Source organism: Streptomyces ficellus, assembly GCF_030406405.1.
GTDB classification, from domain to species: Bacteria; Actinomycetota; Actinomycetes; order Streptomycetales; family Streptomycetaceae; genus Streptomyces; species Streptomyces ficellus_B.
Genome location: NZ_JAUEPL010000001.1, coordinates 170,680 through 356,817, shown reverse-complemented (window position 1 = coordinate 356,817; position 186,138 = coordinate 170,680). Strand labels below are relative to the sequence as shown.

Here is a 186,138-nt window from a genome sequence, read left to right as displayed (position 1 = left end):
AGAGACACCCAAGTAGCACGGGGCCCGAGAAATCCCGTGTGAATCTGGCGGGACCACCCGCTAAGCCTAAATATTCCCTGGTGACCGATAGCGGATAGTACCGTGAGGGAATGGTGAAAAGTACCGCGGGAGCGGAGTGAAATAGTACCTGAAACCGTGTGCCTACAAGCCGTGGGAGCGTCGCGCAAGGACTTGTCCTTGCGTCGTGACTGCGTGCCTTTTGAAGAATGAGCCTGCGAGTTTGCGGTGTGTTGCGAGGTTAACCCGTGTGGGGAAGCCGTAGCGAAAGCGAGTCCGAACAGGGCGGTTTAGTAGCGCGCTCAAGACCCGAAGCGGAGTGATCTAGCCATGGGCAGGTTGAAGCGGAGGTAAGACTTCGTGGAGGACCGAACCCACCAGGGTTGAAAACCTGGGGGATGACCTGTGGTTAGGGGTGAAAGGCCAATCAAACTCCGTGATAGCTGGTTCTCCCCGAAATGCATTTAGGTGCAGCGTCGTGTGTTTCTTGCCGGAGGTAGAGCACTGGATAGGCGATGGGCCCTACCGGGTTACTGACCTTAGCCAAACTCCGAATGCCGGTAAGTGAGAGCGCGGCAGTGAGACTGTGGGGGATAAGCTCCATGGTCGAGAGGGAAACAGCCCAGAGCATCGACTAAGGCCCCTAAGCGTACGCTAAGTGGGAAAGGATGTGGAGTCGCAGAGACAACCAGGAGGTTGGCTTAGAAGCAGCCACCCTTGAAAGAGTGCGTAATAGCTCACTGGTCAAGTGATTCCGCGCCGACAATGTAGCGGGGCTCAAGCGTACCGCCGAAGTCGTGTCATTGCAGTACATACCCCCAACGGGGACTGTGATGGGTAGGGGAGCGTCGTGTGCCGGGTGAAGCAGCCGCGGAAGCGAGTTGTGGACGGTTCACGAGTGAGAATGCAGGCATGAGTAGCGATACACACGTGAGAAACGTGTGCGCCGATTGACTAAGGGTTCCTGGGTCAAGCTGATCTGCCCAGGGTAAGTCGGGACCTAAGGCGAGGCCGACAGGCGTAGTCGATGGACAACCGGTTGATATTCCGGTACCCGCTTTGAAACGCCCAGTATCGAATCCATTAATGCTAAGGCCGTGAAGCCGCCCTGGAGCCTTCGGGCAAAGGGGAGTGGTGGAGCCGCCGGCCCAAGGTGGTAGTAGGTAAGCGATGGGGTGACGCAGGAAGGTAGTCCAGCCCGGGCGGTGGTTGTCCCGGGGTAAGGGTGTAGGCCGTGTGATAGGCAAATCCGTCACACATAAGGCTGAGACCTGATGCCGAGCCGATTGTGGTGAAGTGGATGATCCTATGCTGTCGAGAAAAGCCTCTAGCGAGTTTCATGGCGGCCCGTACCCTAAACCGACTCAGGTGGTCAGGTAGAGAATACCGAGGCGTTCGGGTGAACTATGGTTAAGGAACTCGGCAAAATGCCCCCGTAACTTCGGGAGAAGGGGGGCCATCACCGGTGATGAGTTTTACACTCTGAGCTGGGGGTGGCCGCAGAGACCAGCGAGAAGCGACTGTTTACTAAAAACACAGGTCCGTGCGAAGCCGTAAGGCGATGTATACGGACTGACGCCTGCCCGGTGCTGGAACGTTAAGGGGACCGGTTAGCTCCATTTCGGTGGGGCGAAGCTGAGAACTTAAGCGCCAGTAAACGGCGGTGGTAACTATAACCATCCTAAGGTAGCGAAATTCCTTGTCGGGTAAGTTCCGACCTGCACGAATGGCGTAACGACTTCTCGACTGTCTCAACCATAGGCCCGGTGAAATTGCACTACGAGTAAAGATGCTCGTTTCGCGCAGCAGGACGGAAAGACCCCGGGACCTTTACTACAGTTTGATATTGGTGTTCGGTTCGGCTTGTGTAGGATAGGTGGGAGACTGTGAAGCTTGGACGCCAGTTCAGGTGGAGTCGTCGTTGAAATACCACTCTGGTCGTGCTGGATGTCTAACCTGGGTCCGTGATCCGGATCAGGGACAGTGTCTGATGGGTAGTTTAACTGGGGCGGTTGCCTCCTAAAGAGTAACGGAGGCGCCCAAAGGTTCCCTCAGCCTGGTTGGCAATCAGGTGTTGAGTGTAAGTGCACAAGGGAGCTTGACTGTGAGACCGACGGGTCGAGCAGGGACGAAAGTCGGGACTAGTGATCCGGCGGTGGCTTGTGGAAGCGCCGTCGCTCAACGGATAAAAGGTACCCCGGGGATAACAGGCTGATCTTCCCCAAGAGTCCATATCGACGGGATGGTTTGGCACCTCGATGTCGGCTCGTCGCATCCTGGGGCTGGAGTCGGTCCCAAGGGTTGGGCTGTTCGCCCATTAAAGCGGTACGCGAGCTGGGTTTAGAACGTCGTGAGACAGTTCGGTCCCTATCCGCTGTGCGCGTAGGAATATTGAGAAGGGCTGTCCCTAGTACGAGAGGACCGGGACGGACGAACCTCTGGTGTGCCAGTTGTTCTGCCAAGGGCATGGCTGGTTGGCTACGTTCGGGAGGGATAACCGCTGAAAGCATCTAAGCGGGAAGCCTGCTTCGAGATGAGTATTCCCACCTCCTTGAGAGGGTAAGGCTCCCAGTAGACGACTGGGTTGATAGGCCGGATATGGAAGCCCAGTAATGGGTGGAGTTGACCGGTACTAATAGGCCGAGGGCTTGTCCTCAGTTGCTCGCGTCCACTGTGTTAGTTCTGAAGTAACGAACTCCCTTTGCTGGTTGAGTTCTGCTTTATAGTGTTTCGGTGGTCATAGCGTTAGGGAAACGCCCGGTTACATTCCGAACCCGGAAGCTAAGCCTTTCAGCGCCGATGGTACTGCAGGGGGGACCCTGTGGGAGAGTAGGACACCGCCGAACAATCATTAGCCTCAGCCCCGCACCAGTAATGGTGCGGGGCTGAGGCATTTCTGCGTTGGGGCTCCTGCGTTCGGGCCGGTCATGTGATGGAGTATCAGGTGCCGTGCGAGCACAGGGGATTGCACGGGGCATCGTCGGTTAGGCGTATCCGGCTGTTCGGGGTATGATCTATCCCGTTGCCGAGGGGAAACCCCGAAGCGGCAAGCCGGCCCCTATAGCTCAGTCGGCAGAGCGTCTCCATGGTAAGGAGAAGGTCAACGGTTCGATTCCGTTTGGGGGCTCAGAGAATGCAGAAGGCCCCCGCCCAAGTGGCGGGGGCCTTCTGCATGTTCAGTCGTGGTGCGGCTCCGGGACGCGCATCGCCAGGATGGCCATGTCGTCCGACGCCGGTTCCGCGGCGAAGCGTTCGACGGCGCGCATGACGCGGGCGGTGACCGCGCCGGCCGTGAGGCCCGTACAGGTGGTGAGGACCTCGGCGAGGCCGTCGTCGCCGAGCATGCGGGGGCCCTCGCGGCGCTCGGTAACGCCGTCGGTGACGCAGAGGAGGACGTCCCCCGGGTCGAGGGTGACGGTCTGCTCGTACAGCTCCAGGTCGTCCATCACGCCGAGCAGCGGCTGCGGGTCCGCAGCCGGCTCCACCGTGCCGTCCTGGCGCAGGCGGAGCGGGAGCGGGTGGCCGGCGCAGACCACTTTCAGCACGGCGCTGCCGTCCTCCTGGGGCCACAGCTCGCCGTACAGGAGCGTGAGGAAGCGGGAGCGGGCGCCCTCGTCGAGGATCGCGGCGTTCAGGCGCTCCAGCACCGCAGGGCCGCCGAATCCCTCACGGGCCAGCAGGCGCAGGGCGTGGCGGGCCAGGCCCGTGACGGCCGCGGCTTCCGGGCCCGTACCGCAGACGTCGCCGATGGCGAAGCCGTACGCGTTGTCGTGGATCGGGAAGAGGTCGTAGAAGTCGCCGCCCACCTCGTTGCCCTCGCCGGCGGCGCGGTAGATGACGTCCACCTCGACGCCGGGGATCTGGGGGAGCCCCGGGGGCAGCAGGCTGCGCTGGAGGGACTGGCTGATGGCCATGCGCTCCGAGTACAGGCGGGCGTTGTCCAGGGCGAGGGCGGCCCGGCGGGAGAGGTCCTCGGCCAGCTCCAGGATCTCCTGGCGGAAATGGTCGTCGGAGGGCTTGCCCAGGGTCAGCATGCCGATGACGCGGTTGCGGGCGACCAGGGGGAGGACGACGGTCTCGCCGCCGACCGCGGCGGCCGTCGCCAGCGTCGTACCGATCCCGGAGGACAGCGGTGAGGAGCCGAGGCCCAGTTCGCGCATGGAGGTGCGCAGGGCCGCCTGGTGGGCGGCGTCGGCCGGGGCGGTCCAGACGCGGGCGCCGGGGGACGGGACGGGCTCGGGCGGGGCGATCTTCGACAGGAGGGCCTTGAGGCCGTCGATGCGCTCCTCGTCCTCGTGCAGGACGTAGGAGAGGTACGGCTCCGAGGTCGGGTCGGCGATCGTGTAGACGGCGCACCAGGTGGCGAGCGTGGGGACGGTCATCTGGGCCATCAGCGCCAGGGTCTGGTCGCGGTCCAGTGTGCCGGCGAGCAGGTCGGAGGCCTCGACGAGGAAGCTGAGGGAGCCGCGGCGGAGGCGTTCGAGCTCGCCGAGGCGGGCGGACTCGACGGCCAGGGCGATGCGGTCGGCGGCGAACTGGAGGCGGAGGGCTTCCTCGTTCGAGTACCGGCCGGCGGCTTCGGCGGCGACGCCGAGGGAGCCGGTGAGGCGGCCCTCGACCTTGAGCGGGACCGTGACCACCGAGCGCATGCCGGTGCCGTTGAGGAGCGGGACGGCGCCGGGGACGGCGGCCAGGTCCTCGTGCACGGCGGGCATGCGGGCGGAGGAGTAGCGGCCGGTGCCGGCGGCCTCGACGGGGACGCGCGCGAAGCGCTGGCGGGCGGAGGGAAGCCCTGTGGTGGCCCGCACCTCCAGCTCCGTCTCGTCGTCGGTGGCCAGGAGGAGGAAGGCGGCGTCGCCGTCCAGCATGTCGCGGGCCCGCTCGACGGTGCGCTGGAGGAGGCCGTCGAGGTCGTCGGGGGCGGGGGAGCCGATGAAGACCTCGAACGGGTCGCTGCTGCGGCTCTCCTTGCTGGAGTCGACGGGGGTGCGGGGCGGGGACTGGAGGATGGCGCGTTCGTAGTCCCGTACGAGGAGACAGACGGTGGACGGTTCGCCGTTGGTGTCGCGGACGCGCAGGTGGGAGGCGTAGACGGGGATGACGCGGCCGTCGGTGCCGCGGATGCCGTAGCTGCCCTCCCAGCGGGAGAGGCGCAGGGCCTCGGCGATGCCGGTGCCGATGCCGGGGGTGTGGGGCCAGGCGGCGAAGTCCCCCAGTGGCTTGCCGATGACCTGGTCGGCGGCGTACCCGAAGAGGTGCTCGGCGTCTTCGTTCCAGGCGGTGATCGTGCCGTTGCGGTCGATCTGGGTGACGGCGACGCGGACCCGCTCGTCGGCGACGGGCAGGAGGTCGGTGGGCAGGACCGGCCCGGCGGAGCGGGTGCCGACGGGGCGCTCGGGCAGGTCGAGCTGGAACCAGACGTGTTTGCGGGTGGGGGAGTAGTCCACGCCCCAGCGGGAGGCGAGGGCGGCGCACAGGAGCAGTCCGCGGCCGTTCTCGCGGTCGGGGCTGGTGTCGAAGCGGCCGCTGCCCTGGAGGGGGACCTCGCGCTCGGGGTAGCGGTCGGCGACCTCGATGCGTACGCCGTTCTCCGTGCGCAGGCAAAGGACGTCGGCGGCGGTGCCGGCGTGGATGACGGCGTTGGTGACGAGTTCGCTGGTCAGCACCACCGCGTCGTCGACGACATCGGTGTACCCCCAGCCCTGGAGGGTGTCCCGGACGAAGGCCCGGGCGGTCGCCACGGACCGTCCCACGGGTTCGAAGGTGGCGGCCGCCCGAGCGGTGATCACAGAACTCCTCGTACGCGTCTCGACGCCCGGCTCTGCCATGATCGGCCCTGCCCCTCCCCGGTGCCCGGTGGTCTGCTGCGTGCCACTCCGCCCCCGCCGGGCGGACCGGGGCGGTTGGACAGCCGGATGCCAGGTTACTTACCTTCGCTGTCCGGGCGGATGGTGGTCACCGCAGTTTCCGTCTCCCGAGGGCGGGGACGTTATGCGAAGCTGCCGAACTGTTATGGCCTGGTTCTGTCGTGGTGAAACACTGGGAGGGCTTCCATCGGCAGTGGGAGCGGCAATGCCCGAGCAGTACGGTCAACCCTTGCGGGAGGGACACGGTGGAGTCTGGCGTGACGGCGCGGGGCGGTAGCACGCGCGCGAAGGGCGGACGGCCCCGGAACGGCGGGACCGTCGAGGTGGACGCCGCTGCCCTTGAGCGGCTGCTGGCGGCCCTGGTGTCGATGCGGGACGGCAATTTCCGCAAGCGCCTCACCGTGACGGGCGACGGCGTGATGGCGGAGATCGCGGCCGTCTTCAATGAGGTCGCCGACCGGAAACTGCATCTGACCGGGGAACTCTCCCGGGTCCGGCGCATGGTCGGGCGCGAGGGGAAGCTGTCGGAGCGGCTGGAAGTCGGGGCCAGCGAGGGCGCGTGGGCGCAGGCGATCGAGGCCGCGAACGCGCTGGTGGACGACATGACCCGGCCGGTCTCCGAGGTCGGGCGGGTGCTGTCCGCGGTCGCGGAGGGTGACCTCGACCAGCGGATGGAGTTGCGTTCGGAGGGTGCCGACGGGTCGGCGCGGCCATTGCGGGGCGAGTTCCTGAAGGTCGCCCGGACGGTGAACAACCTTGTCGATCAGCTGTCGGCGTTCACCGACGAGGTGACGCGGGTCGCGCTGGAGGTCGGTACCGAGGGCAAGCTCGGCGGCCAGGCACAGGTGCGCGGTATGTCCGGTTCGTGGAAAGATCTCACGGATTCGGTCAACACCATGGCGTACCGGCTGACCGCTCAGGTACGTGATATTGCTCTCGTCACGACGGCGGTCGCCAAGGGTGATCTGTCGCGGAAGGTCACCGTCCATGTGGCCGGCGAGATGCTCCAGCTGAAGAACACCGTCAACACGATGGTCGACCAGCTGTCGTCGTTCTCCTCCGAGGTGACCCGCGTCGCGCGTGAGGTGGGTACGGAGGGCGAGCTCGGCGGTCAGGCCGAGGTGCCGGGTGTGGCCGGTGTGTGGAAGGACCTGACCGACTCCGTCAACACGATGGCGGGGAATCTGACCTCGCAGGTGCGGGGCATCGCCGAGGTGACGACGGCCGTCGCGAACGGCGACCTCTCGCAGAAGGTCACGGTGAGCGCGCGGGGCGAGGTGGCGCAGCTCGCCGACACGATCAACCAGATGACCGAGACGCTGCGTACGTTCGCCGACGAGGTGACGCGGGTGGCGAGCGAGGTCGGTGCCGAGGGGCTGCTCGGCGGCCAGGCGCAGGTGCCGGGCGCGGCCGGGACGTGGAAGGACCTGACCGACTCGGTCAACACCGTTTTCCGTAACCTCACCACCCAGGTACGGGACATCGCGCAGGTGACGACGGCGGTCGCCAATGGTGACCTGTCGCAGAAGGTCACGGTCGATGTGGCCGGCGAGATGCTGGAGCTGAAGAACACCGTCAACACGATGGTGGACCAGCTCTCGGCGTTCGGTTCCGAGGTGACGCGGGTGGCCCGGGAGGTCGGCGTCGAGGGCCGGCTCGGCGGCCAGGCCGAGGTGCCGGGTGCGGCGGGGACGTGGAAGGACCTGACCGACTCGGTGAACACCGCCTTCCGGAACCTGACCGGACAGGTGCGGGACATCGCGCAGGTGACGACGGCGGTCGCGAACGGTGACCTGTCGCAGAAGGTCACGGTCGATGTGGCCGGCGAGATGCTGGAGCTGAAGAACACCGTCAACACGATGGTGGCGCAGCTGTCGTCGTTCGCCGACCAGGTGACGCGGATGGCGCGGGACGTGGGCACGGAAGGCCGGCTCGGCGGCCAGGCCCGGGTGCCCGGTGTCTCGGGTACGTGGAAGGAGCTCACCGACTCCGTCAACTTCATGGCCGGGAACCTCACCTCGCAGGTGCGTCAGATCGCCCAGGTGACGACGGCGGTGGCGCGCGGTGACCTGTCGCAGAAGATCGACGTGGACGCCCGGGGCGAGATCCTGGAGCTGAAGAACACCATCAACACGATGGTCGACCAGCTGTCCGCGTTCGCGGAGCAGGTGACCCGGGTGGCCCGCGAGGTGGGCACCGACGGGCGGCTCGGCGGTCAGGCGCAGGTGCCCGGCGTCGCCGGCGTGTGGCGCGACCTGACGGATTCGGTGAACGGCATGGCGGGGAACCTGACCGCCCAGGTCCGCAACATCGCGCAGGTGGCCACGGCGGTGGCGCGCGGTGACCTGTCGCAGAAGATCGACGTGGACGCCCGGGGCGAGATCCTGGAGCTGAAGAACACCCTCAACACGATGGTGGACCAGCTGTCGAACTTCGCCGAGCAGGTGACCCGGGTCGCGCGCGAGGTGGGCACCGAGGGCATCCTCGGCGGCCAGGCCGAGGTGCAGGGTGTCTCCGGCACCTGGAAGGACCTCACCCAGTCCGTGAACTCCATGGCGAACAACCTCACCTCCCAGGTGCGCAACATCGCCGAGGTGACCACGGCCGTGGCCAAGGGCGACCTGTCCAAGAAGATCACCGTCGACGCGCGCGGTGAGATCCTCGACCTGGTGACCACCGTCAACACGATGGTCGACCAGCTCTCCAACTTCGCCGACGAGGTGACGCGAGTCGCCCGCGAGGTGGGTACGGAAGGCATCCTCGGCGGCCAGGCCCGGGTGCGGGGCGTCACCGGCATCTGGAAGGACCTGAGCGACAACGTCAACGTGATGGCCAACAACCTGACCTCGCAGGTGCGGAACATCTCGCGGGTGTCGTCGGCCGTCGCCAACGGCGACCTGACCAAGAAGGTGACCGTCGAGGCGCGCGGCGAGGTCGCCGAGCTCGCCGACACCGTCAACACCATGGTGACCACCCTGTCCTCGTTCGCCGACGAGGTGACGCGAGTCGCGCGTGAGGTGGGCACGGAGGGCGAGCTGGGCGGCCAGGCCCGGGTGCCCGGCGTCTCCGGTACGTGGAAGGACCTGACCGAGTCGGTGAACTCGATGGCGTCCAACCTGACCGGTCAGGTGCGCCAGATCGCCACGGTCACCACCGCCATCGCCAAGGGCGACCTCACCAAGAAGATCGACATCGATGCCCGCGGTGAGATCCAGGAGCTGAAGAACACCATCAACACGATGGTCGACCAGCTGTCCTCGTTCGCCGAGGAGGTCACCCGGGTCGCCCGCGAGGTGGGCACGGAAGGCATCCTGGGCGGCCAGGCGCGCGTCCGTGACGTCGACGGAACGTGGCGCGACCTGACCGAGTCGGTGAACGAGATGGCCGGGAACCTGACCCGGCAGGTGCGCGCGATCGCGGCCGTCGCCACGGCGGTGACCCGCGGCGACCTCAACCTGAAGATCGACGTGGACGCGGCGGGCGAGATCCAGGTCCTCCAGGACAACATCAACACGATGATCGCCAACCTCCGCGACACCACCCTCGCCAACGAGGAGCAGGACTGGCTCAAGGGCAACCTGGCCCGTATCTCCGGTCTGATGCAGGGCCGGCGCGACCTGGACGACGTCGCCTCGCTGATCATGAGCGAGCTGACGCCGGTCGTCTCGGCGCAGCACGGCGCGTTCTTCCTGGCGATGCCGACCGGTGGCGGCAACGAGATCGGGGCGGACGAGGACGGCTCGTACGAGCTCGTCATGCGCGGCAGCTACGGCTACTCGTCCGGGTCGATGCCCACCTCCTTCCGGCCGGGCGAGACGCTGATCGGTACGGCGGCCGAGGAGAAGCGGACCATCCAGGTCAATGTCCCGCCGGGCTACCTGAAGATCTCCTCGGGGCTGGGTGAGGCGGCGCCCGCGTATGTGATCGTGCTGCCGGTGCTCTTCGAGGGGAAGGTCCTCGGTGTGATCGAGCTGGCGTCCTTCCAGCCCTTCACGCAGATCCAGCGCGACTTCCTCAACCAGATCGCCGAGATGATCGCGACGAGCGTCAACACCATCAGCGTCAACACCAAGACCGAGGTGCTGCTGAAGCAGTCGCAGGAGCTGACCGAGCAGCTGCGCGAGCGCTCGGCCGAACTGGAGAGCCGCCAGAAGGCACTTCAGGACTCCAACGCCGAACTGGAGGAGAAGGCCGAGCTGCTGGCGCAGCAGAACCGCGACATCGAGGTGAAGAACACCGAGATCGAGGAGGCCCGGCAGGTGCTGGAGGAGCGGGCCGAGCAGCTCGCCGTCTCCATGCGCTACAAGTCCGAGTTCCTGGCGAACATGTCGCACGAGCTGCGTACGCCGCTGAACTCGCTGCTCATCCTGGCCAAGCTGCTCGCGGACAACGCGGACGGCAACCTGTCGCCGAAGCAGGTGGAGTTCGCCGAGACCATCCACGGGGCCGGGTCGGACCTGCTCCAGCTGATCAACGACATCCTGGACCTGTCGAAGGTCGAGGCGGGCAAGATGGACGTCAGCCCGACCCGTATCGCGCTGGTCCAGCTCGTGGACTACGTGGAGGCGACGTTCCGGCCGCTGACGGCGGAGAAGGGCCTCGACTTCTCGGTGCGGGTCTCGCCGGAACTGCCCGCCACGCTGCACACCGACGAGCAGCGGCTGCTCCAGGTGCTGCGCAACCTGCTGTCGAACGCGGTGAAGTTCACCGACAGCGGGGCGGTGGAGCTGGTGATCAGGCCGGCCAAGGCGGACGTACCGCAGTCGATCCGGGAGCAGCTGCTGGAGGCGGGTTCGCTGCGCGACCCGGACGGTGACCTGATCGCCTTCTCGGTGACGGACACCGGTATCGGCATCGCGGCCAGCAAGATGCGGGTGATCTTCGAGGCGTTCAAGCAGGCGGACGGCACGACCAGCCGCAAGTACGGGGGTACGGGACTGGGGCTGTCGATCAGCCGGGAGATCGCCCGGCTGCTGGGCGGCGAGATCCACGCGGCGAGCGAGCCCGGCCGTGGCTCCACCTTCACGCTGTACCTGCCGCTGCACCCGACCGAGCTGCCGCCGCAGGGCTATGGCCAGGCTCCCGGCTCGGCCGACCCCCGGCACGGCGGCGCCGAGGACGGCACCCTGGAGGGGCCCGGGCAGTCGGCCGCGAGCCCTGCCGCCGAGCGGCGCTCCGGTGCGGGCGCCCTGTTCCGACACCGGCGCCGGGCGCTGAGCGGGGTGGAGCAGCTGCCCACGCTGCCCGTCCAGCCGGTCGGGCCCGTGGCGTCGCCGGGCTCCTCCGGGGCTCCCTCGTCCGGGTCGTCCGGGTCGCCGGCTTCTTCCGGGTCTTTCGGGTCTCCCGGCGAGGCGTGGGGCGCGGCCGGGCAGGAGGCGCACGAGCCCGCGCGCAGCTTCGAGTTCAGCGGCGAGAAGGTGCTGATCGTCGACGACGACATCCGTAACGTCTTCGCGCTCACCAGCGTGCTGGAGCAGCACGGGCTGTCCGTGCTGTACGCGGAGAACGGCCGCGAGGGCATCGAAGTCCTGGAACAGCACGACGATGTGACGGTCGTACTGATGGACATCATGATGCCTGAGATGGACGGCTATGCGACGACGACGGCGATCCGCCGCATGCCGCAGTTCGCCGGGCTGCCGATCATCGCGCTCACCGCGAAGGCGATGAAGGGCGACCGGGAGAAGGCCATCGAATCCGGCGCTTCCGATTACGTTACGAAGCCGGTGGATCCGGATCATTTGCTGTCCGTTATGGATCAATGGATGCGCGGAGAGTGAGCGGAGGCGGTACGTATCCTGGCGAGTTGTTGACGGACTGTGGTCGAAAGCGTGTGAGACGGCGGTATTCGGGGAACCTTCTGGTCTCCCAGCGCGTTTCTTGCTACGTGCACAGTGACATCGCGGTGACAGGGTGTGGCGACAGGCGGGGTGCGGCTACCATGACCGGCACAAGGACGGACGGCGCAAGGGAGTCGTCCCCTGGGGCGGCGCCCGGCCAACTGCCGGGGCGAGGAGGACGGGCCATGGTGCAGAAGGCCAAGATCCTCCTGGTCGATGACCGACCGGAGAATCTGCTGGCGCTGGAGGCCATCCTCTCTGCGCTCGATCAGACGCTGGTGCGGGCATCGTCAGGGGAGGAAGCGCTCAAGGCGCTGCTGACGGACGACTTCGCGGTCATTCTGCTGGACGTCCAGATGCCAGGTATGGACGGTTTCGAGACCGCCGCGCACATCAAGCGTCGGGAACGGACACGGGACATCCCGATCATCTTCCTGACCGCGATCAACCACGGCCCGCACCACACCTTCCGGGGGTACGCGGCGGGGGCCGTCGACTACATCTCCAAGCCGTTCGACCCGTGGGTCCTGCGTGCCAAGGTCTCGGTCTTCGTCGAGCTGTACATGAAGAACTGCCAGCTGCGCGAGCAGGCCGCGCTGCTGCGGCTCCAGCTCGAAGGCGGCGCCGGCCAGGGCGGTACGGTCAAGGAGTCCGCCGGCCTCCTGGCGGAACTGTCCGCCCGGCTCGCGGCAGTTGAGGAGCAGGCCGAGGCGCTCTCCAAACAGCTGGACGACGACTCGGCGGACGCCGCGGCCGTCGCCACCGCCGCGCACCTGGAGCGCAAGCTCACCGGGCTGCGCAGGGCGCTGGACGCGCTGGAGCCGGGCACCGGAGGCGGCTCACCCACGCTGCCCGCGCAGAACTGACGCCGGCGGAACGCCGGCGGGCGGAACCGACGGACCGTCGGAAATGAGTGGTCGTCACCTTCGGGTGATGGCACCGGCGTCAGCTTCCGGTTATGGTCAGGGCGACACGAACGGGTGAAGCAGTAGGCACACGTGTCCACCGCGCCACACACCGGTAACCTCACCACCATGGCCTCACGTACGTCCGGCAAGGGTTCCCACGGCACGGCGGGCACCGCGAAGCCGCCCGCCGGCCGTACAACGGGCGCCGGCGCCGGGAAGAAGGCGGCGCCGAGGAAGCCCGCCAGGAAGAGCGCGCCCGCGAAGAAGCCCGCGCCCGCCAGGGCCGGCAAGCCCGTGAAGAGGGCGGCGGCGAAGAGGGCGGCAGTCAAACCCGCACCGTCGCCCACCGCAGGCGTGTACCGGCTCGTACGCGCCCTGTGGCTGGGTCTCGCGCACGCGGTCGGCGCGATGTTTCGCGGCATAGGGCGCGGCGCCAAGGGGCTCGACCCGGCGCACCGGAAGGACGGCCTGGCCCTGCTCCTGCTCGGCCTCGCCCTGATCGTCGCCGCCGGAACCTGGGCCAACCTCCGCGGTCCGGTCGGCGACCTGGTCGAGATGCTGGTGACCGGCGCGTTCGGCCGGCTCGACCTGCTCGTACCGCTCCTCGTGGGGGCGATCGCCATCCGGCTGATCCTGCACCCCGAGAAGCCCGAGGCCAACGGGCGGATCGTCATCGGGCTCTCCGCGCTCGTCATCGGCGTACTCGGCCAGGTGCACGTCGCGTGCGGCTCGCCCGGGCGCGATCAGGGCAGCGAGGCGGTGCGGGACGCGGGCGGCCTGATCGGCTGGGCCGCCGCCAAGCCGCTGATCTTCATGATGGGCGAGGTCCTCGCCGTACCGATGCTCGTGCTGCTCACCGTCTTCGGGCTGCTCGTCGTCACGGCGACCCCCGTCAACGCCATCCCGCAGCGGCTGCGGGCGCTCGGCGCGCGGCTCGGCATCATCGAGACGTACGGGGGCGAGCGCCGGCCCGGCGAGGACGACGAGCGGTACGACCAGCAGTGGCGGGAGGCGCTGCCCGCCGGGGCGCGGCGGCGTGGGCCGGCGCCCGGGGCGTACGCGTCATACGACCCGGCCGACGCCGAGGAGGAGGCCCTCACCAGGCGCAGGCGGCCCCGCAAGGCGGCCGGCGCGCCGCCGGAGCCCGACTTCGACCGGCCCAGGGACGCGGTGGACGTCGCCGCCGCCGCGGCCGCCGCGCTCGACGGCGCCGTGCTGAACGGCATGCCGCCCTCGCCGCTGGTGGCCGACCTGACGCGGGACGTCACGGCGGACCGGAAGCGGGCGGCCGGCGCTGCCGCCGGGGCCGTGGCCGGGGCCGGGGGCGACGCCGGGGCCGGTCCTCGGGGTGCCGGCGGGCCCGTACCGCCCGCGCGGGGCGGGGAAGGGCACGGCACGGGCGGGCTGGTACCGGACCTGACCAAGCCCGCGCCCGCGCCCGTACGCGACGACTCCCAGCCCCTGCCGCCGCGCGCCGAGCAGCTCCAGCTCTCCGGGGACATCACCTACGCGCTGCCCTCGCTCGACCTGCTGGAACGCGGCGGGCCCGGCAAGACCCGCAGCGCCGCCAATGACGCCATCGTCGCGGCCCTGACGACCGTGTTCTCGGAGTTCAAGGTCGACGCGGCCGTCACCGGCTTCACCCGCGGTCCGACGGTCACGCGGTACGAGGTGGAGCTCGGCCCGGCCGTGAAGGTCGAGCGGATCACGGCGCTGACGAAGAACATCGCGTACGCCGTCGCCAGTCCCGACGTACGGATCATCTCGCCGATCCCCGGCAAGTCGGCCGTGGGCATCGAGATCCCCAACACCGACCGGGAGATGGTCAAGCTCGGCGATGTGCTGCGCCTCGCGGCCGCCGCCGAGGACGACCACCCGATGCTGGTCGCGCTCGGCAAGGACGTCGAGGGCGGCTATGTGATGGCCAATCTGGCGAAGATGCCGCATGTGCTCGTCGCCGGTGCGACCGGATCCGGCAAGTCGTCCTGCATCAACTGCCTGATCACCTCGGTGATGATAAGAGCCACCCCCGAGGACGTACGGATGGTGCTGGTCGACCCCAAGCGGGTGGAGCTCACCGCGTACGAGGGCATCCCGCACCTGATCACGCCGATCATCACCAACCCCAAGCGGGCCGCCGAGGCGCTCCAGTGGGTCGTGCGCGAGATGGACCTGCGGTACGACGACCTCGCGGCGTACGGCTACCGGCACATCGACGACTTCAACGCCGCCGTGCGCAGCGGCAAGGTGAAGCCGCCGGAGGGCAGCGAACGCGAACTCCAGCCCTATCCGTACCTCTTGGTCATCGTCGACGAGCTCGCCGACCTGATGATGGTCGCGCCACGGGACGTGGAGGACGCGATCGTCCGCATCACCCAGCTGGCCCGGGCCGCCGGCATCCACCTGGTGCTCGCCACCCAGCGGCCGTCGGTCGACGTCGTCACCGGTCTCATCAAGGCCAATGTGCCGTCGCGGCTGGCCTTCGCCACCTCCTCGCTCGCCGACAGCCGCGTCATCCTCGACCAGCCGGGCGCGGAGAAGCTCATCGGCAAGGGCGACGGGCTCTTCCTGCCGATGGGCGCCAACAAGCCGGTCCGTATGCAGGGCGCCTTCGTGACCGAGGAGGAGGTCCAGGCGGTCGTACGGCACTGCAAGGAGCAGATGGCGCCGGTCTTCCGGGACGACGTCACGACGGGCACGAAGCAGAAGAAGGACATCGACGAGGACATCGGCGACGACCTCGACCTGCTGTGCCAGGCCGCCGAACTGGTGGTCTCCACACAGTTCGGCTCGACGTCGATGCTCCAGCGCAAGCTGCGCGTCGGCTTCGCGAAGGCGGGCCGGCTGATGGACCTGATGGAGTCGCGGAACATCGTGGGGCCGAGCGAGGGGTCCAAGGCGAGGGACGTCCTTGTCAAGCCCGATGAGCTGGATGGCGTACTCGCCGTCATCCGAGGGGAGGCGGAGTCGTAGGAGTCGTTCGGGAGTCTGACTCGTTAGGGAACTGTGAGCAACCGTTTCCCTCCGGCGTACGTCAAGTTGGAGGGAAGCGCGGAAAATGGTGGTGCCGTCCCCCGGGCGCACGGCCATGCAGATGGCGTACAAGTGCGTCCGTCCGGTTGCTCCCCCCTTTCGTACCACCCATAGACTGAACCTCCAGCAGGTGGTTACACGCTCGAAAGGCGCCCTCGTGTCCATCGGCAACTCCCCCGAAGACGACCGGCCTTCGACCCCCTCGGACCCCTTGATGTCCTCGGATCCCTCCGATCCCTCGGAACCCTCGGTCATCGAGGACGACCGGCCCTCGATCGGCCGTGCGCTCCAGCAGGCGCGTATCGACGCGGGCCTGACCGTGGAGGAGGTGAGCACCTCCACCCGTGTCCGCGTCCCGATCGTGCACGCGATCGAGGAGGACGACTTCTCCCGGTGCGGCGGCGACGTGTACGCGCGTGGCCACATCCGCACGCTCGCGCGTGCCGTGGGGCTCGATCCCGCCGCCCTGGTCGACCTGTACGACGCCGAGCGCGGCGGCCGCCCGTCGCCGACGCCCGCCGCGCCGCTGTTCGAGGCGGAACGCATCCGCCCGGACCGGCGGCGGCCCAACTGGACCGCCGCCATGGTCGCGGCGATCGTCGCCGTGATCGGCTTCGTCGGCTTCACCATGTTCAGCGGTGACACCGGCGGTTCCCGGACCAGCAACGTGGCCGAAGGCCCCGCTCCGGCCCAGAAGCCCAGCACCAAGCCCAAGCCGCCCAAGGCGGTCGCCCCGCCGCCGGCCCCCTCCGAGAGCGCCATCGCGGCCGCTCCCAAGGACAAGGTGACCGTGAAGCTCACGGCGGTCGACGACAAGAGCTGGATCTCGGCCAAGGCGGCCGACGGCAAGCTGCTGTACGACGGGCTGCTGCTGAAGGGCGACTCCAAGACCTTCCAGGACGACGAGCGGCTGGATGTGATCCTCGGCAACGCCGGGGCGATGGAGCTCGTGGTGAACGGCAAGAAGATCGAGGACGAGTTCGAGGACGGGCAGGTCGAGCGTCTGACGTACGCCAAGGGCGACCCGCAGGTCGGCTGAGGGCCGTGGGGAGTACCGGGTCGGGTGGTTTCGGGCCGGGGTGACCGGGGGGAGCCCGGGCGGGCGGAGCCTGGGGGAGCCCGGTCACCCCTGAGCGGCGGGGGCGCGGCTGGGACAAAGTAGTCTTGAGTCCATGCCCGAACGCCGTACCGTCGCCCTTGTCACTCTTGGCTGCGCCCGTAACGAGGTGGACTCGGAGGAGCTCGCAGGCCGCTTGGCAGCGGACGGCTGGGAGCTCGTCGAGGAAGCCGCCGACGCGGATGTCGCGGTCGTCAACACCTGTGGGTTCGTCGAGGCCGCCAAGAAGGACTCCGTCGATGCCCTGCTCGAAGCCAACGATCTGAAGGACCACGGCAAGACCCAGGCCGTCGTCGCGGTCGGCTGCATGGCCGAGCGGTACGGCAAGGAGCTCGCCGAGGCGCTGCCCGAGGCCGACGGGGTGCTGGGCTTCGACGACTACGCCGACATCTCCGACCGGCTCCAGACCATCCTGAACGGCGGCATCCACGCCTCGCACACCCCGCGCGACCGGCGCAAGCTGCTGCCGCTCAGCCCCGTGGAGCGGCAGGAGACGGCTGTCGCCCTGCCCGGACACGGGCAGCCCGCCGACCTCCCGGAGGGCGTCGCTCCGGCGTCCGGGCCGCGGGCCCCGCTGCGGCGCCGGCTCGACACCAGCCCGGTCGCCTCGGTGAAGCTCGCCTCCGGCTGCGACCGGCGCTGCTCGTTCTGCGCCATTCCGTCCTTCCGCGGCTCATTCGTCTCGCGGCGGCCTTCGGACGTCCTGGGGGAGACCCGCTGGCTGGCCGAGCAGGGCGTGAAGGAGATCATGCTGGTCTCCGAGAACAACACCTCGTACGGCAAGGACCTCGGCGACATCCGTCTCCTGGAAACCCTGCTGCCGGAGCTGGCGGCGGTCGACGGGATCGAGCGCGTCCGCGTCAGCTACCTCCAGCCCGCCGAGATGCGGCCCGGTCTCATCGACGTCCTGACCTCGACGGAGAAGGTCGCGCCGTACTTCGACCTGTCGTTCCAGCACTCGGCGCCCACCGTGCTGCGTTCCATGCGGCGCTTCGGTGACACCGACCGGTTCCTGGAGCTGCTGGACACCATCCGCGGCAAGGCCCCCCAGGCCGGTGTGCGGTCCAACTTCATCGTCGGCTTCCCCGGCGAGCGCGAGGAGGACTTCGCCGAGCTCGAACGCTTCATCAGCCACGCCCGACTCGACGCCATCGGCGTCTTCGGGTACTCGGACGAGGACGGCACCGAGGCCGCCACGTACGAGAACAAGGTCGACCAGGACATCGTGGACGAGCGCCTGGCGCATCTGTCGCGGCTCGCCGAGGAGCTGACCGCGCAGCGCGCGGAGGAGCGGCTCGGCGAGACACTGGAGGTACTGGTCGAGTCGGTGGACGACTCCCCGGCCGGGGACGGCGCGGTGGGCCGGGCGGCGCACCAGGCGCCCGAGACGGACGGCCAGGTCGTCTTCACCACCGCAGAGGGGCTTCGGCCCGGCCGGATGGTCACCGCCAAGGTGGTCGGCACGGAGGGCGTCGACCTGGTGGCGGAGTGTTTCGAGGAGGCGGGCAGATGACCGGAGTCCCGGCATCCGCCGCGGGGAGTACGGGTAGGCCGGCGCCCGGCGGCAAGCTGGGCGCTGCGGCCGTCAATCAGGCCAGCCTGTGGAACATCGCCAACATCCTCACCATGGTCCGGCTGGTGCTCGTGCCGGCCTTCGTGGTGCTCCTGCTCCAGGACGGTGGGTACGACCCGGCCTGGCGCGCCTGGGCGTGGGCGGCGTTCGCCGTCGCCATGATCACCGACATCTTCGACGGCCATCTGGCACGTGCGTACAACCTGGTCACGGACTTCGGGAAGATCGCCGACCCCATCGCCGACAAGGCCATCATGGCCGCCGGACTGATCTGTCTGTCGGTCCTCGGGGACCTGCCGTGGTGGGTGACCGGGGTGATCCTCTTCCGCGAGCTGGGGATCACGCTGATGCGCTTCTGGGTGATCCGGCACGGGGTCATTCCGGCCAGCCGCGGCGGCAAGATGAAGACGCTCGCGCAGGGCACGGCGGTCGGGATGTACGTGCTGGCGCTGACCGGCCCGCTGGCCACCCTGCGCTTCTGGGTGATGGCGGTGGCCGTCGTGCTGACGGTGGTGACCGGGCTCGACTATGTGCGTCAGGCGGTCGTCCTGCGGCGCAGGGGGCTCGCGGCCCAGCGTGCGCTGCGTGCGCGGCATGCGGAAGGGGCTCCGGGTGCTGACGGGGCTCAGGGGGCGGCTGCGGAAGGTGCCCATGGGGCTGGTAGTGCTGAGGGGGCGCGGGGGGCTGGGGCCGCGGAAGGTGCCCATGGGGCTCCGGCTGCTGACCGTGCCGAGGGGGCCGAGCGCTCCGGAGCGGAGCCGGGACGGTGAATCCGGCGGAACGGGTCCTGGCGCTCCTTGCGGAGAGTAACCAGACGGTCGCTGTCGCGGAGTCCCTCACGGGTGGTCTGGTGGCGGCGGAGTTGACCTCCGTGCCCGGCGCGTCACAATCTTTTCGGGGGTCCGTCACGGCGTACGCGACCGACCTGAAGCAGGTTCTGCTCGGCGTCGACGGGACTCTGCTGGCGCGGCGCGGCGCCGTCGATCCGGAGGTCGCGCTGCAGATGGCGGCGGGTGCGCGCATCCGGCTCGGGGCCGGATGGGGGATCGCGACGACGGGTGTCGCGGGGCCCGAACCACAGGACGGGCAGCCCGTGGGCACGGTGTACGTGGCGGTCTGCGGGCCGGCCGGCGGGGCCCTCGGTGCGGGGAAAGTCGCCGCACTGCGATTGAACGGCGACCGCGCGGAAATTCGTAGAGAGAGTGTACGGAGCGTGCTGGAACTGCTCGCGGACGAACTCTCGGAGAACGCGCGGGCACAGGATACGGAACAGAACGGGGGGAACTGATGTTTGCAGCCCTGAGTGAACACGTCATCGCTCCCCGCACGGCCGCAGCGCGAGGCGGTACGGTGGGGCGTGAAGGATGCGGCTACACGGTCCGAGGAGGGAGCCACCGATGATTCTGCTCCGTCGCCTGTTGGGTGACGTGCTGCGTCGGCAGCGCCAGCGCCAGGGCCGTACTCTGCGCGAAGTCTCCTCGTCCGCCCGAGTCTCGCTCGGCTATCTCTCCGAGGTGGAGCGGGGGCAGAAGGAGGCTTCCTCCGAGCTGCTCTCCGCGATCTGCGACGCGCTTGACGTACGGATGTCCGAGCTCATGCGAGAGGTGAGCGACGAGCTCTCGCTGGCTGAGCTGGCCGAATCGGCAGCGGCGAGTGAGCCGGTGCCGGCACCAGTACGCCCGATGCTGAATTCTGTGTCCGTGACGTCGGTGGCAGGTGTGCCGACGGAACGGGTGACGATCAAGGCGCCCGCGGAGGCGGTGGACGTCGTCGCCGCCTGATTCCGCTCCGGTCTCCGAGTGATGGGGGCCGGTTGGGGTCGTTGAGCCGCTTGTGTTGTGCGGCCTGTGTTTTGGGCTGAGCCCCGGTCGGGTACCCGAGTGCCGACCGGGGCTTTCGTTTACTCCGAATGCCCCTTTTAGGTCGTATGTGCAATGGTGGACGAGCGTGCGATCACCGCACGCCGGAACGGAGGATTCGAATGCCTGTCGTGAAGAGCTCCCTCCCCGACGCCGACCTGAAGGTGGTCGGCGAGGCCCTGCAAGGGGCCCTGGTGGACGCCGTGGATTTGTCCCTGGTGGCCAAGCAGGTGCACTGGAACGTGGTGGGGCCGCGCTTCCGCTCCATTCACCTTCAGCTCGACGAGGTCGTGACCACCGCCCGCAAGCACGCCGACATCGTGGCGGAGCGCGCGTCGGCGCTCGGCGTGAGCCCGGACGGACGAGCCGCGACGGTCGCGTCCAGCAGTGCCATCGGGTCCGTGCCGACCGGATGGATCAAGGACGATGACGCGGTCAAGATCCTGGTGGACGCGCTCATCACCGTGGTGGGACGGATGCGGGAGCGGATCGAGGCGACCGACAAGCCCGACCCGGTGACGCAGGACCTCCTGATCGCCCTGACCGCGGATCTGGAAAAGCACGCGTGGATGTTCCAGGCGGAGAGCCGCCAGGCCGAGTACGCGTAGGTGGACAGCGCGTGGGGGCGGCCCGGTGCGCGCGGGATGCGTGCATCGGTACGCCCTCCCGCCGGCTGATCGTGCCGGTCTAGCGTCGACCGGAGGAGGCGGCCATGGTACGGCGACGAGTTCCCCCGCTGGCGGTCGCGCTGGTGCTGGGCGGGCTGTGGTGGTGGGCGGTGCTGAGACTTGCGCTGGCGCCCGGGCAGGCAGGGCTCGTCGAAGGGACCGTGGCGGCGGGTGGTTGGGGGCTGAGCCTGCTTCCGGTGCATGTGACCTCCGCCCGTAGAAGGCGGGTGAGGCGTACGGGGCCTGCGAGTCCTATGGGCCCTACGGGTCCTCCGGGGCCTACGAGCCCTCCGGGCCCTGCGAGCCCTGCTGGGCGTACCAGCGCGTGGTGAAGCGGCGGCGTCAGCCGGTGGGCCCCGACTGGCAGCCGGGGCACCAGTAGGAGATGCGGTCCTTTCCGGTCTCCTCCTTGCGGAGGATGGGGGTGCCGCAGCGGTAACAGGGCTGGTTTTTGCGGCCGTAGACGTAGAGCTTGCGGTCGGGGCGGTCGCCGGGGGTGATGGTGCGGCGGTCGAAGCGCTCCTTGTTCGCCTCCAGAAGGCGGTGGGCCGTGGCGATCAGCCGCTCGGGGACGCCCGGTGGGAGGTCGCCGACCGGCAGCCACGGCGTGACGCGGGCCAGGAAGGCCAGTTCGCACTTGTAGACGTTGCCGATGCCGGCCAGGTTCCGCTGGTCCAGCAGAGCCTCCCCCAGGGGGCGTACAGGATCGGCGCAGACGCGGCGTACCGCTTCCTCGAAGTCCCAGTCGGGGCCCAGGAGATCAGGTCCCAGATGGCCGACGACGGCCGGCTCCTCGCTGGTGCGGATCAGCTCCAGGACGGGGAGGCGGTAGCCGACGGCGGTGTGGGTGGTGGTCGCGAGGATGGCGCGGATCTGGTGGCCGGGGCCGCCGCTCCAGCGCTCGTCGGGTGTGAAGACGCGCCAGGCGCCGTCCATCTGGAGGTGGGAGTGGAGGGTGAGGCCGCCTTCGATCCGGGTGAGCAGGTGCTTGCCGCGCGGGGTGACGTCCAGCAGCGTCCGGCCGGTCAGGTCGGCGGTGGCGAAGCGCGGGACCCGCAGATCGGAGCGGGTCAGGAGCTTGCCCGCGAGGGCGGTGTGCAGGCGGCGCGCGGTCAGCCAGACGGTGTCTCCTTCGGGCATGGGTCCATGATGCGCGACGCGCCCGCGCCTGCGCGCCGGGCGCCTGCCCGCGGGGCCTGCGCCTGCGCGGCTAGGCGCGCAGGCGCAGGCCCCGGGGGGTGGCGTGGAAGCCGGCCGTCTCCAGGGCGCGGGAGAGGGGGGAGGTGAGGGCCGCCGTGCCGTTGATCCGCTCGACCGTGACGGTCCCCAGGGAGCCCGCCCGGGCCGCTTCGGCGAGGGCGTCGGCGGCGGTGCGGAGGGCGGGGGCGTCTGGTTCGGTCGGCCAGGACAGCAGGGTCTTGCCGCCGCGCTCCATGTAGAGCGTGAGCTCGCCGTCGACGAGGACGACGAGGGCGCCCGCCTTGCGGCCGGGTTTGTGGCCGGCGCCGGTGGGGGGCTCGGGCCAGGACAGGGCGGCGCCGTAGGCGTTGGCCGGGTCGGCGGCGGCCAGGACGACAGCGCGTGGGGCGGCTCCCGGCTCGGCGCGGTCGCGGGCGGTGGCCGCCGCGCGGAGACGGTCGACGGCGCCGTCCACCGCGAACTGGGCGGCGCCCAAGCCCTCGACGACATAGCCGCGGCGGGCCTGGCCGCTGTCCTCGAAGGCCGACAGGACGCGGTACGTCGCCGAGAAGCCGCCCTGGACGCCTTCGGCGGCGACCGCGCCGCGGGTGACCACGCCGTGCCGGTCCAGCAGCGTGCGGGCCAGGGCGTGGGCGCGGTGCGTGGGGTCCGGTTCGGGCGGCGGGAGGAGGGACCAGCGGCCGCTGACGGTGGGCGGGCCCGAGCGGGAGGCGGTGCGGGCGGCAGCGGTGAGCGTGCCGTACCGGCCGCGCGGAACGGCGCGCTTGGCGCGGTGGGCCGTGGACCCCGCCGTACGGCCCGAGCCGAGCAGGGCCCGCAGCGGCGCCAGGGTGTCGTTGGTGAGGCGGCCGGACCAGGCCAGGTCCCACAGGGCGTCGGCCAGCTGGGGGTCGGTGGCGTCCGGGTGCGTGGTGGCGCGTACCTGGTCGGCGATCTGGCGGAAGAACAGGCCGTAGCCGCCGGACAGGGCCGTCAGGATCGACTCGTGCAGGGCGGTCGGCTCCAGCGGATGAGGCGGCGGGAGCAGCAGGGGCGCGGCGTCGGCGAGGTAGAGCGAGACCCAGCCGTCCTTGCCGGGCAGGGCGCCGGCCCCGGCCCACAGGACCTCGCCGGTGGTGGTCAGTTCGTCGAGGAGGGTGGGGCTGTAGTGGGCGACGCGGGAGGGCAGGATCAGCTTTTCGAGGGCGGAGGCGGGGACGGGTGCGCCCTGGAGCTGCTCGATGGCGCGGGCCAGCCCGTCGATGCCGCGCAGGCTGTTGTCGCCCAGGTGCTGCCACTGGGGGAGGAACGTGGCCAGCGCGGCCGGCGGGACCGGTTCCAGTTCGTGGCGCAGGGCGGCGAGCGAGCGGCGGCGCAGCCGGCGCAGTACGGCCGCGTCGCACCACTCCTGGCCGATGCCGGAGGGGTGGAACTCGCCCTGGACGACGCGGCCGGCGGCGGCCAGGCGGTGCAGGGCGCCGTCGGTGACGGCGGTGCCGAGGCCGAAGCGGGCGGCGGCCTGGGCGGAGGTGAACGGGCCGTGGGTGCGTGCGTACCGCGCGAGGAGGTCGCCGAGCGGGTCCTTCACCGGCTCGGTGAAGGCCTCGGGGACGCCGACCGGCAGGGCGGTGCCGAGCGCGTCGCGCAGCCGGCCGGCGTCCTCGACGGCCGCCCAGTGGTCGGCTCCGGCGATACGGACGCGGATGGCGCGGCGTGTCCTGGCGAGCTCTCGGGGCCAGCCCGGGTCGGCGCCGCGCTCGGCCAGCTCGGCGTCGGTCAGGGGGCCGAGGACGCGCAGCACGTCGGCCGTGCCCTCCACGTCCTTGACGCGGCGGTCCTCGCTGAGCCACTGGAGCTCGCTCTCCAGCTCGGTGAGGACGTCCGCGTCCAGCAGTTCGCGCAGCTCCGCCTGGCCCAGCAGCTCGGCCAGGAGCCGGGAGTCCAGGGACAGCGCGGCCGCCCGCCGTTCCGCGAGGGGTGAGTCGCCCTCGTACAGGAACTGGGCGACATAGCCGAACAGGAGCGAACGGGCGAAGGGGGAGGGCTCGGGGGTGGTCACCTCCACCAGGCGGACGCGGCGCGCTTCGATGTCGCCCATCAGCTCCCGCAGGCCGGGTACGTCGAAGACGTCCTGGAGGCACTCGCGGACCGCCTCCAGCACGATGGGGAACGAGCCGAACTCGCTTGCCACCTGGAGCAGCTGGGCGGCCCGCTGGCGCTGCTGCCACAGGGGGGTGCGCTTGCCGGGGTTGCGGCGGGGCAGCAGCAGGGCGCGGGCGGCGCACTCGCGGAACCGGGAGGCGAACAGCGCGGAGCCGCCGACCTGGTCGGTGACGATCTGGTCGACCTCGCCCTTGTCGAAGAGCACGTCGGCGGCGCCGACCGGCGCCTGGTCGCCGTCGTACTCCAGGCCCGGCGCGGCGGGGTCCTGGTCGAGCAGGTCCAGGCCCATCAGGTCCGCGTCGGGCAGCCGCAGCACGATGCCGTCGTCGGCGTGCATGACCTGGGCGTCCATGCCGTACCGCTCGGAGAGCCGGGCGCCCAGGGCCAGCGCCCAGGGGGCGTGCACCTGCGCGCCGAACGGCGAGTGGACGACGACCCGCCAGTCACCCAGCTCGTCGCGGAACCGCTCCACGAGGATGGTGCGGTCGTCCGGGACGTGGCCGCAGGCGCGGCGCTGCTCGTCCAGGTACGCGAGGACGTTGTCGGCGGCCCACGCGTCCAGGCCGGCCGCCAGGAGGCGCGGCCGGGCGTCGTCGGGTGCCAGCGAGCCCACCTCGCGGAGGAACGCGCCCACCGCGCGGCCCAGTTCCAGCGGGCGGCCCAGCTGGTCGCCCTTCCAGAACGGGAGTCGGCCGGGGACGCCGGGCGCGGGGGAGACCAGCACCCGGTCGCGCGTGATGTCCTCGATGCGCCACGAGGAGGTGCCGAGCGTGAACACATCGCCGACGCGCGACTCGTACACCATCTCCTCGTCCAGTTCGCCGACCCGGCCGCCGCCCTTCTTGGGGTCGGAGCCCGCCAGGAACACGCCGAACAGGCCCCGGTCGGGGATCGTGCCGCCCGAGGTGACGGCGAGGCGCTGCGCTCCTGGGCGGCCGGTGACCGTGCCGGCGATCCGGTCCCACACCACGCGCGGGCGCAGCTCGGCGAACGCGTCGGACGGATAGCGCCCGGCGAGCATGTCCAGCACCGCCGTGAACGCCGACTCGGGCAGCGACGCGAAGGGCGCGGCGCGCCGGACCACCGCGAGCAGGTCGTCGAACTGCCAGGTGTCCAGGGCCACCATGGCGACCAGCTGCTGGGCCAGGACGTCCAGCGGGTTGGCGGGAACGCGCATCGCCTCGATGGAGCCGCTGCGCATCCGCTCGGTGACCACGGCCGCCTGCACCAGGTCCCCGCGGTACTTGGGGAAGACGACACCGGTCGACACGGCGCCCACCTGGTGCCCGGCGCGGCCGACGCGCTGCAGGCCGGAGGCGACGGACGGCGGCGACTCGACCTGGACGACCAGGTCCACCGCGCCCATGTCGATGCCCAGCTCCAGGCTGGAGGTGGCGACCACGGCGGGCAAGCGGCCGGCCTTCAGATCCTCCTCGACCAGGGCCCGCTGCTCCTTGGAGACCGAGCCGTGGTGTGCCCGCGCCAGCAGCGGCGGGGCGCCCTTGGCCGCGCCCGACTGGGCCATCAGCTCGGCCGGCGACTGGTCCTCCGGCAGGGCCTCTCCGGTGGCGCGCTCATAGGCGATCTCGTTGAGCCGGTTGCACAGCCGCTCCGCGAGGCGCCGCGAGTTGGCGAAGACGATCGTGGAACGGTGCGCCTGGACGAGGTCGGCGATCCGCTCCTCGACGTGCGGCCAGATCGACGGCCGCTCGGCCTGGTCCGTTTCCGTGGCGGGCGAGCCTCCCAGTTCGCCCAGGTCCTCGACCGGGACGACGACCGAGAGGTCGAACTCCTTGCCGGACGGCGGCTGGACGATCTCCACCTTCCGCTGCGGCGAGAGATAGCGCGCGACCTCGTCCACCGGGCGGACCGTGGCCGACAGTCCGATACGGCGGGCCGGGCGCGGCAGCAGCTCGTCCAGCCGCTCCAGGGACAGGGCGAGGTGTGCGCCCCGCTTCGTACCGGCGACCGCGTGCACCTCGTCCAGGATCACCGTCTCGACACCGGACAGCGCGTCCCGGGCGGCGGAGGTGAGCATCAGGAACAGCGACTCGGGCGTGGTGATCAGGATGTCCGGCGGGCGGGTGGCCAGCGAGCGCCGCTCGGCGGCCGGGGTGTCGCCCGAGCGGATGCCGACCCGGATCTCCGGCTCGGGCAGCCCGAGCCGGACGGACTCCTGGCGGATGCCGGTGAGCGGGCTGCGCAGATTGCGCTCCACGTCGACGGCGAGCGCCTTCAGCGGCGACACGTACAGCACACGGCAGCGCCTCTTCGCGTCGGCGGGCGGCGGCGTGGACGCGAGCCGGTCCAGGGAGGCGAGGAACGCGGCCAGCGTCTTGCCCGACCCGGTCGGGGCGACGACCAGCACGTCCGACCCCTCACCGATCGCCCGCCAGGCACCTTCCTGGGCGGAGGTGGGCGCACTGAACGCCCCCGTGAACCAGGCACGGGTCGCGGGGGAGAAGGAGTCGAGCGCAGTCCTGGCCATGTCCCCCATCGTGCACCCGACCACTGACAACCGGTGCGGAGCCCCTGCGCGGGCGCCGTGATCGCGGACCGACCGGCACGGCGGCGTGCGTCGCGGCGGACGCGGTCGGCCGATTCGGCGGGCGTGCGGAGGGTGGGGGGCCGGGCATGCGGGTAGCGGACGCGGTCGGCCGGTCCGGCGGGCGTGCGGGGGGTGCGCGGTGCCGGTCAGTCGATCCGGCGGGCGTGGGCCCTGAGCGTACGCAGCGCCTCGATCGTGACGATCGGGCGCCACTCCAGGGCGGTGCCGGGCGCCCACTGGCGCCACCTGATGGGCCAGCCGCCGTCCTCGGCCTGGTCGGCCGCGAGGTGGTCCAGGGAGCGTGCCATCTCCTCGTCCGTGAACCAGCGCCGGGCGAGCGAATCCGGCACGCGCGCGTAGTCATGCGGAAAGTGGTGCTCGCCCGGGGCGTAGCCCGGCGCGACCGGAAACTCGTCGAGGCGCTCGGGGTCCAGCACCGCCAGCCGCTGCTCCCGGACCAGCCGGCCGAGCCGGTCCGCGACGGCCTCCGCGCGGGCACGGTCGGGAACACCGTCCAGGAACGCGACGGCGGCCTCGATCTCGTACGGATGAGACTTCTCCAGGGCCTCGATGGCGGCCCAGCAGAAGTCCGTGGCGCGGAACAGCCAGGCGTGCCACACCTGGTTGCGGTGGAGCAGCCCGACCACCGGGCCGGTGGCCAGCAGGTCGCTCGGCGGGTCGTCGACGACCGGAATGAACGGGGCGACCGGATAGCCGCGGATCGAGGGGTGGAGCGCCGGCAGTGCCCCGTCATGGGTGGACACCCCTGTCAGATAGCGGCAGACGCGCTCCACGCGCAGCCCGCCGCAGCGACCGATGGAGTCCAGCACCCGCAGCGCGTGCGCGGTGTGCAGCGGCTGGCTCACGGGCCCGCGCAGATCGGGCTCCAAGGCGTGTCCGTAACCGCCGTCCTCGTTCAGATACGCGGTGAGGGCGGCCTCCACGGGGTCGGCACCGCCGCCCAGGAAGTGGTAAGCGAACCGCCGCTGTTCGAGCACGCGGGCCGTCAGCCAGATGAAGTGCTCGGCGCGCGAGAGGGGAGTTCCAGCCATGTTCCGACCGTAGGGCGGAAAGGGCTTTCGGGAGGGGCTTTCGGCCAGACGGGCGGGCGGGGCTGCACTCTCAGGAGCGGGATACTGGAGGCATGCGGTTGACGATTTTCTGGGAGCGGATGGCGGACCACTTCGGCCCGGTGTACGCGGAATCCTTCGCCCGGGACCATGTCATGTCCGAGCTGGGCGGCCGGACGGTGTACCAGGCGCTGGACGCCGGGTGGGAGGCGAAGGACGTGTGGCGGGCGGTCTGCGCGGCGGTGGACATTCCCGCGGACAAGCGCTGACCGGAGGAAGATCTCCCGGCTGTGCGGGCGCGCGGGCGGACGAAGCGGGGCAGGGCGGATCTGTGGGGCGGGCGGCCGGCTGTCACAGCCGTACGCGAGACTTGCCGCGTGGCCCCGACTGACGAGACCGAGACGACGACCACCGATCCGGTGACGCACGACACCGCGTCGCCGACCGCGCACGCGCCTGCCGCGGCGTCGATCCCGAACGCCGCCCGGCCTCCCAGGAGCGTCGCGCCGGTGACGGGCGGCGGCGGCGCGGCTCCCGCCGCCCGCATGCCCCGCTGGCTGCCGCGCGCCATGGTCCTGGCCCTCGCCCTGTACGCCTGCTTCCAGCTCGGCAGTTGGGCGTTCCACCAGCTCATCGGGCTGCTGATCAACATTCTGATCGCCTTCTTCCTGGCGCTGGCGATCGAGCCGGCCGTGGGGAGGATGGCGGCCCGCGGGATGCGCCGGGGCCTGGCCACCTTCCTGGTCTTCTTCGGCGTCCTGGCGGCCGGTGTCGGCTTCGTCGTCCTGCTCGGCTCGATGCTGGCCGGCCAGATCGTCGAGATGGTCGAGGACTTTCCCCGGTACCTCGACTCGCTCATCAACTGGATGAACCACACGTTCCAGACGGAGCTGTCCAGGGTCGAGGTCCAGGACAGCCTGCTGCGGTCCGACTGGCTGCGGAAGTACGTGCAGAACAGCGCGACCGGAGTGCTGGACGTCTCGGCGACCGTGCTCGGCGCCCTGTTCAAGCTGTTGACGATTTTTCTGTTCTCGTTCTACTTCGCGGCCGACGGACCGCGGCTGCGCCGGGCCCTGTGCTCGGTCCTGCCGCCCGCGAAGCAGACCGAGGTGCTGCGCGCCTGGGAGATCGCCGTGGACAAGACCGGCGGCTATCTGTACTCGCGCGGGCTGATGGCGCTGATCTCGGGCGTCGCGCACTACGTCCTGCTGGAGTTCCTGGGCGTTCCGTACGCGCCCGCGCTCGCCGTCTGGGTGGGCCTGGTCTCCCAGTTCCTGCCCACCATCGGCACGTACCTGGCGGGCGCCCTGCCGATGCTGATCGCCTTCACGGTGAACCCCTGGTACGCGCTGTGGGTGCTGGCGTTCGTCGTGGTGTACCAGCAGTTCGAGAACTACGTGTTGCAGCCCAAGCTCACCGCCAGGACCGTCGACATCCACCCCGCGGTGGCCTTCGGGTCGGTCGTCGCGGGTACCGCGCTGCTCGGGGCGGTGGGCGCGCTGATCGCGATCCCGGCGGTCGCCACCCTGCAGGCGTTCCTCGGCGCCTATGTGAAGCGGTACGACGTGACGGAGGACCCTCGGGTGCACGGGCACCGGCGGCATGGCGAAGCCGTTCTGGCCAGGGTGCAGCGGGCGCTGCGCGCCAAGAAGGACGAGGACCAGGCGCGGTCCCTCGACGGCGCATGATCCCTGGACGTCTCTCCTGGTCCCGTCTGTCCATGGCCGGGGCGCCGGAGGTGTGCCGGGCGTGTGCCGGAGGTGTGCCGGGCGCGGTGTGGCGCGCTTGACACCAAAATCGAACATCCATTCTTATGGGGGCTCGGGCCCGGAACTGCGGGGGCGACGAGGTGTCGACCGCTGAGTTATCCACAGGTCGGAGGGACGTCGGGGCCCATTGTCAGTGGCAGGGGTTAGCGTCTTTGACGTGAAGCGATCGACACAAGCAAATCGGGTGGAACCCATGGCAGGAACCGACCGCGAGAAGGCGCTCGACGCCGCGCTCGCACAGATTGAACGGCAATTCGGCAAGGGCGCAGTGATGCGCATGGGCGAGCGGCCGAATGAGCCCATCGAGGTCATCCCCACCGGGTCGACCGCCCTCGACGTCGCGCTCGGCGTCGGCGGCCTGCCGCGTGGCCGTGTGGTGGAGGTGTACGGGCCGGAGTCGTCCGGTAAGACGACCCTCACCCTGCACGCGGTGGCCAACGCGCAGAAGGCCGGCGGCCAGGTCGCGTTCGTGGACGCGGAGCACGCCCTCGACCCCGAGTACGCGAAGAAGCTCGGCGTCGACATCGACAACCTGATCCTGTCGCAGCCGGACAACGGCGAGCAGGCGCTGGAAATCGTGGACATGCTCGTCCGCTCCGGCGCGCTCGACCTGATCGTCATCGACTCCGTGGCCGCGCTCGTGCCGCGCGCGGAGATCGAGGGCGAGATGGGCGACTCGCACGTGGGTCTGCAGGCCCGTCTGATGAGCCAGGCGCTCCGTAAGATCACCAGTGCGCTCAACCAGTCCAAGACCACGGCGATCTTCATCAACCAGCTCCGCGAGAAGATCGGTGTGATGTTCGGCTCGCCGGAGACCACGACCGGTGGCCGGGCGCTGAAGTTCTACGCCTCGGTGCGTATCGACATCCGCCGCATCGAGACCCTCAAGGACGGCACGGAGGCGGTCGGCAACCGCACCCGCTGCAAGGTCGTCAAGAACAAGGTCGCGCCGCCGTTCAAGCAGGCCGAGTTCGACATCCTCTACGGCCACGGCATCAGCCGCGAGGGCGGCCTGATCGACATGGGCGTCGAGCACGGCTTCGTACGCAAGGCCGGCGCCTGGTACACGTACGAGGGCGACCAGCTGGGCCAGGGCAAGGAGAACGCCCGCAATTTCCTGAAGGACAACCCCGACCTCGCCAACGAGATCGAGAAGAAGATCAAGGAGAAGCTGGGCGTCGGCGTCCGGCCCGAGGCGCCGGCGGCCGAGCCCGGCACGGACGCGGCGGGCGCACCGGCCGTGGACGACGCCGCGAAGACGGTCCCGGCCCCGGCGGCGAAGGCCACCAAGGCGGCCAAGGCCACGGCGGCCAAGGCCTAGCCCCATGGCCCGGCGCACCGAATGGCCGGGAGGCAGCACCGACTCGTCGAGGGCCGAGAAGGAGCTGTCGCCCCAGGATCCCGCTGAGCGGGCGCGGGCGATCTGCCTGCGCCTGCTCACCGGGACCCCGCGCACCCGTCAGCAGCTCGCGGACGCGCTGCGCAAAAGGGAGATTCCGGATGAGATCGCCGACGAGGTGCTCTCCCGGTTCGAGGATGTCGGCCTGATCGACGACGCGGCCTTCGCGGGCGCGTGGGTGGAGTCCCGGCACCACGGCCGGGGCCTGGCCCGCCGCGCCCTCGCCCGTGAGCTGCGGACCAAGGGGGTGGACGCGGAGCTGATCGACGAGGCGGTGGGGCAGCTCGACCCGGAGCAGGAGGAGGAGACCGCCCGCGAGCTGGTCGCCCGTAAGCTCCGCTCGACGCGGGGCCTCGACCGCGACCGGCGCCTGCGCCGCCTCGCGGGCATGCTCGCCCGCAAGGGCTACCCGGAGGGCATGGCGCTGCGGGTGGTGCGGCAGGCGCTGGAGGAGGAGGGCGAGGACACGGACGACCTCCCCCACGAGGGCTTCTGACCTGCGAGGCGCGCGTACGCCGGGACGCCGCCAGGCAGCCGCCAGGGCGTTGGTCGGGACGGGTTCTTGCGGCCGACCCGGTCACGGAACCGCCACGGCGTTCACAGGCGCACGCACATCGGTGCCGTTCATGGCCGAGGGGTACAGCGCGGACCCCCGCCCCGGTCAGTTGACGTCAGCGGTCCGGTCGCTATGCACCCGCTCCGGGGCGCCGCCCCGCACCGCGTCGGCCGCCGCGTACAGCTCCGCCGGACGCACCCCGCCGAAAGCGGCGGCCAGGTGCCCGTCCGGCCGCACCAGCAGCACGGTGTGTGCGGCAGCCCCCGGGTACGCCTCCGTGACGAGGACCTCGCCCTCCACCGGCAGCGCGCCCACCGCCTCCACCAGCCGGGGCATCACGCCCGCGGTCATCCAGTGGCGCCGGTCCCATACGCCGGTACCCGGCGCGACCAGGACCGCCAGCAGCCTGCCCCGCCCCAGCCGGTCCCGCAGCCGCGCGGTCGTACCGTCGGGAGCCGTCACGCGCACATCGGCGACCGGGGCGCCCAGGGGCGTGCCGACGCTCGTGTGCGCCTCAGCGTACGGAGGCGCGAGCGGGGAGTGCGGGTACGCGGGAGGCGCGCCCAGCGGACCGCGCCCCAGGTGCCCGTCCATCAGCAGCGCGTCATGCCCGCCGCCCCGCAGGTACGTCCGCAGCCCGCCCGCCCCGCGCAGCACCGGCAGCGACTGGTCCGCCGCCCGCAGCCGGGCCGCCACCGCCGTGCGCCGCTCGGCCTGGTAGCTGTCGAGCAGCGCCTCGGAGGCGCCGTGGTGCCAGGCGAGTGCCAGCTTCCACGCCAGGTTGTCGGCGTCCCGCAGCCCCTCGTCGAGCCCCTGGGTGCCCAGCGCGCCCAGCAGATGGGCCGCGTCCCCGGCGAGGAACGCCCGGTCCACGCGCCAGGACTTGGCGAGCCGGTGGTGCAGCGTGTAGACGCCGGTGTCGACCAGGTCGTACGCCGGTGTCTCACCGCACCAGCCGGCGAGCGTCTCGCGGATGCGGGACACCAGCGCATCCGGCGTCACCAGGTCACCGCGTGGCGGCAGCAGCCAGTCCAGCCGCCAGTCCCCGTCCCGCAGCGGGCGGGCCGTGACCTCCTCGCCGACGCCGCGCCACGGCGGCTGACGGTGCAGCAACGCCTCGCCGGGCCACGGGAGTTCGGTACGGAGGGTGGCGACGGCGTGCCGTTCGACCGCCGTCCGCCCCGGGAAGCGGATGCCCAGCAGCTTGCGCACGGTCGAGCGGGCGCCGTCGCAGCCGACCAGGTGGCTGCCGCGCCACCAGGTCGCCCCCGGCCCGCGCGTGTGCGCGGTGACGCCGTGCGCGTCCTGCTCGATGGAGTCCAGGCGGCTGTCCGGTACCAGCCGCACCAACTCCCGGTCCGGGAGCGCGGCGATGGCGTCCCGCAGCCCCCGGGCGAGAGCGTGCTGGGGGATGTGCAGCGGCGACGGCACCTCCGACCCGGACTCCGCCGGTCCGGACTCCGCCGATCCGGACTCGACCGAGCCCGACTCCGCCGGTCCGGACTCCGCCGGCCCCGGCCCGAACTGTCCCGATCCCGCCCCGGGCTCCAGAGGCCCGGACTCCACCGGCCGGGCGCCGAACTCGATGTGGCGCATCAGCTGCTTGCGGCGCATCGAGCGCCAGCCCGTCCAGCGGGTCCCCTCGTCCCGTACCGTGGCGCAGCCCAGGCGCTCCACGAACGCGGCCGTGTCCGGGCGCAGGACGGCGGTGCGCGCGGCGCGTGGCTCGTCCTTGCCGGGGCCCTCGTCCAGGACGACGGTGGGCACGCCCTGCGCGGCCAGGGCGAGGGAGAGCGCCAGGCCCACCGGGCCCGCGCCGACCACGATCACCGGGTCCACGGCGTGACTCCCGAGGCCCGTACGGTCATGCGGTGAGCAGGGGAAACACGGGAAAGTGCGGCTGGAGCCCGACGCGACGCGATCACAGAACGTATGCAACCCACTGCGGGTGCTTGCGTCAAGTGACGGGGGCAGCGGCGCGACCGCCACTGCCCCCGTACAACACGTAAGACACCCGGATGATGTCACATACCGTCAGTTGCCCGGACCCCCACCGGCTCCGTTGCCCCCACTGGCCCCGTCGCCCCCGCCGGGACCCCCCATGATCACCGTGTTGCCGGCCGCCTGGCCGGCCTCGCCGCCGAGTACGGCACCGGCCGCGGCGGGTTCAGCGGCCGCCGCCGTACCGATACCGGTCTTGGCGCGGCGGCCGCGCTTCTCGATCCAGGTGGCGAACGCGGAGAGCGCCATGCACATGGCCACGTAGATCGCGCCGATCACGACGATCGTCGACACGTACGGGTACATGCCGTTGACCTGCGTGTTCGAGGCGATCAGGCGGGCGGTCTGGAGCAGCTCGGGATACAGGATGATGAAGCCGAGCGAGGTGTCCTTGAGGGTCACCACCAGCTGGCTGATGATCGTCGGCAGCATGGCCCGGACGGCCTGCGGCATCAGCACCGTGGCCATGACCTGGGTCTTGCTCATGCCGAGCGCGTACGCCGCTTCCCGCTGGCCCCTCGGTACGGAGTTGACGCCGGCGCGCAGGACCTCGGCCTGGACGCAGCCGTTGTAGACCGACAGGCCGACCGCCAGCGCCCACATCGAGTAGTCGGTCAGGAAGCCGACCCACACGGCGTAGATGGTGATGAGCAGCGGGATGGAGCGGAACAGCTCGATGAAGCCGGTGGCCAGCCACCGGACCGGCTTGTGGTCGGAGAGCCGGGCCACGGCCAGCAGCACACCGAGCACCAGCGAACCGACCGCCGCGATGCCGAACGCCTTCAGGGTGGCGAGAACGGCGTCGGCGATGTTCTGCCGGATGCCGGCGTAGTTGAAGATGTCCCACATCTCAGGGGCGAGGTGCCCCTTCTCGCTCAGCCGGACGATCATGACGGCGAGCAGCCCCAGGATGGTGGCGGTGCCGAGGACGGCGTAGACGCGGTTGCGGACGATGGCCTTGGGGCCGGGGGCGTCGAAGAGAACGCTGGCGCTCATCGGGCGACCTCCAGGCGGCGCTCAAGGATGCGGAAGATGCCGCTGATGGTGAAGGTGACCGCCAGGTAGGCCAGGGACACCCAGAGGAAGATGGGGACGATGTCGTACCCCTCCTCGCTCAACAGCTTCTGCCAGCCGAAGAGCTCGGTGACGCTGAACGCTCCCGCGATCGCCGAGTTCTTGGTGAGCGCGATGAGGATCGAGCTCATGGGCGGCAGCACGGTACGGGTCGCCTGCGGCAGCACGATCAGCCGCAGCGTCTGCGAGAACGTCATGCCCAGCGAGCGGGCCGCCTCCGCCTGGCCGAGCGGCACCGTGTTGATGCCGGAGCGGACCGCCTCGCAGACGAAGGAGGAGGTGTAGAAGCCGAGCGCCAGCGAGCCGAGGACGAAGGCGCTCATGCCCGGGAAGAGGATCTCGGGGACCACGAAGGTCGTCACGAGGAACAGCAGCGTCAGCGGCGTGTTGCGCAGCAGGGTGACCCACGCGGTGCCGAACCAGCGCAGCGGCGGGACGGGGGAGACGCGGAAGCCGGCGATGACGACGCCGAGGACGAGCGCGATGGCCGTGCTGACGGCGGTGATCGACACGGTTCCTATGAAACCGTCGCGGAACTCTGGGAAGTAGTCGAGCAGTACGTTCATGAGGTCTCCGCGTCGGCGGTCAGCGGCTGGCGGTCAAGGTGCGTGCGAAGCGGTGGGGCCGGAGCGCCCCGTACGCGGGTCGTGACGCGTACGTCGTGACTCGCGGGTCGTGACACATGGGTCGTGACACATGGGTCGTGACACATGGGTCATGACTCGTGCGTCGTGACGCGTGCGTGTACGGGGCGCTCCGGCGGGCGACGAGCGGCGGTCAGTAGCGCTCGATCGCCGGCGGCGCGGTGTACTCCGAGCCGGACAGGCCCAGGGTGGCCTCGTAGATCTTCTTGTACGTGCCGTCCTTGATCCGCTTCTCCAACGCGTTGTTGACCGCGTCGCGCAGGGCCTTGTCTTCCTTCTTCATGCCGATGCCGTACGGCTCCTCGGTGAACGGCTTGCCGACGACCTTCAGCTTGGTCGGGTTCTGGGCGGCGTAACCCTTGAGGATCGCGTCATCCGTCGTCACCGCGTCGACCTGCTTGGTGAGCAGCTGCTGCACGCAGTCGGAGTACTTGCCGAGCTCGGTGGTCTGAGCCCCGTACTGCGGCTTCTTGATCTCCTGGAGCGGGGTCGAGCCCTTGATGGAGCAGACCTTCTTGCCCTTGACGCTCTCCGGGCCGGTGATCGAGGTGTCGTCCTTGCGGACCAGGAGGTCGGCGCCGGCCTTGTAGTACGGACCCGCGAAGCCGACCTGCGCCTTGCGCTTGTCGTTGATCGTGTACGTACCGACGTAGTAGTCGACCTGGCCCTTGGAGATGGCGGTCTCGCGGGTGCTGGAGTCGACCGTCTTCCACTCGATCTGGGACTCGGTGAAGCCCAGCTCGGCGGCGATCATCTTGGCGATCTCGACGTCGAAGCCGGAGCGCTTCTTGGTCGCCTGGTCCTCGAAGCCGAGGTACGGCTGGTCCGCCTTGGAGCCGACGATCAGCTTGCCGCGCTCCTTGGCCGCCTTGAAGGTGGGCGAGGCGTCCAGCTTCACATCGGTGGCGACGATGTACTTGGGCAGGGCCGGCGCGTTCGACGCGCCGGGCTGCACGCCGCCCGGCTTGTCCCCGGCGGAGCCCTCCTTGCCACCACAGGCGGTGGCGGTCAGCGCGAGCACAGCAACGGCCAGGGCGGCCGTCTTGCGGAGCTTCATGGTGAACATCCCTTATGTCGTGGTTCGTTGGTCGTCAGCGGCGAAGGACCCGCCAAGTGGCGAGGGTTCCGTCAGGGTGAATCCGTCAGGGTCAATCCGTTGGGCGAACCCGTGAGTCGCCAAGGATGCTGAGTGGTGAAGATCCTCAGTGATGAAGATCCTCAGTGGTGAAGAGCTTCAGCGGTGAAGGATCCTCAGTGGTGAAGGATCTTCGACAGGAAGTCCTTGGCCCGGTCGCTGCGCGGACTGCTGAAGAACTGGTCCGGCGTGGCTTCTTCGACGATCCGGCCGTCGGCCATGAAGACGACACGGTTGGCGGCGGAGCGGGCGAAGCCCATCTCGTGGGTGACGACGACCATCGTCATCCCGTCGCGCGCCAGCTGCTGCATCACCTCGAGGACCTCGTTGATCATCTCGGGGTCGAGCGCCGAGGTGGGCTCGTCGAAGAGCATCACCTTCGGGTCCATCGCCAACGCCCGCGCGATCGCCACGCGTTGCTGCTGGCCGCCGGACAGCTGCGCCGGGTACTTGTCGGCCTGCGTGCCCACACCCACCCGGTCGAGCAGCGTCCGTGCCTTCTGCTCCGCGGCCTTCTTGTCCGCCTTGCGGACCTTGACCTGGCCCAGCATGACGTTCTCCAGCACGGTCTTGTGCGCGAAGAGGTTGAACGACTGGAAGACCATCCCGACGTCGGCGCGCAGCCGGGCCAGCTCCTTGCCCTCCTGGGGCAGCGGCTTGCCGTCGATGGTGATGGAGCCCGAGTCGATCGTCTCCAGGCGGTTGATCGTGCGGCACAGCGTGGACTTGCCGGACCCGGACGGCCCGATGACGACCACGACCTCGCCACGGGCGATGGTCAGGTCGATGTCCTGGAGCACATGCAGCGCGCCGAAGTGCTTGTTGACGTTGCTCAGTACGACCAGGTCGCCCGTCGCCGGTCCGGCGTCCTCCGCGCCCTTGGTCACTGACACTCCGCTCATCGGCTGCTCCGTCCTGCTCGGTTGGGAGGACCCTAATCACGCAGTGCTACCAGCGTCATTACATCTGAGCGGAAATTGAGGATAACGATCCGGCTGCAACCCGGCACTATGCGTGAACGGGGTGGCTCGCCGCAGTACGGGTGGATAACGGAAACCCCGCCGCAAGGCGAACACTCTTGACTGACGGCCCGAACATCGGCGTTCATGCCCAGGTGACCATATGGTCACCGAAGCGATCGCACCTTTTTGGAGGGGGGCCATGAGACTGCTGCTCGTCGAGGACGACGACCATGTCGCCGCGGCCTTGTCCGCCATCCTCAAGAGGCACGGCTTCGACGTCACCCACGCCCGCAACGGCGAGGAGGCGCTCCAGGCCGTGCTGCCCGCCGCCAATGCCGGACGGCCGCCGTTCGGCGTCGTACTCCTCGACCTCGGCCTGCCCGACCAGGACGGCTACCAGGTGTGCGGCAAGCTCCGGAAGCTCACCACCACACCGGTGATCATGGTGACCGCGCGGGCGGACGTCCGCTCCCGGATCCACGGGCTGAACCTCGGCGCCGACGACTACGTCGTCAAGCCCTACGACACCGGCGAGCTGCTGGCCCGTATCCACGCCGTCAGCCGGCGCTCCGGCGCCGCCGCGGACGGCGACGACAGCGCGGGCGGCGGCACGGAAGACCCGGCGACGCCGCTGTGCCTGGGCGCCGTCACCATCGAGCTGTCCACCCGCCGCGTCAGCGTGGACGGTACGGCGGTCCAGCTCACGCGCAAGGAGTTCGACCTGCTCGCCCTGCTCGCGCAGCGGCCCGGCGTCGTCTTCCGCCGGGAGCAGATCATCAGCGAGGTCTGGCGCACCAGCTGGGAGGGCACCGGCCGCACGCTGGAGGTCCATGTGGCGTCCCTGCGCGCCAAGCTGCGGATGCCCGCCCTCATCGAGACCGTGCGCGGCGTCGGCTACCGCCTGGTCGCCCCGGCCCCGGCCGCGTAAGGCGCAGCAGCCCCTGTGCGTACGCGTCTGCTCCCGCTGCTCATCGTCCTCATGGCCGGTGTGCTGCTCGCGCTCGGCTTCCCGCTCGCCGCGAGCCTCGCCGCCGCGCGGCAGCAGACCGTCGTCGTCGACCGGATCGACGACACGGCCCGCTTCGCCGCCCTCGCCCAGTTCGTCACCGAGCCCGGCGGCCCCGGCGTCGACGAGCGGCAGTCCACCCTCCAGGGCGAACTGGTCCGCTACCACGAGGTGTACGGGATCGAGGTCGGCGTCTTCTACCGCGACGGCACCGCGATGGCCCGCGCCCCCAAGGACTGGGAGGTTCCCGAGAGCGGCGAGCCGCGCCGGGCCTTCCGGGAAGCCCTGCTGGGCCGCCGCAGCCACGACCCGCCCCAGGTCTGGCCCTGGCAGCCGCACGCCCGGCTCGCGGTCGCCTCACCCGTCGTACGGGACGGGGACGTCGTCGCCGTCGTGCTCACCGACTCGCCGACCGGGCAGCTGCGCTCGCGCATCCTGCACGGCTGGCTGCTGATCGCGGCCGGTGAGTTCGCGGCGATGCTGCTGGCTGTCGGGGCGGCGTTCCGGCTCACCGGATGGGTGCTCAAGCCGGTGCGGGTCCTGGACGCGGCCACGCACGACATCGCCACCGGCCGGATGAACTCACGGGTCGCGGCCGCCGGCGGCCCGCCGGAACTGCGCCGACTCGCCCGGTCGTTCAACGAGATGGCCGACAACGTCGAAGAGGTGCTGGAGCAGCAGCGCGCCTTCGTCGCCGACGCCTCGCACCAACTGCGCAACCCGCTCGCCGCGCTGCTGCTGCGCATCGAGCTCCTCGCGCTGGAACTGCCCCCGGGGAACGAGGAGATCGCCTCCGTACGCACCGAGGGCAAGCGCCTGGCCCAGGTGCTCGACGACCTGCTCGACCTGGCGCTGGCCGAGCACGCCGCGGCCGACCTGCGGCTCACCGACATCGGGGAGCTGGCCGGCGAGCGGGTCGCCGCCTGGCGTCCGCTCGCCGACGAGAAGGGCGTCCGCCTGACCGGGTGCGGTTCCGCCGTCACCGCCTGGACCGACCCGGTGGCGCTGTCCAGCGCGCTCGATGCCGTGATCGACAACGCGCTGAAGTTCACCCCGGCCGGGGAGGAGGTCACCGTGACCGTCGCCGCCGACGGTGACACCTCCACCATCGTGGTCACCGACCGGGGCCCGGGCCTGACCGACGACGAGCTCGCGCGCATCGGCGACCGCTTCTGGCGCAGCAACCGGCACCAGAACATCAAGGGCTCGGGACTCGGCCTGTCCATCTCGCGCGCCCTGCTCGCGGCGGGCGGCGGCTCGATCGCGTACGCCCACCACGAGCCGCACGGTCTGCGCGTCACGGTCACCGTGCCGCGCACCGAGCCGCCGCTGCGCTGAACGCTGCGGACACGACCCAGGCCGTTACGGCTTCACCGAGCGGTAGTAGCGACGGGCGCCCTCGTGCAGGGGCAGGGGATCGGTGTAGACCGCCGTGCGCAGGTCGACCAGCTGCGCGGGGTGCACCTCGCGGCCGATGCGGTCCCGGCTCTGGATCACCGTCCGCGTGAAGGCCTCCGTCAGCGCCGGGTCCATGCGCTCGGTGGTGACCAGCAGGTTGGCCACGGCGACCGTCTCGACCGGCCGGCCGTCCTGGGCGAGCGCGTAGGCGTCGGCGGGCACCACGGCGGAACGGTAGTAGCGGCCGTTGCCCCCGCCCCCGTGCACCCGGTCGACCAGGTCGGCCTCCAGCGGTACGAGCCGGATCGGGAAGCGCTCCGACAGCTTCTGCACGGCGCTGGTCGGCAGGCCGCCCGACCAGAAGAAGGCGTCCAGCTGTCCCCGCTGCAGCAGCCCCGGCATGGTGTCGATCCCGGCCAGGACCGGCTTGACCCCCGTCTCCGGATCAAGCCCGGCCGCCTGGAGCAACCGGTTGGCGATCAGCCGTACGCCCGACCCCTCCTGCCCGACCCCGACCCGCAGGCCACGCAGGTCACGGGTGGAGCGCACCGTTGAGTCCTTGGGCACGACCAGCTGCACATAGTCGTCGTACAGGCGGGCGCAGCCGCGCAGCTCGCCCGCGCCGGGGGTGTCGTCCCGGAGGTACGTCGCGACCGCGTCCGCCGTGGCGATCGTGAAATCGGCCTCGCCGGATGTGAGCCGGGCGAGGTTCTGCCGGGAGCCCTCGCTGTTCTGCAGCGTTATCGCCACATCCGGAAGGTTCCGCCCCAGCGCCTCTTCCAGCAGCTTGCCGTACCGCTGGTACACCCCGGTCGGCACGCCGGTGCTGAAGGTGACCTTTCCGCGCGGAGACGGCTCCCCCACCGGTACCAGCCACCACAGGAGCAGCCCCAGCACCACCAGAGCCACCGCCGACCCCTGGAGGGCACGGCGGCGACGGAGACGGGACAGGACCGGGAGCATGGCGCGATCCTGCCAGCTCACTCGCCGCGAAGACCAGGCCCGGCGGACAACGGCCCGGCAACGGCCCGGCAACGCCCGCCGGCACACCGCCCCCCAAGGGCCGGCGGTACACCGCCCCGCAACGGCCGGCGGCACATCGCCCCGGACCGGCCAAGGCCACCGAGTGGGCGAGTCCGGCCGCGCCCAGTCCATCGCGAGCGAGGCGGGCACGGAGCGCGGGCCGCCCGAGCAGATCATGACCAGCCCAGCGCCCGCGTGGCCGATCGGCCGGTCGGCCACGCGGACGGGTCCGTCAGGTGCGGTAGGCGTAGTACACGGCGTTCGGGTAGGAGGCGATGATGCTCGCCAGGGACTTCCGGTAGGTGTTGACGGAGTGGTAGGTCAGGTACGGCATACCACTGCTGCTGCGGTAGGTGGCCATCATCGAGTGGTCCTTGGAACCGTCTCTGTTGAAGTCCATCTGCATGATGTCGCCGACACCGAGCTGGTAGGCGTTCTTCAGGTTGGTCGCGCGCTTGCTGGAGAGGGTGAACCACGACCACTCGTCGGCGCCCACCCAGGAGGTCGACTGCGTGGTGGAGCCGTACCACCAGGTGCGGTAGTCGGTGCCGTCACCGGGGGCGTGCTTCCAGCCGCCCGCCTTGAGCGCCTGGCTGGTGAAGTTGGTGCAGTCACCGCCCGCGTCGTTGAACTTGCGGTACGCGGGGTTGTAGTTGGACCAGTACCTCTCCGCGTAGGCCGCCATGGCCCGGTAGTCGTAACCCGTCGCGGTCTGGGTCTTGGGGGCGCTCGGCGCCGGCCGGGTGGTGGCGGCCGGGGTGCCGCGCGGCGGGGTGGTCGCCCCCGCGCGCGCCGCTGTGTCGGGCTGGTTGACGGCCGCTATGCCCCGGTCCTCGGACTCGATGCCCGCCAGGTCCCAGCCGCCCCCGGCGCCGGGGGCGAAGCGCATCTCGTGGTGGGCCTGGAACCCCGTGGTCGCGGGCTCGTCACCGCGTATCTTCTTGTAGGTCAGGGTGGTTGTCTCGGTGACCCGGACCACGGCCTGGCCGTCGCTGATCCGGACGCTGTCCACGGCGACCTTCGTGTCCGCCGCGGTGTACGCCTCGCCCAGACTGGCCAGCCGCGCCTTGCGGCCCTTGAGCGTCGCCAGGCCGTTGGCCTCGGCCCGGGCAAGCCCGGACGCCAGGCGTATGCCCTTGTCGAGCGTGAGGGCGCCGCGCCGCGCGGCGGGGCGGTCCAGCAGTGCCGAAGTGCGGTCGGTCAGCACCGCGTCGGCGACGCGTTCGAAGGTCGCCGTCGTGCGACTGTCCACGGCGCCGCCCGGGACGGCCGGACCCTCCGTGATACCGGCCGACGCCTGCGGCAGAAGCACCGCCGACAGCCCCACAGAGGCCACGACTCCGAGAGCGATGGTAAGTCTCTTAGATTTCAACGGTCTTTTCCCCTTTTCATCCGGCCCACACGCCGGGCACGGAATCTTCGCATTGCCGCGCCCCGGTCAGCGTGCCGGGGGCGAGGGAGCGCGGACGGGGCTGACGTACGTACGCTGTGCTCGTCGAGACGCCGTGGAGACGGCCTCTTGAAATGGGGAGAGAGTTGTGAAGTTGTGTGGGTTGTGGGGGTCCCCGCAGACGGTTTCGCGTCCGGCCGACGCGGCAGCCGCGCATACCGCGTGCACCGCGCATACCGCGTCGAGCGCGCGTACCGCGTCCACCGCTTGTACGGTGCGTCCGCAGCCGTCTGCGGTGATACGCCGTGGGTAGGCGGGGCAAGCCTGCGGAGCGCGGCATACGACGCGTGGTGCCCGCCGTGGGCGGGCGGCACCCGCTACGGCCGCGACTGCGGCTGTGGCTGGAGCCGGTGGCGAGGCGAGCCATGCCGTGGCTGCGGCGCATGCGCCCCGCGTACCCCCGCCCGGGCCGCGACGGCTACCGGCGCTGGATCCCCTCCCGGCGCCAGCTCCTCGGCGCCTTCCTGATCTGTACGGGACTGCTCACCGCCGGTATCACCGTCGCGTACTGGCGGACGGAGATACCGGAGGACCCCAACTCCTTCGCCACCCAGCAGGACAACGTGTACTTCTGGGCCGACGGCAGCGAGATGGCCACGACCGGGTGGGTCAGCCGGCAGGAGATGCCCTTGGAGCGGGTCCCCGAACACGTCCGCTGGGCCGTACTCGCCGCCGAGAACGCCGGCTTCTACTCCGACCCCGGCATCTCCCCGTCCGGGATCCTCCGCGCCCTGTCCCGCATGGTCGGCGGCGGTGACACCCAGGGCGGCTCGACCATCACCCAGCAGTACGTCAAGAACGTGTACCTGACCCAGGACCAGACGTTCTCGCGCAAGGTCAGCGAAATGCTGCTGGCCATCAAGATGGACAACACGTTCAGCAAGGACGAGATCCTGGAGGGATACCTCAACACCAGCTGGTTCGGGCGCGGCACCTACGGCATCCAGCGGGCCTCCCAGGCGTATTACGGCAAGGAGGTCACCCAACTCAACCCCAGCGAGGCGGCGTTCATGGCCTCCCTGCTCAAGGGCGCGGGGCTGTACGACCCGACCCTGGGGCCCAGGAACCGCGAGCGCGCCGTGGAGCGCTGGAGGTGGACGCTCGACCGCATGGTCGCCATCGGCAAGCTGTCCCCGGCCGAGCGCGCCCGGTACACCACCTTCCCGGAACCCACCCAGACCACCAGTGGCCGCACCGATCTCAACGGACAGCAGGGCTATCTCGTGGAGCTGGCCAAGTCCTACGTCATGCGGACGGAGAAGGTCGGGGAGAAGGACTTCGACCTGGGCGGCTACCAGATCCACACCACCTTCGACCGGAAGCGGACCGACGCCCTCGACAAGGCGGTGCGCGAGGCGCGGCGCAGGCTCGACCCGGAGAAGCGGAAGGCCGACACGTTCGTGCGGACCGGCGCCGCGACGGTGGCCCCCGACGGCCGCATCCTCGCCGTCCACGGCGGGCCGGGCTTCGTGAAGCAGGGCTTCAACGAGGCCAACGCCGTCACAGTCCCCGCCGGTTCGGCGTTCGCGCCCTTCGTCTACGCCGCCGCCCTCAGCGACGGGGTGGTCCGGGAACGGGACGCCCCGCGGCGGACCGTCACCCCCGCCACCACCTACAACGGCCAGAACAACGCGTCCGTGATGACGCCCGAGGGGCCGTACTGGGACCGCAACGGCAAAGTGGTGAAGGGCGAGAACGACGGGGGGAAGGACTGGGGCACGAGCATCACCCTGCGCGACGCCATGATCCATTCGGTGAACTCGACGGTCCTCCAGCTCGGCATGGACACCGGTCTGGACCGCGTGCGCACATACGCCCGCAGAGCCGGTCTCCTGCCGTCCAGCCTCGGTGAACAGGTGCCCGGCTTCGCACTCGGCAACTCCACGCCCAGCGCCATCCGGATGGCCACGGCCTACGGCACCTTCGCCGCCAAGGGGACGCACACGGAGCCGTACTCGGTGGTGCGCGTCACCCGCAACGGCTCGGAGATCGACCTGCCGGACCCCGAGACCGGGCGCGCCTTCTCCGCCGAGGTCGCCGGACAGGTGACGGACGCGCTCACCGGCGCCATGGAGGAGGGGACCGGCCGGGCGGCACGGGTCCCGGGCGTACGCGCGGCCGGCAAGACCGGGACCACCACGGACAACACGGCGGCCTGGTTCGTGGGGTACACCTCCAAGGAGGCCACCGCGGTGGTGCTGTACCGCATGGACCTGCGCAAGCTGGAGCTGCTGCCCCTGGACGGCGTCGCGGGCGGGAGCGGCGAGACCGGCGAGACGGGGGAGAGTGGCGAGACGGGCGAGACCGGCGAGGCCGGGGAGAGCGGCGAGGCCGGCGAGACGCCCGGCAGCGCCCTGCCCGCGACCATCTGGCGGGATTACACGAAGACCGTGGCGGCACGCCCCTGAGCGGGCCGTGCCGCCACCGGGGCATCACACCCCGGGGCCGGCCGGGCGGCCGGTACGTCCGGGGCGCGGTTGCCCCGTCCACATCCCGACTACCTCACGACGGCCTTCCAGTCCGGGCTCTGGGCCGGGTCGAGGCCCTGGAGCCGGGCGAGCACCTTCGGGTCCTGGGCGTCCATCCAGTCGGCCAGCTCCCGGAAGGACACGCACTTCACTTCCTTACGGGGGCAGACCTCCCGCATGACGTCCTCCACCGCGTTCATATAGATGCCGCCGTTCCACTGCTCGAAGTGGTTGCCGATGAACATCGGCGCGCGGCTGCCGTTGAAGACCCGGTTGAAGCCGTTCATATAGGCGTCGCGGGTGGTCTTCTCCCAGGTGGGGTACAGGGCCGGATTCCCGTTCGTCTCGCCCTTGGACTGGTTGTAGAGGAAGTTGAAGTCCATGGAGAGCACCTGGACCTCCTTGCCCGGGTACGGCACCATCTGGAGCGGAAAGTCCCAGATACCGTTCTTCTTCTTGGGCCATATCTGGAAGTCACCGGGTGAGCTGGCGTCATAGCGCCAGCCGAACTGCTTGACCGCGGGGATGAGCGTCTTCTGGCCCTCCAGGCACGGCGCCCGGCCCCCGGTGAACTCACGGTCCGGATCGAAGGGCAGCGGCGGCAGATCCGTGAAGCCCGTGTTGGTCTTCCACTTCTTGACCATGTCGTACATCTGCCGCGTCTCGCTCTTCCACTCCGCGACGCTCCAGTCCCCGCCGCCCTTGGCGCCGCAGAAGTGCCCGTTGAAATGCGAGCCGATCTCGTGCCCGTCCTTCCAGGCCCCGCCCAGCTGCTCCAGCGTGGTCCTGATGTGCTCCTCGGTGGGGTACGAGATGGCTGCCGCGCCGCGCCCGTGCTGCGGCGGGCTGTACAGATCCTTCTTCGCCGAAGGCAGCAGATAGATCCCGGTCAGGAAGAGCGTCATATGGGCCTTGCTCTCCTTGGCCACCTGCCGGAAGTGCGAGAAGAGACGGTCGTCCCCTTCCAGCGCGCCGTCCCACGAGAAGACCACGAACTGCGGAGGCTTCTGCCCCGGCTTGAGGCGTTCCGGCTTGAGCTGTCCCGGCTGTGGCCCGGTGTACGAGGTGGACCCGTCGCCCAGGATCTTCACCTCGCCGTCCCAGGGCTCGTCGTCGCGCCGCTTCCCCGCCTCCGCCTTCCCTCCGGGCCCCTGGGGCTCGGCCGCGGATCCACCGCCCTTGTCGCCGTTCTCACGGGCCACGGCGCTGTCGTCGTCACCGCCGACGAGGAGCCTGCCGCACACCAGGGCGATCGCCACGAGTGCCAGTACGGAGACGACGGATATGACCGTGCGGGAGCGCGCCCGCTTTCGGGCGCGCCTGCGGGCGGTGCGGGGCATCGGCGTTGCTGCTTTCGGGGAAGGAAAGTCGTGGTTTCATCCGGTGTGACGAACTGAATATAGAACGGGTACCTGTCCCGCAGACATCAGTTCCAGCAGACTCCCCGTCCCGCGAAGCCTCTCCGCCCGCGAAGCCTCTCGTCCCGCGAAGCCTCCCGTCCCGCCACGCCTCCCCGTCCGGCGGAGCCTCCCCGGCGCCCGGCGCGGTGATCAGTGGCCGGGGGTACCCCCGGCACCCCCTTACCCTTGATGGGTGACCAGCAGCAGTGACCGGACTGGAGCAGTGGACGAAGTGGGCGTTGCTCGAAGCTACGAGATCCGCACCTACGGGTGCCAGATGAACGTCCACGACTCCGAGCGTCTCTCCGGCCTTCTGGAGGAGGCCGGCTACGTCCGCGCCCCCGAGGGCGCCGATGGTGACGCGGACGTCGTCGTCTTCAACACCTGCGCGGTACGGGAGAACGCCGACAACAAGCTGTACGGCAACCTCGGCCGGCTCGCCCCGATGAAGTCGAAGCGGCCCGGCATGCAGATCGCCGTCGGCGGCTGCCTGGCCCAGAAGGACCGCGACACCATCGTGAAGAAGGCGCCGTGGGTCGACGTCGTCTTCGGTACGCACAACATCGGCAAGCTGCCGGTGCTCCTGGAGCGCGCCCGTATCCAGGAGGAGGCGCAGGTCGAGATCGCCGAGTCCCTCGAAGCGTTCCCCTCCACGCTGCCGACCCGGCGCGAGTCCGCGTACGCCGCGTGGGTGTCGATCTCGGTGGGCTGCAACAACACGTGCACCTTCTGCATCGTCCCCGCGCTGCGCGGCAAGGAGAAGGACCGCCGCCCCGGCGACATCCTCGCCGAGATCGAGGCGCTGGTCGCCGAGGGCGTCTCCGAGATCACCCTGCTCGGCCAGAACGTCAACGCGTACGGCTCCGACATCGGTGACCGCGAGGCGTTCTCCAAGCTGCTGCGCGCCTGCGGGAACATCGAGGGTCTGGAGCGCGTCCGGTTCACCTCCCCGCACCCGCGCGACTTCACCGACGACGTGATCGCCGCGATGGCCGAGACGCCCAACGTGATGCCGCAGCTGCACATGCCGCTGCAGTCCGGCTCCGACACCGTCCTGAAGGCGATGCGCCGCTCGTACCGCCAGGACCGGTACCTCGGGATCATCGAGAAGGTGCGCGCCGCGATCCCGCACGCGGCGATCTCCACCGACATCATCGTGGGCTTCCCCGGTGAGACGGAGGAGGACTTCGAGCAGACCATGCACGTGGTGCGCGAGGCGCGCTTCGCGCAGGCCTTCACCTTCCAGTACTCCAAGCGCCCCGGCACCCCGGCCGCCGAGATGGCCGACCAGATCCCCAAGGCGGTCGTGCAGGCCCGTTACGAGCGCCTGGTCGCCCTCCAGGAGGAGATTTCCTGGGAGGAGAACAAGAAGCAGGTCGGCCGCACCCTGGAGGTCATGGTTGCGGAGGGCGAGGGCCGCAAGGACGACGCCACGCACCGGCTGTCCGGCCGCGCCCCCGACAACCGCCTGGTCCACTTCAGCAAGCCGGAGCAGGACGTCCGCCCCGGCGACGTGGTCACCGTCGAGATCACCTACGCCGCCCCGCACCACCTCCTGGCGGAGGGCCCGACGACGCGGGTACGCCGCACCCGCGCGGGCGACGCCTGGGAGAAGCGGAACGCGGGCGAGGCGGCGAAGCCCCAGGGTGTCCTGCTCGGCCTTCCCCAAATCGGCGCCCCCGCCCCCCTCCCCCCGGTCACCGGCGGCTGCACCGTCAGCTGACCACCCCCAGGGCGACCGCGCCAAGCCTCGGTGCCGCTCCGGCGGGCTGTGCGACGGCTGGGCCGGTCCCGGCGGCCGCGCACAGCACCGGACCGCGCCGACCGGTGCCCGGCCTATGCTTCCGGCCGCGCCGGCCCGCGCCGGCCGTGCAGGCCCCCGCCGGCCCGCGCAGAGCCGCTCCGATCCGGCCGCGCCCGCGCAGGCCCGCTCCGATCCGGCCGCGCCCGCGCGGGCGAGCCGTGAGCGGATACGCTGGCGATCATGCTTGTCGCCGCCGCCGTCTGCCCCTGCCCCCCGCTCCTCGTGCCCGACGTGGCCGCCGGTGCCGCGCCCGAACTCGACGGCTTGCGTACCGCGTGTTCCGACGCGATCGCGGTGCTCGCCGCCTCGCGGCCGGACCGGCTGGTCGTGGTGGGGCCGGGCCACAGCGAGGGGATCGAGCGGTACCCGGAGGGCTCCGTGGGCGACTTCCGGGGCTTCGGCGTCGACGTCGGCGTACGACTCGGTGCGGGCGACGGTACGGGCGACCGGCCGCTGCCCGCCTCCCTCGCCGTGGGCGCCTGGCTCCTCGCGCGCGCCCGGTGGGCCGGCGCCCCGGCCGAGGGCCTCGCCGTGGGGGAGCGACTCGCGCCCGCCCGGTGCGCCGACGCGGGCCGTGAACTGGCCGCGCCGCCCGGGCGCCTGGCCCTCCTCGTGCTGGGCGACGGCAGCGCGTGCCGCAGCCTCAAGGCGCCCGGCTACCTCGATGAGCGCTCCGCCCCCTTCGACCAGCGGGCCGCCCGGGCGCTGGGCGCGGCGGACACGGCGGCCCTGGCCGCGCTGGACGAGCACCTCGCGTACGAGCTGAAGGCGGCCGGTCGCGCGCCCTGGCAGGTCCTGGCGGGCGCCGCCGAGGGCGCGGGCCTGGCGGGCCGGCTGCTGTACGAGGACGCCCCGTACGGCGTCGGCTACTTCGTCGCCGCCTGGTCCTGAAACGCCTGGTCCTGACACGCACCGTCACGACACGCACAACGGCGGACGGCCGCGGAGCACAATGCTCCGCGGCCGTCCGCCGTTGTGAACCCAGGCGTACCCGGAGGGTGACGAGGTCAGGAGGCGGGCGGCGCCGGCGGTGCCGGCGGCGTGCCGCCTTCGTCCTTGTGGGCGATCCGGCCGAGGGCATCCTTGGCCTTGCCCGTACCGGATTCGATCTTGTCGCTGTACTTGCCCTTGGTCTTCTGGTCGACCATCCTGGCGGCCTTTTCAAGCCCCTGGTCGATCTTCCCTTCGTGCTGCTGCGCGAGGTCCGAGACCTTCTCCTTGGCGGGGGCGAGCTTGGCCTTCAACGAATCCAGGAAGCCCATGGGGCACCTTCCCTCGAGTAACCGACGCGGTGATCCTACGTGCGGGCGCCCTCACCGGCCTCATTGTCGGCGGCCTCCTCGGCCGACTGCTGCTTGGGAATGTCCACACCCTCGGCGGCCGGGGCCTCCGGCGTCTTGGCCGCATCGGCCGTGTCCGACGTCTCCGGCTCGGCCGCCGCGCCGTCCGCGGGGTCCTGGCCCTCCGCCGGCGTGGCGACCGCCGTCTCCCCGTCCGAAGCCTCGGCAGACTCCTTGCCCTTCCGGCGAAACCGTGCAAAAACGCCCATATCAACTCCATAGCGTACTCGTGTGGGCGAAATTCCGCGCCGTCCGGAGCGTCCCATTGCGTCGCCCGGTGGAGCCGGTCCGTAAACCGGCGGTCGGAACCTCGCAACAGGCAACGACGCCGAATCCATGCCGTCACGTAACTCGTTCGGGGACGGGCCAGGACGTTTGCGAGACTGGGACGGTGAGAAGTGCAGCTCCCGCCCCGCGGGTCATCGCCGTCGTCGGTCCCACAGCGGCCGGAAAGTCCGATCTGGGCGTCCACCTCGCCCAGCGGCTGGGCGGCGAAGTCGTCAACGCCGACTCCATGCAGCTCTACCGGGGGATGGACATCGGCACCGCCAAGCTGACGCCCGAGGAGCGCGGCGGCATCCCGCACCACCTCCTGGACATCTGGGACGTCACCGAAACGGCCAGCGTCGCCGAGTACCAGAGGCTGGCCCGCGCGGAGATCGACCGGCTCCTCGCCGCGGGCCGTACGCCGGTCCTCGTCGGCGGTTCCGGGCTGTACGTACGCGGCGCCATCGACGCCCTGGAATTCCCCGGCACGGACCCCGTCGTCCGCGCCCGCCTGGAAGACGAACTCGAAGCGCGCGGCTCCGGCGTGCTGCACGCCCGCCTCGCCGCCGCCGACCCTCAGGCCGCGCACGCCATCCTGCCCAGCAACGGCCGCCGCATCGTCCGGGCCCTGGAGGTCATCGAGATCACCGGCAAGCCCTTCACGGCCAACCTCCCCGGCCACGACTCGGTGTACGACACCCTCCAGATCGGCGTCGACGTCGAACGCCCCGAACTCGACGACCGGATCACCGCGCGCGTGGACCGGATGTGGGCGGCCGGACTGGTCGACGAGGTCCGGGAACTGGAGGCACGCGGCCTGCGCGAGGGCCGCACCGCCTCCCGCGCCCTCGGCTATCAGCAGGTGCTCGCCGCGCTCGCGGGGGAGTGCACCGAGGAGGAGGCGCGCGCCGAAACCGTACGCGCCACCAAGCGGTTCGCGCGCCGCCAGGACTCCTGGTTCCGCCGCGACCCGCGCGTCCACTGGCTGAGCGGCGCCACCGCGCACCGGGCGGAACTCCCACGCCAGGCGGAGGCGTTGGTCGAACGAGCGGTTACAGCCTGATCACGTGATGGCATCGGGACGCCCTGCCCGTCATTGCGGCGGTCAAGGGCGTGCCATCATCGAGCATCGATCGTCCAGTGGAATCCGAGTGGGGAGGGCGCGTGGCGATGGAGGCCGGCCCTCGCGACAGAGAACAGCGGGAAACACCGGACGGAAGCCGGCTGGGCAGTGACGCACCGGGCCTGAGCCCGGACGGCCCCGACCTCAACGAGGACGGGACGCCGGAGATCACCCCCGACGAGGTGGAGGTCGAACTGCGCCCGCAGCGCAAGCTGCGCATCTGGCAGCTCGCCCCCATCGTGGGGCTCGCCACCCTCGGCTCCCTGATGTTCGCCTTCCCCCTCGCCTTCGGCTCGGGCGACGGCGGCGCGGTCCTCGCCATGCTGGGCCTCCTGCTGTGCGGCTGCGCCGCCGGCTGGGGCCTGATGGCCGCCCGCCGCGTCGGATACACCTGGCCCGGACTGCCCGCCCGCGGCTCCGGCGAGCGCCCCGACTGGCGGATCATCGTGCTGTACGCGGTCGGCGTCGCCGTACCGGTCGCACTGGCCGTCTGGCGAGTCGCCCGCCTCCGCTGAGGCGCCCGGCCGGCCCGACGGCGCGCCGCCCCGGCTCCAGCCCGCCTGCCTCCGCCGAGGGCGCCCCGGCCGGCTCGCGGACCGTTGTCGTACCCCACCCGTACGATTGATCGCATGACCACCGCTCCCCTCGCCTTCCTCAAGGGCCACGGCACCGAGAACGACTTCGTGATCGTGCCCGACCCGGACAACGCCATCGACCTGCCCGCGCCCCGCGTGGCGCGCGTCTGCGACCGCCGGGCCGGCGTCGGCGGCGACGGGCTGCTGCACGTGGTCAGGTCCGCCGCCCACCCCGAGGCGCGGGACATGGCGGGCGAGGCCGAGTGGTTCATGGACTACCGCAACGCCGATGGCTCGGTCGCCGAGATGTGCGGCAACGGCATCCGCGTCTTCGCCCGCTACCTCCAGCACGCCGGCCACGTCACCGCCGGTGACATCGCCATCGCCACCCGAGCGGGCGTCAAGCGCGTCCACCTCGCCAAGAACGGGGACGTGACCGTCTCCATGGGCCGCGCCCTGCTCCCCGAGGACGGCGTCACCGTGACCGTGGGCGGCCGCAGCTGGGCCGCGCGGAACGTGAACATGGGCAACCCGCACGCCGTGGCCTTCGTCGAGGATCTGGACCACGCCGGTGACCTGCGCTCCGCGCCGCCGTTCAGCCCCGCCGCGGTCTACCCGGACGGGGTCAACATCGAGTTCGTCGCCGACCGCGGCCCGCGCCACGTGGCGATGCGCGTCCACGAGCGCGGCGCCGCCGAGACCCGCTCCTGCGGCACGGGCGCGTGCGCGGTGGCCGTCGCCGCGGCCCGCCGGGACGGCGCCGACCCGGCCGAGACGGGGACACCGGTCACGTACACCGTGGACGTCCTCGGCGGCACGCTGACGATCACCGAGCGCCCGGACGGGGAGGTCGAGATGACCGGCCCCGCGGTCATCGTCGCCGAAGGCCACATCGACCCTTCGTGGTGGGACACGGCTCTCGCCTGACCTTCGCTCGAATGGGTGATCCGGTTCACTCTGGGCGAGAGCGGGTCAGCGCTACGTGATGGGCTCGGTAGCATCAAGCACCGGCCCGGGCGGGCACGCCTTGCCCGCCCACCGCCGGTCGACGCCGCCGGAGGTGCCCATGAGCGCAGAGGCCACCAACCCCGCCCCCAGCCGACGGCGCGGCCGCCCGAGGATCGACCTCCGGAGGCTCGGCCGCGCCGCCCTGCTCGGTCCCGCCACCCGAGACCGGCTGCCCGACGCGATCAGCCACGTGGCAGAGGCGCACCGGGCCCACTACCCCGACGCGGACCTGGCCGTGCTGCGACGGGCGTATGTGCTCGCCGAGTCCTCGCACCGCGGCCAGTTCCGCAAGAGCGGCGAGCCCTACATCACCCACCCCCTGGCCGTCACCCTGATCCTGGCCGAACTGGGCGCCGAGACCACCACCTTGACCGCCTCCCTCCTCCACGACACCGTCGAGGACACGGATGTGACGCTCGAACAGGTCAGGGAGGAGTTCGGCGAAGAGGTCTGCTACCTCGTCGACGGCGTCACCAAACTGGAGAAGGTCGACTACGGCGCCGCCGCCGAGCCCGAGACCTTCCGCAAGATGCTCGTCGCCACCGGCAACGACGTACGCGTCATGTCCATCAAACTCGCCGACCGGCTGCACAACATGCGCACCCTCGGCGTGATGCGCCCCGAGAAACAGGCCCGCATCGCCAAGGTCACCCGCGACGTCCTCATCCCGCTCGCCGAACGGCTCGGCGTACAAGCCCTCAAAACCGAGTTGGAGGACCTGGTCTTCGCCATCCTCCACCCCGCCGAGTACGAGGCCACCCGCGCGCTCATCGCCGACAACGCCACCGCCGGGGACGCGCTGGCCGCCATCGCCGACGACGTCAGGAGCGTGCTCCGGGAGGCCGGCATCACCGCCGAAGTCCTCATCAGGCCACGGCACTTCGTCTCCGTACACCGGGTCAAACTCAAACGCGGAGAGCTGCGCGGCACCGACTTCGGACGGCTGCTGGTCCTGGTCGGGGAGGACGCCGACTGCTACGGAGTCCTCGGCGAGCTGCACACCTGCTTCACCCCGGTGATCTCCGAGTTCAAGGACTTCATCGCGGCGCCCAAGTTCAACCTGTACCAGTCGCTGCACACCGCCGTCGCCGCGCCGGACGGTTCGGTCGCCGAAGTGCTCATCCGTACGCACCAGATGCACAAGGTCGCCGAAGCGGGCGTCGTCGCCCTCGGCAACCCGTACGCCGCACCCGCCGATGCCTCCCAGGCGCCCGATACCTCCCAGGCACCCGATACCTCCGAGGCCGCCGATACCTCCGAGGCGCCCGAGGCTTCCGGCAACGGCGAGGACGGGGAGCGCGCCGACCCCACCCGGCCCGGCTGGTTGTCCCGGCTGCTGGAGTGGCAGCAGGCCGCCCCCGACCCCGACACCTTCTGGACGTCGCTCCGCGCCGACCTGGCGCAGGACGGCGAGATCACCGTCTTCCGCCCGGACGGCGGCACACTCGCCCTGCCGGCGGGCGCGACCTGCGTGGACGCCGCGTACGCGCAGTACGGCGAGGCGGCGCACACCTGCATCGGCGCGCGCGTCAACGGCCGGCTGGCGACGCTGGGTACGGTCCTCGGCGACGGGGACACCGTGCAGCTGCTGCTGGCCCAGGACTCGCCGCGGGGAACCGCCCGCGGCACGCGACAGGACGCGGCCGCCGATCCCGCCCAGGACGCCGCCTCCGGGCCCTCGCCGGACTGGCTGGAGCACGCCCGCACCCCGGCCGCCCGGATCGCCATCACCGGCTGGCTCGCCGCGCACCCGCAGACCGCGAAGCTCCCCGCGGCCGACCCCGTTCCCCGGCCCGCCACCGCGAGTCCGAGCCCAGGACCGGACCCTCACCGCCAGCCGGACCCCCACCGCCAGCCGGACCCCCACCGCCAGCCGGACCCGGCCCGGTACCCGGACCCCCACCGGCACCGGGATCCCGACAGGCACGCCGCCCCCGCGGCGAACGCCGTCGTCGCCGACCTGCCCGACGCCACCGTGCGGCTGGCCCGCTGCTGCACGCCCGTGCCGCCCGACGCGGTCACCGGCTTCGCGGTACGCGGCGGGAACGTCACCGTCCACCGCACCGGCTGCCCCGCCGTACGGCGCATGGAGGCGGTCGGGCGCGTGCCGGTGGCCGTGCGCTGGGGTGAGGCGGCCGAGTGCCGGGTCACGCTGGTCGCCGAGTCGTTCGGGCGGCCGCGGCTGCTCGCCGACCTCACCGAGGCGATCGCCACGGCGGGCGCCGCGATCGTCTCGGCCACCGTCGAACCGCCCAGCGAGCAGCGCGTCCGGCACACGTACACGCTCCAGATCCCCGACGCGGCCCAGCTGCCCGCCCTGATGCGCGCCATGCGCGACGTGGCGGGCGTGTACGACGTGCGCCGAGCCCAGCAGCCCGCCGCGGCCACCGGCTGAACGCCCCACCCCGCCGGGGCGCGTCCCGAGGCCGTTCGGGTGCGCGGGGCGCGCGCCGTCACTGCGCGCGCCCCCCGCGCTGGTAGCGGTTGCTCCATGTCCCTCACATCCCGCTCGTCCCGACGCCTCCGGGTGGCCCTGGTGGCCGCGGCCTCGGCCGGTCTGATCGGCGCGGCGCTGCCCGCGCCCGAGCCGCTCGGCATCGGCGACCCGCTCTTCCCCCACCTGGGCAACCCGGGCTACGACGTTCTCGCCTACGACATCGCCTTCACCTACCACGGTGACAACAGCAAGCCGCTGGACGCCGTCACCAAGATCGACGCACGGGCCACCGACCGGCTCGACCGCATCAACCTGGACTTCACGCACGGAACCGTCCGCTCCGTCGAGGTCGACGGCCGGCCCGCCGAGTTCGCGCTCAGCGGTGAGGACCTGGTCATCGAGCCCTCCGAGGCGGTGGAAGACGGCGCCCCGGTGCACATCGCCGTCACCCACACCAGCGACCCGGCCGGGCCCAGGAACACCGGTGGCTGGATCCGCACCGCCGACGGGCTCGCGATGGCCAACCAGGCCGACGCCGCCCACCGCGTCTTCCCCGGCAACGACCACCCCTCCGACAAGGCGTACTTCACCTTCCGTATCACCGCCCCCAAGAACCTCACGGTGGTCGCCAACGGGCGCAAGACGGCACAGGTGCTCGCCGGGAACACCCAGAGCTGGCTGTACCGCGGCAGCCGCCCCATGGCCACCGAACTGGCCCAGGTCTCCATCGGCCGCTCCACCGTCGTCCACCGCACCGGCCCGCACGGCCTGCCGGTGCGCGACGTGGTGCCGTCCGCCGACGTCAACCGCATGGAACCCTGGCTGAAGAAGACCCCCGCCCACCTGGAGTGGATGGAGCGGAAGGTCGGCCGCTACCCCTTCGAGACGTACGGCCTGCTCATCGCCGACGCCGAGACCGGTTTCGCGCTGGAGACGCAGACGCTCTCGCTCTTCGAGCGCTCCCTGTTCACCCGGGGCGGTCTGCCCGCCTGGTACATCGAATCGATCATGGTCCATGAGCTGGCCCACCACTGGTTCGGCAACAGCGTCTCGCCGCGCACCTGGTCCGACCTGTGGCTCAACGAAGGGCACGCCACCTGGTACGAGGCGCTGTACGCGGAGGAGACGGCGAAGCACCCCCTGGAGCGGCGGATGCGGCTGGCGTACGCCGAGTCCGACGGCTGGCGCGCGGCGGGCGGGCCGCCGGCCGCGCCCAAGCGGCCCGCGGCGGGACAGAAGATCAGTCTGTTCCGGCCGGTCGTCTACGACGGCAGCGCCCTGGTCCTGTACGCGCTGCGGCAGGAGATCGGCAAGGACGCCTTCGACCGGCTGGAGCGTCGCTGGGTGACGGAGTACGCGCACGGGACCGCGGGTACCGCGGACTTCGTACGGCTCGCCTCAGAGGTGGCGGGCCGGGACCTGACCGCGTTCCTGAAGGGATGGCTGTACGGGGAGCGGACCCCGAAGATGCCGGGCCACCCGGACTGGCGCAGCAAAGCCCCGGCCAAGGCGGCCGGGAAGGGTGCCGAAAACGGCGCCGGTCACGGGGGTGGGCACCACCCCGCGCGTCCCGCCAAGCCCTGAAAACCGGGGTGACGGGCCCGGCCGTACCGTGCGACCATCGAGGGGTCGGCGGCGCTGCCGGGCCCGTGGTATGCCAAGGGCCCGCCCCGGGAATGATCCGGGGGAGTCACGCGTTGTGACTGGTGTACCGAGTTTTTTGGCATTTTCCGCTCGAGTCCGCGAGCTCGAGTCATCCCACGACGTAAGGATCCAATGACCTCCTCTTCATCCCCTTCCCAGGACGCGCAGAGCTTCGCGGACACCAACCGCACCGAGAGCCTTCGGGCCGATGCCCTGATGGAAGAGGACGTCGCCTGGAGCTACGAGATCGACGAAGAGCGGGACGGCGACCAGTTCGACCGCTCCGAGCGGGCCGCGCTGCGACGGGTGGCCGGTCTCTCCACCGAGCTCGAAGACGTCACCGAGGTCGAGTACCGGCAGCTGCGCCTGGAGCGCGTGGTGCTGGTCGGCGTCTGGACCTCGGGGACCGTGCAGGACGCGGAGAACTCCCTCGCCGAGCTGGCCGCGCTCGCCGAGACGGCGGGTGCGCTGGTGCTCGACGGGGTGATCCAGCGCCGCGACAAGCCGGACCCGGCCACGTACATCGGATCGGGCAAGGCGAACGAGCTGCGTGACATCGTGCTCGAAACCGGGGCCGACACCGTCGTCTGCGACGGTGAGCTCAGCCCCGGACAGCTGATCCACCTGGAGGACGTCGTCAAGGTCAAGGTGGTCGACCGGACCGCCCTGATCCTCGACATCTTCGCCCAGCACGCCAAGTCCCGGGAGGGCAAGGCGCAGGTCTCGCTGGCGCAGATGCAGTACATGCTGCCTCGGCTGCGAGGCTGGGGCCAGTCGCTGTCCCGGCAGATGGGTGGCGGTGGCTCGGGCTCCTCGGGTGGCGGTATGGCCACACGTGGCCCCGGTGAGACCAAGATCGAGACGGACCGGCGCCGGATCCGCGAGAAGATGGCGAAGATGCGCCGTGAGATCGCGGAGATGAAGACCGGCCGTGACATCAAGCGGCAGGAGCGGCGCCGCAACAAGGTGCCGTCGGTCGCGATCGCCGGTTACACCAACGCCGGCAAGTCGTCCCTGCTCAACCGGCTGACGGGCGCGGGCGTCCTCGTGGAGAACGCGCTGTTCGCCACCCTCGACCCGACCGTGCGCCGGGCCGAGACGCCCAGTGGCCGCCTGTACACGCTGGCGGACACCGTGGGGTTCGTCCGGCACCTGCCGCACCACCTCGTCGAGGCGTTCCGCTCCACCATGGAGGAGGTCGGCGACTCCGACCTGATCCTGCACGTGGTGGACGGCTCGCACCCGGCGCCGGAGGAGCAGCTGGCCGCCGTGCGCGAGGTGATCCGCGACGTCGGCGCCACGGACGTCCCCGAGATCGTCGTCATCAACAAGGCGGACGCCGCCGATCCGCTCGAACTGCAGCGGCTGCTGCGCATCGAGCGGCACGCGATCGCGGTCTCCGCGCGGACCGGTGAGGGCATCGACGAGCTGCTCGCGCTCATCGACGCCGAGCTGCCGCGGCCGAAGGTCGAGATCGAGGTGCTCCTTCCGTACACGCAGGGCGGGCTGGTCTCGCGTGTGCACACCGAGGGCGAGGTGCTCTCCGAGAAGCACACCCCGGAGGGCACGCTGCTCAAGGCGCGGGTGCACGAGGAACTGGCCGCGTCGCTGACGCCGTTCGTACCGGTCGCGCACTGAGCCGATGGCGTGACCGCATGACCGCATGACCGGAGGCCCGCCCCCTCTCCACGAGGGGCGGGCCTCCGGTCATGTCCGGTGCCCCGGAGCGGGGGTTACCGGCCGGCGAACTTCTCGCTGACCGCTTCGTAGACGCCCTTCGCCTCGGCACCCAGGCGCGGACCGGCGAGCCAGCCCGCCGTCACCGGCCCGATCGAGGTGTTGGACACCAGGGCGGGCTTGCCGTCCCGGCCCGTCGCGACCCAGCCGCCACCGGAGGACCCGCCCGTCATGGTGCAGCCGATGCGGTACATCGTCGGCTGCGCCGCCTCGATGGACAGCCGGCCCGGCTTGTCGGCGCACTGGAACATCTTCTGGCCGTCGAACGGCGGGGCCGCCGGGTAACCGGTCGCCTCCATGCTCGTGATCTTCTGCGCGGCCGGGGCGCTGAACTCCACTGGCAGTGCCGAACCGACCGTCTCCTCCAGCGACTTGCCGTTACCGCCCTTCTCCGGCGTCACATGAATGACGGCGAAGTCGTACGGAGCGCCCTGACCACCGGTGGCGGCACCCTGGGCGATCCACTGCTCGGACGTCTGCGCCCAGTCCCCCCACCACACGCCGTACGGCGCGATCTCCTCGCGGGTCGCGTTCTCCAGCTCGGCCGTGGACATGCCGCTGTCGTTGTACGAGGGGACGAAGGCGATGTTGCGGTACCAGCCGCCGTTCTTGCCGGCGTGCACGCAGTGGCCCGCCGTCCACACCAGGTTGGACTTGCCGGGGTTGGCGGGGTCCTTCACCACGGTCGCGGAGCACACCATCGAGCCTTCGGGGCCGTCGAAGAGCACCTTCCCGGCCTCCGGGGCGCCGGAGTGGTACGGCGCCCCGACCGGCCGCGCCTCCACGGGCTCGGGCGCCGGGTCGGTGACGGCCTCGTCGCCGGAGATGTCCTCCTCCTCGACCGGCCGGTCGGGCTCCTGCGCGTCCCGCATCCGGTCCGGGTCCCACAGGTCCTCGATGATGGGGTTGACGAAGTCCTTGGCCTCACGCAGCCAGGTGTCCTTGTCCCAGTTCTTCCACTCGCCGTTCTTCCACTTGTCCAGATCGATCCCGTGCTCCTTGAGCCGGTCCTTCAGATCGTCCGGAATCGTGATCTTGCCGTCGGGCGTCTGGCCGGCCGAAGCCGTGGGCGCACCGCCCGCGTTGTCCTCACCCGGGCCGCAGGCCGTGGCCGTCAGCGCCAGCGCCGCGGCGACGGAGGCTGCGGCGAGCAGCGGGCGTATGGGTCGCATGTCCTGATCCCCCTGGGACTTCGTAACAGAGCACTTCTCAACATCGGCACCGGAGTGCGGCCCCCACTATGCCGGTGCCCCGGATGACGGCGTGCGGCAGGGCCGCGGTTGCGCCGGACAGAGGACGCACAAGGATCTTGGCGGTGGCCGTGATCCTGAACACATGTCGTCGTTGGTACGTACGGGGGACACAAGGACGGCGCTCGCGGCCTTCCTGCGGCGGACGAGCTACATACCGATGTGCAACGCACCCTTACCGGGAGGACCCGAAGCCGTGGCCGTGACCGAATCCGCCCCGGTGGCACCGACGTCCGCACACGAGGGCATCCTGCGCCGCCAGTCGCTCCGCGAATCGGCGGCCCGCACCTATGCCCGCTCCCTGCCGATCGTCCCGGTGCGCGCACGAGGCCTGACGATCGAAGGCGCGGACGGCCGCCGCTACCTCGACTGCCTGTCCGGAGCGGGCACCCTGGCCCTCGGGCACAACCACCCGGTGGTCCTGGAGGCGATCAGGAAAGTCCTCGACTCGGGCGCCCCCCTGCACGTCCTCGACCTGGCCACCCCCGTCAAGGACGCCTTCACCACCGAGCTGTTCGCCACGTTGCCCCGCCAACTGGCCGACGACGCACGCATCCAGTTCTGCGGGCCGGCCGGCACGGACGCGGTCGAGGCCGCGCTCAAACTCGTCCGCAACGCGACCGGCCGCCGCGGCCTGCTCGCCTTCACCGGCGCGTACCACGGCATGACGGCCGGGGCCCTGGCCGCGTCCGGCGGCGCCACGGACGTCCGCGTGACCCGCCTCCCGTACCCGCACGACTACCGCTGCCCCTTCGGCGTCGGCGGTGAGCGCGGCGCCGAACTCGCCGCCCGCTGGACCGAGAGCCTCCTGGACGACCCCAAGAGCGGAGTGCCCGCCCCGGCCGGGATGATCCTCGAACCGGTGCAGGGCGAGGGCGGTGTGATCCCCGCGCCCGACACCTGGATGCGCCGGATGCGGCGGATCACCGCCGCCCGCTCCATCCCGCTCATCGCGGACGAGGTGCAGACGGGCGTCGGCCGGACCGGGGCGTTCTGGGCGGTGGAGCACAGCGGTGTCGTCCCCGATGTGATGGTCCTGTCCAAGGCCATCGGCGGCTCCCTCCCCCTGGCCGTCATCGTCTACAGGTCCGGCCTCGACGTCTGGCAGCCCGGCGCCCACGCCGGCACCTTCCGCGGCAACCAGCTCGCCATGGCGGCCGGCGCGGCCACCCTCGCCTTCGTACGCGAAAACCGCCTCGCCGAGCGCGCGGCCGTCCTCGGGGCGCGCATGGTGGGGCAGCTCCAGGGCCTGGCGGCGGCCCACCGGTGCATCGGCGACGTACGCGGCAGGGGCCTCATGATCGGCGTCGAGCTCGTGACCCCGGACGACACCGCCGACGTACCGCCCCCGGACCCCTCCCTCGCCGCGGCGGTCCAGCGCGAGTGCCTCAAGCGCGGTCTCATCGTCGAACTCGGCGGCCGCCACGCCGGCGTCGTACGCCTCCTGCCTCCGCTGACGCTCACCGACGAACAGGCGGATGCCGTCCTCGACCGCTTCACCGACGCCCTCGCGGCCGCCGAGCGCCTGCCCCACGAGCCGAGCGGCACAGGTCCGTCCCGCTGAACCGGCCCCCCACACCCTCACCAGAAAGCGCCCTCCGTGAACCCCACCCCCGCACCCGAAGCAGCCGGCGCCGACGGCCACCCCACCGCCCCGCACCGCGGACCGGACGCCGCGCGCGGGCCCCTCACGGTCGAGTCGACAACCGTGCCGCGCCAGCAGCCGGGGGCGTACGCCGAGCAGCGCACCCCCCTGCCGGCGGTGGCCGCGGACCCCCTCGACCACCCGGACGCGCACCGCGCCGCGGACGCCGCGACCATCGAGAACCTGCTCCGCTGCTGGGTACGGGAGAAGAACCTCGCCCAACCGGCCGGCACCACCCTGCGCGTCCCTCTCGACGTCAGCGGGACCGCCCTGCTCGTCCCCGTCCACTACTGGTCGCCCACCGGCTGGCACCGCTTCGGCCCGCCCTGTCTCGAAGGCGCCCCGCACACCGCCCCGCCCGCCGACGCGGTCACCGTCGCCGCCCTCCTCGGCCGGGAGTCGGGCACCCGCGAAAGCGCCGACCTGGTCGGCAGGGTCGCCGACTCGGCCCGCCGCACCGCCGAGTTCATCGCCCACCGGCGCCACCACCCCGGCGCCGGGCCCGACGCCGACCTGTTCCTCACCGCCGAGCAGTCCCTGCTGCTGGGCCACCCGCTCCATCCCACACCCAAGAGCCGCGAAGGGCTGTCGGACTCCGAAGCCAGGCTGTACTCACCGGAGTTGAACGGCGCGTTCCCCCTGCACTGGATGGCCGTCCACCGGTCCGTACTGGCCGCCGACTCCGCCTGGTCCGAACAGGGCCGCACCGTGCCCGCCGATCAGCTCACCGCCCGCCTCGCCAAGGGCCTCACCCTCCCCGACAACACCGCCGCCCTGCCCCTGCACCCCTGGCAGGCCCGCGAACTGCTCCACCGCCCCGCCGTCACCCGGCTGCTGTCCGCCGGTCTCCTTCACGACCTCGGCTCCCACGGCGAACCCTGGCATCCCACCTCCTCCGTCCGGACCGTCCACCAGCCCGGCGCCGACGCCATGCTGAAGCTGTCCCTCGGCGTACGCATCACCAACTCCCGCCGCGAGAACCTCCGCAAGGAGCTCCACCGGGGCGTCGAGGTGCACCGCCTGCTGCGCACCGGCCTCACCGAGCAGTGGCGGGCCGTCCACCCGACGTTCGACATCGTGCGCGACCCGGCGTGGCTCGCCGTCGACACCCCCTCCGGCGAGCCCGTCCCGGGGCTCGACGTCATGCTCCGCCACAACCCCTTCGGCCACGGCGACGACGCCGTCTGCATCGCGAGCCTCACCACCCCCCGGCCCTGGCCCGGCTCCACCCGGATGCGTTCGCGCCTCGCCGTCACCGTGTCCCGGCTCGCCACCCGCACCGGCCGCCCCACCGGAGCCGTCGCCGCCGAGTGGTTCCTGCGCTACCTGGACCAGGTCGTCCGGCCCGTGCTGTGGCTGGACGGCACGGCCGGCGTGGCCCTGGAGGCCCACCAGCAGAACACCCTGGTCATCCTGGACCCCGACGGCTGGCCCCGAGGCGGCCGCTACCGCGACAACCAGGGCTACTACTTCCGTGAGTCCCACCGCGCCGCACTGGAACGCCGGCTCCCCGGCATCGGCGTCCACAGCGACACCTTCGTCTCCGACGACGTCACCGACGAGCGCTTCGCCTACTACCTCGGCATCAACAACGTCCTCGGCCTGATCGGCGCCTTCGGCGCCCAGCGCCTCGCCGACGAACGCCTCCTCCTCGCCGCCTTCCGGCGGTTCCTCACCGGCGCCACCGGCCTCGGCTCACCGCTCCCGGCCCGCCTCCTGGAGAGCCCGACTCTGCGCTGCAAGGCCAACCTCCTCACCCGTCTGCACGGCCTCGATGAACTCGTCGGCCCCGTCGACACCCAGTCCGTGTACGTCACCATCACCAACCCCCTGCGCCGCTGACGGAACCAGACCCGCGAACTGCTGAGAGGAGAGCGCCCCGTGCGTCCCACCGATGCGAGCACCGACACCGGTCCCACTCCTCGTGCGCCGGCCGGCGCCGGCACGGAGGACACCCTGGAACTGCGGCTGCCCGACGCGCTCATCACGCTGTTCGGAGCGGAGGGCGCCCCGGCCACCGGGCGCCCGTCGCCGGAGGACGGCGCAACCGGCGACGTGCCCGATGCCTTGTCCGATGCCTTGTCCGGCGATCTGTCGGACGGCCTGTCGGACGGCCTGTCCGGCGACCTGCTCGACACCGTCGCCGAGTGGGGGCCCGTCACCACGCCCGCCGGTCGATTCCAGCTCGTCCCCGTACGTATCGACCGGGACCTCGCGCTGATCAGCCGATGGATGAACGACCCGGCGGTCGCCGCCTTCTGGGAACTGGCCGGACCCGAATCCGTCACCGCCGCCCACCTGCGCGCCCAGCTCGACGGCGACGGGCGCAGCGTGCCGTGCCTCGGCGTCCTCGACGGCGCCCCCATGAGCTACTTCGAGATCTACCGCGCCGATCTCGACCCGCTGGCCCGGCACTACCCGGCCCGCCCGCACGACACCGGTGTCCACCTCCTCATCGGTGGCGTCGCCAACCGTGGCCGGGGCCTCGGCACCACGCTGCTCAGAGCCGTCTTCGACCTCGTACTCGACAACCGCCCCAGCTGCGCACGCGTCGTCGCCGAACCCGATGTGCGCAACACCCCCTCCGTCGCGGCCTTTCTGACCGCAGGGTTCCGCTTCTCCGCCGAACTCGACCTTCCCGAAAAGCGAGCCGCGCTCATGGTCCGTGAACGAGCCTTGCGACACCTGCTGTGAACAGCCTGCCGCTCTCCATACACCGCTCGACCCGCATCGGTTCCCCCTGGAGGAGTCCCTGTGCCCCCATCTCCTGCCGCCCATGACTCCACAGAGCCGCCCGCCCGGCCGTCCCCGCCGACTCCCACCGCCCCGCCCGAACTCAATCCGCAGGCGTGGGCCCGTGCCTCCCGCCGCCTCCTCGCGAAGATGCTGGCCGAATTCGCCTATGAGGAGATCATCGAGCCGAGCAGGCAGCCCACCCAGCCGGACGGCACGCCCGCGCGGACCCACGACGACCCCGCTGCCGCCCCCGCCGCATCCGCCCCCCGCCAGGCCGCCGATGCCGCCGATGGCGCCGACACGGCCGATGCCGCCGCCGATGCCGCCGACACCGCAGGGCGCGCGGCCGCCCGCCGGCACACGCCGCACGGCGCGCAGACCGGCCGGCCCCCGACCGACCCGTACACGCTGAGGCTCGACGACGGCTCCGCCCTCGCCTTCACCGCGCGCCGGACCGCCTACGGCAGCTGGCGGGTCGATCCGCAGTCGATCACCCGCGACGGCCGGCCGTTCACCGACCCGCTGGACTTCCTCGTCCGGGCCCGCCGCCTCCTCGCCCTGGACGGCGCCACGCTCGGCCACCTCGTCCGGGAACTGGCCACCACACTCGCCGCCGACGCCCGGCTCGACCACACCGCGCTCCCGGTCGACCGGCTCGCCGACCTCGACTACGCCGAGCTCGAAGGCCACCAGACCGGCCACCCGTGGATCGTGTTCAACAAGGGCCGCATCGGCTTCTCCGCCACCGACGTGGCCCGCTGGGCGCCCGAAGCCCGCCGCCCCGCCCCGCTTCCCTGGATCGCGGTCAGCACCGCGCTCGCCGCCTACCGAGGCGTGCCCGCGCTCGACACCCCCGCGCGCCTCTACAGCCGTGAACTGTCCCCCGCCGTACGGGACTCCTTCGCCGCGGCGCTCCGCTCCCGGGGCCTCGACGAGGACACCTACCTCTACCTCCCCGTACACCCCTGGCAGTGGGACGAGGTACTGCTGCCGCTGTACGCCTCTGCCATCGCCGAAGGCGCCATCGTGCCCCTGCCCGCGGACAGCGACCTGCGGCTGCCGCAGCAGTCCATCCGCACGTTCCTCAACGTCAGCAGACCCGACCGGCACACGGTCAAGCTGCCGCTGTCCGTGCTCAACACCCTCGTGTGGCGCGGCCTGCCCACCGAGCGCACCCTCGCGGCCCCCGCCGTGACCGCCTGGGTCCACGCACTGCGCGACGCCGACCCGTTCCTGCGGGACGAGTGCGGTGTGATCCTCCTCGGTGAGGTCGCCTCCGTCACGGTCGAGCACCCGCTCTACGACCACCTCCCCGAAGCCCCGTACCAGTACAAGGAGTTGCTCGGCGCGATCTGGCGCGAACCGCTGCGCCTGCCGCCCGGCGAGCGCGCCCGCACGCTCGCGTCCCTCCTCCACACCGACGCCCAGGGGCGCGCGTTCACCGCCGAACTCGTGACCCGGTCGGGGCTCGACCCGAGCGTGTGGCTCCAGCACCTGTTCGCCGCGCTGCTGCCTCCGCTGCTGCACTTCCTCTACCGCTACGGCACCGTTTTCTCGCCGCACGGCGAGAACGCCATCGTCGTCTTCAACGACCAGGACGTCCCGGTGCGCCTCGCGATCAAGGACTTTGTCGACGACATCAACGTCAGCGCACGCCCGCTGCCCGAACACGAACCGATGCCGGACGACGTACGGGCCGTGCTCCTCACCGAGGAGCCGGGATTCCTGACGCAGTTCATCCACTCCGGGCTCTTCGTCGGTGTGTTCCGTTTCCTCGCACCGCTCTGCGAGGAGCAACTCGGTGTTCCGGAGGCGGACTTCTGGTCACTCGTACGGGCTGAAATTCTCCGGCACCAGGCGCGCTTCCCGGAGCTCAAGGACCGTTACGAGCTGTTCGACCTGCTCACGCCCCGTATCGAGAGGCTGTGCCTCAACCGCAACCGGCTGCACCTGGACGGCTACCGCGACCGCCCCGAGCGCCCGCACGCGGCCATTCACGGCACTGTCCCCAATCCGCTCGCGTGAGGCGAGGTGATCCGGCGTGCTCCGGCGTGATCCGGCGTGATCCGATTGTCAGTGGCGGGCCGTAGGGTGGACTGGCTATGACGAAGCCACCCCTCCCCGATCTCCTCCACGCCGCTGTCACCGCCGTCGGCGGCGTGGAACGGCCAGGCCAGGTCACCATGGCCGAGGCCGTCGCGCAGGCCATCGACGACGGTTCCCACCTGCTGGTCCAGGCCGGTACCGGTACCGGAAAGTCCCTCGGCTACCTGGTGCCCGCGCTGGCGCACGGGGACCGTGTCGTGATCGCCACCGCGACCCTGGCCCTCCAGCGGCAGCTGGTCGAGCGCGACCTGCCGCGGACGGTCGACGCGCTGCATCCGCAGCTGCGGCGCCGCCCGGAGTTCGCCATGCTCAAGGGGCGCTCGAACTACCTCTGCCTGCACCGCCTCCACGAGGGGGTCCCGCAGGACGACGAGGACGGTCTCTTCGACGCCTTCGAGACCGCCGCGCCCACCAGCAAGCTCGGCCAGGACCTGCTGAGGCTGCGGGACTGGTCCGACGAGACGGAGACCGGTGACCGGGACGACCTGACGCCCGGCGTCTCCGACCGCGCCTGGGCCCAGGTCTCGGTCTCGTCCCGCGAATGCCTGGGCGCCTCGAAGTGCGCGTACGGAGCGGAGTGCTTCGCGGAGGCCGCGCGGGAGCGGGCCAAGCTGTCGGACGTCATCGTCACCAACCACGCGCTGCTCGCCATCGACGCGATCGAGGGTGCGCCGGTGCTCCCGCAGCACGAGGTGTTGATCGTTGACGAGGCGCACGAGCTGGTTTCCCGGGTCACCGGTGTCGCCACCGGCGAGCTCACCCCGGGTCAGGTCAACCGGGCCGTCCGCCGGGCGGCCAAGCTGGTGGACGAGAAGGTCGCCGATCAGCTCCAGACGGCGGCGGAGGGTTTCGAGCGGCTGATGGAGCTGGCGCTGCCCGGGCGCCTTGAGGAGGTCCCGGAGGATCTCGCGTACGCGCTGATGGCGCTGCGTGACGCGGCGCGGGCGGTCATCTCGTCGCTCGGCTCGACGCGCGACCGGTCCGTCCAGGACGAGGACGCGGTCCGCAAGCAGGCCATGGCCTCCGTCGAGACCGTCCACGACGTCGCCGAGCGCATCACCCAGGGCTCGGAGTACGACGTCGTCTGGTACGAGCGCCATGACCGTTTCGGGGCATCCCTGCGGGTCGCCCCGCTGTCCGTCTCCGGTCTGCTGCGCGAGAAGCTCTTCGCCGACCGGTCGGTCGTCCTGACCTCTGCCACGCTCAAGCTCGGTGGCGACTTCAACGGCGTGGGCGCCTCGCTGGGGCTGGCCCCCGAGGGCACCGAAGGCGATGACGTACCGGTATGGAAGGGCATCGACGTCGGCTCGCCCTTCGACTACCCGAAGCAGGGCATTCTGTACGTCGCGCGGCACCTGGCCACGCCGGGCCGGGAGGGCAGCCGCGGCGACATGATGGACGAGCTGGCCGAGCTGGTGGAAGCCGCCGGCGGCCGTACGCTCGGTCTCTTCTCCTCCATGCGGGCGGCCCAGGCAGCGGCCGAGGAGCTGCGCGGCAGGCTCGACAAGCCCATCCTGCTCCAGGGTGAGGACACCCTCGGCGAACTGATCAAGACCTTCGCTGGCGACGCGGAGACCTGCCTGTTCGGCACGCTCTCCCTGTGGCAGGGGGTCGATGTCCCCGGGCCCAACTGCCAGCTTGTCGTGATGGACCGCATTCCCTTCCCGCGCCCCGACGACCCCCTGATGAGCGCCCGCCAGAAGGCGGTGGAGGAGGCCGGCGGCAACGGCTTCATGGCCGTCGCGGCGACGCACGCCGCCCTGCTGATGGCGCAGGGCGCGGGTCGCCTGGTGCGGGCCACGGGTGACCGGGGGGTCGTCGCCGTTCTGGACCCCCGCCTGGCCAACGCCCGGTACGGCAGCTATCTGCGCGCGTCACTGCCCGACTTCTGGTACACCACGGACCGTAACCAGGTGCGCCGCTCTCTGGCAGCGATCGACGCGGCCGCCAAGGCGAGCGGCGACGCGTAGCCGGCGGCGCCCAGGCCGAGCCACCGCACGCGGCTCACACGGGGCTCACACCCCCTCAAGGCTCACACGCGGCTGACACGGGGCTGCACGAGGGCGCCGCAAGGCAGGGGCCGATGGCATAGCAGGGCCCCGGGACCGGCGCAGTGGGTCCCGGGGCCCGGTCGGAGCCGGCGGGCGTGTCACACCCGCCGCAGTACCGCCACCACCTTGCCGAGGATCGTCGCCTCGTCACCGGGGATCGGCTGGTACGCCGCGTTGTGCGGGAGCAGCCATACATGCCCGTCCTCCCGCTTGAAGCGCTTGACCGTGGCTTCGCCGTCCAGCATCGCCGCCACGATGTCGCCGTTCTCCGCGACCGGCTGGCGGCGCACGGTGACCCAGTCGCCGTCGCAGATGGCGGCCTCGATCATCGAGTCGCCGACGACCTTCAGCACGAACAGCTCGCCGTCACCGACCAGCTGCCGGGGGAGGGGGAAGACGTCCTCGACCGATTCCTCAGCGAGGATCGGGCCACCGGCGGCGATACGGCCCACGAGGGGGACGTACGACGCGGCGGGCTTGCCCGTGGTGTCCGTGGGCTGGGTGCTGGGCTGGTCGGAGCCCCGGACCTCGTACGCCCTGGGCCGGTGCGGGTCCCGGCGCAGGAAGCCCTTGCGCTCCAGTGCCATCAGCTGGTGGGCGACCGACGAGGTGCTGGACAGTCCCACCGCCTGGCCGATCTCGCGCATCGACGGCGGGTATCCACGCCGCTGCACCGAGTCGCGGATGACCTCGATCACCCGTCGCTGCCTGTCCGTGAGCCCGGAGCTGTCCGCCCGGATGCCTGGAGGTCGGCCGGGCAGTGACCGCGTGGGCTTGGGGCCCTCCGCGTTCGTGTTCGCTTCATTCATCGCATGCACCGGCTCGAGTCGGCTCTGGGAGCGGTTCTGGGCAGTGATGGTGGCACTGTCTGCGGTGGTGGTCACGTCGGGCCCCTCTCGAATGGTCTCCCTAGCTGGACAACGGTAGTTGCTTTCGAAAGGTTGCGCCAAACACACGTTCGAGTGAAAAATCGCAGATTGGCTTACATGTGCGTGTGGCTACGTGTATGTGCGATCGCTGCCGGTCCGGGCATTGCCCCCTGGGTGAGGCGGCGATCCGCTGTGGCGACCGGCGAAAGCCGGTCGCGCGGCGGGTCGAGCCGGTGCTTCCGGTGGCGGATCGCGGTGGCGATCGGCGTCGTCACGGTAGCGTTCGCCGCCGGAGCCGGGTGACGCGGGGCGGGGGTCCCCAGTCTGTCATCCCGGCCCCCGCAATCCGCGCCGGCATCCCGTTCCCGTAGGCTCTGGGCCGGTCGCCGACGCCGCGGCGCGCGACACGCGCCGGGTGCCGAATAGACGGCCAAGCCCCACATCTAGTGGTTGGATTGTCCCGGCCACCCAGAAGTTGTGGTCCCCCCGTCCACCGGGGGCATGGTCATCGCCTATGCTTGTGGCTGCTTCGAGGGGTTCTGACGGGCCCCGGTGAAGCTATTTCGTCGTGCTGTGAAGGAGGGTTGGGAGCCATGCACTGCCCCTTCTGCAGGCACCCCGACAGCCGTGTCGTCGACAGTCGCACCACCGACGACGGGACGGCCATCCGCCGCCGCCGCCAGTGCCCCGACTGCTCCCGCCGTTTCACCACGGTGGAGACCGCCTCGCTGATGGTGATCAAGCGCAGCGGGGTCACCGAGCCCTTCAGCCGGACCAAGGTCATCTCCGGCGTACGCAAGGCGTGCCAGGGGCGGCCGGTCACGGAGGACGCTCTCGCCAAGCTCGGCCAGCGGGTCGAGGAGGCGGTGCGCGCCACGGGCAGTGCCGAGCTGACCACTCATGACGTCGGACTGGCCATACTCGGCCCGCTGCAGGAGCTCGACCTCGTCGCGTACCTGCGCTTCGCGTCCGTGTACCGGGCGTTCGACTCACTGGAAGACTTCGAGGCCGCCATCGCGGAGCTCCGCGAGCGGCGGCCTCCCGCGGAAGAACGCGGGACCGGCGCGACCCCCGAGGTCCCGGTGCCCGCCGGCGCCGCCGACCGGCCGTAGGCCCGGCGACCGGCTCGTCCGGTTCCGGTGGCCGGCTCGTCCGGCCCCGTGACCGGCTGGTCCGGCCCTGCGGTCGGCCGCGGTGCGGCAAATGACGTGTCCTGGGTGCTGTGCGTGGTGCCCGGGGCAACAGACAGAAACTGTGCCTGGGGAAGATCTGGGCACTTCAGGGTGTTTTCGCCCGTATATGGGAGGCGGCATGACAGAGACGACGAGCGGCCCGGCACGAGGGTCCCGCGCCAAGGGATCCAAGGCGGCGGGTGCCGCCCGGCAGGGCCTGCGCATCGAGCGCATCCACACGACCCCCGGTGTGCATCCGTACGACGAGGTCGTCTGGGAGCGTCGTGACGTCGTCATGACCAACTGGCGCGACGGCTCGGTCAACTTCGAGCAGCGTGGCGTCGAGTTCCCCGACTTCTGGTCGGTGAACGCGGTCAACATCGTCACCAGCAAGTACTTCCGCGGGGCCGTCGGCACCCCGCAGCGCGAGACCGGTCTCAAGCAGCTGATCGACCGGATCGTGAAGACGTACCGCAAGGCCGGCGAGGACCACCACTACTTCGCCTCGCCCGCCGACGCCGAGATCTTCGAGCACGAGCTGGCCTACGCCCTCCTGCACCAGATCTTCAGCTTCAACTCGCCGGTGTGGTTCAACGTCGGCACGCCGCAGCCCCAGCAGGTCTCCGCCTGCTTCATCCTGTCCGTCGACGACTCCATGGAGTCGATCCTCGACTGGTACAAGGAAGAGGGCATGATCTTCAAGGGCGGCTCCGGCGCCGGCCTGAACCTCTCCCGTATCCGCTCCTCCAAGGAGCTGCTCTCCTCCGGTGGCAACGCCTCCGGGCCGGTGTCCTTCATGCGTGGCGCCGACGCCTCCGCCGGAACGATCAAGTCCGGTGGCGCGACGCGCCGCGCCGCCAAGATGGTCATCCTCGACGTCGACCACCCCGACATCGAGGACTTCATCCAGACCAAGGTCAAGGAGGAGGAGAAGATCCGCGCCCTGCGTGACGCGGGCTTCGACATGGACCTGGGCGGCGAGGACATCACGTCCGTCCAGTACCAGAACGCCAACAACTCCGTCCGCGTGAACGACGAGTTCATGAAGGCCGTGGAGTCCGGCGGGAAGTTCGGCCTGCGCGCCCGTATGACCGGCGAGGTCATCGAGGAGGTCGACGCCAAGGAGCTCTTCCGCAAGATGGCCGAGGCCGCCTGGGCCTGCGCCGACCCCGGCATCCAGTACGACGACACGATCAACCACTGGCACACGTGCCCGGAGTCCGGCCGCATCAACGGCTCGAACCCGTGCAGCGAGTACATGCACCTGGACAACACCTCGTGCAACCTCGCCTCGCTGAACCTCATGAAGTTCCTCAAGGACGACGGCAAGGGCAACCAGTCCTTCGAGTCCGAGCGCTTCGCCAAGGTCGTCGAGCTGGTCATCACCGCGATGGACATCTCCATCTGCTTCGCGGACTTCCCGACCGAGAAGATCGGCGAGAACACCCGCGCCTTCCGCCAGCTGGGCATCGGTTACGCCAACCTCGGCGCCCTGCTGATGGCCACGGGTCACGCGTACGACTCCGACGGCGGCCGCGCGCTGGCCGGTGCCATCACCTCGCTGATGACGGGCACCTCCTACCGCCGCTCCGCCGAGCTGGCCGCGGTCGTCGGCCCGTACGACGGCTACGCCCGCAACGCCGAGCCGCACAAGCGCGTGATGAGGCAGCACGCCGACGCCAACGCCAAGGCCGTCCGCGTGGACGACCTGGACACCCCGATCTGGGCCGCCGCCACCGAAGCGTGGCAGGACGTGATCCGCCTCGGCGAGAAGAACGGCTTCCGTAACTCCCAGGCGTCCGTGATCGCCCCCACCGGCACCATCGGTCTGGCGATGTCCTGCGACACCACCGGCCTGGAGCCCGACCTCGCCCTGGTCAAGTTCAAGAAGCTGGTCGGCGGCGGCTCGATGCAGATCGTCAACGGCACCGTGCCGCAGGCGCTGCGCCGCCTGGGTTACCAGGAGGAACAGATCGAGGCGATCGTCGATCACATCGCCGAGCACGGCAATGTGATCGACGCCCCCGGCCTCAAGCAGGAGCACTACGAGGTCTTCGACTGCGCCATGGGCGAGCGCTCCATCTCCGCCATGGGCCACGTCCGCATGATGGCCGCGATCCAGCCGTGGATCTCCGGCGCCCTGTCCAAGACGGTCAACCTGCCGGAGACGGCGACCGTCGAGGACGTCGAAGAGGTCTACTTCGAGGCGTGGAAGATGGGCGTCAAGGCGCTCGCGATCTACCGCGACAACTGCAAGGTCGGCCAGCCCCTCTCCGCGAAGAAGAAGGAGAAGGAGAAGGCAGAGATCACCGAGAAGGCCGAGGAGACGATCCGTACCGCGGTCGAGAAGGTGGTCGAGTACCGCCCGGTCCGCAAGCGCCTCCCCAAGGGCCGTCCCGGCATCACCACGTCCTTCACGGTGGGTGGCGCCGAGGGGTACATGACCGCCAACTCCTACCCGGACGACGGTCTCGGCGAGGTCTTCCTGAAGATGTCCAAGCAGGGCTCCACGCTCGCGGGCATGATGGACGCCTTCTCCATCGCCGTCTCGGTCGGCCTCCAGTACGGCGTGCCCCTGGAGACGTACGTCTCGAAGTTCACCAACATGCGCTTCGAGCCGGCCGGTATGACGGACGACCCGGACGTGCGGATGGCGCAGTCGATCGTGGACTACATCTTCCGCCGCCTGGCGCTGGACTTCCTGCCCTTCGAGACCCGCTCGGCGCTCGGCATCCACTCGGCCGAGGAGCGTCAGCGTCACCTGGAGACCGGTTCGTACGAGCCGGCTGACGACGAGGTGGACGTCGAGGGCCTCGCCCAGTCCGCCCCGCGCGCCCAGGAGACGCCGAAGACGGTCGCGGCCACGACCCCGAAGGCGGAGGCCCCGGCCCCGCAGCAGGCGCACACCTCGGCGGAGCTCGTCGAGATGCAGCTCGGCATCAGCGCGGACGCGCCGCTGTGTTTCTCCTGCGGTACGAAGATGCAGCGCGCCGGCTCCTGCTACATCTGCGAGGGCTGCGGTTCGACCAGCGGCTGTAGCTGACGGCACGCTGACTGGCTGACTGGCTGACTGGCTGATCGGAACGGGGGAGCGGGATGTTCCGGCTCCCCCGTTCCGCATGTGCGGGCTCAGGATTGTTCGGCGCCCATCAGCTCGGTGAAGGACTGCGGATCGGCGTCGAAACCCCGCACGGCACGGCGCCAGCCCCATCCCCCCGTACCGTCGCGCAGGAACTCCACGATGGTCACGGCGCTGGCGTCGCCGAGGTCGGCGAAGTCGTAACGGTCCAGCTCCTGGTAGCCCTCCTTCACGAGGACCAGGGCATTGGTGATGTCGCGGAACGTCGTGCGCCCGCCCCCCTGCTGTATGGCCACGCCCACGACCACGCGCGCGTAGTCCGGCGCCAGGCGGTTCAGTTCCAGGGTCAGGGCCTCGTCGAAGCCGAATCCCTGACCGGTGCGGCTTTCCCTCTGGAGAGTGATGGTCCCGTCCGGTGAGCGGCTGCCGAAGTGCACCACGTACACGGGGGCACCATGGGGGTCGTCGGCTCGGTAGACGGCGGCGATGATGTCGAGATCATGGTCGGGGACGCCCGCGGGGCTCGGATCCCACTTGAGTGTCACCTCGACCTTGCCGACCCCCTTGTTGGCACTGCTCACGGGATTCCCCTCTCTCGTAGGACAAGGCCAACGGCCCCTGCCACAAGGCACTTTGTCATGGTGTCACGCGGCTGAGTGGCGGATCAGGCCTTGGAGGGGTTCGGGGGAGGCGGGAGCGAACTCGGGAGCGGAGCGGGTTTGGCGGGGGAGTGTAGGTGAGCGTGACCCGCGCCACGCGCGGCGCCCGTACGATGGCGCGGTGCTGGTCAAGTGGATTCGCTGCACCGTGGTGGACCGTCGTGGGTTCGAGCGGGGGCAGCGGAAGTGGGCGGGGCTGCTGGGTGAGCCGGGATTCCGTGGGCAGGGCGGCGGGTGGAGCCGGATCCGGCCCGGTGTCGCCCATGTCTTCTCGTTCTGGGAGAGCCGGCCTTTCTACGATTCGTTCATGGCGCGCTCGCACGACCGGCTGGCGGCCGCGCAGTCCGGCACGTACAAGGACATGCAGGCCAAGCTCTTCGACCACCGCTTCGATGTGAAGACCGGGTTCGAACCGCGCTTCACCGACGCCGACGTGGTGCGGGTCGCGCACAGCAGGATCCATGAGGACCGGGTCGAGCACTATGCCCTGATGCAGGAGAAGGTATGGAATCCGGCCATGGCGGGGTCGCCGGGGATGCTGCGCGGGATGTTCGGGGAAGCGCCGGGGAACGAATTCCTGGTGCTGTCCATGTGGCGGTCGGCGGCCGAACACGGCAAGTACCGCGAGGAGCGCGTGGAGCGGCTCGCGCTGCGCGCGCAGATCGAGGCGGACGTGGCGGCGCTGACCGGGGACGTCGTCGATCTTGAAACGGCCTGGACGGTGTGAGCGGGCCCTGGTACCCGGACGGACCGGCCGGTCAGGCCGACTTAGCCTTGCCGGATTGGCCGATTTAGGGTCGTTGTATGGCACGGCCGCGGCGCATCGTCCTCGTCCGGCACGGCGAATCGATAGGCAACGTCGATGACACCGTGTACGAACGTGAGCCCGATCATGCGCTGAGGCTCACCGAGCGGGGGCGGCGGCAGGCCGGGGAGACGGGCGAGCTGCTGCGTGGGCTGTTCGGGAACGAGCGGGTCAGTGTCTACATATCGCCGTACCGCCGCACGCACGAGACGTTCGAGGCGTTCCGGCTGGACCCGGCGCTGGTACGGGTCAGGGAGGAGCCCCGGCTGCGGGAGCAGGACTGGGGGAACTGGCAGGACAGGGACGACGTCCGGCTCCAGAAGGCCTACCGGGACGCGTACGGGCACTTCTTCTACCGATTCGCGCAGGGTGAGTCGGGGGCCGACGTCTACGACCGGGTCGGCGCGTTCCTGGAGAGCCTGCACCGCAGCTTCGAGGCGCCCGATCACCCGCCGAACGTCCTGCTGGTCACGCACGGCCTGACGATGCGGCTGTTCTGCATGCGCTGGTTCCACTGGACCGTCGCGGATTTCGAGTCGCTCGCGAACCCGGGTAACGGCGAGACCCGGACCCTGCTGCTCGGCGAGAACGGGCGGTACACGCTGGACCGGCCGTTCGAGCTCCGGCGGGCCCCCGAACCGTACGGCTTCACCGGATAGAGTGGCAGTGCGATGACCGCTGATTCCTCTTCCGACCGGCGCTTCGAACGCGCCCTGGCCAGCCTGCGCGGGCTGTCCGTGGGGGACGCCCTGGGCTCCCAGTTCTTCGTACCCGCGAACTATCCCCTGCTGAAGCGGCGCGAGTTGCCGCCCGGCCCCTGGCAGTGGACCGACGACACGGAGATGGCCTGTTCCGTGCTGGCCGTCCTCGCCGAGCACGGCCGCGTCGACCAGGACGCGCTCGCCCTCTCCTTCGCCGCGCACCACGACTTCGACCGCGGGTACGGGCGCGCCGTCAACCGCATGCTCCGGCTGATCCGCGAAGGTCACGACTGGCGCGAGCTGGCGGCCGGCCTCTTCAACGGCCAGGGCTCCTGGGGCAACGGCGCCGCCATGCGCATCGCCCCCCTCGGCGCCTGGTACGCGGACGACCCGGAGCAGGCGACGCACCAGGCCGAGATCTCCTCGTACACCACCCATCAGCACCGGGAAGCCGTGGTGGGCTGCATGGCTGTGGCGGCAGCCGCCGCCTTCGCCGCCGACCCGGCGGGGCCGCCCAAGCCGGAGGCGCTCCTCGACGGCGTCATCGCGCTCGTGCCGCGCAGCGCGGTGGGGGCCGGGCTGCGCCGGGCCCGGGACATGCTCGACTACGACGACGCCGGGACGGTGGCCGCGGTGCTCGGCAGCGGCCGGCGCACGAGCGCGCACGACACGGTGCCGTTCGCGCTGTGGTCGGCCGCCCGTGCCCTGGGCGACTTCGAGCGTGCCTTCTGGACCACCGCGCAGGTGGGCGGGGACGTCGACACGACCTGCGCCATCGCCGGGGGAGTGGTCGCCGCGGCGGAGGGCGGGGCGCCGCCCGCCGAGTGGCTGGAGCGCACCGAGGCCCTGCCGGACTGGCTGCCCGCGGGGGACGCCGCGCGCTGAGGACGAGTGGGCGCTGTGGGTGAGGGGCACGGATCGGCGGGTGCCCGGTAGGTGAGTGGCACGGTAGGTGGGTGCCACGGACCCGCGAGCGCGCTGGGAGGCGAGTGGCACACGGTGGGCGGGTGGGCACGGGCCGGCGAGTGCGCTGGGGGGCGAGTGGTGCACGGTGGGCGGGTTGGCACGGGCGGGCGAGTGCGCTGGGGGCGAGTGGCACACGGTGGGCGGACTGGCACGGGCCGGCGCGTGCCATGGTGGGCGAGTGTCACGGTCCTGCCACAGCACGTCGGCCGGAAGGGACCGGGCCTTCTTCCGGGCTACCCTTTCGGCCACGCCGCCGCATTGATCATGACAAGTGCGCGCTGAACAGACACCGGGACCGTACGGCACAGCCGCTGCGACGTGCGTGGGGCCCGGTCGGGAGGGGGTCCCGTGCCAGACACGCCGTCCGCATCGCCATCGCCGTCTTCTTCTCCATCGCCGTCTTCATCTCCCGCTTCATCTCCGACTTCCCCGCCGTCCCCCGTGACGGGCCCCGGCGACGCCCCGCCGCCACCCAGCGGAACAGGCCCCCACACCGGCAGGCCGGCGGCGCAGCCGGGGCCCTGGACCGCGGTACCCCGAACCGAGACCTGGCTGACGCGCATACGCCAGAGCCCGTCCGGCCCCATACCGGTCGCCGCCCTGTGGTCCGCGCTGGCCACCGGAGTGCTCAGCGCCCTCCTGCTCGGTGACGGCCTCGGCGTCAACCTGCTGATCGTCGCCGTACCCGCCACCCTCGCCGCCTACTTCGCCGCTCTCGCGGCCGGCCGGCGCGTCCGCCCCTGGACGGTCGTCTGGGGGATCGGCGGCCTGGCGCTGCTCGTCGTGCCCGCGCTGCGCGACGCCGGCTGGCCCACCTTCCTGGCCGTCGTCTCCGCGGTGGCCCTGGCGTCGCTGGCCCTGCACGGCAGCCGCAGCTGGCGGGGCATCCTCTTCGCTCCGTTCGGCCTGCTCCACTCCATCGGCCCGGGCCTCCGCTGGGGCTGGCGCGGGCTGCGCGAGCGGGCCGGCGGTTCGCACGGCCGCGTGGCCCCTGCGCTGCGTACGACCGCGGTGGCGGTGGGCCTGCTGGTCGTCTTCGGCGCGCTGTTCGCGGGAGCCGACGCGGCATTCGCCGACCTGCTCGGCTCGCTGGCGCCGGACGTGTCCGTCACGGACGGGCCCTGGCGCTTCATCCTGTTCGCGCTCGGGCTGACCGGGGCGCTCGCCGCCGCCCGCACGGCCGCCGCGCCGCTGCGATGGGACCGCCTCCGGGCGCGGCCGGGCCGCCCCCGGGCCCGTATGGAATGGGCGCTTCCGCTGATCGTGCTCAACCTGCTCTTCGCGGTCTTCAACGCCGTCCAGCTCACCGTGCTCTTCGGCGGATACGACAAGGTGCTCAGCGAGACGGGCCTCACCTACGCCGAGTACGCCCGTCAGGGCTTCTGGCAGCTGCTGTGGGCCACCCTGCTCACCCTCGCCGTCATCGGGCTCGCTCTGCGCTGGGCTCCCCGCGAGGGCGCCCGCGACCGCACCCTGGTCCGGTCCGTCCTCGGCACCCTGTGCCTGCTGACCCTGGTCGTGGTGGCGTCCGCGCTGCGACGGATGGACCTGTACGTCGACGCGTACGGACTGACCCGGCTGCGGGTGTCGGTGGCCGCCGTGGAACTGTGGCTGGGGTTCGTGATCGTACTGATCATGGCGGCCGGCGCCCTGGGCGCGCGCCGAGCGCGCCTGCCGCTGCCGCTGCCGCGCGCCGTCGCCGTGAGTGCCGCGGCGGGTGTCCTGGCCTTCGGCCTGCTGTCGCCGGACGCGCTGGTCGCGGAGCGGAACGTACAGCGGTACGAGGAGACCGGCAAGATCGACGTCGGTTATCTGGACGGGCTGTCAGCGGATGCCGTGCCCGCGCTCGACCGGCTGCCCGAGCCGCTGCGTTCCTGCGCCCTGCGGGACATCGCGAGCGATCTGGATGCCGCGGAGACGCCTTGGTACGCGCTGAGCCGGGGTGAGGCCAGGGCTCAGAGCATCCTGGCCAAGCGGGGTGTCTCGCTCCAGGGTTACGCCTGCACTCCGGGCATCGACGGCGAGCGCGGTGACGAGTTCGGTGACGACGGCGGCGGTAGCAGTAACTACTGATGGCACCTCCGCCTCCGCCTCCGCCTTGCCGCTGAGCGCCTCCAGGCCGCTTCTGGGCACCCGTATCACGATCAGCGCGGTGAGCGCGGTGAGCAGCGCCACGAAGACGGTCACGGGGTGACGGCCTGGCCGGGCGAGCGCGGGGGCGGTTTGTGGGGTGCCGGCGGGGGCCCATGGAGGTGCGGCGGGCGGCCGCCGGTACCGAGATCGCTATCCGGGTATCGCCGGCGGGGCCCGGCGGCGTAACCTGTCTGGCGCCATGCCGTACGAACCACCCACCCACACCGTCGAGCGCTCGATCCGAGCGACAACCGGCGCCAAGATCATCGCCGGAGTCGACGAAGTCGGACGCGGGGCGTGGGCCGGTCCCGTCACGGTCTGTGCCGCTGTCACCGGACTGCGCCGGCCGCCCGCCGGCCTGACCGATTCCAAGCTCATCAGCCCCAAGCGCCGCGCCGAAATGGCCGAGGAATTGGAGCAGTGGGTCACCTCACACGCCCTCGGGCATGCCTCCCCCGAGGAGATCGACGAGCTTGGGATGACCGCGGCGCTGCGGCTGGCCGCCATACGGGCGCTGGACGCCCTTCCGGTACGGCCCGACGCGGTGATCCTCGACGGTAAGCACGACTACCTGGGACAGCCGTGGCAGGTCCGTACGGTGATCAAGGGTGACCAGTCCTGTGTCGCGGTTGCGGCGGCCTCGGTGATAGCCAAGGTGCGGCGGGACACGATGATGGCGGAACTGGAGGCGGAGTCCGCGCAGTACGCCGCCTTCGGGTTCGGCGAGAACGCCGGTTACCCGTCGCCGGTGCACAAAGCGGCGCTCCGGGAGTGGGGGCCCACCCCGTACCACCGGCTGAGCTGGGCCTATCTCGACGCGCTGCCGCAGTGGCGGCACCTCAAGAAGGTCCGAGTCTCCGTGGAGGCGGCCGAATTGGAAAGCGGGGGCCAGCTCGGCTTCGACTTCTGAAGACTTCCAACCCGCCGCGCAACGCGGATCGCACAGCCCGGCCGCATGTATGCGCCACCCGCCGGTGCCACTCGCACCGGTGTTTGATAGACATTCAGTTATGCCTCTCATCCCCGAGGAGCCTCAGATTCACGAGAGTGCCCAGGGTCACCGCGCCACTCCGGCCGCCGGCCGTCCCGCGCCGACCCCCCGACCCGTACCCGGACCGCGTTCCGCGGCCTCCCCGCGCCCCGGACGTCCGGGCCCAGGCCCGGCCAGGCCCACGCCTCCGGCGCAGCGACCGCACTCCGGTGCGGCGCAGTCCCCGACGCCCCGGCCGGAGAATCGTTCCGCGTCGCGGACGCGACCCCAGATCCAGGTGATCCCCGCCCCGGCGGCCGGCGCGCTCGACGCCGCCGAAGAGGCGGTCGACCTGCTGCTCGAAGCCGGCCGTGCGCCCGGCGACATCCTGGTGTTCACCACGGGTGACCAGCACCCGTGGGCGGCGCACGAGCTGTCGTTCGGCAACGCGGCCTACTGGGCGCAGCACGACGCCCGCGACGACGTGTTCTTCGCGGACGCGGCCGCCGTGGAACGCGCGTCGGCGCGGCCCGTGGTGGTCGTCGCGGTCAACGGCGGTGACGACGACGCGGCTGCCCGCGCCCTGCCGGCGGCGCTGGCCCGGGCGAGCGCGCTGCTGATCGTGTGCGGTGACCCGCAGCGGATCAACTCGGTGCTCGGCGTCGGCGTCTGAGCCGTACGCCCAGGTCCACCCCTGGCACTGCACGCCCCACGGCGGGCGTCGGTGCCAGGACCATGGCCGCACCGGCGGGCGTCGGCCTTGCGTCTCCGAGCGGGCGCCAGCTCGTGCCGCCCTGGCGGGGCAAGCCGATGCCGCGCACCCCGTGGCTGCCGACAGGCGGCTGGTCACCGTGGCGGGCCGGTCGGCGGGCCGTCCACGCAACGGGCGGCGGTCAGCCGCACGACGCACAGGCTCCAGCCAGTGGCGGCCCGTGCGACGCCTCGGGCTCCGTCAGCGGCCTGCCACGCGGCACGACCGACTCCGATCCGAGCAGCGGCCCCCGCCACGCGGCACGGCCAACTCCGCTCAGCGGCCTGCCACGCGGCACAACCGACTCCGCTGAGCGGCTTCCACCCGGCAGAAGCAACTCCGCTCAGCGGCCCACCGTACGCCGTACAGGGCTTCCCCTCACCGGGCCGCTGTGCGGCGCAGTGGCTCCGCCGCGCCGCTCGCGGTGCGCGGGGCCGGCAGGGTCTCGTCGGCGGAGGCGTCCGCCAGGTCGCCGGGCGGCGAGGCGGAGTGCGGACGTCGGCCGCCCCTGCCCTCGCCCAGCACCTGCCAGCCGCCTCGGGTCAGCGTGATGTACGCGCCGCAGCGCAGCCCGTGCAGGGTGCAGGCGTCCCGTAGCCCCCACATCCACGCGCCGTCCTCCTCCGTCCACCGCTCGTCGCCGTCACGGCAGTAGAGCAGGACGGCGGTACGCACGGGAGTGCGGCGCCGGAGGTCGTGCGGGATGACCCGGCGCAGGTGCGCGAGCAGGGCGTTGCGGAACTCCCAGCCGTCCGCGCGGACGGGGCGGCGTGCGAACGAGGCGCTGGCGGCGAGCCGTTCCTCATGGTCGAGGACGGCGACGACAGCGGTGGCGGGTGTCGGGCGGTGGCGGGCGTGCAGGCCGCTGACGACCTCCCGCGGATTCCGCAGCAGCGGAATGCCTGCCGCCGCCCACTCGGCGGGCTCCAGCATGCGGGCGAGGCGGCTGGCGGAGTCGGCAGGCGTGGTGATCGAGGTGGCTGCGGACGGAGCGAATCCGAAGGTCACGGTCCTCCCTTCGCATACGCGCCCACAGAGCGGGCAGGGTCGAGTGAGGGACGCACCGGCACAGCCCTTCCGGACCGCGAACGGGCCATGCGGGGAGCGGATTCCAATTCTTCCTGGCGGAACGGGCAAGCGGCAACGAGCAATTGAGGCGGCTGCCTGGAATGCGTTGGTATGACACTCATATCCTGCCCCATCGAGTCCCTGATGACGCGTCGGCTCACCCTTGGACGGCGAGGACCAGCGGAAACACCCCCTCAGCTCCTGCCCTGCGCAGCAGCCGCGCCGCCACCGCGAGCGTCCAGCCGCTGTCCGACAGGTCGTCAACGAGCAGTACCGGACCACCGGCCGACCCCAACTCCCGTGCCAGCGCGGGGGGAACGGCCAGTGCCCGATGCAGTCCCAGAACCCGTTGCGCGCTGTTGGTGCGTGAGATGCGCGCGTCCGCCGCCTCCGGTACGTACTCGACGGAGCCGAGCAGAGGCATCCGGCCCACCTCGGCGATCCGTCGGCCGAGCGAGCCCACCAGCTCCGGCCTGCTGTGCGAGGCGACCGTGACGACCCCCACCGGCCGGGGCGGCGCGTCCGGCTCACCGGACGCCCAACCGCCCGGCCCCTTGGCCCAGTCGGCCAGCACATGGACCACGGCGCCCACCACATCGTCCGGTACGGGACCGTCCGCGGCCTGCGGGGCCAGCATCGGCCTCAGCCGGTTGCCCCAGCCGATGTCGGACAGCCTGCCCAGCGCCCGGCCCGGGAAGGACTGCTCTCCGGCGGGGATACGGCCCTTGAGGTCCACGCCCACGGCCGGCAGCCCGGTCGGCCACATCTTGCGCGGCTCCACCTCCACACCGGGCCTGCCCAGCTCACCGCGCGCGGCGTCCAGCGCCGCCGCCGACACCTTGGCGTCGAACCGGGGCCCCGCGCAGTTGTCGCAGCGCCCGCAGGGTGCCGCCTCCTCGTCGTCCAGTTGCCGCCGCAGGAACTCCATCCGGCACCCGGTCGCCGTCGCGTAGTCCCGCATCGCCTGCTGCTCGGCCTCGCGCTGCCGGGCCACCCACGCGTACCGCTCGGAGTCGTACGACCAGGGCTGTCCCGTGGCCGTCCAGCCCCCCTTCACCCGGCGTACCGCACCGTCGACGTCAAGCACCTTGAGCATGGTCTCCAAGCGCGTGCGGCGCAGCTCGACCAGCGGTTCCAGGGCGGGCAGGGACAGGGGCCTGTCCGCGTGGGCCAGGACGTCGAGGGTCCGGCGCACCTGTTCCTCGGGCGGGAAGGCCACCGAGGCGAAGTACTGCCAGATCGCCTCGTCCTCCTTGCCCGGCAGCAGCAGCACCTCCGCGTGCTCCACGCCTCGGCCGGCCCGCCCGACCTGCTGGTAGTAGGCGATGGGGGAGGAGGGCGAGCCGAGATGCACGACGAAACCCAGATCGGGCTTGTCGAAACCCATCCCCAGGGCTGATGTGGCGACCAGTGCCTTGACCCGGTTGGCCAGCAGGTCCTCCTCCGCCTGCTGGCGGTCCGCGTTCTCCGTACGGCCCGTGTACGAGGCCACCGTGTGACCGCACTGGCGCAGGTAGGCGGTGACCTCCTCGGCCGCCGCGACCGTGAGCGTATAGATGATCCCCGAACCGGGCAGCTCCGCCAGGTGGTCGGCCAGCCAGGCGAGGCGGTGAGCGGCGTCCGGCAGCCGGAGCACCCCCAGGCTCAGGCTCTCCCGGTCGAGCGGCCCGCGCAGTACGAGGGCGTCGGTGTCCGTACCCGTACCCAGCTGTTCGGCGACGTCCGCCGTCACCCGCGCGTTGGCCGTGGCGGTGGTGGCCAGGACCGGGACGCCGGACGGCAGCTCGGCGAGCATGGTGCGCAGCCGCCGGTAGTCGGGCCGGAAGTCATGGCCCCAGTCGGAGATGCAGTGCGCCTCGTCCACCACGAGCAGCCCGGTGGCGGCGGCGAGCCGCGGCAGGACCTGGTCGCGGAAATCCGGGTTGTTGAGCCGTTCCGGACTGACGAGCAGCACATCGACCGTGCCCGCGGCCACTTCCTCCTGGACCGTGTCCCACTCCTCGGTGTTGGACGAGTTGATGGTGCGGGCGCGGATACCGGCCCGGGCCGCCGCCTCCACCTGATTGCGCATGAGCGCGAGCAGGGGCGAGACGATCACGGTCGGTCCGCTGCCCCGCTCGCGCAGCAGTGACGTCGCCACGAAGTACACGGCTGACTTGCCCCAGCCGGTGCGCTGCACGACGAGCGCTCGCCGCTTGTCGGCGACCAGCGCCTCGATCGCGCGCCACTGGTCCTCCCGCAGCCGGGCGGTGCCACTGCTGTCTCCGACGAGACGCGCGAGCACGGCATCGGCGGATGCGCGAAGAGTGCTGGGTCCTGTGTCGCTCGTGTGCTCCATGCACCCATGCAACAGCACGGGTCTGACAATGGGCGAACCCGGCGGCTCGTGGTCAGTACACCTAGCAGCGGTCCGGCGGTCCGGCGGCGCGGCTGGCGGTCCGGCGGTCCGGCGGTCCGGCGGCGCGGCCGGGCGGGCGGGCGGCTCTCGCGCATACCAGCCGGGAACCGGCTGCGCGAGCGGGCGGCCAGGGCTGTGGACAGCGTGACCGGCCGTACTCCCACGGTTATCCACAGGGGTCGACGGCCGACGGCGATCGCGGGACCGTCGTGACCATGAACAAGCACCACGACACCACCGGACCCACCGACGAGCAGCAGCAGATCACCCTGCGCGGTCCGGCCGAACTGGCCGACGCGCTGCCGTACATGATGGGCTATCACCCGACCGACTCCATCGTCCTCGTCGCGCTCCACGGCGACCGCGGCCGCTTCGGCGGCCGGGTCAGGCTCGGCATTCCGCGCTCGCCCCGAGAATGGCCGCCCGTCGCCGAGCAGCTCGCCGAATGTCTCATCGAAGGGTGCGAGCGGCGCGCCTCCCGGCCCGAGGGCATCGTCGTCTTCCTGTGCCAGGACCCCGGCGAGGGCGAGACCGGCCGCCGCGTCATGGAGCGACTGCGCCCCCTGGCCCAGCGCCTGCGCACCGCATGCGGCTCCCTCGACGTACCGGTGTACGAAGCGCTCTGCATCTCCGATGGCCGCTTCTGGTCCTATTGCTGTCCCGACGCCCGCTGCTGCCCGCCCGAGGGCAACGCCCTGGCCCTGTCCGGTACGTCGGTGATGGCGGCCGCCGCCGCGTACGCGGGCATCCAGGTGCGCGGTTCGCTGCGCGAGATGGAGGAGCGGCTGCGACCGTGGCGGCCGACGACGGCGGCGGCCGGCGAACAGCTGCGGGCACTCGACACCGCCGGCGCGGCGCTGGTGCCCAGGATCCTGGACACGGACGGCCGCGACCAGGTACGCGCGGAGACCCTCGCGCTCGCGGAGCGGCTCATGAAGCGCCTCGCGGACGGCGGACGGGCCATGGACCCGGCGGCGGCCGATGCCCAGGACGACGCCTCGATCGCTCACGAGGAGGCCGCCGAGGTCATCCTCGGACTTCAGGACCGCGAGACCCGGGACCGGGCGGCGGAGTGGATGGAGGGACCGGAAGCGGCACCCGCGCTGCGACTCTGGCGTGCGCTGGCCCGCCGCTGTGTGGGGGCCTACACCGAACACTCCGCCGCGCCGCTGACCCTCGCCGGCTGGGTCGCCTGGTCGACCGGTGACGAGCCGGGCGCGCGGGTGGCGCTCGGGCTCGCACTGGAGGCCGACGCCGAGTACGTTTTCGCCAGGCTGCTGCACCAGGCCTGCAACGAGGGCCTCGACCCGGAGTCACTGCGGCGATGCCTCCGCGAGGAGCGCGACGCGCGTGCCGCGCTCGAGACACGCGCCGCCTCCGCCTCCTCTGCGACCTCCGCGGCCTCCGCCTCCGCCTCCTCTGCCGCCTCCGGTGCCTCCGGCGCAGGGACGCCGGCGGGTGGGCGGGCGAGCGCGCGCACGGCCGCCGGCGGGGCGCGGGCACGGGTGCGCATGCGCAAGGCCACCGGCGGGGCGCGGAAGCTCCCCGCCGCACGCAAGGCCGGCCGCCGCCCGCAGCCCCGGCCGGTGCGGCTCAGCGCCACCGGGACGGACCCCACGCACGTACCGCCCGGGGCGGTCCGCCCGGACAGGGCCGCCGCCCGAGCGCGGGCCCGCACGGTCCGGCGCGCCGGCCGGCGGGGAACCAGGAGCGGCCGATGACAGCCGTGACCAGGACCCGTGTACCACCGTTCACCTGTGTGGCGGAGTCGCCCGACCCGTGCCGCCGTACCTCCAGCGGCTGTCCGGAGCGCACAGAAGGCTCAGCAGACCACCCATGGACCTCACCGTCCCGTCCCGGCCCCCCGTCCCGCTCTCCCGGCAATCGTCCGGTACCGGTCCCGCACCGCCGGGTACCGGCCGCCCCGGCGAACTGCCGCCCGTCCACAGCGCCCTCATCTGTGTCGCCCTGCCGTCCTTCGCCGTATCGGCGGAACACGGGCAGCTCACCGGACACGGCCTGGAAGGCGTCTACCAGTCCGGCCGCCGTGTCCTCGCCCGCTGCCGGCTGCGGGTCGCGGGACGTGACCCGGTCACCGTGCAGGGACGGCTCGTCTCCGCCGACCGCGTCCGGTACGTCGCCGTGGTGCGCACCCCGGCCGACCCCGGGCCCGACCCCGGCGTCGGTGTGGAACGGACGAGGGACGCGGACGGCACCGAACGGATCACCTTCCGCAGCTCGGCAGGGCGCACCGTCCACCTTCCCGTCGAGATCGCCCTCGGCACCGACCTCGCGGACCTCGGCGCCATCGCTGCCGGCCGCTCCCTGCCCGAACTGCGCGCCACCGTCCACGACTCCGGCCTGCGCTGGTCGGCTCCTGACGGAGGCCATGCGACCGTCACCGCCGATCCGCCCCCCGAGGACACCCTCGCCTCGGCCGGACTCCTGCGCTGGGAGCTGGAGCTCCGGCCCGGTGCGCCCCGCACCATCGAACTGCGGGTCCGCTCCGCACGCCCCGTCCGGCCCGTCGCCCGGACAGGCGGCCACGGCCTCCCCGACGCCCGCGCCGAGGGGGATGACCCCCGGGTGGAGGCGTTCCTCCGGACCGCGCTCGGCGATCTGCGGGCACTCCTGGTGCGCGACCCGGCCCACCCCGCCGACGTGTACCCGGCGGCGGGCGTGCCCTGGCGGTGCGGGCCGGCGGCGCCCGCCGAAGCGCTGTGGGCCGCCCGCATGGCCCTCCCGCTCGGCACCCACCTCGCCGCCGCCACGCTGCGCACCCTGGCCCGCACCCAGCTCACCGGCCCCGGCCCCGGCGCCGGACGTATCCCCGGCCCCCTCCGCGACAGCGGTCCCCACCTCCCGCCCAGCTGCACCGGCACCGAGGCGACCCTCGCCTTCCCCACCGTGCTGGCGGAGGCCCGGTGCTGGGGCCTGGCGGACCAGGATCTCGCGGAGCTCCTCCCGGCCGCCGAGCGCTGTCTGCAGTGGCTGCGCGCGACCGCCGGGGAGAGCGGCCTGCTGCCTGAACCGGGTCCTGCCGGGCTCCTGCGCGCCGAGACCCAGGCCCACGCGCACCGGGCCGCCCTGCTCGGCGCCGACCTCCTGGAGGCATGCGGCCGCCCGGGAGCGGAGGGCTGGCGTGACTGGGCCCATGCCCTGCGCCACCGCTTCCGGGAGGATTTCTGGCTCGACGACCGCGCCGGTGGCCGGCCCGCCGCCGCCCGCACCCCCGAGGGAAGGCCGCTGCCGCACCTGGGAGGCGGCGCCGCGCATCTGCTCGACACCGGTCTGCTCGGTGGCGGCCGGTTCGCCGAGGGCCTGCTCGACAAGGTGCAGACCGAGCAGCTGGCCCGGCTGCTCGGCAGCCCCGCCCTGGACTCCGGCTGGGGCCTGCGCAGCCTCGGCTCCAAGGAGCCGGCCCACAATCCCTTCGGCCACCGCGCAGGGGCGGTACGGGTCCACGAGACGGCCGTCGCCGTCACGGGCCTGGCCGCCGCGGGCTACGAGAAGGAGGCGACCTCCCTGCTGCGCGGCGTGCTGGACGCCGCGGAGGCGTTCGCGTACCGGCTGCCCGAGATGTACGCGGGCGACCAGCGCACGACCGACAGCACCCCGGTTCCGCACCCGGCCGCGTGCCGTCCCGCCGCCGTGGCCTCGGCCGCCGCCGTCCAGCTGCTGACCACCGTCGCCGGGATCCGCCCCGATGTGCCGGCGGGCACCGTCGCGCTGCACCCGGTGCGCTGCGCACCCCTGGGCGCGATCCGGCTCTCCGGGCTGTGCGTCGCCGGGATGCCCTTCGCCGTACGGGTCAGCAGGCTCGGGCTGGGCATGGTCGAGGAGGCCGCCCCCGGTCTTCAGCTGGGGGTGTGACCGGTGCACACCGCGACCCCCGAAAGAGACCCCGGAGCCGGTCCGGCCGCGGAGCGCCAAGCCGATCCCGAGGGCCTGGAAAAGGTGACTCCTGAGGGCATCCAGGGACGTGTTTATCGTCAGGAAGACGACTATGATCGCCGCATGTCACCCTACGACCCCTCGGCATTTCCACCCTTCGCCGTGACCGTCGACCTGGTGGTCCTCACGGTGCGCCGCCACGCGCTGTGCGCACTGGTCGTACGGCGCGGAGAGCCGCCGTTCCAGGGGCGTTGGGCGCTGCCGGGCGGGTTCGTACGGCCGGACGAGGACCTCGGCGCGGCCGCCGCACGCGAGCTCGCCGAGGAAACCGGGCTCCAGGCCCACGACCCCGGCACGCCGCTCCCCGAAGCGGGGAACGGTGCCCACCTGGAACAGCTCGCCACCTACGGAGACCCGCACCGGGACCCCCGTATGCGGGTCGTCAGCGTTGCCCACCTCGTGCTGGCCCCCGACCTCCCGGCACCCCGCGCCGGCGGCGACGCCAACAGCGCCCGCTGGGCGCCCGTCGAGGAACTGCTCAAGCCGGAGGGCGGTCCGGACAGGGAGGAAGAGCAGCCCGCCCCGCTCGCCTTCGACCACGCCCGGATCCTGGCCGACGGTGTGGAGCGCGCCCGCTCCAAGATCGAGTACTCCTCGCTGGCGACCGCCTTCTGTCCCCCCGAGTTCACGGTCGGCGAGCTGCGCCGGGTGTACGAGGCGGTGTGGGGTGTCGCCCTCGACCCCCGCAACTTCCACCGCAAGGTGACGGGTACGCCCGGTTTCCTCGTCCCCTCCGGCGGCACCACGACACGGCAGGGCGGCCGGCCCGCCCAGCTGTTCCGGGCCGGTGGCGCGACCCTGCTCAACCCGCCGATGCTGCGCCCGGAGGTCTGACACCGGGCGCCCGCCGCCCAACCCTGCGCAAAAAGTCCGAAATGCCGCGTTATCTTGCTGCGGTAACCCGCCCTGCCGCCGAGCGGTCTCATCTACCGCGGGAGAAGCGATGCTCCAGGCAATCGGACTCACCAGCACCCCCCGCCGAGATCGTCCGCCCGCCGTGGACGATCTGACCTTCGAGGCCCAACCCGGCAGCGTCACCGCACTGCTCGGCGCCACCGGCTCCGGCAAGACCACGGCTCTGCGCATGATGCTCGAACTCGAACCGGGCCGTGGCGTCACGTACTTCCGTGGCCGGCCCCTCCACCGGATCACCCACCCCGCCCGCGAGGTCGGCGTCCTCCTCGGCGCCGTCCCGGGCCACCCCGCACGCACCGCACGCGGCCAGTTGCGGATGCTCTGCGCGGCCGCCGGCGTCCCCGCGTCCCGCGCCGACGACATGCTCGACATCGTCGGTCTGGCCGGCCTGCGCGACCAGCGCCTCGGCACCCTCTCCGTCGGCATGGACCGCCGACTCGGCATCGCCTCCGCGCTGTTGGGCGACCCGCACACGCTGCTCCTCGACGAGCCGGCCGCAGGCCTGTCACCACGCGAGAACAGTTGGCTGCATGGACTCCTGCGCGCCCACGCCGACCATGGCGGCACCGTCCTGTACACCACCGACGACCCCAAGCAGGCCGCCCGTCACGCCGACCACGTCGTCACCATCAGCGAAGGGCGGCTCGTCGCCGACCAGGACGCGGCAGCCTTCGCCCGCACCCGGCTCCGCCCCCGTGTCGCCGTCCGCACTCCCCACGCCGCCCGCCTCGCCGCCGTCGTCACCCGCGAGGCACGCGCCGCGCAGCGTTCCGTGGAAGTGGTCACCGAGGACGGCAATCGCCTGTGCGTATACGGCAGCGACTGCGCCGAGATCGGCGAGACCGCCTTCCGGCACGGCGTCCTCCTCCACCAACTCGCCGACGAGATCGGCGACACAGGCCCCACGCCCACCCCCCTCACCGCCCCGGCGCCCGCACCCGGCTCCGCCCCCACCCCCGTAACCGCCCCCACCCCCGCCCTCGCACCCGGCTCCGCCCCCGCAGCCGCGCCCGTAACCGCAGCGCAGGCGACCGGCGCCCCCGTGCCCGCTCAGGAGTCCCGGCCCGCGCCAGGAAGCCGCCCGGAGCCGTTGCCGGAGCCCGGCCCCGCGCCGCTGCCCCGAAAGCCCCTCCGCAGCCCACTGCGCCCCTTGCGTTACGAGCTGCACCGCATGCTCGGCGTCCCCACCACGCACATGATCGCCGTCGCCGCCCTCGCCACCTCCCTCGCCCTCGCCGTCTTCCTGGGCCGCTCCGGCAGCACGCCGCTGCCCACCGCCCTGGCCGCCTGGCCCGGCCTCCTCCCGCTGCCGCCCGCCGCCCTCGGAGCGGGTCTGCTGGGCGCCCTGTCGTTCGGTGACGAATACCGCTACCCCGCACACTCCTCCGGTCGCGGCACCGTCCCACGCCGACTCGGCCTCCTCCTCGCCAAGCTCACCGTCACCGCCGTCGCCGCCCTGCTGCTCGCCCTCCTCGTCGCGGCGGTCGACCTGGGGGCGCTGCGCCTCGTCTACGGCGGCGATGTGATCCCCGTGCCCCGGAACTGGCCATCGATGTGCGCGAGTTGGGCGGGGCTCTCGGTCGGTTGCGCCTGGGCCGGGTTGCTGGCGGCCGGTGTCTTCCGGGCGACCGCGGCCGGAGTGGCCGCCGTGCTCGCCGTGCCGGTCGTCATCGCCCCGCTCGTACAGACGGCAGTCGTAGGCCCGTCCGTGCGTTCGATCGCGGGACTGCCTTCCCGGCTGCGCGAACTGGCCTGGGCGCAGTGGCCCCACGAGAGCGACCGCTGGCTGCTGGCCGTGGCGCGGGTGGTGGCCCAACCGGTGGCCACGGCACTGGTGTTGTCGCTGACGGCCCTGGTCTGCGCTTACCTGTTCACCGGGCTGCGCCGCAGGGCCCGTTGGTGACCATCCAGTGACCAAAGCGTTCCAAACGGTCACAACTCCCTTGGAAATTGCCCGCTTCCTTCCGATAAGGCGTCAATTAGGGAGCGGGCGCCGATCACCCTTTCGTGTGCTTTTCACCAAAGACCTCAAGGGACGTGGAAGCGACGCCGACAAAGGATGCGTGAGTACCCTTGCGCACACCATGATGACCGCCGCCCGCCCCGTGGACACCGGCCTCGCGGCCCCGGGCGGACTGGACCGATACCCCTACGCGGAGGCGCCCGTCCCCGACCGCGTCGGACCCCCCTCGTGGGACGGCACCGACACGGAGTTGGGCCGGGTGGGCCGGCGGGCGGCGGGCAACCGCGGCCGCGGACTGCACGGCCAACTCGTCCAGCAGCTGGGCCAGATGATCGTCTCCGGCGACCTGGGCGCCGACCGGCCGCTCGTACCCGAGGAGATCGGCCAGCGCTTCGAGGTCTCCCGGACCGTCGTCCGCGAGTCGCTGCGTGTCCTGGAGGCGAAGGGGCTGGTCAGCGCCCGTCCCAACGTCGGCACCCGCGTCCGCCCGGTCAGTGACTGGAACCTGCTCGACCCGGACATCATCGAGTGGCGGGCCTTCGGTCCACAGCGCGAGGATCAGCGCCGGGAGCTGAGCGAGCTGCGGTGGACGATCGAGCCGCTGGCCGCACGCCTGGCCGCCGGTCACGGCCGCGAGGACGTCCAGCAGCGCATCGGCGACATGGTCGAGATCATGGGCCACGCCTTTGCCCAGGGTGATGCGATCACCTTCTCCCGCGCCGACGCCGAGTTCCACAGCCTGCTGATCCAGCTCGCGGGCAACCGTATGCTCGAGCACCTCTCCGGCATCGTCTCCGCGGCCCTCCAGGTCTCCGGTCCGCCGACCATCAGCTGTGACCGCCCCAGCGAGGCCTGTCTCACCCACCACGCGCGCATCGTCGAGGCCCTGGCCACCGGGGACGGACCGGCCGCCGAGGCCGCCATGCGCCAACTGCTGACCGTCCACCCGGAGGTGGAGCGGGTCGTCCCCGCGCCCCGCGAGCACTGAGCCGCCGACGTAGCGACCGACCGTCCGGCCCCGTGTCTCACGCGACGTATTCGTGTGCGCGTTCTACGCGTCCATGCGTTCCGTGGCGATTCGCCGTACGTGACCTGTTCGTGTACGTGCCGTATTCGCGTACATGGGGTGTGTCGCCGGGCCTCATGGGGTACCCGAGGGCGTACCGCCAGGGGCCCGGCGCCCCGTGAGGCGGTGGCCCCGGGGCAGCACGCCCCAGGGCCCGGCGCCCCCGAAGGCGTACACCGCCCAGAGGGACCGCCCCGAAGGCGTACCGCCCCAGGTGCACCAGGGCGTACGTGAGGAGTCCGGCGACGCGATTACGGGGGTGAGCTCCCGGTCTGGGGGTATTTGGCCGCTATGGGGTGTGACTGGGGCCACGCGAATTGGGCGTAACGCTCCTCGAAGCCCTGCGATGACCTAAGAGGTGACAGCCGAGGAGGGAATACAGCCGCCGTTCATGGCGCTGTGCAACTCCGAGGTTCAGCCCGCGTCGTCGGCACATCCCCAGCCGACGGTCGTCGGCTCCGGCCCGATCATGGGCGGGGCCGGAAGCCGTTTCCATCGTTCCGAGAGGTTGTTCGTGTCGGCCAGCACATCCCGTACGCTCCCGCCGGAGATCGCCGAGTCCGAGTCTGTGATGGCGCTCATCGAGCGGGGAAAGGCTGATGGGCAGATCGCCGGCGATGACGTGCGTCGGGCCTTCGAGGCTGACCAGATTCCGCCAACCCAGTGGAAGAATGTTCTGCGCAGCCTCAATCAGATCCTCGAGGAAGAGGGTGTGACGCTGATGGTCAGTGCAGCGGAGTCGCCGAAGCGCGCCCGCAAGAGCGTCGCAGCGAAGAGCCCGGCCAAGCGCACCGCCACCAAGACCGTCACCGCCAAGACGACCGTGACGAAGCCCGTCGCGGCCGCCACGGCTCCGGCGGACCCGAGCACGGATGCCCCGGTCGACGAGGCCGGTACCCCTGCCAAGAAGGCGGCAGCCAAGAAGACCGCCGCCAAGAAGACGGCGGTGAAGAAGACCGCCGCGAAGAAGACCACCGCCAAGAAGACCACGTCCAAGAAGGACGCCGACGAGGTCCTCGAGGGCGAGGAACTGCTCGAGGACGTCGCGCCCGGCAAGGGCGAGGACGAGGAGGCCGAGGGCGAGAACAAGGGCTTCGTCCTCTCGGACGAGGACGAGGACGACGCGCCCGCGCAGCAGGTCGCCGTCGCCGGTGCCACGGCCGACCCCGTCAAGGACTACCTGAAGCAGATCGGCAAGGTCCCGCTGCTCAACGCCGAGCAGGAGGTCGAGCTCGCCAAGCGCATCGAGGCCGGCCTGTTCGCCGAGGACAAGCTGGCGAACTCCGACAAGCTGGCGCCGAAGCTCAAGCGCGAGCTGGAGATCATCGCCGAGGACGGCCGCCGCGCCAAGAACCACCTGCTGGAGGCCAACCTCCGCCTCGTGGTCTCCCTCGCCAAGCGCTACACGGGCCGCGGCATGCTCTTCCTGGACCTGATCCAGGAGGGCAACCTGGGTCTGATCCGCGCGGTCGAGAAGTTCGACTACACCAAGGGCTACAAGTTCTCCACGTACGCCACCTGGTGGATCCGTCAGGCGATCACCCGGGCCATGGCCGACCAGGCCCGCACCATCCGTATCCCGGTGCACATGGTCGAGGTCATCAACAAGCTCGCGCGCGTCCAGCGCCAGATGCTCCAGGACCTGGGCCGTGAGCCCACCCCGGAGGAGCTGGCCAAGGAGCTCGACATGACCCCCGAGAAGGTCATCGAGGTCCAGAAGTACGGCCGCGAGCCGATCTCGCTGCACACCCCGCTGGGCGAGGACGGCGACAGCGAGTTCGGTGACCTCATCGAGGACTCCGAGGCGGTGGTGCCGGCCGACGCGGTGAGCTTCACGCTGCTGCAGGAGCAGCTGCACTCCGTGCTCGACACGCTCTCCGAGCGTGAGGCGGGCGTGGTGTCCATGCGCTTCGGCCTGACCGACGGCCAGCCGAAGACCCTCGACGAGATCGGCAAGGTCTACGGCGTGACGCGTGAGCGGATCCGTCAGATCGAGTCCAAGACCATGTCCAAGCTGCGCCACCCGTCGCGCTCCCAGGTCCTGCGGGACTACCTCGACTAGAGGTCAGGCGGTCGTACGAAGCGGAGGGCCCGGATCCCCAGGGGGAACCGGGCCCTCCGGCGTGTGCGCAGGCGGGTGAGGAGGCCGTGCGGAAGCCATACGGAAGTGCGTGCGGGCGTGCGGGTCAGGGCCTGCTGGCCGACTCTGGGTGAAGCTGGTTCACCGGAGAGTCAGGAGACCGCATGCGTCGTCCCATCAGCCGGAAGCGTACGGGTGCCGTGGCCGCCATCGTTGCCTCGGCGGTCCTGCCGCTCACTGCGCCCGCGCCCGCGGCCTCCGACAGTGTCGTCGTCGGGGGACAGCCGGTACAGGCCTCTGACAGCCCCTGGGTCGTGGCTCTGTCCAGCCGTGACCGGTTCGGGGGCGCGCGAGCCGGGCAGTTCTGCGGGGGCGTCGTCATCGCGCCGACCAAGGTGGCGACCGCCGCGCACTGTCTGGGGCCGGCCGTGCTCGGTGCGGAGGCGAAGGACCTGAGCGACCTGAGGGTCATCGCCGGACGCACGGAGCTGCGGGAGTCGGGCGGGCGTGAGGTACCGGTCACGGGGGCGTGGATCAGCCCCTCGTACGACCCGGACACACAGTCGGGGGATCTGGCCGTGCTCACGCTGGCGAGCCCGCTGCCGCGCGCGTACGTCATCAAGGCGGCCGGCCGGGGGCACCAGGCGTACCGGCCGGGCACGAGCGCCGATGTGTACGGCTGGGGCGACACGACGGGGGGCGGCTCGTACGCGTACGGGCTGCGTTCGGCACGCGTACGGGTGCTGCCGGACGAGGTGTGCGCGCGGGCCTATCCCGCCGCGGCGGCGGGCGGCGGGTACGTGGCCGCCACGATGCTGTGCGCGGGGGACCCGCAGGGCGGCCGGGACGCCTGTCAGGGCGACAGCGGCGGGCCGCTGGTGGCCCGGGGGCGGCTCATCGGGCTGGTGTCCTGGGGGAGCGGCTGCGGGGAGGCCGGGAGCCCCGGGGTGTACACGCGGATCTCGGCCGTGCTGCCGGGGGTGTGACGGGCGCTGCGAGGGGCGCCACGGCACACCCGGACTGCCCGAGTGAGCGGGCGGGCGCACGTCGCCGCCGGCGTACGAGAACGGGCGACCGCCCCCCTGCCGTGGGAGCGGTCGCCCGTCGGCCGGTCCTGGACCGGCCCCTGGCTCGTCGTGGATGCGAGTGTCAGTGTTCTTCTTCGACTGCGCTCGGAACGGCGCTGAGCCGGTCCGTCTCATCCTGTATTTCCGCGGCGATCTTCTTGAGTTCCGGCTCGAACTTGCGCCCGTGGTGGGCACAGAAGAGCAGCTCACCACCGCTGGTCAGCACGACGCGCAGATATGCCTGGGCGCCGCAGCGGTCGCAGCGGTCGGCGGCCGTCAGCGGGCTCGCGGGGGTCAGAACAGTAGTCACGTCGCCTCTTCTCTAGCTCGACGAGCTGTCGTACCAGGGTCAACATCCAACCAGGCCGAAAACGTTCCCGCTCGTGGCTTTTCCTCGAAAGTTTTTCAAGGAGGCTGTCTGCTGCCGGTTGGCGGCGAATGAGCCGTATTGCTGCGCTCTACGGGTTTCGCGTTGCTTGTCTCGTTAAGTCTCGTTCAGTCTCATTCAGCCCTCCCGGCTGGCTGCCGGTTGTTCATGAGGACGTGCCCGGAGCCTAAATGGTTCATGCCCGGAAGGGAACGTGATGTGCACGTCACCCCATCGAGGGATCGAACACCCATACGACTCTGGACTAGCATAAGTTTTCACGTGGGTGGCGTGACAACGGCTCTACCAGGCCTCTGTACCCTCTGACCCGGTGACAGAAGCCGGGCCTTACCCCCACGGGACCCATCCCAAATTCAGCGAGGAGCGAACCGCGTGACCGCCGAGACGTCCGTGCCGTCCAGTGCGCTGCTGACCGCAGACCGTGACGGTTCCAACTACACCGCGCGGCACCTGCTCGTTCTTGAGGGGCTCGAGGCGGTTCGCAAGCGACCGGGTATGTACATCGGGTCCACCGACAGCCGGGGCCTGATGCACTGCCTCTGGGAGATCATCGACAACTCGGTCGACGAGGCCCTCGGTGGGTACTGCGACCACATCGAGGTCATCCTGCACGACGACGGCTCCGTGGAGGTCCGTGACAACGGCCGCGGCATCCCCGTGGACGTCGAGCCGAAGACCGGGCTCTCCGGCGTCGAGGTCGTCATGACCAAGCTGCACGCCGGCGGGAAGTTCGGCGGCGGTTCGTACGCCGCCTCCGGCGGTCTGCACGGCGTGGGCGCCTCCGTGGTGAACGCGCTGTCGGCCCGCCTCGACGTCGAGGTCGACCGGAACGGCGCCACCCACGCGATCAGCTTCCGCCGCGGCGTGCCCGGGATCTTCACCGAGTCCGGCCCCGACGCCCCGTTCGACCCGGCGAACGGGCTGCGCAAGATCAAGCGCGTGCCGAAGACCCGCACCGGCACCCGCGTGCGGTACTGGGCGGACCGCCAGATCTTCCTCAAGGACGCCAAGCTCTCCCTGGAGCACCTGCACCAGCGCGCCCGCCAGACCGCCTTCCTGGTGCCCGGCCTGACCATCGTCGTCCGTGACGAGCGCGACCTGGAGGGCGAGGGCAAGAGCGAGGAGACGTTCCGCTTCGACGGCGGCATCAGCGAGTTCTGCGAGTACCTGGCGCAGGACAAGGCCGTCTGCGACGTGCTGCGCCTGACCGGCCAGGGCACCTTCAAGGAGACCGTGCCGGTCCTCGACGAGCGCGGCCACATGACCCCCACGGAGGTCACCCGCGAACTGGGCGTCGACGTGGCCCTGCGCTGGGGCACGGGGTACGACAGCACGATCAGGTCCTTCGTGAACATCATCGCCACCCCCAAGGGCGGCACCCACGTGAGCGGCTTCGAGCGCGCGGTCACCAAGACCATGAACGAGGTGCTGCGCGCCTCGAAGATGCTGCGCGTCGCCGAGGACGACATCGTCAAGGACGACGCCCTGGAGGGCCTCACCGCCGTGGTGACCGTGCGGCTCGCCGAGCCGCAGTTCGAGGGCCAGACCAAGGAGGTCCTCGGTACGTCGGCGGCCAACCGCATCGTCGCCAATGTCGTCGCCAAGGAACTGAAGGCGTTCCTGACCTCCAGCAAGCGCGACGCCAAGGCCCAGGCCCGCGCGGTGCTGGAGAAAGCCGTCGCCGCCGCCCGTACGCGGATCGCGGCCCGCCAGCACAAGGAGGCCCAGCGCCGCAAGACCGCGCTGGAGTCCTCTTCGCTGCCCGCCAAGCTGGCCGACTGCCGCAGCGACGACGTCGAGCGCAGCGAGCTGTTCATCGTCGAGGGGGACTCCGCCCTCGGCACGGCCAAGCTCGCCCGCAACAGTGAGTTCCAGGCGCTGCTGCCGATCCGCGGAAAGATCCTCAACGTCCAGAAGTCGTCCGTCTCGGACATGCTGAAGAACGCCGAGTGCGGCGCGATCATCCAGGTCATAGGAGCCGGGTCCGGCCGGACCTTCGACATCGACGCCGCACGGTACGGCAAGATCGTGCTGCTCGTGGACGCCGACGTCGACGGCGCGCACATCCGCTGCCTGCTGCTGACGCTCTTCCAGCGCTATATGCGGCCCATGGTCGAGGCGGGCCGCGTCTTCGCGGCCGTACCGCCGCTGCACCGCATCGAGCTGGTCCAGCCCAAGAAGGGCCAGGACAAGTACGTCTACACCTACTCGGACAGCGAGCTGCGGCAGACGCTGCTGGAATACCAGCGCAAGGGCGTGCGGTACAAGGACTCCATCCAGCGCTACAAGGGCCTTGGTGAGATGGACGCCGACCAGCTCGCGGAGACCACGATGGACCCTCGGCACCGCACCCTGCGGCGGATCAACATCGGGGACCTGGAGGCGGCCGAGCAGGTCTTCGACCTGCTCATGGGCAATGAGGTCGCGCCGCGCAAGGAGTTCATCACCAGCTCCGCGGCGACGCTGGACCGCTCACGCATCGACGCCTGAGACGACTTCGACGCCTGAGACGCCTCCCCGATGTCCCGGTTCTCCAGCGGGTGGAGCCGGGACATCGTCACCTGATGGGGTGAAGAGGAGGGAGAGAAGAGTCCAGGGTCTTCCCGTTCTGTCCATCCTTGTGCACGCGGCCGAAACGGTTCGCCGACAAGGAGAGTTGAGCGGTGGAGAACAGGGAAGGACCCGACGCCACGGCGGTGCGGATCGACGACCCGTGGTACGACGCGCTGGCCTCCGGCTGGGGTGAGGCGGACGGTACGGGGACGCCGGCCGCCGTGGTGCCCGGACCCGCCGAGCCGCCGCGGGACCGGCGCAGCGCGGCCGAGATCTACCTGGAGGTGCAGCGCAGCGCGGCCTTCCAGGAGGTACGCGGCCGCTACCGGCGCTTCGTCGTGCCGGCCACTCTCGCCTTCCTCGCCTGGTACCTGGCGTATGTCGTGGCGGCGACCGCGGCGCCGGGGCTGATGGCCCGCCCGGTGGCGGGGGCGGTGAATGTGGCGATGGTCGCCGGGTTGGCACAGTTCCTCACCACGTTCGCGCTGACCTGGGCGTACGTACGCCATGCCCGGCTGCACCGGGACCGTGCCGCGCTTGACCTGCGGTGGGACACGCAGGAGCTGACCCGGGAGGCCGGGCGGTGACCGGAGACCACCAGACCCTGGCGCTGCTGCTGTTCAGCGCGTTCATCGCGGTCACCCTCGGGATCACGACATGGGTGAGCCGCAACCGGCGCGGTTCCGCGGAGGAGTTCTACGCCGGAGGACGGCTGTTCTCGCCCATGGAGAACGGTTTCGCCATCGCCGGTGACTACATGTCCGCCGCCTCCTTCCTGGGCATCTCCGGCCTGATCGCCCTCTACGGCTACGACGGCATGCTCTACTCGGTGGGCTTCCTCGTCGCCTGGCTCGTGGTCCTGCTGCTGGTCGCCGAACTCGTACGCAACTGCGGCCGGTTCACGCTCGCCGACGTGATCGCGGCGCGGATGCGGGAGCGGCCGGTGCGGATCGCCGCGGGAACGTCCTCGGTCACCGTGTCCGTTCTCTATCTGGTGGCGCAGATGGTGGGGGCCGGCAGCCTGGTAGCGCTGCTGCTGGGCGGCACGAGCGAGGCGGCGCGCTCGTGGACCGTGATCGGCGTGGGCGCACTGATGGTGATCTATGTGTCCTGGGGAGGGATGCGGGCCACCACCTGGATCCAGATCGTCAAGGCCGTGCTGCTGATGGCAGGCGCCACCGCGCTCACCGTGCTCGTCCTGCTGCGCTTCCACGGCGACGTCAACCAGTTGCTCACCACCGCGGCCGAGCGCAGCGGCCACGGACGGGAGTTCCTCTCACCGGGGCTGAAGTACGGCGGGGACTGGACCGCGCGCCTGGACTTCATCAGCCTCGGTCTGGCGCTGGTCCTCGGCACCGCCGGGCTGCCGCACATCCTGTCCCGCTTCTACACCGTGCCGACCGCGCGGGCCGCCCGTCGCTCGGTCGTCTGGTCCATCGGTCTCATCGGCAGCTTCTACCTGATGACGATCGTCCTCGGCTTCGGCGCCGCGGCGCTCGTCGGCACCGACGAGGTACGGGCGTCGAACGCGGCCGGGAACACGGCGGTTCCGCTGCTGGCCCTGGACCTGGGCGGGGGAGCGGGCTCGACCGGGGGAGCGGTGCTGTTCGCGGTGGTCGCCGCCGTGGCCTTCGCGACGATCCTCGCCGTCGTCGCGGGCATCACGCTCGCCTCGTCGGCGTCGGTCGCGCACGATCTGTACGCCTCGCTGAAGCGGAAGCGGAACGGGAGGCGGAGGGGCGGGAAGCGGTACAGCGAGGTGGTGGTGGCGCGGGTGGCCGCCATCGGCATCGGCGCGGTCGGGATCGGTCTGGGGCTGCTGGCCCGGGACCTGAACGTGGCGTTCCTGGTCGGCCTCGCCTTCGCGGTCGCCGCGTCGGCGAACCTGCCGGTCCTGCTCTACGCCCTGTTCTGGCGGAACTTCACCACGCGCGGGGCGGTCTGGTCGGTGTACGGAGGCCTGGTCCCGGCCGTGCTGCTGGTGCTGCTCTCGCCGGTCGTCTCGGGCAGCCCCGAGGCGCTGTTCCCCGGCGTGGACTTCCAGCTCTTCCCGCTCCAGAACCCGGGCGTGGTCTCCATCCCGCTGGGGTTCCTGGCCGGCTGGCTCGGTACGGTGACCTCGCCGGAGCCTCCCGACGAGGCGAAGCACGCCGAGACGGAGGTACGGGCGCTGACGGGCGCGGGCGCGGTGTAGGGCTGGGGACCGGGCTGGGGGTGGGACCGGGCCGGGCTGGGGGCCGTGGGGCCCTTCAGGACACCGCCGCCCATACGTAGCGGTGCTCCGGGCGGCCGGTCTCGCCGTACTTGAGCGACAGGCGCACCCGGCCCGCCCGCTCCAGCAGCTTCAGATACCGCTGGGCCGTCTGCCGGCTGACCCCCGCTCGCTCGGCGATCTCCTGGGCGGACAGCGGCCCGTCCGCCGCCAGCAGGACCTGCCGTACGAGCTCCGCCGTGGTGGGGGAGTGCCCCTTGGGCAGGTCAGGGGCGCCCGAACTCACCGACAGGGCGCCGAAGATCCGGTCCACCTCGGCCTGCTCCGCCTCACCGCCTCCGTCGAGCGTCCGGCGCAGCGCCGCGTACGCCTCCAGCTTGGGCCGCAGGCCCGCGAAGTTGAACGGTTTCACCAGGTACTGGAGCGCGCCGTGGCGCTGTGCCGCCTGGACGGTGGCCACGTCGCGGGCAGCCGTCACCATGATCACGTCAGTCTGGTGGCCGCGCCGGCGCAGTTCCCGTACGACCGCGAGCCCGTTCTGGTCCGGCAGGTAGTGGTCGAGCAGGATCAGGTCGACCGGAAGCTCCTCGATCCGGGCCAGCGCTTCGGCCGCCGTATGGGCCAGGGCGACGACGTCGAAGCCCGGCACCTTGGCCACGTACGCGGCGTTGATCTCCGCGACCCGGATGTCGTCGTCCACGACCAGGACGCCGATCACCGCGACGCTCCGGGGAGGGCCGGGCCCGCTTCCGCCGTCGCGCCGCTCGCCGCCGCCTCGTCCTGACCCACGGCGCCCACAGCTTCCGCTGCCTCCGCCGAGGCGTCCGTCAGGGCCTCCGGCAGTACGACGGTGAACTCCGCTCCGCCGCCGGGAGCCTGGGTCACCCGTGCGCTGCCCCCCTGCCGCTCCGCGAGGCGGCGCACCATGGCGAGTCCCAGCCCGCGTCGGCCACCGTGCGCGGGCCGGTCCTTGGTCGACCAGCCCTCCGTGAAGATCAGCTCCCGCCGCTCGGGCGGCACTCCGGGCCCGCTGTCGATGACCCTGAGCACCGCCGTACGTCCCTCCGCCCGGAGCTCGACCTCCACGAGCGGCTCCCCGGACCCGGCCGCGGCGTCGACCGCGTTGTCGACCAGATTGCCGAGGACCGTCACCAGTTCGCGCGGCTCGACCAGCCGGTCCGGCAGCAGCGTCCCAGGGGCGAGGCGCAGCGAGACGCCGCGCTCGGCCGCGACCGTGGCCTTGCCGACGAGCAGCGCGGCCAGCAGCGGGTCGTGCACCTTCTCGGTGACCTGCTCGGCGGTGGCCCGGTGCACGCCCACCACCTCGGTGACGAACTCCACCGCCTCCTCGTGCATCTCCAGCTCCAACAGCCCGAGCAGGGTGTGCAGACGGTTGGCGTGCTCATGATCCTGCGCCCGCAGTGCGTCGATCAGGCCGCGCGTGGAGTCCAGCTCCCGCCCGAGCCGCTCCAGTTCGGTCCTGTCGCGCAGCGTGGCGACGGCGCCGCCGTCGTCCGTCGGCATCCGGTTGGCGATCAGCACCCGCTGCCCGCGCACCGTCACCAGATCCTCGCCCGTGACCCGGCCGGCCAGGACGTCGCTCGTGCGGCCCTCGCCGAGCACCTCCTCCAGCGGCCGCCCGGTGGCCTCGGGCCCCACGCCGAGCAGCCGCTGTGCCTCGTCGTTCATCAGCCGGATGCGTCCCGTCCGGTCCAGCGCCACGACGCCCTCCCGGATGCCGTGCAGCATCGCCTCACGCTCGGCCAGCAGCGCCGAGATGTCCGAGAAGGCCAGGTCATGGGTCTGCCGCTGGAGGCGGCGGGAGATCAGGTACGCGGCCAGTGCCCCGACCGCCAGGGCCCCGCCCGCGTAGGCGAGCAGCCCCGGAATCGCCGCCAGCAGCCGGGCGCGGACGCTGTCGTACTCGATGCCGACCGACACCGCGCCGACGATGCCGCCACCGGCGTCGCGCAGCGGAACCTTTCCGCGGGCGGAGCGGCCCAGCGTGCCGCTGTCGATCTCCATGACGTCCTTGCCCGCGAGGGCCTCGCTCGGGTCGGTGGAGACGACCTTGCCGATCTGGGCGGGATCGGGGTGCGACCAGCGCACTCCGCGTCTGTCCATGATCACGACGTACTCGGCGCCCGTGGCCTTCCTGATCCGCTCGGCCCGCGCCTGCACGGGCCCGGCGGCGCTCGGCGGCGTACCCGTCAGGTCGCCGGCGACCTCGCTCGACGCGGTGGTCTCGGCGATGGCCAGCGCACGGCGCATCGCCTGGTCGTCCAGCTGGGCGCTGAGCGGCGCCAGGAACAGGCCGGTCGCCAGCACCGTCACCCCGAGGACGATGACCAACTGCATCAGCAGCACCTGCGAGAAGACCCGCTGCGGCCACCCGAACCGCCGACGCGGCGCGGACCCCCGCGCGGGGGGCACGGGGGACGAGGTCGGTGCCGGGCTCATGCAGGAACGGTAAAGGGCTCGGCCGCCTTGACGAAATGTCCAGCGTCACGCCGCCTGTCCGGGCCGCGCCTCCGCTCCCCCGTCCCGGTCCCGTCCCGGTCGCGCCTGTCCGGTCCCCCGTCCCCGTCCGGTCCGCCCCGGTCCCGTCCGGTCCGTCCCGTCCCCGTCGGGTCCGTCCCGTCCCCGTCGGGTCCGTCCCGTCCCCGTCGGGTCCGTCCCTGTCCCCGTCCCGGCCCCGTCCCGGCCCCGTCCCCGCCCCGGTCCCGTCCCCGTCCGGTCCCGTCCCGGCCGGGCGGCTGGGGCCCGCCTATCCTGAGGGCCGCAAGCCGCCGAACGAGAAGGGTGTCCCTTGAGCAGCGTGCAGCAGATCCCCGTCGTCGTCCTGTCCGGCTTCCTGGGATCGGGAAAGACGACCCTGCTCAACCATCTGCTGCGCAGCGCCAGAGGCACCCGCATCGGCGTCATGGTCAACGACTTCGGTTCGATCGAGATCGACGCCATGACGGTCGCCGGCCAGGTCGGCTCCACCGTCTCCCTCGGCAACGGCTGCCTGTGCTGTGCCGTCGACGCCAGCGAGCTCGACACCTACCTGGAGACCCTCACCCGGCCCTCCTCCCGCCTCGACGTCATCGTCATCGAGGCGAGCGGGCTCGCCGAACCCCGGGAACTGGTGCGGATGATCCTCGCCAGCGACAACGAGCGGGTGGTGTACGGCGGGCTGGTCCAGGTCGTCGACGCCGCCGAGTTCGACACCACCCGGGCCCGGCACCCCGAGACCGACCGCCACCTCGCCATCGCCGACCTCGTCGTCGTCAACAAGGCCGACCGCGTGGACCCCGACGAGTTGCGCCGGGTCCACACCGCCGTCGCCGAACTGGCCGACCGCGCCGCGGTGATCGACGCGGCGTACGGCCGGGTCGACCCCGAGCTGCTCTTCGACCGCGCCGCACGCTCCGACGACGACCGCGGTCCCCGCCAGCTGACCTTCGAGGACCTGGACGATCTGTACGCCGTCGAGGACCACCACCCGCACGCCGCCTACGAGACGGTCTCGTTCACCGCCGCGGAGCCCATGCACCCCCGCCGGCTGCTGGACTTCCTCGACTCCCGCCCCGAGGGCCTGTACCGCATCAAGGGGTTCGTGGACTTCGGCGACGCCGACCCCGCCAACCGCTACGGCGTCCACGCCGTCGGCCGCTTCCTCCGCTTCTACCCCGAGCCCTGGCCGCGCGGCGAACAGCGCCTCACCCAGCTCGTCCTGATCGGCTCGGGCACGGATGGCGAGGCGCTCCACAAAGCCCTGGACGGCTGCCGGGTGACCGGCCCGCAGGACGCCCCGGAGGAGCACAGCATGTGGGGCGTCCTGCGCTACGTACCCGAGCGGCCGGAGCAGGAGCAGCCGGAAGGGTGACCCGGAGGGTGTTACGACGCCGGGCCCGCGACCACGTCGACCGGCTTCGCCAGCGGCGTGCCCGAGCCGTCGCGGCGCGGGTCCATCTCCGGCAGGTCCACCGGCGTGCCGTTCTTCTGGGCCGCGCGGGCCGGGGCCGCGCCCGCCCAGGCCAGGACCAGCACGTCCTCGCCCTTCAGGAATCGGTGGCAGCGCACACCGCCCGTCGCGCGGCCCTTGCGCGGGTACTGGTCGAACGGCGTCAGCTTCGCCGACGTACCCGCCGGGCCCTCCAGCGTGCCCGTCGAACCGGCCACCGTGAACACCACCGCGTCCTGAGCCGGATCCACCACGGTGAACGAGATCACTTCGGCCCCGGCCGCCAGCTTGACACCGGCCATACCGCCCGCCGGACGGCCCTGCGGCCGCACCTGGGAGGCCGGATACCGCAGCAGCTGGGCGTCGGAGGTGATGAAGACCAGGTCCTCCTCGCCCGTGCGCAGCTCGGCCGCGCCGACAATGCGGTCACCCTCCTTGAGGGTGATGACCTCCAGCTCCTCCTTGTTGGCCGGATAGTCCGGCACCACGCGCTTGACCACGCCCTGCCGCGTGCCGATCGCCAGGCCTGGCGAGGACTCGTCCAGCGTCGTCAGGCACAGGACCGTCTCGTCCTTCTCCAGCGTCAGGAACTCCGACAGCTGCGCCCCGCCCGACAGGTTCGGCGCGGACGCCGTGTCCGGCAGCTGCGGCAGATCGATCACCGACAGCCGCAGCAACCGCCCGGCGGACGTCACCGCGCCGACCTCGCCGCGCTGTGTCGCGGGCACCGCCGAGACGATCACATCGTGCTTGGTCCGCCTGCCGCCGCTGTCCGGCAGCGGCTCACCGCTCGCCGTACGCGCCAGCAGGCCCGTCGAGGACAGCAGCACCCGGCACGGGTCGTCCGCGACCTCCAGGGACGCCGCCGCGACCGGCGTGCCCGCCGACTCCAGCAGCACGGTGCGCCGCTCGGTGGCGAACTTCTTCGCCACCGCGCCCAGTTCCGAGGAGACCAGCTTGCGGAGCTCGGCGTCCGACTCCAGGATCCGGGTCAGCTCGTCGATCTCCTGGTTGAGCCGGTCGCGCTCGCTCTCCAGCTCGATCCGGTCGAACTTGGTCAGCCGGCGCAGCGGGGTGTCCAGGATGTACTGCGTCTGGATCTCGCTCAGCGAGAAGTGCGTGATCAGCCGCTCCTTGGCCTGCGCCGAGTTGTCGCTCGACCGGATGAGGCGGATGACCTCATCGATGTCGAGCAGTGCGACGAGCAGGCCCTCGACCAGGTGCAGCCGGTCGCGCTTCTTGCCGCGCCGGAACTCGCTGCGGCGCCGTACGACCTCGAAGCGGTGGTCGAGATAGACCTCCAGCAACTCCTTGAGGCCCAGCGTGAGCGGCTGCCCGTCCACCAGCGCCACATTGTTGATGCCGAAGGACTCCTCCATCGGCGTCAATTTGTACAGCTGCTCCAGGACGGCCTCGGGGATGAAGCCGTTCTTGATCTCGATGACCAGCCGCAGCCCGTGCTCCCGGTCGGTGAGGTCCTTGACGTCCGCGATGCCCTGGAGCTTCTTGGCGGCCACCAGGTCCTTGATCTTGGCGATCACCTTCTCCGGGCCGACCGCGAAGGGCAGTTCGGTCACGATCAGGCCCTTGCGGCGCGCCGTGACGTTCTCCACGGTCACCGTCGCGCGGATCTTGAAGGAGCCGCGGCCCGTCTCGTACGCGTCCTTGATGCCGGACAGGCCCACGATCCGGCCACCGGTCGGCAGGTCGGGCCCCGGAACGTACCGCATCAGGGTCTCCAGGTCCGCGCCCGGGTGCCTGATCAAGTGCCGGGCGGCGGCGATGACCTCGCCCAGGTTGTGCGGCGGCATGTTGGTCGCCATACCGACCGCGATCCCGGACGCGCCGTTGACCAGCAGGTTCGGGAAGGCCGCGGGCAGCGCGACCGGCTCCCGCTCCTGGCCGTCGTAGTTGGGCGTGAAGTCGACGGTGTCCTCGTCGATCGACTCCGTCATCAGGGACGTCGCGTCGGCCATCCGGCACTCCGTGTACCGCATCGCTGCCGGAGGGTCGTCGTTGCCGAGCGAGCCGAAGTTCCCATGGCCGTCCACCAGCGGCAGCCGCATCGAGAACGGCTGCGCCATGCGCACCAGCGCGTCATAGATCGACGCGTCGCCGTGCGGGTGCAGCTTGCCCATCACCTCGCCGACGACCCGGGCGCACTTGACGAAGCCGCGCTCCGGCCGCAGCCCCATCTCGTTCATCTGGTAGACGATGCGGCGGTGCACCGGCTTCATGCCGTCGCGGGCGTCCGGCAGGGCCCGGGAGTAGATCACCGAGTACGCGTACTCGAGGAAGGAGCCCTGCATTTCGTCGACGACGTCGATGTCGAGGATGCGCTCCTCGAAGTCGTCGGGCTGCGCGGTCTTCGTGCTGCGGCGGGCCATCGCGGCTGCGCTCCTTCACCAGGCAAAGGCTGATCTGTCGCCGACCATTGTGGACCGTCCCACTGACAACGCCGACCTCGACCCGGAAGAGGGACGGATCGGGGATCCGGGAACTTCGCCAGGCGTCAGTGCGCTTGCATACAGTGGCAGGACTTCCGCAGCACCGACTTTTCCACACCGCGATCGAAGGGACGTACATGCCCATGGGTCACACGGCCACAGCCCAGGCCGGCTCCGGCGGCCTGACAGCGACCGAGCACCGGCTGGCCAACGGCCTGCGCGTGGTGCTCTCCGAGGACCACCTGACCCCGGTCGCCGCGGTCTGCCTCTGGTACGACGTCGGCTCGCGCCACGAGGTGCCGGGCCGCACCGGCCTCGCCCACCTCTTCGAGCACCTGATGTTCCAGGGGTCGAAGCAGGTCCAGGGCAACGGCCACTTCGAGCTGGTCCAGGGCGCCGGCGGCTCCCTCAACGGCACCACCAGCTTCGAGCGCACCAACTACTTCGAGACCATGCCCGCCCACCAGCTGGAGCTGGCCCTGTGGCTGGAAGCCGACCGGATGGGCTCCCTGCTCGCCGCGCTCGACGACGAGTCCATGGAGAACCAGCGGGACGTCGTCAAGAACGAGCGCCGCCAGCGGTACGACAACGTGCCGTACGGCACGGCCTTCGAGAAGCTGACCGCCCTCGCCTACCCGGAGGGCCACCCCTACCACCACACCCCGATCGGTTCCATGGCCGACCTGGACGCGGCCACCCTGGAGGACGCGCGGAACTTCTTCCGCACGTACTACGCGCCGAACAACGCCGTCCTGTCGGTGGTCGGTGACATCGACCCCGAGCAGACACTCGCCTGGATCGAGAAGTACTTCGGCTCCATCCCGCCCCACGACGGCAAGCAGCCGCCGCGGGACGGGACGCTTCCGGAGATCATCGGGGAGCAGCTGCGCGAGGTCGTCGAGGACGAGGTCCCGGCCCGCGCCCTGATGGCCGCCTACCGGCTCCCGCACGACGGCACGCGCGAGTGCGACGCCGCCGACCTGGCCCTCACCATCCTGGGCGGCGGCGAGTCGTCCCGGCTGCACAACCGCCTGGTGCGCCACGACCGCACGGCCGTGGCGGCCGGCTTCGGCCTGCTGCGGCTGGCCGGGGCGCCCTCGCTCGGCTGGCTGGACGTGAAGACGTCCGGCGGCGTCGAGGTGCCGGACATCGAAGCGGCTGTCGACGAGGAGCTGGCCCGGTTCGCCGCCGAGGGGCCCACGCCCGAGGAGATGGAGCGCGCCCAGGCCCAGCTGGAGCGCGAGTGGCTGGACCGGCTCGGCACGGTCGCGGGCCGCGCCGACGAACTGTGCCGGTTCGCCGTGCTGTTCGGCGACCCGCAGCTCGCGCTGACGGCCGTCCAGCGCGTCCTGGACGTCACCGCCGAGGAGGTGCAGGCGGTCGCCAAGGCCCGGCTGCGCCCCGACAACAGGGCCGTGCTGGTGTACGAACCCGTCAGCGCCGAGCAGGGCGACGCCGACCACAGCGACCAGGAAGAAGAGGGGGCCGACCAGTGAGCGACGCCGCCGTGTCCTTGACGTCCATGGAGTTCCACCCGCAGCCCCGGCCCGGCATCGCCCGGCCCTGGGCCTTCCCCGCCCCCGACCGCGGCACGCTCGGCAACGGCCTGACCGTGCTGCGCTGCCACCGCCCCGGCCAGCAGGTGGTGGCCGTGGAGATCTTCCTCGCCGCCCCGCTGGACGCCGAGCCCGAGGGCCTCGACGGCGTCGCCACGATCATGGCGCGGGCCCTGTCGGAGGGCACCGACAAGCACTCGGCGGAGGAGTTCGCCGCCGAGCTGGAGCGTTGCGGTGCCACCCTCGACGCGCACGCCGACCACCCGGGCGTACGGGTGTCCCTGGAGGTCCCGGTCTCCCGCCTGGGCAAGGCCCTCGGGCTGGTCGCCGAGGCGCTGCGCGCGCCCGCGTTCTCCGACAGCGAGGTCGAGCGCCTCGTCCGCAACCGGCTCGACGAGATCCCGCACGAGATCGCCAACCCCTCGCGCCGCGCCGCCATGCAGCTCTCCAAGGAGCTCTTCCCGGCCACCTCGCGCATGTCCCGGCCCCGCCAGGGCACCGAGGAGACCGTGCGCGGCATCGACGCCGCTGCCGTACGCGCCTTCTACGAGACCCATGTGAAGCCCGCCACCGCCACCGCGGTCGTCGTCGGTGACCTGACCGGCGTGGATCTCGACGCGGTGCTCGCCGACACCCTCGGTGCCTGGACCGGCGACGCGGCCGAGCCTCGCCCCGTACCGCCGATCACCGCCGACGACACCGGCCGGGTCGTGATCGTGGACCGGCCCGGCGCCGTGCAGACGCAGTTGCTCATCGGCCGCATCGGCCCCGACCGGCACGACCGCGTCTGGCCCGCCCAGGTGCTCGGCACGTACTGCCTGGGCGGCACCCTCACCTCGCGTCTGGACCGCGTCCTGCGCGAGGAGAAGGGCTACACCTACGGCGTACGGGCCTTCGGCCAGGTCCTGCGCTCCAGCCCCGAGGGCAACGGCGCGGCCATGCTCGCCATCAGCGGCTCGGTCGACACGCCCCACACCGGCCCGGCGCTCGACGACCTGTGGAAGGTGCTGCGCACCCTCGCCGCCGAGGGCCTGACCGACGCCGAGCGCGAGACGGCCGTGCAGAACCTGGTGGGCGTCGCCCCGCTCAAGTACGAGACCGCCGCCTCCGTCGCGGGCACGCTCGCCGACCAGGTCGAGCAGCACCTCCCGGACGATTTCCAGGCGCAGTTGTACGCGCGCCTGGCCGAGACCGGCACCGTGGAGGCCACCGCGGCGGTCGTCAGCGCGTTCCCGGTGGACCGTCTCGTCACGGTCCTCGTCGGCGACGCGGCACAGATCAAGGAGCCCGTCGAGGCGCTCGGGATCGGTGAAGTGACGGTGGTCACCGGCTGATTGACGCCGCCTCGGACGCGTCCTTACGACACGACGTCCGCGACACGACGTCCGCGACACGGCATCCGGACACGGCGTCCGGACATGGCGTCCGCGACACGGCATCCGGACACGGCGTCCGGACATGGCGTCCGCGACACGGCATCCGGACACGGCTCCGGACACGGCTCCGGCCGGCCGGGTCGGCCCGGGACCGGCCTGGGGCGCGGCCTCTCCGAGGGCCCCGGCATCGCACCGATGCCGGGGCCCTCGCCATATGTCCGTTTTATTGCGGAGGTTCGGTGTCTGCCCTGTGGCGTGCGCTACAAAAAACCGTGTCCGTTTGGTGATTGAAAGATCGGCCGCTTAGCGTCTGATGCGCTGTCCGACCGGTACCCGCCGCGCCCGCGGCACCGGACAGCCATCGCCGAGTCCCCGAAGGCGCGAGCCTGGGGAGCCGGGGACCCACTCAGTCCCTGGGGTGAATCGGATGCCTTCGCCACCGCGTGGAGGGGTCCGTAGGAGACCTTCCTGCTCCGAACCCGTCAGCTAACCCGGTAGGCGAGAAGGAAGGAAAGGATCAGCCACTTCATGGCGTTCACCCGTGCCACCGGGAAGCACCGTGCCCCGAGCCGCCTGAGCCGTAAGAGCGCACACGTCGCCGGCGTCGCGGCCATCGCCACCACCGGCGTCATCGGATCCCTCGCTTCCCCGGCGTTCGCCGCCGACACGGACACCTCTCGTTCCCTTGAGGACACCGGCCTCAACCAGGCGGTCATCACCGACACGCTCGCCGAGCAGGTCGACGCCCAGGCCGAGGCCCAGGAGCGGGAGGCCGCGGAGGCCGCCGCCAAGGCGGCGGCCCAGGCGAAGGCCGAGGCGGAGGCGCAGCGCAAGGCGGAGGCCCGCGTCAAGGCGGCCCGCGAGGCCAAGGAGCGTGCCGACCGCGAAGCCGAGCGCAAGCGCCTCAGCTCCTTCACGCTTCCCGTCGCCGGCTCGTACGTCAGCACCGGCTACCAGACCGGCGGCGCCATGTGGTCCTCCGGCAGTCACACGGGCATCGACTTCCACGCCGCCTCCGGCACCAAGGTCGTGTCCGTGGGCCTGGGTACCGTCGTCGAGGCCGGCTGGGGCGGCGCGTACGGCAACAACGTCGTGATCCGGATGAACGACGGCACGTACACCCAGTACGGCCACCTGTCCTCCATCAGCGTCTCGGCCGGCCAGACCGTCATGCCGGGCCAGCAGATAGGCCTCGCCGGCTCGACCGGCAACTCCTCCGGGCCGCACCTGCACTTCGAGGCCCGTACGAGCGCCGAGTACGGCTCGGACATCGACCCGGTCGCGTACCTGCGCTCGCACGGCGTCAACGTCTGACCTCCGACGCTCTTCCGCGAAGGCTGACGCTCGGCCCCGGCTCGGATACGAGCCGGGGCCTTCGTCGTGCCACGTGGCCACGTGTCCAAAAAGAACTCCATGGATTCCGGGGAGGCATCGGAAATCCCGGCCCGCTGCAATAGAGTCACCGAACAGGCGCCAATCAGGTGAGTTTCGCGCGGATTACGTCGGAGGTTCAGTATGCGCATTCCAGCGCACTCGGTATGCACGGCGATCCGCGACGACATCGTCACCGGTGTGTTCGAGCGCGGCAGCCGGCTCACCGAGGAACAGCTGGCACGCCGCTACGGGGTCTCCCGCGTCCCGGTCCGCGAGGCGCTGCGCACCCTGGAGTCGGAGGGCTTCGTCACCAGCCGCCGCCACGCCGGCGCGTGTGTCGCCGAGCCGACCGAACAGGAGGCCGCGGACCTGCTGGAGATGCGTACGCTGCTGGAGCCGCTCGGCGCCGCACGCGCCGCCCAGCGCCGCACCGAGGCGCACCTCAAGGTGCTGCGCGGCCTGGTCAGACTGGGCCAGGAGCGCGCCCGCCGCGGCCAGGGCGAGGACCTGCGCTCGCTGGGCGGCTGGTTCCACGAGACGCTCGCCCAGGCGTCCGGCAGCCCGGCGCTCACCGCGCTGCTCACCCAGCTCCGGCACAAGATCGCCTGGATGTACGTGGTCGAGCAGCCCGCCCAGCCGGTGGAGGTGTGGGCCGAGCACGGCGCGATCGTCGACGCCGTGGCGCGCGGCGACGCGGAACGCGCCAGGGCGCTCACCGCCCTGCACGCGGAACGCTCGCGGGCCGAGCACCGGCTGCGGCGGCCGGACCGCCCCGAGCGGCCGGCCGGCCGTGTGAGGACTTCGCAACCTCGCGTAAACACCGCGAGCGCCGGTAATTAACAGCGGCACCGTATACAAAGACGGGGGCAATTCCTGTCGCGGAATTCCGCGCGCCCCATAAATGGCCGGGCCTGAGCAAAAGGGACCCGGGTTGCGCCCGAAAAGCGCTCATCCCTGCCGGAAAGTGGCTCGGCCTTGCCTGCACAGCGGCTCGACCAGATGCGAAGCGCTCGGCCTTGCCCGGAAATCGCCCGACGTTGCCCCGCAATCGGCCGGTCTCGCCGGAGGGTTCCGGACGCACCCTCGCGTGGCGACAGAAAACGGAGCCGTACCGCCCGCTCGTGCGGGGGTACGGCTCCGTCCCGTTGTGGCCTGCCCGGTGGGGGTCAGACGGTCTCGGGGAGCTCCTCAAGGCCTTCGGAGACCAGCTTCGCCAGGCGGTCCAGGGCGGCGTCCGCGCCCTCCGCGTCCGAAGCGAGCACGATCTCCTCGCCGCCCTGCGCACCCAGGCCCAGCACCGCGAGCATCGACGCGGCGTTGACCGGGTTGCCATCTGCCTTGGCGATCGTCACGGGGACGCCGGCGGCCGTGGCGGCACGGACGAAGATGGAGGCGGGGCGGGCGTGCAGGCCCTCGGCCCAGCCGACGTTGACGCGGCGCTCAGCCATGGTGTTGCCCTTCGAGTCTCAGGGTTGTCTAGACCAGTGTCCCGGTCAGTCTCTCATGTCCCGCGGGCTGCTCGGACCGGCCCCGGCACGGCCCGGCGGCCGACCGGTCCGCCTCACCACGCCTTGTCCACAGCACCTCCGCGACCGGCCGCCCGCACCGTACCCTGGGGCCCATGCGGACCCCGTCGGAGCAGCCGGAACACGTATACCCCGACCACTGGGAAGCCGACGTGGTGCTGCGGGACGGCGGCACCGCGCGGATCAGGCCGATCACCACGGATGACGCAGACCGTCTGGTCAGCTTTTACGAGCAGGTCTCCGACGAGTCGAAGTATTACCGGTTCTTCGCACCCTACCCCCGGCTGTCCGCGAAGGATGTGCACCGTTTCACGCACCACGACTACGTGGACCGCGTGGGACTGGCGGCCACGGTCGGCGGCGAGTTCATCGCCACCGTCCGGTACGACCGGATCGACGCGCAGGGGCACCCCGCGAGCGCGCCCGCCGACGAGGCCGAGGTCGCCTTCCTCGTCCAGGACGCCCACCAGGGCCGGGGCGTTGCCTCCGCGCTGCTGGAGCACATCGCGGCGGTGGCCCGCGAACGCGGTATCCGGCGCTTCGCCGCCGAGGTGCTGCCCGCCAACAGCAAGATGATCAAGGTGTTCACGGACGCCGGATACACGCAGAAGCGCAGCTTCGAGGACGGCGCCGTACGCCTCCACCTCGACCTGGAGCCCACCGACCGGTCCCTCGCCGTGCAGCGCGCCCGCGAGCAGCGCGCCGAGGCCCGCTCCGTGCAGCGGCTGCTCGCGCCCGGCTCGATCGCCGTCGTCGGCGCGGGCCGCACCCCCGGCGGGGTCGGCCGCACCGTCCTGCGCAACATCCTCGACGCCGGGTACACCGGCCGTACGTACGCTGTGAACCGCGCCCTCCCCCAGGAGGCGGGGGAGATGGACGGGGTGCCCGCGTTCCGCTCGGTCGCCGACATCGGCGAGGCGGTCGACCTCGCCGTCGTCGCCGTGCCGGCCGAGCGGGTCCCCGAGGTCGTCGCCGACTGCGGCGAGCACGGCGTCCAGGGGCTGGTGGTCCTGTCCGCCGGGTACGCCGAGCAGGGCGCCGAAGGCCGCGAGCGCCAGCGTGAACTGGTCCGCCAGGCCCGCTCGTACGGGATGCGCATCATCGGACCCAACGCCTTCGGCATCATCAACACGGCCGAGGCCGTGCGCCTGAACGCCTCGCTCGCGCCGCATCCGCCGACACCGGGGCGGATCGGACTGTTCACCCAGTCCGGTGCGATCGGCATCGCCCTGCTGTCGGGGCTGCACCGGCGCGGGGCAGGCCTGTCGACCTTCATCTCGGCGGGCAACCGCGCGGACGTCTCCGGCAACGACTTCCTGCAGTACTGGTACGACGACCCGGACACCGACGTCGTGCTGCTGTACCTCGAATCGATCGGCAACCCGCGCAAGTTCACGCGGCTCGCCCGGCGTACGGCGGCGGTGAAACCGGTCGTCGTGGTCAAAGGCGGCCGGCACAGCGGCAGCGCGCCGCCCGGACACGCCGTACCGGTCACCCGCATCCCGCACACCACGGTCTCCGCGCTGCTGCGGCAGGCCGGGGTCATCCGCGTCGACACGGTCACCGAGCTGGTCGACGCGGGCCTGCTGCTCGCCGGGCAGCCGCTCCCGGCGGGCCCCCGCGTGGCGATCCTGGGCAACTCGGAGTCGCTGGGCCTGCTGACGTACGACGCGTGCCTGACGGAGGGCCTCCGGCCGCTGCGGCCGCGCGACCTGACGACGGCGGCGACGCCGCAGGACTTCCGTACCGCTCTGGCCGGGGCCCTCCAGGACGACGCCTGTGACGCGGTCGTGGTCACCGCGATCCCCTGGGTCGGCGAGAACGGGGCGACCGAATCCGGCGACGGCGAGGTCCTGGCCGAGGCGCTGCGGGCGGCGTCAGCGACCGCGCCGGCCAAGCCGGTCGTGGTGGTCCACGTGGAGATGGGCGCCCTGGCCGACGCCCTGGCGGCCGCCACGAGCACGGCCCCGCCGCGCGCGGGCTCCGGCGACGGCCCGCCGTCCTCCCCCACGCAGCGGCAGCCCGCGCCCCCCACCGCCGCTCCCGGCACCCCCGGCACCCTCGCCGCTCCGGGCACCCCCGGCGCTCCGGGCACCCTCGCCGCTCCCGGCGCCCCCGGCACCCCTGGCGCCCCCGGGGCCCCGGACAGCCGGCACCGCATCCCTGCCTACCCCGCCGCCGAGCGTGCCGTGCGCGCGCTGGCCGAGGCCGTCAGGTACGGGCAGTGGCGCCGGCAGGCCGCCGACCCCGGGCGCGTACCCGAGTACGAGGGCATCGACGAGACGGGAGCCGCCGCGCTCATCGAGCGGACGCTCGCCCAGGACGTGGACGAGCGGGGCATCACCCTCGCCCCCGACGACGCCCGCGAGCTGCTCGGGCACTACGGCATCGCCGTCCTCCCCGCGCTGCCCGCACCCACCGCCGACGACGCCGTCCGCGCCGCCGCCCGCCTCGGCTACCCCGTCGCGCTCAAGACCACCGCCCCGCACCTGCGCCACCGCCCCGACCTCGGCGGCGTCCGCCTCGACCTGGCCACCGAGGAGCAACTGCGCGCGGCCTACGCGGAGCTGACCGACGCCCTCGGCAAGCCCGAGGAGCTCCAGCCGGTCGTCCAGGCCATGGTCCCGCGCGGCGTCGACACCGTCGTCCGCGCCGCCATCGACCCCGCTGTCGGCGCCGTCCTGTCCTTCGGGCTCGCGGGCGCGGCCTTTGAACTGCTCGGCGACACCGCGCACCGGCTCGTCCCCGCCACGGACCGGGACGTCGCCGAACAGATCCGCTCCATCCGCACCGCGCCGCTCCTCTTCGGCTGGCGCGGCTCAGCGCCCGTCGACACCCCCGCCCTCGAAGAGCTGCTGCTGCGCGTCTCCCGGCTGGTCGACGACCACCCGGAGATCGTCACCGTCAGCCTGGAACCGGTGGTCGTCGCTCCACGCGGCCTGTCCGTACTAGGCGCCACCGTCCGCCTCGCCCCGCCCCCCGCCCGCACCGACCTGGGCCCTCGCCGCCTCCCCAGCTACTGACCGCCACCCGGACGCGCCTCGCCACCCGGACCCGCCCCGCCACCCGGGCCGGCCTCGCCACCCGGGCCACCTCGCGGTCCCGGGCCCGCCCCGCCCTGCCGCCCGGGCCCGCCCCGCCGTCCCGGGCCGCTCCGGCGCCTCGGAGCCCCGCTGTCACCGCCGCCGAGCGTCCCGCGCAGTCACCAGCCCCCCGTAGGATGGAGCCCATGGCGAAGACCGGTACGACCACCCAAGGGCTGCGCGCGGCGATCGAGCGCAGCGGCTACTACCCGGCCCTCGTGGCCGAGGCGGTGGAGGCCGCCGTCGGTGGTGAGCCGATCGCCTCGTACCTGGTGCATCAGGAGACCACCTTCGACGCCAACGAGGTGCGCCGTCACGTCACCGTCCTCGTGCTGACGGCCAACCGGTTCATCGTCAGCCACACCGACGAGCAGAACGCCGACACCAGCTCCCCGACGCCCTACGCGACCACCTCCACCGAGTCGGTCAAGCTCGGCCGGATCTCGTCGGTCGTGCTGAGCCGCGTCGTCGCCAACCCCGAGTCGTACACGCCCGGCACGCTGCCCCGCGAGGTGGTCCTCACCATCGGCTGGGGCGCCGTCTCCCGTATCGACCTGGAGCCGGCCGCCTGCGGCGACCCGAACTGCGAGGCGGACCACGGCTACACCGGCAACTCCACCGCCGATGACCTCAGCCTGCGCGTCAGCGAGGCCGGCGACGGCCCCGAGACGGTCCGCCAGGCCCTCGCCTTCGCCCAGGCGCTCTCCGAAGCCACCGCGGCCACCCGCTGATGGTCCAGCCCACGACGACCGCCGCCGCCTGGCCCGAAGAGCCGGTGCCGCTCGGCCTCGACACCGCGCCGGTCCCCGAGTACGGCTCCGGTTCCCTCGCCGACCTGCTGCCGACGCTCGCGGCGGGGCTGGGCGTACCCGGCTTCGAGCACCGCATCGCCGAGCTGACGCCGGCCGATCGGAACTGCGTGTTCCTGATCGACGGCCTCGGCTGGGAGCAGATCAAGGCCCACCCGCACGAGGCCCCGTACCTGACCTCCCTCCTCGGTGGCTCCCGCGGTGGCACGGGACGGCCCATCACCGCCGGCTTCCCCGCCACCACCGCTTCCTCACTCGCCTCGGTGGGTACGGGTATGCCTCCCGGGCGGCACGGCCTGCCCGGCTACACGGTCCGCGACCCCGCGACCGGGGAGCTGATGAACCAGCTGCGCTGGAAGCCCTGGACGTCGCCGCACGACTGGCAGCCGTACCCCACCGTCTTCCAGCTCGCCGACGAGGCCGGGGTCCACACCGCGCAGGTCTCCTCCCCGACCTTCCGGGACACCCCGCTCACCAAGGTCGCGCTCAGCGGCGGAACGTTTCACGGGCGCCTCACCGGCGAGGAGCGCATGGACCTGGCCGCCGAGCAACTGGCCGCCGGAGACCGCTCGCTGGTCTACACGTACTACAGCGAGGTCGACGGCAGCGGTCACCGCTTCGGCGTCGACTCCGACGCCTGGCGCGGCCAGCTGATGTGCGTCGACCGGCTCGTCCAGCGCCTCGCCGAGCAGCTTCCCCCCCGCACCACGCTGTACGTCACGGCCGACCACGGCATGATCGACATCCCGTTCGACGAGCAGTCCCGGATCGACTTCGACGAGGACTGGGAGCTGCGCGCCGGAGTCGCCCTCCTCGGCGGCGAGGGCCGCGCCCGCCACGTCTACGCCGTGCCCGGCGCCGAGTCCGACGTCCTGGCCTGCTGGCGCGAGGTGCTCGGCGAGCAGTTCTGGGTGGCGAGCCGCGACGAGGCCATCGCGGCCGGCTGGTTCGGCCCGGACATCGACGAGCGGGTCTACGGCCGGATCGGCGATGTCGTTGCCGCCGCCCACGACGACGTTGTGATCACCGCGTCCGTCAACGAGCCGCACGAGTCCGCGATGGTCGGCATGCACGGTTCGATGACGCCGGTGGAGCAGCTCGTCCCGCTCCTCGAAGTCCGCTCGTAAACCCTTCCACCCCTCACCGTCACTGACCCCGAAAGGTCAGACCAGATTTGAGCGGAACAGGACGTTTTTCTCCTGAGATCACCGGAGCTCCGAACAACCAGTGCCGGGCATAGCCGGTTCGCCGCCTGGCAAGGGAGTCGGATCCAACGTCTCTTGCACTTCAGCGAGGCCCAGAGGCCCCCGACGGCCACGTCACCATGCCGTGCAGGCTCTGGTCGGTCACCGAGGACCGCATCCGTCTCATCGGCCGCGAGCCGTTGAAGCGTTGGGCGGTCGACCGCCAGCCTCTCCGCGAGGTACTCACTCCGAACCGTTTACCTACCTAGTCACTCCCAAAAATCCGTACATGGTGGGTGGTCAAGCAGAAGCTCACCCGTGGAGGAGGCTCCCGTCGATCTCCGCGACCCGGGGCGCGCCGGCCAGGGCCATGGCCGTCGACAGTTGTGTGCGGTATGACTCCAGCAGCGCGGTCACGCCGGCGGCGCCGTCGAGCGCGAGTGCCCACAGCACCGGGCGTCCCACGAGGACGGCGCGGGCCCCAAGGGCCAGGGCTACCAGTACGTCCGTGCCCGTCCGGATGCCGCCGTCCACCAGGACGGGAACGGCGTCGCCGACGGCCCGGGCGATCGCCGGCAGAGCGTCGGCCGTGGCCATGGCGCGGTCGAGCTGGCGGCCCCCGTGGTTGGAGACGATGACCCCTGCCGCGCCCGCCGCCACGCACGCCAGCGCGTCGTCCGCCCGCAGCACGCCCTTGACCAGCACCGGAAGACCGGAGAGTTGATGCAGTTCGCCGATCGCGTCCAGACCGAGGGACGGGTCCTGCTCCCAGCCAGGGAGCCGGGACCCGAGCCCGACCAACCGGCACAGCTCGTCGTCCTGGGGCAGGGGCAGTGGCAGCTGGGGCGTGGCTTTCGGTGGAACGTACGGCGCGTCCACCGTCAGGACCAGGGCCCGGGCCCCGGCCGCGGTGGCCCGTTCGACCTGTCGGCGCGTGATGCCGGGGTCCCGCAGCCAGTAGACCTGGTACCACCAGGGACCGGCGGCCGCCGCGACGTCCTCCGGGTACCGGGTGGCCCGGGAGGAGAGCACCATCAGGGAGCCGGCCGCTGCGATGCCCGCGGCCGTCGCGACCTCGCCTTCGTCATGTGCCATCCGCTGTAAAGCGGTCGGCGCGGCCAGGACCGGCGAGGCGAGCCTGCTGCCCAGCAGTTCCACAGCCGTGTCCACGTCGGACACGTCCCGCAGGACCCGCGGGGCGAACCGCCGGGCCCGCCAGGCCCCGACGGCCTCCGCCGTACTGATCTCCTCATTGGAGCCGGCCGCGTAGAAGTCGAAGGCAGCGGCGGGCAAGACGGCGCGGGCCAGCTCCTGCAGCCCGACCGCCGCCGAGATCCGAGGGGAGGCCGGAAGACCGACCGGACCACTCGTCATGTCAGACCCAGGCTTCCGCGCCGGAACGGGCACCGGCACCGCCGGACACCTGCACCACGAAGTCAAGCCCAGCCACGGCCTCCTGGGCCCGCGCGACGGCCTCGGCCGCGTTCGCGCCCCGAGCCCGGACGAAGGCCGCCCGGGATTCGGAACTGTCAAGGTCCCCCAGCACATCGCCTGCGTCAAGGAGGGCCTCGGCGGTCACCACGCCCGGCAGCCCGGCGGCGTCGGCCAGCCCGTTGATCGCCGTCAGCGTGCCGCGCGCCTGCGGCACCGCGAACCAGATGGCCTCGGGGCGCCGGTCCACGGTCGGGTCCGCGAGGGTCCTGCGGATGTCGGCGAGCACGGACTGGCCCAGGGTCTGGCGGACCACGCAGTCGACCAGGTCCACTCCGGTGACATCCTGGACGAGGTACGGGATCTCATCCCCGGCGAGCCGCACGTGGGTCTCGATGACGCGCGGCCCGGCTGCGGTCAGCACCACCTCGGTATGGGTCACGCCGTAACCGATGCCGAGGCCGTCGAGCAGTCGGCATACGAAGTCGTGGACCGACGCGGTCTGCTCCGGGGAGAGTTCGGCGGGCACGACGTGGCCGAGTTCGACGAAGCCGACCGGGTCGGAGAACTTGCGGGTGACCGCGAGGATCTCGTGTTCGCCGTCCTCGGAGAAGGCCTCGACGCTGAATTGGGGGCCCTCGTGGAAGCGTTCCACGAGTACGCCGGCGTCCGGGATCACCGCGAAGTCACGGGAGGCGCGTGCGAAGGCCGCGTCGGCCTCCTCGACGCTCCGCACCACAGAGACGCCGAAGCTCGCGGCGCCCTGTGCGGGCTTCACCACGCAGGGCGTCCCGTGCTCGGCGAGGAAGGACCGCAGTTCGGCTGCGTCCGCGACCCGCGCCACGGGTGTGTCGTCGACCCCGATCTCCGCGAGCCGACGGCGCATCGCGTGCTTGTCGTGCACGTACGCGATGGTCTGCGGGGTGTGGCAGGGCAGGCCCAGGGCCTCGGCCACGGCCGCGGCGCGGTCCTGGTCGCGCTCGCCGAAAGTGCCGACCCGGGTGAAGGGGTGACGGGCGTGCACCGCCTCGGCCAGCGAGATCCACTCCTCGTCGGGCGCCTCACGGCGTACGGCGAGCACCCGGTCGTGCTGGCCGGGCTTGCGGATTTTGGGAAGGAAATCCATGCGGCACAGGATGGTGGTGGCCACGTCCGGGCCTCCCGCTTCGCGGATCAGGCCGGGGATCTCCCGGCCGCCGCCGACGATGAGCACGTTCTCGGTCATGTTGTCACCTCGGTGGGTGTGGGGGTGGAGGGGACGGCGGGTACCGGTCCCGGCTCGGCACGCGGACTGCCGGTGGCCCGTACCACCAGGGCGGCCAGGGCGAAGACCACGGCCAGCAGCGCCCAGCCGATGCTGCCCAGCGGCAGTATCACGGCGGTCATCAGCACGGGGCCCACGATCTGCTGGCCCGTCACACCGAGGCTGAACGCGGCGAGGTAGCGGGCGCGGGCGGGCGCGGGGGCCATCTCGTAGGACAGGCCCCAGACCGCCACGGAGTGCAGGTTCTCGCCGACGGTCAGCAGGACGACCGCGAGCACGGCCAAGGCCGCGGCCGGCCATACAGAGACCTGCTCCGCGCCCGCGAAGACGCCGCAGGACAGCAGCAGGGGGAGCAGCGCGGCCCAGATGAGCCTGAGCGCACGGGCGGTGGTGTCGGCGAACTTCGCGACGTAGACCTGCAGCAGCACGGTGAGCACGGTGTTCACGGCGAGTAGCACGGAGACGGCCGAGGCGGGCGCGGTGGTGGCGGTGGTGAGCCACAGCGGCAGCAGGACGAAGAGAACCGAGTCGTGCAGGCACAGCACGCCGTTCGAGACGGTGAACAGCATGAAGCGAAGATCCCGGAAAGGGCTGCGGACGGATGCCGCCACCGGGTCCGAGGATGCCTTTGTCGATGACTTCACCGACTCCGTACGCCGGTCCGTCACCGCCGTTTTGCGCCGCAGCCGCTCCACGACCATGGCGATGACGAAGAAGGTGAGGGAGTTGCCGAGGAACAGCACCGCGAACGCAGCCCGGTGCTCGATTGCCAGCACCGCGCCGGCCAGCAGGAAGCCCGCCGTCAGCCCGATGTTGCGCACCGAGCGGATCGAGGCCATCGTCCGGGTCTGGTTCTCGCCGCCCTCGATGAGCCCGACCACGACCTGCTGCAGCGGCGAACAGCCCCGGTCCAGCGCGGTCAGCAGGCACGTCAGGATCGCGTACGGCCAGAAGTTGTCGACCAGCGCGAAGCCGGCGTAGCCGGCACCGCGGGCCGCGAGCAGCGCCACGTACACCTTTGTCGGGCCGGTACGGTCGGCCAGCCGGCCGAGCGGCACCGGGCTGAGCAGCCCGACGACGCCCGCAATGGAGAGCACCATGCCGACCTGAGCGGCCGGCAGGCCGACCACGGTGACGAAGTACAGCGTCGAGGCGGCGAGGAACATGCCGGAGCCGACGGAGTCGACCCCGGCGCCCGCTGCCAGCTTCCGCCCGGCGGGGGTCCTGGGCAGGATCGAGAGCAGGAAGCGCGCGGCCCTCCCGCTCTGCCGGACCGCCGCCCCGGTCTTGGTCCCGGTACCGCTCATGCGGTGGTTACCTGCGCGGAGGGCGCGGCCGATCTGATCCATCGGACCAGTTCGCCGGTACGCCGCACGTGGATCTCGGTGGCCGCCTCCGGAGGGGGCTGCCGCAGCCAGTTCCAGGTGTACCGGCGGGCCGCGTTGATGCACAGCAGCCCTTCCGCCTCCGGGAGGTTGGCCACCTCGGAGAGCAAGGCGGCGGCCAGCTGGAGGCGGCCTATCCGGTCCACCAGAACCCACCCGCCCGCGGCCGTGAACGCGGGATCGCCGCCCACCCATTCACCGCGCGTGGCGCCGAGCCCGCGCAATGCCTCGTCCGCGATGTCCCACGCGGCGGCCGCCCGGCCGTCCGGGCGCCGCCCCAGCACCGTGCGCAGCCGCGCGCACACCTTGTCGTAGTACGCGGCGTCGGCGAGGGAAGTGATCAGGCGTGTGACCAACTGGTGTGCGGAGTCGACCGGATGCCCTTCGCGCACGGGCTGCGTGCCCTCGGCGCCCATGGCGTCCGCCCGGGTCCGTACGACGTCCTCCTGGACCGCCCAGCGGACGCAGCCGTGCATCACGTCGTCGGTGGCGTCCGGGGAGGCCGCCGCGGTGACACGGAGCCAGGCCCGGGCGGCGGCCAGATCGAGCAGCCGGTCGCACACCTCCTCGCCCAGCGACACGTGACCGGGGTGGCTGTCGGGTACGCGGGGCAAGCCGGCGGCGGCTTCCTCCAGAAGCGCCACCGCCGTCAGCACGCCCGGGCGTTCCCGCCCGGACGGAACCTCGCACTCGGTGGTCATACGCATTCCAGCCAGCGCGCGTACGTCTCGTTGCGGCCCCGGACGACCTCCTGGAACAGATCGCGCAGTTGCTTGGTGACCGGGCCGACACCGCCCGCGCCGACCGGCCGCTCGTCCACGGAGGCCACCGGGACGATCTCCGCGGCAGTGCCGGTGAGGAACGCCTCGTCGGCGATGTACACCTCGCTGCGAGGGATGCTGCGCTCGGTGACCGGCAGGCCGAGGTCGCGGGCGAAGGTGATGACGCTGTCGCGGGTGATGCCCGGCAGGATGCCGTCGCTGACGGGTGGGGTGATCAGGGCGCCGTCCCGGACAAGGAACAGGTTGGCGGCCGAGGCCTCCGCGATGTGGCCGTTCGCGGTCAGCATGAGGGCGTCGTCGTAGCCCGCGCGCTGCGCACCCACCTTGGCCAGCGCACTGTTGACGTAGGCGCCGGTGGCCTTGGCCAGCGGGGGAACCGTCTGGTTCGAGTTGCGCTGCCAGTTGCTGACGATGAGGCGGCAGCCCTCGGTCTCCGCCTTGTCACCCAGGTACGAGCCCCAAGGCCAGACGGCTATGGACAGGCGGACCGCGTCGAGCTGCGGGGCCACGCCCATCTCCCCGTATCCGAGGTAGGCAATGGGCCGGATGTAACAGGACTCCTGGCCGTTGACGCGGCACAGCTCGCGGACCGCCTCGACGAGCTCCTCGTCGGTCCAGGGGAGTTCCATGAGGTAGACGCGGGCCGAATCGCGAAGCCGGGCGATGTGCTCGCGCAGCCGGAACACGGCGGACCCTGCGTCGGTTGCGTAGGCACGGATGCCCTCGTAAACACCCCATCCGTAGTGCAGGCTCGGCGTGAGCACATGCACCTTGGCGTCGTCCCAGGGGACCAGGTCGCCGTCCATCCAGATGAAGGGCGTAGGGGTCAGTGGCATGTCGGCTCAGTCTCCTTGTGGGGTGGTGCTGTCGGGCCGAGGCTGCGCAGCCGCAAGTCCTCGCCGGCGCTCTGCAGGCGGACGGTCTCCGCGAGGGTCTCGTGGCCGGCGCCGGTGAAGCGGAACCAGCCCTGGCGCGGCTCGATGTCGCATCCGCGAAGCTTCTTCGCCTCGTAGGCGGCGAGGCCGTACCAGATCTCGCGGACTCCGTTGGCCAGACACCAGCGGACGGTCTCGTAGTAGGTGAGGACGAAGTAGACGCCCTTTGCCCGGTCCTCGTCGAAGCCGGCGGTCCTCCCGTACAGCGCGTCGCCCGACCGGAGGTAGAGACAGAAGCCGAGGGTCTCGCCGCCGAGTTCGGCGCTGAGCACCAGGATGCTGTCGCCGACGGTCTCGCGGATGGCGTCGAAGTCCCTCTGCACGCGGGGGCGGCCGCCGGGCAGCCCGTACTTGGCGCGGAGTCCCACCTGCAGGTCGATTATCGAGTCCGACAACGCGTCGGGGCCTTCACTGATCACGGTCCGGAAGCCGGCCTTCGCGTACTGTCCCAGCTCGCGGTTGGTCCGCATGCGCTTCTTGCTCACCAGCCCGGCCAGGTACGTGTCCCAATCCGAGGCGTCGAGCCGCATCACGGACTCAGCACCGAGCACGGCCGGGGTGTGGCCCAGTGCCTCGGCGGCCGGGCCGATGGCCTCGGCCTGTTCGTCCGTGACGTACAGCAGGGCGCTGCTGCGGCAGCCGAGGGTACGGGCCGCGTCATCGAGCAGGCGGGGCAGCTCGGCGAGGACCTCCCGCCGCTCGGCTCCGGTGCGTCCGATGGCATGGACGATGCCGTGGTGGGAGCCGAAGACGGATAGGGCAACCGAGGGGTATTGGTCGCGGCGGGCGTCCGGGACTGCGCCGGTGAGCTGCTCCCAGCGGGCCTGCCCGCGCTCCGGCAACCGCTCCGGGTCGCCGAAGGCACCCAGGTCACCAACCATCTTGGGGGCGTCGTAGAAAAGCAGTCCGCCGCCGTCGCGGGTCACCAGCAGCGGGGCCAGGGCCACGAGCACGCTCCCCTCGTACACGCCGAGGTAGCGGGTCTCGTGCAGGTCGGTACGTTCGGTGAACCGCCACCAGCGGTCGTCCTCCCAGATGACCGGCGGCCGCTCCAGCGCCGGGAAATCCGCGGCGGTGGGTCGGGTCGCGGGGTCGAGGACCTCGGCAGTCAGGGAACTCCCAGTCAGGCAACTCACGGTGCTTCCTCCGATACGAGGTCCCAGCCGAAGGCGGCCTCGGCCTCCGCCTCGCTCTTGGCCACGAGGGCGAGGAGTTCCCCGGCCGTCCGGGCGGTCACCAGCCAGGTGGCGATGAAGTCGCCGGACTTGCGGGCCCGGTAGCGTTCGCCGCCCCAGTCCTCGCCTTCCTCGGCGAGGACGGTGAAGCCCTGGGCGCCGGTGGGCGGTTCGTGCGGAATCCGGGTGATCCGCCCGTTCCGCGGCGGCAGCCCGAAGTTGGCGACGAGCGGCGCCGACCGGACGTGGTCTCGGACCGCGTCCAGGTTCACGGGCAGCCCGCACTCGATCCTGGCCCACAGATGCCGTGGGTCGAGGCCGAGTACGGCCTCCAGCATGGCCGGGATCGGGGTGCCGCCGACTCGGCCCGCGACCTCGCAGAGCACGATCTCGTCCGCATCCGTCACGAAGAACTCCGCGTGGACGAAGAGCGAAGGCGCGTGGGGCAACGCGGCGACGAGCCGCCAGGTCTCCGCCACCAACCGGGCGTGCAGCGGGTCGTCCGGCTCCAGCATCCAGCTTCCGTTGCCCGAGTCGGTCCAGTGCGACAGACAGCCGCCGTCGGTGTACACGGAGGGGATGGAGACCACCGGTTCGCCGCCGACATGCAGGGCGTCGACATGGCAGAACCGGCCGGCCACGAACTCCTCCACCTCGTGGTCCCCGGAGCGGATACGGCCCGCCACAGCAGGAAGATCCGCAGGTGTTTCGAGGACGGCCACGCCGGTGGAACCGGAGCCGTCGCGTGGCTTGACCACGACCGGGCCGGGGTGGGCCGCCATGAAGGCGAGCACGTCGGCCTCGGAGGCGAGGGGCGCGAAGGCCGGCACCCGTACCCCGCCCGCCGCCGCCAGCTCCTTCATACAGATCTTGTCCCGGTACGCGCGGGCGCTCTCGGGACGCTGGCCGGGCAGGTCGAACTCGTTCCGCAACTGCGCGGCGCGCTCCACATCCACCTCGGCCAGGGCCAGAACGCGGGTGACCTGGTGCCGATCGCACAAGCGGCGCGCGGCCTTGTGTACGGACGCGTCGTCGAAGTAGTCGGCGACGGGCTCGACATCGAGGAAGCCGGGACCGGGGTCGACCCCTGCCCCGGTAACCGCGAGCAGCCGGCCCGTCTCCTCGCCAAGCCATTCGCCCAAGGGAAGCCCGGCGTTGCGCGGGCTGAGCAGGACCAGGATCACGCGCCGGCCTCGATTCCGTGGCGGGCGGCGAGCTCCGCGAACGCGCGCGCGGTGTGCGGGTCGAGCGGTATGCCGTGGGCGGCTCGTTGCTCGGCGGTACGACGCTGCGGATCACCGGGCACCTGGACGGACAGAGCGGCGTCGACGCCGGGCGGGGCCTGCCGGGTGGTGGTCACCAGGTCACTGAAGCCGGCGGCGAAGCTCTCCGTACCGGCGAAAGAGGCCGGGTCGAGGCAGATGAGGAAGTGGCCGATTTGGCGGCTGCGGCCGGGAGCGGACGCGCCGATGTGCTCCAGGTGCCAGTCCGCGGGCGAGCCGGTGAGGACGGCGCCGAGGAGAGTGGCGACCATGGCGAGGCCCTGACCCTTGTAGCCGCCGAGCGGGGACAAGGCGTACGCGTCCTCCGGGTCGGTGGCGGGGCGTCCCTCGGTATCGGTGGCCCAGCCGCTGTCGAGGGCGCGGCCGTGCTTGCGCCGCTCCTTGATCTCGCCGAAGCACACCTGGCTGGTGGCCATGTCAAGGGCGAACTCGTCGCCGTCGCCGGCGGCGGCGAAGCTGAGCGGATTGGTGCCGTACAGCGGCTGCGTGCCCCCGAAGGGGGCGACACGGGAGGCCGCGGAGGTGGTGACGATGCCGACCAGGCCCTGGGCGGCGAGACGACGGCTGTAGACGGACGCGGCGCCGAAGTGGTTGGAGTTTCGCACGCCGACCGCGGCCACGCCGTGCGCGCGGGCTCGTTCGGCGGCGATCCGCGCGGCGGCGAGGCCGGCGACCACGCCGAGGGCGCCGTCGGCGTCGAGCATCACGGCTGCGCCGGAGTCCCGTACGACGGTGATGTCGGGCCGTGCGGTGGCGATCCGCTCCTCGAGTTCCGTGAGGTACTGCGGGAGCAGCCGCAGGCCGTGGGTGTCGATGCCGCGCAGGGAGGTGTCGGTCAGCGCGGCGGCCACGTCGCGGGCGTCACCTTCAGGGACGCCCGCAGCGCGGAGAGCGGCCACGGCGACGGCAGTGGCGGTGTCCGCCGCGAGCCGCGCGGGCGTTTCGGTCGCCGCGAGCGCCTCGGATTCATGCGCTGTGGTCGTGCCGGTCATGCGGATTCGCCTTCCAGACCAAGAGGGGATCGGTATCGCCGTCGTGGGGCGTGAAGCCGGCGGCCCGGGCGGCGGCCGGGACCGCCGGCTCCGCATGCATCCAGACCGTGTCGGCCCCGCCGGCCACGGCCCGGGTGACGGCTGTGCGCAGCAGGGCCGTGAGCTCCGTGTCGCTCACCCCGCCGGCTGTGGACAGCTCGGCCAACTGCCGGACGCGCTCGGAAGGCGCGCCGCCGGGCAGCGGCCGGCGCCGGACGCGGACCGAGGCAACCTCGGTGCCCTCGCGGTACGCGGACAACTGCCCGCCGTCCCAGTCCGGCAGCCCGCCCGCGGTGGGCCGTACGGTGAACGCCGGACCGGAGAAGTCCGGGACGAACCCGGTGCCGGGGGCGTCCGGCAGGGTGATCCGGCCGCTGTCGTCGAGCAGGACGCCGGCGCCGGTGTCCACCGCAAGCAGGGCGATGGAGTCGGCGTCGAGGTGGTCGACGTAGGGGCCGAAGTTGGCCGTGGCCGAGACTCCGGCGCTCGATTCCGGCATGCAGCCGAGCATCGTGCCGAGGCCCGCGACACGCGCCCGGCGCAGCATCCGCAGCACCGGGGTGATGCCCCCCGCCTTCATCAGCTTGAGGTTGACGCCGTCGAACGCGTCCGCACAGGCGTCGAGGTCGTCCGGACCGGTGATGCTCTCGTCCGCGAACACCGGTATCGGAGAGGCCTCTTTGAGTGTGCGGGCGTCGTCCCAGTGTTCGCGGGGGAAGGGTTGCTCCAGCAGTTCCACGCCGAGCTCCACCATGGCGTCGAGCGCGGCGAGCGTGCCGGGCAGGTCCCAGCCGCAGTTGCCGTCCACGTAGAACGGGGCGTCGGTGTGGTCCCGCAGCGCCTTGAGGATGTGCAGATCGCCGGGTGCGGCGAGCTTCACCTTGTACGCGGGCCAGCCCGGCCGTCCCAGCAGCTTGCGCACCATGACGGCCGGCTCGTCGAGCCCGATGCTGTAGCTGGAGCGCAGCGCGCCGGGTGGGTCCGCGCCGAGGTGCTTCCACAGCGGTACGTCGGCCAGCCGCGCCGCCAGGTCGTGCGCGGCGACGTCGAGGGCCGCGAGCGTGAAGGGGGATCCCGCGAGCAGTGGGGCCAGTACGGCCCAGGTGCCCTCGGGATCGTCGGCCGGGAGGGTACGCAGGGTGCCCGCGACCCGGCGCAGGTCGTCGTGCATGGCCGCGAGAGCGGAGTTGTAGCGGTCGGTCATGAAGGCCACGGCCTCGCCCCAGCCGGAGACTCCGGCGGCACTGAGTTCGATCAGCAGGCCGGGCTGCTCGGGAATGGACTCCCGGGCGCTGCGCCAGACGTCGTGGTCGGTCAGTCTGAACTCGTGGGCTTGAAGTTTCATGGGGCGAGCTCCGGGAAGGGCGGGAACGAAGCCCCGGAGGCGGAGAGCGGCTTGAGTTCGTCGTACCACTGGGCGTGTTCGTCGTAGGCGGCGAAGAACGGGCGGCCCACCCACTCGGGGCGGCGGGCCTGCAGGAAGCTGAGGACGAAGGCGTCCTCGCCGCCGACCTGCGCGGTGCCGTGGATCATCACCTTGCCGGGGCCGGCCGACATGACCGGGCCACGGGCGGTGCGGGCCAGGCCGGAGACACGGCGGATGGCCTCGGTGTAGATCTCCAGTGCCCGGACGAGCGGCAGCCCGAAGTAGTTGCGCGCTCCGGTGTCCCGCTCGACGAACATGTAATAGGGGACGATGCCCAGCTCGACCTGCATCTGCCACATGCGGGACCAGACGGCCGCGTCGTCGTTGACGTGCGCCACCAGGGGGGCTTGCGCGCGGATCACGGCGCCGGTGGCTTGGATCCGGGCGATCGCCGTGCGGACCGCGTCGGTCTCCAGCTCCCGCGGGTGCGAGAAGTGGGCCATGACGGCCACGTGGCGGCCGGCGGCGACGGCGCGCTCGAAGAGTCGCATCAGATCGTCCGCATCCGGTCCGGAGGTGAACCGGGCCGGCCAGTAGGACAGCGCCTTGGTGCCGAACCTCAGCGTGCGGACGGAGTTCGCCGCCGCCTCCAGCAGCGGCTCGACCCAGCGGCGCACCACGTCGGTCCGCATGATCATCGGATCGCCGCCGGTGAAGAGCACGTCGGTGACTTCGGGGTGCCGGGCGAGATAGCCGGTCAGGTCCGCGGGGTCGCGCAGTGCCTGGCGCAGATCGGCCTGGCTGACGAACTGGGCCCAGCGGAAGCAGTAGCCGCAGTACGAGTGGCAGGTCTGGCCCTGGGAGGGGAAGACCAGCACCGTCTCGGCGTACTTGTGCTGGAGTCCGTCGAGCCGGCGGCCGTCCAGGACGGGAACGTTGGCCTGCAGCTGGTCGCCCGGGTGCGGGTTGAGCTCCATCTGGGCGGCAGCGGAGGCCTGGCGGAGCTCCGCACGGGGAGCTCCGCCGTCCAGCAGGGCGGCCATCCGGTCGAAGACGGGCACGGGGAGCATGTCGCGGTGCGGGAAGGTCAGCCGGAAGATCGGGTCGTCCGGCGCGGCTGACCAGTCGATCAGCTCGTCGGCCACATACTCGTTGACCTTGAACGGCAGTACGCTGCCGACCACTCGTAGGTCACGCACGTACTCGCTCGGCATGCCACGGTCCTGCGCAAGCTGAGCAAGACGCTCGTTCGCGTAGTGCTTCACCGGGATGTCTCGATTCCTCGTCGTAATCAGCGGGCTACGTGGGACTTGGACCAGTCGAACTCGACGAGCTCCTGGACGCCCATCCGCTCGATGAGCGTGTGCAGCCCCGTGTAGTCGCGCACCAGACGCTTGCGGCTCGTCTCCGCCTGACAGTCAGCGAGCATCTCGTGGCCGCCTTGGACACCGGTGAGGTCCATGATCCGGTGCCAGGTGGTGTAGTCCGTGGCGACGAACGCCTCGAGGCCTTCGAAGAGCATGTCGCGGAAGAAGCGCTGCTTCTCCCCGTCGAGCTTGTCGTGCACCACCTCGGCCAGCACCGCGGAGATCGACGCGTGGCAGTACTCGTCACGGTTGTGCAGTTTGGCGGTACTGCTGTTGATCGGCTGGATGTCGGGGTCGTCCGCCAGCAGGTCCAGGTAGGCGTTGATCGATATCTCCGACACCGTCGCGAAGGCGAGGGTGGTCAGCGACTTCTGCCACCGCTGGCTCACGCCCTCGCGCAGCCTCAGGTGCTCGCGCGCGGTGTGCGAGATGGGCAGGTCGTTGTCGGGCATCGCCATGGCGCGCCGACGCCGGGTGACGGCGCTGGCGTTGAGGTGCATGAGCGTGTGGTATTGCTCGTCGACCATCGCCTGGGCGAGCGAGATGTTGAGCGCTTCGTCCTGGAGCATGGGGTATTCGCCCTCCATGACCAGGGCGAACGCCGGGTTGGCCACCTTCTGCTCGGCCATGATCGTATGGCGGTTGTACGCGATCCAGGCCCAGCTCAGGAGCTCCGACTTCTTCGCGGGGTCGAGCGCCTGGTAGGTGGGATGGTCGTGGAAGGGCAGGATGCCCTCCGGGTAGTCGGGCCGGTCGAGTTCGAACAGCTCGTCGAGATCGGGCTCGGCGCGCTTCACGGTCGCCCGGCGGTGCCAGTTGCCGACGAGCCGGCTGATGACGGCACTTTCGACCTGGTCGTCGGGGTCGTGCCTGGGCACGCCTTCGGGCAGCCCCTTCAGTTCCTCCGGCAGGCCAGTGGGGAACTCCTCGTCGGCGAGCAGGGTGTTCTGGGCGTCGGTCATGTTCCAGCCTTACGAGATCGGTGTTCCGGTTGGGCGGCGCGGGCCGCATCCGCGTCGGGCGCGTGAACGCAGGCCGTGAACCCGTGGTGCGGGCGACGCTGCGATGGGGCTCAGCGCTGGGCCGCGACCCAGTAGCGGGTGAGGTGGCGCTTCGCATCGCGGTAGGCGGAGCGGGCGTGCACCATGCGCTGGTTGTCCCAGACGAGGATCGAGTCCTCGGGAATGAGCACGGAGACCTTGTTCTCCCGGAAGAACGCCTCTGCCTGCTCGGCCAGGTGGATGCCGAAGCTGCCCAGCGGGAGCTCCACGGGGTCGACGGACGCGTCGACCGGCGGGTCGTACTGCCCGGTGGTCAGCAGGTTGTAGCTGAAGCGGAGAATCTCCCGGCCGCTTTCGGTGCGCTCCACAACGGGGCGCCGCACGCCCTCGGTGCCGACGCCACCGGTGTTGTGGCCGAGCCACTCGATCTCGCGCTCGTACAGGGCGGCGCGGTCCTGCTCGCCCAGAGAGGCCACGAACTGCCTCATGTCGGCCAGCTCGGTGTGGCCGCTGCCGCAAGTGGCCTGGACTCGGCAGTGCAACGCCAGGTAGCTGGGCGTCGGGTTCCAGCCCGGCGCCTCAGTGTGGACGAGGATGGTGTTGACACTCTTGGAATAGCGCCGTTCCTCGAAGCCCGGCGCGGCCTTGACCTGGTAGCGCAGTGAGCCGTCGTACTGCGGGACGAGCTCACCGAAGGCGCGCAGAGCCTCGGCAGCCTCTTCGTCCGTTGCGATACCTCTGAGCAGAGTGTGGCCCTGCTCTGTAAGTTCACCAACGTGAACGTCAAGAGCGGTAGACATGTCGAATTCCCCCCGGAAAAGTAATCAATTGAGCCCCCCGGGATCACGCTGTGATCGCACTCCGGGCTCACCCCGGGTCGATCTTCAAGGAGGGGCGGCAGGCACGCAATGTTTCGAAGGGTGAGATGAATCACCGGTTGGCAACGCGTCCGACAGCGGCAAACGAGGCCTTACAAAGGGCAGTTCCTGCAAATGGGACACCACGGGGCCGGCGGTGCCGACAGCCCTTGATCACATCCGTGAGTGCCCGCTTATCATGCGCCTCATGACGAATATCGGTATCCGGCCTGCCGTCGTGGACGACATCCCCGCCATCGTGGCCATGTTGGCCGACGATGCGCTGGGGGCCAGTCGGGAGTCGCCCGACGACTTGGCCCCGTACCTCGCCGCGTACGAGCGATTGCAAAGCGATCCGAACCAATTCCTCGTAGTGGCCGTGCGGGGCGACATGGTTGTCGGCACGCTGCAGCTGACCGTTATTCCTGGTTTGTCGCGTCGCGGCAGTACCCGATCGATCATCGAGGGGGTACGCGTGCATGGGTCGGAGCGTGGCCAGGGGCTCGGTCAGCAGCTGATCGAGTGGGCGGTCGAGGAGTCCCGCCGCCAGGATTGTCAGCTGGTGCAGCTGACCTCGGATGCGGCTCGCCCGGACGCCCACCGCTTCTACGAGCGGCTCGGCTTCGTAGGATCGCACATCGGCTTCAAATTGCAGCTCTGATAGGGCGATACATGAGGTGATGCCCGTTTCGGGGTTGAGGTTGGGTGAGGTGGGCTGTTTACGGCCCCGAGGCGGCGGTCAGGGGCGGGGCTGGGTGAACGAGCCGGGTTCCGGGCTCGGTGAGAGAATGCCTCGGCTGACGAGGCGTTCCAGCGTGGAGCGGATGCCTTCGGTGCCCTTCGTGATCATGGGCAGGTCGAGGGCCTGGCGCAGGTCCCGGGCCCGCAGGGGGCGGTCGTTGCCGGCGAAGACGGCAAGGGCGTGCCGGCAGGCGGGATGCCTCGGGACATCCGCTGCGGCCGGTGGGGCTGCTCGGGAGCGAGACTGCCGGCACGGTTAAATGACCCTGCTGGAGCAACTCGTCCCGCTCCTCGAAGTCCGCTCGTAAACCTTCCGCCCCTCACCGTCACTGACCCCGAAAGGTCATCGCCTCCCCATGCCCGAGCTGGTGTTCTTCTCCGGAACGATGGACTGCGGAAAGAGCACCCTCGCTCTGCAGATCGAGCACAACCGCTCCGCACGCGGCCTCCAGGGCATGATCTTCACCCGCGACGACCGGGCGGGCGAGGGCAAGCTCTCCTCCCGCCTCGGCCTCGTCACGGACGCCGTCGAGGCCGCCGAGGGGTTCGACTTCTACGCCTACCTCGTCGCCCACCTCTCCAGGGGCGGCCGCTGCGACTACGTGATCGCCGACGAGGCGCAGTTCCTCGCACCCGAGCAGATCGACCAGCTCGCGCGCGTCGTGGACGACCTCGACCTGGACGTCTTCGCCTTCGGCATCACCACCGACTTCCGCTCCAAGCTGTTCCCCGGCTCGCAGCGGCTTGTCGAGCTGGCCGACCGCGTCGAGGTGCTCCAGGTCGAGGCCCTGTGCTGGTGCGGTGCGCGCGCCACCCACAACGCCCGCACCGTCGGCGGTGAGATGGTTGTCGAGGGCGCGCAGGTCGTCGTCGGCGACGTCAACGCCGGGGACGAGATCGGGTATGAGGTGCTCTGCCGCCGGCACCACCGGCGCCGTATGACGGCCGCCACCGCCCGCGCGGCCGCGCTCTCGCCGGACGTGCTCCCCGTGGCCGAGGACCCGGACCAGGACCAGGACCACGCCCAGGACCAGGACCTCAGCGGCCGGCCGACCGTACGATCGTGAACACCGCGCCCTCCGGGTCCGCGACGGTCGCCAGCCGGCCGGCCGGATCGTCGCGCGGCGCCTGCACCACCTGACCGCCCAGCTCGGTGACCCGCTCGGCGGCGGCGTCGGTGTCCTCGACTTCGAACCAGGTCATCCAGTGCGCTCCCCGGTCGCGCGGCAGCCTGTTGCCGACGCCGTGCAAGGCGGCGACCGGACGGTCGTCCACCTTCAGCGTCACCAGGTCCCAGTCGGCCGAGACGGCCGGATCGAGCTCGTATCCGAAGACGGTCTTGTAGAACTTGCTGACCGATTCCGTCTCCTGCGTCAGCAGCTCGTTCCATACGGGTGCGCCGGGGGTGCCGACCACGGCCGTACCGAGGTGCGCGGCGGCCTGCCAGACGCCGAAGACCGCGCCTGTCGGGTCGGAGCAGATCGCCAGCCTGCCCGCGTCGGCCGCGTCCAGCGGGCCGACGGCCACGGTGCCGCCGCTGCAGCGGATGGATTCGGCGGTCTCGTCGGCGTCGTCGGACGCCAGATACGTCGTCCAGGCGGGCGACAGGTCCCTGTCGGCCGGAAGCTGGCCGATACCCGCCACTTCCTCGCCGCCGAGCAGCCCGCGCACATACGGACCGAGCTGCTGAGGTCCCGGCTCGAACCGCCAGCCGAACAGCGCCCCGTAGAACTCCTGCGTCACATCAAGGCGACGCACCATCAAGCTCACCCAACAAGGTGTACCGGGCTTGCGCCGACTCGCCTCGGTCATCGTCACTCTCTCCTCGGACCATCGTCGTGGCCGTGCGGGGGACCGGGCGTGTGCCGGGCAGCCACCGGCTGTAGGTCTGGCTGTACGCCCCGTCAGATGCTTGCACCACCGGCCGCGCGGTGCGCCCCGGCCGCGCCGCGAATTGGCGCGATCCCGCAGGAGGATGCCCGAAATTCCGTTGCCCATCCGCTCTCGGGCCGTCACGACGCGCGCGCCGCACGTCTGTGCGCGTCCGTACGCGTCCGACACACGCCTCTGCGAGCCGTACGGCGTTCATGCGCGTTCATGCTTTCTGTGCGCGTCCATGCCCGGCTGCGGGAGGATGGCGGGCATGAACTCCATCATCTCGGCGACCGAACTCGCAGGTGAGCTGTCCGGAGCGCGTCCTCCCGTCCTCCTGGACGTCCGCTGGCAGCTCGGTGGCCCACCGGGCCGCCCGGCCTACGAGGCGGGGCACATCCCCGGAGCGGTCTACATCGACCTGGACACGGAGCTGGCAGCCCCGCCCGGCGCCGGAGGCCGGCACCCGCTGCCGGATGTGGCGGAGTTCGGCGCGGTGATGCGCCGCGCCGGTGTCCGCGCGTCCTCGCGGGTGGTGGCGTACGACGGTGGCCAGGGGTGGGCAGCCGCCCGGGCGTGGTGGCTGCTGCGCTGGACGGGCCACCGGGACGTACGGGTGCTGGACGGCGGCCTCGCGGCCTGGCCGGGCCCGCTCTCGACCGATACGCCCACGCCTGCCGCCGGCGACTTCACGCCCGAGCCGGGCGCCCTGCCGCTGCTGGACGCGGACGCGGCGGCGGCCCTGGCCCGGACGGGCCTGCTGCTGGACGCCCGGGCGGGGGAGCGGTACCGGGGCGACGTGGAGCCGATCGACCCGGTCGGCGGGCACATCCCGGGCGCGGCCTCGGCCCCGACGACGGAGAACGTCGACGACAACGGCCGGTTCCTGCCCGCCGAGGCGCTGGCGGCCCGCTTCAAGGCCCTGGGCGCCACCGACGCCCCGCAGGTCGGCGTCTACTGCGGCTCGGGCGTCTCGGGCGCCCACGAGGTCCTCGCCCTGGACATCGCGGGCATCCCGGCGGCGTTGTACGCGGGCTCCTGGTCCGAGTGGTCGGCCGACCCGTCACGCCCGGTCGCCAAGGGCCCCTCCCGGGGCTGACCCCGCCAAGGGCACACGCCGAGATGGCCGTGTGCCCACCGGGGCGCGACGAGTATCCCTGCGCGCGTGGCCCCGCCGACGGCTGCCGACAGACAGTGTGCAGCGTGCCCCGCACCGAACCGACCCGCAGGCCCGCCCGCCCGCGCCGAGGGGGCGGGCGGGCGGGCCTGCCGGCGCCGAGGGGGCGGGCGGGCGGGCCTGCCGGCGCGCTACTCCTGCTTCTTGCGGCGCGTGCCGAAGACGATCTCGTCCCAGCTCGGGACCGCCGCCCGGCGGCCCGGGCGGACGCCGTCCGCCTCCGCCTGGCGGTCGGTCGTGCCCGTCAGCCGGTCGCGGTGACCGCTCACCGCGCGCGGCATCAGCACGTCCGCGTACGCCGAGCCCGCGCCCGCCGAAGCGGCCGGTGCCGGGGGCTCGTCCGCCTCCGCCGACTCCTCGGACTCGATCTCGGCGGTCTCGGACGCGGGCGGGCGCTCCGGAACGACCATGTCGCCCCGGAAGCTCGGCACCGCCTCCAGCAGGCTGGTCAGCGAGTCGCGCTCGGGCTCCTCGTCCGGCTCGGGCGCGGGAGCCGGGGGCCGCTCGATCTGCCGGTCCAGGGCGCGGTCCAGCGGCCGGTCGCGGGGGAGGCGTGCGATGCGCGGTACGAACGGGAAGCTCGGTTCCTGGACCGCCACCGCGTCGTCGGTCTCGCCGATCAGTGCGCGCGCCTCGTCGTCCACGGCCTGGACGAGCCGCCTGGGCGGGTCGTACGTCCAGCTCGCCGAGTGCACCTCGCCCGCGACGCGGTAGACCAGCAGCACCTCCCAGGTGCCGTCGTCCCGGCGCCAGGAGTCCCACATCACGGTGTCCTTGTCGGCGCCGCGCAGCACCAGCCGCTCCTGCACCGCCTCGCCGAGCTGCGGCCCGGCGTTCTCGCCGGGCCGGCGCACGGGCGTCTTGCGGGCCCGCTCCGCCATGAAGGCACGCTCGGCGAGCACGGGGCCCTCGAAGCGGCGTACGCGCTCGACGGGGATGCCCGCCATCTGGGCGACCTCTTCGGCGGAAGCACCCGCACGTATACGCGCCTGGATGTCGCGCGGCCGGAGGTGGCTCTCCACCTCGATCTCGATCTGGCCCAGCCGGGCACGGTCGTTGCGTACGGCGGCGCGCAGCCGTTCGTCGATCGGAAGCGTGTACTCCGTGTTGTCAGCAGCCTTCAGCACCAGTCGTGTGCCGTCGTTGGAGACGGCCACGACACGCAGTTCGGGCATGGGGACCTCCCGGGTGGTGCCTGCCGACGTCACCTGCGTCGCTGCTTCCGCTAGTCGAGTGTGGCCTGCCCGGGTGCAGCCTGCCACAACCTTGCCGAGTTGCCCGGCGTGTCGGGCATGGGCCCTGGAACGCCGTTATGGCACGGTTACCTATTTGCCACGCAGGGTGACCGGTGTGGTTACTCTGTGCAGCAAGCGGCCGTGCGGTGCCGCGGCGCCGCCGGATCGAGTGCCGCTTTCGGCTCCCTCCCGTTGGCCCCGGACGCCCGAAAGGGATCGGGACCCAGGGCTCGCCACAGTACTCCATTCGGGCCACCTGGGTGGACCGGCGCGCCATCGAAGTTCTCTCGGCGTACGGCAGTTGGGGTTTCTGACCACCCGTCAGGCTTGGCGGCCTTCATGGAATCGGCATAAAGGGAACTATTCGCTTCGCCCAAACGCCCCTTCTCCTTGCATGCTGGGATAGATGGGTGAGATGAGACCAAAGACGGACCAGAAGGTGTACACGCCGAATACCGGGACAGAAGGGAGAGCGGAGAGGAGGAAGCGGCTCGACCTGAACGCCGCCCAGGTCGCCGGCAGTGCCGTCGCGGCCGTCGTGGCCGCCAAACTGGCTTCCAAGATGGGTGTGTACGGCACGGTCCTCGGCGCCGGTGTGATCAGCGTCATCGCCACCTGCGGCGGTTCGATATTCCAGCACCTGCTCAGATCCACGGCCGAGCGGGTGCGCGAGTTCGGCGGGGCCGCCACGTACGCCACCCGCGTGCGCGGCTGGAAGCGCTCCGCCATCGCGGCGGCGCTGGTCTTCGGCCTGGCCATGGTCGGCATCACCGCGTACGAGCTGATATCCGGTCAGGACCTCAGCGGTGGCAGGGGGACGACCATCACCTCCGTCGTACGCGGCGGCGACTCGGCGCCCCGGCCGTCCCCCTCCCCGTACCGGCATCAGCAGCACCAGGAGCGGGAGCGGCACCAGCGGCAGACGCCGGGCCCGGGTACCGGAACGGGCGGCGACGACGGCACCCCGGCCCCCACCCCCACCACCACTCCAGCGACTCCCACGCCGACCCCCACCCCCACACCATCCACAACCGACGAACCCGATACCGGCGCGACCGGCGGAGACCAGCCGTCCGGGTCGCCCCAACCCTCCGGTTGATCCCCGTCAGGCGCCCAGGACCCGCCGCAGATAGTCGTTGCCGAACATCCGCTCCGGGTCCAGCCGGTCGCGCAGCGCGGTGAACTCGCCGAAGCGCGGATAGACCTCCGCGAGGTACCCGGCGTCCCGGGTATGCAGCTTGCCCCAGTGCGGCCGCCCCCCGTGCGCCGTCATGATCCGTTCCGCCGCCGTGAAGTACGACCGGTACGGCGTGCCCTTGTACATGTGGACGGCGATGTACGCGCTCTCCCGGCCCGATGCCGTGGAGAGCGCGATGTCGTCCGCGGGCGCCGTTCGTACCTCCACCGGGAAGCTGACCCGCAGCGCCGACCGGTCGACCATCGCCTTCAGCTCGCGCAGCGCACCGATCGCGGCCTCCCTCGGAACCGCGTATTCCATCTCCAGGAACCGCACCCGGCGCGGACTTGTGAAGACTTTGTAGGGGATGTCGGTGTACGTACGCGCGGACAGCGCCCGGCTGGAGACCTTGGCGATCGCCGGGATGGCCGCGGGCACTGCCCGGCCGATCGAGTTCACCACCTGGAACATGCCGTTGGAGAGGAACTCGTCCTCGATCCAGCCGCTGATCCGCCCGGGCGGGGCCGCCGGGCCCGCGCTGCGGTTGTTGCGCTTGGTGTTGCAGTTGCCGGTGTGCGGGAACCAGTAGAACTCGAAGTGCTCGTTCTCCGCGTGCAGCGCGTCGAACTCCGACGTGACCCGGTCGAAGGTCATCGGCTCCTCGCGCGCGTGGAGCAGGAAAAGGGGCTCCACGGCGAAGGTGATGGCGGACACCACGCCCAGCGCGCCCAGGCCGATCCGGGCGGCGGCGAAGACCTCGGGGTTCTCCTTCTCGGAGCAGGTCAGCACCCGCCCGTCCGCCGTGACCAGCTCCAGTTCCCTGATCTGCGCGGCGATCGACGCCGAGTCACGGCCCGTGCCGTGCGTACCGGTGCTGGTCGCGCCCGCGACCGTCTGCTCCATGATGTCGCCCATGTTGGCCAGCGACAGGCCCTCGCGGGCGAGCGCCACGTTCAGCCGCTTCAGCGGGGTGCCGGACTCCACCGTCACGGTCATCTCCCGGCGGTCGATCCGCCGGATACCGGTCAGCAGGTCCGGGCGGATCAGCACGCCGTCGGTGGCGGCGATGGAGGTGAACGAGTGGCCCGTACCGACCGTCTTGACCCGCAGGCCCTCCTCGGCGGCCCGCAGCACCGTGTCGGCCAGTTCCCGCACCGAGGCGGGACGGGCCTCCCGCACGGGCCTGGCGGCCACGTTTCCCGCCCAGTTACGCCATGTGCTGGCGCTCCGGCTGTCCATACCCTTGAGAGTCCCGCTCACGCTGCCCCTCCCGCGTCGGCACCGGCTCGCGCAGCCGGCGGTACCCCAGGAACGCCACCACGGCCGCGAGCACTCCCGCGATGCCGGGCACCGCGTACCCCGCAGCCGCCCCCCGGGCGTCGACCACCCAGCCCGCGGCCGAGGAGCCGAGCGCCACGCCGACCGCGAGCCCGGTACCCGTCCAGGACATGCCCTCGGTCAGTTTGGTGCGCGGTACGTGCGCCTCGACGAGTGCCATGGTCGTCACCATCGTCGGCGCGATGGCAAGGCCCGCGACAAAGAGCGCCACGGCCAGCAACGGCAGGTTCCCGGCCAGTTGGAGGGGGATCATACTCACCGCCATCGCGCAGACGCCCAGGACCCAGCGGCGGGACGGCTCACCCTTCAGGTGCAGCAGCCCGAAGACCGCGCCCGCCAGGCACGAGCCCAGCGCGTACACCGCGAGCACCACGCTGGCGGCGGCCTTGTGGCCCTCCTCCTCGGCGAACGCCACCGTCACCACGTCCACCGCGCCGAAGATGGCGCCGGTGGCGACGAACGCGGCCACCAGCACCTGGAGCCCGGGGGAGCGCAGCGCCGAGCCGCCGGTGTGCTGCTCGACGGGGTGCGGCTTGGGCTCGGTGCCGCGCTGCGCGGTCAGCCACCACACACCGGCCAGCAGGAAGAGGGCGGCCAGCAGCGGGCCCGCCTCCGGGAACCAGACGGTCGACAGTCCGATGGAGACGATCGGGCCGAAGATGAAGCACACCTCGTCGATGATCGACTCGAAGGAGTACGCGGTGTGCAGCTCGCGCGGCGAGCCCTGGTAGATCGTCGCCCAGCGGGCGCGGGTCATCGCGCCGATGCTCGGCACACAGCCGGCGGCCGCAGAGAAGACGAACAGCGTCCACTCCGGCAGCCCCTGCTGCGCGCAGATCAGCAGCCCCGCCACGGCCACGACCGTGATCAGTGTGGCCGGGCGCAGCACCCGGCGCTGGCCGTACCGGTCGACCAGGCGGGAGACCTGAGGGCCGAGCACGGCGGCGGAGACGGCGAGCGTCGCGGAGAGCGCGCCCGCCAGTCCGTAGCGCCCGGTGAGCTGGGAGATCATCGTGACGATGCCGATGCCCATCATGGCCAGCGGCATCCGGCCGAAGAAGCCGGCGGCGGAGAACCCGACGGTGCCGGGGGCGGAGAAGATCGCACGGTACGGACTGGGCAAGGGAGACTCCGGCCGGTGAGGCGTAGGGCGCGTGGCGTAAGGCGTGTGGGCAGCCTTCACAGATTACGGCCGAACGGGTGACAGTGCACGGCGGTTTTCCGGCTGTCAGACCCGGGTGGCAGGATCGATCCCATGGCCGATCAGCGTGACCCCGCTCCGTACGACGCCCTGCTGCTGCTGTCCTTCGGCGGGCCCGAGGGCCCCGACGACGTGGTCCCGTTCCTGGAGAACGTGACCCGGGGGCGTGGCATCCCCAAGGAGCGCCTCAAGGAAGTGGGGCAGCACTACTTCCTCTTCGGCGGCGTCAGCCCGATCAACGACCAGAACCGCGCGCTGCTCGCCGCGCTGCGCGAGGACTTCGCCGGCGCGGGCCTCGACCTCCCGGTGTACTGGGGCAACCGGAACTGGGCCCCGTACCTCACCGACACGCTGCGCGAGATGGTCATGGACGGCCGCCGCCATATCGCTGTCCTCGCGACCAGCGCGTACGCCTCGTACTCCGGCTGCCGCCAGTACCGCGAGAACCTGGCGGACGCCCTGGCCACGCTGGAAGCGGAAGGGCTCCCGCTGCCCCGCGTCGACAAGCTGCGGCATTACTTCAACCACCCCGGGTTCGTCCGCCCCATGATCGACGGCGTACTGAAGTCGCTGGCCGAGCTGGACGAGTCCGTCCGCCCCGGGGCCCACCTCGCCTTCACCACGCACTCCATCCCCACGTCCGCCGCCGACACCTCCGGCCCGGTCGAGGAGCACGGCGAGGGCGGCGCCTACGTCACACAGCACCTGGACGTCGCGAAGCTGATCGCCGACGCCGTACGGGACCAGACGGGCGTCGAGCACCCCTGGCAGCTGGTCTACCAGTCCCGCAGCGGCGCCCCGCACATCCCGTGGCTGGAGCCGGACATCTGCGACCACCTGGAGAGGCTGCACGCCGCCGGGGCGCCCGCGGTGGTCATGGTCCCGATCGGCTTCGTCTCGGACCACATGGAGGTCCTGTACGACCTGGACACCGAGGCCACGGCCAAGGCCGCCGAGCTGGGGCTCCCGGTGCGCCGGTCGGCCACTGTGGGCGACGATCCGCGCTTCGCGGCCGCCGTCCGCGACCTGGTCCTGGAGCGCGCGGCGGCCGAGCGCGGCACAGTGGTGGAGCGGTGCGCGCTGGGGGCCCTCGGCCCCTCGCACGACCTGTGCCCGATCGGCTGCTGCCCGGCCCGTACCGAGCGTCCCGCGGCGGCGGGCGCCGACAGCCCGTACGCGTAAGGAGACGCCGTGACGAGCGACGCAGGGAACAACGCAGCGAACGACGCAGGAACCGACGACCCGCTCCTGGACGAGCTGCTGGAGCTGGCCCTGGAGGCCGGGCGCCGGGCCGGTGCGCTGCTGCGCGACGGCCGCCCGGCCGACCTCGGCGTTCAGGCCACCAAGTCGAGCCCCATCGACGTCGTCACCGAGATGGACATCGCCGCCGAGAAGCTGATCACCGGCTTCCTGGCGGAGCACCGCCCCGACGACGGCCTCCTCGGCGAGGAGGGCGGTGTCACCGAGGGCGTCAGCGGCGTCCGCTGGGTCGTCGACCCGCTGGACGGCACGGTGAACTACCTGTACGGCCTGCCGACCTGGGCCGTGTCCATCGCCGCCGAGCGGAACGGCCGGACCGTCGTCGGGGTCGTGGAGGCCCCGATGCGCGGTGAGACCTTCCGCGCGGTCCTCGGCGGCGGCGCGTTCCTCAACGACCGGCCCATCCGCTGCCGGCCCGCCCCGCCGCTGGACCAGGCCCTGGTCTCGACCGGTTTCAACTACGTGGCCGAGGTCCGGGCCCACCAGGCGGACGTGGCGCGCCGCCTGATCCCGAGGCTGCGGGACATCCGCCGCGGCGGCTCAGCGGCGATCGACCTGAGCGACGTCGCCGCGGGCCGCCTCGACGGCTACTACGAGCGGGGCCTCAGCCCCTGGGACCTGGCAGCCGGGGCCCTCATCGCCCGGGAAGCCGGCGCCCTGACCGGCGGCCGTCCCGGCACGCCGCCGTCGGGCGAACTGGCGGTGGCGGCCTCCCCGGGCGTCTTCGAGCCGCTCCAGGCGCTCCTTGAGGAGTTCGGCGCCTGGCACGACTGAGGTGCGCGGCCCCCGGACACGCGAAAGGCCCCGATGCCCTGGCTGGGGCATCGGGGCCGGCGCGCCGGTGGGATCAGGCGTTCGCGGGGGTGATCTCCACGCCGTGTTCCGCCGCGAGGCGGCGCAGGTCGTCGAGCTCCGCCTGCTCGACGTCGGCCAGGAAGTCGTCTCCCGTCTCGCGAGCCCGTGTGAGGTCGGTCTCCGTGGCCCTTATGCGCTGCAGCAGTCCTGCGGTGAAAGCGTCCATCGTGCGCCCCCTCGTCATGGGTCGGTGGCACGGGGGTGTGCCGAGGGTTGTCAATCGATCACGCACAACACCTCTGGAGGACAGAGTGGAGTGTGGCGCGCCACATACGGGGCGTGATCTCGGGTGTGCAGTCGTCCTCCCCATGGGCTTCCTCACGGAAACCTCAACTCGTCCGTGAATTCGGTTGATTCCCGTATCGCCCCACTGGCCCCCTCCTGCCGCCCCCGGCCCTCAGGTCGCCTTACAGCCGGTTTACGCGCGTAAGGGGCAGGATGGATACGCACAGTCAGTGCGGAGAATCTGCCCGGAGCCGGGCTCGGAGGAAGGAACAACGCCGTGCGCGTACTCGTCGTCGAGGACGAGCAACTGCTCGCCGATGCGGTGGCCACCGGACTGCGCCGGGAGGCCATGGCCGTCGACGTCGTGTACGACGGGGCGGCCGCGCTGGAGCGCATCGGGGTCAACGACTACGACGTGGTCGTCCTCGACCGCGACCTGCCGCTCGTCCACGGCGACGACGTCTGCCGCAAGATCGTCGATCTCGGGATGCCCACCCGCGTTCTGATGCTCACCGCCTCCGGTGACGTCAGCGACCGTGTGGAGGGCCTGGAGATCGGCGCGGACGACTACCTCCCCAAGCCCTTCGCGTTCAGCGAGCTCACCGCCCGCGTACGGGCGCTGGGCCGGCGCACGACGGTCCCGCTGCCGCCCGTGCTGGAACGGGCCGGCATCAAGCTCGACCCCAACCGGCGTGAGGTGTTCCGGGACGGCAAGGAGATCCAGCTGGCGCCCAAGGAATTCGCGGTGCTGGAGGTCCTGATGCGCAGCGAGGGCGCGGTCGTCTCGGCCGAGCAGCTGCTGGAGAAGGCCTGGGACGAGAACACCGACCCGTTCACCAACGTCGTACGCGTCACCGTGATGACGCTGCGCCGCAAGCTCGGAGAGCCGCCGGTGATCGTCACCGTGCCGGGCTCCGGCTACCGGATCTGACCCGTGGCCACGACTCCCGCGCCGCCGCAGGCGCCCCCCAAACCCACCTGGGACCCACGGGAACCCGTCCGCCCGTGGCTGCGCCCGACCATCCGCATACGGCTCACCCTGCTGTACGGCGGGATGTTCCTGATCGCCGGCATCCTGCTGCTGTCGATCATCTACCTGCTGGCCGCGCAGGCCCTCCACATCGGCAGCGAACTGCCGTTCAAGATCGTGGACGGCCAGGTGACCAGCACCGTCTGCAATTTCCCGGAGCGGGCCGGTCCCAGCGAGTTCAACGAGGCGATGAACGCCTGCGTCAACCAGCAGCGCCAGCACGCGCTGGACGACCTGCTGCGCCGTTCGCTCTTTGCGCTCCTCGGCCTGAGCATCATCGCCTTCGCCTTCGGGTACGCCATGGCCGGCCGTGTCCTGTCACCGCTGGGCCGCATCACCCGCACCGCCCGCAATGTGGCGGGCACGGACCTGTCGCGCCGGATCGAGCTGGACGGCCCGGACGACGAGCTGAAGGAGCTCGCGGACACCTTCGACGACATGCTGGACCGGCTGGAGCGGGCGTTCACCGCGCAGCAGCGGTTCGTCGCCAACGCCTCGCACGAGCTGCGCACGCCGCTGGCGATCAACCGGACCCTCCTGGAGGTCCACCTCTCCGACCCCGGGGCGCCCGTGGAGCTCCAGCAGCTGGGCAGGACGCTGCTGGCGACCAACGAGCGCAGCGAGCAGCTGGTGGAGGGGCTCCTGCTGCTCGCCCGCAGCGACAACGAGGTCGTCGAGCGCAAGCCCGTCGACCTCGCGGAGGTCGCCTCCCGCGCCATCGACCAGACCCGCGCGGAGGCCGAGGCGAAGGGCGTGGAAATCCGTGGCGAGCGCGCCCCCGCCGTCGTACAGGGCAACGGCGTGCTGCTGGAGCGGATCGCCCTGAACCTGGTGCAGAACGCGGTGCGCTACAACGTCGACGGCGGCTGGGTGGAGGTCACCACCGAGACCCAGCACGGCCAGGCGGTCCTGGTGGTCTCGAACACGGGGCCGGTGGTCCCGGCGTACGAGATCGACAATCTCTTCGAGCCGTTCCGCAGGCTGCGGCAGGACCGCACGGGCAGCGACAAGGGCGTGGGACTGGGGCTGTCGATCGCCCGGTCGGTCGCGCGGGCTCACGGGGGCCGTATCATCGCGGAGCCCCGAGAGGGCGGCGGCCTCGTCATGCGGGTCACGCTTCCTGCGTGAAATGCCGGATGAGCCGTCAATCGTGTTCGCTTTGCGCGGAATTTTCGGGACCTGTTCCCGGGGTCTCCGTGTGTGATCGATCACAAGGGACCGTTTCCGGCCATCTACTCTCCGTGATCAAGAATTCCCCCGGAAAACCAGGAAAAGTCCGGGTTTCCAGGGGGCTGGATCACGGGAAGTACACGGGGTGGTGCCTGTAAGGCGCGGCTTCCGGACCGTGTACGGTCCCGTTCGCCACCTAAACCCGATCACTCGTGAGGGGTCCGGTTGGGTGTCGATTGAGTAACAGACCTTGATGTGAGGCAAAATCTCCGCCTCAGGTCGGGCACAAGTCCGGCCTCTCACGCGTTACGTGCGCTGGAGACACCGCAAACACCCAGAGGGGGAGAGCGACATGGCAACGGATTACGACACCCCACGCAAGACCGACGACGACGTCGACTCGGACAGTCTTGAAGAGCTGAAGGCACGGCGGAACGACAAGTCGACCTCGACCGTCGACGTCGACGAGTTCGAGGCCGCGGAGGGGCTGGAGCTGCCTGGCGCCGACCTCTCGAACGAGGAGCTGGCCGTCCGGGTGCTGCCCAAGCAGGCGGACGAGTTCACCTGCATGAGCTGCTTCCTGGTCCACCACCGCAGCCAGCTGGCTCGCGAGAAGAACGGTCAGCCGATCTGCCGAGACTGCGACTGAGGTCCGGTCGGCCGTGGCAGGCGACACCCCGTATCGGAAGCGACGCTTCCGGCTCCGTAGCAGGAAGCCGGAGGCGTACCAGGGCGGCACAGACCCGGCAGGCGCCCACCACGCGCCCGCCGAGCACTCCGCCCTCCTGCCCTCCCCCGGCGCGCGTGATGACGAGCGAGGCCCCTCGGCCTCGCTCGAGGCAGCCGGAGGGGCAGGGAAGCCGGTCAGGGCACGGCGCATGGACGCCGTCAGGCGTGGCGTACAGAAGGGCCGCCAAGGCGCCAGGGCGGGCCTGTCCCATCTCGCCGACCGGCTCATCGACAACGCCCCGCGCGTTCCCGTCCGCGACCTGGCCACCTTGCGCAGACAGTTCCCGGGCCTTGGCCCCGAGCAGCTCGCGGACAAACTGATCGCGGGCGCGGCCAATGCCACCTCCACCGTGGGCGCCGGCGTGGGCGTGGCCGCCATGCTGCCCGTACCCCCCGCGATGCCGGCCGAGCTGGCCGCCGAGATCACCGGCGTCGCGGCGATCGAACTGAAGCTCATCGCCGAACTCCACGAGGTGTACGGCCAGCGCCCCCCGGGAAACGTCAGACAGCGCGCGACGGCGTACCTCACCTCCTGGACGGAGGAGCGCGGGATCGACGTCACCAAGCCCGCCACCGTCAACGCCGCCCTGGGCGGCGGTATGAAGCGCCAGCTCCGCCATCAGATCATGAAGCGCATGGCGCGCAACCTGCCGAACCTGATGCCGTTCATGGTCGGCGCCGCAGTCGGCGCCGTGATGAACCGGCGCGACACCAAGAAGCTCGCCGAGCACATCCGCGCGGACCTGCGCCGCCGCCAGGTGCCCTGGGACGCGCTTGCCGAGCTGCCCCCGCTGGACCAGCCCGAGAACCCCAAGGAGCTCGGTTTCTAGGCCGGCGGGTCCTGCGGGTCCTGAGGGTCCTGCGGCGCCCGTGCGTGCGTGAGCGCCGCTGCCAGGGCCTTCGGTTCGCGGCTCGACACATAGACGTACGGCGTCGGATCGGCCGGGTCCGTCACCTCGACGCGGACGGCCTCCGGGACATAGCCGCGCATCAGCATGAAGGCGCGCGTATCGGCCTTGTACGTGCGCCAGGCGCGCGCCTCCTCGGCGTCCAGCACCTCCGGCTCGCCGAGCGCCGACACCGGGATGCGGGCGTCGCCCGCCACCAGCGAGCCCGCCACCACACGGATCCGCGCGGAGCCGTACGAACTGACCCCCATCGCCGCCAGCGCGCCCGCGACGATCAGGCCGCCCAGCATCGGCAGGGTGCCCAGCGGAAGCATGATCAACCCGCCGGAGACGCCCAGCAGGGCGGCGATCAGCCACCAGGAGCGGGGAGCGGTGAGACGTTCGTCGTACTGGGGGGCCAAAGCCGCGTCGGAGGGCTGCATACACCCAAGCTTGGCACGGCGCGACCGGTCGTCCGCCGCGCGGGTAAGGTCTCCCGCTGTGAGCACTGCACTGACGCCTCCAGCCGACGCCATACCGCCGGTAAGGCACCCCGACGCCCCCGTCCCGGGCGAACTGCTGGGCGCCCACTACGAGCACTGCTTCGGCTGCGGCGGCGGACAGCCCCACGGGCTGCACCTGGAGGCCAGGGCAGGCGAGGGCGTCACCATCACGGCCGAGTTCACGGTCACGATCGACCACCAGGGCGCTCCGGGCCTCGCGCACGGCGGCATCCTCGCCACCGCGCTCGACGAGACGCTCGGCTCGCTGAACTGGCTGCTGCGGGTGATCGCGGTGACCGGCCGGCTGGAGACCGACTTCGTGCGCCCGGTGCCCGTCGGCACGGTGCTGCACCTTCAGGCCGAGGTCACCGCCGTACACGGCCGGAAGATTTACTGCACGGCGACCGGCAGGATCGGCGGCCCCGAGGGGCCCGTAGCGGTCCGCGCCGACGCCCTCTTCATCGAGGTCAAGGTCGATCACTTCATCGACAACGGCCGCCCGGAGGAGATCCAGGCGGCGATGGCCGACCCCGACCAGCTCCGGCGCGCCCGCGCCTTCGAGGTGAACCCCTGATGCGTAACCCCGTTGACGTCCTGATCCGCCGCGTGGACCCGGAGGTGCCGATCCCCTCGTACGGGCACCCGGGCGACGCCGGCGTCGATCTCGTCACCACCGAGGCCGCCGAGCTGGCCCCGGGCGAGCGCGCGGTTCTGCCCACCGGCGTGTCGATCGCGCTGCCGGACGGGTACGCGGCCTTCGTGCATCCCCGCTCGGGGCTCGCCGCTCGCTGCGGAGTGGCTCTCGTGAATGCCCCAGGGACGGTGGATGCCGGGTACCGTGGGGAGATCAAGGTGATCGTGGTCAACCTGGACCCGCGCGAGAGCGTGCGGTTCGAACGGTTCGACCGGATCGCCCAACTGGTCGTTCAGCAAGTCGAGAGGATCCGCTTCCACGAGGTCGCGGAGCTTCCCGGCTCGGCCCGGGCCGAGGGGGGCTTCGGGTCCACCGGCGGTCATGCCGCCGTGGAGGGTTGGACGGGTGGGAATCGATACGCTTCGGTCGTATCCGACCGGGAAGGACAGTGACGTGTTCGGACGTCGCAAGAAGAGCAGTGCCGCTGCGGACGCAGCGGGCGAGGCCGAGCAGGTCGTCGACGAGGTCGGCACTGACGACGCGGTGGACAGCGAGCCGCGCCGGGTGAACCTTCCGCCGGCGCCCCGGCCCGACGGTCCCTGGGACATCTCCGAGGTGTCCAGGCCCGAGGAAGGCCGGGTGGACCTGGGCGGCATGTTCGTGCCCGGAGTCGAGGGCATGGAGCTGCGGGTGGAGGTCGCGGGCGACGCGATCGTCGCGGCGACGGTGGTGCTGCGTGACAGCGCCATCCAGCTGCAGGCGTTCGCCGCCCCCAAGAAGGAAGGCATCTGGGGCGAGGTCCGCGAGGAGATCGCCTCCGGCATCACCCAGCAGGGCGGCATCATCGATGAGGTCGAGGGCCCGCTCGGCTGGGAGCTGCGGGCCCAGGTCCCGGTCCAGCTGCCGGACGGCACCGGCGGTGTGCAGCTGGTGCGCTTCGTCGGCGTGGACGGCCCGCGCTGGTTCCTGCGCGGAGTGATCTCCGGGCAGGGCGCGGTGCAGCCGGAGGCCGCGGGACTGCTGGAGCAGATCTTCCGGGACACCGTGGTGGTACGGGGCGAGGGGCCGATGGCGCCGCGCGACCCGATCGTCCTGAAGCTTCCGAACGACGCGCAGATGGTCCCCGAGGGCGTTCAGCAGGAGGACCAGGAGAACTCGCGTTTCTCGGGCGGCATGGGTCAGTTGCAGCGGGGCCCGGAGATCACCGAGGTCCGCTGACGCGCACGGATGGTGGGCCGTGTCCCGTACGGCATCGCGTACGGGGCACGGCCCACTCGTGTGCGGTCGCCGAGGCACGGCGGGCGGCGGCGTGGACGCAGCGCAGACGCGGCGCAGGAGCAGCACAGAAGCAGCACAGAAGCATCAGAATCCCGTCAAGACGCCCCGGAACCGGACCTCGCGCCCCCTTCGCCGGAACCCCTGGCCGTAAGGTCGACGCTGTGCGTGCACACCGCACACGTACGCGAACGAGAACGACAATGAGGCCATGGGACGCGGCAAGCTTCGGATCTACCTCGGTGCGGCACCGGGCGTCGGCAAGACGTACGCCATGCTCTCCGAGGCACACCGCCGCCTGGAGCGGGGCACCGACTGCGTCGTCGCCTTCGTCGAGCACCACGACCGCCCCCGTACGGAAGTGATGCTGCACGGCCTCGAACAGATCCCGCGCCGCGCCATCGAGCACCGGGGCGCCGCCTTCACCGAGATGGACGTCGACGCCGTCCTCGCACGCCGCCCCGCGGTCGCCCTGGTGGACGAGCTGGCCCACACCAACGTCCCCGGCACGCGCAACGCCAAACGGTGGCAGGACGTCGAGGAGCTGCTCGCCGCCGGTATCGACGTCATATCGACCGTCAACATCCAGCACCTGGAGTCACTCGGCGACGTCGTGGAGTCGATAACCGGCGTACGGCAGCGGGAGACCGTCCCCGACGAGGTGGTCCGCCGCGCCGACCAGATAGAGCTGGTCGACATGTCGCCCCAGGCGCTGCGCCGCCGCATGGCCCACGGCAACATCTACCAGCCCGACAAGGTCGACGCGGCTCTCTCCCATTACTTCCGCCCCGGCAACCTCACGGCCCTGCGCGAACTCGCGCTGCTGTGGACGGCCGACCGCGTCGACGAGTACCTCCAGCAGTACCGCGGCGAGCACAACATCCGCTCCACCTGGCAGGCCCGCGAACGCATCGTCGTCGGCCTCACCGGCGGCCCCGAGGGCCGCACCCTGATCCGCCGCGCCGCCCGGATGGCCGCCAAGGGCTCCGGCAGCGAGATCCTCGCCGTCTACATCGCCCGCAGCGACGGCCTGACCTCCGCCTCGCCCAAGGAGCTGGCCGTCCAGCGCACCCTGGTCGAGGACCTCGGCGGCTCCTTCCACCACGTCATAGGCGACGACGTGCCCTCCGCGCTGCTGGAGTTCGCCCGAGGCGTCAACGCCACCCAGATCGTGCTGGGCTCCAGCCGCCGCAAGGCCTGGCAGTACGTGTTCGGGCCCGGCGTCGGCGCCACCGTCGCCCGCGAGTCCGGGCCCGACCTGGACGTCCACATCGTCACCCACGAGGAGGTGGCCCGGGGCCGCGGGCTGCCGCTCGCGCGCGGCGCCCGCCTCGGCCGCTCCCGCGTCATCTGCGGCTGGCTGACCGGCATCGCCGGTCCCGCCCTGCTCACCCTGCTGCTCACGCACATCGACGCGGACCTCGGCCTCGCCAACGACATGCTGCTGTTCCTGTCGCTGACCGTGGCGTCCGCGCTGCTTGGCGGCCTGGTCCCGTCCCTCGCCTCGGCCGCCTTCGGGTCGCTGCTGCTCAACTGGTTCTTCGCCCCGCCCTTCCACCGGCTGACGATCGCCGACCCGAAGAACATCGTGGCCATCGCCGTCTTCTTCGGCGTGGCCGTGTCGGTGGCGTCGGTGGTGGACCTGGCCGCCCGACGCACCCATCAGGCCGCCCGGCTGCGCGCCGAGTCGGAGATCCTGTCCTTCCTGGCCGGCAGCGTGCTGCGCGGGGAGACCGCGCTGGACGCCCTGCTGGAGCGGGTCCGCGAGACGTTCGCGATGGAGTCGGTGGCGCTGCTGGAGCGCGAGAGCGACGTCGAGCCGTGGACCCGGGCGGGCAGCGTCGGACGCCGGCCGGTGGCGCGTCCCGAGGACGCGGACGTCGACATGCCGGTCGGCGACCATATGGCGCTCGCGCTCTCGGGGCGGGTCCTGCCCGCCGAGGACCGCCGGGTGCTGGGCGCGTTCGCCGCCCAGGCCGCCGTCGTACTGGACCGGCAGCGACTGGTCGGCCAGGCCGAGGAGGCCCGGAAACTCGCCGAGGGCAACAAGATCCGCACCTCGCTGCTGGCGGCCGTCAGCCATGACCTCCGTACCCCCCTCGCGGGCATCAAGGCGGCCGTGTCGTCGCTGCGGTCCGACGACGTCGAATGGTCCGAGGAGGACCGGGCCGAGCTCCTCGAAGGCATCGAGGCGGGCGCCGACCGGCTCGATCACCTCGTCGGCAACCTGCTCGACATGTCGCGCCTCCAGACCGGTACGGTCACGCCGCTGATCCGCGCCATCGACCTGGACGAGGTCGTTCCCATGGCGCTCGGCGGTGTCCCCGACGGCAGCGCGGAGCTGGACATCCCCGAGAGCCTGCCGATGGTCGAGGTCGACAAGGGCCTCCTGGAGCGGGCGGTCGCCAACATCGTCGAGAACGCCGTCAAATACAGCACGGGCGCCGCACCGGTACTCGTGTCCGCGAGCGCGATCGCCGAACGGGTCGAGGTGCGCGTCGTGGACCGGGGCCCGGGCGTCCCCGACGACGGCAAGGAACGGATCTTCGAGCCCTTCCAGCGCTTCGGCGACGCGCCGCGCGGCGCGGGCGTGGGCCTCGGCCTCGCGGTCGCCCGCGGGTTCGTCGAGGCGATGGGCGGCACCATCACCGCCGAGGACACCCCCGGCGGCGGCCTGACCATGGTGCTCACGCTCAAGGCCGCGGCCACCCCGGTCACCTCCGCCGACGCCCCCTCGCCCCAGCCCTCCACACCCCAGCCCCCCTCGCCCCAGCCCCCCTCTCTCCAGAAAGCAGGCCCCTCATGACGCGGGTGCTCGTGGTCGACGACGAGCCGCAGATCGTACGCGCCCTCGTGATCAACCTGAAAGCGCGCAAGTACGAGGTCGACGCCGCGCCCGACGGCGCCACCGCGCTGGAACTGGCCGCCACCCGCAGCCCCGACGTGATCGTCCTCGACCTCGGCCTGCCCGACATGGACGGCGTCGAGGTCATCAAGGGGCTGCGGGGCTGGACCCGCGTACCGATCCTGGTGCTCTCCGCCCGCCAGACGTCCGACGAAAAGGTGGAGGCCCTGGACGCCGGCGCCGACGACTACGTCACCAAGCCCTTCGGCATGGACGAGCTGCTGGCCCGGCTGCGCGCCGCCGTGCGCCGCGCCGAGCCGGTGGGCGGCGGCGAGGACGGCACGGTCGTGGTGGAGACGGCCGGCTTCACCGTCGACCTCGCGGCGAAGAAGGTACGGCGCGACGGCCGCGACGTGCGCCTGACCCCGACCGAGTGGCACCTGCTGGAGGTCCTCGTGCGCAACAGCGGCCGGCTCGTCAGCCAGAAGCAGCTGCTCCAGGAGGTGTGGGGGCCCTCGTACGGCACCGAGACCAACTACCTGCGCGTCTATATGGCCCAGTTGCGCCGGAAGCTGGAGGCGAACCCCTCGCACCCCGAGCACTTCATCACCGAACCCGGTATGGGATACCGCTTCGAGCGCTGATTCCGCCGACAGTGGGGGCCGGTAGGCTTTCTGTATGAGTGCCGCACCGCGAACCGAGAAGCAGGCCGGCCGCCTCCGCCGGATGCTCGACCGGCTGTCCAGCTCCCAGGGGGACCTGGAGTCGGAGGAGCTGCGTGAGGACGCACAGGCTTCGGGGTGCATCCGTATCTCCGACTGCGATGACCGGCAGATCGTCAAGGTGACTGGTACCTTGCGGACGGTCACCCTGCGTCCGCGGGCCGGTGTGCCCGCCCTGGAGGCGGAGCTCTTCGACGGGACGGCCCCGCTGGACGTGGTGTGGCTGGGCCGGCGCTCCATCGCGGGCATAGAGCCGGGCCGCAAGCTCATCGCCTCGGGCCGGATCTCCATGAGCCACGGCCGGAGGGTCCTCTTCAATCCCAAATACGAACTCCGACCGCTCGGACAGGAGTAGCCGGTGACGTCCCTCGACAAGCCGACCACCAGCGACCAGGACGCGCAGGACGCCCACAACACGAAAGCGGTGACCGAAGCCGCCTTGTTCGACGCCTTCGGCGGCGTACGGGGGATGGTGGAGACGGTCCTGCCCGGGCTGCTCTTCGTCACCATCTACACGATCAACAAGGACCTGCACCTGTCGGCCATCGCGGCGCTGGGGGTTTCCCTCCTGCTCGTCGCCGTCCGGCTGATCCGCCGTGACACCGCGAAGCACGCCTTCAGCGGCGTCTTCGGCGTCGCGTTCGGTGTGGTGTTCGCGATGATGACCGGCAACGCCAAGGACTTCTACCTGCCGGGCATGCTCTACACGCTGGGCCTGGGCATCGCGTACATCGTCACCACGCTGGCGGGCGTCCCGCTGATCGGCCTGATCCTCGGGCCGGTCTTCAAGGAGAACCTCTCCTGGCGGACGCGGAACCCCGGACGGAAGAAGGCGTACGCCAAGGCCAGCTACGCGTGGGGGCTGATCCTGCTCGGGAAGTGCGCGATCCTCTTCCCGCTGTACTGGTGGGCGGACACCACCCAGCTCGGCTGGGTACTGGTCGCCCTGAAGATCCCGCCGTTCCTGCTGGCGGTCTACCTGACCTGGGTGTTCCTGCGGAAGGCCCCGCCGCCGATCGACGTGTTCGCGGAGATGGAGGCGCAGGAGCGCGCCGAGAAGGAACGCGAGGCGGCAGCCGCGGCGGCCACCCCGCCGCACCCCCAGCCGCAGCGCGGCGAAGCCTGACCACGCCGAGCCGGTGGCGTACGGAAAGGGGCCCGGGGAGCCGATGGTGGCGTCTCCGGGCCCCTTCCGCGTAGCGAAACAGGCGTTACGCGAAAATTCGTAGGAACCGTAAGGAAACAGGCGTAACGAAACGAGCGAAACGGGCCTAACGAACGGCCCCGATGCGACGGCCCGTGACGCAACGGCCCTGCATCAGCTCGCCGCGTCCTCGCGGCGTACCGACAGCAGGTCCTCCAACTGCTCCTCACGCGCCTGCGCGGCCACGAACAGCAGCTCGTCGCCCGCCTCCAGCGTCTCCTCCGCGCTCGGCGTCAGCACCCGGGAGCCGCGGATGATCGTCACCAGTGAGGTGTCCTGCGGCCACTCCACGTCGCCCACCGCCGTACCGGAGAGCGCCGACTCCGGCGGCAGCGTCAGCTCCACCAGGTTCGCGTCCCCGTGGCTGAAGCGCAGCAGCCGGACCAGGTCGCCGACGCTCACCGCCTCCTCGACCAGCGCCGACATCAGACGCGGCGTGGAGACCGCCACATCGACGCCCCACGCTTCGTTGAACAGCCACTCGTTCTTCGGGTTGTTGACCCGGGCGACCACCCGGGGAACCCCGTACTCGGTCTTCGCGAGCAGCGAGACGACCAGGTTGACCTTGTCGTCACCCGTCGCCGCGATGACCACGTTGCAGCGCTGCAGCGCGGCCTCGTCCAGCGAGGTGATCTCGCACGCGTCGGCCAGCAGCCACTCCGCCTGCGGCACCCGCTCCACCGAGATGGCGGTCGGGGCCTTGTCGATCAGGAGCACCTCGTGCCCGTTCTCCAGCAGCTCGCCCGCGATGGAACGGCCCACCGCACCGGCGCCCGCAATAGCGACCCGCATCAGTGACCGCCCTCCTCAGGCCCCTCGGCGAACGACGCCTCGACCTTCTCGATCTCGTCCGTACGCATCATCACGTGGACCAGATCGCCTTCCTGCAGCACCGTCTGGGACGTCGGCAGGATCGCCTCGCCCAGCCGGGTGAGGAAGGCGACCCGTACGCCCGTCTCCTCCTGGAGCCGGCTCACCTTGTGCCCGATCCACGACGGCGAGGTGTGCACCTCGGCCAGCTGTACACCGCCGCTCGGGTCCCGCCACAGCGGCTCGGCGCCCGACGGCAGCAGCCGCCGCAGCATCTGGTCCGCGGTCCAGCGGACGGTGGCGACCGTGGGGATGCCCAGCCGCTGGTAGACCTCGGCGCGCCGGGGGTCGTAGATCCGGGCGGCGACGTTCTCGATGCCGAACATCTCGCGGGCCACCCGCGCCGCGATGATGTTGGAGTTGTCACCGCTGCTCACCGCGGCGAACGCCCCGGCCTCCTCGATCCCCGCCTCACGCAGGGTGTCCTGGTCGAACCCGACCCCGGTGACGCGCCGCCCGCCGAAGCCGGAGCCCAGGCGCCGGAAGGCCGTGGGGTCCTGGTCGACGACGGCGACCGTGTGGCCCTGCTGTTCCAGGGTCTGCGCGAGTGCGGCTCCCACTCGCCCGCAGCCCATGATGACGATGTGCACGTCCGCTTACCCCGCACTCCTGGTCACCCTGCTGACCTGCGAAAACACCCTGCTCACTCTTCTCTCTCAGCCTGCGGGCGGTGATGCCTGATGACGAGCTTATGCCGCCACCTCGCTGTTGCCCTCATCCGAGGCGGCCGACGCGTTTCTCCTGGTACCCGCTGCGACGGCCTGTGCGGCCACGTCGGCTTTCGGTCACCGCGCGCCCCCTTCCCCCGGCACTTCCGGTAAGGACGCCGCCGCCCGGGACACGGTTGCCGACGGGACCCGGCCCAGTGTCCCGGCTCACAGCTTTTTCACGGCCGCAGCCGTGGATGACGCGGAGTACGCGTTAAGGGAACGCAAGTTTCCGCGAGAACGGGGGGTGTGGGTGGGCGGGGCGCAATTCGAGCGCTTACGATCCTCTGCGTGTCCAAACTGACCGACGTGCCCAAACGGATCCTGATCGGCCGGGCGCTGCGCAGCGACAGGCTGGGAGAGACGCTTCTCCCCAAACGCATCGCGCTCCCCGTCTTCGCCTCCGACCCGCTTTCCTCGGTGGCGTACGCGCCAGGAGAAGTCCTGCTGGTCCTCTCCATCGCGGGTGTGTCGGCCTACCACTTCAGCCCCTGGATCGCGCTCGCCGTCGTGGTCCTGATGTTCACGGTCGTCGCCTCGTACCGGCAGAACGTCCACGCGTACCCCAGCGGCGGCGGGGACTACGAGGTCGCCAACACCAACCTCGGCCCCAAGGCCGGCCTCACCGTCGCCAGCGCGCTCCTCGTCGATTACGTCCTGACCGTGGCCGTCTCCATCTCCTCCGGGGTGGAGAACCTGGGTTCCGCCATACCCTTCGTCGTGGAGCACAAGGTCTTCTCGGCCATCGCGATAATCGTGCTCCTCACCCTGATGAATCTCCGGGGTGTGAAGGAGTCGGGCAAGCTCTTCGCGATTCCCACGTATGTATTCGTCGCCGGCGTCTTCATCATGATCGCCTGGGGTGCGTTCAAGGGGATCGTCCTCGACGACACCATGAAGGCCCCGACCGCCGATTTCGAGATCCGGCCCGAGCACGAGGGCCTGGCCGGTTTCGCACTGGTCTTCCTGCTCCTGCGCGCCTTCTCCTCCGGATGCGCCGCGCTCACCGGCGTCGAGGCGATCAGCAACGGCGTCCCCGCGTTCCGCAAGCCCAAGAGCAGGAACGCCGCCACGACCCTCGCCCTGATGGGCGCCCTGGCCGTCACCATGTTCTGCGGCATCATCGGCCTGGCCATGGCCACCGACGTCAAGATGGCCGAGCAGCCCGCCCACGACCTGATCCGCGACGGCGTCCCGGTCGGCGAGGACTACGTACAGAACCCGGTGATCTCGCAGGTCGCGGCCGCCGTCTTCGGCGAGCACACGTTCTTCTTCGTCCTGCTCGCCGCGGCCACCGCGCTCGTCCTGTTCCTCGCCGCGAACACCGCGTACAACGGCTTCCCGCTCCTCGGCTCGATCCTCGCCCAGGACCGCTACCTGCCGCGCCAGCTCCACACGCGCGGCGACCGGCTCGCCTTCTCCAACGGCATCGTGCTCCTCGCGGGCGCCGCGATGCTGCTGGTCTGGCTCTACGGGGCGGACTCCACCAAGCTCATCCAGCTCTACATCGTCGGCGTGTTCGTCTCCTTCACGCTCAGCCAGACCGGCATGGTGCGGCACTGGAACCGCCACCTGAAGACCGAGACCAACCCGGCCGCCCGCCGCCGTATGATCCGCTCCCGCGCGATCAACACCTTCGGCGCCTTCTTCACCGGCCTGGTACTGGTCGTGGTGCTCGCGACCAAGTTCACGCACGGTGCCTGGGTCGCCCTGCTCGGCATGGTCATCTTCTACGGGACGATGAGCGCGATCCGTAAGCACTACGACCGGGTCGCCGCGGAGATCGCCGCGCCCGACGAGCCCACCGACGACACCGCCCGGCCCTCCCGCGTCCACTCCATCGTGCTGGTCTCCAAGGTCCACCGGCCGACGCTGCGCGCCGTCGCGTACGCCCAGCTGATGCGCTCCGACAAGCTGGAGGCGCTCAGCATCAACGTCGACCCGGCCGAGACCAAGGCGCTGAAGAAGGAGTGGGAGCGGCGCGGCATCAACGTCCCGCTGAAGATCCTGGACTCCCCGTACCGCGAGATCACCCGGCCGGTCGTCGAGTACGTCAAGGGCCTGCGCCGCGAGAGCCCGCGCGACGCGGTCAGCGTGATCATTCCGGAGTACGTGGTGGGGCACTGGTACGAGCACCTGCTGCACAACCAGAGCGCGCTGCGCCTCAAGGGACGGCTGCTGTTCACGCCGGGCGTGATGGTGACCTCGGTGCCGTACCAGCTGCGGTCCTCCGAGGTCGCGAAGAAGCGCGAGAAGAAGCGCCAGGAGTGGAACGCGCCCGGCTCGGTGCGCCGCGGCCCGGCCGTCGAGCGTCCCAAGGAACCGGCCGCCAAGAACTGACCGCTCCCAGGGGCACGTAGACTGGTGGGCTGCCACCCCGGCAGCCCCCCGTCTCACCCCTGGAGTCCCCCCATCATGCAGAACGCACCGCAGTCTTCGCTGATCGGGGAAGAGTACGAGGTCGAGGTCGGCCCCGTGGCACACGGCGGCCACTGTGTCGCCCGTACCGACGAGGGGCGCGTGCTGTTCGTCCGGCACGCGCTGCCCGGCGAGAAGGTCGTCGCCCGTGTCACCGAGGGCGACGAGGACTCCCGTTTCCTGCGCGCCGACGCGGTGCGCGTGCTGGAGGCCTCCAAGGACCGGGTGGAGGCGCCCTGCCCGTACGCCGGACCCGGCAAGTGCGGCGGCTGCGACTGGCAGCACGCCAAGCCGGGCGCGCAGCGCCGCCTGAAGGGCGAGGTCGTCGCCGAGCAGCTGAAGCGGCTCGCCGGCCTGACGCCCGAGGAGGCCGGCTGGGACGGCACGGTCATGCCCGCCGAGGGCGACAAGCTGCCGCCCGGCGAGGTCCCGGCCTGGCGCACCCGCGTCCAGTACGCGGTGGACGTCGAGGGCCGCGCGGGGCTGCGCAAGCACCGCTCGCACGACGTCCAGCCGATCGACCGCTGTCTGATCGCCGCGCCCGGCGTCAGCGAGCTCGGCATCGAGAAGCGGGACTGGTCCGGAATGGCGTCGGTGGAGGCGATCGCCGCGACCGGTTCGCAGGACCGGCAGGTCATCCTCAATCCGCGCCCCGGCGCCCGTCTCCCGATCGTCGAACTCGACAAGCCGGTCTCGGTCCTGCGGGTCGCCGAGGACGGGGGAGTGCACCGCGTCCACGGGCGCCCCTTCGTGCGCGAGCGCGCCGACGACCGTACGTACCGCGTGGGCAACGGCGGCTTCTGGCAGGTCCACCCGAAGGCCGCCGACACCCTGGTGCGCGCGGTGATGCAGGGCCTGATGCCCCGCAAGGGCGACACGGCCCTGGACCTGTACTGCGGCGTGGGCCTCTTCGCGGGCGCCATCGCCGACCGGGTGGGCGACAAGGGCGCGGTGCTCGGCATCGAGTCGGGCAAGCGCGCGGTGGAGGACGCCCGGCACAACCTCCAGGACTACGAGCGGGTCCGCATCGAGCAGGGCAAGGTCGACCAGGCCCTGCCGCGCACCGGCATCACCGAGGTGGACCTCATCGTCCTGGACCCGCCCCGCGCGGGCGCCGGCAAGCAGACGGTCAAGCACCTGGCGAGCCTGGGCCCGCGGAGGATCGCCTACGTCGCCTGCGACCCGGCGGCCCTGGCCCGGGACCTGGCCTACTTCGCCGAAAACGGCTACAAGCCGCGCACGCTGCGGGTGTTCGACCTCTTTCCGATGACGCACCACGTGGAGTGCGTGGCGATTCTGGAGCCGGTGAAGTAAGGGCTCTGACCTGCTGATCCTCAGGTTTTCGGGCGGGTCACTCCGACATGTTTCCGCGGGCGCACGGCGTGGCAGATGGCGCGAGGGATGTGCTCCTGATCTGCGGCTGCGTAGCGTGGCGTGCGGGATGGCCGACGCATTGCCCCCACTTGGAGAGGGCGGGCGACAACCGTCGTGACGCTCGTTCGACGCTGGTCCCGACAAAGCGTCAGGACTATGCCTGCTTCGACGCGACTTCGATGACGGTGATGTCGGACGGTACGCCCACGCGGGCGGGCGGCCCCCGAGGCGCCGGCGCCGTAGATGACGTACAGCTGGGTGCCGCCGCCCAGTTCGGCGAGAACGTCGCCGGGCCAGAGCTGACTGCCGTGGGTGATGAGCGCGCGCGGGGCGTCGGCCCGGTGACGGTCCTCGCGCTGGGGCGCAGGGCTTCGTCGTGTTGGCGCGGAGCCGGGCCGGGGCGGCCGGTTCGCCGTCCAACAGGTCGTCGATCACGGGAGTGCTGATCAGGCAGATCCAGGCGCCGGGGGAGCGGGTGCGAGGTCAGCGCGGCGCCATCAGGCAGTGTGACAGAGCACCGTGGTGACCTTCAGCCGAATGTCCCAAACCTTGTCCGGGCGAAGCCGTCTCTGTGGACGAGGAACGTCGGCAAGCCGGGGCCAGTCCTCGCCGGTGGCCGACTCGCCGACGAGGTCCGAATCGGCGCTGACCGCGGCCCGGCGGGGCCGGTCGAAGGGAAGCGTGTCGCGGTGTCCCACAGCCAATGGCCCGCTGCCGGAGGCGTCCGGCAGAGACTGCTCACGCACTTGCTTCTCAGGATTTCGCCCGGAAACCCAGCAAGCTGCTTACCTTGACGGAAAGGGGGAGAAGGGTGTCGTAGTCGGCCGGAGGGACGCGGAAATCGTGCCGGTGGGTAGCGTGCAGGAACTCCTCGGGTAGATCAATGTGGTAGCGCTCGACGTACTTCGCCAGGTCCGCCCGCCAGACGAATTCGCCGTCGGTCAGCACGGAGGAACCGCCCGGAACCCGGAATGCGCCGTTGATGACATCGGTTGTGAGCTCGGTGACGTCGAGAAGGGGGTGGCCGGAGGTGAGGTAGCTCACCAGTTTCACGACCGGATACTTCCCTTTGCCCGAATCGGGCGCAGGAATAGACCCGCCCCAGGCTGCTGCATAGTTCGGGTCCATTTCCTGGTAGAAACCGATCAGCTTCACGTCAGCCTCCGATGATGGGAAGGAAGGTTCGCCAGTATCCGCCATTGTCGATTTGTGGAATCTGGCCCGTTCCGAGCAGGGGGTTGGTGCCCACTCGATCTGTGGGGGCTCTTACGGTGACGCCCATCTCGTTGGCTATCTGCTGGGCGATTCCTGAGGTGTCCGCACCGGAATGGCACACCATGAGCCGGAGCGGACCGCCATCGTAGTTGGGATTGTTGCGGATGGCATCGACGAGTTGTCCTCCGTTCACCGGCCCGTCCGGGGTCTCCAGGAAACCGTCCCGTGAACCGTGGGCGACCACGTCGTGCTGGCCGTCGTTCAGAACGTTGCGGAAGTTTCTCACGCTCGGTCCATCCTCGCCGATGAGGGTGGCCGTGGGGCCGTGCGTCACCGGCGACCCCGAGGGGATGCCGCTGTCGCTCATGTAGTCGACGTCGTCTCGGGCGCTGCACGGTGCCAGACCGAGCGGATCGGTCCAGGCGAACGGATTTCCGACGTAGGTTGCGGGATTCGGAGCGGCTGCCAGGCCGAGGGGGTCGGAGGTGAGGTAGCGAGCCGTTTCGGGGTCGTAGTGGCGGTGCAGGTTGTAGTGGAGCCCGGTCTCGGGGTCGTAGTACTGGCCCGGGAAGCGCAGCGGGGTGTAGGCGGTGCTGGATTTGGCCCAGGCTGTCGTGCCCCAGAGGGTCGTGCGGGTGTGCCAGGCAATGTCGCCGGTTTCGTCGACGAGTTCCGTGGGAGTGCCGATGAGGTCGGTGGCGATGGCGAAGAAGCGGCGGTCGATCTCCTGCTGGCGGCTGTCCGGGGTGAGGACGCGTTCCGTCTGTGCCAGGGGTGTGACACCGCGGTGGTCCCAGGTGAGTACGACCGGTCGGGGCAGTTCGGCTGACACCGTGGTCTGTTCGCAGAGAGTGGAGCCGTCCCAGGTGAAGCGGATCTCCTCCACGACAGTCAGGCCGTCGTCGGCGAGGCGTTGCTTGCTGGTACGGCGGCCCAGGGGGTCGTAGGTGTAGCGCCAGCGGGTGCCGTCCGGGGTGATCACCTCTTTGAGGTGATCCTCGGTGTCCCACGTGTACCGCCAGGTGTCCGGTTTGCGGGACAGACGGGTTTTCTGGCGCAGGGTGATGCGTCCGCGGGCGTCGTGTTCGTAGCGCACCGATCCGGCACGGGTGAGGGTGGTGCCCCGGTAGGTGCGGGGGCCGGTGGCCTCGCGTCCGGGGTGCGAGTCAGGCCAGGAGGCGGAGGTCTGGTTGCCTGCGGTGTCGTAGGCGTAGCGCTCGCTCCACCCTTCGGCGGACACCCGCGTCACACGCCCGGCCGCATCCAGGTCGAAGGTTCGGGTGCCTGTCAACTGATCGGCGACAGCGGTGAGATGGCCGTCCGCGCGGTAGGAGTAAACGCGCCGATTGAGTGTGCGGGCCTCTGTGAGCAGGTGCTGTTCGGTGAGTCGGCCGGCGTCGCTCCAGGCGGAGGCGAGGGTGAGCGTGCCGTCGAAGGTGCGCTCCACCTCCCGGCCGGCCACGTCGTGGGTGAAGGCGACCTCGTGGCCGCCGGCGGTCAACCGCGCTGGGCGCCCCGCCTTGTCATAGGCGTAGGTCGTGACCTGTCCGGTAGGGGTTGTGCGGCGTACACGGCGGCCCATCGCGTCATAGCGGTAGTCGACGGTACGGCCGTCCACCAGCTCGGTTTTCAGCAGCCCACGACGGTCATAGCTGCGTATCAACTCGCTGTCGGGCCCTGTCGCCTGCACGAGGCGGCCGGCGGGGTCGTAGCGGTAGGACGTAACGTGGTCTGCCTCGCCCTTGGCCGCGACTCGGCCGAGTTCGTCGTAGGCGTATCCGATGGTGATGCCGAGGGGATCCGTGCGAGCGGTGAGCTGCCCGGCAGCATCATGGCGGTACGTGTGGACGCGGCCGTCGAAATCACTTTCGGAGGTCAGTCGCCCCGCAGCGTCATAGGTATAACTCCACTGCAGCCCTTGTGGGTTGATCACCTGAATGAGACGCAGGCTCGCGTCGTGCCGGAACTCGTAGCGGGAGCCGTCAGGGCCGGTGCGGGCGGCAAGCAGGTCGAAGTGGGTGTACTCGAGCCGGGTCACGCCACCGGCCGGGTCGGTATGGGTGAGACGGTTGCCCTCGCCGTCGTACGTCCACGACTCGGTCGCCCCGTCGGGCCCTGTACGGCTGGCGAGATACCCGTCCAAGGTCCAGGTGAGGTGCGTGGTCGTGTCCAACGGGCCGACGATCAGCACCGGGCGGCCTCGGGCATCGCGCTCCAGCCGGGTCGTCGCCCCGGCCGGATCGGTGACCTCGACCGGGAGGCCGGCCGCGTCACAACGGACCTCGGTGACGGCGCCGAGCGCGTCGGTGACCGAGACCAGGCGACCGTGAGCGTCGTATGCGTGACGAGTGGTGCGTCCCGCTGGGTCGGTGGTCGCTATCCGGTTGCCGCGCTGGTCGTACTCCAGCGACCAGCGGGCGCCGTCCTGCCCCTGGATTACCGTTGGCAGTCCCGATGGGTCTCGCTCAGCGCGCAGTTCGCTACCGTCCGGGTGGATCACGGAGACCAGTCGGCTGCTCTCGTCGTAGGTGTAGGTGGTGGTGCGGCCGAGTGGGTCGGTGCGGGTCAGGAGGTTGCCGCTGGTGTCGTAGGTGTAGCGGGTGGTGTGGCCGAGAGGGTCGGTGGTGGCCAGGACGCGGCAGCGGTGGTCGATGAGGTGGCGGGTGGTGTGGCCGTCGGCGGTGGTGAGGGTGGTGGTGCGGTGGCCGGTTTCGGGGTCGGGTTCGGTGTAGGTGAGGGTGATCTGGATGTGGCCGGCTTCGCCGCCTTCGGCGATGACGCGGTCGCGGTCGTCGTAGGTGTAGTCGTAGCGGCTGTTGTTGGAGTCGATCCAGGCGGTGACACGGCGGCGGTCGTCGTAGACGAAGGTGGTGGTGGCGCCGGAGGGTTTGGTGACGGTGGTGAGGTTGCCGTCCTGGTAGCCGTAGCGCATCAGGGGCAGGTCCGTGCTCGCGTCGCCCGCGCCGGCCAGGGAGAGTGCGGTGATCCGGCCGTCGGCGGTGGTCAGCTTCACCTGGTGGCCGGCCGAGTGGACGAGGGCCAGCGGCAGGCCGTCGTCGGTGCGGTCGACGGTGATCGTGTGGCCGTTGCGGTCGGTGACGGAGGTCAGCCAGGCGGTTGCGTCGCCGCCGGGTTCGCTGCCGAACGGGGCGGTGAAGTGGCGGGTCAGGCCGGTGTCGGGGTCGGTGACCGTGTAGTCGCCGTGGGTGTCCCGGGCTAGGTGGGTGCGGGCCCGGCCCGTCTCCGGCCGGGTGGGGGCGCCGGGGGCCGGGTGCGGGTACGGGATCAGGAGCCCGTCGGCGGTGACGTGGATGACGCCGACCGGGTCGACCTCCAGTCGCTCGTCGACGGTGGACGTCCAGGAGGGGCCGAGGAAGCGGCCGGTCGTGCAGCCGGACTCGGTGCGGCGGGTGAAGACCAGGGGCAGGATGCCGGGGATCGCCAGATCGGTCTGGGGCAGGAACATCCGGCCGGAGGCGAGGTCGACGGGGTCGGTGCCGTCGGTGGTGCGCTCGCCATCGGGGCGGTTGTGGGTGCCGTCCGGGGCGTCGTCGATCAGCTTGCGCGCACGTGCGGCGTCCGCGGCGATGCGGACGCCCTTCACCGCGGCGCCGCCTCCTCCGGTGGCTGCGGCCAGCACGGCGTCGGGCGCCAGCCGGCCGAGGCCCTCGTAGGGGTCCTTCATAAAGTCGCTGATCATCTGCTTGCCGGTGCCGACCGGGTCGTTGGCGGCGACCACCAGTCCGGCGGCGAGGCTGTTGAGGTTGGTGGCGTACTCGGCGGGGTGGGTGAGGTTGTAGGGGTCCAGCGGATTGATCCCGCGCACGAAGTTGAGCAGGCCGGCGGTGCCCTTGATCACGCCGCCGCCGACGTGGTCGCCCATGATCTGCAGCTCCTGCAGACCGTCGCCCAGCTGCTCGGCGTAGGACGGCTTCTGCGGGGCCGTGTCGCGCGCGGCGCGGACCGCGCTGCGGGCGGTCTCCGCGGCCGTGTTCCGCTGCTTGCGGGCGTCGGCGAGGATCTCCTGCGCCTCCTGCATCAGCTTCTTGCCGGGGTCGTCGAACGTCGCGGCGGGGCGCGGCGGGAGCGTGGAGGGGGAGCGCTGGTCGGCGGGCTGGGCGTTGTAGCGGTCAACCGCCTTGTTGTAGTCGTCGACCTTCTTGCGGTGCGCGTCGGCGGCCTCCTCGGACGCCTTCACGCCCTCCTTCCACTTGTCGATCGCCGTCTGCGCCTGCCCCTGCGCCCACGTCACGGTCCCGGCGAACGCCTCCAGCGCGGCGGCCGCCTTCTCGCACGCGTCCGCACCGGTGAACCACTTCGGCGGCTGGGTGCTCACCGCCTTGCGCAGCGCCTCGGCCGCCTCGCCCTTCAAGCGCGAGGAGTCCAGTCCCTTCAAACCGCTGCCGGCGTCGTCGAACGCCTTCTGGAAGCCCCGGAGTTTCTCGGCGGTGGAGCGCAGCTTGTCCGGGCTGCCGTAGATCAGCTTGGTCTTGTCCTCCGTCTGCCCGAGGTCCAGCTCATCGACCTCGGCGCCCATTCGGTTGGCGACCGAGCGGGACTGCTCGCGCACCCAGTCCGCACCGGACTCCCAGCCGACGTCGTCCAGCCGGTCGGCGGTCCAGTTCCCGGCGTCCTCGACCCGGTTGCCGACCCACTCGACACCGCCCTCGACCGCCTTTTCCACCGAGTCGGGCGTGATGTCACTGATGAAGTCGCCGATGCCCACGCTCAGTTGCCCCCGCTTTCGCCCTGCTGCGCCTGCCGGGCGCGTTCCTCCGGCGACGGGCCGAAGGTGTCGTCCAGCGCGCGATTCCACTGGTCGTCGGATATGCCGAGCGCGTCGTTGAGCATCTGCGACTGCCGACCTCCCTGCCCCTCGGTCAGAACCGTGCGGCCGGTGTCCTTCCAGGTCTGTTCCATGTCCTGACCGGCCCGGTCGAACGACTCCGCGCTCCAGTCCGGGTCCAGGTAGTCCGGCGTGAACACCTCGCCCCAGCCCTGCCGGGTGATCTCCTCCTCCGAGGCGTGCGGGTTGCCGCCCATCACGGAGTTGACGCCCACCTTCAACGCGCCCTCGACGTACTGGTCGTGCTCCCACTGGGTGCCCGCCGCCAGGCCCAGGCGGGTGGCGATCTCGCTGGCGTCGCTCACCAGGGCGCGCACGCCCCACTCCCAGCGCTCGCAGAAGTCCTCGAAGTCGACGGACAGACCGTGGTGGCCTGCCTCCATCCCCGTCATCGACAGTGCGGAGAACCCCTTGCCCATCACCGAACCGGTCGCGCCGCCCAGGTCGCCCAGCCCGTCGATGGTGGCGCCCACGCCCTTGGTGAACTTCGCGACCGATGCCTTGTCGAAGTTCAGGTCCACCCCGTCACCGCCCACGGCCACGTCCCTCTTCCGCTGCCTCGGTGTCGACGGCGACGCCGGCCGGAACGATCCCGGTGACCGGCGGGAAAAACATCGACCCGTCCTCGCTGGCGATGTCCACCGCGAGACCGGCAGGCTCACCCAACGACGGCACGATCTCATCCACGATCCGCGCACCCAGCAGCGCCGCGTAGTCCACCGGCCGGTCACCCGGCCCGTGATGAAGGGCGAAACGGGCCAGCGCCGTCTCATCAGTGAACCCACAGATCCACCGCACCCCACCCGAACGCGCCGACCACAGGCCCCCACGAGAGGTCGGGACCAGCAGGATCGAGCGCCGCATCTCACCCACCAGCGCCCGAGGATCGCCAACCCCCGCCCTCCGCGCGGCAATCCGCTCGGCCAACGCCGTCCTGGGCTGCTCCACGGTCCCCCCCGTCTTCGGTCACTGATGGCAGCGTAGAACAGACGCTCCCGAAGGGGCCGGTGGTTCCCATGGGGTCACACACCTGGGCTCTGCACGTGGCTCTCAGTTCGAGACCGCCGTGGGCATGCGGTGGCCATGGGCGGCGTCTATGCATGCTGGGGGCATGCCCGTGGCGATCGCAAAAAACTGCGCTCTCGACGCGTCTGTGGCCGTGAGGCGGCCCACCTCATGAGGTCGCGGCTGACCGGGCGTGACGCTCGTTTGACACTGGTTCCGACGGAGCGTCAGGCGAGACGGTGCAGTCGGGCAGGCACGACGCGGTGTTCGCCGGCCCCGCCGTACGCGCCCTCTACGCCGACTGGGAGACCTCCGCCCAGTTGCGCATGGAAGCCGCCGAAGCCGCCAAATGCCCCGGCGCCCCCCCACGGCCGGGGTCCCTGATCTGCTGAAGCCGCAGGCACAGGTGCGGGGCACCCGGGATCACAGGCTCCAGTCAGGCCACGATGCGACGGGCGAAGGCCAGGGTGAGGGTGAAGATCTCCTCCGCCTGGGCATCGGGAAGCCCGTGCCAGCCGTGGTCGGCGCCGGGCACTGTCCGCAACTCGACCGGTGCCTGGGCGCCGTCCAGCGCCGCCGCGAGGGCTTGGCTGTGTGAGCAGTGCACCATGGTGTCCTGCTCGCCGTGGACGAGGAGGAACGGTGGCGCGTCGGAGTGGACGTGGGCGAGAGGGCTGGCTGCGCGGGCGCGCTCCGGGGTGGCTGACGGGGCCGCGCCGAGCATGAGTGCCTCGGGAGTGGTGGCGTCTTCGGGGGTGAAGCTGCCTCGTGTGGCGGTCAGGTCGCTCGGTGCGTACCAGATCACGGCGCCCGCCAGTGGCGGATCGGCGTGGGTCAGGGCGAGGAGCGAGGCGAGGTGTCCGTCGGCGGACTCTCCCCACACCACCGTGCGCGCGGTGTCGATGCCGAGTTCCGCCGAGCGCAGAGTGAGCCAGCGCAGTGCGGCGCGTAGATCGTCCAGCGGGGCGGGGAAGGTGTCCTCGCCGCTGAGTCGGTAGTCGACGCAGGCGACGGCGAGACCGGCGGCCGCGATGCGCGCGAAGGGTCCGGGTTCCAACGGCGTATGCGCATGCCCATGTCGTCGCGCCGGCCGCGTCGCCAGGCGCCGCCGTGCACGAACAGCACCAGCGGAAGAGGCTCATCCTGGACGGCCTCTGGCAGCCACAGGTCGAGTTCCAGCGGACGGCTGCCCTCGACATTGGCGTAGGGGACGCCGCGCAGTTCTCGTACACCGGGCTCGCTCGGTGTGCCGGGCGGTAGGGGAGCGTGGTCGGGGTGGGGCGCGGTCATCAGTTCCCGCAGCGAGGGGCCGGGTGCCGTCATCGGGTCCGCCACTGGTGGTCGGGCAGGAAGCGTACGTCGTACTGCTTGGGGACGCCGGCGAACTTGTGAGGTTCCGGGACGACGGGCTGGTGCGGCAGGCCGAGTTGCTCGGCAGGTACGCCGAGGTTCTCGAAGAACCGCTCAAAGGTGCCCCCGGGGCCGGCGGCGACGCCGACGACCTGGCTGTGGTGGCGCTCCATGCGGTAGGCGTGGGGGCAGTTCTTGGGTACGAAGCCGAAGTCGCCGGGCGTGAGGAGCTTTTCCTGCTGGTTGCCCTCGGTGTCCTCGACGAACAGCCGGACCGCGCCTTGGGTGATGTAGAAGACCTCGTGGGTGTCGGTGTGCAGGTGGGCCGGGATGAGGTCGCCCTTGGGGCCTTCGACGGTGAAGAAGTTGAAGAGGTTCTCGGTCTGCTCGCCGCCCGCGTAGATGGTGATCAGATCGCCGAACAGATGGGCGCGGTCTCCCTCTCCCTTCTCGATGAAGTAGGGCTTGCCCGGTTCCGCGGGTATTCGTGATGCCTGTCGGTAGCGAGTGGCGTACTCGATGGTCATGTGTCCTCCGGTGATCGGACTCTGCCAGGAATGTCAGGTGGCCTGACGTTGCAGAGTGTCGGTAATCAAGCGTTGGATACGAGCCCGGCCCCATGGTGAGGAACAGATGCAGTCCACCCGCCGTAACCTCCCCCAGTTGCTCGGCGAGGCCCGGCGCTGGTTCGAAGAGGGACTGCTGGCGGCCCTGGAAGCAGCCGGAGCCACGCCGGTGTCCACGACGCAGGCCCAGCTCTTCGCCGTGCTGGACGACCAGGGCACCACGGTCTCCGAGCTGGCCCGGCGCATGGGCGTCACACGGCAGACCGCGCACCAGGCCGTGCACGGCCTGGTCGCCACCGGACTGCTCGAACGAGTCCGGGACCCCGCCTCGCCCGACAGCGGTTGATTCGCCGCACCCCTGAAAGAGAACGCGCACACCGTCAGGCCGGCGTCATCCTTGACCGGCTGGAAGTGCAGCTCGCCGAGCGGATCGGCCAGGAGGCGGTCAATGCCCTGCGGGCGACGCTGGAAACTCCGTGGGGCCGGCCGCCCTCCCCGAGCTCAGAGTGAGGCTTCAGAGACGGAGCAGGCGCTCGGCGTTGAGGTGGCAGATCTTGGCGCGGTCGCGTTCGCTGATCGGGGCGGTCTCGATGAAGTGGACGGCTTCGTGGTTGCTTTCCAGGGGGTAGTCGGTGGAGAACATGATGCGGTCGGCGCCGAGCGCGAGCAGGCTGCCGAGTAGCGGGGCGTGTGCGCAGACCCCGCTCGTGGTGATCATGATGTTGTCGCGGATGTAGTCCGAGGGACGTGGCCTGGCCAGGCGTATGCCGCGCTGGTTGAGGAAGCCCCAGCGGCTGTCCAGGCGCCACAGGTGGCCGGGGAGTCCTTCGCCCATGTGGCCGAGGACGAGGGTGGCGTCGGGGAAGCGGTCGAAGACGCCGCCGAAGATGATGCGCAAGGCGTGGGTCGCGGTCTCCACGCCCCAGCTCCACATCGGCCCGATCAGTTCCTCGTGGCCGCGCAGGTTGTGCCACACGTCGTAGGAGCTGGCCGGGTGCAGGTAGATCGGTACGCCGAGGGCCTCGGCGCGCTCCCATACCGGCCGGAACCTGTCCGCGTCCAGGTACTCGCCCTGCGTGTGGCCGTTGATCAGGGCACCCCGCAGGCCGAGTTGGGTGACGGCGCGCTCCAGCTCGGCCGCCGCGCCTTCCGGATCCTGCAGGGCCAGCGCGGCGAAGCCGGAGAAGCGGGTGGGGTGCTTACGGGCGATCTCGGCCAGGAAGTCGTTGGCCTCAGCGGCCCGTTTGACCGCCACGGAGGTGTCGGTCTCCGCCTGGATGCCGGGCGCGGTCAGGGACAACACCTCCATGTCGATGCCGAGTTCGTCCATCTGGGGCAGTCGGACGTCGGCGAAGTCCAGCAGTCCTCGCATGGCGGCGTCCCACTGGGGTGGGTCGAACAGGGCGGCGGCGGGCAGGCTGTAGTGGGCCAGGGCGGCGGTGGTGAAGTGCTCTTCGATCGCGATCTTCTTCATGAGGGGTTCTCCGTCTGATGGGTTGGCTGGTGGAGACCAGACCGGCGGGAACAGGCGAGAGAGCGGTGAAGGTGGCGGCGGGGGCAGGCGTACGTGCTCAGCCGGCTGCGGCGCTGTCGGCCGTGCCGATGGTGGTGGTCGTCCGGTGCGGGGCGGTTTGACCGAGCGGACCAGTGGGCACGGCGATCGCTGCCGTGGCGCCGACGGCGGCCGTGGCGGCGAAGAAGTAGAAATTCCATTCCAGGCCCAGCCCGGAGTCGAGGATTCGCCCGCCGAGCGAGGGGCCGGCGATGGCGCCGAGCCGTCCGACGGACAACGACCACCCGAGGGCCGGGACGCGCAGGTCCGCCGGCATGCAGCCGATCAGGTAGGCGTTGACGAACGCCTGGGAGGCCAGCAGCCCGAAGCCGCACATGAGCAGGCACAGGTACAGGACCCAGCCGGCCGGGCCCCGGCTGATCACGAGCAGACCGGCGGCACCGGCAAGGAAGGCGCCGGTCACCACGCGCTTGGGGCCGAGCCGGTCGGCGAGCACCCCTCCGGGCACCATGCCGACGCCCGCGCCGATCCACGACAGGCACGTCATGGTCAGGGCCGAACCGATGGAGAAGCCGCCGGTCTGCATGAGCGTCGGCAGCCACGTGCTGAAGCCGAAGATCAGCAGCAGCCCGCAGAAGGTCATCAGCCAGAACAGCAGCGTGGTGACGACCAGCGGGCGCCGGAGCAGCGGGCCGAGCCCGAGGAACCGGTGCCTGGGCTGTGATGCGGCGGGCGGTTGCGGGGCGGGCAGGCCGAATCGGGCGGCGGTCCGGGCGGCTTCGTCGGCGCGGCTGGTACGCGCGAGGTACAGCGGGCTCTCGGGCAGACGCAGGAAGGCCCACGGCACCACGGTGAGCAAAGCGGCCGCGCCGACGAGATACAGCACCCGGAAAGAGACGTCCGGCAGCAGCCACGAGCCGAGAAGCGGTGCTCCGAGGGAGCCGACGCAGGAGCCGGCCATGGTGATGGCGATGTTGCGGACGCGTACGTGCGGTGCGGACATCTCACCCACCACGGCGGTGAGCGTGGGCAGTACCACGCCCAGACCGATCCCTGCGAAGAGACGGGACGCGGCGAACACGCCGGGCCCGTCGGCCAGGGCGGAGCCGAGCATGCACAGGGAGAAGAACGACAGGCCGCTCAGGAGCAGTCGCCGGGTGCCCAGGCGCCGTCCTGCGGCCCCGGCGATGCCGGCGCCGATCAGCATGCCGGCGGCGACGAGCGATCCAATGTCGCCTGCTTCTTCCTTGGACACGTGCCAGCCGGGCTCGTGCAGCAGGGCCGGCACAGTGGCTCCGTACACGGACAGGTCGTAGCCCTCGAACATCGCGATCAGGGCGGCCATGAGAATGAACAGGCGTACGTCGGCGGGACGTTGTGGTTCAGGGCATCTTGGAGACGGTTTCGCTTTCATGCAGGCGATTCCTTGGGTCTCGGGGCAGGTGCAGGTGAAGGAGGTGGACGCGGGAAGCACGTGCCCGGAGCCGGGCGACGCGTCGTCACGGTGTCGGCTTCATGGCGCCGAAGTCCGTTTCGATGCGCTCCTTGGCCTGCAACAGGGCATCGGTGATCGCCTGTTCGCGCCCGGCGAAGCGTTGCGTCGGGGTGGGCACACTGATGGCTGCGGTGCCCCAGGCCGCGGTGCGGATGGCGACCCCGGCCGCGGATATGCCGAGGGTGTGCTCTTCGCGGTCGAAGGCGACGCCGGTGCGGCGGATCTCATCGAGCTCGCGGTGCAGCTCGGGGCGGGTGGTGAGGGTGTGCGGGGTTTCGGCGGTGAGCCGGTTCGGTACGGCGTACTCCAGGGCGGCCACCGGTAGGGCGGCGAGCAGTGCCTTGCCGGGGGCGCAGCAGTGCAGCGGGAAACCGGCGCCGACCGCGCTGACCGCGCGCAGCCGGCGGTCGGCGACGACCTGGTCGACGAAGACGACCTGGTGGTCCTCCATGACCGACAGGTCGATGGTTTCCTCGAGTTCGCGGGACAGGTCCTCAAGGTAGGGGCGCAGGTCGACGATCATCGCCGACCGCACGGAGGCGGCCATGCGGGGGATCTCCGGGCCCAGCCGGTACCGCCCGCGGGTGCCGGCCACGGTCACCAGCCCCTCCGCCTCCAGGGCGCCGAGGATGCGGTGGACCGTGGACTTGGCGAGACCGATCCGTTCGACCACCTCGGCCTGGGTGAGGCCGGACGGGGCTGCCTGGAGCAGGCGCAGCACCTCGGCCGCGCGTGCGATGACCTGGATGCCGCTCGCACTGCCGCGCCCCGGCCTGGATTGCTCGTCAACCGCCGTCATGGCGTGTGTTCCTTTCTCACGTCGTGTCCCCGGACAGCCTGCCGTATGGGCGCGGTCCGGGGAGCACGGCGTCCATGCCCCTCTGTCTCCTCAGCTCTTGCGGTCCGGCAGGCCGAGGAGCTGTTCGGTCTCCTCGATCCCGGCGAGGGGCAGGTCCAGGTCGTGGGCCAGGGTGACCGCCCGGTCGACGAGGGACCGATTACCGGGGGCGAGCTCGTCCTTGCGCAGGTGCAGGGTGTCCTCCAGACCTGCGCGGGCGTTGCCGCCGAGCGCCAGGCCCATCGCGGTGAGCGGCAGGTTGTGCCGTCCGATCGCGATGACCTGCCAGATCGCGCCCGGTGGCAGTCGGCGGACCATGGTGAGGAGGTTGTCCGCGGTGGCGGCCATGCCGCCGCGAACGCCGAGGACGAGGGAGAACTGCAGCGGCTCGGCGAGCAGCCCCTCCTTCCACAACCGCAGGCACGCCTCCAGGTGCCCCGTGTCGTAGATCTCCAGCTCCGGTTTGATGCCGAGCTCGCGCATGCGGGCCGCGAGACGGCGTACCTTGTCCGGCGGATTGCGGAACTCGCCGTCGCCGAAGCTCATCGAGCAGGGATTGAGGGTGGCCATGCGGGGTCGTAGCTCCACCAGCCGCTCCCGCTCCTCGAAGGGCACGCTGAGTCCCACTCCGGTGGAGAGCTGTATCAGGATCGGGCAGCGTGCCTCGATCAGGTCCATGGTCCGGCGTGCGATGTCCAGGTCGGCGGTCGGCCGCTGGCGCTCGTCGCGCAGATGGATGTGGGCGACCGACGCGCCGGCCTGGTAGGCGTCGGCGACGGCTTCGGCGATCTCTTCCGGTGAGGTCGGCAGGTGGGGGTTGTCGGCCTTGGTGGCGATCGGCCCGGTGGGCGCGACGGTGATGACGACGCCCACGTCAGCCCTCCCCGTCCGGCAGTGCGATGGTGACGAGCAGAGTGGCGGGTCGCTTGGAGCGGTTCTCCACCGAGCGGATCTGTCCCTTGGCCAGGTGTACGGAGTCGTAGGGCCGCAGAGCCTCCTCATGGCCGTCGGCGGTGACCACGACCTCGCCGTCGAGGACGACGTACACCGTCTCCTCCGCCGTCGGCGCCGCGTCCGCCGCTCCGCCGGGCAGGTAGTACGACAGCCCGGTCCAGAAACGTGCGGTCGGCCCGGCTTCGTGGCCCTGCAGCCGCACTGCGCCGACGCCGTGGTGCGACGGCGGCTGGTACGGCGGGGCCTGCTGGAGCCGGGTGACGCGCATCGGACTCATCCCCGCTCACCCTTCTCGATCCGGTATGCGCCGGTGGGGTCGACGATGGCGACCAGACGCACGATGCAGCCGTCACCTCCGGTCCAGCGCCAGGGGAACGCGGCGAAGGTGACGCGCTTGCCGGTGACCTTGTCCAGGTCGCCGCCGACGTTCTCGAAGCCGATGATCCCCTTGGACAGGATGGCGCGGTGGCACGGCTCCCACTCGGGGAAGTCGTCGAGGACCTTGCGGCCGGTCTCGGCCTCGTACTCCTCGCAGGCCCACGGCAGCAGGCCGTTCGGAGCGCCCGGGCCGTGCGGGCCGATGGCGGTGGCCAGCGGGTGGTCGAGGGCCTGGGTGTCGGTTCCGACGGCCTTGACGCCCTTGGCGGCGAACCACTCTCCGGCCTCCTTGTAGAAGCCGGGCGAGTAGGCGTAGTAGTCGCTGTTGTCGCCGTAGGTGTGGTGCCAGCCGGTGTTGACGATGACGATGTCGCCGGGGCGTATCTCCGGGGTGGCCGCCTCCAGGTCGGCGGCGGTGACGACCTCCCACTTCTTCTTGGGGATCGAGACGACGACGCCGGTGCCGAAGAAGGAGCTGAGCGGTATCTCGTCGAGCAGCGGGGTGTTCTCCACGACGTGGCCGGGGGCGTCGATGTGGGTGCCCGAGTGCATGACCGTGGTGATCCGCTGGGTCAGGACGCGGGACTTGGACATGCTGTGCAGGCGCTCGATCTTCACGTCCTCGAAGTAGGGCCAGCACGGCGTGCCGTGCCCCCACGGGTGGGAGAGGTCGTAGAACTCGAGGCCCTGCTCGTTGGGGCCGAGAGGCCAGGTGAAGGGGGTGTTGGACATGGTGTTCTGCCTTTCGTTCTTGATCGGTGGTGTCCGGACGGGTTCGTACGTCAGTTGGGGTAGGGCAGCAGGGTCGCGGCGGTCTTCTCCCAGGCCGCCTTGAGTTCCTTGAGCAGCTGGGGCTTGTCGGCGGCGCGATCGGCCTGCTCCCGGGCGTCCAAGGCCAGGTTGTACAGGTGGTCGGCGCCGGAGGAGTCCTGGTAGTACTTCCAGTGGCCGCGCCGCAGCGCGCGGTTGGCCCGGACCCGCCAGAACAGGTCGCGCTCCGACAGGTGCTCGCCGCGCAGCAGGTAGCCCGCCAGGCTCGTACCATCGAGCGGATAGTCGCGATCCGGCCGGGCGCCGGCCACCTCCAGGAGCGTTGCGGTCCAGTCGATGGTGTGGTTCGGCTCGTGGCTCACCTGGTGGGCACCGATCCGCGCGGGCCAGCGGAGGATCGTGGGGACCCGGATGCCGCCTTCCCGCAGGTCTCCCTTGCCCCCGGTGAGTGGCCAGTTGTAGGAGAATCGCTCCCCGCCGTTGTCGCTGGCGAACAGCACCAGAGTCTCGTCCTCTTGGCCGCATCTGCGGAGCGCGTCCAGCACCTGGCCAACGGCGGTGTCCAGGCTCTCCACCATCGCGGCGTACTTCTCCACCGAGCCGCCGTCGAGGTGGAGCAAGGCCGTGTACGCTTCGGCGCCGCCTCCTGCCTCCTCGATCTTGGCGGCGATCACCGCCCCGGTCTCCGCGTCGTCCTCGGTCAGCCACGGCCAGTGCGGGGTGGTGAAGTTGAGGTTCAGCAGCCACGGCGCGTCGTGGCTGCGGCCTACGTACTCCACGGCCCGCTCGGTGAGGACGGTGGTGTAGTAGCGCAGGTCCTGGTAGGTCGCGTCGCCCTCGTACAGGTCGTACTCACCCAGCGGGCCGAGCTTGGAGAAGTACTCCAGTCCGCCACCCAGATTGCCGAAGAACTCGTCCCAGCCGGACTTGGTGGGGCTGTAGTCCGGCAGAAAGCCGCAGTGCCACTTGCCGATGAGCGCGGTGGAATAGCCGGCGGCCTTCAGCAGGGAGGCCAGCGTGGGGTGGGCGGGGTCCAGTCCGTGAGAATGGTTGGCGATCGGCTCGGCCAGCCCGCCGTGGGTACGGCCCGGGTAGCGCCCGGTGTAGAGGCCGAACCGGGTCGGGGAGCAACTCGACGAGGCGGAGTAGCCGTTGGTGAAGCGCACGCCCTGGCGGGCGAGCCGGTCCAGGTTCGGGGTCTTGATGTGAGGTGCGCCGTAGCAGGACAGGTCGGCCCAGCCCAGATCGTCAGCGAGGATCACCAGAAGGTTGGGGCGCCGCTTGCTCTGACGATCGGTCCGGGCGCGGAACGGCTGCTCCGTCCGCAGGGCACTGCCGCCACCAGATGCAGCAGAGGCGGAGGCTGGGATGGCCAGTCCGGTGACGGCGGCAAGTGCACTTCCGCCGAGCAGCCCGCCCAGGGTGCGGCGGGGTATGCCGTCGGCAGCGGCGTTGGACGGGTTGGAGCTGTTGGTCATGGGCTTCCGTATCTCGATGGTGGCCGGCATGAGCGCGGGCGGACACCGCGGCGGGCGCAGGGTGAAACCGCTCGGGTGGAGGAACGAGGAGTGTCAGCTCCGCATGGAACTCCGGGCCGCGATGGGCTCAAGCGGATCGGGCGAGACACTCCCGAGGGGGCAGGTCATGCCGCGGGCGGGCCGTTGTCCCCCGTGGCCGCGAGCTGTCGGGCGATGTGCCGGGCCAGGCGTGCGCCTGCCCGTTCGCGGCTGCCCTCGGGCCAAGTGAGGAAGCCGCGGCCGCTCTTGGCACCGAGGTTGCCCGCCGCCACCAGCTCACGCAGCAGCGGAGAAGGGCTCGGGGAGCGGTTCAGGTCGGCCAGGACGGCCTCGTGGATGGCCAGGGTGAGGTCGAGCCCGACGTAGTCGGCGTTCTCCAGGGGGCCCATGGCGGCCAGACGCAGGCCGATGGTGTTGCGTACCACCGTGTCGACTGTCTCCGCGGTGCACACTCCGTCCGCGACGAGCGCGATCGCCTCGCGCCACAGGGCGTGCTGGAGACGGTTGCCGACGAATCCCGGTACGTCGCGCTCGACGCGCACCGGCAGCTTGCCGAGGGACGTCAGAAGCGCGGTGGTGCGCTCCATCGTCTCCTCGCTGGTGTGCTTCCCGCGGACGACCTCGACCACGGGGATCAGGCCGGGCGGGTTCCACCAGTGGGTGCCGACCACTCGCTCGGGGCGGGTGGTGCGTTCGGCGATGCTGCTCACCGGCAGCACGGAGGTGTTGCTGGCCAGCAGCGCGTCGGGCAACAGGCGGTCCAGGCGGGCGAACAGCTCCCGTTTGGCCTCCAGGTTCTCGGCGACGGCCTCGACGACGAGTCCGGCTCCCGTGACCGTTTCGGCCAGGTCGGTGCTGCCGTCGACAGGCCCGTCGAGCTGCCGCAGGCTGTCCACCGCGCCGCGCAGGGCGTCGGCGTCGACGTCGTGCAGACGTACCGGATGGCCCGCCCCCGCGAACACCTCCGCTATACCGCGGCCCATCAGCCCCGCGCCGGCGACGGCGACGGTCAGCATGCGGTGTACCCCCCGTCGAGGTACAGGACCTGTCCGGTGACGAACGAGGAGGCGTCGCTCAGCAGGTAGATCAACGCCCCGGCGAAGTCCTCCGGTTCGGCCAGCCGGCCCAGCGGGATGCGGGCGAGCATGGCCTCGCGGGTCGCGGTGGCCTTCTCGTCCTCCTCGTACATCCAGGCGGTCAGCTCCGAGCGGAACACGGTGGGAGCCAGCACGTTCACCCGGACTCCGGCACCGCCCCACTCGGCGGCGAGACTGCGGCCGAGCAGGTCGACCGCGGCCTTGGAGGGGCAGTACGCGGAGTATCCGGCGGGGTGACCCAGCCGGCCGCGGGTGGAGGACACGAGTACGACGCTGCCCCCGCCGTCGCGGCCGAGCATGTGCCGCCCCACCGCCTGGCACATCAGCCATGAGCCACGGATGTTCGCCGACTGCACGGCGTCGAAGTCCTCGACCTTCATCTCGGTGATCGGCGCGACGTGGTTCGTGCCGGAGGCGACGAGCAGACCGTGCACGTCACCGTACGTCTTCACGGCGGCGGAGATGATCGCCTCGGCATCGTCCGGGGTGTCCGGCCTGCGCCGGACGGTCTCGACCGGTCCGGGCCCGTCCAGTTCCGCGGCCAGCGCGTCGAGCTTGTCGGCGTTGCCACCCACAAGGGTGAGACGAGCGCCCAGGGCGTTCAGGGCGCGTGCCGCCGCACTGCCGAGGGCGCCGGTGGCACCGGTGATGACAATCGAACGCCCGTCAATGGTGAAGCGGGCGAGAGGAGAAACAGCAGGAGCGAGAGCCACGAGAACCTCCTGGGTTCCGTGATGCGAATCAATCGTGCCGGAATGCGGTTCAACGTAGAGGCGGCTCGACGCATGGTCAATGGGCCATGCGCAATCTGCTGTTCACCTGCTCCGAGACTCTTGGCCCCGTACGGACACGCCGACGCCGAGGGGCGGGGCAGTCCCGTGGGAACGACAGAGGCGCTGCGCTCGCCGGCCCCTTCGAGCGCTTCACGCCATGCACGGTCGGCGATCCGCGCACGCTGCGGCGCATGCCGGCCGAGACGCGGACCCATGGCTACGCGGTCAGCGACCGCCAGGTCACGATGGACGCCCTGTCGGTCGCCGCGCCGGTGCACGGCGGCGACGGTGCGGTGATCGCCGCGGTGTCGCTGGTGGTGCGCCATGGCAGCGCCTCCGCGCACGCGCTGGCGCGGCTGGTCTGTACGAGCGCTCGGGCGATCTCCCGCGCCATGATCACGCCGCAGGTCTGAACCGCGCCGTCCTGCGCCAAAGCTTTAGTACCCGCCCATGCCGCGTCGCGAGCCAAGTCCCTGCGGCCAGGGCCGGCGTTTCGCAGATGTTTCCCGGCATCCGGAAAGACCCATGGTGACCCGAGGGCGCCGACCCCACGATGGTCCGCACCGGTCGACGCCCGGGCCCCGGTCCGCCGGGGCCGCACCCGCGCCCACCCCCCTACGCCTTGCGGAGGGTGTCGACGACCACCACGCAGTCGACAACGGAGTGCTGCCATGGATCTGCCGTCCTCTTCCCCGGCGCCGGGACCGGTGACCGGCCCCTCTCTGCGCGCCGCCCTCGACGCGGGGCCGATGAGCCGCTTCCAGTGGGGCGCGATCGCGGTGTGCGTCGTGCTCAACATGCTCGACGGCTTCGACGTCCTCGTCATGGCCTTCACCGGCAAAGCCGTGTCGGCCAGCTGGGAGCTCAGCTCTTCCGAGCTGGGTCTGCTGCTCAGCGCGGGCCTGGTCGGCATGGCCCTGGGCGCGATGTTCGTCGCCCCCTGGGGCGACCGGATCGGCCGCCGCCCGGTCATCCTGGGCTGCCTGGCAGTGGCCGCGATCGGGATGCTGCTCTCCTCGGTGAGTCAGTCGCCCGCCCAGCTCGGAGCGCTGCGCGTGCTCACCGGAGTCGGCATCGGCGGTGTCCTGGCCTGTAGCAACGTCATCGCCGGCGAGTACGCCTCCCGCCGCTGGCGCGGCCTGGCCGTCAGCCTGAACTCCGCCGGTTACGCGGTCGGCGCCACCGTCGGCGGACTGCTCGCCGTCTCCATGATCGGCCAGTTCGGCTGGCGCTCGGTCTTCCTGGCCGGCGGCCTGGCCACCGCCGCCGCCGTCCCGCTGGCCTTCTTCCGCCTGCCCGAGTCCGTGGACTTCCTGGCCTCCCGCAGGCCCAAGCGGGCCCTGGAGAGGATCAACGCCCTGGCCCGGCGCATGGGGCAGCCGCCGCTGCAGGCGCTGCCCGAGCCCACCACCGTACGGACCGGAATCGGGGCCGGTTTCCGGGAGTTGCTCTCCCCGGCGCTGCGCCGCGCGACGCTGCTGCTGTGGTCGGCCTTCTTCCTCGTCATGGCCGGCTTCTACTTCATCACCAGCTGGACGCCGACCCTGCTGGTCGAGGCGGGACTGTCCGGCAACCAGGGCCTGACCGGCGGCACGCTGCTCAACGTCGGCGGCATCTTCGGCTCGGCCGTCCTCGGGGCGCTCGCCGCCCGCTTCGCGCTCCGCTCCGTCCTCATGGCCTACCTGATCGCCACCGCCGTACTGCTGCCGGCCTTCATCGCCTCGACCTCCTGGCCGGGGCTCGCCTTCACGCTCGGCGCGGTGATCGGTCTGTTCGCCAACGGCTCGGTGGCAGGGCTGTACGCGCTCACTCCCGCCACGTACGGCACGGGCATCCGCGCCACCGGGCTCGGCAGCGCCCTCGCGATCGGCCGCACCGGCGCGATCCTCGCCCCCACCGTCGCGGGCGGCCTCCTCGACAGCGGCTGGACCCCGCAGGAGCTCTACCTGGCCGTCAGCGTGATCTACCTCGCCACCGCGGCCCTCCTGCTGCTGCTGCGCCCCGCCCCGGCACCTGACGTGCGACTCGCCACCGCGCACTGAAACCCACACCCAGAAGGAAACGATCATGACCGCTTTCGTACGCGATCAGTGGTACGTCGCCGCCTACGGCCGCGAGGTCGGCCGCGAGCTGCTCGGCCGCACCGTGCTGGGTGAGCCGATCCTGCTGTACCGGACCGAGGACGGCCGGGCCGTGGCGATGGCCGAGCGCTGCGTGCACCGCCGCTTCCCGCTCTCCCAGGCGCCCAGCCGGCTGGACGGCGACCGCGTGGTGTGCGGCTACCACGGCTTCACCTACGGCACGGACGGCGGCTGCGTCTCCGTACCTGGCCAGCAGCGCATCCCGCGCACCGCCCGACTGAAGACCTACCCGGTCGTCGAGCAGGACTCCTTCGTGTGGGTATGGATCGGCGACCGCGAACCGGGGGACACTCTGCCGCCCCGCGCCCCGTGGATGGACTCGCCCAACTACACCGTCGTGTCCGGCATGGAACCGATCGACGCGGACTACGGGCTGCTCGTCGACAACCTCATGGACCTGTCCCACGAGACGTACCTGCACGGCGGCTACATCGGTACGCCGGAGGTGGCCGAGACGCCCATCACCACGGAGGCCGACGACACGGCCGGCATCGTCCACGTCAGCCGTCATATGGACGACGCCGAGTGCCCGCCGTTCTACGCGAAGTCCACGGGCATCGAGGGCCGGATCACCCGCTGGCAGGACATCGAGTACCACGCCCCCTGTCTCTACCTGCTCCACTCGCGCATCGCGCCCGTGGGCGCACCCGGCCCCAATCCGGACGGCAGCGACCCGCACGCCTTCCACGTCGAAGTCGTCTACGGCATCACCCCGTCGACGGAGAAGACCACGTACGACTTCTGGGCCGTGGCGCGCGACTTCGCCCTGGACGACCAGGAGGTGAGCGAATTCCTGCGTACCAACAACCACACGGTCGTCATGCAGGACGTCGTGGCCCTCAACGTGCTCCAGAAGGCCCTGGACAGTGAGAAGACGGGCTACCAGGAACTGAGCATCAACATCGACACCGGCGGACTCGCCGCCCGCCGCATCCTCGCCCGCCTGGCCCAGGAGGGGGCCGCCACGCAGGCTCGGACGGTGGCCCGATGATCCCGCTCCACCCACCCGTCCTCTCCGGCGAGAACGTCCACCGCATCCACTGGGTGCTCGGTACCGACCGGCTGCTGGCCGTCTGCCACTGCCGTGCGCAGCGGGAGTTCGAGGACCCGGTGGAGCTGTGGGACTGGCTGCTGGGCCACCCCGAGGACCACCGCCCCGGCCCTGCCCCGGAGCCCGCTCCCGCATCCACGCCTCAGCCTCGGCACGCGGCCTTCGCCTGAAGCCGCCCCCCGGTCCCCGCCCCCGGTCCGAAAAGAGAACCACCATGACCATCACGAGCCCACAACGCACCGAGGTCCAACTCGACCTGACCCTGGTGCGCAAGGAGCCCCTCGCCGAGGGCGTCGTCCGGCTCAGCCTGGCCCACCCCTCCGGCGAGCGGCTGCCCGCGTGGAGCCCCGGCGCCCACATCGACCTGGTGCTGGGCCCCGACCTGGTACGGCAGTACTCGCTGTGCGGCGACCCGGGGGACACTTCCCTCCTCCACGTGGCCGTGCTGCGCGAGCCGGAGAGCCGGGGCGGCTCCCGCTACGTGCACGACACGCTGGCCGAGGGAGACACGGTCCGGGTGCGCGGCCCCCGCAACCACTTCCCGCTGGCCGACTCCGCCCGCTACCTGTTCATCGCCGGCGGCATCGGCATCACTCCGGTCCTGCCGATGATCGCCGCCGCCGAGCGGCGGGGAGCCGACTGGCGGCTGGTGTACGGCGGACGCAGCCGCGCGACCATGGCCTTCGCCGGGCAGCTCGCCAAGGACCACCCGCACCGGGTAGCACTGTGCCCCCAGGACGAGACCGGCCTTCTCGACCTGGACGGGCTGCTTGGCAGCCCCGTCCCCGGCACCCTCATCTACTGCTGCGGTCCCGAGCCCCTGCTCAACGCGGTGGAGCGGCGGTGTGCCTCCTGGCCGGAAGGCACGCTGCACATCGAGCGGTTCACTCCGAAGGCGCGGGAGGACGACGCCCCATCGACCTCCTTCGAGGTGGAACTCTCCCGGAGCGGCATCACGGTGACCGTCCCCCCGGACAAGACCGTCCTCCAGACGGTCGAGGAGGCCGGCGTGCAGATCCTGTCCTCGTGCCAGGAGGGCACCTGTGGCACCTGCGAGACCGTGGTCCTCGACGGGGTGGTGGACCACCGCGACTCCCTCCTCACCCCCGCCGAGCAGGCCCGCAACGACACGATGTTCATCTGCGTCTCGCGCGCCGCCTGCCCGCGCCTCGTCCTGGATCTGTGACCCATTTCCTGCCTGACGGCGGCGCCCGGGGTCTGGAGACCCCTCCCGGCGCCGGTCTTTGGAATGCGCGTCAAGGACGGGAGGAAGGGAAGTTCGCGTGTGGCGCTCTCTCGGGACGGGCGCCCCCGGAGGGTGTGGGGATCACCGGGGCGGCGGGTCGGCGGCGCCGTGCCAACCGCGTGCGGAGGGCCGTGGCGACCCGCTCGCCGAGGAGGATGCCCGCCAGTCCGCACAGGCTCAGCAGGGGCGGTGCGGGTGCAGCGACGTCCAGGGCCCAGAAGACTGCGCCCATCACCGTTCCGGCGAGGAGGGAGACCCCCGCCCGGCGCACGAATGCCGCCGCACGGGCCGTGCGTGGGGCGGTCACAGGGCCCCCAGAGCGGCCTGGCTCAGCAGCATGCCGAGCAGGCCGCACAGCGCGACGGGCGGGGGAGCGGGGGCCTTCACCCGCAGTGCCACGTACAGAACCCCGACCACCATCCCGGCCAGCAGCACCTTCACGTATGCCATCAGGAAAAGCTCCCGGTGCTCCGCTGGTGGCTGGGCAGGCCGCGCGTCGCACTGCTGCGGCACGGCTTCTCGTACCGCTCGCCCTCCAGGCACTCCATGAAGGGCAAGGTGTTTTTGGTCCGCTTCCCTCCGGCGCGGTGAAAGCGGGCGAACTCCACGGTCATGGCAGACCTCCGGCACGAGGAAGCGACTCTGTCAGGCTACCTGACATCATGTGCGACTGCGGCGCGGGGTGCGCTTGCCGCCCGGAATCGGGTGTGCCGTCAGGCTGTCGCCACGCCCCCGGAAGGCCAAGCGCTAGAGCCCCTTGCCGTCGGCCGCGATCGTGCTCATCAGGCGGTCCAGGTGCGAGCGCATCACGGCGATCAGGTCGAATGAGCGCTCGCCGGCCAGCCACTGCAGTCGTAGTCCGGCGTCCAGCGCCGCGCACTCCCGGGCGATGTTCTCGTGGTCCAGGCCCGCTTTGAGCTCACCGGACTCGGCGCCGGCCCGCAGGCGGTCCGCGAGTTCGCGTACGCCCTTTTCCTGCCAGTGGGAGAAGAACTCGTGCGCGGGGTGATCCGGTGCGGTGGCCTCGGCGCCGATCACGACGGCGAGTTCGAGGATCCCCGGCATGTTCAGTGCTTCGGCGGTGTCTTCCAGGTGGCAGCGGAAGGCGTCACGTACGGAGTCGGGTACGCGTACCCATTGCTCATCGAGCCGCTCGTGCCAGTACTGCACCACGGCCAGCAGCAGTTGCTGCTTGTCGCGGAAGTGGTGGAGCAGCCCGGCGTCGGTGATGTCGGCGTCGCGGGCAATGCGGGCCAGTGAGGTCTTGCGGTAACCGTCCTGGCCGAAGCGCAGCAGTGCGGCCTCAAGGATCTGGTTACGCCTGGCCAGCCCTGTTGTGTAGCCGCCGCGCGGCCCGCGTGGTGTCCCCATGCGTACAACCGTACCGAGCGCGCGTCGTCGGCTCCCGCGAGGTGTCACCGCCGCATGGCAGGGGACACCTGACCCTCAGTTATGTGATGTGCGTCACTCTACCAATACCTAGCGCGCACTAAGTATTGGTCTCATCATCATCCGAAAGCGAGGGACCGTTTCGCGCCTGTGGCCAGATATGAGCCCTGGCTGACGGCCTGCCGTTCCACGCACGAACCCGACCCTCCCTGTTCGCGAAAGGAGCGGCTTCATGACACCGACGTCTGCCAGCCCCTCGCTCGACGCAGCCTCGTCCGACGACACCGCGAGATGGACCCCGCGACTGGTCGCCGTACTCATCGCGCTCATCTGGCCGACCCAGCTGCTGGCCGCCGCCGGCATCCTGGGCGCCAATGCCACCGCCAGCGTGGCGCAGATCTTCCACACCACGCACGTGGCCTGGTTCGGTCTGACCGTCGTCCTCGTCTCGACGCTGCTGACGCCGTTCGTGATGAAACTGGGTGACCGGTACGGCAGGAAGCGGCTCATGCTCCTGATGACCGGCCTGGCTGTCGTCGGAGACGTCATCGCCGCGATGGCGGGCAGTTTCTGGCTGCTGCTGGTCGGACGGGCCATCGCCGGCTGTTACGGCCCCTTCGCCGCCCTGTCCTTCCCCGCCGTGCGGGACATCTTCCCCGCCCGGCTGGTGAAGCCGGCCAGCGCCATCCTGGGCAGCAGCGTCGGCCTGGTCGCCCTGGCCGCGCCGTTCCTGGCCGGCTGGCTGGTGGACGGCTGGGGCTACAAGGGCGTGATGTGGTTCCTCGCCGCGGCCTCCGCCGTCGGCTTCGGGCTGATCGCCCTGCTGGTGCCCCAGACCCCACAGCACGACTGCCGACCCGGCTTCGACTGGCTCGGTGGTCTGGTCCTCGGCGGAGGTCTGACCGCGGTCGTCTACGCGGTCGGCCAGGGACAGAGCTGGGGCTGGGCCGACGCCAAAACGCTCGGCTGGCTCGCCGCCGGCCTGGTCGCACTGGTCGTCTTCTTCTTCGTGGAGCGCTCCAGCGCCCACCCCATCCTGGACCTGAAGGTGCTCAGCCGACGCCCGGTCGCCCTGGTCCTCGTCAGTGGCGGGCTCGCTCAGGCCGTCGCGTACACCATGCCGGGCATGGCGATCCTGCTCGCCCTCTACCCGCACATCCCCGGCGTCTCCGCCGGTCTGGGGTGGACCGCACAGCACAACGCCGTCGTCAGCGTGAGCTGGAACGTGGTGATGTTCGGTACCGGAATCGTCGCCAGCCGGCTCCTGCGCACCGTCGACGCCCGGCTGATCTGGTGGGCGGGGCTGGCTCTGATGGCGGTCGGCTACGGCCTGGTGGGCTTCTTCCATGCCGATGAGACCGAACTCATCCTCACCTCGTGCCTGGCCAACCTCGGCTCCGGCCTCGTCGTCGCGGGAGCTCCGGCGCTGGTCGTCGGCGTGGTGTCCAAGGAAGAGCAGGGCCTGGGCAGCGGCATGCTCAACATGGGCGTCAACTTCTTCGGCGCCATCGTCACCGCGCTCTCGTTCGCCGCCCTCGCGACACACAGCACCGTCGTGGACGGCACCGCCTTCTATCAGGACGGCGGCTACGCCTGGCTCTTCTGGACCGGAGCGCTGCTCACCGCGCTGACCCTGGCGATATCGCTGTTCATCCCCCCACTGCGGGACCCGGCGGAAACCGACGCCGCCCCCGCCGCCTGAACGACCCTCCCCCGGACGGCCCCCGCCCCGTCGACACCGAGAAAGGCAGACATGCCCCACACCTGGACCGCTCAGGTCATCACCCCCGCCTGGCCGGAAGAGCCACCCGCTCCCAAGGGTCGGCCCGCCGCGCTGCTGCGTGAGGTGTTCACCGCGAGCGGCCAGGTGAGACGGGCGGAGCTGAGGGTCACCGCCCTGGGGGTGTACGAGATGCAGCTCAACGGCGCCGTGGTCGGTGACCACGTCCTGGCACCGGGCTGGACCAGCTACCACCATCGCCACCGCTACCAGTCCTTCGACGTGACCCGGATGTTGCGCCCCGGTCCCAATGCCTGGGGCGCGCACCTGGCGGACGGCTGGTACCGGGGCCTGCTCGGCTTCAACGGCGGCAACCGTGACATCTACGGATCGCACACCGGACTGCTCGCCGAGCTGCGGATCGAGTACGCCGACGGCAGCGTCCAGACGGTCACGACCGGTCCGGGCTGGCGCGCGGCGGCCGGGCCGGTCACCGCCGCCGGCCTGTACGAGGGGGAGGCATACGACGCCCGCCGGGAGCTGCCCGGCTGGAGCGAACCGGGCTTCGACGACACGCACTGGCATCCGGTGCGCGTGGTGGACTTCGACACCTCGGTGCTGTTCCCGGCCGACAGCCCTCCCGTGCGGCGCATCGCGTGCCTGCCCCCGCTCTCCGTCACCACCTCGCCAACCGGGCGCACCCTCGTGGACTTCGGCCAGAACCTGGTCGGCAGGCTCCGCATCCGCGTCCGCGGTGAGGCGGGGCGCACCGTAACTCTGCGGCATGCGGAGGTGTTGGAGGACGGCGAGTTGTGCGTACGTCCGCTGCGCGGCGCCATGGCCACCGACCGCTACACGTTGCGCGGCGACGCCGACGGCGAGCAGTGGGAGCCCCGCTTCACCTTCCACGGCTTCCGCTACGCCGACATCGACAACTGGCCCGGCGAACTCGGCCCCGGTGACGTCACGGCTGTGGTCCTGCACAGCGACCTCCGGCGGACAGGCTGGTTCGAGTCCTCCGATCCGTCGCTGAACCGGCTGCACGAGAACGTGGTGTGGGGGATGCGGGGCAACTTCCTCGATGTTCCCACCGATTGCCCCCAGCGCGACGAACGCCTCGGCTGGAGCGGCGACATCCAGGTCTTCGCCCCCACCGCCACGTTCCTCTACGACACCAAGGACTTCCTGCGCTCCTGGCTGCGCGACCTCGCCGCCGACCAGAGCGAGGACCCCGACGGCATCCCCCCGGTGATCAGCCCTGACATCCCCTTGAACATCCCCGTACCGATGCCTCCCGGCAACCCCCCGATGGCCGGCTGGTGCGACGCCGCCGTCATCGTCCCGTGGGTGCTGTACGAGCGGTACGGCGACACCGAGGTGCTGCGCACCCAGTACCCGTCCATGCGCGCCTGGGTCGACGCCGTCGACCGGACCGCCGGCCCCACGCACGTGTGGGGCGAGGGCTTCCAGTTCGGCGACTGGCTCGACCCGACCGCGTCCCCCGACGACCCCGGCGGGGCGACGACCTCCTCCCCACTCGTCGCAACCGCCTACTTCGCGCACTCGTCCCGACTGCTGGCCCGCACCGCCGACGTACTGGGGAGGAAGGACGACGCCGAGCACTACCACGCACTCTCCGATGCCGTACGGCAAGCCTTCCGCGCCCGCTTCCACACCCTCGGCGGCCACCTCACGGAAGAGACCCAGACCGCCTACGCCCTCGCCCTCGGCTTCGACCTGCTCCAGGACGGCGCCGAGCGAGCCGAGGCCGGGAACCGGCTGGCCGCTCTGGTGGCCAAGCGTGGGTACCGGATCGGCACCGGGTTCCTCGGCACGCCGTTGGTGTGCGACGCGCTCACCGCCACCGGCCACACCGATACCGCGTACCGGTTGCTGCTGGAGCGCTCCTGCCCGTCATGGCTCTACCAGGTGGACATGGGCGCCACCACGATCTGGGAGCGCTGGGACAGCCTGCTGCCCGACGGCAGCGTCAACCCCGGAGAGATGACCTCCTTCAACCACT

The 186,138-nt window shown here is 71.1% G+C and carries 145 protein-coding genes, 1 tRNA gene, 2 rRNA genes, 3 pseudogenes and 1 riboswitch (1 of these 152 only partly in view); of the genes and pseudogenes, 87 read left to right on the top strand and 64 right to left on the bottom strand.

Annotated features, from left to right (window positions below; genetic code table 11):
- The 3 genes from QWM81_RS01500 to QWM81_RS01490 all read left to right on the top strand — a co-directional run.
- A 23S ribosomal RNA gene (locus QWM81_RS01500) occupies positions 1-2,674 on the top strand; the annotation flags it as partial.
- Between the two features lie 73 nt (positions 2,675-2,747).
- Positions 2,748-2,864 (top strand): 5S ribosomal RNA (gene rrf, locus QWM81_RS01495).
- 208 nt (positions 2,865-3,072) lie between these two features.
- Positions 3,073-3,145 (top strand) — tRNA-Thr (locus QWM81_RS01490).
- Positions 3,146-3,194: 49 nt separating this feature from the next.
- On the opposite strand, the gene QWM81_RS01485 is transcribed toward QWM81_RS01490, so the two are convergent.
- Entirely contained in the window at positions 3,195-5,846 is a 2,652-nt protein-coding gene (locus QWM81_RS01485; protein ID WP_290109526.1) for a SpoIIE family protein phosphatase, read from the bottom strand.
- A gap of 284 nt (positions 5,847-6,130) precedes the next feature.
- Between QWM81_RS01485 and QWM81_RS01480 the strand changes: the two genes are divergently transcribed.
- From QWM81_RS01480 to QWM81_RS01435, 10 genes are all read left to right on the top strand, one after another.
- Positions 6,131-11,665 carry a HAMP domain-containing protein gene (locus QWM81_RS01480; RefSeq protein WP_290109525.1) on the top strand — a complete coding sequence of 1,845 codons (5,535 nt, stop codon included), beginning with the start codon at positions 6,131-6,133 and terminating at the stop codon, positions 11,663-11,665.
- 245 nt (positions 11,666-11,910) lie between these two features.
- The gene (locus QWM81_RS01475; protein ID WP_290109524.1) at positions 11,911-12,591 is read left to right on the top strand and encodes a response regulator; all 681 of its coding nucleotides are present in this window, start codon (positions 11,911-11,913) and stop codon (positions 12,589-12,591) included.
- Positions 12,592-12,759: 168 nt separating this feature from the next.
- On the top strand, positions 12,760-15,606 hold the full coding sequence (locus tag QWM81_RS01470) for a DNA translocase FtsK (protein ID WP_290109523.1): 2,847 nt from the start codon (positions 12,760-12,762) through the stop codon (positions 15,604-15,606).
- 217 nt (positions 15,607-15,823) lie between these two features.
- On the top strand, positions 15,824-16,705 hold the full coding sequence (locus QWM81_RS01465) for a helix-turn-helix domain-containing protein (RefSeq protein WP_435372304.1): 882 nt from the start codon (positions 15,824-15,826) through the stop codon (positions 16,703-16,705).
- A gap of 133 nt (positions 16,706-16,838) precedes the next feature.
- Positions 16,839-18,296: a 30S ribosomal protein S12 methylthiotransferase RimO gene (gene rimO / locus QWM81_RS01460; RefSeq protein WP_290109519.1), complete on the top strand. Its 1,458-nt coding sequence runs from the start codon at positions 16,839-16,841 to the stop codon at positions 18,294-18,296.
- Complete coding sequence (gene pgsA / locus QWM81_RS01455; protein ID WP_290109518.1) at positions 18,293-19,126, top strand: CDP-diacylglycerol--glycerol-3-phosphate 3-phosphatidyltransferase; 834 nt, start codon at positions 18,293-18,295, stop codon at positions 19,124-19,126. The genes rimO and pgsA overlap by 4 nt, the downstream gene beginning before the upstream one ends.
- A complete protein-coding gene (locus QWM81_RS01450) occupies positions 19,123-19,644 on the top strand; it encodes a CinA family protein (RefSeq protein ID WP_290109517.1) in 522 nt (173 codons plus the stop codon). Before pgsA ends, QWM81_RS01450 begins: the two co-directional genes overlap by 4 nt.
- Before the next feature lie 109 nt (positions 19,645-19,753).
- Positions 19,754-20,137: a helix-turn-helix domain-containing protein gene (locus QWM81_RS01445; protein WP_019889909.1), complete on the top strand. Its 384-nt coding sequence runs from the start codon at positions 19,754-19,756 to the stop codon at positions 20,135-20,137.
- A 200-nt stretch (positions 20,138-20,337) separates the two neighbouring features.
- Positions 20,338-20,823 carry a Dps family protein gene (locus tag QWM81_RS01440; RefSeq protein WP_290109516.1) on the top strand — a complete coding sequence of 162 codons (486 nt, stop codon included), beginning with the start codon at positions 20,338-20,340 and terminating at the stop codon, positions 20,821-20,823.
- A gap of 104 nt (positions 20,824-20,927) precedes the next feature.
- Positions 20,928-21,215 carry a hypothetical protein gene (locus QWM81_RS01435; RefSeq protein WP_290109515.1) on the top strand — a complete coding sequence of 96 codons (288 nt, stop codon included), beginning with the start codon at positions 20,928-20,930 and terminating at the stop codon, positions 21,213-21,215.
- Between the two features lie 10 nt (positions 21,216-21,225).
- Here the strand turns inward: QWM81_RS01435 and QWM81_RS01430 are convergent, their stop codons facing one another.
- From QWM81_RS01430 to QWM81_RS01420, 3 genes are all read right to left on the bottom strand, one after another.
- Positions 21,226-22,023 (bottom strand): Fpg/Nei family DNA glycosylase, encoded by a 798-nt coding sequence (locus tag QWM81_RS01430; protein ID WP_290109514.1) that lies wholly within the window; start codon positions 22,021-22,023, stop codon positions 21,226-21,228.
- 70 nt (positions 22,024-22,093) lie between these two features.
- The gene (locus tag QWM81_RS01425) at positions 22,094-26,713 is read right to left on the bottom strand and encodes an ATP-dependent helicase (RefSeq protein ID WP_290109513.1); all 4,620 of its coding nucleotides are present in this window, start codon (positions 26,711-26,713) and stop codon (positions 22,094-22,096) included.
- A 206-nt stretch (positions 26,714-26,919) separates the two neighbouring features.
- Positions 26,920-27,825: a hypothetical protein gene (locus QWM81_RS01420; RefSeq protein ID WP_290109512.1), complete on the bottom strand. Its 906-nt coding sequence runs from the start codon at positions 27,823-27,825 to the stop codon at positions 26,920-26,922.
- A gap of 92 nt (positions 27,826-27,917) precedes the next feature.
- On the opposite strand from QWM81_RS01420, the gene QWM81_RS01415 reads away from it, so the two are divergent.
- The 4 genes and pseudogenes from QWM81_RS01415 to recX all read left to right on the top strand — a co-directional run.
- Positions 27,918-28,112 carry a DUF3046 domain-containing protein gene (locus tag QWM81_RS01415; RefSeq protein WP_290109511.1) on the top strand — a complete coding sequence of 65 codons (195 nt, stop codon included), beginning with the start codon at positions 27,918-27,920 and terminating at the stop codon, positions 28,110-28,112.
- A 276-nt stretch (positions 28,113-28,388) separates the two neighbouring features.
- Entirely contained in the window at positions 28,389-29,531 is a 1,143-nt protein-coding gene (locus QWM81_RS01410) for an AI-2E family transporter (RefSeq protein WP_290109541.1), read from the top strand.
- Positions 29,532-29,805: 274 nt separating this feature from the next.
- Positions 29,806-30,933, top strand: a complete 1,128-nt coding sequence (gene recA, locus QWM81_RS01405) for a recombinase RecA (protein ID WP_353938267.1) — start codon at positions 29,806-29,808, stop codon at positions 30,931-30,933.
- Positions 30,815-31,507: pseudogene (gene recX, locus QWM81_RS01400) on the top strand (recombination regulator RecX); the annotation flags it as partial. The gene recA and the pseudogene recX, both read left to right, overlap by 119 nt.
- 165 nt (positions 31,508-31,672) lie before the next feature.
- Here the strand turns inward: recX and QWM81_RS01395 are convergent.
- The 5 genes from QWM81_RS01395 to QWM81_RS01375 form a co-directional block, all read right to left on the bottom strand.
- Complete coding sequence (locus tag QWM81_RS01395) at positions 31,673-33,406, bottom strand: FAD-dependent monooxygenase (RefSeq protein WP_290109510.1); 1,734 nt, start codon at positions 33,404-33,406, stop codon at positions 31,673-31,675.
- 195 nt (positions 33,407-33,601) lie between these two features.
- Positions 33,602-34,564: an amino acid ABC transporter permease gene (locus QWM81_RS01390; RefSeq protein ID WP_290109509.1), complete on the bottom strand. Its 963-nt coding sequence runs from the start codon at positions 34,562-34,564 to the stop codon at positions 33,602-33,604.
- A complete protein-coding gene (locus QWM81_RS01385; protein WP_290109508.1) occupies positions 34,561-35,208 on the bottom strand; it encodes an amino acid ABC transporter permease in 648 nt (215 codons plus the stop codon). Before QWM81_RS01385 ends, QWM81_RS01390 begins: the two co-directional genes overlap by 4 nt.
- Positions 35,209-35,419: 211 nt before the next feature.
- Positions 35,420-36,343 carry a glutamate ABC transporter substrate-binding protein gene (locus tag QWM81_RS01380; RefSeq protein WP_290109507.1) on the bottom strand — a complete coding sequence of 308 codons (924 nt, stop codon included), beginning with the start codon at positions 36,341-36,343 and terminating at the stop codon, positions 35,420-35,422.
- A gap of 194 nt (positions 36,344-36,537) precedes the next feature.
- Complete coding sequence (locus tag QWM81_RS01375) at positions 36,538-37,323, bottom strand: amino acid ABC transporter ATP-binding protein (protein WP_290109505.1); 786 nt, start codon at positions 37,321-37,323, stop codon at positions 36,538-36,540.
- A gap of 259 nt (positions 37,324-37,582) precedes the next feature.
- Between QWM81_RS01375 and QWM81_RS01370 the strand changes: the two genes are divergently transcribed.
- Positions 37,583-38,311, top strand: coding sequence for a response regulator transcription factor (locus QWM81_RS01370; protein WP_290109503.1), 729 nt, complete (start codon positions 37,583-37,585; stop codon positions 38,309-38,311).
- A gap of 15 nt (positions 38,312-38,326) precedes the next feature.
- Positions 38,327-39,727 carry a sensor histidine kinase gene (locus QWM81_RS01365; protein ID WP_290109502.1) on the top strand — a complete coding sequence of 467 codons (1,401 nt, stop codon included), beginning with the start codon at positions 38,327-38,329 and terminating at the stop codon, positions 39,725-39,727.
- 24 nt (positions 39,728-39,751) lie between these two features.
- Here the strand turns inward: QWM81_RS01365 and QWM81_RS01360 are convergent, their stop codons facing one another.
- On the bottom strand, positions 39,752-40,750 hold the full coding sequence (locus QWM81_RS01360; RefSeq protein WP_290109501.1) for a TAXI family TRAP transporter solute-binding subunit: 999 nt from the start codon (positions 40,748-40,750) through the stop codon (positions 39,752-39,754).
- Positions 40,751-41,042: 292 nt separating this feature from the next.
- Positions 41,043-42,146: an amidase domain-containing protein gene (locus QWM81_RS01355; RefSeq protein ID WP_290109500.1), complete on the bottom strand. Its 1,104-nt coding sequence runs from the start codon at positions 42,144-42,146 to the stop codon at positions 41,043-41,045.
- 497 nt (positions 42,147-42,643) lie between these two features.
- On the opposite strand from QWM81_RS01355, the gene QWM81_RS01350 reads away from it, so the two are divergent.
- Positions 42,644-44,668: a transglycosylase domain-containing protein gene (locus QWM81_RS01350; RefSeq protein WP_435372308.1), complete on the top strand. Its 2,025-nt coding sequence runs from the start codon at positions 42,644-42,646 to the stop codon at positions 44,666-44,668.
- 89 nt (positions 44,669-44,757) lie between these two features.
- Here QWM81_RS01350 and QWM81_RS01345 read toward each other — a convergent pair whose 3' ends face one another.
- The gene (locus QWM81_RS01345) at positions 44,758-46,068 is read right to left on the bottom strand and encodes a polysaccharide deacetylase family protein (RefSeq protein ID WP_290109499.1); all 1,311 of its coding nucleotides are present in this window, start codon (positions 46,066-46,068) and stop codon (positions 44,758-44,760) included.
- A 292-nt stretch (positions 46,069-46,360) separates the two neighbouring features.
- Between QWM81_RS01345 and miaB the strand changes: the two genes are divergently transcribed.
- Together miaB and QWM81_RS01335 are read left to right on the top strand one after the other, a co-directional pair.
- Positions 46,361-47,851: a tRNA (N6-isopentenyl adenosine(37)-C2)-methylthiotransferase MiaB gene (gene miaB / locus QWM81_RS01340; protein ID WP_435372307.1), complete on the top strand. Its 1,491-nt coding sequence runs from the start codon at positions 46,361-46,363 to the stop codon at positions 47,849-47,851.
- A 261-nt stretch (positions 47,852-48,112) separates the two neighbouring features.
- Complete coding sequence (locus QWM81_RS01335; RefSeq protein ID WP_290109497.1) at positions 48,113-48,823, top strand: class III extradiol dioxygenase subunit B-like domain-containing protein; 711 nt, start codon at positions 48,113-48,115, stop codon at positions 48,821-48,823.
- 116 nt (positions 48,824-48,939) lie between these two features.
- On the opposite strand, the gene QWM81_RS01330 is transcribed toward QWM81_RS01335, so the two are convergent.
- Both QWM81_RS01330 and QWM81_RS01325 read right to left on the bottom strand, forming a co-directional pair.
- Positions 48,940-49,194 carry an antitoxin gene (locus tag QWM81_RS01330; protein ID WP_290109496.1) on the bottom strand — a complete coding sequence of 85 codons (255 nt, stop codon included), beginning with the start codon at positions 49,192-49,194 and terminating at the stop codon, positions 48,940-48,942.
- A gap of 35 nt (positions 49,195-49,229) precedes the next feature.
- A complete protein-coding gene (locus QWM81_RS01325) occupies positions 49,230-49,481 on the bottom strand; it encodes a hypothetical protein (protein WP_290109495.1) in 252 nt (83 codons plus the stop codon).
- Positions 49,482-49,663: 182 nt separating this feature from the next.
- On the opposite strand from QWM81_RS01325, the gene miaA reads away from it, so the two are divergent.
- The 6 genes from miaA (at position 49,664) to hflX (ending at position 57,964) form a co-directional block, all read left to right on the top strand.
- Positions 49,664-50,602 carry a tRNA (adenosine(37)-N6)-dimethylallyltransferase MiaA gene (gene miaA / locus QWM81_RS01320; protein ID WP_290109494.1) on the top strand — a complete coding sequence of 313 codons (939 nt, stop codon included), beginning with the start codon at positions 49,664-49,666 and terminating at the stop codon, positions 50,600-50,602.
- Positions 50,603-50,709: 107 nt separating this feature from the next.
- The gene (locus tag QWM81_RS01315) at positions 50,710-51,177 is read left to right on the top strand and encodes a hypothetical protein (protein ID WP_290109493.1); all 468 of its coding nucleotides are present in this window, start codon (positions 50,710-50,712) and stop codon (positions 51,175-51,177) included.
- A gap of 114 nt (positions 51,178-51,291) precedes the next feature.
- Positions 51,292-52,164, top strand: a complete 873-nt coding sequence (gene dapF, locus QWM81_RS01310; RefSeq protein WP_290109492.1) for a diaminopimelate epimerase — start codon at positions 51,292-51,294, stop codon at positions 52,162-52,164.
- A 139-nt stretch (positions 52,165-52,303) separates the two neighbouring features.
- Positions 52,304-54,640 (top strand): RelA/SpoT family protein, encoded by a 2,337-nt coding sequence (locus QWM81_RS01305; protein WP_290109491.1) that lies wholly within the window; start codon positions 52,304-52,306, stop codon positions 54,638-54,640.
- Positions 54,641-54,736: 96 nt separating this feature from the next.
- Positions 54,737-56,266, top strand: coding sequence for a M1 family metallopeptidase (locus QWM81_RS01300; RefSeq protein ID WP_290109489.1), 1,530 nt, complete (start codon positions 54,737-54,739; stop codon positions 56,264-56,266).
- Positions 56,267-56,458: 192 nt separating this feature from the next.
- Positions 56,459-57,964 (top strand): GTPase HflX, encoded by a 1,506-nt coding sequence (hflX, locus tag QWM81_RS01295; RefSeq protein WP_290109487.1) that lies wholly within the window; start codon positions 56,459-56,461, stop codon positions 57,962-57,964.
- Positions 57,965-58,059: 95 nt separating this feature from the next.
- Here hflX and QWM81_RS01290 read toward each other — a convergent pair whose 3' ends face one another.
- A complete protein-coding gene (locus QWM81_RS01290) occupies positions 58,060-59,235 on the bottom strand; it encodes a trypsin-like serine peptidase (RefSeq protein WP_290109486.1) in 1,176 nt (391 codons plus the stop codon).
- A gap of 274 nt (positions 59,236-59,509) precedes the next feature.
- Here QWM81_RS01290 and QWM81_RS01285 point away from each other — a divergent pair, with 274 nt between their 5' ends.
- The 5 genes from QWM81_RS01285 to QWM81_RS01265 all read left to right on the top strand — a co-directional run bounded on the left by QWM81_RS01285 (position 59,510) and on the right by QWM81_RS01265 (position 67,770).
- Positions 59,510-60,877 carry a diaminobutyrate--2-oxoglutarate transaminase family protein gene (locus QWM81_RS01285; RefSeq protein WP_290109485.1) on the top strand — a complete coding sequence of 456 codons (1,368 nt, stop codon included), beginning with the start codon at positions 59,510-59,512 and terminating at the stop codon, positions 60,875-60,877.
- A 36-nt stretch (positions 60,878-60,913) separates the two neighbouring features.
- Positions 60,914-62,800: an IucA/IucC family protein gene (locus QWM81_RS01280; RefSeq protein ID WP_290109484.1), complete on the top strand. Its 1,887-nt coding sequence runs from the start codon at positions 60,914-60,916 to the stop codon at positions 62,798-62,800.
- A gap of 39 nt (positions 62,801-62,839) precedes the next feature.
- The gene (locus QWM81_RS01275) at positions 62,840-63,652 is read left to right on the top strand and encodes a GNAT family N-acetyltransferase (RefSeq protein WP_290109482.1); all 813 of its coding nucleotides are present in this window, start codon (positions 62,840-62,842) and stop codon (positions 63,650-63,652) included.
- Between the two features lie 60 nt (positions 63,653-63,712).
- On the top strand, positions 63,713-65,719 hold the full coding sequence (locus tag QWM81_RS01270) for an IucA/IucC family protein (RefSeq protein WP_435372303.1): 2,007 nt from the start codon (positions 63,713-63,715) through the stop codon (positions 65,717-65,719).
- Between the two features lie 77 nt (positions 65,720-65,796).
- Positions 65,797-67,770: an ATP-dependent DNA helicase gene (locus QWM81_RS01265; RefSeq protein WP_290109481.1), complete on the top strand. Its 1,974-nt coding sequence runs from the start codon at positions 65,797-65,799 to the stop codon at positions 67,768-67,770.
- A gap of 179 nt (positions 67,771-67,949) precedes the next feature.
- On the opposite strand, the gene lexA is transcribed toward QWM81_RS01265, so the two are convergent.
- Positions 67,950-68,735 (bottom strand): transcriptional repressor LexA, encoded by a 786-nt coding sequence (gene lexA / locus QWM81_RS01260; RefSeq protein WP_290109480.1) that lies wholly within the window; start codon positions 68,733-68,735, stop codon positions 67,950-67,952.
- Positions 68,736-69,313: 578 nt separating this feature from the next.
- On the opposite strand from lexA, the gene nrdR reads away from it, so the two are divergent.
- Complete coding sequence (gene nrdR / locus QWM81_RS01255; protein WP_290109477.1) at positions 69,314-69,832, top strand: transcriptional regulator NrdR; 519 nt, start codon at positions 69,314-69,316, stop codon at positions 69,830-69,832.
- A gap of 199 nt (positions 69,833-70,031) precedes the next feature.
- Complete coding sequence (locus QWM81_RS01250; protein ID WP_290109476.1) at positions 70,032-72,935, top strand: vitamin B12-dependent ribonucleotide reductase; 2,904 nt, start codon at positions 70,032-70,034, stop codon at positions 72,933-72,935.
- A gap of 86 nt (positions 72,936-73,021) precedes the next feature.
- Here QWM81_RS01250 and QWM81_RS01245 read toward each other — a convergent pair whose 3' ends face one another.
- A complete protein-coding gene (locus QWM81_RS01245) occupies positions 73,022-73,552 on the bottom strand; it encodes a TerD family protein (RefSeq protein ID WP_290109475.1) in 531 nt (176 codons plus the stop codon).
- Positions 73,553-73,751: 199 nt separating this feature from the next.
- On the opposite strand from QWM81_RS01245, the gene QWM81_RS01240 reads away from it, so the two are divergent.
- The 6 genes from QWM81_RS01240 (at position 73,752) to QWM81_RS01215 (ending at position 79,878) form a co-directional block, all read left to right on the top strand.
- Positions 73,752-74,357: a YdbC family protein gene (locus QWM81_RS01240; RefSeq protein ID WP_290109473.1), complete on the top strand. Its 606-nt coding sequence runs from the start codon at positions 73,752-73,754 to the stop codon at positions 74,355-74,357.
- Between the two features lie 77 nt (positions 74,358-74,434).
- A complete protein-coding gene (locus tag QWM81_RS01235) occupies positions 74,435-75,094 on the top strand; it encodes a histidine phosphatase family protein (RefSeq protein ID WP_290109472.1) in 660 nt (219 codons plus the stop codon).
- 12 nt (positions 75,095-75,106) lie between these two features.
- Positions 75,107-76,021: an ADP-ribosylglycohydrolase family protein gene (locus tag QWM81_RS01230; RefSeq protein ID WP_290109471.1), complete on the top strand. Its 915-nt coding sequence runs from the start codon at positions 75,107-75,109 to the stop codon at positions 76,019-76,021.
- A gap of 399 nt (positions 76,022-76,420) precedes the next feature.
- Positions 76,421-78,175: a DUF4153 domain-containing protein gene (locus tag QWM81_RS01225; protein ID WP_435372302.1), complete on the top strand. Its 1,755-nt coding sequence runs from the start codon at positions 76,421-76,423 to the stop codon at positions 78,173-78,175.
- A gap of 259 nt (positions 78,176-78,434) precedes the next feature.
- On the top strand, positions 78,435-79,145 hold the full coding sequence (gene rnhB / locus QWM81_RS01220) for a ribonuclease HII (protein WP_290109468.1): 711 nt from the start codon (positions 78,435-78,437) through the stop codon (positions 79,143-79,145).
- A 100-nt stretch (positions 79,146-79,245) separates the two neighbouring features.
- Positions 79,246-79,878, top strand: a complete 633-nt coding sequence (locus QWM81_RS01215) for a hypothetical protein (RefSeq protein ID WP_290109467.1) — start codon at positions 79,246-79,248, stop codon at positions 79,876-79,878.
- Between the two features lie 456 nt (positions 79,879-80,334).
- Here QWM81_RS01215 and QWM81_RS01210 read toward each other — a convergent pair whose 3' ends face one another.
- Both QWM81_RS01210 and QWM81_RS01205 read right to left on the bottom strand, forming a co-directional pair.
- The gene (locus tag QWM81_RS01210) at positions 80,335-80,964 is read right to left on the bottom strand and encodes a hypothetical protein (protein WP_290109466.1); all 630 of its coding nucleotides are present in this window, start codon (positions 80,962-80,964) and stop codon (positions 80,335-80,337) included.
- Between the two features lie 217 nt (positions 80,965-81,181).
- Positions 81,182-83,362, bottom strand: coding sequence for a RecQ family ATP-dependent DNA helicase (locus tag QWM81_RS01205; RefSeq protein ID WP_290109465.1), 2,181 nt, complete (start codon positions 83,360-83,362; stop codon positions 81,182-81,184).
- Positions 83,363-83,637: 275 nt separating this feature from the next.
- On the opposite strand from QWM81_RS01205, the gene QWM81_RS01200 reads away from it, so the two are divergent.
- From QWM81_RS01200 to QWM81_RS01180, 5 genes are all read left to right on the top strand, one after another.
- Positions 83,638-85,143 carry a DUF4192 domain-containing protein gene (locus tag QWM81_RS01200; RefSeq protein ID WP_290109464.1) on the top strand — a complete coding sequence of 502 codons (1,506 nt, stop codon included), beginning with the start codon at positions 83,638-83,640 and terminating at the stop codon, positions 85,141-85,143.
- 115 nt (positions 85,144-85,258) lie between these two features.
- Complete coding sequence (locus QWM81_RS01195; RefSeq protein WP_290109463.1) at positions 85,259-87,295, top strand: glycogen debranching N-terminal domain-containing protein; 2,037 nt, start codon at positions 85,259-85,261, stop codon at positions 87,293-87,295.
- 144 nt (positions 87,296-87,439) lie between these two features.
- Positions 87,440-88,210: an NUDIX hydrolase gene (locus tag QWM81_RS01190; protein WP_290109462.1), complete on the top strand. Its 771-nt coding sequence runs from the start codon at positions 87,440-87,442 to the stop codon at positions 88,208-88,210.
- A gap of 109 nt (positions 88,211-88,319) precedes the next feature.
- On the top strand, positions 88,320-90,194 hold the full coding sequence (locus QWM81_RS01185; protein WP_290109461.1) for an ATP-binding cassette domain-containing protein: 1,875 nt from the start codon (positions 88,320-88,322) through the stop codon (positions 90,192-90,194).
- A gap of 160 nt (positions 90,195-90,354) precedes the next feature.
- Positions 90,355-91,242 (top strand): FadR/GntR family transcriptional regulator, encoded by an 888-nt coding sequence (locus tag QWM81_RS01180; protein WP_290109460.1) that lies wholly within the window; start codon positions 90,355-90,357, stop codon positions 91,240-91,242.
- A gap of 492 nt (positions 91,243-91,734) precedes the next feature.
- Here QWM81_RS01180 and QWM81_RS01175 read toward each other — a convergent pair whose 3' ends face one another.
- Positions 91,735-91,902 carry a hypothetical protein gene (locus QWM81_RS01175; protein WP_179166852.1) on the bottom strand — a complete coding sequence of 56 codons (168 nt, stop codon included), beginning with the start codon at positions 91,900-91,902 and terminating at the stop codon, positions 91,735-91,737.
- Between QWM81_RS01175 and QWM81_RS01170 the strand changes: the two genes are divergently transcribed.
- Positions 91,835-93,382: an RNA polymerase sigma factor gene (locus QWM81_RS01170; protein WP_290109459.1), complete on the top strand. Its 1,548-nt coding sequence runs from the start codon at positions 91,835-91,837 to the stop codon at positions 93,380-93,382. The two genes, QWM81_RS01175 and QWM81_RS01170, sit on opposite strands and share 68 nt — an antisense overlap.
- A gap of 182 nt (positions 93,383-93,564) precedes the next feature.
- Positions 93,565-94,386 (top strand): S1 family peptidase, encoded by an 822-nt coding sequence (locus QWM81_RS01165; protein WP_290109458.1) that lies wholly within the window; start codon positions 93,565-93,567, stop codon positions 94,384-94,386.
- Positions 94,387-94,549: 163 nt separating this feature from the next.
- Here the strand turns inward: QWM81_RS01165 and QWM81_RS01160 are convergent, their stop codons facing one another.
- Positions 94,550-94,777, bottom strand: coding sequence for a DUF7455 domain-containing protein (locus QWM81_RS01160; protein WP_290109457.1), 228 nt, complete (start codon positions 94,775-94,777; stop codon positions 94,550-94,552).
- A 450-nt stretch (positions 94,778-95,227) separates the two neighbouring features.
- On the opposite strand from QWM81_RS01160, the gene QWM81_RS01155 reads away from it, so the two are divergent.
- The 3 genes from QWM81_RS01155 (at position 95,228) to QWM81_RS01145 (ending at position 99,602) form a co-directional block, all read left to right on the top strand.
- Positions 95,228-97,345: a DNA gyrase/topoisomerase IV subunit B gene (locus QWM81_RS01155; protein ID WP_290109456.1), complete on the top strand. Its 2,118-nt coding sequence runs from the start codon at positions 95,228-95,230 to the stop codon at positions 97,343-97,345.
- Positions 97,346-97,518: 173 nt separating this feature from the next.
- Positions 97,519-97,995: a DUF485 domain-containing protein gene (locus tag QWM81_RS01150; protein ID WP_290109455.1), complete on the top strand. Its 477-nt coding sequence runs from the start codon at positions 97,519-97,521 to the stop codon at positions 97,993-97,995.
- Positions 97,992-99,602, top strand: a complete 1,611-nt coding sequence (locus QWM81_RS01145; protein WP_290109454.1) for a monocarboxylic acid transporter — start codon at positions 97,992-97,994, stop codon at positions 99,600-99,602. The genes QWM81_RS01150 and QWM81_RS01145 overlap by 4 nt, the downstream gene beginning before the upstream one ends.
- A 55-nt stretch (positions 99,603-99,657) precedes the next feature.
- Here the strand turns inward: QWM81_RS01145 and QWM81_RS01140 are convergent, their stop codons facing one another.
- Together QWM81_RS01140 and QWM81_RS01135 are read right to left on the bottom strand one after the other, a co-directional pair.
- Complete coding sequence (locus QWM81_RS01140; protein ID WP_290109453.1) at positions 99,658-100,338, bottom strand: DUF7342 family protein; 681 nt, start codon at positions 100,336-100,338, stop codon at positions 99,658-99,660.
- Positions 100,335-102,080, bottom strand: a complete 1,746-nt coding sequence (locus QWM81_RS01135; RefSeq protein WP_290109452.1) for a sensor histidine kinase — start codon at positions 102,078-102,080, stop codon at positions 100,335-100,337. Before QWM81_RS01135 ends, QWM81_RS01140 begins: the two co-directional genes overlap by 4 nt.
- Before the next feature lie 349 nt (positions 102,081-102,429).
- On the opposite strand from QWM81_RS01135, the gene QWM81_RS01130 reads away from it, so the two are divergent.
- Positions 102,430-103,491: a CobW family GTP-binding protein gene (locus QWM81_RS01130; RefSeq protein WP_493660863.1), complete on the top strand. Its 1,062-nt coding sequence runs from the start codon at positions 102,430-102,432 to the stop codon at positions 103,489-103,491.
- Between the two features lie 11 nt (positions 103,492-103,502).
- Here QWM81_RS01130 and QWM81_RS01125 read toward each other — a convergent pair whose 3' ends face one another.
- A complete protein-coding gene (locus QWM81_RS01125) occupies positions 103,503-105,956 on the bottom strand; it encodes a DNA gyrase/topoisomerase IV subunit A (RefSeq protein ID WP_290109449.1) in 2,454 nt (817 codons plus the stop codon).
- A gap of 203 nt (positions 105,957-106,159) precedes the next feature.
- Between QWM81_RS01125 and QWM81_RS01120 the strand changes: the two genes are divergently transcribed.
- The 4 genes from QWM81_RS01120 to QWM81_RS01105 all read left to right on the top strand — a co-directional run bounded on the left by QWM81_RS01120 (position 106,160) and on the right by QWM81_RS01105 (position 111,162).
- Positions 106,160-107,512 (top strand): M16 family metallopeptidase, encoded by a 1,353-nt coding sequence (locus QWM81_RS01120; protein ID WP_290109448.1) that lies wholly within the window; start codon positions 106,160-106,162, stop codon positions 107,510-107,512.
- 26 nt (positions 107,513-107,538) lie between these two features.
- A complete protein-coding gene (locus QWM81_RS01115; RefSeq protein ID WP_290109536.1) occupies positions 107,539-108,906 on the top strand; it encodes a M16 family metallopeptidase in 1,368 nt (455 codons plus the stop codon).
- A 394-nt stretch (positions 108,907-109,300) separates the two neighbouring features.
- Positions 109,301-109,463, top strand: a riboswitch (cyclic di-AMP (ydaO/yuaA leader).
- Positions 109,464-109,476: 13 nt separating this feature from the next.
- Positions 109,477-110,262: a M23 family metallopeptidase gene (locus QWM81_RS01110; protein WP_290109447.1), complete on the top strand. Its 786-nt coding sequence runs from the start codon at positions 109,477-109,479 to the stop codon at positions 110,260-110,262.
- Between the two features lie 201 nt (positions 110,263-110,463).
- Positions 110,464-111,162, top strand: coding sequence for a GntR family transcriptional regulator (locus tag QWM81_RS01105; protein ID WP_290109446.1), 699 nt, complete (start codon positions 110,464-110,466; stop codon positions 111,160-111,162).
- Positions 111,163-111,488: 326 nt separating this feature from the next.
- Here the strand turns inward: QWM81_RS01105 and QWM81_RS01100 are convergent, their stop codons facing one another.
- Positions 111,489-111,770 carry an HPr family phosphocarrier protein gene (locus tag QWM81_RS01100; RefSeq protein ID WP_003993478.1) on the bottom strand — a complete coding sequence of 94 codons (282 nt, stop codon included), beginning with the start codon at positions 111,768-111,770 and terminating at the stop codon, positions 111,489-111,491.
- A gap of 173 nt (positions 111,771-111,943) precedes the next feature.
- On the opposite strand from QWM81_RS01100, the gene QWM81_RS01095 reads away from it, so the two are divergent.
- From QWM81_RS01095 to QWM81_RS01085, 3 genes are all read left to right on the top strand, one after another.
- Complete coding sequence (locus QWM81_RS01095) at positions 111,944-114,871, top strand: GNAT family N-acetyltransferase (protein ID WP_290109445.1); 2,928 nt, start codon at positions 111,944-111,946, stop codon at positions 114,869-114,871.
- 206 nt (positions 114,872-115,077) lie between these two features.
- Positions 115,078-115,662, top strand: a complete 585-nt coding sequence (locus QWM81_RS01090) for a DUF5998 family protein (RefSeq protein WP_290109444.1) — start codon at positions 115,078-115,080, stop codon at positions 115,660-115,662.
- Positions 115,662-116,867, top strand: coding sequence for an alkaline phosphatase family protein (locus QWM81_RS01085; RefSeq protein WP_290109443.1), 1,206 nt, complete (start codon positions 115,662-115,664; stop codon positions 116,865-116,867). The genes QWM81_RS01090 and QWM81_RS01085 overlap by 1 nt, the downstream gene beginning before the upstream one ends.
- Before the next feature lie 369 nt (positions 116,868-117,236).
- On the opposite strand, the gene QWM81_RS01080 is transcribed toward QWM81_RS01085, so the two are convergent.
- The 12 genes from QWM81_RS01080 to QWM81_RS01025 form a co-directional block, all read right to left on the bottom strand.
- On the bottom strand, positions 117,237-118,298 hold the full coding sequence (locus QWM81_RS01080) for an alpha-hydroxy acid oxidase (protein ID WP_290109442.1): 1,062 nt from the start codon (positions 118,296-118,298) through the stop codon (positions 117,237-117,239).
- A gap of 1 nt (position 118,299) precedes the next feature.
- A complete protein-coding gene (locus tag QWM81_RS01075) occupies positions 118,300-119,580 on the bottom strand; it encodes an ATP-grasp domain-containing protein (protein ID WP_290109441.1) in 1,281 nt (426 codons plus the stop codon).
- Positions 119,577-120,926: an MFS transporter gene (locus QWM81_RS01070; RefSeq protein ID WP_290109440.1), complete on the bottom strand. Its 1,350-nt coding sequence runs from the start codon at positions 120,924-120,926 to the stop codon at positions 119,577-119,579. The genes QWM81_RS01075 and QWM81_RS01070 overlap by 4 nt, the downstream gene beginning before the upstream one ends.
- Positions 120,923-121,705 (bottom strand): hypothetical protein, encoded by a 783-nt coding sequence (locus QWM81_RS01065; protein WP_290109439.1) that lies wholly within the window; start codon positions 121,703-121,705, stop codon positions 120,923-120,925. Before QWM81_RS01065 ends, QWM81_RS01070 begins: the two co-directional genes overlap by 4 nt.
- Positions 121,702-122,622 carry a branched-chain amino acid transaminase gene (locus QWM81_RS01060; protein ID WP_290109438.1) on the bottom strand — a complete coding sequence of 307 codons (921 nt, stop codon included), beginning with the start codon at positions 122,620-122,622 and terminating at the stop codon, positions 121,702-121,704. The genes QWM81_RS01065 and QWM81_RS01060 overlap by 4 nt, the downstream gene beginning before the upstream one ends.
- Positions 122,613-123,857 carry a GNAT family N-acetyltransferase gene (locus QWM81_RS01055; RefSeq protein ID WP_290109437.1) on the bottom strand — a complete coding sequence of 415 codons (1,245 nt, stop codon included), beginning with the start codon at positions 123,855-123,857 and terminating at the stop codon, positions 122,613-122,615. Before QWM81_RS01055 ends, QWM81_RS01060 begins: the two co-directional genes overlap by 10 nt.
- Entirely contained in the window at positions 123,854-125,080 is a 1,227-nt protein-coding gene (locus tag QWM81_RS01050; protein WP_290109436.1) for an ATP-grasp domain-containing protein, read from the bottom strand. Before QWM81_RS01050 ends, QWM81_RS01055 begins: the two co-directional genes overlap by 4 nt.
- Positions 125,077-126,171, bottom strand: a complete 1,095-nt coding sequence (locus tag QWM81_RS01045) for an Ldh family oxidoreductase (RefSeq protein WP_290109435.1) — start codon at positions 126,169-126,171, stop codon at positions 125,077-125,079. Before QWM81_RS01045 ends, QWM81_RS01050 begins: the two co-directional genes overlap by 4 nt.
- Positions 126,146-127,555 carry a dipeptide epimerase gene (locus QWM81_RS01040; RefSeq protein ID WP_290109434.1) on the bottom strand — a complete coding sequence of 470 codons (1,410 nt, stop codon included), beginning with the start codon at positions 127,553-127,555 and terminating at the stop codon, positions 126,146-126,148. The genes QWM81_RS01045 and QWM81_RS01040 overlap by 26 nt, the downstream gene beginning before the upstream one ends.
- The gene (locus QWM81_RS01035; RefSeq protein ID WP_290109433.1) at positions 127,552-128,790 is read right to left on the bottom strand and encodes a KamA family radical SAM protein; all 1,239 of its coding nucleotides are present in this window, start codon (positions 128,788-128,790) and stop codon (positions 127,552-127,554) included. Before QWM81_RS01035 ends, QWM81_RS01040 begins: the two co-directional genes overlap by 4 nt.
- A gap of 77 nt (positions 128,791-128,867) precedes the next feature.
- On the bottom strand, positions 128,868-129,905 hold the full coding sequence (locus tag QWM81_RS01030) for an AurF N-oxygenase family protein (protein ID WP_290109432.1): 1,038 nt from the start codon (positions 129,903-129,905) through the stop codon (positions 128,868-128,870).
- Between the two features lie 110 nt (positions 129,906-130,015).
- Positions 130,016-130,744 (bottom strand): TauD/TfdA family dioxygenase, encoded by a 729-nt coding sequence (locus tag QWM81_RS01025; protein WP_290109431.1) that lies wholly within the window; start codon positions 130,742-130,744, stop codon positions 130,016-130,018.
- Positions 130,745-131,009: 265 nt separating this feature from the next.
- Between QWM81_RS01025 and QWM81_RS01020 the strand changes: the two genes are divergently transcribed.
- Together QWM81_RS01020 and QWM81_RS01015 are read left to right on the top strand one after the other, a co-directional pair.
- The gene (locus QWM81_RS01020) at positions 131,010-131,462 is read left to right on the top strand and encodes a GNAT family N-acetyltransferase (protein WP_290109430.1); all 453 of its coding nucleotides are present in this window, start codon (positions 131,010-131,012) and stop codon (positions 131,460-131,462) included.
- Between the two features lie 436 nt (positions 131,463-131,898).
- A complete protein-coding gene (locus QWM81_RS01015) occupies positions 131,899-132,609 on the top strand; it encodes a thymidine kinase (RefSeq protein ID WP_290109429.1) in 711 nt (236 codons plus the stop codon).
- Here QWM81_RS01015 and QWM81_RS01010 read toward each other — a convergent pair.
- On the bottom strand, positions 132,581-133,354 hold the full coding sequence (locus QWM81_RS01010) for a VOC family protein (protein ID WP_290109428.1): 774 nt from the start codon (positions 133,352-133,354) through the stop codon (positions 132,581-132,583). The two genes, QWM81_RS01015 and QWM81_RS01010, sit on opposite strands and share 29 nt — an antisense overlap.
- A 331-nt stretch (positions 133,355-133,685) precedes the next feature.
- Here QWM81_RS01010 and QWM81_RS01005 point away from each other — a divergent pair, with 331 nt between their 5' ends.
- Complete coding sequence (locus tag QWM81_RS01005) at positions 133,686-134,513, top strand: sulfurtransferase (RefSeq protein ID WP_290109427.1); 828 nt, start codon at positions 133,686-133,688, stop codon at positions 134,511-134,513.
- 209 nt (positions 134,514-134,722) lie between these two features.
- Here the strand turns inward: QWM81_RS01005 and sepH are convergent, their stop codons facing one another.
- Positions 134,723-135,799 carry a septation protein SepH gene (gene sepH / locus QWM81_RS01000; protein ID WP_290109426.1) on the bottom strand — a complete coding sequence of 359 codons (1,077 nt, stop codon included), beginning with the start codon at positions 135,797-135,799 and terminating at the stop codon, positions 134,723-134,725.
- Positions 135,800-136,241: 442 nt separating this feature from the next.
- On the opposite strand from sepH, the gene QWM81_RS00995 reads away from it, so the two are divergent.
- Complete coding sequence (locus QWM81_RS00995; protein ID WP_290109425.1) at positions 136,242-136,925, top strand: hypothetical protein; 684 nt, start codon at positions 136,242-136,244, stop codon at positions 136,923-136,925.
- A gap of 6 nt (positions 136,926-136,931) precedes the next feature.
- On the opposite strand, the gene QWM81_RS00990 is transcribed toward QWM81_RS00995, so the two are convergent.
- Both QWM81_RS00990 and QWM81_RS00985 read right to left on the bottom strand, forming a co-directional pair.
- A complete protein-coding gene (locus QWM81_RS00990; RefSeq protein ID WP_290109424.1) occupies positions 136,932-138,242 on the bottom strand; it encodes a D-arabinono-1,4-lactone oxidase in 1,311 nt (436 codons plus the stop codon).
- On the bottom strand, positions 138,211-139,464 hold the full coding sequence (locus QWM81_RS00985) for an MFS transporter (protein ID WP_290109423.1): 1,254 nt from the start codon (positions 139,462-139,464) through the stop codon (positions 138,211-138,213). Before QWM81_RS00985 ends, QWM81_RS00990 begins: the two co-directional genes overlap by 32 nt.
- Before the next feature lie 132 nt (positions 139,465-139,596).
- Between QWM81_RS00985 and QWM81_RS00980 the strand changes: the two genes are divergently transcribed.
- Together QWM81_RS00980 and QWM81_RS00975 are read left to right on the top strand one after the other, a co-directional pair.
- A complete protein-coding gene (locus QWM81_RS00980; protein ID WP_290109421.1) occupies positions 139,597-140,724 on the top strand; it encodes a ferrochelatase in 1,128 nt (375 codons plus the stop codon).
- Between the two features lie 9 nt (positions 140,725-140,733).
- Entirely contained in the window at positions 140,734-141,576 is an 843-nt protein-coding gene (locus QWM81_RS00975; protein WP_290109420.1) for an inositol monophosphatase family protein, read from the top strand.
- A gap of 73 nt (positions 141,577-141,649) precedes the next feature.
- Here the strand turns inward: QWM81_RS00975 and QWM81_RS00970 are convergent, their stop codons facing one another.
- A complete protein-coding gene (locus tag QWM81_RS00970) occupies positions 141,650-141,823 on the bottom strand; it encodes a hypothetical protein (RefSeq protein ID WP_290109419.1) in 174 nt (57 codons plus the stop codon).
- 336 nt (positions 141,824-142,159) lie between these two features.
- On the opposite strand from QWM81_RS00970, the gene QWM81_RS00965 reads away from it, so the two are divergent.
- From QWM81_RS00965 to QWM81_RS00950, 4 genes are all read left to right on the top strand, one after another.
- Entirely contained in the window at positions 142,160-142,813 is a 654-nt protein-coding gene (locus tag QWM81_RS00965) for a response regulator transcription factor (protein WP_073755389.1), read from the top strand.
- A 3-nt stretch (positions 142,814-142,816) separates the two neighbouring features.
- A complete protein-coding gene (locus tag QWM81_RS00960; protein WP_290109418.1) occupies positions 142,817-144,040 on the top strand; it encodes a sensor histidine kinase in 1,224 nt (407 codons plus the stop codon).
- A gap of 394 nt (positions 144,041-144,434) precedes the next feature.
- The gene (locus tag QWM81_RS00955) at positions 144,435-144,731 is read left to right on the top strand and encodes a DUF4193 domain-containing protein (protein WP_003955561.1); all 297 of its coding nucleotides are present in this window, start codon (positions 144,435-144,437) and stop codon (positions 144,729-144,731) included.
- Positions 144,732-144,744: 13 nt separating this feature from the next.
- Positions 144,745-145,641 carry a hypothetical protein gene (locus QWM81_RS00950; RefSeq protein WP_290109417.1) on the top strand — a complete coding sequence of 299 codons (897 nt, stop codon included), beginning with the start codon at positions 144,745-144,747 and terminating at the stop codon, positions 145,639-145,641.
- Here QWM81_RS00950 and QWM81_RS00945 read toward each other — a convergent pair.
- Positions 145,638-146,141 carry a DUF3093 domain-containing protein gene (locus QWM81_RS00945; RefSeq protein ID WP_290109416.1) on the bottom strand — a complete coding sequence of 168 codons (504 nt, stop codon included), beginning with the start codon at positions 146,139-146,141 and terminating at the stop codon, positions 145,638-145,640. The genes QWM81_RS00950 and QWM81_RS00945 overlap by 4 nt on opposite strands.
- Before the next feature lie 58 nt (positions 146,142-146,199).
- Here QWM81_RS00945 and QWM81_RS00940 point away from each other — a divergent pair, with 58 nt between their 5' ends.
- The 7 genes from QWM81_RS00940 (at position 146,200) to QWM81_RS00910 (ending at position 152,803) form a co-directional block, all read left to right on the top strand.
- Entirely contained in the window at positions 146,200-146,775 is a 576-nt protein-coding gene (locus QWM81_RS00940) for a PaaI family thioesterase (RefSeq protein ID WP_290109415.1), read from the top strand.
- Entirely contained in the window at positions 146,775-147,287 is a 513-nt protein-coding gene (gene dut, locus QWM81_RS00935; protein WP_290109413.1) for a dUTP diphosphatase, read from the top strand. Before QWM81_RS00940 ends, dut begins: the two co-directional genes overlap by 1 nt.
- A gap of 1 nt (position 147,288) precedes the next feature.
- Positions 147,289-148,053 (top strand): DUF3710 domain-containing protein, encoded by a 765-nt coding sequence (locus QWM81_RS00930; RefSeq protein ID WP_290109412.1) that lies wholly within the window; start codon positions 147,289-147,291, stop codon positions 148,051-148,053.
- A 268-nt stretch (positions 148,054-148,321) separates the two neighbouring features.
- A complete protein-coding gene (locus QWM81_RS00925) occupies positions 148,322-150,916 on the top strand; it encodes a DUF4118 domain-containing protein (RefSeq protein WP_290109411.1) in 2,595 nt (864 codons plus the stop codon).
- On the top strand, positions 150,913-151,599 hold the full coding sequence (locus tag QWM81_RS00920) for a response regulator (protein WP_290109410.1): 687 nt from the start codon (positions 150,913-150,915) through the stop codon (positions 151,597-151,599). The genes QWM81_RS00925 and QWM81_RS00920 overlap by 4 nt, the downstream gene beginning before the upstream one ends.
- A 34-nt stretch (positions 151,600-151,633) precedes the next feature.
- Complete coding sequence (locus tag QWM81_RS00915) at positions 151,634-152,032, top strand: OB-fold nucleic acid binding domain-containing protein (RefSeq protein ID WP_290109409.1); 399 nt, start codon at positions 151,634-151,636, stop codon at positions 152,030-152,032.
- A 3-nt stretch (positions 152,033-152,035) separates the two neighbouring features.
- Positions 152,036-152,803: a DUF3159 domain-containing protein gene (locus QWM81_RS00910; protein WP_290109408.1), complete on the top strand. Its 768-nt coding sequence runs from the start codon at positions 152,036-152,038 to the stop codon at positions 152,801-152,803.
- Positions 152,804-152,995: 192 nt separating this feature from the next.
- Here QWM81_RS00910 and QWM81_RS00905 read toward each other — a convergent pair whose 3' ends face one another.
- Positions 152,996-153,673 carry a potassium channel family protein gene (locus QWM81_RS00905; protein ID WP_290109407.1) on the bottom strand — a complete coding sequence of 226 codons (678 nt, stop codon included), beginning with the start codon at positions 153,671-153,673 and terminating at the stop codon, positions 152,996-152,998.
- Positions 153,673-154,341, bottom strand: coding sequence for a potassium channel family protein (locus QWM81_RS00900; protein WP_290109406.1), 669 nt, complete (start codon positions 154,339-154,341; stop codon positions 153,673-153,675). The genes QWM81_RS00905 and QWM81_RS00900 overlap by 1 nt, the downstream gene beginning before the upstream one ends.
- A gap of 408 nt (positions 154,342-154,749) precedes the next feature.
- On the opposite strand from QWM81_RS00900, the gene QWM81_RS00895 reads away from it, so the two are divergent.
- The gene (locus QWM81_RS00895) at positions 154,750-156,798 is read left to right on the top strand and encodes an APC family permease (protein WP_290109405.1); all 2,049 of its coding nucleotides are present in this window, start codon (positions 154,750-154,752) and stop codon (positions 156,796-156,798) included.
- 75 nt (positions 156,799-156,873) lie between these two features.
- A complete protein-coding gene (locus tag QWM81_RS00890; protein WP_290109404.1) occupies positions 156,874-158,190 on the top strand; it encodes a class I SAM-dependent RNA methyltransferase in 1,317 nt (438 codons plus the stop codon).
- A gap of 214 nt (positions 158,191-158,404) precedes the next feature.
- Here QWM81_RS00890 and QWM81_RS00885 read toward each other — a convergent pair.
- The 5 genes and pseudogenes from QWM81_RS00885 to QWM81_RS00865 all read right to left on the bottom strand — a co-directional run.
- Positions 158,405-158,594 (bottom strand): annotated as a pseudogene (locus QWM81_RS00885) (metallophosphoesterase); the annotation flags it as partial.
- 409 nt (positions 158,595-159,003) lie between these two features.
- Positions 159,004-159,405, bottom strand: a complete 402-nt coding sequence (locus tag QWM81_RS00880) for a hypothetical protein (RefSeq protein WP_290109403.1) — start codon at positions 159,403-159,405, stop codon at positions 159,004-159,006.
- 1 nt (position 159,406) lies between these two features.
- On the bottom strand, positions 159,407-164,191 hold the full coding sequence (locus QWM81_RS00875) for a putative T7SS-secreted protein (RefSeq protein ID WP_290109402.1): 4,785 nt from the start codon (positions 164,189-164,191) through the stop codon (positions 159,407-159,409).
- A 2-nt stretch (positions 164,192-164,193) separates the two neighbouring features.
- Positions 164,194-164,847, bottom strand: a complete 654-nt coding sequence (locus QWM81_RS00870; protein ID WP_290109535.1) for a hypothetical protein — start codon at positions 164,845-164,847, stop codon at positions 164,194-164,196.
- Positions 164,837-165,259, bottom strand: a complete 423-nt coding sequence (locus QWM81_RS00865; RefSeq protein ID WP_290109401.1) for a hypothetical protein — start codon at positions 165,257-165,259, stop codon at positions 164,837-164,839. Before QWM81_RS00865 ends, QWM81_RS00870 begins: the two co-directional genes overlap by 11 nt.
- 296 nt (positions 165,260-165,555) lie before the next feature.
- Here QWM81_RS00865 and QWM81_RS00860 point away from each other — a divergent pair, with 296 nt between their 5' ends.
- Positions 165,556-165,708: a hypothetical protein gene (locus QWM81_RS00860; RefSeq protein ID WP_290109400.1), complete on the top strand. Its 153-nt coding sequence runs from the start codon at positions 165,556-165,558 to the stop codon at positions 165,706-165,708.
- Positions 165,709-165,752: 44 nt separating this feature from the next.
- On the opposite strand, the gene QWM81_RS00855 is transcribed toward QWM81_RS00860, so the two are convergent.
- The gene (locus QWM81_RS00855; RefSeq protein ID WP_290109398.1) at positions 165,753-166,373 is read right to left on the bottom strand and encodes an alpha/beta hydrolase; all 621 of its coding nucleotides are present in this window, start codon (positions 166,371-166,373) and stop codon (positions 165,753-165,755) included.
- 262 nt (positions 166,374-166,635) lie between these two features.
- A complete protein-coding gene (locus QWM81_RS00850; protein ID WP_290109397.1) occupies positions 166,636-167,193 on the bottom strand; it encodes a quercetin 2,3-dioxygenase in 558 nt (185 codons plus the stop codon).
- A gap of 106 nt (positions 167,194-167,299) precedes the next feature.
- On the opposite strand from QWM81_RS00850, the pseudogene QWM81_RS00845 reads away from it, so the two are divergent.
- Positions 167,300-167,742: pseudogene (locus QWM81_RS00845) on the top strand (MarR family winged helix-turn-helix transcriptional regulator).
- 4 nt (positions 167,743-167,746) lie between these two features.
- Here the strand turns inward: QWM81_RS00845 and QWM81_RS00840 are convergent.
- The 9 genes from QWM81_RS00840 to QWM81_RS00800 form a co-directional block, all read right to left on the bottom strand.
- Positions 167,747-168,706, bottom strand: coding sequence for an amidohydrolase family protein (locus QWM81_RS00840; protein ID WP_290109396.1), 960 nt, complete (start codon positions 168,704-168,706; stop codon positions 167,747-167,749).
- 97 nt (positions 168,707-168,803) lie between these two features.
- Complete coding sequence (locus tag QWM81_RS00835; protein WP_290109394.1) at positions 168,804-170,090, bottom strand: MFS transporter; 1,287 nt, start codon at positions 170,088-170,090, stop codon at positions 168,804-168,806.
- A gap of 154 nt (positions 170,091-170,244) precedes the next feature.
- Positions 170,245-171,039: an IclR family transcriptional regulator gene (locus tag QWM81_RS00830; RefSeq protein ID WP_290109393.1), complete on the bottom strand. Its 795-nt coding sequence runs from the start codon at positions 171,037-171,039 to the stop codon at positions 170,245-170,247.
- 90 nt (positions 171,040-171,129) lie between these two features.
- Positions 171,130-171,951 (bottom strand): beta-keto acid cleavage family enzyme, encoded by an 822-nt coding sequence (locus tag QWM81_RS00825; RefSeq protein WP_290109392.1) that lies wholly within the window; start codon positions 171,949-171,951, stop codon positions 171,130-171,132.
- Position 171,952: 1 nt separating this feature from the next.
- Entirely contained in the window at positions 171,953-172,309 is a 357-nt protein-coding gene (locus QWM81_RS00820; protein ID WP_290109390.1) for a beta-D-galactosidase, read from the bottom strand.
- Complete coding sequence (locus QWM81_RS00815; protein ID WP_290109389.1) at positions 172,306-173,142, bottom strand: cyclase family protein; 837 nt, start codon at positions 173,140-173,142, stop codon at positions 172,306-172,308. The genes QWM81_RS00820 and QWM81_RS00815 overlap by 4 nt, the downstream gene beginning before the upstream one ends.
- A gap of 50 nt (positions 173,143-173,192) precedes the next feature.
- Entirely contained in the window at positions 173,193-174,689 is a 1,497-nt protein-coding gene (locus QWM81_RS00810; protein WP_435372300.1) for a sulfatase-like hydrolase/transferase, read from the bottom strand.
- A 134-nt stretch (positions 174,690-174,823) separates the two neighbouring features.
- Positions 174,824-175,714, bottom strand: coding sequence for a 3-hydroxyacyl-CoA dehydrogenase family protein (locus tag QWM81_RS00805; RefSeq protein WP_290109388.1), 891 nt, complete (start codon positions 175,712-175,714; stop codon positions 174,824-174,826).
- Positions 175,708-176,508: an SDR family NAD(P)-dependent oxidoreductase gene (locus QWM81_RS00800; protein ID WP_290109387.1), complete on the bottom strand. Its 801-nt coding sequence runs from the start codon at positions 176,506-176,508 to the stop codon at positions 175,708-175,710. Before QWM81_RS00800 ends, QWM81_RS00805 begins: the two co-directional genes overlap by 7 nt.
- Before the next feature lie 86 nt (positions 176,509-176,594).
- Between QWM81_RS00800 and QWM81_RS00795 the strand changes: the two genes are divergently transcribed.
- From QWM81_RS00795 to QWM81_RS00775, 5 genes are all read left to right on the top strand, one after another.
- Entirely contained in the window at positions 176,595-176,981 is a 387-nt protein-coding gene (locus tag QWM81_RS00795) for an IclR family transcriptional regulator domain-containing protein (protein ID WP_435372299.1), read from the top strand.
- A 258-nt stretch (positions 176,982-177,239) separates the two neighbouring features.
- Positions 177,240-178,610, top strand: coding sequence for an MFS transporter (locus tag QWM81_RS00790; protein ID WP_290109386.1), 1,371 nt, complete (start codon positions 177,240-177,242; stop codon positions 178,608-178,610).
- 25 nt (positions 178,611-178,635) lie between these two features.
- The gene (locus QWM81_RS00785; RefSeq protein ID WP_290109385.1) at positions 178,636-179,700 is read left to right on the top strand and encodes a Rieske 2Fe-2S domain-containing protein; all 1,065 of its coding nucleotides are present in this window, start codon (positions 178,636-178,638) and stop codon (positions 179,698-179,700) included.
- Positions 179,697-179,930, top strand: a complete 234-nt coding sequence (locus QWM81_RS00780; protein ID WP_290109384.1) for a hypothetical protein — start codon at positions 179,697-179,699, stop codon at positions 179,928-179,930. Before QWM81_RS00785 ends, QWM81_RS00780 begins: the two co-directional genes overlap by 4 nt.
- Positions 179,931-179,974: 44 nt before the next feature.
- Entirely contained in the window at positions 179,975-180,946 is a 972-nt protein-coding gene (locus tag QWM81_RS00775) for a PDR/VanB family oxidoreductase (protein ID WP_290109383.1), read from the top strand.
- Positions 180,947-181,016: 70 nt separating this feature from the next.
- Here the strand turns inward: QWM81_RS00775 and QWM81_RS29050 are convergent, their stop codons facing one another.
- From QWM81_RS29050 to QWM81_RS00765, 3 genes are all read right to left on the bottom strand, one after another.
- Positions 181,017-181,277, bottom strand: a complete 261-nt coding sequence (locus tag QWM81_RS29050; RefSeq protein WP_353938268.1) for a DUF1427 family protein — start codon at positions 181,275-181,277, stop codon at positions 181,017-181,019.
- Positions 181,278-181,309: 32 nt separating this feature from the next.
- A complete protein-coding gene (locus tag QWM81_RS00770; RefSeq protein ID WP_120720850.1) occupies positions 181,310-181,456 on the bottom strand; it encodes a DUF1427 family protein in 147 nt (48 codons plus the stop codon).
- 297 nt (positions 181,457-181,753) lie between these two features.
- On the bottom strand, positions 181,754-182,377 hold the full coding sequence (locus QWM81_RS00765; RefSeq protein ID WP_290109382.1) for a TetR/AcrR family transcriptional regulator: 624 nt from the start codon (positions 182,375-182,377) through the stop codon (positions 181,754-181,756).
- A 250-nt stretch (positions 182,378-182,627) separates the two neighbouring features.
- Here QWM81_RS00765 and QWM81_RS00760 point away from each other — a divergent pair, with 250 nt between their 5' ends.
- Both QWM81_RS00760 and QWM81_RS00755 read left to right on the top strand, forming a co-directional pair.
- A complete protein-coding gene (locus QWM81_RS00760; RefSeq protein ID WP_290109381.1) occupies positions 182,628-184,097 on the top strand; it encodes an MFS transporter in 1,470 nt (489 codons plus the stop codon).
- A 51-nt stretch (positions 184,098-184,148) separates the two neighbouring features.
- Positions 184,149-186,138: the 5' portion of a glycoside hydrolase family 78 protein gene (locus QWM81_RS00755; protein ID WP_290109380.1), read on the top strand. It continues 314 nt past the right edge of the window; 1,990 of the gene's 2,304 nt are visible here — the first part of the coding sequence; its start codon is at positions 184,149-184,151; its stop codon lies beyond the right edge, outside the window.

Coding starts and splice junctions, on each gene's coding strand:
- QWM81_RS01090 (WP_290109444.1), top strand. CDS start 115,078: ATGGCGAAGACCGGTACGACCACCCAAGGGCTGCGCGCGGCGATCGAG.
- QWM81_RS01185 (WP_290109461.1), top strand. CDS start 88,320: ATGCTCCAGGCAATCGGACTCACCAGCACCCCCCGCCGAGATCGTCCG.
- QWM81_RS01065 (WP_290109439.1), bottom strand. CDS start 121,705: ATGACCACCGAGTGCGAGGTTCCGTCCGGGCGGGAACGCCCGGGCGTG.
- QWM81_RS01300 (WP_290109489.1), top strand. CDS start 54,737: ATGTCCCTCACATCCCGCTCGTCCCGACGCCTCCGGGTGGCCCTGGTG.
- QWM81_RS00890 (WP_290109404.1), top strand. CDS start 156,874: ATGCAGAACGCACCGCAGTCTTCGCTGATCGGGGAAGAGTACGAGGTC.
- QWM81_RS01290 (WP_290109486.1), bottom strand. CDS start 59,235: ATGCGACCCATACGCCCGCTGCTCGCCGCAGCCTCCGTCGCCGCGGCG.
- QWM81_RS00905 (WP_290109407.1), bottom strand. CDS start 153,673: ATGCGGGTCGCTATTGCGGGCGCCGGTGCGGTGGGCCGTTCCATCGCG.
- QWM81_RS00955 (WP_003955561.1), top strand. CDS start 144,435: ATGGCAACGGATTACGACACCCCACGCAAGACCGACGACGACGTCGAC.
- nrdR (WP_290109477.1), top strand. CDS start 69,314: ATGCACTGCCCCTTCTGCAGGCACCCCGACAGCCGTGTCGTCGACAGT.
- QWM81_RS00775 (WP_290109383.1), top strand. CDS start 179,975: ATGACCATCACGAGCCCACAACGCACCGAGGTCCAACTCGACCTGACC.
- QWM81_RS01265 (WP_290109481.1), top strand. CDS start 65,797: ATGACGAAGCCACCCCTCCCCGATCTCCTCCACGCCGCTGTCACCGCC.
- QWM81_RS01195 (WP_290109463.1), top strand. CDS start 85,259: ATGGACCTCACCGTCCCGTCCCGGCCCCCCGTCCCGCTCTCCCGGCAA.
- QWM81_RS00925 (WP_290109411.1), top strand. CDS start 148,322: ATGGGACGCGGCAAGCTTCGGATCTACCTCGGTGCGGCACCGGGCGTC.
- QWM81_RS00760 (WP_290109381.1), top strand. CDS start 182,628: ATGACACCGACGTCTGCCAGCCCCTCGCTCGACGCAGCCTCGTCCGAC.
- QWM81_RS01420 (WP_290109512.1), bottom strand. CDS start 27,825: ATGGCTGGAACTCCCCTCTCGCGCGCCGAGCACTTCATCTGGCTGACG.
- QWM81_RS01390 (WP_290109509.1), bottom strand. CDS start 34,564: ATGAGCGCCAGCGTTCTCTTCGACGCCCCCGGCCCCAAGGCCATCGTC.
- QWM81_RS01375 (WP_290109505.1), bottom strand. CDS start 37,323: ATGAGCGGAGTGTCAGTGACCAAGGGCGCGGAGGACGCCGGACCGGCG.
- QWM81_RS01005 (WP_290109427.1), top strand. CDS start 133,686: ATGAACTCCATCATCTCGGCGACCGAACTCGCAGGTGAGCTGTCCGGA.
- QWM81_RS01175 (WP_179166852.1), bottom strand. CDS start 91,902: ATGAGCGCCATCACAGACTCGGACTCGGCGATCTCCGGCGGGAGCGTA.
- QWM81_RS01235 (WP_290109472.1), top strand. CDS start 74,435: ATGGCACGGCCGCGGCGCATCGTCCTCGTCCGGCACGGCGAATCGATA.
- QWM81_RS01445 (WP_019889909.1), top strand. CDS start 19,754: ATGATTCTGCTCCGTCGCCTGTTGGGTGACGTGCTGCGTCGGCAGCGC.
- QWM81_RS01215 (WP_290109467.1), top strand. CDS start 79,246: ATGCCTCTCATCCCCGAGGAGCCTCAGATTCACGAGAGTGCCCAGGGT.
- QWM81_RS01075 (WP_290109441.1), bottom strand. CDS start 119,580: ATGACCGAGAACGTGCTCATCGTCGGCGGCGGCCGGGAGATCCCCGGC.
- QWM81_RS01305 (WP_290109491.1), top strand. CDS start 52,304: ATGAGCGCAGAGGCCACCAACCCCGCCCCCAGCCGACGGCGCGGCCGC.
- QWM81_RS01095 (WP_290109445.1), top strand. CDS start 111,944: ATGCGGACCCCGTCGGAGCAGCCGGAACACGTATACCCCGACCACTGG.
- QWM81_RS00835 (WP_290109394.1), bottom strand. CDS start 170,090: ATGGCCGCCCTGATCGCGATGTTCGAGGGCTACGACCTGTCCGTGTAC.
- QWM81_RS01200 (WP_290109464.1), top strand. CDS start 83,638: ATGAACAAGCACCACGACACCACCGGACCCACCGACGAGCAGCAGCAG.
- QWM81_RS01325 (WP_290109495.1), bottom strand. CDS start 49,481: ATGGGCGTTTTTGCACGGTTTCGCCGGAAGGGCAAGGAGTCTGCCGAG.
- QWM81_RS01415 (WP_290109511.1), top strand. CDS start 27,918: ATGCGGTTGACGATTTTCTGGGAGCGGATGGCGGACCACTTCGGCCCG.
- QWM81_RS01030 (WP_290109432.1), bottom strand. CDS start 129,905: ATGACCGACGCCCAGAACACCCTGCTCGCCGACGAGGAGTTCCCCACT.
- dapF (WP_290109492.1), top strand. CDS start 51,292: ATGACCACCGCTCCCCTCGCCTTCCTCAAGGGCCACGGCACCGAGAAC.
- dut (WP_290109413.1), top strand. CDS start 146,775: ATGCGTAACCCCGTTGACGTCCTGATCCGCCGCGTGGACCCGGAGGTG.
- QWM81_RS00920 (WP_290109410.1), top strand. CDS start 150,913: ATGACGCGGGTGCTCGTGGTCGACGACGAGCCGCAGATCGTACGCGCC.
- QWM81_RS01250 (WP_290109476.1), top strand. CDS start 70,032: ATGACAGAGACGACGAGCGGCCCGGCACGAGGGTCCCGCGCCAAGGGA.
- QWM81_RS00805 (WP_290109388.1), bottom strand. CDS start 175,714: ATGCTGACCGTCGCCGTCGCCGGCGCGGGGCTGATGGGCCGCGGTATA.
- QWM81_RS01085 (WP_290109443.1), top strand. CDS start 115,662: ATGGTCCAGCCCACGACGACCGCCGCCGCCTGGCCCGAAGAGCCGGTG.
- QWM81_RS01470 (WP_290109523.1), top strand. CDS start 12,760: ATGGCCTCACGTACGTCCGGCAAGGGTTCCCACGGCACGGCGGGCACC.
- QWM81_RS01360 (WP_290109501.1), bottom strand. CDS start 40,750: ATGCTCCCGGTCCTGTCCCGTCTCCGTCGCCGCCGTGCCCTCCAGGGG.
- QWM81_RS01010 (WP_290109428.1), bottom strand. CDS start 133,354: ATGACCGAGGCGAGTCGGCGCAAGCCCGGTACACCTTGTTGGGTGAGC.
- QWM81_RS00990 (WP_290109424.1), bottom strand. CDS start 138,242: ATGGACAGCCGGAGCGCCAGCACATGGCGTAACTGGGCGGGAAACGTG.
- QWM81_RS01015 (WP_290109429.1), top strand. CDS start 131,899: ATGCCCGAGCTGGTGTTCTTCTCCGGAACGATGGACTGCGGAAAGAGC.
- QWM81_RS00830 (WP_290109393.1), bottom strand. CDS start 171,039: ATGACGGCGGTTGACGAGCAATCCAGGCCGGGGCGCGGCAGTGCGAGC.
- QWM81_RS00765 (WP_290109382.1), bottom strand. CDS start 182,377: ATGGGGACACCACGCGGGCCGCGCGGCGGCTACACAACAGGGCTGGCC.
- QWM81_RS01040 (WP_290109434.1), bottom strand. CDS start 127,555: ATGAAACTTCAAGCCCACGAGTTCAGACTGACCGACCACGACGTCTGG.
- QWM81_RS01035 (WP_290109433.1), bottom strand. CDS start 128,790: ATGCCGAGCGAGTACGTGCGTGACCTACGAGTGGTCGGCAGCGTACTG.
- QWM81_RS01350 (WP_435372308.1), top strand. CDS start 42,644: ATGCGCCCCGCGTACCCCCGCCCGGGCCGCGACGGCTACCGGCGCTGG.
- QWM81_RS01315 (WP_290109493.1), top strand. CDS start 50,710: ATGGAGGCCGGCCCTCGCGACAGAGAACAGCGGGAAACACCGGACGGA.
- QWM81_RS01370 (WP_290109503.1), top strand. CDS start 37,583: ATGAGACTGCTGCTCGTCGAGGACGACGACCATGTCGCCGCGGCCTTG.
- QWM81_RS01070 (WP_290109440.1), bottom strand. CDS start 120,926: ATGAGCGGTACCGGGACCAAGACCGGGGCGGCGGTCCGGCAGAGCGGG.
- QWM81_RS00780 (WP_290109384.1), top strand. CDS start 179,697: ATGATCCCGCTCCACCCACCCGTCCTCTCCGGCGAGAACGTCCACCGC.
- QWM81_RS01485 (WP_290109526.1), bottom strand. CDS start 5,846: ATGGCAGAGCCGGGCGTCGAGACGCGTACGAGGAGTTCTGTGATCACC.
- QWM81_RS00820 (WP_290109390.1), bottom strand. CDS start 172,309: ATGAGTCCGATGCGCGTCACCCGGCTCCAGCAGGCCCCGCCGTACCAG.
- QWM81_RS00795 (WP_435372299.1), top strand. CDS start 176,595: ATGCGCAATCTGCTGTTCACCTGCTCCGAGACTCTTGGCCCCGTACGG.
- QWM81_RS00850 (WP_290109397.1), bottom strand. CDS start 167,193: ATGACCATCGAGTACGCCACTCGCTACCGACAGGCATCACGAATACCC.
- QWM81_RS01330 (WP_290109496.1), bottom strand. CDS start 49,194: ATGGGCTTCCTGGATTCGTTGAAGGCCAAGCTCGCCCCCGCCAAGGAG.
- QWM81_RS01440 (WP_290109516.1), top strand. CDS start 20,338: ATGCCTGTCGTGAAGAGCTCCCTCCCCGACGCCGACCTGAAGGTGGTC.
- QWM81_RS01125 (WP_290109449.1), bottom strand. CDS start 105,956: ATGGCCCGCCGCAGCACGAAGACCGCGCAGCCCGACGACTTCGAGGAG.
- QWM81_RS01425 (WP_290109513.1), bottom strand. CDS start 26,713: ATGGCCAGGACTGCGCTCGACTCCTTCTCCCCCGCGACCCGTGCCTGG.
- QWM81_RS00980 (WP_290109421.1), top strand. CDS start 139,597: ATGGCCGATCAGCGTGACCCCGCTCCGTACGACGCCCTGCTGCTGCTG.
- QWM81_RS01020 (WP_290109430.1), top strand. CDS start 131,010: ATGACGAATATCGGTATCCGGCCTGCCGTCGTGGACGACATCCCCGCC.
- QWM81_RS00790 (WP_290109386.1), top strand. CDS start 177,240: ATGGATCTGCCGTCCTCTTCCCCGGCGCCGGGACCGGTGACCGGCCCC.
- QWM81_RS01380 (WP_290109507.1), bottom strand. CDS start 36,343: ATGAAGCTCCGCAAGACGGCCGCCCTGGCCGTTGCTGTGCTCGCGCTG.
- QWM81_RS00995 (WP_290109425.1), top strand. CDS start 136,242: ATGAGACCAAAGACGGACCAGAAGGTGTACACGCCGAATACCGGGACA.
- QWM81_RS00785 (WP_290109385.1), top strand. CDS start 178,636: ATGACCGCTTTCGTACGCGATCAGTGGTACGTCGCCGCCTACGGCCGC.
- recA (WP_353938267.1), top strand. CDS start 29,806: ATGGCAGGAACCGACCGCGAGAAGGCGCTCGACGCCGCGCTCGCACAG.
- QWM81_RS01345 (WP_290109499.1), bottom strand. CDS start 46,068: ATGCCCCGCACCGCCCGCAGGCGCGCCCGAAAGCGGGCGCGCTCCCGC.
- QWM81_RS01435 (WP_290109515.1), top strand. CDS start 20,928: ATGGTACGGCGACGAGTTCCCCCGCTGGCGGTCGCGCTGGTGCTGGGC.
- QWM81_RS01205 (WP_290109465.1), bottom strand. CDS start 83,362: ATGGAGCACACGAGCGACACAGGACCCAGCACTCTTCGCGCATCCGCC.
- QWM81_RS01100 (WP_003993478.1), bottom strand. CDS start 111,770: ATGGCTGAGCGCCGCGTCAACGTCGGCTGGGCCGAGGGCCTGCACGCC.
- QWM81_RS00840 (WP_290109396.1), bottom strand. CDS start 168,706: ATGAAGAAGATCGCGATCGAAGAGCACTTCACCACCGCCGCCCTGGCC.
- rimO (WP_290109519.1), top strand. CDS start 16,839: ATGCCCGAACGCCGTACCGTCGCCCTTGTCACTCTTGGCTGCGCCCGT.
- QWM81_RS00815 (WP_290109389.1), bottom strand. CDS start 173,142: ATGTCCAACACCCCCTTCACCTGGCCTCTCGGCCCCAACGAGCAGGGC.
- QWM81_RS00970 (WP_290109419.1), bottom strand. CDS start 141,823: ATGGACGCTTTCACCGCAGGACTGCTGCAGCGCATAAGGGCCACGGAG.
- QWM81_RS01105 (WP_290109446.1), top strand. CDS start 110,464: ATGCGCATTCCAGCGCACTCGGTATGCACGGCGATCCGCGACGACATC.
- QWM81_RS01385 (WP_290109508.1), bottom strand. CDS start 35,208: ATGAACGTACTGCTCGACTACTTCCCAGAGTTCCGCGACGGTTTCATA.
- QWM81_RS01110 (WP_290109447.1), top strand. CDS start 109,477: ATGGCGTTCACCCGTGCCACCGGGAAGCACCGTGCCCCGAGCCGCCTG.
- QWM81_RS00915 (WP_290109409.1), top strand. CDS start 151,634: ATGAGTGCCGCACCGCGAACCGAGAAGCAGGCCGGCCGCCTCCGCCGG.
- rnhB (WP_290109468.1), top strand. CDS start 78,435: ATGCCGTACGAACCACCCACCCACACCGTCGAGCGCTCGATCCGAGCG.
- QWM81_RS01060 (WP_290109438.1), bottom strand. CDS start 122,622: ATGCCACTGACCCCTACGCCCTTCATCTGGATGGACGGCGACCTGGTC.
- hflX (WP_290109487.1), top strand. CDS start 56,459: ATGACCTCCTCTTCATCCCCTTCCCAGGACGCGCAGAGCTTCGCGGAC.
- QWM81_RS01335 (WP_290109497.1), top strand. CDS start 48,113: ATGCTTGTCGCCGCCGCCGTCTGCCCCTGCCCCCCGCTCCTCGTGCCC.
- QWM81_RS01120 (WP_290109448.1), top strand. CDS start 106,160: ATGGGTCACACGGCCACAGCCCAGGCCGGCTCCGGCGGCCTGACAGCG.
- QWM81_RS01045 (WP_290109435.1), bottom strand. CDS start 126,171: ATGACCGGCACGACCACAGCGCATGAATCCGAGGCGCTCGCGGCGACC.
- QWM81_RS01430 (WP_290109514.1), bottom strand. CDS start 22,023: ATGCCCGAAGGAGACACCGTCTGGCTGACCGCGCGCCGCCTGCACACC.
- QWM81_RS00945 (WP_290109416.1), bottom strand. CDS start 146,141: ATGCAGCCCTCCGACGCGGCTTTGGCCCCCCAGTACGACGAACGTCTC.
- QWM81_RS01135 (WP_290109452.1), bottom strand. CDS start 102,080: ATGAGCCCGGCACCGACCTCGTCCCCCGTGCCCCCCGCGCGGGGGTCC.
- QWM81_RS01025 (WP_290109431.1), bottom strand. CDS start 130,744: ATGTCTACCGCTCTTGACGTTCACGTTGGTGAACTTACAGAGCAGGGC.
- QWM81_RS00770 (WP_120720850.1), bottom strand. CDS start 181,456: ATGGCATACGTGAAGGTGCTGCTGGCCGGGATGGTGGTCGGGGTTCTG.
- QWM81_RS01080 (WP_290109442.1), bottom strand. CDS start 118,298: ATGACGAGTGGTCCGGTCGGTCTTCCGGCCTCCCCTCGGATCTCGGCG.
- QWM81_RS01190 (WP_290109462.1), top strand. CDS start 87,440: ATGTCACCCTACGACCCCTCGGCATTTCCACCCTTCGCCGTGACCGTC.
- QWM81_RS01165 (WP_290109458.1), top strand. CDS start 93,565: ATGCGTCGTCCCATCAGCCGGAAGCGTACGGGTGCCGTGGCCGCCATC.
- QWM81_RS01410 (WP_290109541.1), top strand. CDS start 28,389: ATGCCCCGCTGGCTGCCGCGCGCCATGGTCCTGGCCCTCGCCCTGTAC.
- QWM81_RS00810 (WP_435372300.1), bottom strand. CDS start 174,689: ATGCCGGCCACCATCGAGATACGGAAGCCCATGACCAACAGCTCCAAC.
- QWM81_RS01230 (WP_290109471.1), top strand. CDS start 75,107: ATGACCGCTGATTCCTCTTCCGACCGGCGCTTCGAACGCGCCCTGGCC.
- QWM81_RS01475 (WP_290109524.1), top strand. CDS start 11,911: ATGGTGCAGAAGGCCAAGATCCTCCTGGTCGATGACCGACCGGAGAAT.
- pgsA (WP_290109518.1), top strand. CDS start 18,293: ATGACCGGAGTCCCGGCATCCGCCGCGGGGAGTACGGGTAGGCCGGCG.
- QWM81_RS01115 (WP_290109536.1), top strand. CDS start 107,539: ATGGAGTTCCACCCGCAGCCCCGGCCCGGCATCGCCCGGCCCTGGGCC.